Origin of the sequence: Streptomyces sp. NPDC088794 (genome assembly GCF_044750545.1) — a bacterium.
Taxonomy (GTDB): domain Bacteria; phylum Actinomycetota; class Actinomycetes; order Streptomycetales; family Streptomycetaceae; genus Streptomyces.
Window position 1 is genome coordinate 55,728 of record NZ_JBIVKB010000014.1, and the last position, 227,300, is coordinate 283,027.

The 227,300-nt window shown below is 71.8% G+C and carries 194 protein-coding genes, 5 pseudogenes and 1 riboswitch (2 of these 200 cut by a window edge); of the genes and pseudogenes, 105 read left to right on the top strand and 94 right to left on the bottom strand.

Going from position 1 to position 227,300, the window contains the following annotated elements; genetic code table 11:
- Positions 1-767, top strand: partial view of a Gfo/Idh/MocA family protein gene (locus tag ACIP6U_RS33425; RefSeq protein ID WP_401725756.1) — the 3' portion only. It extends 139 nt beyond the left edge of the window; 767 of the gene's 906 nt are visible here — the last part of the coding sequence; its start codon lies off the left edge, out of view; the stop codon is at positions 765-767.
- Here ACIP6U_RS33425 and lnt read toward each other — a convergent pair.
- A complete protein-coding gene (lnt, locus tag ACIP6U_RS33430; RefSeq protein ID WP_401725759.1) occupies positions 691-2,256 on the bottom strand; it encodes an apolipoprotein N-acyltransferase in 1,566 nt (521 codons plus the stop codon). The two genes, ACIP6U_RS33425 and lnt, sit on opposite strands and share 77 nt — an antisense overlap.
- Positions 2,257-2,327: 71 nt before the next feature.
- Positions 2,328-2,813 carry a nuclear transport factor 2 family protein gene (locus ACIP6U_RS33435; RefSeq protein ID WP_401725761.1) on the bottom strand — a complete coding sequence of 162 codons (486 nt, stop codon included), beginning with the start codon at positions 2,811-2,813 and terminating at the stop codon, positions 2,328-2,330.
- A gap of 100 nt (positions 2,814-2,913) precedes the next feature.
- Here ACIP6U_RS33435 and ACIP6U_RS33440 point away from each other — a divergent pair, with 100 nt between their 5' ends.
- Positions 2,914-3,900, top strand: coding sequence for an LLM class flavin-dependent oxidoreductase (locus ACIP6U_RS33440; protein ID WP_401725764.1), 987 nt, complete (start codon positions 2,914-2,916; stop codon positions 3,898-3,900).
- 22 nt (positions 3,901-3,922) lie between these two features.
- Here ACIP6U_RS33440 and ACIP6U_RS33445 read toward each other — a convergent pair whose 3' ends face one another.
- Positions 3,923-5,080 carry an FAD-dependent monooxygenase gene (locus ACIP6U_RS33445; protein ID WP_401725766.1) on the bottom strand — a complete coding sequence of 386 codons (1,158 nt, stop codon included), beginning with the start codon at positions 5,078-5,080 and terminating at the stop codon, positions 3,923-3,925.
- A gap of 205 nt (positions 5,081-5,285) precedes the next feature.
- Here ACIP6U_RS33445 and ACIP6U_RS33450 point away from each other — a divergent pair, with 205 nt between their 5' ends.
- Positions 5,286-6,026 (top strand): SDR family NAD(P)-dependent oxidoreductase, encoded by a 741-nt coding sequence (locus tag ACIP6U_RS33450; protein ID WP_401725768.1) that lies wholly within the window; start codon positions 5,286-5,288, stop codon positions 6,024-6,026.
- Between the two features lie 18 nt (positions 6,027-6,044).
- Here ACIP6U_RS33450 and ACIP6U_RS33455 read toward each other — a convergent pair whose 3' ends face one another.
- The 3 genes from ACIP6U_RS33455 to ACIP6U_RS33465 all read right to left on the bottom strand — a co-directional run bounded on the left by ACIP6U_RS33455 (position 6,045) and on the right by ACIP6U_RS33465 (position 7,859).
- Positions 6,045-6,614 carry a chloramphenicol phosphotransferase CPT family protein gene (locus ACIP6U_RS33455; protein ID WP_401725771.1) on the bottom strand — a complete coding sequence of 190 codons (570 nt, stop codon included), beginning with the start codon at positions 6,612-6,614 and terminating at the stop codon, positions 6,045-6,047.
- A gap of 49 nt (positions 6,615-6,663) precedes the next feature.
- Complete coding sequence (locus tag ACIP6U_RS33460; RefSeq protein WP_124000535.1) at positions 6,664-6,843, bottom strand: hypothetical protein; 180 nt, start codon at positions 6,841-6,843, stop codon at positions 6,664-6,666.
- Positions 6,844-6,983: 140 nt separating this feature from the next.
- Positions 6,984-7,859, bottom strand: coding sequence for an undecaprenyl-diphosphate phosphatase (locus ACIP6U_RS33465; RefSeq protein WP_401725774.1), 876 nt, complete (start codon positions 7,857-7,859; stop codon positions 6,984-6,986).
- Between the two features lie 326 nt (positions 7,860-8,185).
- Between ACIP6U_RS33465 and ACIP6U_RS33470 the strand changes: the two genes are divergently transcribed.
- Both ACIP6U_RS33470 and ACIP6U_RS33475 read left to right on the top strand, forming a co-directional pair.
- Positions 8,186-9,334, top strand: coding sequence for a Gfo/Idh/MocA family protein (locus ACIP6U_RS33470; protein WP_401725777.1), 1,149 nt, complete (start codon positions 8,186-8,188; stop codon positions 9,332-9,334).
- Positions 9,331-10,257 (top strand): PmoA family protein, encoded by a 927-nt coding sequence (locus ACIP6U_RS33475; protein WP_401725779.1) that lies wholly within the window; start codon positions 9,331-9,333, stop codon positions 10,255-10,257. Before ACIP6U_RS33470 ends, ACIP6U_RS33475 begins: the two co-directional genes overlap by 4 nt.
- 37 nt (positions 10,258-10,294) lie before the next feature.
- Here ACIP6U_RS33475 and ACIP6U_RS33480 read toward each other — a convergent pair whose 3' ends face one another.
- A complete protein-coding gene (locus ACIP6U_RS33480; protein WP_401725781.1) occupies positions 10,295-10,765 on the bottom strand; it encodes a winged helix-turn-helix transcriptional regulator in 471 nt (156 codons plus the stop codon).
- Positions 10,766-10,868: 103 nt separating this feature from the next.
- Between ACIP6U_RS33480 and ACIP6U_RS33485 the strand changes: the two genes are divergently transcribed.
- On the top strand, positions 10,869-12,038 hold the full coding sequence (locus tag ACIP6U_RS33485; protein ID WP_401725783.1) for a thiolase family protein: 1,170 nt from the start codon (positions 10,869-10,871) through the stop codon (positions 12,036-12,038).
- 25 nt (positions 12,039-12,063) lie between these two features.
- Here the strand turns inward: ACIP6U_RS33485 and ACIP6U_RS33490 are convergent, their stop codons facing one another.
- Positions 12,064-12,846, bottom strand: a complete 783-nt coding sequence (locus ACIP6U_RS33490; protein ID WP_401725785.1) for a TVP38/TMEM64 family protein — start codon at positions 12,844-12,846, stop codon at positions 12,064-12,066.
- A 50-nt stretch (positions 12,847-12,896) separates the two neighbouring features.
- Between ACIP6U_RS33490 and ACIP6U_RS33495 the strand changes: the two genes are divergently transcribed.
- From ACIP6U_RS33495 to ACIP6U_RS33510, 4 genes are all read left to right on the top strand, one after another.
- On the top strand, positions 12,897-13,622 hold the full coding sequence (locus ACIP6U_RS33495; RefSeq protein WP_401725786.1) for a DNA alkylation repair protein: 726 nt from the start codon (positions 12,897-12,899) through the stop codon (positions 13,620-13,622).
- A gap of 290 nt (positions 13,623-13,912) precedes the next feature.
- Positions 13,913-15,082 (top strand): elongation factor Tu, encoded by a 1,170-nt coding sequence (gene tuf, locus ACIP6U_RS33500; RefSeq protein ID WP_401725787.1) that lies wholly within the window; start codon positions 13,913-13,915, stop codon positions 15,080-15,082.
- Between the two features lie 117 nt (positions 15,083-15,199).
- Positions 15,200-16,045: a spermidine synthase gene (locus tag ACIP6U_RS33505; RefSeq protein ID WP_401725788.1), complete on the top strand. Its 846-nt coding sequence runs from the start codon at positions 15,200-15,202 to the stop codon at positions 16,043-16,045.
- Positions 16,038-16,268: a hypothetical protein gene (locus ACIP6U_RS33510; protein WP_401725790.1), complete on the top strand. Its 231-nt coding sequence runs from the start codon at positions 16,038-16,040 to the stop codon at positions 16,266-16,268. Before ACIP6U_RS33505 ends, ACIP6U_RS33510 begins: the two co-directional genes overlap by 8 nt.
- 18 nt (positions 16,269-16,286) lie before the next feature.
- On the opposite strand, the gene ACIP6U_RS33515 is transcribed toward ACIP6U_RS33510, so the two are convergent.
- A complete protein-coding gene (locus ACIP6U_RS33515) occupies positions 16,287-17,267 on the bottom strand; it encodes a threonine/serine dehydratase (protein WP_401725792.1) in 981 nt (326 codons plus the stop codon).
- 28 nt (positions 17,268-17,295) lie between these two features.
- Positions 17,296-17,745, bottom strand: coding sequence for a nuclear transport factor 2 family protein (locus tag ACIP6U_RS33520; protein WP_401725794.1), 450 nt, complete (start codon positions 17,743-17,745; stop codon positions 17,296-17,298).
- A gap of 114 nt (positions 17,746-17,859) precedes the next feature.
- Here ACIP6U_RS33520 and ACIP6U_RS33525 point away from each other — a divergent pair, with 114 nt between their 5' ends.
- Entirely contained in the window at positions 17,860-18,501 is a 642-nt protein-coding gene (locus ACIP6U_RS33525) for a TetR/AcrR family transcriptional regulator (protein ID WP_401725796.1), read from the top strand.
- On the opposite strand, the gene ACIP6U_RS33530 is transcribed toward ACIP6U_RS33525, so the two are convergent.
- Entirely contained in the window at positions 18,461-19,474 is a 1,014-nt protein-coding gene (locus ACIP6U_RS33530) for a hypothetical protein (protein ID WP_401725798.1), read from the bottom strand. The two genes, ACIP6U_RS33525 and ACIP6U_RS33530, sit on opposite strands and share 41 nt — an antisense overlap.
- Before the next feature lie 178 nt (positions 19,475-19,652).
- Between ACIP6U_RS33530 and ACIP6U_RS33535 the strand changes: the two genes are divergently transcribed.
- On the top strand, positions 19,653-20,090 hold the full coding sequence (locus tag ACIP6U_RS33535; protein WP_401726178.1) for a DUF4442 domain-containing protein: 438 nt from the start codon (positions 19,653-19,655) through the stop codon (positions 20,088-20,090).
- Positions 20,091-20,108: 18 nt separating this feature from the next.
- On the opposite strand, the gene ACIP6U_RS33540 is transcribed toward ACIP6U_RS33535, so the two are convergent.
- Positions 20,109-21,656 carry a hypothetical protein gene (locus tag ACIP6U_RS33540; protein ID WP_401725800.1) on the bottom strand — a complete coding sequence of 516 codons (1,548 nt, stop codon included), beginning with the start codon at positions 21,654-21,656 and terminating at the stop codon, positions 20,109-20,111.
- Positions 21,657-21,796: 140 nt separating this feature from the next.
- Positions 21,797-22,786 carry a UTP--glucose-1-phosphate uridylyltransferase GalU gene (galU, locus tag ACIP6U_RS33545; protein ID WP_401725802.1) on the bottom strand — a complete coding sequence of 330 codons (990 nt, stop codon included), beginning with the start codon at positions 22,784-22,786 and terminating at the stop codon, positions 21,797-21,799.
- Between the two features lie 573 nt (positions 22,787-23,359).
- Here galU and ACIP6U_RS33550 point away from each other — a divergent pair.
- The 4 genes from ACIP6U_RS33550 to ACIP6U_RS33565 all read left to right on the top strand — a co-directional run bounded on the left by ACIP6U_RS33550 (position 23,360) and on the right by ACIP6U_RS33565 (position 30,201).
- Positions 23,360-25,054: a ricin-type beta-trefoil lectin domain protein gene (locus ACIP6U_RS33550; protein WP_401725804.1), complete on the top strand. Its 1,695-nt coding sequence runs from the start codon at positions 23,360-23,362 to the stop codon at positions 25,052-25,054.
- A gap of 350 nt (positions 25,055-25,404) precedes the next feature.
- The gene (locus ACIP6U_RS33555) at positions 25,405-27,870 is read left to right on the top strand and encodes a beta-glucosidase (protein ID WP_401725806.1); all 2,466 of its coding nucleotides are present in this window, start codon (positions 25,405-25,407) and stop codon (positions 27,868-27,870) included.
- On the top strand, positions 27,867-29,444 hold the full coding sequence (locus tag ACIP6U_RS33560; RefSeq protein ID WP_401725808.1) for a carboxylesterase/lipase family protein: 1,578 nt from the start codon (positions 27,867-27,869) through the stop codon (positions 29,442-29,444). Before ACIP6U_RS33555 ends, ACIP6U_RS33560 begins: the two co-directional genes overlap by 4 nt.
- 106 nt (positions 29,445-29,550) lie before the next feature.
- Positions 29,551-30,201, top strand: a complete 651-nt coding sequence (locus tag ACIP6U_RS33565) for a DedA family protein (protein WP_124000551.1) — start codon at positions 29,551-29,553, stop codon at positions 30,199-30,201.
- Between the two features lie 40 nt (positions 30,202-30,241).
- Here ACIP6U_RS33565 and ACIP6U_RS33570 read toward each other — a convergent pair whose 3' ends face one another.
- Positions 30,242-30,775, bottom strand: coding sequence for a gamma carbonic anhydrase family protein (locus ACIP6U_RS33570; RefSeq protein ID WP_401725810.1), 534 nt, complete (start codon positions 30,773-30,775; stop codon positions 30,242-30,244).
- A gap of 75 nt (positions 30,776-30,850) precedes the next feature.
- Here ACIP6U_RS33570 and ACIP6U_RS33575 point away from each other — a divergent pair, with 75 nt between their 5' ends.
- A complete protein-coding gene (locus tag ACIP6U_RS33575) occupies positions 30,851-31,645 on the top strand; it encodes an acyltransferase (protein ID WP_401725812.1) in 795 nt (264 codons plus the stop codon).
- A 13-nt stretch (positions 31,646-31,658) separates the two neighbouring features.
- On the opposite strand, the gene ACIP6U_RS33580 is transcribed toward ACIP6U_RS33575, so the two are convergent.
- Entirely contained in the window at positions 31,659-32,516 is an 858-nt protein-coding gene (locus ACIP6U_RS33580) for an EamA family transporter (RefSeq protein ID WP_401725814.1), read from the bottom strand.
- 92 nt (positions 32,517-32,608) lie between these two features.
- On the opposite strand from ACIP6U_RS33580, the gene ACIP6U_RS33585 reads away from it, so the two are divergent.
- On the top strand, positions 32,609-33,184 hold the full coding sequence (locus tag ACIP6U_RS33585) for a helix-turn-helix domain-containing protein (protein ID WP_401725815.1): 576 nt from the start codon (positions 32,609-32,611) through the stop codon (positions 33,182-33,184).
- Positions 33,185-33,213: 29 nt separating this feature from the next.
- Positions 33,214-33,774: a YbaK/EbsC family protein gene (locus ACIP6U_RS33590; protein ID WP_401725816.1), complete on the top strand. Its 561-nt coding sequence runs from the start codon at positions 33,214-33,216 to the stop codon at positions 33,772-33,774.
- A gap of 75 nt (positions 33,775-33,849) precedes the next feature.
- Here the strand turns inward: ACIP6U_RS33590 and ACIP6U_RS33595 are convergent, their stop codons facing one another.
- The 3 genes from ACIP6U_RS33595 to ACIP6U_RS33605 all read right to left on the bottom strand — a co-directional run bounded on the left by ACIP6U_RS33595 (position 33,850) and on the right by ACIP6U_RS33605 (position 37,354).
- The gene (locus ACIP6U_RS33595; RefSeq protein ID WP_401726180.1) at positions 33,850-35,019 is read right to left on the bottom strand and encodes a 4-hydroxybenzoate 3-monooxygenase; all 1,170 of its coding nucleotides are present in this window, start codon (positions 35,017-35,019) and stop codon (positions 33,850-33,852) included.
- A gap of 155 nt (positions 35,020-35,174) precedes the next feature.
- On the bottom strand, positions 35,175-36,812 hold the full coding sequence (locus ACIP6U_RS33600) for an APC family permease (RefSeq protein ID WP_401725818.1): 1,638 nt from the start codon (positions 36,810-36,812) through the stop codon (positions 35,175-35,177).
- Between the two features lie 134 nt (positions 36,813-36,946).
- Positions 36,947-37,354 carry a CoA-binding protein gene (locus tag ACIP6U_RS33605; protein ID WP_401725820.1) on the bottom strand — a complete coding sequence of 136 codons (408 nt, stop codon included), beginning with the start codon at positions 37,352-37,354 and terminating at the stop codon, positions 36,947-36,949.
- 159 nt (positions 37,355-37,513) lie between these two features.
- On the opposite strand from ACIP6U_RS33605, the gene ACIP6U_RS33610 reads away from it, so the two are divergent.
- From ACIP6U_RS33610 to ACIP6U_RS33650, 9 genes are all read left to right on the top strand, one after another.
- On the top strand, positions 37,514-38,242 hold the full coding sequence (locus ACIP6U_RS33610; protein WP_401725821.1) for a cupin domain-containing protein: 729 nt from the start codon (positions 37,514-37,516) through the stop codon (positions 38,240-38,242).
- On the top strand, positions 38,239-39,273 hold the full coding sequence (locus tag ACIP6U_RS33615; protein ID WP_401725823.1) for a hypothetical protein: 1,035 nt from the start codon (positions 38,239-38,241) through the stop codon (positions 39,271-39,273). Before ACIP6U_RS33610 ends, ACIP6U_RS33615 begins: the two co-directional genes overlap by 4 nt.
- Before the next feature lie 107 nt (positions 39,274-39,380).
- A complete protein-coding gene (locus ACIP6U_RS33620) occupies positions 39,381-40,400 on the top strand; it encodes a hypothetical protein (protein WP_401725825.1) in 1,020 nt (339 codons plus the stop codon).
- 1 nt (position 40,401) lies between these two features.
- Positions 40,402-41,433, top strand: coding sequence for a hypothetical protein (locus ACIP6U_RS33625; protein ID WP_401725827.1), 1,032 nt, complete (start codon positions 40,402-40,404; stop codon positions 41,431-41,433).
- Positions 41,434-41,491: 58 nt separating this feature from the next.
- Positions 41,492-42,019 carry a hypothetical protein gene (locus ACIP6U_RS33630; RefSeq protein ID WP_401725829.1) on the top strand — a complete coding sequence of 176 codons (528 nt, stop codon included), beginning with the start codon at positions 41,492-41,494 and terminating at the stop codon, positions 42,017-42,019.
- A gap of 78 nt (positions 42,020-42,097) precedes the next feature.
- Positions 42,098-43,909, top strand: coding sequence for an asparagine synthetase B family protein (locus ACIP6U_RS33635; RefSeq protein ID WP_401725831.1), 1,812 nt, complete (start codon positions 42,098-42,100; stop codon positions 43,907-43,909).
- A gap of 178 nt (positions 43,910-44,087) precedes the next feature.
- Positions 44,088-45,440, top strand: coding sequence for an aldehyde dehydrogenase family protein (locus ACIP6U_RS33640; protein WP_401725833.1), 1,353 nt, complete (start codon positions 44,088-44,090; stop codon positions 45,438-45,440).
- Positions 45,441-45,558: 118 nt separating this feature from the next.
- Positions 45,559-46,362, top strand: a complete 804-nt coding sequence (locus ACIP6U_RS33645) for a hypothetical protein (protein ID WP_401725835.1) — start codon at positions 45,559-45,561, stop codon at positions 46,360-46,362.
- Positions 46,359-46,901, top strand: coding sequence for a SixA phosphatase family protein (locus ACIP6U_RS33650; RefSeq protein ID WP_401725837.1), 543 nt, complete (start codon positions 46,359-46,361; stop codon positions 46,899-46,901). The genes ACIP6U_RS33645 and ACIP6U_RS33650 overlap by 4 nt, the downstream gene beginning before the upstream one ends.
- Before the next feature lie 22 nt (positions 46,902-46,923).
- Here the strand turns inward: ACIP6U_RS33650 and ACIP6U_RS33655 are convergent, their stop codons facing one another.
- On the bottom strand, positions 46,924-48,840 hold the full coding sequence (locus tag ACIP6U_RS33655) for an amino acid transporter (RefSeq protein ID WP_401726182.1): 1,917 nt from the start codon (positions 48,838-48,840) through the stop codon (positions 46,924-46,926).
- A gap of 129 nt (positions 48,841-48,969) precedes the next feature.
- On the opposite strand from ACIP6U_RS33655, the gene ACIP6U_RS33660 reads away from it, so the two are divergent.
- Positions 48,970-49,596, top strand: coding sequence for a YigZ family protein (locus ACIP6U_RS33660; RefSeq protein ID WP_401725839.1), 627 nt, complete (start codon positions 48,970-48,972; stop codon positions 49,594-49,596).
- 22 nt (positions 49,597-49,618) lie between these two features.
- On the opposite strand, the gene ACIP6U_RS33665 is transcribed toward ACIP6U_RS33660, so the two are convergent.
- Positions 49,619-52,360, bottom strand: coding sequence for a molybdopterin-dependent oxidoreductase (locus ACIP6U_RS33665; RefSeq protein WP_401725840.1), 2,742 nt, complete (start codon positions 52,358-52,360; stop codon positions 49,619-49,621).
- Positions 52,357-53,199: an FAD binding domain-containing protein gene (locus ACIP6U_RS33670; protein WP_401725842.1), complete on the bottom strand. Its 843-nt coding sequence runs from the start codon at positions 53,197-53,199 to the stop codon at positions 52,357-52,359. Before ACIP6U_RS33670 ends, ACIP6U_RS33665 begins: the two co-directional genes overlap by 4 nt.
- A gap of 185 nt (positions 53,200-53,384) precedes the next feature.
- Here ACIP6U_RS33670 and ACIP6U_RS33675 point away from each other — a divergent pair, with 185 nt between their 5' ends.
- The 3 genes from ACIP6U_RS33675 to ACIP6U_RS33685 all read left to right on the top strand — a co-directional run bounded on the left by ACIP6U_RS33675 (position 53,385) and on the right by ACIP6U_RS33685 (position 59,206).
- Entirely contained in the window at positions 53,385-54,902 is a 1,518-nt protein-coding gene (locus ACIP6U_RS33675) for a PucR family transcriptional regulator (protein ID WP_401725844.1), read from the top strand.
- 135 nt (positions 54,903-55,037) lie between these two features.
- Positions 55,038-56,201 carry an exonuclease SbcCD subunit D gene (locus ACIP6U_RS33680; RefSeq protein ID WP_401725846.1) on the top strand — a complete coding sequence of 388 codons (1,164 nt, stop codon included), beginning with the start codon at positions 55,038-55,040 and terminating at the stop codon, positions 56,199-56,201.
- Positions 56,198-59,206 carry an AAA family ATPase gene (locus ACIP6U_RS33685; protein ID WP_401725848.1) on the top strand — a complete coding sequence of 1,003 codons (3,009 nt, stop codon included), beginning with the start codon at positions 56,198-56,200 and terminating at the stop codon, positions 59,204-59,206. The genes ACIP6U_RS33680 and ACIP6U_RS33685 overlap by 4 nt, the downstream gene beginning before the upstream one ends.
- 13 nt (positions 59,207-59,219) lie before the next feature.
- Here ACIP6U_RS33685 and ACIP6U_RS33690 read toward each other — a convergent pair whose 3' ends face one another.
- Positions 59,220-59,666, bottom strand: a complete 447-nt coding sequence (locus ACIP6U_RS33690) for an Lrp/AsnC family transcriptional regulator (RefSeq protein WP_401725850.1) — start codon at positions 59,664-59,666, stop codon at positions 59,220-59,222.
- Between the two features lie 94 nt (positions 59,667-59,760).
- On the opposite strand from ACIP6U_RS33690, the gene ACIP6U_RS33695 reads away from it, so the two are divergent.
- From ACIP6U_RS33695 to ACIP6U_RS33705, 3 genes are all read left to right on the top strand, one after another.
- Positions 59,761-60,243, top strand: coding sequence for a rhodanese-like domain-containing protein (locus tag ACIP6U_RS33695; protein ID WP_401725851.1), 483 nt, complete (start codon positions 59,761-59,763; stop codon positions 60,241-60,243).
- Between the two features lie 64 nt (positions 60,244-60,307).
- Entirely contained in the window at positions 60,308-60,823 is a 516-nt protein-coding gene (locus ACIP6U_RS33700) for an immunity 21 family protein (RefSeq protein ID WP_401725853.1), read from the top strand.
- 128 nt (positions 60,824-60,951) lie between these two features.
- Positions 60,952-61,797, top strand: coding sequence for an SDR family oxidoreductase (locus ACIP6U_RS33705; RefSeq protein WP_401725855.1), 846 nt, complete (start codon positions 60,952-60,954; stop codon positions 61,795-61,797).
- A 35-nt stretch (positions 61,798-61,832) separates the two neighbouring features.
- On the opposite strand, the gene ACIP6U_RS33710 is transcribed toward ACIP6U_RS33705, so the two are convergent.
- The 6 genes and pseudogenes from ACIP6U_RS33710 to ACIP6U_RS33735 form a co-directional block, all read right to left on the bottom strand.
- Positions 61,833-63,524, bottom strand: coding sequence for a DUF885 domain-containing protein (locus ACIP6U_RS33710; RefSeq protein WP_401725857.1), 1,692 nt, complete (start codon positions 63,522-63,524; stop codon positions 61,833-61,835).
- Positions 63,525-63,609: 85 nt separating this feature from the next.
- A complete protein-coding gene (locus ACIP6U_RS33715; RefSeq protein ID WP_401725859.1) occupies positions 63,610-64,935 on the bottom strand; it encodes a GNAT family N-acetyltransferase in 1,326 nt (441 codons plus the stop codon).
- Positions 64,936-65,100: 165 nt separating this feature from the next.
- The gene (locus ACIP6U_RS33720) at positions 65,101-67,791 is read right to left on the bottom strand and encodes a DUF6493 family protein (protein ID WP_401725860.1); all 2,691 of its coding nucleotides are present in this window, start codon (positions 67,789-67,791) and stop codon (positions 65,101-65,103) included.
- Positions 67,788-69,253, bottom strand: a pseudogene (locus ACIP6U_RS33725) (SWIM zinc finger family protein). The gene ACIP6U_RS33720 and the pseudogene ACIP6U_RS33725 overlap by 4 nt, the downstream one beginning before the upstream one ends.
- Positions 69,254-69,409: 156 nt before the next feature.
- Positions 69,410-70,993, bottom strand: a complete 1,584-nt coding sequence (locus ACIP6U_RS33730) for an alkaline phosphatase D family protein (RefSeq protein ID WP_401725862.1) — start codon at positions 70,991-70,993, stop codon at positions 69,410-69,412.
- 143 nt (positions 70,994-71,136) lie between these two features.
- Positions 71,137-72,723 (bottom strand): PLP-dependent aminotransferase family protein, encoded by a 1,587-nt coding sequence (locus tag ACIP6U_RS33735; RefSeq protein WP_401725864.1) that lies wholly within the window; start codon positions 72,721-72,723, stop codon positions 71,137-71,139.
- A 47-nt stretch (positions 72,724-72,770) separates the two neighbouring features.
- Here ACIP6U_RS33735 and ACIP6U_RS33740 point away from each other — a divergent pair.
- Positions 72,771-73,559, top strand: a pseudogene (locus tag ACIP6U_RS33740) (DMT family transporter); the annotation flags it as partial.
- A 63-nt stretch (positions 73,560-73,622) separates the two neighbouring features.
- On the opposite strand, the gene ACIP6U_RS33745 reads toward ACIP6U_RS33740, so the two are convergent.
- Positions 73,623-74,498 carry an alpha/beta fold hydrolase gene (locus ACIP6U_RS33745; protein ID WP_401725866.1) on the bottom strand — a complete coding sequence of 292 codons (876 nt, stop codon included), beginning with the start codon at positions 74,496-74,498 and terminating at the stop codon, positions 73,623-73,625.
- Between the two features lie 132 nt (positions 74,499-74,630).
- The gene (locus tag ACIP6U_RS33750; RefSeq protein WP_401725867.1) at positions 74,631-75,284 is read right to left on the bottom strand and encodes an NADPH-dependent F420 reductase; all 654 of its coding nucleotides are present in this window, start codon (positions 75,282-75,284) and stop codon (positions 74,631-74,633) included.
- 112 nt (positions 75,285-75,396) lie between these two features.
- Between ACIP6U_RS33750 and ACIP6U_RS33755 the strand changes: the two genes are divergently transcribed.
- Positions 75,397-76,281 carry an RNA polymerase sigma-70 factor gene (locus ACIP6U_RS33755; protein WP_401725869.1) on the top strand — a complete coding sequence of 295 codons (885 nt, stop codon included), beginning with the start codon at positions 75,397-75,399 and terminating at the stop codon, positions 76,279-76,281.
- 271 nt (positions 76,282-76,552) lie between these two features.
- Positions 76,553-77,314, top strand: a complete 762-nt coding sequence (locus ACIP6U_RS33760) for a GntR family transcriptional regulator (RefSeq protein WP_401725871.1) — start codon at positions 76,553-76,555, stop codon at positions 77,312-77,314.
- 81 nt (positions 77,315-77,395) lie between these two features.
- Here the strand turns inward: ACIP6U_RS33760 and ACIP6U_RS33765 are convergent, their stop codons facing one another.
- The 3 genes from ACIP6U_RS33765 to ACIP6U_RS33775 all read right to left on the bottom strand — a co-directional run bounded on the left by ACIP6U_RS33765 (position 77,396) and on the right by ACIP6U_RS33775 (position 80,527).
- On the bottom strand, positions 77,396-78,553 hold the full coding sequence (locus tag ACIP6U_RS33765) for an ROK family transcriptional regulator (RefSeq protein ID WP_401725873.1): 1,158 nt from the start codon (positions 78,551-78,553) through the stop codon (positions 77,396-77,398).
- A 124-nt stretch (positions 78,554-78,677) separates the two neighbouring features.
- The gene (locus tag ACIP6U_RS33770; RefSeq protein WP_401725875.1) at positions 78,678-79,343 is read right to left on the bottom strand and encodes a response regulator; all 666 of its coding nucleotides are present in this window, start codon (positions 79,341-79,343) and stop codon (positions 78,678-78,680) included.
- Between the two features lie 14 nt (positions 79,344-79,357).
- Entirely contained in the window at positions 79,358-80,527 is a 1,170-nt protein-coding gene (locus ACIP6U_RS33775; RefSeq protein WP_401725877.1) for a sensor histidine kinase, read from the bottom strand.
- A 108-nt stretch (positions 80,528-80,635) separates the two neighbouring features.
- On the opposite strand from ACIP6U_RS33775, the gene ACIP6U_RS33780 reads away from it, so the two are divergent.
- Both ACIP6U_RS33780 and ACIP6U_RS33785 read left to right on the top strand, forming a co-directional pair.
- On the top strand, positions 80,636-81,556 hold the full coding sequence (locus ACIP6U_RS33780) for an ABC transporter ATP-binding protein (protein ID WP_401725879.1): 921 nt from the start codon (positions 80,636-80,638) through the stop codon (positions 81,554-81,556).
- A 2-nt stretch (positions 81,557-81,558) separates the two neighbouring features.
- Positions 81,559-82,281: an ABC transporter permease gene (locus ACIP6U_RS33785; RefSeq protein ID WP_401725881.1), complete on the top strand. Its 723-nt coding sequence runs from the start codon at positions 81,559-81,561 to the stop codon at positions 82,279-82,281.
- 27 nt (positions 82,282-82,308) lie between these two features.
- Here ACIP6U_RS33785 and mug read toward each other — a convergent pair whose 3' ends face one another.
- Positions 82,309-82,857: a G/U mismatch-specific DNA glycosylase gene (mug, locus tag ACIP6U_RS33790; protein WP_401726184.1), complete on the bottom strand. Its 549-nt coding sequence runs from the start codon at positions 82,855-82,857 to the stop codon at positions 82,309-82,311.
- Positions 82,854-84,296 carry an adenylosuccinate lyase gene (gene purB / locus ACIP6U_RS33795; protein ID WP_401725883.1) on the bottom strand — a complete coding sequence of 481 codons (1,443 nt, stop codon included), beginning with the start codon at positions 84,294-84,296 and terminating at the stop codon, positions 82,854-82,856. The genes mug and purB overlap by 4 nt, the downstream gene beginning before the upstream one ends.
- A gap of 213 nt (positions 84,297-84,509) precedes the next feature.
- On the opposite strand from purB, the gene ACIP6U_RS33800 reads away from it, so the two are divergent.
- From ACIP6U_RS33800 to ACIP6U_RS33810, 3 genes are all read left to right on the top strand, one after another.
- Positions 84,510-85,034, top strand: a complete 525-nt coding sequence (locus ACIP6U_RS33800) for a hypothetical protein (RefSeq protein WP_401725885.1) — start codon at positions 84,510-84,512, stop codon at positions 85,032-85,034.
- Positions 85,035-85,248: 214 nt separating this feature from the next.
- Positions 85,249-85,818 carry a hypothetical protein gene (locus ACIP6U_RS33805; RefSeq protein ID WP_401725887.1) on the top strand — a complete coding sequence of 190 codons (570 nt, stop codon included), beginning with the start codon at positions 85,249-85,251 and terminating at the stop codon, positions 85,816-85,818.
- Positions 85,819-86,188: 370 nt separating this feature from the next.
- Positions 86,189-86,899, top strand: coding sequence for a hypothetical protein (locus ACIP6U_RS33810; protein ID WP_401725889.1), 711 nt, complete (start codon positions 86,189-86,191; stop codon positions 86,897-86,899).
- A gap of 53 nt (positions 86,900-86,952) precedes the next feature.
- Here ACIP6U_RS33810 and ACIP6U_RS33815 read toward each other — a convergent pair whose 3' ends face one another.
- From ACIP6U_RS33815 to ACIP6U_RS33850, 8 genes are all read right to left on the bottom strand, one after another.
- On the bottom strand, positions 86,953-87,309 hold the full coding sequence (locus ACIP6U_RS33815; RefSeq protein WP_401725891.1) for a DUF4326 domain-containing protein: 357 nt from the start codon (positions 87,307-87,309) through the stop codon (positions 86,953-86,955).
- A gap of 4 nt (positions 87,310-87,313) precedes the next feature.
- Positions 87,314-88,126 carry an SGNH/GDSL hydrolase family protein gene (locus ACIP6U_RS33820; protein WP_401725893.1) on the bottom strand — a complete coding sequence of 271 codons (813 nt, stop codon included), beginning with the start codon at positions 88,124-88,126 and terminating at the stop codon, positions 87,314-87,316.
- 193 nt (positions 88,127-88,319) lie between these two features.
- Complete coding sequence (locus ACIP6U_RS33825; RefSeq protein WP_401725894.1) at positions 88,320-89,333, bottom strand: hemolysin family protein; 1,014 nt, start codon at positions 89,331-89,333, stop codon at positions 88,320-88,322.
- Entirely contained in the window at positions 89,330-90,760 is a 1,431-nt protein-coding gene (locus ACIP6U_RS33830) for a hemolysin family protein (protein ID WP_401725896.1), read from the bottom strand. The genes ACIP6U_RS33825 and ACIP6U_RS33830 overlap by 4 nt, the downstream gene beginning before the upstream one ends.
- A gap of 232 nt (positions 90,761-90,992) precedes the next feature.
- Positions 90,993-91,418, bottom strand: a complete 426-nt coding sequence (locus ACIP6U_RS33835; protein ID WP_401725898.1) for a GNAT family N-acetyltransferase — start codon at positions 91,416-91,418, stop codon at positions 90,993-90,995.
- A 152-nt stretch (positions 91,419-91,570) separates the two neighbouring features.
- Positions 91,571-92,449: an LLM class F420-dependent oxidoreductase gene (locus tag ACIP6U_RS33840; RefSeq protein WP_401725900.1), complete on the bottom strand. Its 879-nt coding sequence runs from the start codon at positions 92,447-92,449 to the stop codon at positions 91,571-91,573.
- Positions 92,450-92,509: 60 nt separating this feature from the next.
- The gene (locus ACIP6U_RS33845; RefSeq protein ID WP_401725901.1) at positions 92,510-95,077 is read right to left on the bottom strand and encodes an ABC transporter permease; all 2,568 of its coding nucleotides are present in this window, start codon (positions 95,075-95,077) and stop codon (positions 92,510-92,512) included.
- Between the two features lie 4 nt (positions 95,078-95,081).
- Positions 95,082-95,951, bottom strand: coding sequence for an ABC transporter ATP-binding protein (locus ACIP6U_RS33850; protein WP_401725903.1), 870 nt, complete (start codon positions 95,949-95,951; stop codon positions 95,082-95,084).
- A 228-nt stretch (positions 95,952-96,179) separates the two neighbouring features.
- On the opposite strand from ACIP6U_RS33850, the gene ACIP6U_RS33855 reads away from it, so the two are divergent.
- Positions 96,180-96,419, top strand: coding sequence for a toxin-antitoxin system HicB family antitoxin (locus tag ACIP6U_RS33855; protein WP_280879063.1), 240 nt, complete (start codon positions 96,180-96,182; stop codon positions 96,417-96,419).
- Between the two features lie 4 nt (positions 96,420-96,423).
- A complete protein-coding gene (locus ACIP6U_RS33860) occupies positions 96,424-96,798 on the top strand; it encodes a fic family toxin-antitoxin system, toxin component (protein WP_401725905.1) in 375 nt (124 codons plus the stop codon).
- Here the strand turns inward: ACIP6U_RS33860 and ACIP6U_RS33865 are convergent, their stop codons facing one another.
- Both ACIP6U_RS33865 and ACIP6U_RS33870 read right to left on the bottom strand, forming a co-directional pair.
- On the bottom strand, positions 96,799-97,512 hold the full coding sequence (locus ACIP6U_RS33865; protein ID WP_401725907.1) for a class I SAM-dependent methyltransferase: 714 nt from the start codon (positions 97,510-97,512) through the stop codon (positions 96,799-96,801).
- 70 nt (positions 97,513-97,582) lie between these two features.
- Positions 97,583-98,269: an esterase/lipase family protein gene (locus tag ACIP6U_RS33870; protein ID WP_401725908.1), complete on the bottom strand. Its 687-nt coding sequence runs from the start codon at positions 98,267-98,269 to the stop codon at positions 97,583-97,585.
- Positions 98,270-98,469: 200 nt separating this feature from the next.
- Between ACIP6U_RS33870 and ACIP6U_RS33875 the strand changes: the two genes are divergently transcribed.
- Positions 98,470-101,067, top strand: coding sequence for a LuxR C-terminal-related transcriptional regulator (locus ACIP6U_RS33875; RefSeq protein WP_401725909.1), 2,598 nt, complete (start codon positions 98,470-98,472; stop codon positions 101,065-101,067).
- Between the two features lie 67 nt (positions 101,068-101,134).
- On the opposite strand, the gene bioD is transcribed toward ACIP6U_RS33875, so the two are convergent.
- Genes bioD through bioB form a run of 3 tightly spaced genes read right to left on the bottom strand, consistent with a single transcriptional unit; the run spans position 101,135 to position 104,385 of the window.
- The gene (bioD, locus tag ACIP6U_RS33880; RefSeq protein WP_401725911.1) at positions 101,135-101,854 is read right to left on the bottom strand and encodes a dethiobiotin synthase; all 720 of its coding nucleotides are present in this window, start codon (positions 101,852-101,854) and stop codon (positions 101,135-101,137) included.
- A gap of 1 nt (position 101,855) precedes the next feature.
- Complete coding sequence (locus tag ACIP6U_RS33885) at positions 101,856-103,163, bottom strand: adenosylmethionine--8-amino-7-oxononanoate transaminase (protein WP_401725913.1); 1,308 nt, start codon at positions 103,161-103,163, stop codon at positions 101,856-101,858.
- Complete coding sequence (gene bioB / locus ACIP6U_RS33890) at positions 103,156-104,385, bottom strand: biotin synthase BioB (RefSeq protein ID WP_401725915.1); 1,230 nt, start codon at positions 104,383-104,385, stop codon at positions 103,156-103,158. The genes ACIP6U_RS33885 and bioB overlap by 8 nt, the downstream gene beginning before the upstream one ends.
- Before the next feature lie 146 nt (positions 104,386-104,531).
- Here bioB and ACIP6U_RS33895 point away from each other — a divergent pair, with 146 nt between their 5' ends.
- The gene (locus ACIP6U_RS33895) at positions 104,532-105,668 is read left to right on the top strand and encodes an 8-amino-7-oxononanoate synthase (protein ID WP_401725917.1); all 1,137 of its coding nucleotides are present in this window, start codon (positions 104,532-104,534) and stop codon (positions 105,666-105,668) included.
- A 64-nt stretch (positions 105,669-105,732) separates the two neighbouring features.
- On the opposite strand, the gene ACIP6U_RS33900 is transcribed toward ACIP6U_RS33895, so the two are convergent.
- Complete coding sequence (locus ACIP6U_RS33900; protein ID WP_401725918.1) at positions 105,733-105,960, bottom strand: DUF397 domain-containing protein; 228 nt, start codon at positions 105,958-105,960, stop codon at positions 105,733-105,735.
- A 9-nt stretch (positions 105,961-105,969) separates the two neighbouring features.
- Entirely contained in the window at positions 105,970-106,830 is an 861-nt protein-coding gene (locus tag ACIP6U_RS33905; protein ID WP_401725920.1) for a helix-turn-helix domain-containing protein, read from the bottom strand.
- 213 nt (positions 106,831-107,043) lie between these two features.
- On the opposite strand from ACIP6U_RS33905, the gene ACIP6U_RS33910 reads away from it, so the two are divergent.
- Positions 107,044-107,502 (top strand): ATP-binding protein, encoded by a 459-nt coding sequence (locus tag ACIP6U_RS33910; RefSeq protein ID WP_401725922.1) that lies wholly within the window; start codon positions 107,044-107,046, stop codon positions 107,500-107,502.
- Positions 107,503-107,564: 62 nt separating this feature from the next.
- Here the strand turns inward: ACIP6U_RS33910 and ACIP6U_RS33915 are convergent, their stop codons facing one another.
- The 3 genes from ACIP6U_RS33915 to ACIP6U_RS33925 form a co-directional block, all read right to left on the bottom strand.
- Entirely contained in the window at positions 107,565-108,038 is a 474-nt protein-coding gene (locus tag ACIP6U_RS33915) for a C40 family peptidase (RefSeq protein ID WP_401725924.1), read from the bottom strand.
- A 3-nt stretch (positions 108,039-108,041) separates the two neighbouring features.
- Positions 108,042-108,240: riboswitch (cyclic di-AMP (ydaO/yuaA leader) on the bottom strand.
- A gap of 350 nt (positions 108,241-108,590) precedes the next feature.
- Positions 108,591-108,899 (bottom strand): hypothetical protein, encoded by a 309-nt coding sequence (locus ACIP6U_RS33920; protein WP_401725926.1) that lies wholly within the window; start codon positions 108,897-108,899, stop codon positions 108,591-108,593.
- 7 nt (positions 108,900-108,906) lie between these two features.
- Positions 108,907-109,542, bottom strand: a complete 636-nt coding sequence (locus ACIP6U_RS33925; RefSeq protein ID WP_401725928.1) for an ATP-dependent Clp protease proteolytic subunit — start codon at positions 109,540-109,542, stop codon at positions 108,907-108,909.
- 82 nt (positions 109,543-109,624) lie between these two features.
- On the opposite strand from ACIP6U_RS33925, the gene ACIP6U_RS33930 reads away from it, so the two are divergent.
- The gene (locus tag ACIP6U_RS33930; RefSeq protein ID WP_401726186.1) at positions 109,625-109,909 is read left to right on the top strand and encodes a type II toxin-antitoxin system Phd/YefM family antitoxin; all 285 of its coding nucleotides are present in this window, start codon (positions 109,625-109,627) and stop codon (positions 109,907-109,909) included.
- A 131-nt stretch (positions 109,910-110,040) separates the two neighbouring features.
- Here the strand turns inward: ACIP6U_RS33930 and ACIP6U_RS33935 are convergent, their stop codons facing one another.
- Complete coding sequence (locus ACIP6U_RS33935) at positions 110,041-111,054, bottom strand: ABC transporter permease (RefSeq protein WP_401725930.1); 1,014 nt, start codon at positions 111,052-111,054, stop codon at positions 110,041-110,043.
- Positions 111,055-111,169: 115 nt separating this feature from the next.
- On the opposite strand from ACIP6U_RS33935, the gene ACIP6U_RS33940 reads away from it, so the two are divergent.
- The 8 genes from ACIP6U_RS33940 (at position 111,170) to ACIP6U_RS33975 (ending at position 118,293) form a co-directional block, all read left to right on the top strand.
- Positions 111,170-111,799 carry a TetR/AcrR family transcriptional regulator gene (locus ACIP6U_RS33940; RefSeq protein WP_401725932.1) on the top strand — a complete coding sequence of 210 codons (630 nt, stop codon included), beginning with the start codon at positions 111,170-111,172 and terminating at the stop codon, positions 111,797-111,799.
- A 133-nt stretch (positions 111,800-111,932) separates the two neighbouring features.
- The gene (locus ACIP6U_RS33945; RefSeq protein ID WP_010988499.1) at positions 111,933-112,235 is read left to right on the top strand and encodes an urease subunit gamma; all 303 of its coding nucleotides are present in this window, start codon (positions 111,933-111,935) and stop codon (positions 112,233-112,235) included.
- A 17-nt stretch (positions 112,236-112,252) separates the two neighbouring features.
- Positions 112,253-112,564 carry an urease subunit beta gene (locus tag ACIP6U_RS33950; protein ID WP_401725934.1) on the top strand — a complete coding sequence of 104 codons (312 nt, stop codon included), beginning with the start codon at positions 112,253-112,255 and terminating at the stop codon, positions 112,562-112,564.
- Complete coding sequence (locus ACIP6U_RS33955; protein ID WP_401725936.1) at positions 112,557-114,278, top strand: urease subunit alpha; 1,722 nt, start codon at positions 112,557-112,559, stop codon at positions 114,276-114,278. The genes ACIP6U_RS33950 and ACIP6U_RS33955 overlap by 8 nt, the downstream gene beginning before the upstream one ends.
- Before the next feature lie 13 nt (positions 114,279-114,291).
- Positions 114,292-114,966, top strand: coding sequence for an urease accessory protein UreF (locus tag ACIP6U_RS33960; RefSeq protein WP_401725938.1), 675 nt, complete (start codon positions 114,292-114,294; stop codon positions 114,964-114,966).
- Positions 114,967-115,092: 126 nt separating this feature from the next.
- Positions 115,093-115,770 (top strand): urease accessory protein UreG, encoded by a 678-nt coding sequence (gene ureG, locus ACIP6U_RS33965; protein WP_401725940.1) that lies wholly within the window; start codon positions 115,093-115,095, stop codon positions 115,768-115,770.
- Positions 115,758-116,525 carry an urease accessory protein UreD gene (locus ACIP6U_RS33970; RefSeq protein WP_401725941.1) on the top strand — a complete coding sequence of 256 codons (768 nt, stop codon included), beginning with the start codon at positions 115,758-115,760 and terminating at the stop codon, positions 116,523-116,525. Before ureG ends, ACIP6U_RS33970 begins: the two co-directional genes overlap by 13 nt.
- Positions 116,526-116,688: 163 nt before the next feature.
- Positions 116,689-118,293 carry an alpha/beta hydrolase gene (locus ACIP6U_RS33975; protein WP_401725943.1) on the top strand — a complete coding sequence of 535 codons (1,605 nt, stop codon included), beginning with the start codon at positions 116,689-116,691 and terminating at the stop codon, positions 118,291-118,293.
- A gap of 97 nt (positions 118,294-118,390) precedes the next feature.
- On the opposite strand, the gene ACIP6U_RS33980 is transcribed toward ACIP6U_RS33975, so the two are convergent.
- From ACIP6U_RS33980 to ACIP6U_RS34005, 6 genes are all read right to left on the bottom strand, one after another.
- Positions 118,391-119,122: a lysophospholipid acyltransferase family protein gene (locus tag ACIP6U_RS33980; RefSeq protein ID WP_401725945.1), complete on the bottom strand. Its 732-nt coding sequence runs from the start codon at positions 119,120-119,122 to the stop codon at positions 118,391-118,393.
- Between the two features lie 184 nt (positions 119,123-119,306).
- Entirely contained in the window at positions 119,307-120,536 is a 1,230-nt protein-coding gene (locus ACIP6U_RS33985; protein WP_401725947.1) for a PP2C family protein-serine/threonine phosphatase, read from the bottom strand.
- A gap of 69 nt (positions 120,537-120,605) precedes the next feature.
- Positions 120,606-123,068 carry a SpoIIE family protein phosphatase gene (locus ACIP6U_RS33990; protein ID WP_401725949.1) on the bottom strand — a complete coding sequence of 821 codons (2,463 nt, stop codon included), beginning with the start codon at positions 123,066-123,068 and terminating at the stop codon, positions 120,606-120,608.
- 155 nt (positions 123,069-123,223) lie between these two features.
- Positions 123,224-124,462, bottom strand: a complete 1,239-nt coding sequence (gene rocD / locus ACIP6U_RS33995) for an ornithine--oxo-acid transaminase (protein WP_401725951.1) — start codon at positions 124,460-124,462, stop codon at positions 123,224-123,226.
- Positions 124,459-125,280 (bottom strand): dimethylargininase, encoded by an 822-nt coding sequence (ddaH, locus tag ACIP6U_RS34000; RefSeq protein WP_401725953.1) that lies wholly within the window; start codon positions 125,278-125,280, stop codon positions 124,459-124,461. Before ddaH ends, rocD begins: the two co-directional genes overlap by 4 nt.
- A 153-nt stretch (positions 125,281-125,433) precedes the next feature.
- Positions 125,434-125,919: an Lrp/AsnC family transcriptional regulator gene (locus ACIP6U_RS34005; protein WP_401725955.1), complete on the bottom strand. Its 486-nt coding sequence runs from the start codon at positions 125,917-125,919 to the stop codon at positions 125,434-125,436.
- Between the two features lie 77 nt (positions 125,920-125,996).
- Here ACIP6U_RS34005 and ACIP6U_RS34010 point away from each other — a divergent pair, with 77 nt between their 5' ends.
- From ACIP6U_RS34010 to ACIP6U_RS34025, 4 genes are read left to right on the top strand one after another with little or no spacing between them, the layout of a single operon-like run.
- Positions 125,997-126,746, top strand: coding sequence for a LytR/AlgR family response regulator transcription factor (locus ACIP6U_RS34010; RefSeq protein WP_401725957.1), 750 nt, complete (start codon positions 125,997-125,999; stop codon positions 126,744-126,746).
- 2 nt (positions 126,747-126,748) lie between these two features.
- Complete coding sequence (locus ACIP6U_RS34015; RefSeq protein ID WP_401726188.1) at positions 126,749-127,111, top strand: hypothetical protein; 363 nt, start codon at positions 126,749-126,751, stop codon at positions 127,109-127,111.
- A gap of 52 nt (positions 127,112-127,163) precedes the next feature.
- Positions 127,164-128,876: a cation acetate symporter gene (locus tag ACIP6U_RS34020; RefSeq protein ID WP_401725959.1), complete on the top strand. Its 1,713-nt coding sequence runs from the start codon at positions 127,164-127,166 to the stop codon at positions 128,874-128,876.
- Positions 128,873-130,090, top strand: a complete 1,218-nt coding sequence (locus ACIP6U_RS34025; RefSeq protein WP_401725961.1) for a sensor histidine kinase — start codon at positions 128,873-128,875, stop codon at positions 130,088-130,090. The genes ACIP6U_RS34020 and ACIP6U_RS34025 overlap by 4 nt, the downstream gene beginning before the upstream one ends.
- A 39-nt stretch (positions 130,091-130,129) precedes the next feature.
- Here ACIP6U_RS34025 and ACIP6U_RS34030 read toward each other — a convergent pair whose 3' ends face one another.
- The 7 genes from ACIP6U_RS34030 to ACIP6U_RS34060 form a co-directional block, all read right to left on the bottom strand.
- Complete coding sequence (locus tag ACIP6U_RS34030) at positions 130,130-130,300, bottom strand: hypothetical protein (protein ID WP_124000629.1); 171 nt, start codon at positions 130,298-130,300, stop codon at positions 130,130-130,132.
- Between the two features lie 13 nt (positions 130,301-130,313).
- Positions 130,314-132,173, bottom strand: a complete 1,860-nt coding sequence (locus ACIP6U_RS34035; RefSeq protein ID WP_401725963.1) for a septum formation family protein — start codon at positions 132,171-132,173, stop codon at positions 130,314-130,316.
- Positions 132,174-132,204: 31 nt separating this feature from the next.
- Positions 132,205-133,488 (bottom strand): DUF6777 domain-containing protein, encoded by a 1,284-nt coding sequence (locus ACIP6U_RS34040; RefSeq protein ID WP_401725965.1) that lies wholly within the window; start codon positions 133,486-133,488, stop codon positions 132,205-132,207.
- A gap of 175 nt (positions 133,489-133,663) precedes the next feature.
- Positions 133,664-134,614, bottom strand: coding sequence for a cytochrome c oxidase assembly protein (locus tag ACIP6U_RS34045; protein WP_401725967.1), 951 nt, complete (start codon positions 134,612-134,614; stop codon positions 133,664-133,666).
- Between the two features lie 105 nt (positions 134,615-134,719).
- Positions 134,720-135,745 carry a 6-phosphofructokinase gene (locus ACIP6U_RS34050; RefSeq protein WP_124000633.1) on the bottom strand — a complete coding sequence of 342 codons (1,026 nt, stop codon included), beginning with the start codon at positions 135,743-135,745 and terminating at the stop codon, positions 134,720-134,722.
- A 211-nt stretch (positions 135,746-135,956) separates the two neighbouring features.
- Positions 135,957-136,685 carry a glutamine amidotransferase gene (locus ACIP6U_RS34055; protein WP_124000634.1) on the bottom strand — a complete coding sequence of 243 codons (729 nt, stop codon included), beginning with the start codon at positions 136,683-136,685 and terminating at the stop codon, positions 135,957-135,959.
- Positions 136,686-136,701: 16 nt separating this feature from the next.
- On the bottom strand, positions 136,702-137,940 hold the full coding sequence (locus ACIP6U_RS34060) for a MurT ligase domain-containing protein (RefSeq protein ID WP_401725969.1): 1,239 nt from the start codon (positions 137,938-137,940) through the stop codon (positions 136,702-136,704).
- Positions 137,941-138,051: 111 nt separating this feature from the next.
- Here ACIP6U_RS34060 and def point away from each other — a divergent pair, with 111 nt between their 5' ends.
- Positions 138,052-138,627 (top strand): peptide deformylase, encoded by a 576-nt coding sequence (gene def, locus ACIP6U_RS34065; protein WP_401725971.1) that lies wholly within the window; start codon positions 138,052-138,054, stop codon positions 138,625-138,627.
- 19 nt (positions 138,628-138,646) lie between these two features.
- Here def and ACIP6U_RS34070 read toward each other — a convergent pair whose 3' ends face one another.
- Positions 138,647-139,291 carry a TetR family transcriptional regulator gene (locus ACIP6U_RS34070; RefSeq protein ID WP_401725973.1) on the bottom strand — a complete coding sequence of 215 codons (645 nt, stop codon included), beginning with the start codon at positions 139,289-139,291 and terminating at the stop codon, positions 138,647-138,649.
- A 172-nt stretch (positions 139,292-139,463) separates the two neighbouring features.
- Between ACIP6U_RS34070 and ACIP6U_RS34075 the strand changes: the two genes are divergently transcribed.
- Complete coding sequence (locus ACIP6U_RS34075; RefSeq protein ID WP_124000638.1) at positions 139,464-140,690, top strand: acyl-CoA dehydrogenase family protein; 1,227 nt, start codon at positions 139,464-139,466, stop codon at positions 140,688-140,690.
- Between the two features lie 3 nt (positions 140,691-140,693).
- Here ACIP6U_RS34075 and ACIP6U_RS34080 read toward each other — a convergent pair whose 3' ends face one another.
- The 3 genes and pseudogenes from ACIP6U_RS34080 to ACIP6U_RS34090 form a co-directional block, all read right to left on the bottom strand.
- Positions 140,694-141,215, bottom strand: coding sequence for a cupin domain-containing protein (locus ACIP6U_RS34080; protein WP_401725975.1), 522 nt, complete (start codon positions 141,213-141,215; stop codon positions 140,694-140,696).
- 7 nt (positions 141,216-141,222) lie between these two features.
- On the bottom strand, positions 141,223-142,440 hold the full coding sequence (locus ACIP6U_RS34085) for a cytochrome P450 (RefSeq protein WP_401725977.1): 1,218 nt from the start codon (positions 142,438-142,440) through the stop codon (positions 141,223-141,225).
- A 1-nt stretch (position 142,441) separates the two neighbouring features.
- Positions 142,442-143,512, bottom strand: a pseudogene (locus ACIP6U_RS34090) (type III polyketide synthase); the annotation flags it as partial.
- 173 nt (positions 143,513-143,685) lie between these two features.
- Between ACIP6U_RS34090 and ACIP6U_RS34095 the strand changes: the two are divergent.
- Complete coding sequence (locus ACIP6U_RS34095; RefSeq protein ID WP_401725979.1) at positions 143,686-144,258, top strand: transcriptional regulator; 573 nt, start codon at positions 143,686-143,688, stop codon at positions 144,256-144,258.
- A gap of 61 nt (positions 144,259-144,319) precedes the next feature.
- On the opposite strand, the gene ACIP6U_RS34100 is transcribed toward ACIP6U_RS34095, so the two are convergent.
- The 5 genes from ACIP6U_RS34100 to ACIP6U_RS34120 all read right to left on the bottom strand — a co-directional run bounded on the left by ACIP6U_RS34100 (position 144,320) and on the right by ACIP6U_RS34120 (position 149,028).
- Positions 144,320-144,556 (bottom strand): DUF6213 family protein, encoded by a 237-nt coding sequence (locus ACIP6U_RS34100; protein ID WP_280879016.1) that lies wholly within the window; start codon positions 144,554-144,556, stop codon positions 144,320-144,322.
- A 25-nt stretch (positions 144,557-144,581) separates the two neighbouring features.
- Positions 144,582-145,967, bottom strand: coding sequence for an NADP-dependent succinic semialdehyde dehydrogenase (locus ACIP6U_RS34105; protein WP_401725981.1), 1,386 nt, complete (start codon positions 145,965-145,967; stop codon positions 144,582-144,584).
- 74 nt (positions 145,968-146,041) lie between these two features.
- Entirely contained in the window at positions 146,042-146,512 is a 471-nt protein-coding gene (locus ACIP6U_RS34110; protein ID WP_401725982.1) for an NUDIX domain-containing protein, read from the bottom strand.
- Positions 146,509-148,047 carry an ATP-dependent DNA ligase gene (locus tag ACIP6U_RS34115; RefSeq protein ID WP_401725983.1) on the bottom strand — a complete coding sequence of 513 codons (1,539 nt, stop codon included), beginning with the start codon at positions 148,045-148,047 and terminating at the stop codon, positions 146,509-146,511. The genes ACIP6U_RS34110 and ACIP6U_RS34115 overlap by 4 nt, the downstream gene beginning before the upstream one ends.
- Positions 148,048-148,098: 51 nt before the next feature.
- Positions 148,099-149,028, bottom strand: a complete 930-nt coding sequence (locus ACIP6U_RS34120) for an NAD(P)/FAD-dependent oxidoreductase (protein WP_401725984.1) — start codon at positions 149,026-149,028, stop codon at positions 148,099-148,101.
- Positions 149,029-149,105: 77 nt separating this feature from the next.
- Here ACIP6U_RS34120 and ACIP6U_RS34125 point away from each other — a divergent pair, with 77 nt between their 5' ends.
- The 6 genes from ACIP6U_RS34125 to ACIP6U_RS34150 all read left to right on the top strand — a co-directional run bounded on the left by ACIP6U_RS34125 (position 149,106) and on the right by ACIP6U_RS34150 (position 154,446).
- Positions 149,106-149,708: a helix-turn-helix domain-containing protein gene (locus ACIP6U_RS34125; protein WP_401725985.1), complete on the top strand. Its 603-nt coding sequence runs from the start codon at positions 149,106-149,108 to the stop codon at positions 149,706-149,708.
- 122 nt (positions 149,709-149,830) lie between these two features.
- A complete protein-coding gene (locus ACIP6U_RS34130) occupies positions 149,831-150,799 on the top strand; it encodes an NADPH:quinone oxidoreductase family protein (protein WP_401725987.1) in 969 nt (322 codons plus the stop codon).
- A complete protein-coding gene (locus tag ACIP6U_RS34135; RefSeq protein ID WP_401725989.1) occupies positions 150,796-151,977 on the top strand; it encodes an acyl-CoA dehydrogenase family protein in 1,182 nt (393 codons plus the stop codon). The genes ACIP6U_RS34130 and ACIP6U_RS34135 overlap by 4 nt, the downstream gene beginning before the upstream one ends.
- The gene (locus ACIP6U_RS34140; protein WP_401725991.1) at positions 151,974-153,065 is read left to right on the top strand and encodes an acyl-CoA dehydrogenase family protein; all 1,092 of its coding nucleotides are present in this window, start codon (positions 151,974-151,976) and stop codon (positions 153,063-153,065) included. Before ACIP6U_RS34135 ends, ACIP6U_RS34140 begins: the two co-directional genes overlap by 4 nt.
- Positions 153,066-153,236: 171 nt before the next feature.
- Positions 153,237-154,094: a phosphatidylinositol-specific phospholipase C/glycerophosphodiester phosphodiesterase family protein gene (locus ACIP6U_RS34145; RefSeq protein WP_401725993.1), complete on the top strand. Its 858-nt coding sequence runs from the start codon at positions 153,237-153,239 to the stop codon at positions 154,092-154,094.
- A 157-nt stretch (positions 154,095-154,251) separates the two neighbouring features.
- Positions 154,252-154,446 carry a hypothetical protein gene (locus ACIP6U_RS34150; protein ID WP_401725995.1) on the top strand — a complete coding sequence of 65 codons (195 nt, stop codon included), beginning with the start codon at positions 154,252-154,254 and terminating at the stop codon, positions 154,444-154,446.
- An 11-nt stretch (positions 154,447-154,457) separates the two neighbouring features.
- On the opposite strand, the gene ACIP6U_RS34155 is transcribed toward ACIP6U_RS34150, so the two are convergent.
- The 4 genes from ACIP6U_RS34155 to ACIP6U_RS34170 all read right to left on the bottom strand — a co-directional run bounded on the left by ACIP6U_RS34155 (position 154,458) and on the right by ACIP6U_RS34170 (position 159,271).
- On the bottom strand, positions 154,458-155,693 hold the full coding sequence (locus ACIP6U_RS34155; RefSeq protein ID WP_401725997.1) for a phosphodiester glycosidase family protein: 1,236 nt from the start codon (positions 155,691-155,693) through the stop codon (positions 154,458-154,460).
- Positions 155,694-155,768: 75 nt separating this feature from the next.
- Positions 155,769-156,128 carry a DUF779 domain-containing protein gene (locus ACIP6U_RS34160; protein WP_401725999.1) on the bottom strand — a complete coding sequence of 120 codons (360 nt, stop codon included), beginning with the start codon at positions 156,126-156,128 and terminating at the stop codon, positions 155,769-155,771.
- A gap of 75 nt (positions 156,129-156,203) precedes the next feature.
- The gene (locus ACIP6U_RS34165; RefSeq protein ID WP_401726001.1) at positions 156,204-158,558 is read right to left on the bottom strand and encodes an FtsX-like permease family protein; all 2,355 of its coding nucleotides are present in this window, start codon (positions 158,556-158,558) and stop codon (positions 156,204-156,206) included.
- Complete coding sequence (locus tag ACIP6U_RS34170; RefSeq protein WP_401726003.1) at positions 158,555-159,271, bottom strand: ABC transporter ATP-binding protein; 717 nt, start codon at positions 159,269-159,271, stop codon at positions 158,555-158,557. Before ACIP6U_RS34170 ends, ACIP6U_RS34165 begins: the two co-directional genes overlap by 4 nt.
- 254 nt (positions 159,272-159,525) lie before the next feature.
- On the opposite strand from ACIP6U_RS34170, the gene ACIP6U_RS34175 reads away from it, so the two are divergent.
- Together ACIP6U_RS34175 and ACIP6U_RS34180 are read left to right on the top strand one after the other, a co-directional pair.
- A complete protein-coding gene (locus tag ACIP6U_RS34175) occupies positions 159,526-160,806 on the top strand; it encodes a sensor histidine kinase (RefSeq protein ID WP_401726190.1) in 1,281 nt (426 codons plus the stop codon).
- Positions 160,807-160,853: 47 nt separating this feature from the next.
- Positions 160,854-161,525 (top strand): response regulator, encoded by a 672-nt coding sequence (locus tag ACIP6U_RS34180; protein WP_401726004.1) that lies wholly within the window; start codon positions 160,854-160,856, stop codon positions 161,523-161,525.
- A gap of 110 nt (positions 161,526-161,635) precedes the next feature.
- Here the strand turns inward: ACIP6U_RS34180 and ACIP6U_RS34185 are convergent, their stop codons facing one another.
- Positions 161,636-165,715 (bottom strand): discoidin domain-containing protein, encoded by a 4,080-nt coding sequence (locus ACIP6U_RS34185; RefSeq protein WP_401726006.1) that lies wholly within the window; start codon positions 165,713-165,715, stop codon positions 161,636-161,638.
- A 392-nt stretch (positions 165,716-166,107) separates the two neighbouring features.
- Between ACIP6U_RS34185 and ACIP6U_RS34190 the strand changes: the two genes are divergently transcribed.
- The 12 genes from ACIP6U_RS34190 (at position 166,108) to ACIP6U_RS34245 (ending at position 179,505) form a co-directional block, all read left to right on the top strand.
- On the top strand, positions 166,108-168,174 hold the full coding sequence (locus ACIP6U_RS34190) for a glycoside hydrolase family 27 protein (RefSeq protein ID WP_401726192.1): 2,067 nt from the start codon (positions 166,108-166,110) through the stop codon (positions 168,172-168,174).
- A gap of 14 nt (positions 168,175-168,188) precedes the next feature.
- Positions 168,189-169,478 (top strand): ABC transporter substrate-binding protein, encoded by a 1,290-nt coding sequence (locus ACIP6U_RS34195; RefSeq protein ID WP_401726008.1) that lies wholly within the window; start codon positions 168,189-168,191, stop codon positions 169,476-169,478.
- A gap of 1 nt (position 169,479) precedes the next feature.
- Positions 169,480-170,415, top strand: coding sequence for a carbohydrate ABC transporter permease (locus ACIP6U_RS34200; protein WP_401726010.1), 936 nt, complete (start codon positions 169,480-169,482; stop codon positions 170,413-170,415).
- Positions 170,415-171,263 carry a carbohydrate ABC transporter permease gene (locus tag ACIP6U_RS34205; protein WP_401726012.1) on the top strand — a complete coding sequence of 283 codons (849 nt, stop codon included), beginning with the start codon at positions 170,415-170,417 and terminating at the stop codon, positions 171,261-171,263. Before ACIP6U_RS34200 ends, ACIP6U_RS34205 begins: the two co-directional genes overlap by 1 nt.
- Positions 171,260-173,323 carry an alpha-galactosidase gene (locus tag ACIP6U_RS34210; protein ID WP_401726013.1) on the top strand — a complete coding sequence of 688 codons (2,064 nt, stop codon included), beginning with the start codon at positions 171,260-171,262 and terminating at the stop codon, positions 173,321-173,323. The genes ACIP6U_RS34205 and ACIP6U_RS34210 overlap by 4 nt, the downstream gene beginning before the upstream one ends.
- A 76-nt stretch (positions 173,324-173,399) precedes the next feature.
- A complete protein-coding gene (locus ACIP6U_RS34215; protein WP_401726015.1) occupies positions 173,400-174,173 on the top strand; it encodes an SDR family NAD(P)-dependent oxidoreductase in 774 nt (257 codons plus the stop codon).
- 52 nt (positions 174,174-174,225) lie between these two features.
- Positions 174,226-174,966, top strand: a complete 741-nt coding sequence (locus tag ACIP6U_RS34220; RefSeq protein WP_401726016.1) for a FadR/GntR family transcriptional regulator — start codon at positions 174,226-174,228, stop codon at positions 174,964-174,966.
- Complete coding sequence (gene dgoD / locus ACIP6U_RS34225; RefSeq protein WP_401726018.1) at positions 174,963-176,108, top strand: galactonate dehydratase; 1,146 nt, start codon at positions 174,963-174,965, stop codon at positions 176,106-176,108. Before ACIP6U_RS34220 ends, dgoD begins: the two co-directional genes overlap by 4 nt.
- 2 nt (positions 176,109-176,110) lie before the next feature.
- The gene (locus tag ACIP6U_RS34230) at positions 176,111-176,896 is read left to right on the top strand and encodes a hypothetical protein (protein WP_401726020.1); all 786 of its coding nucleotides are present in this window, start codon (positions 176,111-176,113) and stop codon (positions 176,894-176,896) included.
- A gap of 25 nt (positions 176,897-176,921) precedes the next feature.
- The gene (locus ACIP6U_RS34235) at positions 176,922-177,554 is read left to right on the top strand and encodes a bifunctional 4-hydroxy-2-oxoglutarate aldolase/2-dehydro-3-deoxy-phosphogluconate aldolase (RefSeq protein ID WP_401726022.1); all 633 of its coding nucleotides are present in this window, start codon (positions 176,922-176,924) and stop codon (positions 177,552-177,554) included.
- Positions 177,551-178,522: an SMP-30/gluconolactonase/LRE family protein gene (locus ACIP6U_RS34240; protein ID WP_401726023.1), complete on the top strand. Its 972-nt coding sequence runs from the start codon at positions 177,551-177,553 to the stop codon at positions 178,520-178,522. The genes ACIP6U_RS34235 and ACIP6U_RS34240 overlap by 4 nt, the downstream gene beginning before the upstream one ends.
- Complete coding sequence (locus ACIP6U_RS34245; RefSeq protein ID WP_401726024.1) at positions 178,519-179,505, top strand: sugar kinase; 987 nt, start codon at positions 178,519-178,521, stop codon at positions 179,503-179,505. Before ACIP6U_RS34240 ends, ACIP6U_RS34245 begins: the two co-directional genes overlap by 4 nt.
- Here the strand turns inward: ACIP6U_RS34245 and ACIP6U_RS34250 are convergent.
- The gene (locus tag ACIP6U_RS34250; protein WP_401726026.1) at positions 179,486-180,751 is read right to left on the bottom strand and encodes a YhgE/Pip domain-containing protein; all 1,266 of its coding nucleotides are present in this window, start codon (positions 180,749-180,751) and stop codon (positions 179,486-179,488) included. The genes ACIP6U_RS34245 and ACIP6U_RS34250 overlap by 20 nt on opposite strands.
- 335 nt (positions 180,752-181,086) lie before the next feature.
- Between ACIP6U_RS34250 and ACIP6U_RS34255 the strand changes: the two genes are divergently transcribed.
- The 3 genes from ACIP6U_RS34255 to ACIP6U_RS34265 all read left to right on the top strand — a co-directional run bounded on the left by ACIP6U_RS34255 (position 181,087) and on the right by ACIP6U_RS34265 (position 187,181).
- The gene (locus ACIP6U_RS34255) at positions 181,087-183,195 is read left to right on the top strand and encodes a molybdopterin cofactor-binding domain-containing protein (RefSeq protein ID WP_401726194.1); all 2,109 of its coding nucleotides are present in this window, start codon (positions 181,087-181,089) and stop codon (positions 183,193-183,195) included.
- 71 nt (positions 183,196-183,266) lie between these two features.
- Complete coding sequence (locus ACIP6U_RS34260) at positions 183,267-183,728, top strand: (2Fe-2S)-binding protein (RefSeq protein ID WP_401726028.1); 462 nt, start codon at positions 183,267-183,269, stop codon at positions 183,726-183,728.
- Between the two features lie 78 nt (positions 183,729-183,806).
- Complete coding sequence (locus ACIP6U_RS34265) at positions 183,807-187,181, top strand: pyruvate carboxylase (RefSeq protein ID WP_401726196.1); 3,375 nt, start codon at positions 183,807-183,809, stop codon at positions 187,179-187,181.
- Between the two features lie 3 nt (positions 187,182-187,184).
- Here the strand turns inward: ACIP6U_RS34265 and ACIP6U_RS34270 are convergent, their stop codons facing one another.
- Positions 187,185-188,102 (bottom strand): pyridoxamine 5'-phosphate oxidase family protein, encoded by a 918-nt coding sequence (locus tag ACIP6U_RS34270; RefSeq protein ID WP_401726029.1) that lies wholly within the window; start codon positions 188,100-188,102, stop codon positions 187,185-187,187.
- A 164-nt stretch (positions 188,103-188,266) separates the two neighbouring features.
- Between ACIP6U_RS34270 and ACIP6U_RS34275 the strand changes: the two genes are divergently transcribed.
- Positions 188,267-192,526, top strand: coding sequence for a BTAD domain-containing putative transcriptional regulator (locus ACIP6U_RS34275; protein ID WP_401726030.1), 4,260 nt, complete (start codon positions 188,267-188,269; stop codon positions 192,524-192,526).
- A 33-nt stretch (positions 192,527-192,559) separates the two neighbouring features.
- On the opposite strand, the gene ACIP6U_RS34280 is transcribed toward ACIP6U_RS34275, so the two are convergent.
- Entirely contained in the window at positions 192,560-193,471 is a 912-nt protein-coding gene (locus ACIP6U_RS34280) for an AraC family transcriptional regulator N-terminal domain-containing protein (protein ID WP_401726031.1), read from the bottom strand.
- 206 nt (positions 193,472-193,677) lie between these two features.
- Between ACIP6U_RS34280 and ACIP6U_RS34285 the strand changes: the two genes are divergently transcribed.
- The 4 genes from ACIP6U_RS34285 to ACIP6U_RS34300 all read left to right on the top strand — a co-directional run bounded on the left by ACIP6U_RS34285 (position 193,678) and on the right by ACIP6U_RS34300 (position 197,935).
- Complete coding sequence (locus ACIP6U_RS34285) at positions 193,678-193,962, top strand: Atu4866 domain-containing protein (protein WP_401726033.1); 285 nt, start codon at positions 193,678-193,680, stop codon at positions 193,960-193,962.
- Positions 193,963-193,967: 5 nt separating this feature from the next.
- Positions 193,968-195,557 (top strand): Na+/H+ antiporter, encoded by a 1,590-nt coding sequence (locus ACIP6U_RS34290; protein ID WP_401726035.1) that lies wholly within the window; start codon positions 193,968-193,970, stop codon positions 195,555-195,557.
- 63 nt (positions 195,558-195,620) lie between these two features.
- Complete coding sequence (locus ACIP6U_RS34295) at positions 195,621-196,361, top strand: FG-GAP repeat domain-containing protein (RefSeq protein ID WP_401726037.1); 741 nt, start codon at positions 195,621-195,623, stop codon at positions 196,359-196,361.
- A 170-nt stretch (positions 196,362-196,531) separates the two neighbouring features.
- Positions 196,532-197,935 (top strand): amidohydrolase family protein, encoded by a 1,404-nt coding sequence (locus ACIP6U_RS34300; protein ID WP_401726038.1) that lies wholly within the window; start codon positions 196,532-196,534, stop codon positions 197,933-197,935.
- Between the two features lie 70 nt (positions 197,936-198,005).
- Here ACIP6U_RS34300 and ACIP6U_RS34305 read toward each other — a convergent pair whose 3' ends face one another.
- A complete protein-coding gene (locus ACIP6U_RS34305; RefSeq protein WP_401726040.1) occupies positions 198,006-198,779 on the bottom strand; it encodes a dienelactone hydrolase family protein in 774 nt (257 codons plus the stop codon).
- Positions 198,780-199,034: 255 nt separating this feature from the next.
- A complete protein-coding gene (locus ACIP6U_RS34310) occupies positions 199,035-200,867 on the bottom strand; it encodes a glycoside hydrolase family 76 protein (RefSeq protein WP_401726042.1) in 1,833 nt (610 codons plus the stop codon).
- Positions 200,868-201,218: 351 nt separating this feature from the next.
- Between ACIP6U_RS34310 and ACIP6U_RS34315 the strand changes: the two genes are divergently transcribed.
- A complete protein-coding gene (locus ACIP6U_RS34315; protein ID WP_401726044.1) occupies positions 201,219-204,110 on the top strand; it encodes an MGH1-like glycoside hydrolase domain-containing protein in 2,892 nt (963 codons plus the stop codon).
- 75 nt (positions 204,111-204,185) lie between these two features.
- Here ACIP6U_RS34315 and ACIP6U_RS34320 read toward each other — a convergent pair whose 3' ends face one another.
- Positions 204,186-205,616: a cellulose binding domain-containing protein gene (locus ACIP6U_RS34320; protein ID WP_401726046.1), complete on the bottom strand. Its 1,431-nt coding sequence runs from the start codon at positions 205,614-205,616 to the stop codon at positions 204,186-204,188.
- Between the two features lie 79 nt (positions 205,617-205,695).
- The gene (locus ACIP6U_RS34325; RefSeq protein ID WP_401726047.1) at positions 205,696-207,258 is read right to left on the bottom strand and encodes a beta-N-acetylhexosaminidase; all 1,563 of its coding nucleotides are present in this window, start codon (positions 207,256-207,258) and stop codon (positions 205,696-205,698) included.
- 277 nt (positions 207,259-207,535) lie between these two features.
- On the opposite strand from ACIP6U_RS34325, the gene ACIP6U_RS34330 reads away from it, so the two are divergent.
- On the top strand, positions 207,536-208,375 hold the full coding sequence (locus ACIP6U_RS34330; RefSeq protein ID WP_401726049.1) for a GntR family transcriptional regulator: 840 nt from the start codon (positions 207,536-207,538) through the stop codon (positions 208,373-208,375).
- Positions 208,376-208,468: 93 nt separating this feature from the next.
- On the opposite strand, the pseudogene ACIP6U_RS34335 reads toward ACIP6U_RS34330, so the two are convergent.
- A pseudogene (locus tag ACIP6U_RS34335) lies at positions 208,469-208,770 on the bottom strand (hypothetical protein).
- 286 nt (positions 208,771-209,056) lie between these two features.
- Between ACIP6U_RS34335 and ACIP6U_RS34340 the strand changes: the two are divergent.
- Positions 209,057-209,905, top strand: coding sequence for a helix-turn-helix transcriptional regulator (locus tag ACIP6U_RS34340; protein WP_401726051.1), 849 nt, complete (start codon positions 209,057-209,059; stop codon positions 209,903-209,905).
- 37 nt (positions 209,906-209,942) lie between these two features.
- Here the strand turns inward: ACIP6U_RS34340 and ACIP6U_RS34345 are convergent.
- The 3 genes and pseudogenes from ACIP6U_RS34345 to ACIP6U_RS34355 form a co-directional block, all read right to left on the bottom strand.
- Positions 209,943-210,182, bottom strand: a pseudogene (locus ACIP6U_RS34345) (DUF2218 domain-containing protein); the annotation flags it as partial.
- 45 nt (positions 210,183-210,227) lie between these two features.
- Positions 210,228-210,548 carry a hypothetical protein gene (locus ACIP6U_RS34350; protein ID WP_401726198.1) on the bottom strand — a complete coding sequence of 107 codons (321 nt, stop codon included), beginning with the start codon at positions 210,546-210,548 and terminating at the stop codon, positions 210,228-210,230.
- Positions 210,549-210,578: 30 nt separating this feature from the next.
- Positions 210,579-211,325 (bottom strand): DJ-1/PfpI family protein, encoded by a 747-nt coding sequence (locus ACIP6U_RS34355; protein WP_401726053.1) that lies wholly within the window; start codon positions 211,323-211,325, stop codon positions 210,579-210,581.
- 208 nt (positions 211,326-211,533) lie between these two features.
- Here ACIP6U_RS34355 and ACIP6U_RS34360 point away from each other — a divergent pair, with 208 nt between their 5' ends.
- The 7 genes from ACIP6U_RS34360 (at position 211,534) to ACIP6U_RS34390 (ending at position 220,585) form a co-directional block, all read left to right on the top strand.
- A complete protein-coding gene (locus ACIP6U_RS34360) occupies positions 211,534-212,472 on the top strand; it encodes a GlxA family transcriptional regulator (protein WP_401726055.1) in 939 nt (312 codons plus the stop codon).
- Positions 212,473-212,655: 183 nt separating this feature from the next.
- Positions 212,656-213,759, top strand: coding sequence for a LacI family DNA-binding transcriptional regulator (locus ACIP6U_RS34365; protein WP_401726057.1), 1,104 nt, complete (start codon positions 212,656-212,658; stop codon positions 213,757-213,759).
- A gap of 64 nt (positions 213,760-213,823) precedes the next feature.
- Positions 213,824-215,434 carry an FAD-dependent oxidoreductase gene (locus tag ACIP6U_RS34370; protein ID WP_401726059.1) on the top strand — a complete coding sequence of 537 codons (1,611 nt, stop codon included), beginning with the start codon at positions 213,824-213,826 and terminating at the stop codon, positions 215,432-215,434.
- Between the two features lie 57 nt (positions 215,435-215,491).
- Positions 215,492-217,621, top strand: coding sequence for a hydantoinase/oxoprolinase family protein (locus ACIP6U_RS34375; protein ID WP_401726060.1), 2,130 nt, complete (start codon positions 215,492-215,494; stop codon positions 217,619-217,621).
- On the top strand, positions 217,618-218,238 hold the full coding sequence (locus ACIP6U_RS34380) for a hypothetical protein (protein WP_401726062.1): 621 nt from the start codon (positions 217,618-217,620) through the stop codon (positions 218,236-218,238). The genes ACIP6U_RS34375 and ACIP6U_RS34380 overlap by 4 nt, the downstream gene beginning before the upstream one ends.
- A gap of 3 nt (positions 218,239-218,241) precedes the next feature.
- Positions 218,242-219,528 (top strand): TRAP transporter large permease subunit, encoded by a 1,287-nt coding sequence (locus ACIP6U_RS34385; protein ID WP_401726064.1) that lies wholly within the window; start codon positions 218,242-218,244, stop codon positions 219,526-219,528.
- A 58-nt stretch (positions 219,529-219,586) separates the two neighbouring features.
- On the top strand, positions 219,587-220,585 hold the full coding sequence (locus tag ACIP6U_RS34390) for a hypothetical protein (RefSeq protein WP_401726066.1): 999 nt from the start codon (positions 219,587-219,589) through the stop codon (positions 220,583-220,585).
- Between the two features lie 16 nt (positions 220,586-220,601).
- On the opposite strand, the gene ACIP6U_RS34395 is transcribed toward ACIP6U_RS34390, so the two are convergent.
- Together ACIP6U_RS34395 and ACIP6U_RS34400 are read right to left on the bottom strand one after the other, a co-directional pair.
- Entirely contained in the window at positions 220,602-221,519 is a 918-nt protein-coding gene (locus ACIP6U_RS34395) for a hypothetical protein (protein ID WP_401726068.1), read from the bottom strand.
- 4 nt (positions 221,520-221,523) lie between these two features.
- Positions 221,524-222,561, bottom strand: coding sequence for an NlpC/P60 family protein (locus tag ACIP6U_RS34400; RefSeq protein ID WP_401726069.1), 1,038 nt, complete (start codon positions 222,559-222,561; stop codon positions 221,524-221,526).
- 258 nt (positions 222,562-222,819) lie between these two features.
- Here ACIP6U_RS34400 and ACIP6U_RS34405 point away from each other — a divergent pair, with 258 nt between their 5' ends.
- The 3 genes from ACIP6U_RS34405 to ACIP6U_RS34415 all read left to right on the top strand — a co-directional run.
- Positions 222,820-225,948 (top strand): AfsR/SARP family transcriptional regulator, encoded by a 3,129-nt coding sequence (locus ACIP6U_RS34405; RefSeq protein WP_401726071.1) that lies wholly within the window; start codon positions 222,820-222,822, stop codon positions 225,946-225,948.
- A gap of 419 nt (positions 225,949-226,367) precedes the next feature.
- Positions 226,368-226,625 (top strand): anti-sigma factor family protein, encoded by a 258-nt coding sequence (locus ACIP6U_RS34410; RefSeq protein WP_401726072.1) that lies wholly within the window; start codon positions 226,368-226,370, stop codon positions 226,623-226,625.
- A 189-nt stretch (positions 226,626-226,814) separates the two neighbouring features.
- On the top strand, positions 226,815-227,300 hold the 5' portion of the coding sequence (locus tag ACIP6U_RS34415) for a sigma-70 family RNA polymerase sigma factor (RefSeq protein ID WP_401726074.1). It continues 84 nt past the right edge of the window; only the first 486 of its 570 coding nucleotides appear in the window; it begins with the start codon at positions 226,815-226,817; its stop codon lies beyond the right edge, outside the window.

Sequence of the window (227,300 nt, forward strand, 5' to 3'; positions counted from 1 at the left end):
TCCCGGCCGGGCAGCGGCACGCGACCCTCGACGCGCTCCTCGCCCAGGACCTCGACGCCGCCTTCGTGCACGCGCCCACCGCCGTGCACCCGGACCTCGTGACCCGGCTCCTGGAGGCGGGCGTACCGACGTACGTCGACAAGCCGCTCGCCTACGAACTCGCCGACTCCGAACGGCTGGTGGCGCTCGCCGAGCGGCACGACGTGTCCCTCGCGGTCGGCTTCAACCGGCGCTTCGCGCCCGGGTACGCGCAGTGCGCCGACCATCCGCGCGAGCTGATCCTGATGCAGAAGAACCGGATCGGGCTGCCGGAGGAACCGCGCGCGATGGTCCTCGACGACTTCATCCACGTAGTGGACACCCTGCGCTTCCTGGTGCCGGGCCCGGTCGACGACGTGACCGTGCGGGCGCGCGTCGAGGACGGGCTGCTGCACCACGTCGTGCTCCAGCTGGCCGGGGACGGGTTCACCGCGCTCGGGGTGATGAACCGGCTGAGCGGTTCGGCCGAGGAGATCCTGGAGGTGTCCGGGCAGGACACCAAGCGTCAGGTGGTCAACCTCGCCGAGATAATCGACCACAAGGGCCAGCCGACGGTACGGCGGCGCGGTGACTGGGTGCCGGTGGCCCGGCAGCGCGGGATCGAGCAGGCCGTCCTCGCCTTCCTCGACGCGGTGCGCGCGGGGAAGGTGCTCAGCGCCCGGGACGCGCTGGCGACTCATGAGCTGTGCGAGCGGGTGGTACGCGCGGTTCAGGGCTCGGCCGCCTGAGCCGAACCGCCCGCGCGCCCTCGAACGCGCACCACAGGGCGAGCACGAGGATCGCGCCGTGCACCGGCCAGTCGCCGAAGCGGACGTACGCGGTCGTGCCGGTCGCCAGCGGGATGTCGTACACCCGGGCCGTGCTGTCGTCCGTGCCGAGCCACGGACCCAGGCGCTGTCCGCTCGCGCCGTAGACGGCGGAGACACCGGTCAGGGTCGCGTGGACCATCGGGCGGCCGGTCTCGGCGGCGCGCAGGGCGGCGAGCGAGGCGTGCTGCTCGGGGGCCCAGCTGTGCTGGAAGGACGACGTGGACGACTGGGCGACCAGTACGTCGGCGCCGTCCTGGGCCAGATGCCGGCTCATGTCGGGGAACGCCGACTCGAAACAGACCATCGGGCCGACGCGCAGGCCGTGCCCGACGTTCATCACCACCTGCTCGGTGCCCCGCTTGCGGTCCTCGCCGGCCGCCTTGCCGACCGAGGTCGCCCAGCCGAGCAGGGAGCGCGCCGGGATGTACTCGCCGAAGGGCACGAGCCGCATCTTGTCGTAGCGGTCGCCGGTGAGGCCTTCGGGGCCGACCAGCACCGAACTCTTGTAGATGCCGGGCTTGTCGGAGCGCCGCGCGTCCACGTTCACCATGATGTCGGCGCCCGTCTCACGGGAGAGCGCGGCGATCCGGCCGGCCAGATCGGGCCGGCCCGCCAGGTCGTACCCGACGCTGCTCTCGCCCCACACGATCAGGTCCGGATGCTGCGCGGCGAGCGCGCGCGTGAGTTGTTCCTCGCGGTCGAAGCGTTTGTCGACGCCGACGATGACGCCCGGCTGGACTACGGCGATCCGCGTCCGCCCGTCGACGTCGGGGCGCGGTGACCACACCCAGGCCGCCGAGGTGGCGGCCGCCGTCGCGACCAGACCGGCGACGGCGGGCATCCGGGACTCACGCACCGAGACGAGCACGGCGACGCAGACGTTGACGGCCACCACCAGGAAGCTGAGCAGCCACACCCCGCCCACCGAGGCCAGCCGCAGCGCGGGTTCCACCTGCCACTGACTGGACCCGAGCATGCCCCAGGGACCGCCGAGCCCCTGCCAGGAGCGGACCAGCTCGACCATCAGCCAGCCCGACGGCAGCACGGCGAGCGCGGCCAGCACCCGCCCGGGGCCGGGCACCCCGCCGAGGAAGCGGTGCACCAGCCAGCCCCACGGGGCCCACAGGGCGCCCAGCAGCGCGGCGATGAGGAAGATGAACACATGCAGGCTGGGCAGCAGCCAGTGGTGCACGGCCACCAGGAACCCGAACCCGCCCCACCAGCCGTCGTACGCCGCCCGCTTCCCGGTCGGCGCGGAACGGACCAGCAGCAGCCACGGGACCAGGGCCACGTAGGCGAACCACCACAGCGCCGGGGCCGGGAACGCCAACAGGGGCAGCGCGCCGGCCAGCACGGCGATCGCCGAGCGCCGCCACGGGGAGGCGAGCCACTGACCGACGGTCTTCATACGCGCCTCCCTACCCCGTGGGTGGCTTCAGTGTGCGTGTTTTCGATCATCCGGGCCAGAGTGCCCCGGGTTCAGTCCGTCACACCCGCCTTCGCGGGCTCGGGCAGCCTGCGCCACTTCTCCTGCACGACCACCTCGGACAGTCGCCAGCCGTCGTACGTCCGCAGCAGCCCGAAGGAGTAGCGGCCGCCGCACACGAAGTCCGGCGCGGCCGACTCCGTCCCGTCCGCCGCGAAGCGCATCGGGTTGACGTAGTCCGCCCGCACGCGCGCGGTGTCGCCGGTGTCCTGGTCCAGGGTCCCGAACGCGACCCGGCGGTTGACGATCAGATGCTGCCTCATCGAGAACAGCCGCATGCTCTCCTCCAGCCACGCGGCCACCTGCCGCGCGTCCCCCTCGATCCCGCCGGCCGAGCGGTAGTCCGCACGCCCCTCGGGGGTGAACAGTCCTCGATACGCCTCCCAATCACCGTCGTCCACGGCCACCGCGTACTCGGTGACCACCTCGTCGACGGCCAGCCGGTCCATCACGGTCGCCAACTCCACGCGCTGCGTCATGCGATCAGTGTTGGGTGTGACGCGTGCCGGGCCAAGGGGCGCGCGACGATATTCGGTCGGCGCTCGATCAGCGCTCGGACGCGCTTTCTATACTGGCGCGATGATCAGCATCCCGATCGGCGCGCTCGAAGTGGCCATGATCCAGGCGGGTGCCCGAGCCGTCGACACGGTGCGAGACACCGCGGCCTTCGCCCAGGGTGTCGAACAACTCGGCTATCAGCGGCTCTGGTACGCCGAGCACCACCACTCCCCGGCGATCGGCGCGTTCCCGCCGGTCGTCCTGACCGCGCACGCGGCCGCGTCGACGGCGTCGATCCGCCTTGGTTCCGGGGGAGTTCTGGCGCCGAACCACGCCCCGATCATGCTGGCGGAGCAGTTCGGCACGCTGGCGGCGCTGCACGAGGGACGGATCGACCTGGGCATCGGCCGCGGCCCCGGCACCTTCGACGAGCCGACCATGCGGGCACTGCGACGCGGCGCGGGACCGACGACGGACGCCGAGTACCGCGACGACGTGGCCGAGATCCTGCGCCTCCTGGTGGACGAGGTGCCTCAAGGACCGCTCCCCGAACCGTGGTTGCTGTCCTCCAGCACGGCGGGCGCGACCCTCGCCGCCGAACTCGGCCTGCCGATCGCCTTCGCCCACCACATCCGCCCCGACAACACCCTCGCCGCACTCGCCCACTACCGCGAGCACTTCACCCCGTCCCGCTGGTGCGAGCGCCCCCGCGTGCTGCTGTGCGTGGAGACGGTGTGCGCCGACACGCAGGAGCGGGCCGCCTGGCTGGGCGGCCCGATGGACGTCGTCAAGGCCGGACTCCTCAAGGGCCAGAGCGACATCGCCTTCCCCACGCCCGAGGAAGCGGCCGCCCACGTCTTCACCGAGGGGGAGGCCCAGGCCCTGGCGGGCTTCCGCGCCGCGCAGGCCAACGGAACCCCCGAGACCGTCGCCAAGCAGCTGAGCAACCTGGCGGCCCTGACCGGCGCGGACGAACTCATGCTGGTGACGCCGGTCTACGCGCTGGCCGACCGCCTCAGGTCGTACGAACTCGTCGCGGGGTACGGCACGTTGGAAGCCGCGTCCTGACCGGCACAGCGGAAGCGGCTGCCTAGCTGTCGGTTCCCCACGCGGTCGAGTGGGGACCGAACCTGTTCTCGGTCATGTAGGCCGCCATACGGGCATTCCGCGCCCGTGCCTCCGGTCCGTCGGGCAGGTGGTAATCGCCGCCCGCCCGTGCCGAGTTGGCCTGCACGCGGGTGGCGGTCGACAGCCGTCGGTGCACGTAGCGGTCGAGGGCGTCCGGCACGTCGGCCGGTGTCGCGTCCGTGAGGGCGTCGCCGAGTACGGCCGCGTCCATGATCGCCTGTGCCGCGCCCTGGGCCTGGAACGGCACCATGGCGTGGGCGCTGTCGCCCAGGAGGGTCACCCGCCCGAGGTTCCACCGGGTGAGGGGGGTACGGGTGTGGATGCCGTAGCGGAACACCCGGCCCGCGCGTTCGAGAGCGGCGAGGACACGCGGATCCCAGCCCGCGAACTCGCGTACCTGCTCGCCCGGTTCGGCCTGCGCGGTCCACGACTCCTGAGCCTCCTTCGTGCCGAACACGCCCACGAGGTTGAGCAGTTCACCGCGGCGCACCCGGTAGTGGACGACATGCCGGCCGGGTCCGAGCCAGCCCGCGTACTCCGGCAGGTCCAGATCGGCCACCGCGTCGGCCGGCAGCAGCGCCCGATAGGCGGCGGTCTCCGAGAAGACGGCCTCGTCGGCGCCGAACAGCCACTGCCGGGCCGCCGACCGCACCCCGTCCGCGGCCACGACCAGCTCCGCGTCCAGGCGCTCGTCGCTCGCCGTCGTCACACTGGCCGACCTGTCGTCCTGGTCGATGCCCACGACAGCGGTGTTCAGGCGCACGGACTCGGGCGGCACCCCGGCGGCCAGGGCCTGGTGCAGATCGGCCCGGTGGACCTGGAGATACGGCGCCCCGAACTCCTCCTCGACCGCGCGGCCCAGGTCGTAGCGGCAGATCTCGGACCCGTCGGACCAGGTGCGGAAGCTCAGGTGGGAGGGGTGGACGGAGTGCGCGGCGACCGCGTCGAGCAGGCCGAGCCGGCGCAGTACGCGCGTGGCGTTGGGCGCGAGCTGGATCCCGGCGCCGATCTCGGCGAAGCGAGCCGTCTGCTCGACGAGGGTGACCTCGTGACCGGCCCGACGCAGACTCAGGGTCGCGGCCAGTCCACCGATGCCCGCGCCCACGACGATCGCTCGCATGGCGTGCCCCCTCGCCCGTCGGGTGGGGCAGGCTACCGAACGGAACTCCCCTGCCGTACCGGGCATTTCGGCCGCAGTCGCGCGCGGGGCGGGTTCGCGGGGCGGGCTCGGGTGGATTCCGCGTGTGACGGGCGTCGCGCAAGACGGTCACCCAAGAGTTAGGGTGATCGATGATCGATCATCTGCCCGATGTCTGGAGGCCTCCATGACCCGTCCCGTCACGATCGTCACCGGCGGCAGCCGGGGAATCGGCGCCGCGACCTGCCTGCGGCTCGCCGCGGACGGCCACGACGTGGTCGTCGGCTACGTCCGGGACGCCGACGCGGCCGAGCAGGTGGCCGAGGGCGTGCGCAAGGCCGGCGGCCGGTGTCTCACGGTGCGGGTGGACACGTCCGTCGAGGCCGAGGTCGAGCACCTCTTCGACGTGGCCGAGCGCGAACTGGGGCCGGTGACCGGACTGGTGAACAACGCGGGCGTGACCGGTCCGCTGGGGCGCCTCGCCGATACGAAGACCAGCGACCTGCGCCGAGTCGTCGACGTCAACGTCACCGGCACGCTGCTGTGTTCGCGCCGGGCGGCGCAGTTGATGGCGGCGCGGGGGAGCGGCGTCATCGTCAACGTGTCCTCGGGAGCGGCCACGTTGGGCAGCCCCGGCGAGTTCGTCCACTACGCGGCGAGCAAGGCGGCGGTCGACGCGCTGACGCTGGGGCTCTCCAAGGAACTCGGTCCGGACGGGGTCCGCGTCAACGCGGTGGCGCCCGGCGCCGTCGACACCGACATGCACGCCACGATGGGCGATGCGGAGCGCGCCTGGCGGATGGCCCCCGGCATTCCGCTGCGTCGGCCGGGGCGGGCCGAGGAGATCGCGGCCGCGGTCGCGTGGCTGATGTCGTCGGAGGCGTCGTACGTGACGGGGACGGTGCTGCGGGTGGCGGGCGGGCGTTGACGGCGCCGGTGTCGATCTCTATCGCGCGTCGCGGAGCCGTTCGAACGCCGTCGGGCGGGGCCTGTCCGGCAGGAACTCCTTGATGCGCACGGCGCATTCACGGGCCGTCAGCTCGGCGGTGTCGCACTCGATGTCGTAGATCCCGTGCGCGTGCACCTGTTCCAGCTGGGCGGCGGCGAGGCCGACCGGGCGGTCGCCGCGTTCGCGTTCGCGGCGCTCCAACTCCTCGGCGGGACAGCGCACCCCGACAAGTACGACGTCCTGCGGCACCAGGACGGACAGGCAGTCACGCAGCCGCCATTCGGCGCTGAATATGTGATCCACGACGACGTTGTTCCCGGCGGCGGCCATCCCGGCGATCGCCCGGTGGAAGCCCCGCCAGGTCCGGTGCAGGACGGTGGCGAGTTCGTCGGGCGGGATCGGGTTGCGGGAGCGCATGGCGTGGAACGCGTCGACCGGCAGATGGAAGTACGGCTCGTCGAGAAGAGGCAGCAGTTCGGCCGCGATGCTCGACTTGCCCGAACTGGACGTGCCGTTGAGGAAGATGACGAGCCCTTGCCGGGGTGGGACGCTGCTCAGATGCTCCACGGAGGGATCATCGCAGACACCCTCCGGTCAGCCGCGGCTCGGCCGGCGCTCAGGCCGCCTCGATGACGGTGCCCCGGATCGCGGCCGCCCACTCGACCACCAACAGCTCGTACTCCGCGCGCTCCTGGGCCGACAGAGAGCCGCCGGCGCGGAGCCACAGGGCGCGGATCCGCTCGTTCACCTCGGCAGCGGACCGCACGGAACCAGGGGTCAGGGAATCGGGGGACATGCCGACAAGCCTAGGGGCAAGCACTGACAGTGCGCTACCAGGTGGCTACTCAACTCGTATGTCATTGGTCACGGGCAATGGATCACGGCCTCTCGTACTGACTCCAGGGTGAGCTCAAGTCCCTTGCCCCGCCCGGTGGTTCAGCCCGCGGACTCCGCGGCGTGCGGGCTCAGCGCGCCGGTCGAGACCAGCGCGATGATGACGATGCCGAGCGCGATGCGGTAGTAGACGAACGGCATGAAGCTCTTGGTCGAGATGAACTTCATGAACCACGCGATGACGGCGTATCCGCAGAAGAACGCGATCACCGTCGCGAAGATCGTCGGGCCCCAGTCGACATGGCCCTTCTCCAGCGCGTCCTTGGTCTCGAACAGGCCGGAGGCCAGCACGGCAGGGATGGCGAGCAGGAAGGAGTAACGGGCCGCGGCCTCACGCTTGTAGCCCATGAACAGACCGCCGCTGATGGTGGCGCCGGACCGGGAGACACCGGGGACCAGCGCCATCGCCTGGCAGATGCCGAAGATCAGGCCGTCCCGGACGCCCAGGTTCTCCAGCGACTTCCGCTGCTTGGGGGCGCGGTGCTTGCCGCCCGACTCGTCGCGCGCCGCGAGCCGGTCGGCGATGCCGATGACCACGCCGATGACGATCAACATCGTCGCGGTGATCCGCAGATCGCGGAACGGCCCCTCGATCTGGTCCTTGAACAGCAGCCCGAGCACGCCGATCGGAATCGAGCCGACGATCACCAACCAGCCCATCTGGGCGTCGTGGTCGGACCGCATCTCCTTGTTGACCAGCGAACGGGCCCACGCCGAGATGATCCGCCCGATGTCCTTGCGGAAGTAGATCAGCACCGCCGCCTCCGTACCGATCTGCGTGATCGCCGTGAAGGCCGCGCCCGGGTCCTTCCAGCCGGAGAAGGCCGCGGTCAGCCGCAGATGCGCGCTGGAGGAGACGGGAAGGAACTCGGTCAGCCCCTGGACGAGTCCGAGGATGAGGGATTCAAACCAAGACATGAAGTTACGGAGTCCAAGCGCTGATCGTGACGGGGCGAGGGGCACACCGCGCCGCCGGGCGCGGTGATCACGGTGAGTCCAAGGAAGCCTAGCGTCCCGCGAGGACAGGCCCGGCACAGGGTCTTCACCAACAGCTCCCGTGGATACCGGTCCTGGTCGCCGACCGGCCGACCGCTCCCGCAACAGGGTGTTGACCTGCGATGGGGGCGCAGCTTACGTTTCAGGGGAGGGGAAAGCGCTTGCTGCGCGGTCGTCGTAACAACGGCCGTGCCGTTCGTCCTGCCCTCTCGTCGGCTCGTCGTCCCCGAGGAGTGCTGATCTCGTCCATGTCCACACCTGCGACCCCCCTGGCCGGCCGGCGCGTCCGGGCCGCCGTCATCGGTACCGGCGCCATCGGCCGCGGCTCCCATCTGCCCGCGCTCGCCCAGCTTGCCGAGGAGGGGGAGACGGAGGTCGTCGCCGCCGTTGACATCGATGCCATCGCGGTCGAGGAGTTCTGCCGGGAGGGCGGTGTCCCGAACGCGTACACCGATCTGGACCTGATGCTCCGGGAAGAGCGGCCCGACCTGGTCACCATCTGCACCCCGCCGACCCTGCACCGCGCGCAGACGATCGCCGCGCTGCGCGCCGGGGCCTGGGTGTGGTGCGAGAAGCCGCCGGTGCCGACGCTCGCGGACTACGCGGCGGTGGAGGCCGAGGAGGGTACGGACGGCGGTCCCTACGCCTCGATCGTCTTCCAGCACCGCTTCGGTTCGGCGTCCAGCCATGTGCGCGGGCTGCTGGCGAGCGGTGCGCTGGGCCGGCCGCTCGTGGCGCACTGCCAGACCACCTGGTACCGGGACACCGCCTACTACGCGGTGCCCTGGCGCGGTCGCTGGGCGACCGAGGGCGGCGGGCCCGCCATGGGCCACGGCATCCATCAGATGGACCTGCTGCTCGACCTGCTCGGCCCGTGGCGCGAGGTGCGCGCGATGGCCGGCCGTCTCGTGCACGACGTCGAGACCGAGGACGTCTCGACCGCGCTGGTCCGCTTCGAGAACGGCGCAATGGCGACGGTCGTCAACAGCGTCCTGAGCCCCGACGAGGTCAGCCGCATCCGCATCGACTGCGAACGCGCCACCGTCGAACTGACCCATCTCTACGGCCACTCCAACGCGAACTGGCGCATCACCCCGGCTCCGGGCGTGCCGGCCGACGAGCTCGCCGGATGGCGGGACTTCGGTCCGGACGTACCCAGTTCGCACCTCGCGCAACTGCGGGAACTGGTCGCGAGCATGCGCGCGGGGGAGCGGCCGCGCAGCAGCGGGGCGGACGGGCGCACCAGCCTGGAGCTGATCGCGGCGCTCTACAAGGCGGCGTTCACGGACGCGACGGTCGAGGCGGGCGAGATCGGCCCCGGCGACCCCTTCCACACGGCGATGCACGGCAACGCGCCCGGCTGGGCCCCCGCCGCCGCGAAGGCGGTGTCCGCATGACAGGACTGCGCCTGGTCCACGCCCACGGCGACCGGATCACCCTCACCGAACCGGCCACCGGCGTCGAGCTGTTGAGTTACGTGTACGCCGCCGAGGCCGCCTGGGAGGCGCCGAAGCCGTACCTCCACCCGATCCGCACCCTGGCCGGCGACGTCGTCACCGACTACCGGCCCAACGACCACCGCTGGCACAAGGGCCTCCAGCTCACGGCCTCGCATCTGTCCGGCGCCAACCTGTGGGGCGGCAACTCCTACGTCCACGGCGAGGGCTACCTCGAACTCCCCGAGCGCGTCGGCTCGATGACGCACGTCGGCTTCGACGCGGTCGCCGCGCACGAGGACCGGGCCGTGATCGCCGAACGGCTCACCTGGCATCCGTACGACGGGGAACTGTGGGCCGAGGAGGAGCGCCGGATCGAGGTCCACGACGTGGATCCGGGGGCCGGCTCCTGGGCGCTGACCTGGACGAGCGCGGTCACCAACCGGCGTGACGAGCCGCTGCGGTTCGGCAGTCCGACCACCGCGGGGCGTGCGTCGGCGGGCTACACAGGGCTGTTCTGGCGTGGCCCGCGCGCCTTCCGTGACGGTCGCATCATCGGGCCCGACGGCGAGGGACCGGACCTGATGGGCACCCAGGGGCCCTGGCTCGCCCTCTCCGGCGAGCACGACGGCACCGACGGCCACGCCACGCTCGTCTTCGCGCACGCCCCGGAGAACGACCACACGGGGGCCGAAGGCGTCCACCCCGCCCACTGGTTCGTCCGCAACGAGCCCTTCGCCGGCATCGCCCCGTCGTGGTCCTTCTACGACGAACTGGAGCTCGCCCCCGGCGACACCCTCACCCGCCGCTACCGGGTCGTCGTGGCCGACGGGGCGTGGGAGCGCGAGGAGATCGCCAAGTACCTGGCGGCGCACCCCTGGTGAGTCATCGTCGGTAGATCTGGATCAGACAGCTGCGGCGCTACGCCGCCGTCGGACCCTTCACCGTCCATCCCGGAACCTGGGGGTGGGCGGTGAGGTCTTCGTGGCGCACCTCGTCGCCGCAGGCCCGGCAGGTGACGACCGGGACCAGTTCGTTGCCGCAGACGTGCTCTATCACCATGGGGCGTTCGTCCTCCGTACGGAGATGGCGGTCGCCCCACTCCATGAGGGTCATCAGGACCGGCTCCAGCTCAAGCCCTGCCTGTGTGGGCCGGTACTCGAAGCGCTGCGGGCGCTCGCTGTAGACGCGCTTCGTCAGGATCCCCACGTCGACGAGTCGGCGCAGCCGGGTGGTCAGGATGTCGCGCGGGGCGCCGATGTTGCGCACCAGCTGGTCGAAGCGGCCGTTGCCCAGGCAGACCTCGCGCAGGACGAGCAAGGAGTACTTCTCGCCGACGAGCGCCAGGGTGTCGGCGATGGAACAGGGGCGCGGGGTTTTGGCGGCGGACATACGCCCAGTGTAGGGGAGGGTTTGATTTTCCAACTCGCGGAGCTATGGTGAGTTTGGATTTCCTACTCACTAGTAGGCGGCGTAGTCACAGGAGGCCGGCACCATGCGCGACGCAGTCATCGTCGAAGCCGTACGCACCCCCGTGGGCAAGGGCAAGCCGAACGGCTCCCTCGCCCACGTCCACCCGGTGGAACTCCTCGCCCACACCCTGCGCACCCTCGTCGAGCGCTCCGGCGTCGACCCGGCGCTGATCGACGACGTCATCGGCGGCACCGTCGACCAGGTCGGCGAGCAGGCCATGAACACCACCCGCTACGCCCTTCTGTCGGCGGGCTTCCCGGACACGGTCCCCGCGACCACCGTGGACCGGCAGTGCGGTTCCTCCCAGCAGGCGGTGCACTTCGCGGCCCAGGGCGTCATCTCGGGGGCGTACGACCTCGTCGTCGCCTGTGGCGTCGAGTCGATGAGCCGGGTGCCGATGTGGTCGAACGTGCCGCCAGGCAAGGACCCCTTCGGCCCCGGAGTCGCCGAGCGCTACCCGGAGGGCCTGGTCCCGCAGGGCATCAGCGCCGAGCTGATCTCCGCCAAGTGGTCGATCACCAGGGACCGGATGGACGCCTTCGCGGTCTCCTCGCACCGGAAGGCGGCGGCCGCCTGGCAGGCCGGCCTGTTCGACGCGGAGGTCGCGCCGCTGGACGGGGTGGCGCGTGACGAGTGCGTCCGGCCCGACAGCACCACCGAGGTCCTCGCCGGCCTCAAGCCCGCGTACTACGACCCCGCCTTCGCCGAGCGCTTCCCGCAGATCGAGTGGAACGTCACCGCGGGCAACGCCAGCCCGATCAACGACGGCGCCTCGGCCGTGCTCGTCACCTCCAGCGAGACCGCGGCCCGTCTCGGCCTGCGCCCGCTGGCCCGGCTGCACAGCTTCGCCGTCACCGGCTCCGACCCGCTGCTCATGCTCACCGGCGTCATACCGGCGACCGAGAAGGTGCTGCGCAGGGCCGGCCTGAACCTCGACGACATCGACCTGTTCGAGGTCAACGAGGCGTTCTCCAGCGTCGTGCTGGCCTGGCAGCAGGAGACGGGCGCCGACCTCGCCAAGGTCAACGTGCACGGCGGCGCGATCGCCCTCGGCCACCCGCTCGGCGCCAGCGGCACCCGGCTGACGACCACCCTGGTGCACGCGATGCGCGAACGCGGCACCCGCTACGCGCTGCAAACGATGTGCGAGGCGGGCGGGCTCGCCAACGCGATGATCCTGGAAGGGATTTGAGGGATCGGAGCAGGATGAGGGGGCGTCAGGGCTTGCGCAGGTGGTGGCGCTTGCGCCAGGCCATCACCGCGCCCGCCACCGTCGGCAGCGCGATGGAGGCCAGCGCGATCAGGAAGATCGGCGAGGTCGGGGCGGAGGCGCGGGCGCCGGCGACGACGTAGGCGGCCGTGTTCGGGATCGAGCCCAGCGCGGTCGCCACCAGGAAGGACGTCCACCCCATCCGCGAGACGGCGGCGGCGTAGTTCACACCCCAGAACGGCAGCCCGGGGAACAGTCGCGCCGCCAGCATCGAGCGCATCCCGTGCCGGCTCAACTGCCCGTCCGCCGCCGTCAGCAGCCGCCCGCGCAGCAGGGGCCGCAGGGCGTCCTGGCCCAGCACCCGGCCCAGTCCGAAGGCGAGCCCGGCGCCCAGCACGGTCCCCACCAGCGCCGTGCCCAGACCCACCGCCGAGCCGAACACCGCACCCGCGGCCAGGTTCAGCAGGGGACGCGGTACGAACGCCACCGTGACCAGCCCGTACGCCGCGGCGAACACGAGGGCCGCCATGAGCCCGCCCACGTGGGGTGGCCACCCGTCGGCCAGCAGCTTCTGCGGCTTGAAGAGCAGCACGCTCGAACCGGCCGCCGCGAGCAGTGTGAGCAGCAGCGAGAACCGGGACCAGGGCGAGCGCAGCACTCTTCCGCAGCGCGCGAGCGGGCTCGTCGGTGCTGGGACGGTGACTACGCGCACGGGAAGGAGAAGCTCCGTGGCGGTGGCCCGGGGAGAGACCGTGGCGGTGTCACCAGAGCGGGTGGTGGCATCGAGCATGCCCGCGACACTAACGGACGCATGTGTGTGATCGCCGTATGGTTCGTCTCATGAACGTCACAGACACGAGCACATCGGACGTGCCGTTCAGCACACTCGCGGACACCGTGCTGGAACGGCTGACGGCCGCATACGCCGCCGCGGCCGATCCGGAGCGCGCCGCTGCGATGCGGGCGTACATGAAGGACGTGGCCCCCTTCCTGGGCCTGACCACCCCCGTGCGCCGCGCCCTGTCCCGCACCGTCGAGGACGGCCTGCCGCGCCCCGCCGAGGCCGACTGCATTGCGATCGCCCTGCGCTGCTGGCGACTGCCCGAGCGCGAGTACCAGTACTTCGCGGTCGACTATCTGCGCCGCCACGCGCGCGTGTGCACGTCCGGCTTCCTGCCGGTGGCCCGGCACCTCGTGTCGACCGTCCCCTGGTGGGACACCGTGGACGCGCTCGCCGCCCATGTCGTCGGCGGCCTGGTCGCGGCCGACCGGACACTGGCCGCGGACATGGACGCCTGGATCGGCGACGACGACCTCTGGATCGCCCGCACCGCCCTGCTCCACCAGCTGCGCTACAAGGAACGCACCGACACCGAACGCCTCTTCGCGTACTGCCTGCGCCAGTCAGGACACCCCGACTTCTTCATCCGCAAGGCCATCGGCTGGTGCCTGCGCGAGTACGCCAAGACCGACCCGGAGGCCGTACGGGAGTTCCTGGCGCGGGAGCGGGGGCGGTTCGCGCCGCTGTCGGTGCGGGAGGCGCTGAAGAACATCGGCGGGGCCTGAACCGGGCGGGAGCCTGAAGCCCACGGGGGTTCGAATTCGCCCGTGGAGAAAACCATTCGCCCCTGGGCAGGGCGTCGGCAATAATCGGAGCCATGTTCCGGTACGCCTTCCCTCTCGCAGCATCCGCAGGTGCGGATGCCCCGAAGGCTGCCGTTCCCGTCATCGTCGCCGCAGTCGACGGCGCTCGAAGCTGACCCTCTCCGGATCGTCCGGCGGACCCCGCAGGGGGAGGGTCGGCGAGTCCTTGGGGTCCCCGCTTTTCACCACTGAAGAGGCTTCGAGGTACAGCCATGCCCAAGACGGCATACGTGCGCACCAAACCGCATCTCAACATCGGCACCATGGGCCACGTCGACCACGGCAAGACCACTCTGACCGCCGCCATCACCAAGGTGCTCGCCGAGCGCGGCACCGGCACCTTCGTGCCGTTCGACCGCATCGACCGCGCCCCGGAGGAGGCGGCCCGCGGTATCACCATCAACATCTCGCACGTCGAGTACGAGACCGACACCCGGCACTACGCGCACGTGGACATGCCGGGCCACGCCGACTACGTCAAGAACATGGTCACCGGCGCCGCGCAGCTCGACGGGGCGATCCTCGTCGTCTCCGCGGTCGACGGGATCATGCCGCAGACCGCCGAACACGTCCTGCTCGCCCGCCAGGTGGGCGTCGACCACATCGTCGTCGCCCTGAACAAGGCCGACGCGGGCGACGAGGAGCTCACCGACCTCGTCGAGCTGGAGGTCCGCGAGCTGCTCACCGCGCAGGGCTACGGCGGCGACGCCGTACCCGTCGTACGGGTCTCCGGACTGAAGGCGCTGGAGGGCGACCCGCGCTGGACGGCGTCCATCGAGGCGCTGCTCGACGCCGTGGACACGTATGTGCCCATGCCCGAGCGGTACTTGGACGCGCCGTTCCTGCTGCCGGTGGAGAACGTGCTCACCATCACCGGCCGGGGGACGGTCGTGACGGGCGCGGTCGAGCGTGGAGTCGTGCGGGTGGGCGACCGGGTCGAAGTGCTCGGCGCCGGGCTGGAGAGCGTCGTCACCGGCCTGGAGACCTTCGGCAAGCCCATGGACGAGGCGCAGGCCGGCGACAACGTGGCGTTGCTGCTCCGCGGGGTGCCGCGGGACGCCGTGCGGCGCGGGCATGTGGTCGCCGCGCCGGGGAGCGTCGTGCCCAGTCGGCGCTTCGCCGCCCAGGTGTACGTCCTGTCCACGCGTGAGGGTGGGCGGACGACGCCGGTCGCGACCGGGTACCGGCCGCAGTTCTACATCCGGACCGCGGATGTGGTGGGCGATGTCGACCTCGGTGAGGTGGGGGTCGTGCGGCCCGGGGAGACGGTCACGATGACCGTTGAGCTGGGGCGGGACGTTCCGCTGGAGCCGGGTCTGGGGTTCGCCATCCGTGAGGGTGGTCGGACCGTCGGGGCCGGGACGGTGACCGCCCTTGTGTGAGGGGGGATGAGGTGAGTGGGGGACTGCGGGCCCGCTGTGGCTGGTCGCGCAGTTCCCCGCGCCCCTTTCAGGGGTGTATCCGCGACGTCGACTTCCAGCACCGGAGACAATGAGGGCGTGAGCGAGCCCATACCCGTGATGCGCGATGTCGATCACGGCACCGCCAAGCTGATGCCCGACGTCGACCGGAAGCGGGCGTGGTTGCTGACGGTCGACGGGGCGCCGCAGTCGTACGTCGATCTGGACGAACCGGCGTACCTGGAGTTCGAGTACGTACGACGGCTGGGGCACGTACTGGACACCGTCGCCGAGCCGGGGCGTCCGCTGGACGTCCTGCACCTCGGCGGCGGGGCGCTGACACTGCCGCGGTATGTGGCCGCGACCCGGCCGGGCTCCCGGCAGCAGGTCGTCGAGAGGGACCGGGGCCTGCTGGACCTGGTCGTGGAACACCTGCCGCTCCCCGCCGGTGGCGACATCGCCCTGCACACCGCGGACGCCCGAGCCTGGCTGGAATCGGCCCCCGCGGACTCCGCCGACGTCCTCGTGGCCGACGTCTTCGGCGGCTCACGGGTCCCGGCGCAGTTCACGTCCGTGGGTTACGCGCGCGAGGCCGACCGGGTGCTGCGCGGAGCAGGCGTCTATCTGGCGAACCTCGCCGATGCCACGCCGTTCGCCTTCCTGCGCTCCCAACTCGCCACCTTCGCCACGGTGTTCGAAGAGTTGGTCCTGATCGCCGAACCGGCCGTCCTGCGCGGCCGCCGCTTCGGCAACGCGGTACTGATCGCCGCCCACCACCCCGTGAACACCACCGCACTGACCCGCCTCACAGCCGCCGACGCGTTCCCGGCCCGGGTCGAACAGGGCGCCGCCCTACGGGATTTCATGCGCGGAGCGCAGCCGGTACGGGACGAGGACGCGGTACCGTCACCCGAGCCGCCGGAGGGGGCGTTCGGTATTGGCTGAAGTCACAGGGCCGGGCGAGGTCACCTTCTCCGATGTGTGGATCCTCGGCGGGTTCCTGCTCTTCGGAGTCGTCGCGGTGGCCTACAACGCCTGGGTCATCAGGAGCTCCCCGGAGCGCAGTTGGAAGCATGGCTGCGTACTGGCCTGGGGTGCCACCATCTATCTGGGCCTGGTCCTGTACGGCTTCGTATGGGCGTTGGTCCATGCCATCGACAACAGCTGAGCAGGCGTGCTGAGTTGGTCAGGACTCGCCGATGCGACCCGTCCCGACCCACCGGTGATACGCCTCCACATCAACGTTGCTCCCGCACACCACGGTGACCACATGGCGGCCGGCGAAGCGGGTGGGGTTTTCCAGGAGGGCTGCGATGCCGAGGGCGGCCGAGGGTTCGACTACGAGGCCGGCCTGGTTGAAGAGCATGCGCATGGCGGTGATGATCGAGGACTCCTGGACCAGGACGGCGTCGTCGGCGACCAGGAGGAGGTCGTCCAGGACGGCCGGGATGGGGCGGCGGCCGTCGACGCCGTCGGCGATCGTGTCGGTGGAGTCGGTGGTGATGACTCGGCGGTTCCGCCAGGAGTGGGCCATCGCCGGTGCGCCCAGGGGCTGGACGCAGATCAACTCGACTTCGGGCGCGAAGGTCTTGAGGACATGGCCCACTCCGGTGGCCAGTGCCCCGCCGCCGAGAGCGACCAGGACGGTGTCGAACTTCGGCTCGGTGTCGACCAGTTCCAGGCCGATGGTCGCCGCGCCCTCGCAGGTCTCGATGTCCAAGCTGTCCTCGACCAGCCGGATGCCGTCGGCCCGCGCGATGTCCGCCGCCCGCTCGCGGGCCAACTCGTGGTCGCCGTCCACCAGTTCCAGCCTGGCGTCCAACGCGCGGATGCGATCGAGCTTGGCCGCGGTCGCGAAGCGGGACGACACGACGGTCACGTCGAGTCCTCGGGCGCGGCCGGACCAGGCGAGGGCCTGGCCGAGGTTGCCCGAGCTGGCGCACACCGCGGCTCGCCTGCCGCTGTCGGCGAGCAGGCTCGCGACCACTTCGGTGCCGCGGGCCTTGAAGCTGCGGACGGGGTTGGCCGTTTCGAGCTTGATGCTCACCGCGCACCCGAGAGCGGGCTCCAGCGCCTCGCAGCGGTACAGCGGAGTATTGAGGAAGGCCGGGTCGATCAACCGGCGGGCTGCTCGGATCCGGTCGGTGTCCAGCCGCGTGTTCTGCACGGGACGGAAGCGTAGTGTCGGCGGCGCTTCAGGCGGTGCTGTCGGCCCGCATGTCCGCGACCAGCGCGTCGAGTTGGCCCCGGACCCGGGCCCCGGTGAGGTGGTCGAAGTAGTCGCGGGACTCGATGATCTGGCCGTCGCGTACCCGTAGGACGAAGATGCCCGGCAGCCTGAAGGGTTCGCCGGTCTCCACCACCGTTCCCTCGTACGCGAACTCGGCGACGATGACCTCGGGGTCGGTCGTCTCGTGGATCGTGATGTCCGTTGCCCGGCGGTGCAGTTGGGGCACGTCGTCGGTCGGGGTGAAGTGTTCGCGCAGTTCCTCGCGGGAGCGGAGGGCGGCAGCTCGGAGCGGGTGGAAGGGGTGGACCACGTCCGTCCGCTCCGCGTACAGATCGGGCAGTTCGCTCCAGCGGCCCTCCGCGACGCCGTTGACGAGCGCGAGGAACACCTCGCGCGGGCTGAGGACTTGGGTCATGGCACTCTCCTGACGTCTGCGCCGACGGGCGGTGGCATCGAACTACTATCCGGAGTACGGACTCCGAGTATACGGAGTCGCGACTTCGGATAACGGCGTACGAAGGAAAGCGCGATGAGCAGCACCCCGGGCAAGCAGGAGACGGGCGGCCGGCGGCCGCAGCGCGTCGACGCGCGGTCCAACCGTCAGCGGATCCTGACCGTCGCCGAGGAGGTCTTTGGGAAGGGCGGACAGTCCGCGTCCACCGAGGAGGTCGCCCGCCTGGCGGGTGTCGGCATCGCCACCGTCTTCCGCCATTTCCCCACCAAGGTGGCGCTGTTGGAGGCCGTACTCGTGCAGCGCTTCGACCGCCTGCGCGAGCAGGCCGAGACACGGCTGCACGCCACGGACCCGGGCCCGGCGTTCTTCGACCTCTTCGGCCACCTCGTCGCGGACGCGGCCGGCAAGATCGCGATAGGCGAGGCGCTGCTCGACGCCGGTGGTGACCACGGCGGCGACGCCGCCCGTGCATCGGACGGACTGCGTGGAGCCGTCGGCGCGCTGCTCCGGCGCGCCCAACGCGCGGGCGCCGTCCGGGACGACGTCGAACTGCCCGAGGTCTACGCCCTGCTCGTCGCCACCTCACAAGCCTCCGCGCGCGCCCACCTTCACGAGGAGGGACGCGCGCGGATGCTCACCATCGTCTTCGACGGCCTCGCGCCACAGAAGGCGACGGTCACCCTCCGGTCGGCGTCCCCGCCAGACGTACCGTGCTGAGGATCTTCATGATCGTCGCGTCCGGGACCTCGCCCTTGACGCCCGTCGCCCCGTACAGGCTCCAGGCCACGAAGTCACCGGCGGAGTTCTTGAAGCCGAACGTGATGGCCTTGCCGTCGCTGTTGCACTTCGACTTGCCGATCTGCGGGCTGTTCTTGGAGCGGGCCCAGGCGTAGCTGCCCTCGATGCCGGCCTTCGTCGTGTACGCCTTGGCCTTCTTGTCGAAGGTGAGGCTCTTCTTGTCGGGCTGCGTGTAGCCGCCGAAGACCCACCAGGGCACCTGGTTCACGGCGACCTCGTTGGTGTCCTTGGCGCCGTCCGAGCCCTTGGTGCCGACGGCGGCGAGCGGGGTGTCGTCCGTCCGGCCGTCCTTGTCGTCGTCGGAGGTGCACCACTTGGACTTGAAGTACGCCGGCGCGGACATCACGATGAGCGGCTTGGCGTCGGCGTTCTTGGCGCTGTCCTCGAAGCCGATCGTCAGGCCGGGGGACTGCACCTCCCAGTCCGCCGGTACGTCGAAGGCCGTGCCCCACTTCGGGTTGGTGACGACCTTCCAGCCCGGGATGGTCGCCTTCACCGTGTCCCCGCCGCGCGGGTTGGCGTCGGAGACCGACGGGCTCGGCTCGGCGGGCGCGCTCGTCGAGGGCTTGGTGTCCTTGTCCTTGGCGTCGTCCGCCTTGTCGTCCTTGTCGCCGCCCAGGACCAGGAACCCGGTGACGCCCGCCGCCACGACGACGGCCGTGGCGGCCACGATCGCGACCAGTTTCGTACGGTTGCCGCCGCCACCGCTCGGCGGCTGGGGTGGGCCGACCGGAGCCGGAGAACCCCATTGCGGCTGCTGCGCATAGGGGTTGGGCTGCTGGAATCCCGGCTGCTGATACGGATTCGGCTGCTGGTACCCCGGCTGCTGGTACGGGTTGTTCTGCGCTTGCGGGTTCTGCTCGCCCCCGGGCGGCTGCTGTCCTGGCCACATGGGGAGCCACCCTAGTCCCGCCCAGGACACGATTCGGTCACCGCGGCTTGTCAGGGCCGTAGCAAAACGGGGGTGCTCGGGCGCGGCGTCGCGCACGGCATCGAGACAGGAGTCACCGCGCATATCTGGCCACCCGTCGCTACTCGTGGGTAACATGCCGGTCATGAGCGCAGATCAGATGTCCATCGGCGAGTTGCTCGCCGCCACGGTGCCGATGGTTCGCACGCTGAACCTGGAGTACCTGGAGACCACTCCGGAGCGTGCCGTCCTGGCGCTGCCGGACCAGAGCGAGTACCGCAACCACGTGGGCGGGCCGCACGCCGGAGCCATGTTCACGCTGGGCGAGTCGGCCAGCGGCGCGATCGTGCTGGCCGCGTTCGGCGACCAGCTCTCGCGCGCCGTGCCGCTTCCGGTCAACGCCGAGATCGCGTTCAAGAAGATCGCCCTCGGCCCGGTCAAGGCCACCGCCACCCTCGGCCGCCCCATCGCCGACGTCATCGCCGAACTCGACGAGGGCAAGCGCCCGGAGTTCCCCGTGACGGTCGCCATCCAGCGCGAGGACGGAGCGGTCACCGGCGAGATGACGGTGCTCTGGACGTTGCGTCCCAACGGCTGAGCTCGTGCCCGGGGCCCTCTACCAGCGGATTGCGTCCGAGGGCAGCGCCGGGTTCGCGGCCGCCGCGAAGGCCAGCTCCTCGTCGTCGAGGAGTTCGGCCAGCCGGGGCCATGGAAGATTCGGGTGGCGCGTCGCCGCGGCCCGCACGGCAGGGTCCGGATCCCGGGTGAGCCGCTCGACGACGGCCGGTTCCGTCTCGGGATCGCGGGCGGCCAAGGCCCGTACCTCCGGGTCCTCGTGGTCGGCGAAGGCGGCCAGTCCGTCGGTCGGGAAGCCGGGCCGGGTGGTCAGGTGGTCGCGCTCGGGACCGGTGTATTCGAGGAAGCTGCGCAGCAGCAGGGGCGCGGGGGCGTCCGGGTGGTTCTGGGCCAGCAGGACGCGTACGCCGAGGTCGTCGTCGGTGGCGAGGCGTGCGACGAGGTCCGGTGGCAGCAGGTGGTCCCTGGCCGCCTCCCGGCGCAGCAACGGGTGGTTGGAGAGCGCGTTCCGGCGGACGGTCTCGGGATCCCGGGACACCTCGTACGCGGGGTGGAAGACGAAGGGGCGGTCCATGGGGACCGCGTAGTCGATCCGGGCCCGTTCCTCCTCGCTCAGCGCGGGGTGGACGGACACGGCCAGGCGGACCCGCGGGTCCGAGTCCGTCGCGAGTGCCCGGCGCTCGGCCGGTCCCAGATCGGCGCGGCGCGCGACCGTCACGCGTACCTCCGGGTCCGGGTCGGTGGCGAGTGCGTGGCGCTCGGCGGCTCCGAGGTCCGCGCGCTGCGCGATCTCGCTCCGTACCTCCGGGTCCGGATCGGCGGCCAACAGGACCACCACGTCGGGCGGGAGGCTGGGGTTGCCGGCGATCATCGCCCTGTCCTCCTTGCCGACGGGACTCGTGAGGACACCGTTCACCACAGCTCTGCTGAGGGGGGCGTGCAGCAGCATGTCGGTACGGGCATGGCACGACCGGTCGGGGAGTTCGGCCTCCACCCACGCCGGATCGTCGAATTGAGCGCTCCACCGCGCACTCTCCCGGACCTCGTCGTCAGGGTCCGTGAGCAGTGCGGCCCGGACGTCGGCGGACAGCGACCGCCACCCCATGCCGATGCCCCAGCAGCGAGCCTTCGGGACGGGGTGCGTGGGCAGGGCTCGACGCAACCCCGGGGAGAGCTGCTGGTAGAGCAAGCCCCCCAGGGACTCGTTGTCGTACGTGCTCAGCATGTGGACGACGGTCTCGTCGGGCAGGGGTCTGGGCTCGGTGGGGGCGTCCCACCGTGGTCCGTCGGCGAGATGGGCGCGCACGAACCACTCGGGATCGTCCACCAGCCGTGCCCGTTGGGCCGGATCGACATGGGGATTACGGGCGAAGAAGCTGCGGGTGCGGGTGTCGGGGTGCGCGATCACCGCGTCGACGACGGCGTCCGGCAGGGTCCGGTCCCGGCACAGCACCATCCGTACCGCCAACGGCGCGTCGGCGAGCAGCCGCAGCAGGACGGTCTCCGGCGTCGCCGGGTTGAGAGCCAACCCGGCGAGCCGACGAGCGGGGAGATCGGCGTCCGCCCAGATCTGCTCAGGCGTAGGCATGCCTTGTGCCCCCCCATGTGTGTCGACCGGTCTCGTGAAGCTCCTGGTCGACGACCCTATCCGGGGGCGGGACGGGGGCAGCTCGGGACGGTACGAGGCTCCGGTCGGCTGCGCCACCAGCCGACCGCACCCTCGACCGACTAGGCCACCAGCCGTCGCCCCGCCGCCGTACTCCTTCCCTCCCCGCTCTCCAGTCCCGCCACGAACTCCTTGAGCCAGGCGGTGAATTCGGGGCCCAGGTCGTCGCGGTCGCAGGCGAGCCTGACCACCGTGCGCAGATAGTCCGCCTTGTCGCCGGTGTCGTAGCGCAGGCCGTCGAAGACGACCCCGTGGACGGTGCCTTCGGCGGCCAACTGCTGGAGTGCGTCGGTGAGTTGGATCTCTCCGCCGCGGCCCGGCGGGGTGCGTTCCAGGGTGGCGAAGACGGCCGGGTCGAGGACGTAGCGGCCGATGACCGCGTACCTGCTGGGGGCGTTCTCGGGGGACGGCTTCTCCACCAGGCCGGTGACGCGGACCACGCCGTCCTCGTCGGTGGGCTCCACGGCCGCGCAGCCGTAGAGGTGGACCTGCTCCGGCGGCACCTCCATCAGCGCGACCACGCTCCCCGCGTGCCGGTCGCGGATGTCCAGCATCCGGCTGAGCAGGGTCTCGCGGGGGTCGATCAGGTCGTCGCCGAGCAGGACGGCGAAGGGCTCGTCGCCGACATGGCGGCGGGCGCAGAGCACGGCGTGGCCGAGGCCGAGCGGCTCGCCCTGGCGGATGTGGTGGATGTTGGCCAGCCGGGCCGGGTCGCGCACGGCGTCCAGACGTACGGCGTCGCCCTTGGCCGCGAGTGCCTGCTCCAGTTCGAAGGCGTTGTCGAAGTGGTCCTCGATGGCCCGCTTGTGGCGACCGGTCACCATCAGCACGTCGTCGAGCCCGGCCGCGGCGGCCTCCTCGACGACGTACTGGATGGCCGGCTTGTCGACCACCGGCAGCATCTCCTTGGGTGTGGCCTTGGTCGCGGGCAGGAACCGGGTGCCGAGTCCGGCCGCCGGGACGACGGCCTTGCGGACCGAGCGGGTCGTGCCGGCCGTGCGAGCCGGAGCGGGGACTGGCGTCGGGGTGTTCGACGTGTGGGGGGTGATCATGCGGCCCATGCTCGCGCGGGCGGATGAGAGCGGGCCGAGAGAGACCTCGGAGGTGGCTGTGGAGCCGTCCGGGAACTTGGAGATTTGGTGTGCCAACCGTCTTTGCGTGCACACATGTGGAGGGCCAACCGGCAGGTAAGTCGAATATGGGTGCGGATACCGTCGGTAACTTATCTGAAGTTTCCGCGTTTTGAACTTTGGTCACTCGAACTTCTTGTTTCTTGTGAAGCGATTGTGCGAAGGTGAGCGGCCTTATAGCACACCGCGTCAGGCGTGTCGTAGGTATGCACCATTCAGGCAACCTGCTTTCCGGTGGACAGGCATTTGCCTTGTCGGTCCTGCGGCTTGGAAGGAATTGGTTCAGTGCAATCCCCTTACCCCCCACTCCCTCCGTACGCGCCCCGCCCCGGGTCGGACCCCGGCGAGTCCGACCGCGAGCTCCTGGCGCAGGCGGCGCAGGGCCCGGCTAGTGTTCCCGGCGCCCGCGCGAGCGCGTTGCTGCTGGCCCGGCACTGGAGGGCGACTTACGAGTACGCCGTCATATGCCTGGCCACCGTGGAGCACCCCGCGTCCATGGCCGCCACCGCCGCCTTCCACCGGGTGCTCGACAAGACGGCGGGCGGCGCCCTGCGCCCCCAACTCCTGGTGGCCGTGCGGGACACGGTCAAGGAGTGGGTCGCGGACGACCGGATATCCGCCGCCCTGCCGGAACTTCGCAAGCCCACCGGCGGTCGCGGGCTACGGGCCGCGCGGGCCGAGACGTCCGAAAGGCGGCGGCTCGCCGAGCGTGCTTTCCGCAAACTTCCCGGCGCTTCCCAATGCCTCCTGTGGCATGTGGAGGTCGAGGCCGAACCCATAACCGTACCGGCCGGTCTGTTGGGTGTGGACCCCGGTACCGCCTTGACCGCGCTGGACCAGGCGCGCGAGCAATTCCGCGTCGGCTGCGTCCGCGCCCACCACGATCTCGCGCCCTCCAAGGAATGTCGTTTCTACAACCGTCTCCTCGACGTCCCGCTGCGCCGGGGCGGCGCCCTGCTGCCGGACGTCCGCCAGCATCTGGTGCACTGCCGTTACTGCCGCTTCGCCGCCGAGCAACTCAGCTATTTCGAGGGCGGGTTGGGGGCACTGCTCGCGGAGACCGTGCTCGGCTGGGGCGCCCTGCGCTATCTCGAATCGCGTCCCGGCCGCAGCGCCGAGCGGGTGGCGCCCGGGCGACCGGCCCCGGCAGCGGTCATCGGCCGGCACCGTCCCGTCATGCCGCGCAGGCACACCAAGGCCGCCGTCGTGGGTGTCGGTCTGGCCTCCCTCGCGCTGCTCGCGACGGTCCTCGTCGCCAAGGGCTGGTCCGACGACAACGGTGTCCCCGACCCGCACGCCACCTGGGGTGCTCCGAGCGGCAACACCACCCTCCCGCAGCGCTCGGCGGAAGGTGCCTCGGCCGACGGATCGTCACCCTCGGCCGCCTCGGTCGGCCAGCCCGTGGAGGTCGGCCGCGGCCGGCTGCGCAACCCCGCCGAAGATCTCTGCCTCGACATCAAGGGCGGCCGGGCCCTGCCGGGCGTCGCCGCCGTGCTGGCGGACTGCTCCACCGCCGCCTCCCAGCAGTGGTCCTACCAGGACGACGGGCTGCTGCGCAGCGGCGCCGACCCGACCCTGTGCCTCGACGCCGACTCGGGTTCCGGCGGCGGCTCGGTCGTCGTGGCCGGCTGCCTCGTGCACGCCGGAGAGGTGCGCTACGACCTCACGGTCCGCGGCGAGTTGCTGCTGCGCGGCGGCAAGGGGCTCCTCGTCGCGGCTGGCCAGGGCGAGAAGGCGGGGGACGTCGTCGTCGCCGGACGGAACGGGTCCGCCCGGCAGCGGTGGGTGCTGGAGGCGGGCGTCGGCGGCGACGGAAGCGGCGCCGCCGGGAACTCGGGGGGCGCGGAGACCGAGAACGGAGGGCCGGGGGAGAACGGCCGGCCCGAGGGGGATTCCGCCGCGGGCGGTGCCGAGGGGTCGCCCGGCCTCCAGGGGCAGCCGGAGCCGTCCCAGAGCGGGCTGCCCGGTGACGGTCAGTCCGAGGGTCAGCCGTACGAGACACGGGTCGCCCAGGTCGGCGACGAGTCCGGGTCCGGGGGAGCGGTCGATCCGGCCCCCGCGCAGGCCCCCGCCGTCCTGTCCGACACCACGGACGGCCTCCGCAAGCTCCCGGCCGACCTGCTGGACACGGTCGCCGCGATCACCACCCCGCTGACGACAGGGCTCGGCTCGGCACTCCGTCTGCACTGAGCCACAGCACGGCCAGCCACCCCGGGACGCTCTCCGCAGCGCCTCCCGGGGTGGCCCCGTTTCCGGTCCCGTTTCTGGCCCAGTCTCCGGCCTCGCTTCCTGTTCACCTTTCCTGTTCACCTTTCCTGTTCACCTTCGGGTCTTGTCGGCATCGCGCCCTTTCTCGTTCAGGTCATTGACACGAGTCACCGCCGGTCATAGTTTTCCCGCCGCGCCAGTGGTGTCTAACGGGGTGTCAAGTCGGTCCTGACGCATAGTGCGTTCAGTTGCCGAACACGGACACGGACCGGGGGCGCCGGGCGCACCGCGGTCCACATCGTCGTGCCCGCACACCGAAGGAGTGACGGCCCATGTCCGACACCGTCTCCCGGCGGTCCGCCCTGCGTCTGCTGGGCGGATCGATCGCCGTCGCCGCGGCGGCCACAGGCGGTCTCACGCCTCCCGCCCGCGCGCTGGACAGACCCGACGCGGGGGCCGGCCCCCGCGTCGAAGGCCTCGTCGCCAAGCTCACCCTCGACGAGAAGATCTCCCTGCTGCACGGCGCCACCGACCCGGCCTCGCTCGGCCAGGCGGGCTACGTCCCCGGGGTGAAACGCCTCGGCATCCCCCCGCTCCGCCTCGCCGACGGCCCCGCCGGCGTCCGCGTCACCCGGCACGCCACCGCCCTGCCCGCCCCCGTCCTGCTGGCCTCCGCCTTCGATCCCCAACTGGCCCGCCGCTACGGCCAGGTCATCGGACGCGAGGGCCGCGCGCTCGGCCAGGACGTCCTCCTCTCCCCGATGGTCAACCTGATCCGCACCCCCTACGCGGGCCGCAACTTCGAGACCTTCAGCGAGGATCCGCTGCTCGCCTCCGGACTCGTCGCCGCCGAGATCAAGGGCATCCAGGGCGAGGGACTCATCGCGACCGTCAAGCACTTCGCCCTCAACACCCAGGAGAAGGACCGCGACTCCATCGACGTGCGGGTCGACGAACAGACCCTGCACGAGAGCGAGTTGCGCGCCTTCGAGGCGGCCGTCGACGCCGGCACCGGTGCGGTGATGGGCGCGTACAACAAGGTCAACGGCACCTTCTCCTGCGAGAACAAGACCCTGCTCACCGACATCCTGCGCGAGCAGTGGGGCTTCGAGGGCTGGGTGATGACCGACTGGTTCGCCGCCCACAGCACCGTCAAGGCGATCACCGCGGGCCTCGACATGGAGATGCCCGACGGGACTCATTTCGGTACGGCGCTCAGGACCGCGGTTCGCAACGGCAGCGTGCCCGAGCGCTATGTCGACCGTGCCGTCCGCCGCCTCCTCGCCGTCATGGACCGCTTCGGGCTGCTGGACGGCAGCGCCCCGCCACGCCCCGACCGGGACGCGCGGGCGGGCGCGGCCGTCGCGCTGGAGATCGCCAAGGCGGGCGCGACCCTGCTGCGCAACGAGCGCCGCACACTCCCGCTGTCCCCGGGCGGCAGCGTGGCGGTCGTCGGTCCCACCGGCGCCCTGCCCTTCGTCAGCGGCGGCGGCAGCGCGCACGTCGTCCCCGACCACGCCGGCAGCCCGCTGGACGTCATCAAGTCCCGTGCGGGGAGCGTCACTTACACCCTCGGCGAGGACCTTTTCGGCAAGGCGATCCCCGCCTCGGCCCTGAGCCCGGCCTTCGACAGCGAGGGCCAACAGGTCGGCGCGGGCGCGAGTTGGACGTACGACGGCACGCTCACCGTCTCCGACGCCGAGGAGTGGACCTTCGTCATCCACTACTCCGCCGTCCCCACCCTGCGCCCCAAGGTGCTCCTCGACGGCGCGGACCTCTTCCCGCTCGCCCCCGGCTACGGCGAGTACTTCTCCGGCGGTCTGGTCTCCGCGGCGCCGGACGGACTGGCGGTGCGCCGCAAGACCCTGAGCCTCACCAAGGGCGCACACCGGCTCCAGATCACCGCGCAGGGCGGGGACGCCGGACAGCTCTTCCGGCTGCGCCGCATCACCGCCGCCACCCGGGCGCAGGACGTGGCCGAGGCCGTCGAGGTCGCACGCGCCGCCCGTGACGTCGTCCTCTTCGCCTACGAGGACGCCACCGAGGGCCTCGACCGCACGACCGTCGCGCTCCCCGGCAATCAGGCGCGGCTCATCGAGGCGGTCACGGCGGCCAACCCGCGTACGACGGTCGTCCTCAACACCTCGTCCTCGACGTCGATGCCGTGGCTGAGCGGCACGGGTGCCGTCCTTCAGATGTACTACCCGGGCCAGGAGGGCGCCGCCGCCACCACCGCCGTCCTGTACGGCGACTGCGACCCCGGCGGCCGGCTCACCCAGTCCTTCCCGGTCGACGACAACCACCACCCCGTGGCCGGAGACCCGCGGCGCTACCCGGGAGTCGGCGGCATCGAGGAGTACTCGGAGGGCATCCACGTCGGCTACCGCTGGTACGACGCGGAGGGCGTGCGGCCCCTGTTCCCCTTCGGCCACGGACTGTCGTACACCTCCTTCTCCTACGGCGACCTGGCCGCGCACTGGACCCGGCAAGGTCTCGACGTCAGTTTCGCGGTGCACAACACCGGTCGCCGTGAAGGGATCGCCGTGCCGCAGGTGTACGTCGGGCGGTCGCCGGAGCTCCGACTCGACCAGGCGGTACGGGTGTTGGGCGGTTACCGGCGGCTCGCGCTGCGGGCGGGGGCGCGGCGGCGGGTCACCGTGCGGGTCGACGCGCGCACGCTGTCGTCCTGGGATCCGAAGCGGCACGACTGGGTGCTCGGGACCGGACGCCGGGCGGTCTGGGTCGGGGCGTCGTCGGGGGATCTGCGGGTGTGGACGAACGTGGAGGTGGCGCGATGACACGGATGATGCGGCGTTTCGGAGTCGCTCTCACGGCCCTCGCGGTCACGCTCGTCCCGCCCTTGCCCGTCGCCTCGGCCGGCGAGTCGGGCGCGGCGCACGGCGGACCGGTCGTCCACACCGACACGGGCGCGGTGCGCGGTCGAATCACCGCCGAGGGACGGCAGTTCCTCGGCATCCCGTACGCCGAACCGCCGGTCGGCAAGCTGCGCTGGCGGGACCCGGAGCCCGTCCGGCCCTGGCAAGGGGTGCGCTCCGCGCTGGACTTCGCCAACAGGTGCGTACAGACGTCGAGTTGGGACCCCGGATACGAGCAGCCCTCGTACACCGAGGACTGTCTCGACCTGAACGTGTACGTCCCGAAGGGGTCCGGGCGGCGCGCGGTGATGGTCTGGTTCCACGGCGGTGGGCTCACCGCGGGCGCCGGGCAGGACGTCGTGCCGGACGCCTTCGCGCGGCAGACCGGGACCGTCGTCGTGACCGTCAACTACCGCCTCGGAGCAATGGGGTTCCTCGCCGCGGCGGGCCTCGACGACGAGGCGCGCGACGGTGTCTCCGGCAACTTCGGCCTGCTCGACCAGCAGGCCGCCCTGCGCTGGGTGCGCGCCAACATCGGTCGCTTCGGCGGAGATTCGGGCCGTGTGACCATCGCCGGCGAGTCGGCGGGCGGCCGTTCGGTCTGCACGCAGCTCGCCTCGCCGACCGCGAAGGGCCTGTTCCGGGCCGGGATCATCGAGAGCGGTGCCTACGACGACTGCGGCGCCCGTACGCATCGGACGGCCGTGTCCGAGGGTGCCGCCTTCGCGCGGAAGCTCGGCTGCGCGACCGTCGCGTGTCTGCGCGGCAAGTCGGCCGCCGAGATCCTCGCCGCCCAGGACGACTTCGACTGGGCGCCCGTGGTCGGCGGGACCTTCCTGCCACGGCAGCCCGAGGAGGCACTGGCGAAGGGAGCCGCCGCCGGGGTGCCGGTGCTGAACGGGGCGAACCACGACGAGGGACGGCTGTTCGCGTTCTCCCGGTTCGACCTGAACGGCACCCCGCTCACCGCCGAGCAGTACCCGGACGCCGTGCGCGCCGACTTCGGCGAGGAGGCGCTGGCCCGCTACCCGGTCTCCGCCTACCCCTCGCCGACCATCGCGTACGCCACCGTCCAGGGCGACACCCTGTTCGCCTGCCCGGCGCTGCGGCTCGACGGCCTCCTCGCGAAGCGCGGACCGGTCTACGCGTACGAGTTCGCCGACCTCACCTCGCCGCCCTTCGCCTCCCTGCGCAACCTGCACACCGACTTCGACTTCGGCGCGACCCACGTGAACGAAGTGCAGTACCTGTTCCGGCATTTCGGTCTGGAGTCGCCGCTCGACGCCGAACAGCGGGCGCTGGCGCGGCAGATGGTGGCGTACTGGGGATCCTTCGTACGGGACGGTGTGCCGCGGGCCGCCGGACAGCCGCCGATGCCCCGCACACCGGGCGTGGTGCTCTCGCTGCGCACGGCGTCCAAGGGCGGGAACGTCCTCAGCACGTCCGTCCACCGGGACCACCGGTGCGACCTGTGGGACGGTGCCGCCGCGCGGTGACCCGGTAGGCTTCCCGGCGTGCGCCTCGCGCGGCGCGCGCCGGGAATGCCCGCGTACGCAGGGTACGAGCAGGGCACGAACGGTCATGAATCGGGAGGAACCGGCGTTGCACGTCCAGGAATGGCTCGACACGGTACCCGCGGCAGCCGTCTATGCCGTGGTGGCACTGGTCATCGGTCTGGAGAGCCTGGGCATCCCGCTGCCGGGCGAGATCGTCCTGGTCTCGGCGGCGCTGCTGTCCTCGCAGCACTCGGGCATCAACCCGGTCGTCCTCGGCGCCTGCGCGACCCTCGGTGCCGTGATCGGCGACTCCATCGGCTACGCGATCGGCCGCAAGGGCGGACGGCCGCTGCTGGCCTGGCTCGGCAAGAAGTTCCCACGGCACTTCGGTGAGGGACATATCGCCACCGCCGAGCGGTCCTTCGAGAAGTGGGGCATGTGGGCCGTCTTCTTCGGCCGCTTCGTCGCCCTGCTGCGGATCTTCGCCGGGCCGCTCGCGGGCGTCCTGCACATGCCGTACTGGAAGTTCCTGATCGCCAACGTCCTCGGCGGGATCTGCTGGGCGGGCGGCACGACGGCGGTCATCTACTACGTCGGTGTGGTCGCCGAGGACTGGCTGAAGCGGTTCAGCTACCTGGGCCTCGCGGCGGCCGTTCTCTTCGGGCTCGCGTCGATGTTGGTGATCAGGCGCAAGGCGAAGAAGGCGGCGGCGCAGCGGGAGGCGGCCGAGGCGGAGCCCGTCCCGGCCGTCGACTGAGGCCTGCCAGTCCGTTTTTCGTCTGTCGGCCCGGCGAGGGCTACGGCTTCTCGTGCACCTCGCGGTGCGCCTTCGCGAGCTCCGCGTAGAGCGTGCCGTTGAGGGTGAGGCCCTCGCGCTCCTCGGCGGTCAGCTCCCGCCGCACCTTCGCCGGGACGCCCGCGACCAGCGAGCCCGGCGGCACCTGCATTCCCTGCGGCACCAGCGCCTGCGCGGCGACGAGCGAACCGGCGCCGATCACCGCGCCGTTGAGGACCGTCGCGCCCATGCCGATCAGGCAGTCGTCCTCGACGATCGCGCCGTGCACGACCGCGTTGTGCCCCACCGATACCCGCTCACCGATGCTGACCGGGAAGCCCGGGTCCGCGTGGAGTGTGCAGTTGTCCTGGATGTTGGCCCGCGCGCCGACGGAGATCCGCTCGACGTCACCGCGCAGGACGGCGCCGTACCAGACGCTCGCCCCGGCCCCCAGCGTCACGTCCCCGATCACCGAGGCCGTGGGCGCCACGAACGCCGTTTCGTCGATCCTCGGCTCCCTGCCGCCGATGCCCGTGATGAGTGCCTCGTGCGTCATCGACCTCTCCTCGTCGTCGGTACTCAGCGCACCGTACGCCACCCGGTAGGGCGAAGATCACAGCCCCTCGACCTCATGGGTGCACCTCGCCGTCAGTACGGTGAGCGGGTGCCGAAGCGCAAGAACACGTTCTCATCCTGGCGTCACCGTCTCGTCCAGCGCGCCGTGCACGCGGGCTGGGCCTGGGTGCAGCGCACGGGCTCCGTGACCGCCGACTCCCCGGGACGGTTCCGCTTCGGGGCGATGGGAACCGGTACCAGACTCGCCTTCCCGCTCGGCACGGTCTTCGGCGAACCCTGGATCCATCTGGGCGCCCACTGCATCGTCGGCGAACAGGTCACCCTCACCGCGGGCCTGATGCCCGACCTCGACCTCGGCCCCGACCCGATCCTGCGCCTCGGCGACGGCGTGGTCCTCGGCCGCGGCAGCCACGTCATCGCCGACACGACGGTCACCATCGGCAGCGACTGCTACTTCGGGCCCTACGTCTACGTCACGTCCACGAACCACTCGTACGACGATCCCCACGAGCCCATCGGCAAGCAGTGGCCGCGGATGGAACCGGTGGAGATCGGCCCGGGCTGCTGGATCGGCACCGGCGCGGTGATCCTGCCGGGCGCGCGGATCGGCCGGAACGTGGTCGTGGCCGCCGGCGCGGTCGTCCGCGGCGAGGTGCCCGACCACGCGGTGGTGGCGGGGGCACCGGCCCGGGTCGTACGCCGCTGGACGGCCGCGGAAGGCTGGCAGCCGCCGCTCAGGACCCCCGCACCCGTCCCGATCCCCGACGGTGTCACGCCCGAACAGCTGCTGGCGCTCTCGGAGTTGGACGAGGAGACGGTGGAGCGATTGGCGCAGCTCGACGTGGAGTAGTGACCTGCCTCGTTCACCCTGCGGCCAGCAGCAACGTGCCGAGGAGGGCCAGGCCCGCGCCCGCCGCCTGGACCGTGCGGAGGCGTTCGTGGAGGAAGCCGCGGGCGGCCAGGGACGTCACCACCGGGTAGAGCGAGGCCAGGACCGCGGCCACGGTGATCGGGCCGTGCTGGGCGGCGATCGAGTACGTGCCGTTCGCCGCCACGTCCGCGAGGCCGACGAAGGCGAGCATCGGCAGGGAGGCCCAGGGGAATCCGGTCGGCGGGAGGGCCTCGGCGCCGCGTCGGACGGAGACGTACAGGGCGATGCCGCCCGCGGCCACGTTCGTCAGGCGCTGCACGAAGAGGGCGAGGAAGAGACCGGTGACGGTCGTCGAGGCCTCCGCGATCAGGGCGAAGACCGCGCCGAAGCCGAGGGCCGCGACGAGGGTGAGCACGATCGCCTGGCGCTGGACCGGTGCGCCGCGCAGTTGGGGGCCGCCGGCGAGGACGACTCCGGTAACGGCCACCGCGATCCCCGCGAACTGCGTCAGGCCGGGACGTTCGCCGAGGATCAGGCCGACGCCGACCGGGACGGCCACGCTCAGGGTCGCGAGCGGCGAGACGACGCCCATCGGGCCCAGTGCGAGCGCCTTGTAGAAGGAGATCATCGCGACCGGCCCCGCCAGCCCGGCCGCGACCGCGAACCAGAGGCGCGGTCCCGCCTCGCTCCAGCCGCCCGTCGCCACCACGACCGCGCCGAGCACGGCCGCCGCGATCACCTGTGAGACCACGACCACCGTCAGCGCCGAGAGACGCCGGGTGAGCAGGCCGCCGCCGAAGTCGGCCATGCCCCACAGGAGGCTGGTGGCCAGGGCGAAGAATGCTGTCACGGTCGCCTCGCAGTACAGTTCGGTGAACGATCCGGTGCACCACACCGTAGTTCACTGCATTGAACTCTGTCATTCAGAATATTGGACGTATAGTGGCGGACCTCGACCTGCTGAACCAGTCCCTGGCGCGCAACGTCAAGCGCTGGCGCAACGAACGCGGCTTCACCCTCGACGCGCTCGCCGCCCGGGCCGGAGTCAGCCGCGGCATGCTCATCCAGATCGAGCAGGCCCGCACCAACCCCAGCATCGGCACGGTCGTGAAGATCGGGGACGCGTTGGGCATCAGCATCACCACGCTGCTCGACTACGAGCAGGGCCCTCGGGTCCGGATCGTCCCCGCCGACCAGGCGGTGCGGCTCTGGCACACCGACGCCGGCAGCTTCAACCGCCTCCTCGCCGGCACGGAGGCCCCCGGCCCGCTGGAGATGTGGGACTGGCGCCTCATGCCCGGCGACCACAGCCCCTCCGACCCGCACCCCGCCGGCACGGTCGAGCTGGTGCACGTCACGGCGGGCGAGCTGACCCTCACCGTCGACGGCGAGAAGTACCCCGTCCCGGCCGGTTCGAGCGTCTCCTTCGAGGCCAACAGCCCGCACACGTACGGCAACGAGGGGCAGGCGCCGGTCGAGATGATCATGTGCGTCTCGGTTCCCGGCGTGCGTCCCTGAGGCCCCGAGGGGTTTGTTAGCGTGCCGCCATGGACGCACCCATCGGACGCTTCGACCACGCCACCCCCGCCCCCGACGCCCTCGACGACCTGATCGGCCCGGTCGCCGACGCCGTACGCCGGTGGCGCGGCAGCGTCCCCGCCGAGCAGATCCTGTACGTCGAGACGGACCCCCAATGGGCCGACACCGCGGTCTTCGTGGAGCACTACGGCCGGGAACTGCTCGAGCAGTCGGCCAACTGCGTGGTCGTCGCCGGCAAGAGGGGCGGCGAGACCACCCTCGCGGCCTGTGTCGCCCTGTCCACCACCCGGGTCGACGTGAACGGCACGGTCCGCCGCCAACTCGGCGCCCGCAAGGCCTCGTTCGCGTCGATGGACACGGCGACGGGAGAGACCGGCATGGAGTACGGCGGCATCACCCCGATCGGACTGCCGGAGAGCTGGCCCCTGTTGGTGGACTCGGCCGTCGTCGACCTGCCCTACGTCCTCGTCGGCAGCGGCCGGCGGCGCGGCAAACTCCTCGTGCCGGGCAAGGCGTTCGCCGAACTGCCCGGCGCCGTGGTCCTGGAGGGGCTGGGAGTGGCGGTCTGACCAGGGTGTCCTGGCAGTGCGTGTGACCGAGGTGTCCCGGCAGCACGTCCGACCGGGGTGTCCCTCAGTGCCCTGTCAGGTCGCCGAGTCCGCGCCGAGGTACTGCTCCGCGAACGCGCCGGCCGCCGCGGGCGAGGTGAACAGGCGGCGCAGCCGGGCGAGTGTGGTGCCGGCGCGGAACGGGTCGCCGGAGGACGTGCCGTGGTAGATGTCCGACAGCCACAGCGAGAACTCCTGGTAGTCCCATACCCGTTGCAGACACGTGTCCGAGTAGCCGTGCAGTCCGGCCGCCTCGCCCTTGGTGAGGTAGGCGACCAGTCCGTCGCCGAGCAGGAAGGCGTCGTGCAGGGCGAGGTTCATGCCCTTGGCCGCGATAGGGGCCGTGAGGTGGGCCGCGTCCCCGGCGAGGAAGAGCCGGCCGAACACCATCGGTTCGACCACGTAGTTGTGCATGTCGAGGACACGCTTCTCGATCAGCCGCCCCTCCGTCAGGGGCGGCCGGTCGCCGGCACCGAGTCGCTCCTGCAACTCGCTCCAGACCCTGTCGTGCGACCAGTTCTCCGGGTCGTCGCCGGGCGGACACTCCAGGTAGTAGCGGGTGATCTCGGGGCTGCGTGCCATGTGCCCGGCGAACCCGCGCGGATGGATGCCGAACACCACGCAGTCCGAGGAGGGCGGCGCCTCGGCGAGCAGCGCCAGCCAGCCGATGCCGTAGTCGTGCCGCGCGATGCGGGCCCGCTCCGGCAGGACGGTCCGCGTCACCCCGCGTGCCCCGTCGCAGCCGGCGACGAAGTCGCAGTGCACGACGTGCCGTTGACCGGTCTCCGGGTCGGTGTACGACACCGAGGGGCGGTCCGAGTCCATGTCGTGCAGCTGTACGTCCCGCACGTCGAACCGGATCGCCCCGCCGCGCACGTCCGCGTACTCGCGCACGAGGTCCGTCACGAGCAACGGCTGCGGGTAGACGAAATGGTGATGCCCCGTCAGCTCTTGGTACGAGAACCGGTGGCGCCGGGACTCGAACCGGAACTCGCACTCGGTGTGCAGCTGCGCCCGCGCCAACAGGTTGTCCGCGAGGCCCCGTTGCTCCAGGCCCCGCACCGCCCACTCCTCGATCACACCGGCCCGGGGCCGGCGTTCTATGAACTCGCGGGTCTCCACCTCCAGGACCAGGCAGTCGACGGAGGCGGCGCGCAGGATGTTGCCGATGGTGAGGCCGGCGGGTCCGGCGCCCACGATCACCACCGGGAAGCGCTGCGCGGACGGAGGCTCGGTGTGGGCGGAGTCGGAGCCGGTGTGGGGGAACTCGGCGTGGGGGGAGGCGAAAGTCACCCGAGCATTATGACGGTGGCCCGTCAGACGCGGCAGGGTTCACCGCGGCCGACGGGCATCGCCGTCCGTCAGTGCGCGGGCGCGTCCGTCACGACGACCTCCTCGATGCTCCGCTCGATCTCCGCGGCCGGGGACGCGGTCGCCCGTGCCCAGTAGTAGATGCCGACCGAGAAGGCGGCGATGAGCAGCATGTCCCACCACAGGGCGATGCGGCCGGCGCCGCCGAAGCCGCCCTGCCAGGAGATCACGCCCATGCCCAGCAGATAGACCGGCAGCCACTGGGCGGCCTTGAAGTCCAGCCGGGGCGCGTCCGGTTGGCCGGTCGAGGTCGCGTACCAGGCGTAGCCGCCGAGCAGGACGTAACCGAGGACGATCGCGATGCCCAGCCGCCACAGGGTGTCCCAACCGGCCCAGTAGATGATGAGGTTGGCCACCACGAACGACAGCGGCGAGAGCACCTTGCCGGCCGGCAGCCGGTAGGGACGGTCGTGCTGCGGCAGCCGGTCGGCGAAGACGCCGTACGCCAGGGGCGCGCCCGCGTACATCAGCACGCTCGCCGAGGTGATGAAGCCGACCAGCTCCTGCCAGCTCGGGAACGGCAGGAAGCAGACCACGCCGGTCACGAACGAGACGATCAGGCCGAACCACGGCACGCCCCGGGCGTCGGTGCGCGCGAAGAGCTTGGGCGCGTAGCCGTTCTTGGCCAGGCCGAAGGAGACCCGGGAGGTGGCGGTGGTGTAGATCAGGCCGGTGCCGCCGGGGGAGATCACCGCGTCGAGGTAGAGCACCACGCTCAGCCAGCCGAGGCCCACCAGGGTCGCGAGACCGGCCCAAGGGCCGCTGATCCCTTCGTACTTGAGGTGCGCCCAACCGTGCGCGAACGTGCTGTGCGGCAGCGCGGCGATGAACACGACCTGGAGCAACAGGTAGATGACCGCGCCGATGGCGACCGAGCCGAGCGTCGCCCGCGGCAGATCCCGCTTCGGATTGCGGCTCTCGCCCGCCAGTTGGATCGCCTGCTCGAAGCCGAGCAGCGCGAAGATGATGCCGCTGCCGCTGATGGCGCTGAGCACGCCCTTGGCGCCGAACGGGGCGAAGCTCTCCGAAGTGAAGTTGCCCGGATGGAAGTTGCCGACCGCGATGATGAAGATGGCGCCCAGCGGGACGGCGATCTTCCACCAGGTGGCGGCGCTGTTGGTGTGCGCGAGGGCGCGGACGCCGAAGAAGTTGACGGCGACGAACACGGCCATCAGGACGACGGCCGTGGCCAGGCCGCTCGGGGTCAGCGTGCCGTCGGTGTGCTGGAGACCCTGGGCCCAGTGCCAGTGACCGGCGTAGCCGATCATCGCCTCGACCTCGATCGGGGCGACGGTCGCGGCCTGCAGCCAGGAGAACCAGCCGAAGGACATGCCGGCCAGACCGCCGAAGGCGTAGTGCGGATAGCGTGCAGTGCCGCCCGCGACCGGGAACATGCCGCCGAGTTCGGCGTGCACCAGGGCCAGCAGCACGATCGCGATCGCGCCGATCACCCACGAGATGATCGCCGCGGGTCCGGCTGCCACGACCGCCTTCTCGGCGCCGTACAGCCATCCCGAACCGATGATGGAACCGACGGAGGCCCACATCAGGCCGATGAGTCCGACGTCCCTCCGCAGGCCGCTCGGGCCTCTTGTCTCCGCCGCGGGGGCGTGTTCGACGCTTACCATTTTCTCAGCGCCCTCTCATGAAATGTATATAAACTTTCAGTGCCTGAGAGGTTGCATGTTAGGAATCAGAAAAGGGCGCGCAGAAGGCCCCTGGCGCAAACTTGACCAGGGTGAGGGGGGATCGTGGACCGCGCCTAACGCAGGCGCGGGATTTCGATCGCGGGGCACCGGTCCATGACCATCTCCAGGCCGGCCGCGCGGGTGCGGTCGAAGGCGCCCTCGTCGATCACGCCGAGCTGGAACCAGACGCCCTTCGCGCCGATGGCGACGGCCTCCTCGGCGACGGCCCCGGCGAGATCGCTGTTGACGAACACGTCCACGACGTCGACCTCGAAGGGGATCTCCGCCAGCGAGGCGTACCCCTTCTCCCCGTGCACCGTCTCCGCCTTCGGGTGCACCGGCACGATCCGCTTCCCGAAGCGCTGCAGGACGGCCGCGACACCGTAGGCCGCACGCTGCTGGTTCGACGACAGGCCCACGACCGCCCAGGTGTCGCCGAGTTCGGTGAGGATCTTGCGGACTGTCGCTGAGTCGCCGTACACGCTCGGTCTCCTCGGATTCGGGGCCTGCACAGGACACAGGACCTGTTACTCAGGCACAACAGGAGCCGGGGCGTGATGATTCCTCGATTACATGTGCTGTTCTTGACCTTCGGCTTACCATGCGAACGCGTATATGAACGGCTCTTGGGGGAGGCGCGTTTGTTCGGCAGTGCAGGTGAAGAGGGGTCCGGGCTGCCGCGGGGGGTCCGGCTGTACCGGCTGAGCGCCGACGGCTCCGTCGTCCTCGCCGATCGGGACGGCGCCCGGGAACTGGGGCCCGAGCGGGACCTGCTGCGGTTCATCGACGACGGACAGTTCGCCCACTATCTGGTCGGGGATGCCGCCACCTCGCCCGAGCGGCCCTCCAACGCCACCGTCAAACTCGGCATCGTCGGCCCGCGCAGCGCCTTCACCCCGCACGCGCACGGCGGCGAACACTTCGTCCTCAGCCTCGGCTACGCGGCCTGCGGGCTGTACGACAACGAGCGCGGTCGCGTCACCGAAGTCCCGCTCGTGCCGGGCGAGTTGATCCGCATCCCGGAGATGATGCCGCACTCCTTCGCCAACCGGGGCCCGGCCCCGCTGACCATCCTGGCCGCGAACACCGGCTACGGCATCGACCACGAGGACTACGCGATCACCGCGCCCGAGGCGGAACGCAGGGCCGGCGGATCGGCGTACGACGACCTCGGTACGGCGTACGAGGATCTCGGCTCGGCGGGCGCGCGCACCAGCACCCTCGCCGCCACCGACTACCTCCGACTCGCCGCCGCCCTGCGGGACATCGAGCGGGCCCAGCACGTGCGCGGGCCGGGTGTCACCACCGCGCGCGAACGGCTGGCGGCCCGGCTGCGCCGGCTCGCGCAGGGACTGGAGGGACGCCGGTGATCTGTCCGCACTGCGAGCAGTCCCTGCTGCGCAAGGAACGTCCCGGCAACGTCTGCGGCAAGTGCGGGCGCAGGTACGCCCTGGACCCCAAGACCAACCCGCTGAAACTCAACGACCTCCGGGTCCGCCGGATCGTCCTCAAGCTCGGCCAGGAAGGCCAAGTGCCCTGCACGCCGGGACAGTTGTGGTACGCCCTGTCCCGCAAGACGCTGCGCAGCACCCGGGTCGAGACGGGCTGCATCGTCGCGTTGGCCGTCGTCGGGTTCTTCCTCGGGATCATCGGGCTCAGCTCGGACACCGGGGGCTTCGCCGTCGTCGGCGGTCTCTCGCTGCTCGCGGCGCTCGGTCTCGTGGTCGCCGCGGTGGCGGGCGTGGGCCGGGGACGACCGCGGCTCGCCCGGGAGGCCTTCCGCACCGGTCCGATGGCGGAGTGGCAGAGCGTCTACGGGGCGCTGCCGGACGGAATGGTCGACGACCGCACCCATCCGGCGACCACACCGCAGGTCGGTGCCGCTGTCGGCCCGTCCGACGGGATCGTCCTGGTCTGCCCCGACCGTTCCGTCGCCGCCTTCCTCGACGCGGCGGGCCTGACCGCGCGGTACGGCGTCACGCTCGTGGCCGAGCCGTACTCGCTGCCCGCCGCACCCGATCGGACGCTGCTGGTACTCCATGACGCCGACGCCCAGGGCCTGTTGCTCACCCACCAGATCCGTTCCGCGCTGCCGGCCGGCCGGGTCGTCGACATCGGTCTGCCCCTGGGAGCCGTCCAAGGGCTCACTCGCGCGGTGCCCGTGCGGGGCGAGGCGCCGGAGGCGTGGGTCATGGAACAGCTCGCCGCGAAGCGGGAGTTCAGCCCCGCGCAGCTGAAGTGGCTGCGCAAGGGGTGGGGTTTCCCGCTCGTCGGGGTGCCGCCGGCCAAGCTGCTGGCCGTCGTCTCGCGGGCCGTGGAGCGGGCGCACGCGACGGACGATCCGGTGCGGCGACGCGCCGCCGCCGTCGGCTTCCTGACCTGGCCGGAGGCGGGGAGATGATCTGCCCCAACTGTCAGGCTTCATTGCTGGCCAAAGAACGTACGGGCAACGTGTGTTCGCGCTGCGGGCGCCGGTACGCCGTCGACCCCAAGGTGTACGGCCAGAGAATGAACGACACGCGCATCCGGCGTATCGCCGACAAGGTCACCGACGGGGGCCGCCGACAGGTCACCGTCACCCAACTCTGGTACTCCGCCAGGACCGTGAACAACTCCTGGACCACGGTCCCGAGGAGCGGACGACCGCGGTGGGTCGGGCGCACGGTGGGCTGGATCCTCGGCGTCGGGCTCGTGGTGCTCGGCATCCTCATACAGGACGTGCCCTACGCCTGGCTCCTGTGGTGGGGGTGCGTGGGTGTGGCCGCCCTCGTACATGCGGTGGCGAAGGGGGAGCCGTACCGGCCTGAACGCCGGGCCGGTTGGTATCTGGCTCCCTCGCTGTCGGACTTCAGGACGATGGTCTGCGCGCGGTGGGTGCACACATACGGAGAGCTGCCGTCAGGGATCGTGGACGACCAGAAGTATCAGGAGGCACGCGATCAGGAGCCACGCGAGCGGGCCGGCCTGCGCAAGGGCGGCGACCGGCAGTCGGAGCCCGTCGAGGTGCTCTGCCCGGACCAGGCCGTCCGCGTCTTCCTGGCGGCCAACGGATTTCCGCGACGCCTGAACCTGACACTCGCCGCCGGACTCTCCCAACTCTCCGGCACCGGGCCCCTGGTGGTGCTCCACGACGCGAGCGCGCGCGGCCTTCAACTGGTCGCCGACGCCCGCGCGAGCGAGGCCTGGCGGGTGGTGGTGGACGCGGGACTGCCGGTCCGGTCGGTTGTCGACAACCGCAAGTCCGTGCGGCTCTACGAGGATCCACCGGCCGGTGTGCTCGGGGAACCGGAGCAACAGCCGGACTGGCTGCGGCAATTGAGGCGGCGCGCTCCCAAGGAGGCCGAGTGGCTGACCCAGGGCTGGCTCAGCCCGGTCGCCGCGGTGCCGCCCGCGCTGCTGGAGTCGGCGGTCGAGCGAGCCGTGAGCGAGGTCCGGAGCACACCGGACACGGAGCGGCGCCGGGCCGCCGAGGTCGGCTTCATGAGCTGGCCGCCGCCTTCGAAACCACCGGTGAGGGACGGGAACTGACATGCCGACGACCATGAACCCGGTCGGCCGGCTGCTGCTGGAGCGGGCGATCACCATCGCCGCGCAGCGCGCCGCCGTCCCCGGGAACCTCCGCTTCACCGAACGCCAGCTGTACTACGAGACCTGCCGCGCCCTGCGCCCGACACCCGCGCCGGTGCGCCGCATCCCGCACAACCCGGCCCCGCCGCTGCGGCTGTCCCGGTTCACCGAGGTGCTGCGCGGCGCGGAGTGGGCCGCGGGGTTGCCGGGCCTGCTGCCGGCTCCCGCCGACGCGCAGGCCACAGCCGTCCCGACGATCGGCGGCCCGGCCCGAGAACTCGACCTCTACGACTACGCGCTGCCCCGGCTGCTCGTCTGCCAGGACCGTGCCATCGCTCACATGCTGCTGGCCAACCACGTGCACCTGGAGGCGGCCTGTCCCGTCCTGAGCGCCGAGGACGATCTGCCGCTCGACCCCCGGCTGGTCACCGCCCTGGAACGGGCCGAGGGCGCGACCGTGCACGTCCTGCACGACGCGAGCCCTGCCGGAATCGCGCTGCCGGGGCGGGTGCGCGAGGGGTTGGGGCCGGTGACCGTCCGGCTGCGCGAGAGGAGCGGGCCGGGACTTGCTCCGGTGGGCGACGGGCCGAGTGCGGAGATCGCCCCGGTGCGGGAGGAACCCGGTGCGGAGCCTACCGGCGTGCCCGAGAGGCTCGATGGGGTACCTGCCCGGGTGTCCGAGGGACTTGCGGGGCTGCCCGTCCGGGTTGTCTCGCTGGGACTCGTCCCCCGGCACGCCCAGACGCTCCGCCTGGTGGCCGGGCGCAGGCCCCGCCCGGTGCCGCCGCTCGGACCGCTGCCGCCCGGGCTGCGGCCCGCGGAGGTCGACTGGCTGGCCGCGGGTCGGTTCGCCGAGGTCGCCGCGGTGCCGCCGGCCAAGCTCCTGCGTGCCGTGCTGCGCCTCACCCGGGGGCCCCGGCCGGCCCGTCACTCCGTCTGGGGCGAGCTGCGCGGTCTGCGCACCGCCGGGTTCATGACCTGGCCCGACGCATGATCCGCCGCCGCCCCGAGGACCGTATGCCCTTCCGCCGCAGACCCGAGGACCTACGACGATGATCCGCCCACGCGAAATCGGCTACACGGACGAACTGCTCGCCGACGGCAGCGTCCACCGCACCTACGAGGACGGCCGGCAGGAATGGCGTCGGCGCGGCCCGGCCGGCCAGGTGCTCTGGCAGGACGACCGCGAGAACACCGGCACGGACGAACTGCTGGGCGACAAGATCGTCAAGCGGACCCTCGCCGACGGCACGGTCACCTATGGGCGCGACATCGGGTACGGCCGCACGCTCTGGGGGCGCGGCGAGACCCTCATGATCAACCGGACGTCGTTCGGCGGCCGGATGGGCGCGATCCTCGTCGGCCTCGGTGTGGCCGGACTCGCCATCACCGCCTCGCAGTTGCCGCCGCTCACCCTCTCGCCGGAGGAGGAAGAGGAACTGCGCCAGCAGGCACAGAGCGCGTCCTCCGGAGGCGACGGCGGCGGGGGAGGGGACGGCGGCAGTGGCGGTGACGGTGACTGGGACGGCGGGGACTGGGGTGACGACGGGGGTGGCTGGAGCGACGACGACTTCGGGTGACCGAACCTTTCGACCGGTGGACAAGAAGGCGTGCGTACGCGGCTGTTCGCGTACGCGGCAACAGGAAAGGACTCTCCGATGACGCGCTTCTGCGTCAGCCTCGCGTCGGACACCGCACCCGTCGACACTCGTCCCGGTCCCGGTCCCGGTGCCGGTGCCGCTGACGGTCGGCCCGGTGCAGCCGACACGCACCTCGCCGCCATGGGCGCCGTCGCGGTCGCGCCCGGTCTCGCCCTCGTACGGGACGAACCCGGCCATGCCCAGGGGCCGTTCGAGGCGTACGGGATGCGGGCCGTCGGAGAGGTCACCCTGCACAACCGCGCCGACCTGCTGGCCGCCCTGGCTGCCGACGGCGCGCCCGTCCCCCAGGACACCGGTGACGGCGAGCTGTTGCTGCGCTGCTGGGCGCGGCTCGGCGCGGAAGGCGTCTCGCTCGCCGAAGGCATGTTCGCCCTGGCCGTCCTCGACGGCCGTGACCTCGTGCTGATCCGAGACCACGTCGGCGCCCGCACCCTCTTCTACGCCCGTGCCGCCGACGCCTGGGTGGCATCGACCTCCCTGCGCGCACTGCGCCGTTGGCCCGCGCTGGGCACCCGTATGAACCTGTCCGCCGTGCGTTCCTTCCTCACCTTCGCCTATCTGCCGGGCGACGAGACGCTGTTGGAGGGCGTGCGCGAGGTGCTGCCCGGCCGGGTTCTGCGGCTGGCGGCCGACGGGACGGTGACGGAGACGGTCCACTGGGAGCCGCAAGAGCGGTTCGGGGAGGGGGAGTTCGACGGAACCGGCGACTATGTCCTCACCCTGCGCGCGCTCCTAGAAGAGGCCACCGCGCGGCGGCTGCCCGAGGCCGAGGCGGTGGGTGTCCTGCTGTCCGGCGGTATCGACAGCTCGCTCGTCACCGCGCTCGCCGCGAAACTGCACGGCCACCCCGTGCACACGTACTCCATCAGCTTCGGCGACGAACTCCCCAACGAACTCGGCTACTCGGGCCTCGTCGCCGCGCACTGCCACACCCGGCACCGGGTGTTGACGGTCTCCGGTACGGAGGTCGCCGCGCGCCTCGCCGACGCGGCCGCCCTGCTCGACAGTCCGGTCGGCGACCCGCTCACCGTGCCGAACCTGCTGCTCGCCGAGGCGGTCGCGGGCGACGGGCTGCGGACCGTGCTCAACGGGGAGGGCGGCGACCCGGTGTTCGGCGGACCGAAGAACCTCCCGATGCTGGTCCAGGAGATGCATGCGGGGGCGCCGGGCGCGCTCGGTTCGCCCTGGTACGAGGACCGGGCCACCGCCTATCTGCGGTCCTACCGCAAGTGCTGGACCGATCTCCCGGACCTGTTGACCGCCGACGCGCTGTCCGCCCTGGAGTCCGCGCCGGCCCCGCAACGCTTCGTCGAGCCCTACCTCACCGGCCCGGACCGGATGAGCCACCTGCTCAACCAACTCCTGCACTGCAACCTGCGGACCAAGGGCGCCCACCACATCCTCACCAAGGTCGAACGGCTCACCGCCTCCCAAGGGCTCCAGGGCCGCGCCCCGCTTTTCGACCGCCGGGTGATCGACCACGCCTTCGCGACCCCGCCCACGCTCAAACTCCGGGGCACGAGCGAGAAATGGGTCCTGAAGGAAGCCGTGCGTGATCTGCTGCCCGCGACTGTCGTGGACCGGCCCAAGAGCGGGATGCGGGTTCCGGTGCAGCAGTGGTTGACCGGGCCGCTGCGGGAGTTGGGCGGTGATCTGCTGCTCGGCCGGGCCGCGCGGCAACGGGGGCTGTTCCGGCCCGAGACCGTACGGACCTGGTTGCGCGGCGAGGGCACGCTGCTGCCCCGACAGGGCGGGAAGCTGTGGCTGGTGCTCACGCTGGAACTGTGGCTGCGGGCGTACGACCTGTGAACCGGGTCAACACGGGCGCGCTGTGACCCGGTCAACACGGGCACTGTGAGCCTGTGAACAGGGTCAATACGGACGCTGTGAACCGAGTCAATACGAACAGGCCTTGTGAAGGCCGATGCGATCCAACCGGTCGAATCCGCCGGTGTCTTGTGAACCGCACGATGGAGGCAACCGCACTGTGAACACCACCCTCATCGACCCCCGCACCGGCCGGGACCGCGGCACCGCCCCCGTCGCCCGCGAGAGCGAGGTGCGTTCCGCCGTCGAGACCGCCCGCGCCGCGCTGCCCGCCTGGCGCGGCCTCACCCCCAGGGAACGGTCCCGCCGACTGGAGCGGCTGGCCGCACTGGTGGAGGAGCACGCCGACCAGTACGTGGCCCGTGAGGCCGCCGGCACCGGCAAGCCCGCGAGCGAGACGACGGGCGAGGTGGCACAGGTCGCCGACCTCTTCCGGTTCTACGCCTCCGCCGTCCGCGCCCAGTCCGTACCGGCCGCCGGACGCCTGGTCGACGGCCACGAGAGCTGGGTGCGCTGGGAACCGCTCGGGGTCGTGGCCGTCGTCGTGCCCTGGAACTACCCGCTGATGATGGCCACTTGGCGGTGCGCGCCGGCCCTGGCCGCCGGCAACACCGTGGTCGCCAAGCCCGCCGAGACGACCCCCGACACCCTCGCCCTGCTCGCCGAGCACGCCGCCGAAGCGCTCGGCCCCGGCGTCCTCACCACCCTTCCCGGCGACCGGCAGACCGGCCGGCTGCTGGTGGAGGCCCACGTCGACATGGTCGCGTTCACCGGCAGCGCGGCGGCCGGCGCCGATGTGGCCGCCCGGGCCGCCGGGCGCCGGGTCAGTCTCGAACTCGGCGGCAACGCCCCCGCGCTCGTCCTGCCCGACGCCCCCGACGACACCTGGGACCAGCTCGCCCGCGCCTGCACCTACAACGCCGGGCAGAGCTGCGCCGCCCCCGCCCGGGTCATCACCCTGCGCGAGAACTACGAGGAGACGGTGGAGCGGCTCGGCGCCGCGGCCCGGAACTGCCTCGCGGGCCGGGACTTCGGTCCGCTCAACAACCCGGACCAGCTGGCCCGTTACGACGGCATCGTCAAGTCCTCCGCCGCCGGGCGGAACCTGGCGGCCGACCTCGCCACCGGGCCCGGCGAGGAGAACGGCTTCTGGCGCCCCACCCGGATCCTGGCCGACCTCCCCGACGACGACCCGGCGGTGGTCGAAGAGGTCTTCGGCCCGCTGCTCACCGTGCAGTCGGCGGAGAACGTGGACGCGGCGATCACCCTCGCCAACGGCGTGCTCCAGGCGCTGGCGGCGAGCGTGTGGACCCGCGACCTCACCACAGGACTCGATCTCGCCGGCCGGCTGAACGCGGGGGAGGCCTGGCTCAACTGCCACCTCGTCCAGACCGCCGAACTCCCGCACGGCGGCCGGGGCGCCTCGGGCCACGGCACGGACCTGAGCACCCTCGCCCTGCCCGAGTACCAGCGCCCGAAGACCATCACCGCCCGGCTGGTACGCGGGAACTGACGGCCTCGGCCCGTGCACCCCGGGGGAATCCGGGACCCCGATCAGGGACCTCACTCCGGGTCCCCGGTCCCCCGGTCCGTGATCCGTGTCCGTGACCCCTGTCCGGAAAACGCGCAGGATGCCTGCGCTCGGCCCGCCGCCCGCCTACGCTCGCTGCGTGCTGCGCATCACCGACGCCCGAACCGGCCATCCCGTCGACGCCGCCCCTGTCCGCCGACGGCTGACCAGGGTCGAGGCCCATGTGCGGGGCCACGACACCGGCGCGCTGCGCGTGCTGCTGGTCGCCGATCTCCTCGTCCGCACCCTCGAACTCGGCGGTACCCCGGTCTGGCCCCTGCTGACCGGCGACCGGGACCAGGCGGAACTGCGCGCCGACGGCGCCGCGCTGGGCATCCGGCCCTTCGAGGACACCCGGGACGTCGGCTCCGGACTGGGGGAGTCGCAGGTCGTGCACGTGCTGGAGGCGGACGGCACGGCCCCCGGGGACGGGGTCCTGGTCGCCGTAGCACCTGTGGACGTGGCGGCGGATGATCTCGGCCATCCGGAGGCGCTGCGGCCCGGGCGCCCGAGTGCGCACCGCACCGACCCCGCCGTCCTGCGCCTCGCCCTCCTCTCCCCGCCCCGCGTTACCCCCGCACTGCTCGACAAGGCCGCCCTGACCGAGGCCGGTGACACGCTCCGGCGGTGGCGTCGGGCGGTCGCGGCGTGGGCGCGGCAGCCCTCGCGGCCGGTGCCCGACCAGGTGCGCGCGCGGTTGCGCGCGGCCTGGGAGGACGACCTCGACGTGCCCGAGGTGCTGCGCGTGCTGGCCGACGTGGAGGCGTCGACCGAACTGCCCGAGGGGGCCCGCTTCGAGACGTACGTCTACGCCGACCGGCTGCTCGCTCTCGAACTCTCCCGTGACCTGGGATCGTCGGCGTGATCGCCCGCGCGGGCGTCGGTCCGCTGCGTCGGCTGGTCGTGCTGCGGCACGCCAAGTCCGCCTGGCCGGCGGGCGTTCCCGACCACGAGCGACCGCTCGCCCCGCGCGGCATCAGGGACGCACCCGCCGCGGGCCGCGCGCTCGCCGAGCACGACCTCCTGCCGGACCTCGCCCTGTGCTCCACCGCCGTACGGGCCCGCCGGACCTGGGAGTCGGCCGCGGCCCAGTGGGGCACCCCGCCGCCGGTCCACCACGACCCGCGCCTGTACGGCACCGACGTCCCCGAACTGCTCGACGTCGTGCACGAGGTGTCCGCCGAGGTGGAGACGCTGCTCCTGGTCGGGCACAACCCCGGCCTGGAGGACCTCGTCCTGGAACTCGCCGAGGACGGTCTCGACGACGCGCTGGACGAGGTGCGGCTGAAGTTCCCGACCTCCGCGATCGCCGTGCTGGTCTGGCACGGCACCACCTGGGCGGCCCTCGCCCCCGGCACGGCCCTGCTGACGGACATGCTCGTGCCGCGCGGCAGGAAGCACTGAGGCGCCGGGCGCTCCCGCCGGCCTACCCCACGTGCACCCACGGCCGCCGCGCCGGATCCGGCTCGGCCCGGCGCAGCACCTCGCGGGTGACCGGCGCGACCTCGCCGTGGCCGAAGACCAGGAACTGGAAGAGGTGGCTGACCGGGTTGCCCTCGGTCCAGCTGAAGTAGGCGTGCGGGACCTGGCCCGTGCGGTCGCGGATCGACAGCAGGACCGCGGCGATGGTGTTGGGCACGGTCGGGCCCGACACCCGCAGCCGCCGCACCCCGTGTTTCTCGTCGCCGTGCACGGTGACGTCCGACAGGAAGTCGGAGGAGTCCCGCACGAACACCTCCAGGAACAGTGGCGGTTCACCCTCGGGGATGTGCGTGTGGGCCCGCTGCTCGTACTCCTTGGCGCGGTACTGCCCGGTGGTGTGCTCCGCCGGCTCGTTGGCGATCACCTGGACCGGTCCGCGGCCCGCCGCCTCGTCCACAAGGCGGGCCGCCGTCTCGTCGAACGTGACCTCCGTGGCCCGCAGTTCGAAGGCCCGGTGCACCCGTGAGACGAACGAGGTCACCAGGATGGCGAGGATGAAGATCAGCGCGATCTTGAGGCCGTCGGGCCGCTCCACGACATTGGTGACGAGGGTGTACGCGAAGACCGCGGTGATCACCCCGAAGCCGAGCGCGGCCCGCCGGTGCCCCCGCTTGTGCACGGCCACCGTCGACGCGAACGCCGCGGACAGCATCAGCACCAGCACACCGGTCGCGTACGCCCCGCTCTGCTTGTCGACGTTCGCGTCGAACCACAGCGTGATGAGGACGGCGGCCAGCATGAACACCAGCACCAACGGCCGCACCGCCCGCGTCCATTCGGGAGCCATGCCGTAGCGCGGCAGATAGCGCGGTACGAGGTTCAGCAGACCGGCCAGCGCCGAGGCGCCCGCGAACCACAGGATGGCGATCGTCGAGACGTCGTACACCGTGCCGAAGACCTGGCCCAGGTGTTCGTGCGCGAGATAGGCGAGCGCGCGTCCGTTGGCCGGGCCGCCGGTCTTGAAGTCGTCCTGCGGGATCAGGATCGTCGTCGCGAGGCTCGACAGGAGCAGGAAGCAGCTCATGATGACGGCGGCCGTGGTGAGCAGCCTGCGGGTCTCCCGGATGCGGCCGGTGGGCTTGGCGTACGTGTCCGCCGGGTCGCCCTTGACCTGGGGCATCACCGCGACTCCGGTCTCGAAGCCGGACATGCCGAGCGCCAGCTTCGGGAACACCAGCAGCGCCACCCCGACCATGGCGAGGGGCGAGGAGTGCTCGGCGGTCATGGCGTCCGTCCAGTCCCCGATCCGCACCGGATGGCTCAGCACCTCCCAGGCGGAGACGGCGAGCACGACCACGTTGAGGGTCAGATACGTCCCGACCAGTACCACCGCGATCCCGATGGCCTCCCGGAAGCCCTTCAGGAACACCCCGCCGAGCAGACCGACGAGCACCAGCGTGATCCAGAGGTTCTCGCCCTCCAGCCAGTGCGGGGCGAAGGGGTTCTCGACGACGTGCGCGGCGGCGTCGGCGGCCGACAGGGTGATCGTGATCATGAAGTCGGTGGCCGCGAACCCCAGCAGCACCAGCACGAAGATCTTCCCCGACCACCACGACAGCAGCCGCTCCAGCATGGCGATCGAGCCCTCGCCGTGCGGGCTCTCGTGCGCCACCCGACGGTAGACGGGCAGCGCGCCGAGCAGGGTCAGCCCGATCAGCACCAGCGTCGCCAGCGGGGAGAGCAGTCCGGCGGCGAGCGCGGCGATGCCCGGCTGGTAGCCGAGGGTGGAGAAGTAGTCGACGCCGGTCAGGCACATCACCCGCCACCAGGTGTGGCCCTTCTCCTCGGGCTGCGGGGCGGCATGCGGTCCCTGGTGCCGGGCCGTCTGCTGACTGAGTCCGTCCAGGAGCCACGAGCGCAGCCGGGCCTTGACGCCGGGGGACGGGGAGGCCGGTGCGGTCGGGGAGGCAGGGGAAGCCGGGGAGTTCACGCTGCCACTCTTGTCCACCTGGCCGAGGAGGGCGACAACACCAGGTCATAGGGTGGACGGATGCAGGACGAGTACCGCACAGTCGCCCGCGCGGGGGTGCACGAGACCGAGGTCAACCGCTCCCGCTTCCTGTGCGCGCTCGCCCCGGCGGCCACCGAGCAGGAGGCCCAGGCCTTCGTCGCCGCGATCCGCAAGGAGCACGCCGACGCCTCCCACAACTGCTGGGCCTACGTCATCGGCGCCGACGCCTCCGTCCAGAAGGCCAGCGACGACGGCGAACCGGGCGGCACCGCCGGCGTCCCCATGCTCCAGATGCTGCTGCGCCGCGAGATGCGGTACGTCGTCGCGGTCGTCACCCGCTACTACGGCGGGGTCAAGCTCGGCGCGGGCGGACTGATCAGGGCGTACGGCGGCGCGGTCGGCGAGGCCCTGGACGAACTCGGCACCCGCACCCGCCGCCGCTACCGCCTCGCCACGGTCACCGTCGACCACCAGCGCGCCGGCAAGGTCCAGAACGACCTGCGCGCGACCGGCCGCGAGGTCCGGGACGTGCGGTACGCGGAAGCCGTCACGATCGACATCGCCCTGCCGGACGCCGACGTGGCCGCCCTCCGCTCCTGGCTCGCCGACGCGACCGCGGGGACGGCGGTGTTGGAGCTGGGCGGGGAGGCGTACGGCGACGCGTGACCGGTCGCTGCCCCCCATTGGGTCAGGGGGCGTCGCCGTGGACGCCGGCGTCCCGCAGCCCCAGCCACACCCGGTCCCGGGTCAGCGGCAGTTCCGTGAACCGGACGCCGGTCGCGTCGCGCAGGGCGTTGGCGAAGGCGGGGGCGACCGGGTTGAAGGGACTCTCGCTCATCGACTTGGCGCCGAGCGGGCCGATCGTGTCGGCCGTCTCCATGAAGTGGACCTCGGTACGCGGCACGTCGGCGTACTGCGGCAGCCGGTAACGGCGGAACGCGGCCGTCTCCACCGCGCCCGTGCCGTCGATCCGGACGTGCTCGAAGAGTGTGGCGCCGAGCGCTTGGGCGACCCCGCCCTCGACCTGGCCCCGGCACTGCATCGGGTTCATCACCTTGCCCGCGTCGGCCGCGTGCACGCTGCGCAGGATGCGGATCTCACCGGTGCCGGGATCGACGGCCACCTTGAACCACTGCGCGTTGAAGGCGACCGAGCGCGGGGTGTCGCCGAAGTGCCCGTCGGCGGTGCACTCGACGCCCACCGCCCGTGCGGTGGCGTGCAGTTCCTTCAGCGCGAGCCGGCCGCCCGGGTGCAGCACGGCCTCCTCACCGAGCCGGCACTCCGCGCGCGGGACCCGTAGATGCGCGGCCGCGAAGTCGAGCAACAGGTCGGCCAGGGCGCGGGAGGCGCGCAGGGTGGCCTTGCCCGCGACGACGGTTCCGGTGGAGGCGAAGGCGCCCGTGTCATGGCGTACGACGTCGGTGTCGGACTGGCGGATCGTGATCCTGTCGACGGTGGTGGCGAGTTCGCCCGCCGCGATCTGGCGGTGCACGGTGGTGGTGCCGTTGCCGAACTCGGCGGTGCCGACGGCGAGATCGAAGGTTCCGTCGGCGAGGAGGGTGGCCTTCGCGTCGGCGAGGTGACCGCCTGGCGGCCCTGTGGCGATCATCGCGAGGGCCGCGCCCTCACCGGTCAGCCAGCCCTCGGGGACGTCCTCCGCCCCGGTCGCGGTCTCCTCGGCCTGGGCACGGCGGACGACGGCGAGACACTGGTCGAGGCCGTAGCTGGCGATGTGCAGGTCCTCCTCCTCGCCGCCCGGGGTCACCATCGCCTCGCCGGGACCGATGATGTTGCGCGCCTTGAACTCCAGCGGATCCAGGCCGAGTTGCCGGGCCAGTTCGTCGAGAGCCGACTCGACGGCGAACATCACCTGGCCGAGCCCGTAGCCCCGGAAGGCGCCCGCCGGGACGGTGTGCGTGTAGACCGAGTAGGCGTCGACCTTCTTGTGCGGGGCGCGATAGACGGCCATGGACTCGCCGACGCTGTGGAACATCACGGCCGGCCCGTGATTGCCGTACGCCCCCGTATTCGACACAACTCGCAGCCGCAGCGCGGTCAGTGTGCCGTCGCGGCGGGCGCCGATCTTCACGGCGATCGTGAACGGGTGCCGGGTGGTGGCCCCGTAGAACTGCTCGGCACGGGTGTACTCCAGCTTCACCGGGCGGCGCAGGCGCAGCACGGCGAGGGCCACGATGTCCTCGACGAGCATCTCCTGCTTGCCGCCGAAGCCGCCGCCGACCCGCCCGGCGACGACCCGCACCTGCTGCTCGGGGAGGTCGTACAGCGCGCACAGGGCACGGCGGGTCAGGAACGGGGTCTGCGAACTGGTGCGCACGGTAAGCCTGTCGTCCTCGTCGAACCATGCCACCGCCCCGTGCGTCTCCAGGCTGGCGTGCTGCACGCGCTGGGTGCGGTACGTCTCCTCGTACACGGTGTCCGCCTCGGCGAACCCGGCCTCGACGTCACCGATCTCGCCGTGCGCCTCGCCGACGACATTGTCCCGGGGACGCGAGATCCGGGCGGTGGTCGCGTCCTTGTCGTGCACGACCGGCGCGCCGGGCCGCATCGCCTCCTCGGGGTCGAGGACGGCAGGCAGTACCTCGTACGTCACCTCGACGCGCCGGCGGCCCTCCTCGGCGGCGGCCTCGCTGTCGGCGACGATGGCTGCCACCCGCTGGCCCACGTACCGCACGGTGTCGTCCAGGACGCGGGTGTCGTCCGGGTCCTCCGTGGGGTGCTCGTGGCGGGCGGTGGAGAAGTGCAGTTCGGGGGCGTCGTGGTGGGTGAACACGGCGTGGACGCCCGGGACGTGGAGCGCCGCCGTGATGTCGATCGAGGTGATGCGGGCGTGCGCGTGCGGGGAGCGCAGCAGCTTCATGTGCAGCAGCCCGGGCACGTCGACGTCGAAGGTGTAGCGGGCGGTGCCGGTGACGACCTGGGGGCCGGCCGGGGCGGGGAGGCTGCGGCCGACGGACTCGCCGGCGTCGGGTGTCTCGACGTGGCACACCCCCCGTACCGCGTCCTCGATCGCGCGATAGCCGGTGCAGCGGCACAGGTTGCCTTTGAACGCCCTTGGTAGGTCGGCGAGTTGGTCCTCGTCCAGGGCGGCCGTGGTCATCAGGAACCCGGCGGTGCAGAAGCCGCACTGGAAGCCCTGCGCGTCGAGGAACTTCCGCTGGACGGGGTGGAGTTCGCCGTCGGGCGCGGCCAACCCCTCGACGGTGGTGACGGATCGGCCGTCGGCGCGGAAGGCGGGGTAGAGGCAGCTGTGCACCGGCTCGCCGTCCACGTGGACCGTGCACGCCCCGCAGTCGCCCGCGTCGCAGCCCTTCTTCACCCCGAACCAGCCGCGCTCGCGCAGATAGGTGCGCAGACACTGCCCGGGGCGCGGTTCGTCGGCGAAGGACCGTCCGTTGACCTCGACGTTCATCGTGTGACCTCTGCCTTCGTCGTGCCCGCGCCTTCGAGCTCCCGGCGGATCTCCTCCGCGAACCGCACGGTCATGTGTCGGCGCCACGCGGGCAGCCCGTGGATGTCGTCGAACCACTCGTCGTCGGCGACCGCCGAGTCGAGCGCGGTACGCAGCTCACGGGCCGTCGGCGGCAGCGGGAACCACAGCCGCACCGGCCGCACGGTGGCGGCGGTCACCGTGACGGAGAGGGAGTGGTCGAGCAGGTCCAGCGCGCCGATGACCAGGGCACCTGAGCGGCCCAGACCGTACAGCGAGGCCTGCCGGAACGCCGTACGGCAGTCCAGCGCCCGGGCGGGCAGCGTGACCGAGCGCAGTAACTCGCCCTCGGCCAGGACCTTGTGGCCCGCGCCGGTCACGAAGTCGGCCACGCGCACCCGGCGTTGCACCCCGTCCTGGGCGAGCAGCAGGCACTCGCCGTCCAGCGCGGCCGTGAGGGAGATCATCGGGCCGGCCGGGAGGGCGTTGCACAGGTTGCCGCCCACGGTGGCCATGTTCCAGATCTTGAACGAGGCGAGGAAGGCCCGGCAGCACCGCTCGATGAGTGGGGCCGCTTCGGTCGTCAACGTCCGCGCGAACCTGGACAGTTGGGCGATCGTGCAGGTGGCGGCGATCTCCACCGAGCCGTCCGGGTGGAGTTGGACGGGCGGCCAGCCGGTGCGGCTCAGGTCGACCAGGCGGCGCAGGTGCGGCTGGGGCTCGGAGAACAGATAGGTGCCGCCGCCCAGCCAGGCGTCGCCCGGCCGCCAGGGCGCCGGATGCCGGGCGTCCCGGATCTCGACCACGGTGTTCAGGTCCATGACCGCCAGTGAAACAACGCGGACCCGCCCCGGACGACTGGTGCGGAGCACGGAATATCCGAGTCCCGCGGGGCCGGTCCTGGAGGATTCACCAAGAGGCGTTCCCTGCCGTAAGGCTTGCATTTACGATGCTGGGACTCGGATTCACCTCGTGAATGCGAGGAGGGAACGAGGAGTCCGAGCACATGCACGTCGAACACCTTCTGGGGGACGAGTCCCTCGGCCTGCGCCTGCTGTGGGCCGAGGACGCGTCGCTGCGACGGGAGATCAGCGGGGTCACCGTCACGGATCTGGAGGACCCGGCGCGCTTCGTGCGGCCCGGCGAGGTCGTGCTGAGCGGATTGGTGTGGTGGAGCCCGGACGGCGGGCGGGCCAAGGCGGAACGGTTCGTCGCCGGACTGAAGGGCGCGGGCGCGGCCGTGCTCCTGGCCGGCGAGGAGACCCACGGCTCGGTCCCCGACGACCTGGTCGAGGCCTGCGTACGACAGGGCGTCCCGGTGGCCGGGGTGCCCGCGCACATCATGTTCCGGGCGATCACCGACACCGTCTATCTGCGCCAGTGGGGCGAGCTGAGCCGGCACCAGGCGCTGCCCGAGAGCGCCCGGGGCCGGCTGAACCGGCTGGTCGCGCAGGAGGCCGGACCCGAGCAGGTGCTCGCCGCCGCCTTCGCGCACCTCGACCGCACCACCGCCTACCTCGTCACCGCCACCGGCCGCACCGTCGCCGCCACCCCCGGCGCCGACCCGCTCCCGCCGCACGAGGCCGCCGCGCTGCCCACCGCCGACGCCGGAGTGCCGGTCGCGGTGGAGGCCGACGCGGCCACCCCGTACGAACGCTGGTGGCTGCACCTGCCCGACGCCGCCGCGGTCCCGCCCCGCCTGCTGCACGAGATCACCGCGGTCCTCGGCCGCTGCCAGGAGTCATGGGCCCGGCGCCGGGCCGCCGAGCATCAGACCGCGGACGAGTTGGGGGCGGTGCTGGCCACCCCCGGCTCCGCGCCGGACAGCGCGCTGGCCGCCTGCGGGCTCCCGTCCGAGGGCCCGTACCGCGTGCTGGTCGCCGACACGGGCGCGGGCACGCGGCACGAGGGGCTCACCGAGGGCGCGCTGACGGAGGCCGTCGCGCACGCGGCCCCGGACCGTGCCGCCGTCGGGCGGCTGCCCGACGGCACCGCCTTCGCGGTCGTGTCCGCGGACGCCGCCGAGGGCCTTGCCGCGTGCTGGCGGCTCGTCGCCGGCTGCCGACCGGACGTGCCCCTGCACGGCGGGATCGCCGCACCGGCCCCCGACGCCTCCACACTGCCCGGCGCCCTGGCGGAGGCCCGCTACGCCCTCAACTCGGCCCGGACGACGGCGCCGGACGCCTCCGCCCTGACCGACGCCACCACGCTGACGGCGCTCGACACCCTGCTCACCGGCATACCGGCCGAGGTCCGCACCGCCTACAGCCGCACCGTCCTGGGCCCGCTGCACAACCCCGAGAGCGCCTCCGCCGTCGCCCTCCTGCACACCTTGGAGACCTTCCTCGCCCACGACGGCTCCTGGGCCCGCGCGGCCGAGGCCCTGCACCTGCACGTCAACACCGTCCACTACCGCGTCCAGCGCATCGAGCACTTCACCGGCCGCGACCTCTCCCGCCTCCAGGACCGCCTCGACCTGTGGGCCGCCCTGCTGTGCCGGGTGGCCGACGGGCGCGGCCGGTAAGCGCCGCTTGCCGCGGAAGTCGGGGTCTGTGGGGGATCAGGTGCCGAAAGGCGTTAGCGTGGTGGCTGCTGACCACGGGTCGGCACAGGTGTCCGGGCATCAGGCAGGGGGAATCGTGCGGGTCGGAGCGGGTTCTTGAGGTTGTTGCACACTTCCGACTGGCACCTCGGGCGGGCCTTCCACCGGGTCAACATGCTCGATGCCCAGGCCGAGTTCATCCGCCACCTCCTCACCACCGTCCGCGAGCACGACGTGGACGCGGTGGTCGTCTCGGGAGACGTGTACGACCGGGCGGTCCCGCCACTGGCCGCGGTCGAGCTGTACGACGACGCCCTGCACCGTCTCGCCGACCTCGGCGTGCCCACGGTGATGATCTCCGGCAACCACGACTCGGCCCGCCGCCTCGGCGTCGGCGCCGGACTCATCGACCGCGCCGGCATCCACCTGCGCACCGAGCCTGCGGCCTGCGGGACGCCCGTGGTGCTGTCCGACACCCATGGGGACGTGGCCTTCTATGGCCTCCCGTACCTCGAACCGGCCCTGGTGAAGGGCGAGTTCGGGGTCGAGAAGGCCGGCCACGAGACGGTCCTCGCGGCGGCCATGGACCGCGTCCGCGCCGACCTCGCGGTACGTGCCCCCGGTACCCGGTCCGTCGTCCTCGCGCACGCCTTCGTCACCGGCGGCGAGGCCAGCGACAGCGAACGGGACATCACCGTCGGCGGGGTCGCCGCCGTCCCCGCGGGTGTCTTCGACGGCGTCGACTACACCGCGCTCGGTCACCTGCACGGCTGTCAGACCATCACCGAGCGCGTCCGCTACTCCGGCTCCCCGCTCCCGTACTCCTTCTCCGAGGCCGACCACCGCAAGACGATGTGGCTCGTCGACCTCGACGCGACCGGCGCGGTCACCGCCGAACGTCTCGACTGCCCGGTGCCGCGCTCCTTGGCCCGCCTGCGCGGCACCCTGGAGCACCTGCTCGCCGACCCGGCACTCGCCCGGCACGAGGGCGCGTGGGTCGAGGCCACACTCACCGACCCGGTCCGCCCCGCCGATCCCATGGCCCGGCTCGCCGAGCGCTTCCCGCACACCCTCAGCCTCGTCTTCGACCCCGAACGGTCGCCGGACGACCCCGACGCGACCTACGCCGGACGGCTCGCGGGCCGCAGCGACCAGCAGATCGCCGAGGACTTCGTCGCCCATGTGCGCGGCGCCGGACCCGACGAACGCGAACAGGGCGTGCTGCGCGACGCGTTCGACGCCGTGCGCGCCGACGAGACCGTCCGGGAGGTGGCACGGTGAGGCTGCACCGGCTCGACATCACGGCCTTCGGCCCCTTCGGCGCCGCCCAGTCCGTCGACTTCGACGAACTCTCCGCCGCCGGACTGTTCCTGCTGCACGGACCGACCGGCGCGGGCAAGACGTCCGTCCTCGACGCCGTCTGCTACGCCCTGTACGGCACCGTGCCCGGTGCCCGGCAGAGCGGCCAGGGCCTGGCCCTGCGCAGCGACCACGCCGCACCCGGCGCCCGCACCGAGGTCACCCTCGAACTGACCGTCGCCGGACGCCGGTTGGAGGTCACCCGCCAGCCACCGTGGGAGCGCCCCAAGAAGCGCGGATCCGGTACGACGCTGGAGAAGGCGCAGAGCTGGCTGCGCGAGTACGACGCCACCGCCGGCGCCCCGAAGGACCCCGCCGCCTGGAAGGACCTCAGCCGCTCGCACCAGGAGATCGGCGAGGAGATCACCCAGCTGCTCGGCATGAGCCGCGAGCAGTTCTGCCAGGTCGTGCTCCTGCCCCAGGGTGACTTCGCGCGGTTCCTGCGCGCCGACGCCGAGGCGCGCGGCAAGCTGCTCGGGCGGCTCTTCGACACCCACCGGTTCGCCGAGGTCGAGCAGCGTCTCGCCGTGCTCCGACGGACCGCCGAGGCCCAAGTCCGCGAAGGCGACGCCGAATTGCTCGCCGACGCGCACCGCATGCAGCAGGCCGCCGGCGGCGCGATGGAGCTGCCGGAGCTCCAGCCGGGCGAGCCCGGTCTGGCCGAGGCCGTCCTCACCGCCGCCGCGATCGCCCGCAGCACCGCCCGCGAACAGCTCACGGTCGCCCGGTGCCGGCTCACGACCGCGGAGTCCGCGCAGGCGGGCGCCGAGCGCGCGTTGGGCGACGTACGCGAACTGGCCCGGTTGCAGGAGCGGTTCGCGCAGGCGCGGGAGCGGGCGGCGCGGATGGAGGCGCGGGCCGACGGGTACCGGGACGCGCAGGTCCGGATGGAACGGGCGCGCAAGGCGGAGGCGGTGGCGCCCGCGCTGGAGCTGCGGGAGTCGGCCGAGAGCGAGCACCGGAGGGCGGCGGCCCGTGAGAGCGATGCGCGGGCGTTGCTCCCGGATTCCTTCGCCGGTGCCGGCGCGGGCGGGCTCGCGGCTGCCGCACGCCGGGCCGCCGAGGAGCTGGGCGGGCTTGAGTCGGCGCGTCGCGGTGAGCGGCGGCTGGGTGAACTCGTGGACGAGCGCGACCAGTTGGACCGCCAGGAACGCGCCGACGAAGGTGTGCTTCAGGAGGCCGAGGCCTGGCTGGCCGGCTGGGAGGAACTGCGGGCCGGGCTCCAGGACCGGGTCGAGTCGGCGCAGCAGGCGGCCACCCGGGCCGAACAGCTGGGCGTGCAGCGGGAGCCCGCCCGCCGGAAACTGGACGCCGCCCGTCAGCGCGACCAGTTCGCGCGGGACACGGAGGATGCCGGACGCCAGGTGCTCGCCTCGACGGACCGCGCCCAGAAGGCACGGGCCGAGTGGCTCGACGTCAAGGAACAGCGGCTGAACGGCATCGCCGCCGAACTGGCCGCCGAGCTCACCGACGGCGACCCCTGCGCGGTGTGCGGGGCGACCGAACACCCGGCGCCCGCCCGCAAGGACGCCGGACACGTGGACCGGGAGACCGAGGAGCGCGCGCAGGCGGCTTTCCAGGACGCCGACGAACAGCGCGCCGAGGCCGAACGGCGACTCGGTGTCGTACAACGGGCGTTGGCCGCCGCGCAGGGCGAGGCCGGTGACGCGTCGACCGATCAACTCATCGAGCAGAGCGAGGAGTTGGAGCGGCTCTACGCGGAGGCCCGGCAGGGCGCGAGCGCGCTGCACCCCGCGCAGGAACGGCTGCGGCAGGCCGAGCAGGAGCGGGAGCTGCGCAGCTCCGCCCAGCAGGAGGCCGCGGTGCGTGTCGCCTCCCGGGTGGCCCGCCGGGATGCCCTCGACCGCGAACGGACCACGCTGGAAGCCGAGTTGGCCCAAGCGCGCGGTACCGCTGCCAGCGTGGCCGCGCGAGCCGGACAGTTGGAGCGGCAGGCCGCGCTGCTCACCGAGGCCGCCGACGCCGCGCGCGCCGCCGAGGACACCGCCCAGCGGCTCAAGGACGCCGACGCGAGGCTTGCCGACGCGGCCTTCCGGGCCGGCTTCGACACCCCGCAGGCCGCGGCCGCCGCACTCCTCGACGACGACGCCCACCGCGAGCTGCAACGCCGCCTGGACGCCTGGCAGTCGGAGGAGGCCGCCGTGCGTGCCGTCCTCGCCGAGACCGACACGGCGAACGCCGCCCAACAGCCGCCCGTCGAGCTGGAGTCGGCCGAACGGGCGGCCACCGACGCCTCAGCACGCCTCCGCGACGCCGCGTCCGCGCGCGACGCGGCAGCCGGCCGCTGCGCCGACCTCGACCGGCTCTCCACCCGGTCCGCCGGCGCCGTACGCCGCCTCGCCCCGCTGCGCGACGAGTACGACCGCGTGGCCCGCCTGGCGACCCTGACCGCGGGCACCTCGGCGGAGAACGAGCGCAAGATGCGCCTGGAGTCGTATGTGCTCGCGGCGCGACTGGAACAGGTGGCCGCCGCCGCGACCGTACGCCTGCAACGCATGTCCTCCGGCCGCTACACCCTCGTCCACTCCGCCGACCGGTCGGGCCGGGGGCGCAGCGGTCTGGGGCTGCACGTCGTCGACGCGTGGACCGGACGCGAGCGCGACACCGCGACGCTGTCCGGCGGCGAGACCTTCTTCGCCTCGCTCGCGCTCGCCCTCGGCCTCGCGGACGTCGTCACGGACGAGGCGGGCGGGGTCCGACTGGACACGCTCTTCATCGACGAGGGCTTCGGGAGCCTCGACGACCAGACGCTCGACGAGGTCCTCGACGTACTCGACTCGCTGCGTGAGCGTGACCGCAGCGTCGGGATCGTCAGCCATGTGCCCGATCTGCGGCGCAGGATCCACGCGCAGTTGGAGGTCGTGAAGGAGCGGACGGGGTCGACGGTGCGGCAGCGCGGTCAGTGATCCCGCAGCACGATCATTGGCCGAGCGGGCGCCGGGGGAGCGGTGAGGAGTAGACGACGCTGGTCGTGACCGAACCGAGGGCGCCGATCTTGCCCGAGACCTCCTCCAGGTGGCGCATCGAGCGGGCGGTCACCTTGATCACGAAGCAGTCGTCGCCGGTCACATGGTGTGCCTCCAGGATCTCCGGGGTCACCGCGACCAGGTCGTGGAAGGGCTTGTAGTTCCCGTTCGGGTAGCGCAGCCGCACGAAGGCCAGGATCGACAGCCCCAGTCGCTCGGGGTCCACGACCGCCGCGTACCCCTGGATCACCCCCGCCTCCTCCAGCCGCCGCACCCGCTCGGTGACCGCACTCGGCGACATGGAGACGGCCCGCGCCAGCTCGGCGAAACTGGCACGTCCTTCGCGCTGGAGGACGTCGAGGATGCGCCAGTCGGTGGCGTCCGGGGAAAACGTGGTCATGGAGGAGAGTTAGCAGGGGAATCCCCGGCAGATCAAGGGATGAGCCGGGGATCACTCCTTCTGGCGGCCGATCGGCGGCCGTAGATTTTCTGCCATGACCAGAACCGACCTCACTGAAAACCCTGTCCTGCGCGTCGCCCCCGCGTCCCCCGCCGAGGCCGCCGCCCACTTCCGGGCGAGCCTCGCCTTCCACGCCGATGTCTCCGACGTCGCGAGTGCGCTCGGGGGCGACGGCGACCCCGGGTTCCTCGTCCTGGACTCCCGCTCCACCGAGTCCTGGGACCAGGGGCACGTGCCCGGCGCGATCCATCTGCCGACCGCGCTCATCCCCGAGCAGGCCGCCCAACTCCTCGACAGATCCGTGCCGGTGGTCACCTACTGCTGGGGTCCCGGCTGCAACGGCGCCACCCGCGCGGCGCTCGCCCTCGCCGAACTCGGCTACCAGGTCAAGGAGATGCTCGGCGGCTTCGAGTACTGGGTGCGGGAGGGCTTCGCGTACGAGACCCGGGAGGGGCGCGAGCAGCGCGCCGCGGATCCACTGACCGCGCCCAAGTCCGCCGAGGACTGCGGCTGTTGAGGAGGGCTTCGGTCGGTGGGGGACCGGGGAGATGTGCGACGGCTGTGCGTGTACGGTCGGCGCCATGGTGCGATACGCGGATCCCGGTGCGGTGGAGTGGGTCGAGTCGGGAGGCGGGCCCCTGATAGCGGTGCCCGAGACGGTCCTGGCGTTCTGGGCGGGGGCCGACGGGGAGGAGACCGCCTCCGACTACGACCGGGCCTGCGAGGTCGACGGCTACTGCGGGCTGCTGCCCGTCGGGGACTCCGCCGCGCTGGTCCTGGGTGACGAACCCGCCTCGACCGCCTTCCTGCCGGAGCACGGCATGTTCGTACGGTGGACGGCCGCGAACTCCGAGGAGGAACTGCTCGCCGAGGTCCCCGCCGCCCTCGCCACGGCGGACTGGGCCGACGCGGTCGACTGGGAGGTGCCAGGACCGGTCGTGCTCTTCGACTCCGCCTGGCCCGGTACCGAGACCGGCCGGACGGAGAGTCTGCGGGTGGCGCTGCAACCGGGGCGGTACGCGGTGCGGGCGGCCAACGTCCAGCCGGGGCCGGAGACTTGGGTGGGCCTGGTGCAGTTGCGGCGGGTCGCGGGCTGATCGGCGTCGGGTGATCTGCGCGGGGGCGGTCGGCGCCGGATGGTCGGTGCGGAGCGGCGGTCGCGGGCGGGGCCGGTAGCGGGAAAACCACGTGCGCGGGCCGTCGCCCGTCACCATGATGATCGTCCATGCCACGACTTCCCGAGCCCACCCCCGAAGACCTCCGCCGCGACCCCCTGCCGCTGCGCGGCCGTACCGCCCTGGTCACCGGTGCCAGCAGGCGCGTCGGCATCGGGCACGCCGTGGCCCGGCGGCTGGCCGCGTACGGGGCGAGCGTCTACATGCATCACCATGTGCCGCACGACGTCGCGATGCCGTGGGGCGCGGACCGGATCGAGGACGTGACCGCCTCCGTACGCGCCGTCCTGGGCGACCCCGAGGCGCGGGTCGTCGACGGTCCCGGTGACCTCTCCGACCCCGCAGTCCCCGCCGAACTGATCGCAACTGCCGCCGCCGCACTGGGCGGTCGGCTCGACATCCTCGTCGCCAACCACGCCCTCAGCGGCAGCGACGGTGACCTCGACACGATCGACGCCGGGATGCTCGACGCGCACTGGGCCGTCGACACCCGCTCGGTGCTGCTGCTCGTGCAGGCCTACGTCCGGCACCGCGCCGCGCTGCCGGTGGGCACCCCGGGTGGGCGCGTGGTCACAATGACGTCCGGGCAGGACCAAGGGAGCGGTATGCCGGGGGAGTTGGCGTATGCCCTCCAGAAGGGCGCCCTGGCCTCGGTGACGCGTTCGCTGGCGACGACACTCGCCGAGCACGCGATCACTGTGAACACGGTCAACCCGGGCCCGGTGGACACCGGTTACGCGACCGGGGAGACGTACGACGCGGTCGCCGCCCTCTTCCCCGGCGGGCGTTGGGGCGTGCCGGACGATCCGGCCCGCCTCATCGCGTGGCTCGCCACGGACGAGGCGGGCTGGATCACCGGCCAGGTGATCGACTCGGAAGGCGGCTTCCGGCACTGACCCCGTGATGGCCGGCATGAGCCGCTGAACAGGCCCTACAGCTGGGACAGTTCGTCCACCAGGTCGTCCAGGCCCAACGAACCCTGCGAGAGCGCGGCCATGTGCCAGGTCTTGAGGTCGAACGCCGCGCCCTGCCGCTCGCGCGCCTTCTCCCGGCCGAGCAACCAGGCCCGCTCACCCAGCTTGTAGCCGATGGCCTGGCCCGGCATGGACAGGTAGCGGGTGAGCTCGCTCTCCACGAAGTCCGCCGGACGGCTGCTGTGCGAACCGAAGAACTCCTGCGCCAGCGCGGGCGTCCAGCGCTCCCCGGGGTGGAAGGGCGAGTCGTCCGGGATCGTCAGCTCCAGGTGCATGCCGATGTCGACGATCACCCGGGCGGCGCGCATCATCTGCGCGTCCAGATAGCCGAGCCGGCGCTCCGGGTCCGTGAGGAAGCCCAGCTCGTCCATCAGCCGCTCCGCGTACAGCGCCCAGCCCTCGGCGTTGGCGCTGACCATGCCCACGCCCGCCTGGTAGCGGGAGAGGTTCTCCGCCACGTGCTTCCACTGCGCGAGCTGGAGGTGGTGGCCCGGCACGCCCTCGTGGTACCAGGTCGACACCAGGTCGTAGACGGGGAACCGGGTCTGGCCCATGGTCGGCAGCCAGGTGCAGCCCGGGCGCGAGAAGTCGTCCGACGGGGGCGTGTAGTACGGCGCCGCCGCGCTGCCGGGAGGGGCGATCCGGGACTCGACGCGCCGCACCCGTTCGGCCAGGTCGAAGTGGGTGCCGTCGAGCTTCTCGATGGCCTCGTCCATCAGGGACTGCAGCCAGCGCTGCACCTCGTCGACGCCTTCGATGTGCGTGCCCTGCTCGTCCAGGTGCGCCAGCGCCACCCACGGCGTGGCCGCGCCGGGCAGGACCTTCTCGGCCTCGGCCTTCATCTCGCCGAGCAGCCGGTGGTACTCCGACCAGCCGTACGCGTACGCCTCGTCCAGGTCGAGGTCGGTGCCGTTGAAGTAGCGGACCCAGCGGGCGTACCGCTCGCGACCCACCACGTCCGGCGCGCCGTCGATCGCCGGCTCGTACACGTCCCGCAGCCAGTCGCGCAGCGCGACCACGGCCTCGGTGGCCGCGCGGGCCGCCGTGTCCAGCTCGGACCTGAGCGCCTCGGGACCGGCCGACGCGTACTGCTCGAACCAGCCGTGTCCCTCGCCGTCCGCGTCGGCCCACTCGCCGAGCTGTCCGACGAACGTGGCGGTGGCGCGCGGCCCGCCGTACAACTTGCGCTCCAGGCCGAGCGCCAGGGACTCCCGGTAGCCCTCCAGCGCCGCCGGCACCGCGCGCAGCCGCTCGGCGATCGCCGTCCAGTCCTCCTCCGACTGCGCCGGGGTCACGGTGAACACCTGGCGCACCGCGTGGACCGGCGAACTCAGGTTGCTGACCGCGCGCAGCCCCTCCTCGGCCTCCTGCACGGCGAGCGAGGCGTTGAGCCGCTCGCGCAGCAGGCGCGCGCACCGGCGCTCGATGTCACTGTCCGCCCCCGGCTGCCGCTCGGCCTCGTCGAGCCGCGCCAGCGTCCGGCGCGTCAGTTCCGCGAGCGCCTCGTCGCCCGCGGGTGAGGTGTCGGGCAACCTGCTCGAACTCTCCTTGACGCCGAGGAACGTGCCGGTGATCGGATCGAGGGCGACGAGTTCGTCGACGTAGGCGTCGGCGACCTGACGGGGCAGCTGGCTCTTGGTCTCTGACATGCGGTCCATCCTCGTACGAGGGGCCGCCGCGCGTCACCCCGATTGAGCCGGGGGTGCCGCGGGCGGCGGCAGCGTCCCGCACGTCCTACGGTGTTTCGGCGTTCGTGGTGCTCACGGCCCCTTCGCCCACCGGAGCCTCCCCGACCAGTCGTGCCGTGACGACCAGGGTCCCTTCCTCGATCTGATAGTCGAGCGGCAGCTCAAGGCCCCGCATCGCCGCGACCATGCCCGTGTTGGACGCCTGCGTGACCGCGTACACGCTCTCGCACCCCGCCTCGACCGCCATGGCCACCAGCCGCCCCAGCAGCTCGCCCCCGATACCGCGCCGCTGCCACTTGTCCTCGACGAGCAGCGCGACCTCCGTCTCGTCCCCGTCCCACAGCAGATGCCCGAGCCCGACGATCCGCCCGGACGCGGTCTGCACCGCGAGGGTGCGGCCGTAGCGCGGGCTGAGAAGGTGGTTGAGGTAGCGGTCCGCGTCGACGACCGGACCGTGGTACCGCATGGCGAGGGTCCGCGCCGAGCACCGCTCGTGCATCTCCTTCGCGGCCTCCACATCCCCCGCGTCGGCCCTTCGTACGGTGATCTCGTTGCCCTCGGGCAGCGTCAGTACGTCCTGGCTGCGCGGCACCCGCGGTCCGAGCCGGGCGTCCAGCTCCACCAGCGCCCGCGCCCGGGCGAACTCGGTCGGCGTGAACGGCAGATACGGCCGCTCCACGGTGATCACGCCACCCTCGGGCGCCCGCAGCCGCAGCACGGTGTCCTCCAGCGCTCCCTCGACCGGCGCGCCCTCCGGGGCTCGGGCACCGGCGCCGACCGGCACGGCGGGCGACTGGCGGATGGTGCACCGGCCCAGCAACTGCCGCAGCGCAAGCGGCAGTTCCGCCGCGTCCAGGGCGGTACGGGTGGCCAGACCGAGGACCCGGGTCGGTGCGTCGACCAGGTCGTGGGCGTCGGCCCGCTCGATCCAGGTGTCGGTGCCGCCGGCCGACGCGATCACCCGGGTCAGCTCCGCGGAGTCCAGCCCGGCCGGGGCCCGCAGCAGGAACTCGTCCACCGTGCCCGCGCCCAGCGGATGCGTCTGCAGGCTCAGAATGTCGACCCGGTGCCCGGCCAAGGCTGTGCACAGCACCGCCAGTGACCCCGGTTCGTCCTTCACCGTCGTGCGCAGCCGCCACAGCGTGCTCTCCGCGGGCACGGTCTCCTGCGGCGCCGACGACGGGTCGGACGGCCCGGCCTGCTGGACCTCGGTCAGCGGCCGGGCACCGGTATCGCCCGTCGGTGGCGCATGACCGTGGCGGCGTGTCCAGCGCATGTGGAACACCGCCGTGAACAGGGTGGCGAGTTCGGCGACGACCCGCCGCCAGGGGCGCACAGGACGTCCGTCCTCCGTGCGCGTCACATCAGACATGTCTCGATTCATGCAACCACTGTGAAGGAAGGGTGTTGCGTGATCACGAACGCTCTGTGACTGATCGGTAAAGCGTGGTTATGCCCTTTTTGTAGATCTTTCAACGGTTGCGGGGGTGGACAGCATGCGGGCTGGTGGGGCGCCGGGTGCGCGGATTCGTCTACGTCACGCGGCTACCTCCACGGCCAGCGCACTGCGCAGCCGGCGCGCCTGCGTCACCAGACGCGAGGAGCCCCGCCGGTCCGCCGTCTGCGTCAGGTGCGGCAGCTCTCCCTGCGCCCCGGTGCGCTCGGCGCACTCCGCGGCTATTCCCAGCAGCTCCCCGACCCCGCGCGCGGACGACCCCGCCGCGTCGGTCGCGAGCGCGGCGAGCAACACCGGCAACGTGTGCCGCAGCACCTCCCAGATCGTCGCGTTCGCTCCCGTGGCAGCCGCCGTACGCACCGACTCCGCCAACCGCAGCGGCTTGACCGCCCCGCTCCTTGTCAACTCGCCGAGGTCGGCGCCCAGTCGGGCCGCGTCCAACTGACCGAGCGCCGCCACCGTCAACAGCGCGTCCACCGCCGCCAGCCGGTCCTCGGGATGCCGCGCGCCGAGCCCGTACGCCAGGCACAGATGCACGGCCTCGCCCGCCTCGCCACCGGACTCGGCGAGGTGCGGCAGGACGGCGGCGGCGCCTCGGGTGTCGTCCACGGCCACGGTGGAGACGTCCGCCAGCAGCCGCGCCGCCACCAGTTCGCGCCGCTCGGGGAGCAGCGCGAGCCAGTGCGGGCGCAGGTCGTCGCTCCAGTGGTGGCAGTACCACCGGTGCCCGGCAGAGGCGGATGTCGGCCGGCCGAGCGGGCGGCAGTCGGCGAGGAAGTCCGCCCGCAGCTCCGGGAGTTCACCCAGTTCGACCAGGACACGGGTGCCGGAGGTCCGGCGCTGTGACGTCGGCAGGTCCGGACCCTCGGCGGTGAGCCACGCGGCGAGCCTCCTGCCCTCCCGTGTGCCCAGCGCCGCCGCCCGTGCCGCGGTCGTCGCAGCGGCGGCACGGTCCGCACGCCGCACCCGCAGCAGTGCGTGCGCGAAGTCGTTGGCCCCCACGCGTGCGCCCAGCCGCCCGTACTCGGCGAGACGGTCCACGAGTTCGGCCGGCTCCAGCAGGCCCGTGCTCCATGTCGGGGTCGACACGAGGAAGGGCGGCGGATCCGTTCGGAGCCGGTAGGCGATCTCCCACAGACGGCTCTGGAACGCGTCCGCCAGGTTGCTGTGCCGGCACTGCCGGCCGGTGGTCGGCTGAGTGACGAGCGAGTGGAGCAGCCGCGTGATCTTCCGGTCCGGCGTCGGTGTGTCCGTCCTGCCGCGCAGGGCCGCGAGGAACAGATCCAGGCCGGTGGACGCGGCCCCCACGTAGAAGTTGTCCCTGCTGAAGCGGGCCCATGCCGTCGCCTCGTCCTCGGGGCCGGCACCGTGCCACCAGCGGCGCGCGAGTACCGGCTCCAGCGCCTCCAGCAAGGCGTCCCGATCCTGGTGGGCATGGCGCACCAGCCCGTCCAGCGCCCGCTCGAACGCGGCCACCCCGGGCTCACCCGCCAGGGCCGCGCCCACCTCCTCGGCGACCTCGACCGGGGAGGCCGGCGCGGGCGCGAGGCGCGTCGGCTCCGGTGCGGGCGGGAGGACCTCCTCGTACGGGACCGGCCGCACCGGCCCGAGGGCGGTGCCCAGGACCTTGGCCGCGCGCACCCGCAGACCCGGGATCAACTGCTCGGCGGCGACTACCAGTTCGGCGTGCGCCCCGGTGTTCTCGACCTTCCCGGCATGGCGCTCCACCAGCTTCAGCGCCCGCTCCTGCACCTCGGAGTCCTCATGGCCGAAAGCCTGCGCCACGGCGGGCAGCAGTACCTCGGCCGTCGTCGCGTCGCGGCTCAGCGCCTTGCCGAGGAGCACCAACTGCGCGCGTACGAGCTTCTTCTCGGTGCGGAACAGCACCGCGTCCGACATCTCCGCCAGTCTGCGCGGCGGCAGCTCACCGTCCAGCGCCAGCGAGCCCAGCACCGACTGCGCGTGCGACGCCACCGGGGAGACCGCGTCGGCGGCCAGCGCCGACCAGTCGGCGGTCCGCTCCAGTTGCTCCTCGCGGGTGAGCGCCAGGGACGTCAACAGACGCAGGAACACCCGGTGGTCGGCGGCCGAGCCGCCCCGCAGCAGCCGGGCCACACAGGCGTCGACCGTCGCCCGTCGGTCCAGGGCCCCGTCGACGGTGAGCCGGGCGAGGGCGCCGGTCCAGCTGTTCGGCCCCTCGCGCGGGGTCCACTCCAGACTGCTCCCGATATCGGCCGTCTCGAAGAGCGCGGCCACCAGGTCGGTGAGATGCGCGTCCTTGCGCAGCCGGTCCAGCACGCTGTCCCCGTGCTGCCAGAGGCTGTTGATGTGCTGCACCCAGCCGGTGACGTAGGACTCGGTGGTCGGCACCGGGCAGCCGGACAGCCGCACCAGGCCCGCCATCAGTTCGTACGGCACATCGGACGCGACCGGGCGTTCGGCGAGCCGCCCCGTCAGGTCGGCGAGCCACTCCGGCGTGCGGTCGCCCAGGAGGCGCAGCAGCAGGGCGGGGGACGTCCGCGACCAGCGCATGTCGGCAGCGGCGATCCAGGTCGCGACGGCCGCGGCGCCCGTCTGGCACGCCACCCCGGCCGCGTACAGCGGCGGGTAGGCGCGGCGGGACCCCGCCGCCCAGGGGTCCGCTCTGAGTTCCTTGCGCAGTGCCTTCAACTCCGGGAACAACGCCCGTCGTTCGGCATCGGTCAGCTCGTCCAGCAGACCCACCACCTCGGCCGTCCGCCCGGCCCGTACCGCTTCCATCAGCTCACTCATCGCGCACCCCCGTCGCCCCGAACCCCGACCCGCTCCACCGAGACCTGCTCCACCGAGACCCGCTCCACCGGAACCCGTTCCAGCCCGGCCCGCTCCGCCGCGGTGGCACCCCGCCGCACCATCCGCACCGCCAACGCGTGCTTGCACGGCCCCCGTCCACCCCGGTACTTCGCCCACCACAGACAACTGCAGCTGAGCACCCCCGCCTCGTCCCGCACCCGATGCGTGTGGCCGTCCTCCGCCGTCACCGTCGCCAGGGCGTCGTCGAGCCGGACCGCGCCCGCGGCCACCAGCCCCCGGGCCGCGCGCAGTCTCGGGTTGTGCTTCTCCACCCGCTCGGCGTCGTAGGGCAGTTCACGGTGGAAGTAGGCCGCCTCGGCGGTGTCGTAGCCGACCCGGCCCGAGGTGCCGAGCCGGACCAGCGCCGCCCGGACCCGCTCGGCCGTGAGGCCCGAGGCGCTGGCGAGGTCGGCGATGTCCACGCGGGGCTCCCAGGCGAGGAGCACCGAGATCAACTCGGCGTCCTCGGCGGCCTCGTCGGTGGCCAGGGCGTCCAGCACACCGCCCTCGCCGGAGAAACCGCGCGAGGCGTCCGGCGACAGGGTCAGCGTGAGCCGCATGCCCGGCAGTACGACCTCCCAGGCGCCGGCCGTGGCATCGGCGCCGGTCACCGTGGGGCCGTGACCCGCAGTGCCGTCGCGTGCCGCAGGATCCGCTGGAGTGCGATCAGCCGCTCCGGCCCCGGCAGGCACACCGCGCCGGGCACCGCGCGCGTGGTCGGCCGCAGCGCACGGCCGGCGGGCACCACCCAGCGCGGCCCGGCCGCCGAGCCGCGTCCACCGCCGCGCGGCAGTGCGCGCAGGAACCGTACGGCCTCGGCGGCGGGCAGCTCGGCCCGTAGATCGAAGCCGGCCGCGATCACCTGGGCCTCCGCGAACCCGCGCAGCCACCGGTCCGGCAGCGGCACCTTCTTCTCCACCACCGGGCCGTCCATTGTGGTCACGGCCAACTCCTCGGGGCCGACCCGCAGATGCAGCGGGTCGTCCGAGCCGATCCGGGAAAGGGCCTCGCGCAGCGGGTTGTTGACGTCGACGTTCGTCGTGCCGTGCCCCACCTCGCCGCCGTCCAGGCCCGGGGCCAGGACGTCCAGGCGGGCGTACACCCCGCCGCAGCCCGAGAAGGACTCGAAGCGCAGCCGGTCCCCGTTGCCCGTCACCACCGGGTCGAGCGAGGCGCGTAGCAGCCGCTGGTAGTACCGTGCGGCGGCCACGTCCGCCACCGCGAGGAGACCGGCCGCGGCCACCTGAGGGGACGTCAAGAAGCCGGTGAAGAAACGGGGGTGGTCCTCGACACCGGTGGGTGTCGCACCCCGCGAGGTCTCGAGTCCCAGGCGCTGCTCACCCGCCGCGGACTCCAGCGCGGAGGGTCGGCGGTAGGCCACGGCCTGCACAGATCGCGTCATGGAAAAACCGTAGAGGCGACCACTGACAATCGGCCCTGACCTGCGGAAACGGTCTGACGGAGGGGGAGTTCGCACACGCGGGCGCAGACCGCGCACCGGGGGATGACGCCGGTGCGCGGCACACGGACAAGAGTACGGGAGCCGAAGGCGCGGAAGTCACTGCCCGACCCGGCCCGGCTGAAGCGTCTGCGTGAACAACACCGTGCCGTCGTACTCCCGCAGACGCACCGTCAGCTCTCCACTGTCCCCGTCGATGTCGACCTCGCCGAAGAACTGGTAGCCCTCGGCCGGCGAGACGTTCGCGGTCGTCGGCGCCTTCACGAAGACCCGGTCGGGACCGAACGTGCCGTCCAGCGCGCTGGCCGGGAAGGCACCGGCGTTGAGCGGACCCGAGACGAACTCCCAGAACGGCTCGAAGTCCTTGAACGCGGCCCGCGACGGGTCGTAGTGCTGGGCCGAGGTGTGGTGCACGTCGGCCGTCAGCCACACTGTGCCGGTGATCCGGCGGTGCTTGATGAACCGCAGCAGCTCGGCGAACTGCAGCTCGCGGCCCAGCGGCACGCCCGGGTCGCCCTGCGCGACGGCCTCGATGTTCGCCCTGCCCTCGGTCGCGTCGGGCACGACCAGGCCCAGCGGCATGTCGTTGGCGATCACCTTCCACACCGCACGCGACTTCGACAGCTCGCGCTTGAGCCACTCCAGCTGCTCACGGCCGAGGATGCCCACCGGGTCCGTGGTCTGGTCGTCGGCGGAGTTGGCGTTGCGGTAGGTGCGCATGTCGAGCACGAACACGTCAAGCAGCGGACCGTGGTTGACGACCCGGTAGATCCGGCCGTCCGGACGGCCGCTGATCGAGGAGATCGGGAAGTACTCGGAGAAGGCCCGCCGCGCGCGTACCGCGAGATCGTCCAGCTTCGTGCCGGCCGGGTAGGGCGTGCCGCTGCCGATGACCTCGCCCGGGTACCAGTTGTTGCGGACCTCGTGGTCGTCCCACTGGATGATGCTGGGCACCTGGGCGTTGAACCGGCGCAGCGCCTTGTCCAGCAGGTTGTAGCGGAAGTTGCCCCGGTAGTCGGCCAGCGTGGTGGCGACGTGCGCCTTCTCCTCGGTGGTGACGTTCCGGTAGACGCTGCCGTCGGGCAGCGTGGCACTGGCGGCGATCGGCCCGTCGGCGTAGATGTTGTCGCCGCTGCACAGGAAGAAGTCCGGGTCCGTCCTCGCCATGGCGTCGAAGATCCGGTAGCCGCCGATGGACTCGTTGATGCCCCAGCCCTGTCCCGCCAGGTCGCCGGACCACACGAACTTGACGCCCTTGCTGCGTTTCTCGGAGGCCGTGCGGAAGGTGCCGGTCACCGGCTCGCCGGTGCGGCGCGGGTCGTGCGGGTCGGCGAGCAGTACGCGGTAGTGGATCTGCTCGCCCGAGGGCAGTCCGCGCAGCCGGGTCGTGCCGGTGAAGTCCGAGCCCGGGCCCAGCAGCGGGCCGTGCCACCGGCGCGCGTTGCGGAACGACTCCGTCGCGGACGTCTCGACGACCATCCGGGCCGGGCGGTCGGAGCGCACCCACACCAGACCGGAGTCATGGGTCACGTCTCCCGTCTGCACACCCCAGTCCGCCCGGGGACGCCCGGACAGGGCGAAGGCCGGCGCGGCGGCGAGGGCGGTGGGCAGGGTGAGGGCCGCGGACGCGGCCAGCGAGCCGCGCAGCACGCTGCGGCGGCCGGGGAACGGACGGTGTGACATGCGGACGCCTCCAGGGACGGGTTCCGGCCAGTGGTTCGATGCCGTGGTTCGATGCCGTGTTGCGATGCCACAACTACTGGGACCCCGCAGCGCACACGGAAACCGCAAGTGAACAACTGCCCGCGCGGACAGGGTGGGCGGTGTCACACGGCGACGGCCCGGGACATCAGCCGCACGCCGTCACGGATCCGGGCGGGTGACAGATGGGCGTACCCCAGGACCAGCCGTACGTCACCGCCACCGCCACCGCCACCGCCACCGCCACCCCCATCGGCCCCGCCCTCGTCGTCGTGTTCGGCACACGCGTGCGTGTAGTCGGTCAGCAGGCGCACTTCCGCACCGGCAGCCGTCACGCGCGCGTGGAAGTCCTCCCGGGGTCCGTACCGCTTCGGCAGCTCGACGATGACGTGCAGGCCGGCCGCGATACCGGCCACCCTCGCGCCCGGGAAGTGCTCCTCCAGGGCGGCGACGAGCGCGTCGCGCCGCTCGCGGTACGCGCGCTGACAGCGGCGCAGCTGACGGTCGTAGTCGCCGCGTTCCACGAACCGGGCGAACAGCGCCTGGTCGAGGGTGGGATGCCCGAGGTCCATGGTCCGCTTGCGCTCCACGACCTCGTCGGCCAGCGCCTCCGGGACGAGCAGCCAGCCCAGTCGCAGCCCTGGAGCGAGCGATTTGCTGACCGAACCCGCATAGGCGACGCGTTCAGGGTCGAGTCCTTGAAGGGCGCCGACGGGGGCACGGTCGTAGCGGAAGTCGCCGTCGTAGTCGTCCTCCATCACGAAACCGTCCACCGACCGCGCCCAGTCGAGCAGTTCGGCACGGCGCCGCGCCGAGTACGCGATCCCGGTGGGGAACTGGTGCGACGGTGTCGTGACCACGGCCCGTACGCCCGTCCCGCGCAGCACGTCCATGCGGAGACCTTCGTCGTCCAGGGGTACGGACACGGTGGCGACGCCGGCCGAGGCGTAGAGGGAGTCGTGCTGAGGGCTGCCGGGATCCTCGACGCCGACCGTGCGCAACCCGCGCGCGTGGAGGGCGAAACCGAGCAGCGTCGTCGCCTGGGCCACCCCGGAGACGACCAGGATCCGTTCCGGGTCCGCGACCACGCCCCGGCGCCGCGCGAGCAGTTCCGCAAGTGCCGTCCGCAGCCGGGGCAGCCCGCGCGGGTCCGGATAGCCGAGATCCTGGTGGGGCAGCTCGGCCAGCACACCGCGCTGCGCTGCGGCCCAGGCGGTGCGCGGGAACAGCGACAGGTCCGGCGTCCCGGGCACGAAGTCCGCCCGCGCGCCCGGAGAGCGCGGGGCCAGGTCACGCGCGCGTGGGGGAGCGGACCGCACGGCACCGCCCACCCACGTCCCGGCACCCCGTCCGCTGCGCAGATAACCCTCCGCCGTCAACTGCTCGTACGCCTCGGTGATCAGTCCTCGCGAGACCCCGAGGTCGGCGGCGAGATCACGGCTCGACGGCAGGCGGGTGCCCGTCGCGAGCCGCCCCGAGCGCACCGCCTCGCGCAGCGCCGCCTGCAACGAACGTCCACGCGCGCGTGCCGGCGCCGAGGCGGCGGGAAGCAGCAACTCCCAGGCGGGAGAGGCAGGCGACGGGGGCGACGAGGCGAGCCGGTCCGTGGACGGTGCCGGGGCTGAACCCTCACCCGAACTTCCACCCGGACCCCCATGCGCGTCTCCACCCGGACCCTCGCCCACCCCCGAATTGGTCTCCGATGACGTCATGGAAGTGGACCTTAAACCGGACCGCCCCACTCCCTAGCGTCGCTGCCATGAACGCCACCACCGCGCGGGGATCCCTGCTCGCCGCACTCGCCTGTGTCCTCGTCGGAGGGTCCTTCACCGCCAACAGCGTCCTGGGTGAGTACCCGTACGCGGGCGGCCAGTTCCTGCGCTACGGCCTGGCCTGCGTGCTGCTCGTCCCGCTGGCCGGCGCGGGGGCCACGGCCCGGCTGCGGGCGCTCACGCTCCGCCAGTGGGCCCGCCTCGCGCTGCTGGCCGCCGTGGGCATGGTCGGCTTCAACCTCGCGGTCATCGCCGCCGAACGCACCGCGGAACCGGCGGTACCGGGCGTTTTCGTCGGCTGCGCGCCCGTGGTCGTGGCGGTCGTCGTCCCGCTCCTGGAGGGTCGTCGGCCCCGACGCGTCGTGCTGTACGGGGCGCTGCTCGTCGCGGTCGGTGCCTGCGTCGTCCAGGGGTGGGGGCGCACCGACGGGACGGGACTGGCCTTCTCCGCCTGCGCGTTGGCCGGCGAGGTGGGCTTCGCCGTCCTCGCCGTGCCCGTCCTGCGGCCGCTGGGGCCCCGGCTGCTGTCGGCCACGGTGTGCGGCGTCGCCGCGGTCGAGTCCGCGGCGGCCGGCCTGCTGTTCGACGGGACGGGATGGCTGCGGCGCCCCGACGCCACCGAGGCCGCCGCGCTGCTGTGGCAGGCGGCGATCGTCACGGTGGTCGGCTTCGTGTGCTGGTACATGGGCATGCAACGGCTCGGCGCCGAGCGCGCCACGCTCTTCTCCGGCCTCATCCCGGTCGCCGCGGCCTGCACCGCCCCGCTCGTCGGAACGGGCTCCTACGGGCCCGCCCAGGCCGTTGGAAGCGCCCTGGTAGGTGCCGGAGTCGCCCTCGGATCAGGCGCGTTGGGGCTCGGCGTGCCCGTCGCGGGCCGGCGTCGGTCCGCGGCTGCCGTCGAGGATGACGCGGGAGACCAGCGCCGGGTCGTCGTTCATCGGGCAGTGCCCGCAGCCGGGCAGCCGCACCAGGCGGGCCTTCGGGATGATCCGCTTGGCCCGCACGCCCTGGCGGCGCACGAGCAGCATGTCCCTGGTGCCCCAGGCCACGGTGACCGGAATCCCGGGGATGTCGTCGGCGAACCGGACGGAGCCGCCCGCCCGGAGGGTCGCGTCGAACCCGGTGGCCTGCGCCAGGGCGAGCGTCTCGGCGACCACGGCCTCGGGTGAACGGCGGCCGGGCCGGGCGTAGATGGTGCTGGTCAGCATGGTGCGGCCGGCCGCCGACCGGGACAGCCGCTCGACCAGGGGCAGCGGCAGCTGCCGGGAGATCCGGCGCATCGCGATCAGGACGCCGAAGGCGTAACGCCGTTCGGCCTCCGACCAGAAGCCGGCCGGGGACAGGGCGGTCACCGAGCGCGCGAGCTTCTCCCGGCCGAGTTCCAGGGCGAGCAGCCCGCCGAGCGAGTTGCCCGCCACATGCGGCCGGTCGAGCCCCAACGCCTCGCAGAACGCGCCGAAGACGGCCGTCGTCGTGGGCAGGTCGTAGGCGAGGCCGTCCGGCAGCGCCGGGGACGCGCCGAACCCGGGCAGGTCCACCGCGATCACGTCGCGCTCGGTCGCCAGGATGTCCACGACCGGGTCCCAGACCTGGAGGTGATGGCCGATGCCGTGCAGCAGGAGCAGCGGCTCGCCGCGGCCCACGCGCGCGTAGGACACGGTCACGGACCGAGGGCCGTTCGGAGAGGGGACCTCGAAGGAGACGGTGGTGGACATGGGGGTGCTCCTCGACCGGGACGCGAAGACGGACGCTGGGTAGACAGCTTGTCAGCAATTGCTACCGACGGGTAGCCCCCGACGCCGGCCTCCTCCCGCCCGTAAGGACCGATGCCCCTGCGCCCCCTCCGCTCAGTGCCCCCTGCGCACCTCCAGGTTGAACTCCGCGTGCCCCAGGTTCCGGAAGAGGTCGAGCCAGAGCGGCAGCAGCATCTCCACGCTGCGTGCCGAGCGGATGCCGCCCAGGTCGAGCACCCGGTGCGGGGGCCAGCCGAACTCCCCGAGCATGCGCGTCACCTGCGCCTTGGCGTCCGCGTCGTCCCCGCTCACGAAGACCTGGTGCTCACCGGGGACCAGTGCGGGTTCCACCATCACCTGGGAGTTGACGGTGTTGAGCGTCTTCACCACGCGCGCGTGGGGGAACGCCCGCTGGATCTGCTCGCCCAGGCTGTCCGACTCGACCGGCGACAGTCGCAGCTCGCCGTCCTCGAACGCCATGGGGTTCGCGACGTCGACCAGGACCTTCCCGTCGAGATGCGCCGCCCCGGCCGCCTCGAGGGCGGCGAGCGCCACCCGGCCGCCGACGGCGTTCACGACCACCTCGGCGGACGAGGCGGCCTCCGCGAACGTACCCGCGCGAGCGCCCGCACCGGCGCTTCGAGCCCACTCCAGGGCGGTGGGGTTGTCCTTCGTACGGGAGCCCAGCGTCACCTCGTGGCCCAGCTCCGCCAGCTTGCCGCCGAGCGTGCGGCCCACATCGCCCGTGCCCAGGATCGCGTACCGCATGGCCACCTCCGCGCGTCGCTGCCGCCGACCACCGGCGGCCCGCCCGCCATTCTGCTCCTGGAACCGCGGGTTCCTCCTGGACAGGGACGTACGGGTCGCGTGGGATGGAGGCGTGACGACCGACACCGAGACCGACGTCTTCGAAGAGCACCGCCCCGTCCTGCTGGGGGTCGCCTACCGCATGCTCGGGCGGGTGGCCGACGCCGAGGACATCGTCCAGGAGGCCTGGCTGCGCTGGTCCGGCGCGGACCACGCCCAGGTGCGCGAACCGCGCGCCTATCTCGTGCGCGTCACCACCCGCCTCGCCATCGACCGACTGCGCCAGGTCAAGGCCCGCAACGAGGCGTACGTCGGCCCCTGGCTGCCCGAGCCGTACGTCACCGAATTCGGCGACACCGTCCCGGACACCGCAGAGCGGGCCGTGCTCGCCGACTCCGTCTCACTGGCCGTCCTCGTCGTCCTGGAGTCGCTCTCGCCCCTGGAGCGCGCGGTGTTCGTCCTGCGGGAGGCCTTCGGATACCCGTACGCGGACATCGCCGCGATGCTCGACCGGGGCGAGCCGGCGGTACGTCAGCTCGCCGGACGGGCCCGCAAGCACGTGGACGAGCGGCGGCCGCGCTACGAGGTCGATCCGGACCGGCGCCGCGACCTCACCGAGCGCTTCCTCGCCGCCGCGGCCGAGGGCGACCTGGAGGGGCTCCTGGAGCTGCTTGCGCCGGACGTGCGCCTGGTGGCCGACAGCGGCGGCAAGTCCCGGGCGCCGCTGCGGGTCCTGGACAGCGCCGACAAGGTCGGCCGCTTCCTCCTCGGGGCGGCGCGCAAGGGCGTACCGGACCCGTCCTTCCGCTTCATGGAGCTCAACGGCGGCCCCGCGATCGTGGCCCTGTCGGCCGGCAAGCCCGACAGCGTCTTCCAGCTGGACATCTACGAGGGTCGTATCCAGTCCGTCTACATCATGCGCAACCCCGACAAGCTGGCGTCCCTGGCCGTCGAGTAGCCCGTGGCGTCCGATCGCCGCCCCGCTGCTCCCTTCGGGTGAGGCGAAGCCCCCGTTCCGCTACGGGGGCTTTGCCGTGGTGTCACGAATGCGTTCCGGCGCGAACGCCCCATGAACGCTGCGCTGCACAGGCGCTGTGGGTTGCGTACGGGATCGAGGATTGGTCTTGACCAAGGGTTTGGGCCGCCCTATGGTCGCAGATAAGTGCAACAACCTTTAATAAACAAGGGCGCTAAAACGCCGCCGGACCACGGCGATCGCGGAGGACAGGGTGGGGACCACGCAGCTGGAATCGGTACCGGAACCGAAGTACTGGCATCTCAGGACGGTGTTGAGCGAGGCACTGGACTCCGAATTCACCGTGGGTGAGATCCTGCCCAACGAGCGCGACCTCGCCGCTCGCTTCGGCGTCGCCCGTGCGACGCTCCGTCAGGCGCTGGAGCAGCTCGAACTGGAAGGCAGGCTGCACCGCCGTCGCGGTGTCGGCACGACCGTCGCGCCCCCGCGTGTGGGCGTGGCCGTCGGCTCCGAGCAGCACACCTGGCCGGGCGCCGCGGGGGACGTCTGGCAGCCCGTCGACTGCACGGTCACGGCGCCGCCCGCGGCCGTCGTCGCCGCCCTGGAGGCCGGTCAGGACGAGCCGGTGCACATCGTGCGCCGCTCCCGCGTCTCGAAGGGCCAGCCCGTCGCCGCGGAGCTGCTCTACATCCCGGAGTCGTCGGTCCCCGACCTCTCCGCCATAGACGCCCCGTCAGGACCCGCACGCGCGCGTGCCGTCCTGCGCGAGCTGCAGCGGCTGGAGCTGGAGGGCCAGGACAGCTCCGTGGAGCTCGGCTCCGCGCGCGCGGACGACGCCAAGGAACTGGACCGGCTCCCGGGGGCGCCCGTCCTCGTCGTCACCACCCGTTTCCTCGCCGCCGGCCGCACGGCCGCGCTGTCCGTCGCCACCTACCGGGCGGACACCTGCCGCCTGACTTTCGGTGACTCCGGGGGCGTGGAGATCCACGAGGGCCCGGAGCGCCAGGCGTCCTGATCCCCGCACAGCGTCAAACGCCCCGCGCCCCGGAACTCCTCCGGGGCGCGGGGCGTTTCACATGCAGGCCATCGCCCTGGGTCAGCGCCGCCCCGTCACCGTGCCCTCCACCGCGAACAGTTCCTCTTCCACATGGTCAAGGGCCAGCCGCAGCGCCCCTGTTGCCACCGCGGCCTCACCGAGGAGGGACAGGGCCACTCTCGGCGGGCGCAGGCAGAAGCGGGCCAACTCCTGGCGCAGGGGCGCCAGTACGCCGTCCAGACCGGCCGCCCACCCGCCGATCACGACGAGTTCGGGGTCGAGGGCGAGGACGAGCGCGGCCACGTCGTGGACGAGGCGCTGGATGAAGCGGTCGACGGCGGCGATCGCGCGCTCGTCGCCCTCGCGGGCCTTCGCGAAGACCTTGGCGACGGCCTGTTCGTCGAGAGGGTGCAGCGGCTCGTCCGTCGTGGACAGGAGCGTCTCCGGGGTCACCTCGCTGCCCAGCAGATGGAGCGCGCCGATCTCCCCGGCCGCCCCGCCGTACCCGCGGTGCAGCTTGCCGCCGATCAGCGAACCGGCGCCCGGGCTCAGCCCCGCCAGGACGAACACGATGTCGTCGGACTCGGTGGCGGTGCCCTTCCAATGCTCGGCGACGGCCGCCGCGTTGGCGTCGTTCTCGACCAGGACCGGACACTTGAAGGAGCGGCTCAGCCGCTCACCCAGGCGCAGCCCCGTCCACTCGGGCAGCGCGGTCCCCAGCCGTACGGTGCCGTCCGCCTCGACGATCCCGGGCGTGGCCACACCCACCGCGCGCAGGGAGTTGCGTGGGACACCGGCCCGGCGCAGCAGCTCGGCGACCACGGTACGCAGCCGGTCCAGACGCTCGTCGGCCGCCGCCGTCTCGTCGACGTCCTTGGCCTGCGCCCCGAGCACCCGCCCGTCCAGGTCGGACAGGAGCGCCGCGACGCGGTGGGGGCCGATCTCCAGGCCCAGCAGGTGCCCCGCCTCGGCCCGGAACCTGAACCGCCGCGCGGGCCGCCCCTGCCGCCGTGTGGCGCTCTCGTCGGCCGCCTTCTCGACCACGAGACCGGCCTCGATGAGCCCTTCGACCACACCCTCGACCGTCGGCCTGGACAGCCCGGTCACCCGCGTGATCTCGGTCAGCGTCGCGCAGTCCGTGGCACGCAGCGCGTGCAGCACCACCGCGGAATTGATCCTTCGCAGCAGCGAGGGATCCCCGCCGGTCAGCTGCCCCAACGTCCGTCCTTCCAGCTCGTGCGCGTGTTGGGGCGGATCGTACTCGGCGCGGCGCACCCCGGCGAGTGCCGGGCCCGACCGACCCGTCGAACAATCCGTTCCCGTCCTGTTCGTCCCCTGTGGATCAGCCCGGCGCCACGAACCCCGATTCGTACGCCGTGATCACCGCCTGCGTACGGTCCCGCGCCCCCAGCTTCGCCAGTACGGCGCTCACATGCGACTTCACCGTCTCCGTGCCGACGACCAGCCGCGCGGCGATCTCCGCGTTCGTCAGTCCCCGCGCCATCAGCCGCAGCACCTCCGCCTCACGCTCCGTCAGCCGGGCCCGCTCCAGCACGTCCCGGGCCGCCCGGTTGCCGCCGCCGTCGTCCCCGTACTCGGCGGCCAACCGCCGTACCGACGCCGGGAACAGCAGCGACTCGCCCTCGGCGACCAGCCGCACGGCATGCACGATCTCGGCCGGCCGCGCCCGCTTGAGCAGAAACCCGTCGGCCCCGGCCCGCAGCGCCTCGTACACGTACTCGTCGTTCTCGAACGTCGTCACCACGAGGATCTTCGGGGGATCGGTGACCGTCCGCAGCACCGCGCGCGTGGCCTCGATCCCGTCGAGCAGCGGCATCCGTACGTCCATCGCGACCACGTCGGGCCGCAGCTGCCGCACCAGCGGGATCACCGCCGCCCCGTCGGCCGCCTCCCCGACCACCTCGATGTCGGGCTGAGCCTCCAGCACGGCCCGCAGCCCCGCACGTACGAGCGGTTCGTCGTCTACGAGGAGAACGGTGACCGGCATCCGGCAAGCCTAGATCACCGCAACGGAAGCCTGACCTGCACCTGCCAGTCCCCCTGGTCGGGCCCGGTGCGCGCGTCGCCGCCCAGCAGGGCCGCGCGCTCGCGTATCCCGCGCAGCCCGCTGCCCCGGCCGGGCCCGGGTATGTCGGCCGTCAGCGGATTGCGCACCTCCAGGTCGAGAGCGTCGTACGCCACCTCGATCCGGATCAGGACGGGGACCGCGCCCGCGTGCCGCAGCACGTTGGTCAGTGATTCCTGGAGGATCCGGTAGCCCTCGCGGGAGACCGGGCCCGGCACGGTGTCCAGCGGCCCCGTCAGCTCCGCGTCGACCTTCGCGCCGGAGGCACGGGCGGACTCCAGCAGCCGGTCCGCGTCCGTCAGCGTCGGACGGCTGGAGACCGGCCGCTCGGACTCGCGCAGGATGCCGAGGACACGTTCCAGATCCTCCAGGGCCGCCCGGCCGGTCTCCTCGATAACGCCCAGGGCGCGGTCGGTGAAGACCGGGTCGCCGGCCGCGCGTGCGGCGCCTGCCTGCACCACGGCCACGGTCAGGGCGTGGCCGATGGAGTCGTGCAGTTCGCGGGCGATGCGGGTGCGCTCCAGGAGCTGCTCCGTGCGCTCCTCCATGGCGGCGAGCCGCTCCGCGGGGGAGGGGCCGAGCAGACGGCGGGCGAGAAAGGCGACGAGGCCGCCCGAACCGACCACCGTGCCGGCGAGCGCGGCCAGGGCCACGGGCGCGAGCAGGACGTGCCACCAGGGATGACCGTCGAGGACCAGCAGCACGCCGTCCTCGACGTCCCGCCCGAACGCCGACGACGCCAGATCCACGGCGGCGACCAGCAGTTGAACGGTGAGCAGCGCGGTCACGATGCCGAGCCACAACCGCGCCTGTAGCCATACGACCAGCCGCCCGCGGTCGCTCCAGGTGGCCGACGGCGCCACCACGATGTCGGTGCCCGCGCCGTCGTGCCCGTGACCGGTCAGCAACAGCCTTGCCTGGAGCCCCTCCACGGTGCGCATCGCGGGCACCAGACCGACGGGGACGAGCACCGCGGCCGCCACCGCCCAGGTCCACCAGGCCTCCTCGATGAACAGCCACATGGACGGCCACACGATGGCGATGAGCAGATGCAGCCACCGTGTGTATGTCACCGCCCGGCCGAACGGGCGCAGCAATCGGACCATTTGGTCATCGTGCCAGCCGCCACTGACAACGAGCTTCCCCCGCACGGGGGAGACGCTCTCCACGCGCGGGGGAGGTCCCGCCACCGCACCACCGGCCAGGCTGGTGCCATGACCAGCATAGACGTCCACGAACTCACCAAGGAGTACGGCACCCGACGCGCCGTCGACCACCTCACCTTCCGCGTCCACCCCGGCCGCGTCACCGGCTTCCTCGGCCCCAACGGCGCCGGGAAGTCCACCACCCTGCGGCTGCTGCTCGGCCTCGCGCGTCCCACCACCGGCTCGGCCACCGTCGGCGGCCGCCCCTACGCCACCCTCCGCGAACCCCTGCGCCACATCGGCGCCCTGCTCGACGCGGAGGGCGCGCACGGCTCACGGACCGGCCGGGACCATCTGCGGGTGCTGGCGGCGAGCAACCGCATCCCGTCGCGCCGGGTGGACGAGGTGCTCGCGGAGACAGGGATCGACTCGGTGGCGCGGCACCGCGTGAAGACGTACTCCCTGGGCATGCGCCAGCGGTTGGGCATCGCGGCCGCCCTGCTCGGCGACCCCGAGGTGGTCGTGCTGGACGAGCCCTCCAACGGCCTCGACCCCGAAGGCATCGTCTGGATCCGCGGACTGCTGCGGCGACTCGCGGCGGAGGGCCGAACGGTCCTGGTCTCCAGCCACCTCATGAACGAGACCGCGTCCTACGCCGACCATCTCGTGGTCCTGGGGCGCGGACGGCTGCTCGTCGACACCCCGATGCGGGAGTTCATCGACGCGCGCGTGCAGCCCCGCATCCGGATCCGCACGACGGAGGGCCCGGCGCTCAGAAGGCTTCTCGCCGAGCACGGTCACGACGGGGTGGAGCACGAGGACGGGCACTGGACCGTGACGCACGCACGCGTGGACGACATCGGACGCCTGGTGTCCACCGCGAGGCTGCCGATCCTCGAACTGACCACACTGGAAGGCACGTTGGAGCAGGCCTACCTCGATCTCACCGGCACCGAAGCAGAGTTCACCGCACAGCCCCAGGAGGCCTGACCATGCCGTTCGCCGCCGTACTCCACTCGGAGTGGATCAAGATCCGTACGCTGCGCTCGCTCCTGTGCGCCTTGGGCGCGGTCCTTCTCGCCACCGTCGCGTTCACCGCCCTCGGCGGCAGCGACAGCGACAGTTCCGACTTCGACCCGCTGTACTCGGTCTTCCTCGGCGTCGTCTTCGGGCAGATCGCCGCCATCGCGTTCGGGGCGACCGCCATGTCGACGGAGTTCCGGGGCGCGGCCCTGCGCGGCACACTCGCCGCGGTGCCGCTGCGCGGGACGTGGTTCGCGGCCAAGGCGGTGGCGATCGCCACGCCGGTACTCGTCGTCGGGCTGGCCGCCGGAGCCGCCAGCCTGCTCGTCGGCAAGTCGGCCCTCGGTGCGCAGGCGGACGTACTCACGGCGGCCGAGCAGGGGCGCGGGGTCGTCGGCTGCGCCGTCTACCTGACGCTGATGGCGCTGCTCGCGGCCGGACTCTCGGCAGTACTGCGCAGCGGCACCGCCACGCTCGGCATCCTCATCCCGTTCCTGCTCATCGTGTCGTTCGTCGTCGGAGACGTGTCCGGTTCGGCTGCGGACGTCCTGCCGGACAAGGCGGGGCAGGTGGTGTTCCACGAGAACTGGGACGGCGCTCTCGGCCCCTGGACGGGACTCGCGGTGACGGCACTGTGGACGGCCGCCGCCTTGTGCGCGGGGGCGTGGAGCGTGCGACGCCGGGACGCCTGACACCCTGCGTCGGCCTGCCGGGAACCGCTAGGAGCCCTCGGCCGCCGCCCGCAACCGCCCGAACTCCTCCGCCATGGTCGCCGCAGTCCAATGCGCGTTCAGCCCGCTCGGATTCGGCAGCACCCACACCCGCGTCTCCCCGAACGTCCGCTCCTGCGGCCCCACTTGGGCCTTGCGGTCGTCGAAGGCGGCGCGGTACGCGGTGACGCCCAGGACGGCCAGCCAGCGGGGGCGCAGCAGGGCGATCCGCTCCGCCAACAGGCGTCCGCCCTCGCGGTACTCCTCCGCGCTCAGCTCGTCCGCCCGGGCCGACGCGCGCGCCACGACATTCGTGATGCCGAGCCCGTACGACAGCAACTCCCCCTGCTCGGCGGGCTTCATGAGCCTCGGGGTGAAGCCGGACAGGTGGAGGACCGGCCAGAAGCGGTTGCCGGGACGGGCGAAGTGGTGGCCCGTCGCGGCCGTCATGAGGCCGGGGTTGATGCCGCAGAACAGGACGCGGAGGCCGTCCGCCGCCACGTCGGGGACGAGGCGGTCGCGGGCGGCCTCCAGCTCCTGCTGGGTGAAGCGGGTCAGAGGATCGCCCCCGGCGTGTAGCCCGCGGCCTCCGGGTGCTGCTTCACGAGCTCCTCGACCCGGCTCACGACGGTCGCGACCTGGGCGGCGGCGGCACCGGTGAAGGACAGCTTGTCGGCCATCAGGGCGTCCAACTGGGCGCGGTCGAGCGGGATCCGCTCGTCGGCGGCCAGCTTGTCGAGCAACTCGTTGCGCTCGGCGCCCTGCTCGCGCATGGCCAGCGCCGAGGCGACAGCGTTCTCCTTGATGGCCTCGTGCGCGACCTCGCGGCCGACACCGGCCCGCACGGACGCCATCAGCACCTTGGTGGTGGCGAGGAACGGCAGGTAGCGGTCCAGCTCGCGGGCCACGACGGCCGGGAAGGCGCCGAACTCGTCGAGAACGGTCAGGAACGTCTCCAGGAGGCCGTCCAGCGCGAAGAACGCGTCGGGCAGGGCCACCCGGCGCACCACCGAGCAGGACACGTCGCCCTCGTTCCACTGGTCGCCCGCCAGCTCGCCGGTCATCGAGGCGTAGCCGCGCAGGATCACCATGAGGCCGTTGACGCGCTCGCAGGACCGCGTGTTCATCTTGTGCGGCATCGCGGAGGAGCCGACCTGGCCGGGCTTGAAGCCCTCGGTCACCAGCTCGTGCCCGGCCATCAGCCGGATCGTCTTCGCGAGCGACGAGGGCGCCGCCGCGAGCTGCACCAGCGAGGTCACCACCTCGTAGTCCAGCGAGCGCGGGTACACCTGGCCGACCGAGGTGAACGCCTGCGAGAAGCCCAGGTGCCCGGCGATCCGGTCCTCCAGCTCGGCCAGCTTCGCCGCGTCCCCGCCCAGCAGGTCCAGCATGTCCTGGGCGGTGCCGACCGGGCCCTTGATACCGCGCAGCGGGTAGCGCCCGAGCAGCTCCTCCACGCGCGCGTACGCCACGAGCAGCTCGTCGGCCGCCGTGGCGAACCGCTTGCCCAGGGTCGTCGCCTGCGCGGCCACGTTGTGCGAGCGGCCGGCCATGACCAGCTCGCCGTACTCGCCCGCCAGCTTGCCCAGCCGCGCCAGCACCGCCACCGTGCGGTTGCGCACCAGCTCCAGCGAGAGCCGGATCTGGAGCTGCTCCACGTTCTCGGTGAGGTCGCGCGAGGTCATGCCCTTGTGCACCTGCTCGTGCCCGGCGAGGTCGTTGAACTCCTCGATCCGCGCCTTCACGTCGTGCCGCGTGACCTTTTCGCGCTCCGCGATGGAGGCCAGGTCGACGGTGTCCAGGACCCGCTCGTAGTCGGCGATCGCGTCGTCCGGCACCTCGATCCCGAGGTCCTTCTGCGCCCGCAGCACGGCGAGCCAGAGCTGCCGCTCCAGCTTCACCTTCTGCTCGGGCGACCAGAGCGTGGCGAGCTCGGCGGAGGCGTAGCGTCCGGCGAGGACGTTCGGGATACGGGGCTTGACGGCAGCGGAAGTCACGTGGACGGAGTTTACCTGGCGTCCCGAGGGGAGCCGGACCGTCCATGGAGCCCAGGGAGCGCAGGTCAAGCACGTTCCGACCCGCGATCTCCCGCAGACCTCTGAGAGGTGTGCGCGTGCACCCCGGCCCTCCCCGAAAACTGCAGCAGTTCCCCCGCCGCGGCTCCACGCGTTCCGAGTGCGGGAACCAGTCGGCCGACGCACGCTGAAGTCATGAACAGCCGGACCCCGCCAGGCCCTCCGGAAGGCCCACTGCAATCCTCGGGCCGCAACGACACGGCCCAGCCGGCGCCGTACCCCGCGCGCTCCCGCCGGAGCATCCTTACCCATGCGGGCGCGGCACTCGTCGGCCTCTTCGTCGGTGTGCTGATCGGCGTCACCAGCAACTCCAGCAACGACAATGCCGCTCCTTCGGCGACGGTCACCGCGACAGAGACCGCCACGCGGATGGCCGTCGCCAGCAGCGCGCCCTCAGGTCACAAGGTTCCTGCCGATGGCATCCCGGGCGACGGTACGTATGTCGTGGGCAGCGACATCAAGCCCGGCACCTACCGCAGCAAAGGTCCGCAGGGCGGCCTGATCACCAGCTGCTACTGGGCTCGACTCTCCAGTACCTCCGGCGAGGTGAAAGACATCATCGCCAACAACGCCACCAGCGGTCAGACGACTGTCACGATCGCTGCCACCGACAAGGCGTTCACGACCACGGGCTACAAGGCGTGGAAGAAGATCGGGTAGCGGAGCGTGCGTCGGTGTTTCCAGGCGCAGGACCTGCCACCGGGCCAGTCGCGCCATGTCGGCGAGATCCCTGTGCCACGGTCGGCGGATTGAGGTCAGAACGACGTCGGCGTCCTCTGTCACTCGACCGGGTCATAACCCGGCTACTCACCCTTCACCGGGCCGCCACGCAACGCATGATGCACCTCCAGCACACGTGCCCCGGGGGAACACCATGAGCAATGACGTCACGCCACCACCCATGCCCGACCACCTTCCACCCGCGCCCGAGCCGCCCGGCCCGAAGGGTTCGCGTACCAACCTCGTCATCATCGGATCGGCGGTCGCCGTCATCGCGGCGATCATCGGCACCGGAATCGTCGTGGTGCAGTCCGGAGACGGCGACAGCAAGTCGACCACCACCGCAGAGTCGCCTGTCCCTGACGAGGACGCCGTGGCCTCTGACGCAGAGGAGCAGGACCCGGAGCCGACGTACGACGAGGTCGACGCCGACAGCTTTACGATCAAGCTGCGGACCACCAGCCGGCAGTGCTTCGGGTCGGCGGGCTGCAACCTGACGGTCGAGCCGGACCTGACCTATCTGGCTGACACCGACGGCATCGATCCGGACGCGGTATACGAGATCACCTATGAGATCCATGGTGATGAGTCCGGCCCGGTCATCGCGACGGGTGAGCTGACGGACCGGACGAGCCTGAACTACACACCGTCTGTGATCAGCACAGCTTCGGCGGGCACGAAGGTATCCGTGGAGATCACCGACGTCGTGAGCCAGGGGGAATGAGGCCGCGTGAACGGCAGTTCCGGCGGGATGTGACTCGAGGCACCGGTGCTCTGACAGGCTCCGCCCGGAATCCGATCCAGGCACGGCCTTCGTCAAACGATGGCCGTGACCCCTCCCTTGGGCGCACCTGCCCGTCAGCCGGAGACCGCGCGCAATCCCTGGGCGTCCGCGTTCAATCCCGCGACTGTCGCCTTCTTCGAGCAGCTGCACAGCCGTATCCCGCTCTGGTGGAGCTGTCCGGAGGCGCCTCGCCCATTCGACAGCCGGGCCGCATCAACATCCTGGATCTGTCACAGAACCGCCACGCACCGTACGGACCGATGGACACATCTGACACTCTGTCCCCCAACTACGCATCAGGGGGCGCATCGTGTCCAACTCCGCATTTCCTCCTCCAGGGCAGCCGTCGTGGGCCGCCGGTCCACCACCGAGGAAGAGCCGCAACTGGAAGCTCATCGGCGGAATCACCGCGGGCATCCTCGTCGTCGGCGGCATTGGATCTGCCTGCGACAAGAAGTCCAACGGCAGTAGTGGCACAACCACCACGGAGACGAGCGCAAGCAACAACGCCAAGACCGGCAGTACTGAGGGCGGCGGCGAGACCAAGACCGTCCCCAACTTCATCGGCATGGGACTCCAATCCGCCCAGGACACCGCCCAAGCGGCAGGGTTCTACGACCTCAAGAGCCACGACTCCCTCGGGCGAGACCGGCATCAGATCCTCGACCGGGACTGGAAGGTCTGCTCCCAGAACGTGAAGGCCGGCAGCGGCGTCGCCACGGACACCAAGTTGGACTTCGGCGCGGTCAAGCTCGATGAAACCTGCCCCACCAAGGAACAGGGATCACCTTCGGCGGCCGACGGGACGATGCCGGACTTCACAGGGAAGTCGGTCCAGGCCGCCCGCGACGCGCTCGACTCCAGCACCTCGATCACGGTCGACGACGCGTCCGGCGATGGAAGGATCGTGCTCATCGGCTCGAACTGGCAGGTGTGCACCCAGAAGCCGGCCGCAGGAGCGAGCCTGTCCGGGCAGCCGGTCGTGTTCGGCGCAGTGAAGTTCGGCGAGTCCTGTCCGTAGAGGCGTTGTCAGCGCCGGAACGTAGCCAGGGTCGCAAGCCCCCTCGCCGGAAGCTACGAGCTCCCCGTCACCCCATCCGTGTCGGCCAGCTCCGCCAACACATCCCCATGGCACAGCTCCGGCGCGCACCAGCACGCCAGCGTCCTGCCGCGCAGTTCCGCCACCAGGTCCAGCAGCTCGGGGCGCTCCAGGAGATACGCCCGGTACATCGCCATGACCTCCGCCCGTGTCCCGTCCCGTTTCTTGGTCGGGGTGTCGTAGGCGAAGGGGTTGGAGAGGGGGTGGCGGGGGAGGTCCCAGCCGCCCATGGTCCAGCGGCGGCCGACGTAGACGACGTCCTCGGGGGCGAACTCCAGGCGGGGGCCGAAGTCGTGGATCCGGCCCCTGACGTTGATCACGCGGGTGACCACGGCGTCAGTCCGTCAGGTCCTTGTAGGGCAGCAGGTCGGGGCGCTTCGCCACGAGGCCGTCGCCGGAGGAGCGGCCGGTCAGGCGGCGGCCGATCCACGGCAGCAGGTGCTGCCGGGCGAACCGCGCGTCCGCGACGCGCCGCGCGAGCCACGCGGGCGGCACGGTGGCCGCCATCGGCGTACGCCACTCGGTGTCCTCGGGGTCGTAGCCGAGCGTCTGCCACACCGCCTCGGCGACCCGGCGGTGGCCCTCGGCCGTCAGGTGCAGCCGGTCCACGTCCCACAGGCGCGGGTCGGCGAGCGAGGGGGCGCCGTACAGGTCGACGATCAGGGCGCCGTGCCGTTCGGCGAGCCCCTCGACGATGGTGAACAGCTCCTCCATGCGCGGCCGGAACCGCTCCAGGACGGGGCCCTGGCGGCCCGGGCTGCGCATCAGCACCAGTTGCTCGCAGGACGGGGCCAGCCGCTCCACGGCCTCCGTCAGCAGGTCCCGCACCCGGCTCATGTCGACCTTGGGGCGCAGGGTGTCGTTGAGCCCGCCGACCAGCGTGATCACGTCGGGCCGCATGGTCACCGCCACGTCGACCTGTTCGTGGACGATCTGCCCGATCAGCTTGCCGCGCACCGCGAGGTTGGCGTAGCGGAAGTCGGGCGTGCGGGCGGCCATCCGGCCGGCGAGGAGATCGGCCCACCCGCGGTACGAGCCGTCCGGCAGGAGGTCCGACATGCCCTCGGTGAACGAGTCGCCCAGCGCCACCAGGCTGGTGTACGCGGGGCTGGGCTGTGCGGGGGTGCTGGGAGTGGAGTTCGTCTGCATGGCGAAGCAGATCGTAACCCGACGGCATACCCGTCGGTCTGTCGGCCCAGGGCGGGCGGGGACCGAAGCGGGCCTCCCGGCCACCTGCTCCCCGCACCGTCCGCCCGCGGCCTCCCCGCGCCTCCGCCTCCGGCCTCCCCGCGCCTCCGCCTCCGGCCTCCCCGCGCCTCCGCCTCCGGCTACCCCTCGACCCTCACGCCCGCTGTCCGAACAGCTCCTGCAGTACGTCCTCCATGGTCACCAGACCTTCCAGTCGGCCGTCGTCGCCGCGGACCGCCGCCAGGTGCGTACGGCTGCCCCGCATCGCGGTCAGGACGTCGTCCAGGGGCGTGCTCGCCCGTACGCGCGCGATGGGCCGCATGTCCTGGACGCGGAACGGCACCTCGCGCGGCGAGGCGTCCAGCGCGTCCTTGACGTGGAGGTAGCCGACGATCCGGCGGGACTCGTCGACGACCGGGAAGCGGGAGAACCCGGACTGCGCCGAGAGCTGCTCCAACTCCTCGGGTGTGACGCCCACGCGCGCGTAGACGACGCCTTCCAGCGGCAGGACGACGTCACGGACCGGGCGGCGGCCCAGTTCGAGCGCGTCGCGCAGCCGCTCCTGCGCGCGGTCGTCGATCAGGCCCGCGGCGCCCGAGTCCCGCACGATCCGGGCCAGTTCGGCGTCCGAGAAGGTGGCCGAGACCTCGTCCTTGGTCTCCACGTGCATCAGTCGCAGCAGCGTGTTCGCGAAGGCGTTGATCGTGAAGATCACCGGGCGCAGCCCCCGGGCCACGGCGACCAGCGGCGGGCCGAGCAGCAGCGCGCTGCGCACCGGCTCCGCGAGCGCGATGTTCTTCGGCACCATCTCGCCGAGCAGCATGTGCAGATACGTCGCCAGGGCCAGCGCGATCACGAAGGACACCGCGTGCCCCGCGCTCGTGGGCACGCCCAGCGCGTGGAACACCGGCTCCAGCAGATGCGCGATCGCGGGTTCCGCGACCACGCCCAGGACCAGCGTGCACAGCGTGATGCCGAGCTGGGCGGCGGCCAGCAGCGCCGACACGTGCTCAAGGCCCCACAGCACGCTCTTGGCCCGCCGGTCGCCCTCCTCGGCATGCGGCTCGATCTGCGAACGGCGCACGGAGATCAGCGCGAACTCGGCGCCGACGAAGAAGGCGTTGACGACGAGGGTCGCGAAGCCGATCAACAGCTGTACGGCGATCATCGGGCGTCCCCCTGCTCGTCGTGCTTGACCGTGTCCGTGTCTATGTCCGGGTCTATGTCCGTGTCCGTGTCCGTCTGCTTGATCCTGGCGGCGCCGGCCGTCTGGGGCGCCCCTGCCGCGCCGTCGAACGGCGCGTGCATCAGCACCCGCGCCGCCCTGCGACCCGACGCGTCCACGATGTCCAGCCGCCAGCCGGTGACCTCGACGGAGTCGCCCGTCTCCGGGATGCGGCCGAGTTCCGTCGCGACGAGGCCGGCGAGGGTCTCGTACGGCCCCTCGGGCGCCCTGAGGCCCACACGCGCGAGCTGGTCGACGCGGGCCGAGCCGTCGGCGGAGTAGAGGGCGCGGCCGTCGTCGTCGGTGCCGGCGTGGGCCAGGTCGGGCGTCTCGTGCGGGTCGTGCTCGTCGCGCACCTCGCCGACGACCTCCTCGACGATGTCCTCCAGCGTGGCCACGCCCGCGGTGCCGCCGTACTCGTCGATCACGACGGCCATGGTCCGCCTGCCGGACAGCCTGTCCAGCAGGCGGTCGACGGTGAGGGACTCCGGTACGAGCAGCGGCTCGCGCATGATCTCGGCGACCGGCACGTACCGGCGGCGGTCCGCCGGGGTCGCCAGCACGTCCTTGATGTGCGCGGTGCCGACCACCGAGTCGAGGTTGCCGCGGTAGACGGGGAACCGGGACAGACCCGTCGCCCGGGTCGCGTTCGCCACGTCCTCACAGGTCGCCTGGACGTCGAGGGCGATCACCTGCACGCGCGGGGTCATCACGTTCTCCGCGGTGAGGTCGGCGAGGTTCAGGGTGCGCACGAACAGCTCGGCGGTGTCCGGCTCCAGGGCGCCCTCCTTGGCGGAGTGCCGGGCCAGCGCGGCCAGTTCCTGCGGCCCGCGGGCCGCCGCCAGCTCCTCGGTGGGCTCGACGCCGAAGAGGCGCACCACGCGGTTCGCCATGGTGTTGAGATGGGAGATGAAGGGGCGGAAGGCCGCGCTGAACCAGCGCTGCGCGTTGCCCACCCCCTTGGCCACGGTCAGCGGCGAGGAGATCGCCCAGTTCTTGGGCACCAGCTCGCCGACGACCATCAGGAAGACCGTGGACAGCGCGGTACCGAGCACGAGCGCCACGGTGCTCGACGCGGAGTCCGGGATGCCGATCGACTCCAGCGGGCCCGCGATCAGCTTGGCGATCGACGGCTCGGAGAGCATGCCGACCACCAGGTTGGTGACCGTGATGCCGAGCTGCGCGCCGGAGAGCTGGAAGGTGAGATTCCGTACGGCCTTGAGGGCGCCGGCCGCGCCGCGCTCGCCGCGTTCCACCGCCCGTTCCAGGTCGCCCCGCTCGACCGTGGTCAGCGAGAACTCGGCGGCGACGAAGGCGCCACAGGCGAGCGACAGCAGGATCGCCACCAGCAGGAGGAGCACTTCGGTCATCGGGTCACCTCCGTCCCATGATCGGACAGGGTGGGGCGGACCGCGCGCCATCGTGCACGGTGGGTACTACTGGGAGGCTCGCCCATGGGCGGACGCTCACACCTTTCATGACAGTACGGATCGTCCTCGCATGCTCGCACGAGGACGGAACAGTGCCCCAATAGTAAAGGACCGGCAAAGTAGATCGAAAAGAGGATCAGGGAGAAGATCAGAAAGAAGAACCAGAAGCAGCTCAGCCGGCCAGTGGCTTCACCCAGCGCCGCCAGTGCTCCTCGGGGGCGTACCCCGCCGCACGCCACGCATGCTGGCCGGTCTCGTTGCGGGTCAGCACCATGGCGTCCCCGCGCCGCCCGCCGAGCCGGACGAACCGCTCCTCGGCCGCCGTCAGCAGCGCCGAGCCGATACCCCGACGGCGCCGCTCCGGGTGCACCGCCAGCCGGTACAGATGGCAGCGCCACCCGTCGAAGCCGGCGATCACCGTGCCCACCAGCTCGCCGTCCAGCTCGGCCAGGATCAGCGCCTCGGGATCGCGGGCCACCAGCCGCTCCACGCCGTCCCGGTCGTCACTGATGCTCGTCCCCTCGGCGGCGCCCTTCCAGAAGGCGAGAACGGCGTCGAGGTCGTCGGGCCCGGCGGCCCGTATCCGCAGATCGGTCATACGGCGATCCCATCATCCGGGACGCCTCCGAGCGCGGAATTCCAGCATGCGGACGGGCGTCCGCTCACGGTCGGGCCCTACGCTCGCCGCCCTGCCCGCCCCACGCCCACCGCCCTGCCCGCCGCGCGCCCACCGCCCTGCCCACCGCGCGCTCACCGTCCCGCCAACGCCGCGACCACCGGCGCGAACGCCTCCATGTACGGCTCCAGAACCGTCAGATACGAGAACCCGTACCGCTCCCGCTGTGCCAGCACCTGCGCGGTGATCTCGTCGAGGGTGCCCACCAGGAGGATCGGCAGCTCCAGTGCCTGTTCCGTCGTCAGCCCCGGCACCCGTTCGAGGAGCGGTCGGACGGCCTCCTCGCGGTCCTCGGTGACGATCACCATCTGGACGAGGAGGTTCAACTCGGCCTTCTCCGCGCGCCCCTTGGCCGACTCCAGATAGCGCGCCACCCGTTCGGCGAGTTCGGTCGCCGCGACCGGCGCCAGCTTCCCCGTCGTGCTGCCCGGCACCAGCCGCGCCCCCGCGAAGGCCGCGATGTCGGCGTGTTCGGCGGCGAGTTGGAGCATCCGCTCGCCGTTGCCGCCGATCATCAGTGGGACGTGGGTGTCCTCTTCGGCGTCGAGAGCGCGCTTCAACTCCTCGACCGTGCGCCGCAGATGGGTCACCCGCTCGCCCGGCGAGCCGTACGGCAGCCCGGCCGTCTCGTGCTCCGACTGTACGTAGCCGGTGCCGAGCCCGAGTTCGAGGCGCCCACCCGTCAGTGCGGCCGTCGTCGTCACCTCCCGGGCGAGCAACACCGGGTTCCAGAAACTCGCGTTGACCACGAAGGTGCCCAGCCGTGGCCGCTCGGTCGCGCCTGCCGCGGCGACGAGCGCCGGGAAGGGGGCGACCATGCCGAGGTGGTCGGGGACCAGGATGACGTCGTACCCGAGCTCCCCGGCGCGCCGGCATCTGGCCCGCCACTCGGAGGCCGGCCCGGGCAGCAGCAGACTGGCTCCGAACCGGAACGGACGCGCCGGACGCGGCATGAACTCTCCTCACGGGGAGGGGACTTGAGCACCTGCCGCGATTCCATCACTTCCGTTCCGTCATTCGTGCGCGATCGCCGCCAGTACGTTCATGCGCGACGCGCGCAGCGCGGGCAGGAGTGCCGCCACCACGCCCACCACCGCGGAGCCCACGACCACTTCGACGATCGTGGCCCATGGGACGGCCAGCGCGTTCATGCCCTGGAGTGCCAGCACCTGCTGGGTGCACACGCCCCACACCAGGCCAAGAGCGAGGCCGAGGACCGCGCCGAAGACCGCGATCACCACCGACTCCAGCCGGATCATCCGGCGCAGTTGGCGCCGGGCGAGCCCGATGGCGCGCAGCAGGCCGATCTCCCGGGTGCGCTCCACGACCGACAGGGCAAGGGTGTTGACGACGCCGAGCACCGCGATGACGATCGCGAGCCCGAGCAGCGCGTACACGAGGTAGAGCAGGACCGCGATCTGGTCGTGCACCAGCTTCTTGTAGTCGGCCAGGTCGCGGACCTGGACCTGCGGATACGGTTCGAGCGTCGTGTCCAGCCGCTTGCGCAGCTGGTCGGCGCCGGTGCCGGAGGTCGCGTTGACGTAGAGCGCGGAGTCCTGCCCGCCGGGCACGTACTTCTCCACGGCCGCGATCCCGAGGAACAGGCCGCCCTGCATGCCGAATCCGTCGCTGCCGGCCTGGTCGGTGAGGGCGCCGACCTTCAGCTCGGTCCGCTGCCCGCCGGGGAACTCCACCGGGATCGTGTCGCCGAGCCTGACCTTGTGGTCCTTCGCGAAGTCGACGTCCATGGCGATGGCGCCGGGCGCCAGTGCCGCCGCCGTGTCGCCCTGCGCGTACGTCACATGGGCGACGTCGTCGACACCGTCGTCGTAGCCGGCGGCGGTCGTCTCGATCCGCTTGCCGTCCGGCAGCCGTACCGCGACCGGCGCGAACCGCAGCCGGACGACGAGCCCGACACCGTCCGTGGCCCGCACCTTGTCGGTGACCTCCTTGGAGAACGGCACGAAGTTTGCGTTCTGGATCACGAAGTCGGCACCCAGGACCTTGTCGATCTGCTGGTCGAAGGACTTCGACATGGAGGCGCTCGCCACCGACATGCCACCCACCAGGGCGAGTCCGACCATCAGGGCGGCCGCGGTGGCGCCGGTACGGCGGGGATTGCGCAGGGCGTTGCGCTGGCTCATGCGGCCGATCGAGCCGAAGATCGCGGGGAAGGCCGCGCCGAGAACCCGGATCACCGGGCGCACCAGCAGCGGGCCCGCGACCACGGTCGCGAGGAGCGTCAGGACGACGCCCAGACCCAGGAAGGAAGCGGACGAGGCGGTCTTCGTGGCGGTCGCGCAGCCCACCAGGGCGGCGGCGCCCAGGACGCCCAGGACGGACCCGACGATCGCCCGGGTGCGCAGCGGCCGTCCGATCTCGGCGATCTCCGCGTCCGCGAGCGCGGCCATCGGCGAGACGCCGGCGGCGCGCCGCGCGGGGAGGTAGGCCGCGACGAAGGTGACGCCGACCCCGACGACGTAGGCCGCGACGGGGGTGCCCCAACCCACCACCATCTCGGTGGTCTTGAGGTTCATGCCGAAGGCGCTCATGAGTTTGATCAGTCCGGCCGCGAGCCCGATGCCCGCCGCGAGGCCCAGCGTCGAGCCGACCAGGCCGAGCAGGATCGCCTCGGTCAGAACGGACCGGCGCACCTGCCGGCGGTCGGCGCCCAAAGCGCGCAACAGGCCGAGTTCGCGGGTGCGTTGGGCGATCAGCATGGAGAAGGTGTTGACGATCAGGAACACGCCCACGAGGACGGCGATTCCGGCGAAGCCGAGCATCACGTACTTGATGATGTCGAGGAAGCCGCCGAGGTCGGAGGCGGCCGACTTGGCCTGTTCGTCGGCCGTCCTGACCTCGTAGTCGGTGGTGCCCACCACGGCGGCGACCCGCTGCTTGAGCACGGTGTCGCTGACGCCCTGCGCCGCGTCGACGGAGATGCCGGTGGCCTTGTCGGCGGAGCCGAGCAGTTGGGTCGCCGCGGTCCGGGGGTCGAGGAAGACGAGGGCCGCGCCCGGGTTGGTGGTGGTGAACGTGGCGATGCCGACGATGCGAACCTTGAAGGTGCCCGGCTGGGCGAGCACGGTCAGGGTGTCGCCGATCTTCACGTGCTTCTTGTCGGCGGTGTCGGCGTCCAGGAGCGCCTCGCCGCCACCCTGCGGGGCATGGCCCGAGGTCAGCTTCACGGGGCTGCGGTCGGTGAGGAACCAGTCGGAGGCGATGGTCGGGGCGCCGGTGGTCGGGCCGACCGACTTGTTCTTGCTGTCGACGACCGTGATGTTCTCGACGCCGACGTCCGCGTGGGCCGACGCGACGCCGGCCACCTTCGCCACCTGGTCCGCGAGTGCGGCGGGCACGGTCTGTGCTTCCCCCGTCGGCACCTGTGACTTGAGGTCGTCCTTGGCCTCCACCGTCACATCGGCGGAGGTGGAGGCGAACAGCCGGTCGAAGGTGCGGGTGACCGTGTCCGAGAAGATCAGGCTGCCCGCGACGAACGCCACGGACAGCACGATCGCCAGCGCGGAGAGCAGCAGCCGGCCCTTGTGCGCGAGGAAGCTGCGAAGTGTCGCCTTGAGCACCGGTTCAGTCCTTGTCGAGGTTCACGTCGGCGGAGGTGGCGGGGCCGTCCCCGGACCCGGACCCGGTCCCGAACACGTCTCCGTCCCCGTCCGACGGGCCGCGCAGCGAGTCGAACCGCTTCATGCGCTCCAGCACCGCCTCCGCCGTCGGCCGCTCCATCTCGTCCACGATCCGCCCGTCCGCGAGAAAGAGCACCAGGTCGGAGTGGGCGGCGGCGCCCGGGTCGTGGGTGACCATGACCACGGTCTGGGACAGCTGGTCGACGGCCTCGCGCAGGAAGCCGAGGACCTCGAGACCGGCGCGCGAGTCGAGGTTGCCGGTCGGTTCGTCGGCGAAGATCAGCTCGGGGCGGGAGGCCAGCGCCCGCGCGCAGGCCACGCGCTGCTGCTGGCCGCCGGAGAGCTGGGAGGGCCGGTGCTTGAGCCGGTCCCGCAGCCCCAGGGTGTCGATGACCTGGTCCAGCCACTTCTCGTCGGGCTTCTTGCCCGCGATGTCCATGGGCAGGGTGATGTTCTCGAGCGCGTTGAGGGTCGGGATCAGGTTGAACGACTGGAACATGAACCCGATCCGGTCGCGGCGCAGCCGGGTCAGCTCCCGCTCCCGCAGCCCCGTGATCTCCGTGTCGCCGAGCCACACCTGACCGGCCGACACGTTGTCGAGCCCCGCCAGACAGTGCATCAACGTGGACTTCCCGGAGCCCGAGGGCCCCATGACGGCGGTGAAACGGCCGCGCGCGATGTCCACGTCCACCGAGTCGAGGGCGAGCACCGTCGTCTCGCCCGAGCCGTACGCCTTGGTCAGACCGCGGGCGCGGGCCGCGATCCCGTCCGCCGACGCATGGCCGGGAACGTACTGCGCAGCAGGTGTGGACAAAGCCGTCTCCTCGCTCCTGGGCATGGCGACTCGCTGGTCCCGGCCGAGCGTAGTGTGATGCGCAGCACACGTGGAATCCCTCGCAAGTCCTGGGTGGTCTCCACCGCAGGTCGGGCCCCCGATACGGATGTAAGGGGCACGCTCCACCCGGAGGTGGACCCTTTCGTCCGGGATTTGGTACCTGAGTACCCCTTGCCGGTGCTAGCTGTTCGGCGCTAGCGTCTAGGTATGGCGAAGACCCAGCTGAACGTGAGAGTGGACGAGGGCACCGCCCGCGCCGCCCGTGAGCGCGCCCTGGCCCGCGGCATGAGCGTCAACCGCTACATCGAAGAGCTGGTCAGACAGGACACCGGAGAGGTCGGCCACACCTTCGTGGACGCCGCCGCGGACTTCATGAAGCAGTACGAGTCCGTCTTCGCCGAGGAGTTCGGCACGGAGAAGGAACCGCCGCGCGAAGGTCGCCGCTGATCCGTTGAGCAGTCTCAGAATCGATCTTGCCTGGCTCCTCATGCTCGCCGAACAGAAGACACCGGGGGACCCCCAGGTCACCGACTGGGGTGCCCTGGTCGCCGCCGTGGCCCGCCACGAGGCCGAGATCTTCGACGTACCCGTCTACGACACCCCGCCCGCGCGTGCCGCCGCGCTGCTCCAACTCCTGATCCACGTACCGGCGTTGGAGCGCTCCAACGCCCTCTTCGCCTCCGCCGTGGCGTACGCCTACCTCGTCGCGAGCGGTCTCAAGGTCGCCACCTCGCCCGAACAGGTCCGTGATCTGGCCCGGCTGGTCAAGAACGGCGAGGCCACGGTGTACGAGATCGCGGAGGAACTGCGCCAGCGGACGCTGTGATCACGGCCCGGTGGCCGGCTCCTTGACCTCCGACGTCTCGGCCGGCCGCCAGGCCGTGCCCAGCACGCAGTACGAGGTGGGCAGGCGCGGTCCCTTTTCCGGCATCAACAGCCGCCGGTAGGGGCCGAGTTCGAAGCCTGCCTCCCGGAAGGCGGCGATCGGCTCACGGGCCAGATGACAGCCGCCGTTCAGGGGCGGCCACAAGGTGCGGTCGAGGGCGTGCTGGGTGAAGGTCATCGCGCTGCCACCGCCCTGCCCGTGCTCGAAGAACCGCACGACACCGCCCGGCCGCAGCACCCGCCGCACCTCGCCGAGCGCGCGCCGCACGTCCCGGACGCTGCACAGCACCAGACACAGCACGGCCGCGTCGAAGGCCTCGGACTTGACCGGCAGCGCCTCCGCGGCGCCCGGCGCGACATCGACCGGCACCTCCGCGCGCAGGGCGGCCTCGACCGCCAACTGCCGCAGCAGGGACTCCGGTTCGATGGCGACGACCTCCGCGACCGTACGCGGATAGTGCGCGAAGTTGAGCCCGTTGCCCGCGCCGATCTCGATGACCCGGCCGGACAGCCCGGCCAGCAGCCGGTCGCGTACCCGGCCCATGCCCATCCGGGTCTCGGCGCCGACGCTGACCTTGGCGTAATAGCGGGCGAACAGCGGATGGTGCACGGGGCCCCGCGTGACCTTCGCGGAACCGGCGGATCCCTGCGGCATGAGGACCTCCCTCACCGGACGCCTTACCGCGATTGTCCCCCGGAACGGCCCCGCGCACCCTTTCACCGGGTCAGGCGATGAAGTCCCGGACCTTGGTGTACACCCCGTTGTCGTTGTTCGTGTCGGTGTGCGAGATGCACCCGACGTCCACGTTGGTCGCGCCGCTCAGCAGGGCCGAGCTGTTCGGGACGACCGCGGAGTCGCAGTCGGACCAGTAGCTCGCGTACGAGACGCTGCCCGGTGTCTCGTCACCGGAGTTCAGCGCGGTCACGTACGCGCTGCCGGTCTGCATCTCCTTGCAGGACGTGTACAGCCAGGCGCACAGCGAGGCGACGGACGTCCCGTGGTTCGTGCCGGCGACCGACACGAAGTCGTCGACGTACGCCGTCCCGCCCAGGTTCTTGAGGTAGTAGCGGGTGCTCAGCACACCCATCGAGTGGGCGACGAGGTCCACCTTGGACGCGCCGGTGCGCGCCAGCACGTTCCTGATCTCGGTGGCCAGTTGCTGTGCGCTGGTGGCGTTGGACTGCCCCCAGTCGTACGACCAGGCGTCCAACTCGGCGGCGGAGTAGCCGTCGGCCTTGAAGTCGGCTACCCAGTCGTCCCAGCCGCTCGCCGAGCCGCTGAGGCCGTGCACGAACACGACCGGGTTGTGGGTGGCCGCCTGAGCGGGTGCGGCGGCGAGGGAGAGGGACAGCAGGAGCGTGGCGACAACTCCCGAAAGGGCGGTGGCGATACGACGCTTGTGGCGCTGCATGATGCCTCCTGAAACGGATGGGGTTCGTCAGGAGTGTCAGCGCGGGTCTACGCGCGCCGCATCGGTGAAATCGCCGGTCTTTACGGGTCAATTAACTCGCCAGTAACGTCAGTTGTGTGGTGTATCCGGTGAACCCCCCGCCGCTCGACCGCACTTCGCCACCGTCTCCCCCCACGGACGCGTGGCGGCAACTGGCTCCGATGCTTCCCGAAGGCGTCCGGGTACGGATGCTGCACGCCGTATACGGCGATCCGCGCGCCGCGGCGGAAGCCGTACCGCGGCTCACCGAGCGGCAGACCTCGGGCCACGACCCGCTCCCCACGGACCCCGCGGAACTGGCCCCGGCCCTGCTGCACGCCCACCGCGCCGAGATCCGCGCCCTCCCGGACGACACCCGCCTCCTCCTGCTGCTGGCAGCGGCCGATCAATACCCCCTGGCCACCCACGCCTTCCTCCGCGCGACCGCCGCCGCCCGCCTGGACACGCGCCCCCTGGAACGGGCCGAGACCGCGGGCCTCGCGCACGCCGGAGCGGGCGGTGTCGTCTTCCGCGACGCCTGGACGCGGATCGCCGCCTACGAGACCGGGTCCCCGGCGGACCGGCGCGACGCACACCGCCTGCTGGCCCGCGTCCTGCGCGCCGACGGCGAGACACCCCGCCGCTCCTGGCACCGCGGCGCGGGCGCGCTGGGCCCGAGCGGCCGCCTCACCTCCGAGCTTCGCGCCGCCGCGGACCAGGCCCGCACCGCAGGCCAACTCACCCTGGCCCGCGCCCTGGTCGAACGCGCCGCCGCCCTCAGCCCCGACCGGACCGAGACCGCCCGCCTCCTCGCCCGCGCCGCCACGGACGCCTGGCACGCGGGCGACGGCGACCGGGCGCGCCGCCTCGCGGCCTCGGCAGCACAGGACGACGCCCTGGCCGGCCTGTTCGCGCTACGCGCGGGGAACGCGACGGAGGCGTTCGACGCGCTGGTGGCGGCGGCGGTCCAGCGGGGCGGCGGGGGAGAGGCGGCGTCAGCCGAAGGAGTCACCACCGCGCCGGGTTCCGGCCGGGGCGGCATCGGCGACAGACCGTCGGCTTCGACGGAGGGAGATCTCGCCAGGGCGTCAGCTCCTCCTCCCGCTGAACGGCAACCGGGGGCCCGTGCGCCGAGTCCGGCCGCGGGAGTCTCGCCGGGTCGCCGCACAGTCCCTGCGGCGTCGGGCGGACTGGGCGATGGCGATCGGGGAGCGGGTGTGCCGGGCGGAGTCGAGTCCGCGGTGGAGCGATTCGGCCGGGCGGCCGATGCTGCCGATTCCTCACGTGCGCCGAGTCCGGCCGCCGGAGTCTCGCCGGGCCGCCGCAGAGCCCCTGCGGCGCCGGGCGGACCCAGCGGTGCCGAGCGGAGAGCCGCGACCCCCCACCACGCCGACTCCGCCGTCCACCTCCTTGCCCGGGCCACCGAAGCCGCCGTCTACACCGGTGATCTGCGGCGCAGTCGGGAGGCGCTCCGGGTCGCGGGGCGGCTGGGTGTCGGGCCGCCGGGGGCGCTGGGCGGGCTCGCGGCCGCCGTGGACGGGCGGTACGAGGACGCGCGGGAGTTGTTGCGGGCGGCGGCGGGCCACAGCGAATCGGGCGGTGACCCCGCGCTGTTCGTGCACGGCGGCCCCGGCATCGACCCCACGCTCCCCGCGCACGGCCCCGGCGCCGACCCCACGCTCCTCGTGCACGCGGGGATCGCCGCGCTGATGCTCGGGGACCACACCCTCGCCGCCACCGCGACCGTACGGGCCGTCTCCTCGGCGCGGGCCCGGGGCGCGACCGCCACCGTCGCCCAGGCGCTGGAGTTCCGTGCCTACGCCGACTTCTGGACCGGACGCCCGCACGCCGGCGCGGCCACCGCCCTGGACGCCCTGCGGCAGGCCCACGCCACCGGGCAGGACAACGGCGCCTGTCATCTGCAGGCCGCCCTCGCCATGTTCGCCGCCCTCACCGGCGACGAGGACACCTGCCGCGAACGGGCCACCGCCGCACGTTCGTACGCCCTCACCCACGGGCTCGGTCTGGCCGCCGCGCTGGCCCAGTGGGCGCTCGCCTACCTCGATCTCGCGGCCGGCCGTTTCGCCGGCGCCGCGGCCCGGCTGCGCGCGCTCGCCGGGTTCGGTCCTGGACACGGGCACCGGGCCATCCGGCACCTGGCCACCCCGCACTACGTCGAGGCCGCCGCCCGCACCGGCGACACCCGGGTCGCGCGAGCCGCCCACGCCGACTACGACCGCTGGGCCAGCGCCGTCCGCAGCCCGGACGACCTTGCCCTGAGCGCCCGTTGCCGCGCCCTGCTCGCCCCCGGCGCCGAGGCCGTCGAGCACTACCGCGCCGCCCTCGACCTCCACGCCCACGGCACCCGCGACTTCGAACGCGCCCGCACGGAGCTGCTGTTCGGCGGCGCGTTGCGTCGACTGCGCCGCCGTACCGAGGCCCGCGACCGCCTGCACAGCGCCCTGGAGGCCTTCGACTCCTTCGGCGCCCCGCACTGCGCGGCCCAGGCCCGCGCCGAACTCCGCGCCCTCGGCGCCCCCGCAACCCCCGCACACACGGCCGCCGTCGACCCCACCGCCCGCCTCACGGCCCAGCAGCTCCTCATCGCCCGCATGGCCGCCGACGGCGCCACCAACCGCGAGATCGCCGCCCGCCTCGCCCTCAGCCCGCGCACGATCGACCACCATCTGCGGGGTGTCTTCTCGCGGTTGGGGATCCGGTCGCGGATCGACCTGGTGCGGTTGCTGGGTGGAGGTGGTGACAGCAGAGGCACCGCATAGGGCCGCGCGAAGGCTTCGGCGGGCAAGAGCCAGGTGAGGACACCAGGAGGCGTCCCGAAGCGCACCTCTACGGCGCCTCCCGCACCCCGAACGCCTCCGCGTCCCACGTCCCCGACAGTCGCGCCGCCAGCCAACTCGGCGCGGCGGTACGGAAGTCGGTCGGAGGCAGTGCGGCCACCCCGGCGGGCACCGCGCCCAGCAGGGGAGCCCCGGAGACCTCCGGCAGATCCGCCACGTTGCAACGGGACGCCAGATCAGGCGAGTTCGGCCAGCTCCCGATCACCACTCCCGCCAACTCCAGCTCGCGCGAACGGAGTTCACGGGCCGTCAGCTCCGTCGTGTTCAGCGTGCCCAGACCCGCCGACGCCACGACCAGGACCGGCGCCCCGAGCAGTGTCGCCGCGTCCGCCAGCGTGCCGCCCTCCGCGTCGAAGCGGACGAGCAGCCCGCCCGCCCCCTCCACCAGCACCAGATCGTGGTCGGTGGCGAGCTTGGCTGCGGCCTCGGCGACGTCCAGCGGACGCACCGGCGCCATCCCGGCCCGCCGCGCGGCCGTCGCCGGTGCCAACGGGTCGGGATAGCGGGCGAGTTCGGCGGTCGTCACGGCACCCGCGAGCCGCGCGACCTCCGCCGCGTCCCCGGGCTCGTCCGGCCGTACACCCGTCTGTGCCGCCTTCAGCACGGCCACCGAGCGACCGGCGGCGAGCGCCGCGGCGGCGACCGCGGCGGTCGTGACCGTCTTGCCGACCTCCGTGCCGGTCCCCGTGATCACCAGTACCGACGACATCTCATCCCTCCCGCGCGGCCGCGCACACCGCGTCCGCGATCCGCGTCAGATCCGCGTCCCCGGTGACGTACGGCGGCATCGTGTAGATCAGGTCCCGGAACGGCCGCAGCCACACGCCCTCGCGCACCGCCGCCTCCGTGGCCGCCTTCATGTCCACGTCGTGGTCGAGCTGCACGACCCCGATGGCACCCAAGACCCGGACGTCCCGCACACCCGGCAGCTCACGCGCCGGTGCCAGTCCGTCCCGCAGGCCCGTCTCGATCCGTTTGATCTCCGCCTGCCAGTCCTGGCCGAGCAGCAGCTCGATCGAGGCGCAGGCGACGGACGCGGCGAGCGGGTTGCCCATGAAGGTCGGGCCGTGGGCGAGCACCGGGACCTCGCCGCGCGAGATGCCGTCGGCCACGCGCGCGGTGCAAAGGGTCGCCGCCATCGTCAGATAGCCGCCGGTCAGCGCCTTGCCGACGCACATCACGTCCGGCGTCACGGCCGCGTGGTCCGCCGCGAAGAGCGCGCCGGTGCGCCCGAAGCCGGTCGCGATCTCGTCGAACACCAGCAGCACGTCGTGCGCGTCGCACGCCTCGCGCAGCACTCGCAGATACGCGGAGGAGTGGAACCGCATCCCGCCCGCGCCCTGCACCACCGGTTCGACGATCACCGCGGCCAGTTCATCGGCGTGGCGCTCGATCGCCGACCGCAACTGGTCGGCGTACGACTCCTCGTACTCGGTCGGCGGCGGGTCCACGAAGACCTGGCGGGGCAGGACCCCGGACCAGAGTTCGTGCATCCCGCCCTCGGGGTCGCACACGGACATCGGCTGCCAGGTGTCGCCGTGGTAGCCGCCGCGCCAGGTCAGCAGGCGCTGTTTCGCGGGGCGGCCCAGTGAACGCCAGTACTGGAGGCACATCTTGACCGCCACCTCGACCGACACCGAGCCGGAGTCGGCGAGGAAGACATGCTCCAGGCCCTCGGGCGACATGTCGACAAGGTGCTTCACGAGCCGGACCGCGGGCTCGTGCGTCAGGCCGCCGAACATCACGTGGCTCATCCGGCCGAGCTGCTCGCTCGCGGCCTCGTTGAGCACCGGGTGGTTGTAGCCGTGGATCGCCGACCACCAGGACGACATGCCGTCCACGACCTCGTCCGTGCTCCCGTCCGCCCCGCGCAGCCTCAGCCGGACCCCGCTCGCCGACTCCACGACGAGCGGTTCCTGCCGGCCCGGCATGGGCCCGTAGGGGTGCCAGACGTGCCGCCGGTCCAGTTCCAGCAGCTCGGCGACGGGCAGGCCGGGCGGGGCGGGCAGGTCAGGCATTGGGCGCGAGATCCGTTCCGGCACCTCGGCGACGGACCGAGACCAGGTCGGTACGGGGTTCGTTCAGCGCGGCCGCGGACGCAGCAGCAGGCACGGGCTCCGCAGTCGCCGTACCGCAGACATCGCCACCCGCGTGCGACCCGCACCCGACACTCTCGCCGCTCTCGTGGGACCCGCAGCCGCCGCCCGCGTGCGACCCGCAGCCCGCGCCCGCCGTCGCCCGGTGCTCCGGGAGGGTCACCTGGTCGGTGCCCTCCACCTCGAAGCCGGCGTCCGCGATCATCTCCAGGTCGGCGTGGCCGGCCTGACCCTCGCTGGTGAGGTAGTCGCCCAGGAAGATCGAGTTGGCCAGGTTCAGGGCCAACGGCTGCATCGTGCGCAGGTGGACCTCGCGGCCGCCCGCGATGCGCACCTCGGCGTCCGGGCAGACGAAACGGACCATCGCCAGGATGCGCAGGCAGCGCTGCGGGGTGAGGTTCCACTCCTTGGAGAGCGGGGTGCCCTCCATCGGGATCAGGAAGTTGACCGGAACCGAGTCAGGGTCGAGGGCGCGCAGCGAGAACACCACGTCGACCAGGTCCTCGTCGGTCTCGCCCATGCCCGCGATCAGACCGGAGCAGGCGGACAGACCGGCCGCGTGTGCCTTCTGCACGGTGTCGACACGGTCGGCGTACGTGTGCGTGGTCGTGATGTCCCCGTACGTCGCCTCGGACGTGTTGAGGTTGTGGTTGTACGCGTCCGCGCCCGCCGCCCGCAGCCGCTCGGCCTGGCCGTCGGAGAGCAGGCCGAGACAGGCGCACACCTCGACGTCCTCGTTCTGGTCCTTGATCGCCTTGATCGTGTCCGAGACCCGGTCCACGTCACGGTCGGTCGGTCCGCGCCCGGACGCCACCAGGCAGACCCGCTTGGCGCCCCCCGCCAGACCGGCCGCCGCCGCCTTCGACGCCTCGTCCGGCTTGATCCAGGTGTACTTCAGGATCTCGGCCTTGGAGCCGAGCCGCTGGGAGCAGTAGGAGCAGTCCTCGGGACACAGTCCGGACTTCAAGTTGACGAGGTAGTTGAGCTTCACCCGGCGGCCGAACCAGTGCCTGCGCACCTTGCCGGCCGCGGCCACCACATCGAGCACATCGTCGTCGGAAGTGGCGAGGACGGCGAGAGCCTCCTCGCGGGTCGGCAGCTCGCGCCGAAGCCCCTTGTCCACCAGCGTGTTCAGCAGGTCCATGAGAGCCGATCCTGTCCTACGGAGCAGCTTCCGGCCAAGGAGAGTTCGCACAACGAAGGGACTTCGTCGTGTGTGTATTGCCACATCATGGGCTGCGGGACCTGCGGTTAGTGTCTGTCCACTGCCTACAAAAGCCCGGAGGAGCCATGGCGTTCGGCTGGATCGACGAGCAGGCGCTGCTGCGCCGCCGGGCCGGGCTCGTACGGACCCTGCGCCCGCGCCCGGCCGACTCCCCGCTCCTCGACCTCGCGAGCAACGACTACCTGGGTCTCGCGCACCACCCCGAGGTCGCCGAAGGCGCCGCGCGGGCGGCGCACACCTGGGGCGGCGGCTCGACCGGCTCGCGGCTCGTCACCGGGACGACGGAGCTGCACACGGAGCTGGAGCGCGAGCTGGCCGACTTCTGCGGCTTCGAGGCGGCGCTGGTCTTCTCCTCGGGGTACGCGGCCAACCTCGCCGCGGTCACGACCCTGGCCCCGCACGGCTCGCTGATCGTCTCCGACGCGGGCAACCACGCCTCCCTCATCGACGGCTGCCGGCTGGCCCGTGGCACCACGCAGGTGGTCCCGCACACCGACCCGGAGGCCGTGCGCAAGGCGCTGCGCACCCATGAGGGGCAGGAGGGCTCGGCGGTCGTCGTGTCCGACACGGTGTTCTCGGTCGACGGCGACGCGGCCCCGCTCGCGGCGCTCGCCGGGGTGTGCCGGGAGCACGGCGCGGGGCTGCTGGTCGACGACGCGCACGGGCTGGGCGTCCTCGGGGACGGCGGACGCGGCGCCCCGCACGCGGCGGGGCTCGCGGGCGCCGACGACGTGGTCGTGACGGTCACGCTGTCCAAGTCGCTGGGCAGCCAGGGCGGAGCCGTCCTCGGTCCCGCGCGGGTGATCGACCATCTGGTCAACGCGGCCCGTACGTTCATCTTCGACACGGGTCTGGCCCCCGCGGCGGCGGGCGCCGCCCTGGCGGCCCTGGGGCTGCTGCGCCGGGAACCGGAGCGGGCGGCACGCGCGCGTACGGTCGCGGCCGAACTGCACGCACGCCTGACCGCCGCGGGGCACGAGGCGGTACGCCCCGACGCCGCGGTGGTCTCCGTGCGCGCGCCGTCCCCGGAGGGGGCCTTGCGGTGGGCGGCCGACTGCCGTGCCGCGGGGCTCGTCGTGGGGTGTTTCCGGCCCCCCTCCGTGCCCGACGGCATCTCACGGCTCAGGCTGACGGCCCGTGCGGACCTCTCCGAGGCGCAGATCGAACGCGCTGTGGGTGTGATCGGCGAAACGCGACCATGAGTCGGCGTGACACGGCCGTGCGCCGCCGGATACGGAACTGATCAGGTCCGGGACACGGAACCGATCAGAGGTCGAACGCGGCCGTGAAGCCCGCCCAGCTCTCGGGGGAGAAGAGCAGGACGGGTCCTGACGCGTCCTTGGAGTCGCGCACGGCGAGCAGCCCCGCCCAGGGGCCGGAGCGCGACAGCGCCGTCTCGACGCAGTTGTTGGCTCCCGTGCTGTAGCTGCTGCGCAGCCACCGCACACCGTGCGGATCGGTACTGGAAGGAACGTTCCGAGGCAGTGCTGACATGGTGCCTCCTTACGCGCCGTCACCTATCGCGGCGATGTAATCCAACGAGTCCTCGGGTGAAAGGGCATAGATCTGAAGGGTGTTGAAGGCCTCGATGTAGGCCTGGAGGTCTTCTTTCCGTTCGAGGTAGAGGCTACTCGTCAAGTGGTCGAGAACAACCACGTCCAGATCAGAAGTGCTCGAAAATGAGAAGACAACGAAAGGTCCGGTGACGCCGACATGCGCCCCGGCGGTGAACGGCAGTACCTGAAGCCGCACTTGGGGCAGGCGAGCCGCCTCGATGAGGCGGGCCAGCTGGCGTGACATGACGTCAGGGCCGCCGATCTCCCGGCGCAGCACCGCCTCGTCCAGGATCGCGCTGAGTTTCAGCGGCGGATTCGAACGCAGGACGTCCTGTCGAGCGAGCCTCACCTCGACCAGCGCGTCGAGGCGTTCATCGTCCAGACCTCCGACCGCCGCCCTGGTCACCGCCCGCGCGTACTCGGGCGTCTGCAACAGTCCGGGCACCACCGAGGTCTCCAGCGTCCGCATCGCGCTCGCCTGGGACTCCAGGCTGATGAAGTCGCGGTACGTCGTCGGCAGCACCCCGCGGTAGGCGTGCCACCAGTGGTGCCGGCCGCCGCCCTCGTCGGAGCCCGCCAGCATCTGGAGCATCTCCCGCAACTGCGGATCCGAGACGCCGTAGGCATCCAGCAGTAACCGCACATCGGCCGGTTTCACACCGCTGGCGCCGGTCTCGATCCGGCTCACCTTCGACTGATGCCAGCCCACCATCCGGGCCGCCTCACCACTGGTGAGCCCCGACCCGGTGCGCAACGAACGCAGTTCGGCGCCCAGCTTCCGGCGGCGCACCGCGGGTCCGTGCTGCATGGGTCACTCCTTACTCCTTCCGGGCCGCCCAAATACGGTCTCCCGTCGTAGAGTTCACCGCTTTGAGCGACAGATATATGCATATCTTGGTGGATCGCCACCCGTGACCGGCGCGGTAATGGCAGTCTGGCGACGAAGCACCAGTCCGGGACCGTACTCGAACCATCCGCTCTGTGTCGGACCCCGGTCCCGCGGGAAAGGGACGACGTCGCCATGGCAGACCACCTGGAAGCATCCGTCACTCTGCCGAGCGAACCCGCCTCGGTCGCCACGGCCCGCGGTTATGTGGTCTCGACGTTGGCGGAGTGGGGTCTGCCGTCCGACACCGAGGTGGCCGACACCGTCCGGCTCATCGTCTCCGAACTGGCCACCAACGCCGTACAGCACACCTTCGGCCAGTCACCCACCTTCACGGTGGACATCGTGCTGGACCGTGACGAACACCTGCGCATCGGGGTGACCGACAGCCACCCCCGGTTTCCCAAACGCCTGCCGGCCGCTGTCCAACAGGACAACGGCCGGGGCATGGTGATCATTCGGTGGCTGGCCGCGGAGCGCGGCGGCCGGCTGCGGGTGCGGGCCACTCCGGAAGGCGGCAAGACGGTCTCCATCGAACTTCCGTGGACCGTACCGGCGCGGCCGGTCACGACCGCGGGACAGCAGGAGCCGTAGAGCCTGTGTCGTGCCCCGCGAGGGCGACGGCGTGTCAGGGCGCCGTCGCCCCCGCGGGAGAGTCAGCTGACCCGGCCGTACCAGACGCTCTTCGTCCAGATCTTCTGCAGCCGTACCACGTCCCCGGTCTTCGGGGCGTGCCAGATCTTTCCCTTCCCGGCGTAGATGCCGACGTGGTAGACGCTGGAGCCCGAGTGGAAGAACACGAGGTCCCCGGCCTTGCGGCCCTTGGCCGAGATGTGGTGGGTCTTGTTGTACTGCTGGGCCGCCGTGCGGGGAAGCTTCTTGCCCGCCTTCTTGAACGAGTACAGCGTGAGCCCTGAGCAGTCGAAGCGGCGTGGTCCGGTGGCGCCGTACTTGTACGGGGAGCCCTTCTTGGAAGCCGCGATGTGAAGTGCCTTGGTCGCAGGTGTCGCGGCCGCGGCGTCGGATGCGACACCGGGGATCACGACGGAGCCGCCCACTGCGGCGATGGTGAGAGCGGAGGCCGTACTGGCCCGGGCCATCAGCGACGGGACACGATTGAGCGCAGACATGCGCAACCCTTCGTCAGCCGCCTGTGAAGGATGACCTGTCGGATTCGGGCTGACAAAGTTGCCCGGCCGCTGACGCGGCTTCACCCCAAGGGCTGCTCGACCCGGTCATGGCGTGACCGTCCCGGCGACCCGTCGTGCTTGGGTCCTCCACTCCTACCGATGCAATCCTGTCGACCTGTCATCCGGGCGGCGGTAGGACTCGGCGTCCGCCCGGATCGCCCCGCCGCTGCGGCGGGGTCTTGTCGTCAGACAGGGATCTTGACCTATGAATGTCCGAAAAGCCCAACGGAATCGGGGATTTGTGGGGTTACTCACCACTCACCCGTTCGGGTGGACACCCCCGTGTTCGAGCCGGTGTCCAGGGGTGCGCAGCCCCTCGGACCAGCACAGGAACGCCTCATGCGGCCCTCGCATCACGCGCGTTGCGCAACCTTGACGGTCGCCAAGAAGTAGCCGCAACTCCGCCGAACGGGGGTACCTCATTTGGTCCGTTTCGCCCCCGGTCCGGACGTCCCGACCGCACGGCGGACATCCGAACCGGCCACGCCTGCGTCAACTGGCGGAGCTCGGCGGCAGAGTGAGCCGCGCCGTGCGGCGCTCGCCGCCCAGCACCCGCAGCGCCCGCGCCAAGGTGGGGGCGTGCACCTCGGCCTCGCCCCGCTGGTGCATCAGCGCCAGCGCGTCCCGTAGTTCCGCCGCCTTGGAGACCAGCGCCTGCGCGGCCCGCAGTCCGCGGTAGGTGTCCCCGTCCCGCGCCGGGTTGATCCGGCCGAGCAGGTCGACCACGTCGAGATAACGGTCGATCAACTCGCCCTCGGCGCGCGTCAACGCGGGCAGCGGCGGCAGCTCGGGTGGGAGCACCGGCGGCTCACCTCCCCGCGGGCGGGGTGAGCGTGGTCTTGCGGGTGGAGACGATCCGGTCCACCAGGCCGTACTCCAACGCCCCCTGCGCGTCCAGGATGTTGTCCCGCTCGATGTCCTCGTGCACCTGCTCCGCCGAGCGGCCGGTGTGCCGCACCAGCAACTCCTCCAGCAGGTCGCGGGTCCGCATCAACTCCTCGGCCTGGATGGCCAGATCGCTCGCCTGTCCCTCGACCGGCCCGGAGAACGAGGGCTGATGGAGGACCACCCGCGCTCCCGGCAGCGCGAGCCGCTTGCCCGGCGTGCCCGCGGCCAGCAACACCGCGGCGGAGGAGCCGGCCTGGCCCAGGCAGATGGTCTCCACGTCACAGGTGACGAACCGCATCGTGTCGTAGATCGCCGACATCGCGGTGAACGAGCCGCCGGGGGAGTTGATGTACAGCGAGATGTCCCGGTCCGGGTCCTGGTACTCGAGGTGCATGAACTGCGCCATCACGTCGTTCGCCGAGACGTCGTCGACCGGCGTCCCGAGAAAGACGATCCGCTCCTCCAGCAGCTTCGAGTACGGATCCATCGTCCGGCCCCCGGAACTGGTGCGCTCGGTGAACTCGGGCAGGACATGGCGGGCGGTGGGTCGAGTCATGGGTGCCCCCTCCTTCTGCGTCTGCTGTGGCCGACTGCGTCTGTAAAAAATGTACAGGACGTACATGACGTTAGAATGGGGTATGGCCTACGAGATTCCGGTGACGCAAGCCAGGGCTGAACTCGCCGATCTGATCAACCGGGTGGTGTACGGCGGTGAGCGCGTCGTCGTGACACGGCACGGCAAGCCGCTGGTCGCCCTCGTCTCCGCCGCCGACCTGGCACGACTCGCCGAGCTGGACGCGGCGGCCGTCGAGGAGGAGCAGGTGATCACCGCGGTCTCCACGGTCCGCGAGGTCCCGTCCGCTCCCCGCGAACAGCAGCGGTTCGGCATCACGGCGCACCACCGGGGGACCGGCGCCTCCTAGCGCGAGGAACCGGCGCCTCCTGGCCTGGGCACCAGTGCCTCCTGGCGTGGGCATCCGCAGACAGCAAGACCGCGCATCCCCTCCGCTACAGCGGGGATGCGCGGTCGGTCCTGTGGTGGCCCGGCGGGCCGTCAGCCGACGGCGGTCAACTCCCGTTCCGTCACCGGCTCCTGGGTCTTCGTGCGCGCCTTGAGCGTGTTGCCCAGCAGGACGGCGCCCAGGCCCAGCGCGGCCCACCAGGTCAGCGTCAGCACGGGACCGGTCGCCGCCGCGCCGTCGAAGAACGACACCGAGCGCAGCAGGGTCGTACCCGCCCCCGGCGGCAGCCACTGGCCGATGGTGCCGACCGGCTCCGGCAGCATCCGGGGTGCCGAGGCCGCGCCGGAGAACGGGTTGCCGAGGAACATCATCAAGAACGCCACGACTCCGATGCCGGCGGGCCCGACCAGCGCGGCCAGTCCTGCCACGGCCGCGCCGACCGCCAGCGTCGACAGGCCGAGCGTGCCGGCCTCCGTCCACCAGTCGCCGGTGAGCACACCGAGCCAGCTGTGCGCGAGCGCGGCGGCGACGACGCCGACCACGGCCGCGGCGCCGACGAGCGTGAGCGCGGCCCGGATCCCGCGCAGTCCGAGCATGGTCACCGTGGCGCCCGCGATGATGCCGGCCAGCGCCAGCGGCAGCACGCTCGCGCCGAGGGCGGCGCCCCTGGGGTCACCGGCGGGGGCGGCGACGACGTCGACCGTCCTCACCTCGGTGCCGGTGGCGGCGGCCTGCTGGGTCACCGCCTGCGTGAGCAGCTGGGCGACGACGGGGCTCGCCGCCGACGCGGTCAGCAGTTCGGGACCCTGAGGGGTGACGACGACCGCGCCGTATACGGTCCGGTCCTCGACGGCGTCCCGGGCGGCGGCCTCGTCGGCGTAGTGGTGGATCTCGAACGCGCCCTTGTGCTCGGCGAGTTGCTTCTCCATCTGGGCCGTCGCGGCGGTGGGCCCCGCCACGCCGAGCGGCAGGTCGCGGGGCGCGGTGCGGGCGGCGGGCCAGGCGAAGGCCCACAGCGCCAGAGCGGCGAGCACGGGGATGAGCACGACGACCGCGAGCATGCGGCGGTTGTGTCCCCTCGTGGGGGTGGCGGGGGCGGTGGACATGGGGATGGTTCCTCTCCGGTCGCTAAAAAGAAGGATCGTTCGTTTTTGGAGCGTCACCACCGTCCCGCCGATGCTATGGCTTGTCAAGAAGGAATGTTCGTTTTACGTTGGACGCATGGCCCGTGTATCCCAGGAACACCTCGACGCCCGCCGCCGGCAGATTCTCGACGGCGCCGCCCGCTGCTTCGCCCGCAACGGGTTCCATGCCACGTCCATGCAGGACGTGCTCAAGGAGGTGGACCTGTCGGCCGGCGCGGTCTACCGCTACTTCAGCGGCAAGGAGGAGCTCATCACCGCGATCGCCGCCGAGGTGCTGGCGGAGGTCCGCGAGGCCTTCGCGGAGGTCTCCCGGCAGAGTCCGCCCCCGCCGCTGGACGAACTGGTCGGCCTGGTCCTGGGTCGGATGATGGGCGCCTGGGCGTCGCTGATCATCGACGGCGAGCCCGGCTTCCCGCGACTGATCATGCAGGTCTGGGCGGAGGCGGCCCGTGACAAGGAGCTGGCGGCCGTCACGCGACAGGGCTACCAGGGGCTGCGGGAGAGCTGGGACGAGGTCATCCGGACGTACCAGGACTCCGGATCGATGCGGTCGGACATCCCGGCCGAGCACGTCACCCGCACGGTGATCGCCATGGTCCAGGGGTTCATCGCCCAGCAGTGCCTCTTCGGGCCGGCCCCGGTCCTGGTGCTCCAGGACGGTCTACGGGCGTTGATGAGCATGTCCGACACGCGAACCACCGCCTGAGAGATCACAGCTCGGTTAACTTGCTTGAAACTCGGTCCAACTAGCCTGCCGATCCACGCCACCAGGGACTTTGCCCGGGTGGCCGAGGCAGCCGGACCCCGCACGGTCCGGAGCGAGGACTGTGAGGTGGGACGTGCAACTGACCCCGCACGAGCAAGAGAGGCTGCTGATCCACGTGGCGGCCGACGTGGCCGAGAAGCGCCGGGCCCGTGGTCTGAAGCTGAACCACCCGGAGGCGGTCGCCCTCATCACGTCGCACATCCTCGAAGGCGCGCGTGACGGCCGTACGGTCGCCGAACTCATGTCCTCCGGGCGTAAGTTGCTGACCCGCGACGACGTCATGGAGGGCATCCCCGAGATGATCCACGACGTCCAGGTGGAGGCGACCTTCCCGGACGGCACCAAGCTCGTCACCGTCCACGACCCGATCGTCTGACGAGGGGAGAGACCGCCATGATTCCCGGAGAGATCCTGTTCGCGGACGACCCGATCGTCTACAACCCGGGCCGCGAGGTCACCTCGCTGACCGTCCTCAACGCCGCCGACCGGCCCGTCCAGGTCGGCTCCCACTACCACTTCGCCGAGGCCAACCCCGGCCTGGAATTCGACCGCGCCGCCGCCCGCGGCAAGCGGCTGAACATCGCCGCCGGTACGGCCGTGCGCTTCGAACCGGGGATCCCCGTCGACGTCGAACTCGTCCCGCTCGCCGGCGCCCGTGTGGTGCCCGGGCTGCGCGGGGAGACCGGAGGTGCCCTCGATGCCTGAGATCTCCCGCGCCGTGTACGCGGACCTGTTCGGCCCGACCACCGGCGACCGGATCCGGCTCGCCGACACCGACCTGCTGATCGAGATCGAGGAGGACCGCAGCGGCGGCCCCGGACTCGCCGGTGACGAGGCGGTGTTCGGCGGCGGCAAGGTGATCCGCGAGTCCATGGGGCAGTCGCGTGCTACGCGCGCAGACGGCACCCCGGACACGATCGTCACCGGCGCCGTCATCGTCGACCACTGGGGCGTCGTCAAGGCCGACGTCGGCATCCGCGACGGACGCATCACCGGCATCGGCAAGGCCGGCAACCCGGACACCATGGACGGCGTCCACCCCGACCTGGTGATCGGCCCCGAGACCGAGGTTATCGCCGGCAACGGGCGGATCCTGACGGCCGGCGCGGTCGACGCGCACGTCCACTTCATCTGCCCGCAGATCGCCGACGAGGCGCTGTCCGCCGGCGTCACCACCCTGGTCGGTGGCGGCACCGGACCCGCCGAGGGCTCCAAGGCGACGACCGTGACGCCGGGTCCCTGGCACCTCGCCCGGATGATGGCGGCGATGGAGCAGTACCCGCTCAACATCGGCTTCCTCGGCAAGGGCAACACCGTCTCGCACGACGCGATGATGTCCCAGATCCGGGGCGGCGCGCTCGGCCTCAAGCTGCACGAGGACTGGGGCTCGACCCCGGCCGTCATCGACGCGTCCCTGACCGTCGCCGACCGCACGGGCATCCAGGTCGCCATCCACACCGACACGTTGAACGAGGCCGGGTTCGTCGGTGACACCCTCGCCGCGATCGCCGGACGCGGCATCCACGCGTACCACACCGAGGGCGCGGGCGGCGGGCACGCGCCGGACATCATGACCGTCGTCTCGGAGCCGCACGTCCTGCCCAGCTCGACCAACCCGACGCGGCCCTACACCGTCAACACCGCCGAGGAACACCTCGACATGCTGATGGTCTGCCACCACCTCAACCCGGCCGTCCCCGAGGACCTGGCCTTCGCCGAGTCCCGCATCCGCCCGTCCACCATCGGCGCGGAGGACATCCTCCACGACCTCGGCGCGATCTCGATCATCTCCTCCGACGCGCAGGCCATGGGACGGGTCGGCGAGGTCATCCTGCGGACCTGGCAGACCGCGCACGTCATGAAGCGGCGCCGGGGCGCGCTGCCCGGTGACGGACGGGCCGACAACCACCGCGTACGTCGCTATGTCGCCAAATACACGATCAACCCCGCGCTCGCGCAGGGCCTCGCCCGCGAGATCGGGTCGGTCGAGACCGGCAAGCTCGCCGACCTGGTGCTGTGGGAACCGGCGTTCTTCGGCGTCAAGCCGCACCTCGTCATCAAGGGCGGCCAGATCGCCTACGCGCAGATGGGCGACGCCAACGCGTCCATCCCGACCCCGCAGCCGATCCTGCCGCGGCCCATGTTCGGGGCGATCGGGCGGGCGCCCGCCGCGAACTCGTTCAACTTCGTCGCGCCGCTGGCGATCGAGGACGGACTGCCCGAACGGCTCGACCTCGGCAAGCGCTTCGTGGCGATCGAGTCGACGCGCGGTGTCACCAAGGCCGATATGCGCGAGAACGACGCGAGGCCGCAGGTGCGGGTCGATCCCGACAGCTTCGCCGTGCACATCGACGGGGAGCTCGTCGAGGCGACGCCCGCCGCCGAACTGCCCATGGCCCAGCGGTACTTCCTCTTCTGATGAGGGGGCTTCGATGAGCAGGGCGACACTTCTCGTGCTGGCCGACGGCCGCTTTCCCGCCGGGGGGCACGCGCACTCCGGCGGGGCCGAGGCGGCGGTGAAGGCCGGGCGGATCACCGGGGCGGCGAGTCTGGCCGACTTCTGCCGGGGCCGGTTGCACACGGCGGGGCTGGTGTCCGGGGCGGTGGCCGCCGCCGCGGTACTCGGCGTCGCTGCCGGGGAGTTGGACGCGGCGGTCGACGCCCGTACGCCGTCGCCGGCTCTGCGGGGTGCCTCGCGGCGGCTGGGGCGGCAGTTGACGCGGGCGGCGCGGGCGACCTGGCCGTCGGCCGAACTCGACGTCCTGGCGCGGGAGTTCCCCAAGGGAGCCCATCAGCCGGTGGTGTTGGGGCTGACGGCGCGGGCGGCCGGGCTCGGGCCCGAGGACGCGGCGTACTGCGCGGCCTACGAGAGCGTGAGCGGGGCGGCCTCGGCGACCGTGCGGTTGCTGAGCCTGGATCCGTTCGACGCCACGGGTGTGCTTGCGCGGCTGGCGCCGGAGCTGGACCGGGTCGCCGACCGGGCGGTGGAAGCGGCTCGGCGGGTGGTCGACGAGGGCGTCGACGCGTTGCCCGCGGCGTCGGCGCCGTTGCTGGAGATCGGGGCGGAGGCGCATGCCGCTTGGGCTGTGCGGTTGTTCGCGTCCTAGGGGGTTTCGCCCCCGCCGCCCCTTCCCGTCCCGACCCTGGGGGCCCTGCCCCCAGACCCCCGTTCGGCCCTGAAGGGGCCTCGTCCTCAAACGCCGGACAGGCTGATAAGAGATGGAGCCGTATCCATGCATCTTGACCACTCTCACGACGGGCCCGCCGCCGTCAGCGCCGACTCCCGGCGTCCCGACGGCAGCCGTCGGGCCCTGCGTATCGGCCTCGGCGGCCCCGTCGGTTCGGGCAAGACCGCCACCGTCGCCGCCCTGTGCCGGGCCCTGCGCGACGAACTGTCCCTCGCCGTCGTCACCAACGACATCTACACCCGCGAGGACGCCGAATTCCTGCTCCGTGAGGCCGTGTTGCCGCCCGAGCGGATCACCGCCGTGGAGACGGGGGCCTGTCCGCACACCGCGATCCGGGACGACATCTCCGCCAACCTCGAAGCGGTGGAGGACCTGGAGGACGAGGTCGGGCCGCTCGATCTCATCCTCGTCGAGTCCGGCGGCGACAACCTCACCGCGACCTTCTCCAAAGGGCTCGTCGACGCGCAGATCTTCGTGATCGACGTCGCAGGCGGTGACGACATTCCGCGCAAGGGCGGACCCGGCGTCACCACGGCGGACCTGCTCGTCGTCAACAAGACCGACCTCGCGCCCTACGTGGGCTCCGATCTGGGCCGTATGGCCGCTGACGCCAAGGCGCAGCGGGCCGAACTGCCCGTCGTCTTCCAGTCGTTGCGGACCGAGACCGGGGTCGCCGACGTCGCCGCGTGGGCGCGGGAGCGGCTCGCCGCATGGACGGCATGACCGTGACCGGGGTGCGGGCCACCGCGCGGATCGCGGCCCGGGACGACGGGCGGGGCGGCACCGCGCTGCCCGTGCTGGAGGGAGACGGGCCGCTCGCGCTGCGGCGGACGCGGGGGAGTGGCGCCGAGGCGCGGGTCATGCTCGTCGGGGCGATGAGCGGACCGCTCGGCGGTGATCGCTTCGCCGTCGAGGCGGAGGTGGGAGCGGGGGCGCGGTTGAGCGTCGGGTCCGCTGCCGCCACCATCGCGCTGCCCGGGCAGGCGAAGGGCGAGGCCCGCTACGACGTCCGGCTCACCGTCGCCGACGGAGGCGAACTGCTCTGGCTGCCCGAGCAGTTGATCTCCGTGCACGGCAGTGATCTGTACGTCACCACCCGCGTCGAGGTCGGCGCGGACGCCCGCCTCGTGCTGCGCGAGGAGCAGGTGCTCGGGCGGGCCGGGGAGGAACCCGGGCGGCTCACCAGCCGTCTCGCAGTGCGGGTCGCGGGGCGGACGGTGCTGGACCAGGAGTTGGCCTGCGGGCCCGGGGCGCCGGGAGGCTGGGACGGTCCGGCCGTGCTGGGCGGGTGCCGGGCCGTGGGGCAACTGGTCGTCGTACGGCCGGAGTTCGTGGCGCGGCCGGTGGAGGCGCGGGTGCTGGGGGACGGGGTGGCCGTCATGCCGTTGGCCGGGCCCGCCGCGCTCGTCACCGCCGTGGCCTCGGACGCGCTGCTGCTGCGGCGGGCGCTCGACGAGGCGCTCGCGGGCCTCGGGTGAGCCCGCGCAGGTGAGGTGCCTTCTCCGCCGCCTTCTCCGCTGAGCGGGACGAGTCAATCCGTTTATCGGATTGGCAAAGAAGGTCAACAAACCCTGTTCTCAGACGGTACACAGCCGAAAGGATCCCCTTACCGAATCGTCACCATGTAGGGGGAGGTCCCTTTTGAGGGAGATCAGACCGACCAAGCGAGCAACGGCGCTCGGCTCGGCCGGAGTGCTCGTCACCGCGACACTGATAGCCGGCGCGTTCGCCGCACCCTCGGCGAGCGCCACCGTCGGCTCCCGGCACGGCCAGGACCGCGAGGCCCGCGGAGCCGCGATCGCGGCCGAGCGCGCCGGCAAGGCCGGTATCGACTGGGCCGACTGCCCCGCGGACTGGGGGTTCGCCAAGCCCATCCAGTGCGGCTGGGTCAGCGTGCCGCTCGACTACGCCAAGCCGTACGGCAAGCAGATCAAGCTCGCCGTCGACCGCGCGGTCAGCACCGGGACGGCCGCGGAGCGCCAGGGCGCCCTCGTCTACAACCCGGGCGGTCCCGGCGGCTCCGGCATGCGCTTCCCGACCCGGGTCACCACCAAGAACCCGCTCTGGGTCAACACGTCCAAGGCGTACGACTTCGTGGGCTTCGACCCGCGCGGCGTCGGCCACTCCGCGCCGATCTCCTGCATCGACCCGACCGAGTTCGTGAAGGCGCCCAAGGCGGACCCGGTGCCGGACTCCGAGTCCGACAAGCGGGCGCAGCGCAAGCTGGCCCGTGAGTACGCCGAGGGCTGCGCCGCGCGCACCGGCAAGGCGATGCTGGCGCAGATGACCACGCCGAACACCGTCCGCGACCTGGACGTGATCCGGGCCGCGCTCGGCGAGAAGAAGCTCAACTACCTGGGCGTCTCCTACGGCACGTACATCGGCGCCGTCTACGGCACCATGTTCCCGGGTCACGTGCGCCGCATGATCGTGGACAGCGTGGTCAACCCGTCGAAGGAGAAGATCTGGTACGAGGCCAACCTCGACCAGGACGTCGCCTTCGAGGGCCGCTGGAAGGACTGGGAGGACTGGGTCGCCGCCAACGACGCCGTCTTCCACCTCGGCACCACGCGCGCCGCGGTCCAGGCGAAGTGGCTCGAACTGCGCGCCACCGCCAAGAAGAACCCCATCGGCGGGGTCGTCGGACCGGCCGAGCTGATCGGCTTCTTCCAGAGCGCGCCGTACTACGACTCGTCGTGGATCCCGGTCGCCACCGTCTTCAGCAAGTACTTCGCCGGAGACCCCCAGGCACTGGTCGACGCCGCCGCGCCGGACCTGTCGGACACCGCGGGCAACGCCAGCGCGGAGAACGGCAACGCCGTCTACACGGCCGTCGAGTGCACCGACGCCAAGTGGCCCACCAGCTGGAAGAAGTGGGACAAGGACAACACGGCGCTCAACAAGAACTACCCGTTCATGACCTGGGCCAACGCCTGGCTGAACCTGCCGTGCGCCACCTGGCCGGTCAAGCAGCAGACCCCGGTGAACGTCAAGACGCACAAGGGTCTCCCGCAGGTCCTGATCGTGCAGTCCACGCGTGACGCCGCCACTCCGTACGACGGCGCCGTCGAACTGCACAAGCGCTTCAAGGGCTCCCGTCTGATCACCGAGAAGGACGCGGGCTCCCACGGCGTGACCGGACTGGTCAACCCGTGCATCAACCAGCGAGTCGACAGCTACCTGCTGACCGGCAAGCTGGACGCCAAGGACGTGACCTGCACCCCGCACGCCACGCCGAAGCCGTAACACCCGTATTCCCTACGGGAGTTCGAAGGGGCGGCCGGATCACTCCGGCCGCCCCTTCGTCAACTCGCCCCGGCCCGGCGGGGCCGAGCGACCCGCCCTAGCCCAACGGCATCCGGCGGAACCGGCGTTCCTTCTCCGCGATGCCCGCCGCCTCCGCCTGCTCCGCCTTCGCGACCGCCGCGTACTGGTCGACGTACTCCTGCTCGGACAGCGTCAGGATGGCGTACATGATCTCGTCGGTGATCGCGCGCAGGATCGCCTTCTCGTTCTCCATGCCGGCGTAGCGGGAGAAGTCGAGGGGCTTGCCGAAGCGGATGGTCACGGGGTGGATGTTCGGGATGACCTTGCCGGGCGGCTGGGCCTCGAAGGTGCCGATCATCGCGCAGGGGATGACCGGGACCTGGGCCTTCAGCGCCATGACCGCGACGCCCACCTTGCCCTTGTAGAGGCGGCCGTCGTGCGAGCGGGTGCCCTCCGGGTAAATGCCGAGGAGTTCGTCCTTGCTCAATACGCCCAGGCCCTCGCGGATCGCCGCCTGGCCCGCCTCCTTGCCGGTGCGGTCGACCGGGATCTGGCCCGCGCTGCGGAAGAAGGTCGCGGTGAGACGGCCCTTGATGCCGGGGCCGGTGAAGTACTCCTTCTTTGCGAGGAAGGTGATGCGCCGCTTGAGGATCGCCGGCATCAGGAAGTGGTCCGCGAAGGACAGGTGGTTGCCGGCGATGATCGCGGCACCCGTCGCCGGAACGTTCTCCAGGCCCTCGGTCCGAGGCCGGAAGAACACTCTCAACAGAGGTCCCAACAACACGTATTTGAGTACGTAGTAGAACAAAGGGGTTGCTCCTCACTCCGGCGGCTCGGCGGGTCCCCGCGTTCCAGCAGGTCAACCGGCGTGTCGTGGGCTTGTCAGTGTAGGTGCAGGCGGGGGTTGCCGGAACACGGCCGACAGTTGTGTCCCGATCGCACCCAACTGCGGCCGGGCGCAGGGTACTTGATCACCGTCGTACGCCACCTGTTCACAGCCGCACGATGACGAGGGCCGTGTCGTCGGTGGCGCCCCCGGGCGGGAGGAGTTCGAGGAGGACCGCGTCGGCGAGGGTCTCGGGGTCGGCCGTGCGGTGGCGGGTCAGGGAGTCGGCGAGGCGGGTCAGGCCGGTGTCGATGTCCTCGTGTCTGCGCTCGATCAGACCGTCGGTGTACAGGACCAGGGTCGCTCCCTCGGCGTACGTCGTGCGGAACTCGGGTCTGGGGACCGGGACGGGGCGGGCGTCCAACGGCGGGTCGGTGGCCCGGTCGAGGAACTCCACGCGGCCGTCGGCGTGGACCAGGACCGGCGGGGGATGGCCGGCGCTGCTGTAGGTGATGGTGCGGGCGTCGAAGTCGATGAACGTCGTGACGGCGGTGGCCGATTCCGCGCCGTCGACGACATGGGCGTAGCGGCCCAGGACGCTCAGCGCCTCGGCCGGCCCCGCGGCCACCCGGGAGGCCGCGCTCAGGGCGCTGCGCAGCTGGCCCATGACCCCGGCCGCCGCGAGCCCGTGTCCGACCACGTCGCCGACCGCCACGCCGATGCGGTGGCCGCCCACCAGGTCGACGAGGTCGTACCAGTCCCCGCACACGTTCAGCGCGCCGACCGCGGGGCGGTAGCGCACGGCGGCGCGGTGGTGGCCGACCTGGCGGCGGGCCGGGAGCATCGCCTCCTGGAGGGCGAGGGCCACCTCGCGCTCGCGGGCGTGCGCCTGCCGGAGGCGTTCGTTGAGCTCCTGGAGTTCCCGGGCGCGCGTGTACAGCTCGGCCTCCAGCACCCGGGTCCGGCCGCCGGTCGGGCCGCCGCGCGCCTTGATCAACTCGGTGACCTCCTCGACCCGGTGCACCAGCAGCGCCACCTTGCCGTCCGGGCCGAGCACGGGCACGTTGACCGGACTCCAGTAGCGCTCCTCCCACTCACCGGGCCGCTCGGGGTCCTCGACGTCGTAGCGCTGTAGTGCCATGGCGTCCCGCTCGCCGGTCTCCTTCACCCGCTCCAGCGAGGCCGCGAGGTTGCGCATGCCGGAGGCCGCCGGGTTGTTGGGGTTGTCCGGGAAGACCTCGAAGAGATGGCGGCCCACGACCTGCTCGCGGGTGCGCCCGCTCATCCGCAGGAACTCCTCGTTGGCGTCCGCGTAGTCCAGGTCGGGCGTCAGCAGCGCCACCATCCCGGGCAGCGCCTGGAACACTCCCGCGTAGTCGATCGCCGTAATCGTCATGACCGCCGCCTCACCGCCGGGATCACACCATTTTCCCATGGCATGCGGCATATGTTCCGAGTTCGTGTGTCAGCCGGGAGGTTCCGTCAGGGACTGCTCGGCCCAGATGACCTTGCCCTCCGGTACGAAGCGGGTGCCCCAGCGCTGGGTGAACTGGGAGACCAGGAGCAGTCCGCGGCCTCCCTCGTCCGTGGTGCGCGGGTGGCGCAGATGGGGTGCGGTGGCGCCGCCGTCGGAGACCTCGCAGATCAGGGCGCGGTCCTTGATCAGGCGCAGCCGGATGGGTCCGGTGGCGTACCGGATCGCGTTGGTGACCAGTTCGCTGACCACCAGTTCCGTGGTGAAGGCCAGCTCCTCAAGGCCCCACGCGGTCAGCTGCCGGGCGGCCGCCTTGCGGGCGTCGGCGACGACGGCCGGGTCGCCGGGCAGGTCCCAGTCGGCGACCTGGTCCTCGCCGAGCAGCCGGGTGCGGGCCAGCAGCAGGGCCACGTCGTCGTGCGGCCGGTCCGGGACCAGCGCGTCGACCACCGCCCGACAGCGCAGGTCGAGCGAGGACGCGACCCGCTCCAGGGCCCCGCGCAGCCGGTCGCGGTCCGCGTCGACGGCCCAGTCCTCCCCGCGGGCCAGCAGTCCGTCGGTGTGCAGCGCGAGCACGCTGCCCTCGGCGAGGGCCAGCTCGACCGACTCGAAGGGCGGCCCGCCGGCGCCGAGCGGCGCCCCCTGCGGGAGGTCCACGAAACTGACGGTCCCGTCGGGCATCACGACCGCCGGCGCCGGATGGCCCGCGGCGGCCATCGAGCACTGGCCGTCGACGGGGTCGTAGACGACGTAGACGCATCCCGACCCCACGATCCGCACCATGCCGTCGGCCCCGCGCGTGCCCGGTTCGCCGCCCTCCTCGCGGGCCGACCGTCCGACCAGGTCGTCGAGGTGGGCCAGCACCTCCTCGGGCGGCAGTTCGAGGGCGGCCAGGGTGCGTACGGCGGTGCGCAGCCGGCCCATGCCGGCGGCGGCGTCGATCCCGTGCCCGGGTACTTCGCCGACGACGAGCGCTACGCGCGCGCCGGACAGCGGGATCAGGTCGTACCAGTCGCCGCCGAGGCCGGTCAGCTCGTTGGCGGGCCGGTAGCAGGCGGCCACCTCGACCGCGTCCTGCTCGGGCAGCCGGCGCGGGAGCAGGCTGCGCTGGAGCACCAGGGCGGCGTCGCGCTCGCGCGTGTAGCGGCGGGCGTTGTCGACGCAGACGGCGGCCCGGGAGACCAGGTCCTCGGCGAGGCTCAGGTCGTCCGCGTCGAAGGGCTCCTGGCGGCCGCGCCGGAAGAAGGTGGTGACGCCCAGGGTGACGCCACGGGCGCGGATCGGCACGATCAGCACACTGTGCAGGCCCAGCTCCAGGAAGGTGGCCTCCCGGCCGCCCGGGATGTGGGTGGCCCACTCCTTGGCGAGCGGGTCGAGCCGCTCCTCGCGCCAGGCCCGGCCCGAGGCCAGCGCGCGCACCAGCGGCGAGGTGGGGAGGTAGGCGGCCACGTCGCCGATCCCGACGACTGCCTCCGGCACACCGGCGTTCACCGACTGGTGGCCGGCCCGGCGCAGCGGCACCTGCTCCGTGACGGCGACCGGGCCCGGGGCGGGTTCCGCGCCCCGCAGCACCGACTCCAGCAGGTCGACGGTCACGTAGTCGGCGAAGTCCGGCACGGCGACGTCGGCCAGTTCCTGGGCGGTGCGCTCGATGTCCAGGGTGCGGCCGATGTGCTCGCCGGCCCGGTCGAGCAGCGCGAGGCGCTGGCGGGCGCGGTGCCGCTCGGTGATGTCGACGACGGTGTAGTAGACGCCCATCGGGTGCCCGCGGTCGTCCTCCAGCCGGGTGAACGACATCATGTGCGCGGTCTCGCGGTGCGGGGCCGCCCGCACCTGGCCCACGTGCTCGTAGCCGACCACCGGCTCACCGGACACCAGTACGCGGCGCATCTGCGTCTCGATGCCCTCGGCGTTCAGCCCCGGCTGGATCTCCGCGAGGCGCCGGCCAAGCCGGTGTCCGGCCGGTCCGCCGCCGAACTGCTCCAGGGCCTCGTTCGACCACACGAAGCGCAGGTTGGCGTCCACGATCGCTATGCCGACCGGCGAGCGGGTGACCATCTGTTCGAGCACACTGCGGCTCATGTCCCAGCCGGGCGCCCCGGACAGGTCCGACACCAGCACCAGCCAGTGGTCCGTGCCGCCCGGTTCCACCGCAGGAGTGATGCGCACCATGACCCGGACCGGCCGGCCGTCCTTGCGCAGCGCCGTAAGCAGCCCGACCCAGCCGCCGTCCCGGCGGCACCGCTCAGCGAGTTCGGGCACCCGCGCCGCGTCCCCGGCGGCCAGCAGCCCGGTGACCGCGGTGCCGACCACCTCGCCCGCCGTGTAGGCCAGCAGTCGCTGGGCCCCTCGCGTCCAGCTGGTCACCACGCCCCGGGCATCGAGCAGCAAGGGAGCGGCATCGGCCACGTCGAACCGGCGCCGGTCCACGTCATGCTCCTCATGAGTGCCCAAGGCCGACCTCTCTGTCGCTGAGAGTGGTCTACCACCACCTGTCCCCATCTTCACCCTTCACGGCATCGGACGGGTCTCGGGAAGGAACATGAGGGTGGGGACACGGGGCGGGGAGGTACGGGTGGGGCGACGGAGGAAGCCGTCGCCCCGTGGGGTCACGCCCCCTGGGCCAAGACCTTCGCCAGCGTCCCCAGCGCCGACTCCAGCTCCTCGCCGGTGATGGTCAGCGGCGGGGCGAGCCGGATCGTCGAGCCGTGGGTGTCCTTGACCAGGATCCCCTCCCGCATCAGCCGGGCGCTGACCTCGCGCCCGGTGCCGATCGCCGGGTCGATGTCGACGCCCGCCCACAGCCCGCGCGCGCGGAAGCCCACGACGCCCTTGCCGACGAGCCCGGCCAGACCGTCCCGCAGCAGCACGCCGAGATCCGCGGCCCGCCGCTGGAACTCACCCGTCTCCAGCAGCTCGACCACCGCCGTGCCGACCGCGGCCGCCAGCGGGTTGCCGCCGAACGTCGAACCGTGCTCGCCCGGCCGCAGCACCCCGAGCACGTCCCGCCCGGCCACCACCGCGGACACCGGCACGATGCCACCGCCCAGCGCCTTGCCGAGGAGCAGTACGTCGGGGACGACCGACTCGTGCTCGACGGCCAGGGTCCGCCCGGTGCGCCCGAGACCCGACTGGATCTCGTCGGCGATGAACAGGCAGCCCTTGCGACGGGTCAGTTCGCGGACGCCGGTCAGGTAGCCCGCGTCCGGGATGATCACGCCGGCCTCGCCCTGGATCGGCTCCAGGAGCACGGCCGCCGTCGTCTCGTCGACCGCCGCCTCCAGGGCCGCCAGGTCGTTGTACGGCACGATCTTGAACCCGGGCGTGAACGGGCCGAAGCCCGCCCGTGCCGTCTCGTCCGTGGAGAAGCTGACGATCGTCGTCGTACGGCCGTGGAAGTTCTCCGCGGCGACCACGATCGTGGCCCGGTCGGCGGGGACGCCCTTGACCTCGTACGCCCACTTGCGGGCCACCTTGATGCCGGACTCGACCGCCTCGGCGCCCGTGTTCATCGGCAGCACCATGTCGAGGCCGGTCAACTCGGCCAGCCGCTCGGCGAATTCGGCCAGCTTGTCGTTGTGGAAGGCGCGCGAGGTGAGGGTCAGCCGGTCCAGCTGGCGGTGGGCCGCCTCGATCAACGCGGGGTGGCGGTGGCCGAAGTTGAGGGCCGAGTAGCCCGCCAGCATGTCGAGGTAGCGCTTGCCCTCGACGTCCTCGACCCAGGTGCCCTCGGCGCGGGCGACGACCACGGGCAGCGGGTGGTAGTTGTGCGCGAGGACCGGCTCCTCGGCGCGGATCAGGTCGGCGGAGGTACGGGCGGGGGCGGGCACGTCTGCGGTGGTGGTCATGAACGGATCTCCTGAGTGCAGCACTTGATGCCGCCGCCGGCCTTGCGGAACTCGGACAGGTCGACGGGTACGGGGACATATCCGCGGTCGGTGAGCGCGGCGGCGAGGGCCTCGGCCTGCGGGGCGATGAAGACATGGCGGCCGTCGGAGACGGAGTTCAGGCCGAACGCCATCGCGTCCTCGGCCGTGGCGAGCACGGCGTCCGGGTACAGCCGCGCCAGCACCTCGCGGCTGCCGGGCGAGAACGCCTCCGGGTAGTACGCGATGTTGTTCGCGGCCCCGTCGTCCAGCACGAACAGCGCCGTGTCCAGGTGGTAGAAGCGCGGGTCCACCAGGGTCAGGCTGATCACCGGGTGGCCGAAGAACTCCTGCACCTCGCGGTGGGCCTCGCGGGTGGTGCGGAAGCCGGTGCCGGCCAGCAGGTACCGGCCCGTCCAGACGAGGTCGCCCTCGCCCTCGCAGACGGACTCGGGGCGGTGCACGTCGAAGCCCGCCGACTTGAACCAGGTGTCGTAGTGCGTGGACTCCCCGCGCCGCTCGGGCGCGTGGAAGAGGGAACCGAAGACCCGGCCGTCCACCACGACCGCCGAGTTCGCGGCGAAGACCATGTCGGGCAGGCCGAGCACCGGCTCCACGACGTCGACGTCATGGCCGTGGGCCCGGTAGGCGCTCATCAGCGCCTGCCACTGTTCCCGGGCCAGGTCGACATCGACCTGGGCGTCGGGACGCATCCAGGGATTGATCGCGTACTGCACGGCGAAATGTCTGGGTTCACAGACGAGGAAGCGCCGCCGGCGCGGCACACGGGAGTCGGACACAGAGGGGTTCCTCCGCTTCCTTGATGACGACTGAGGGTTGACACCAAGGTAAGAACTGACGGAGCCGCGCGACAAGGAATGAAAGTTGCGTGTCTGCGCAGGAACAATGCGTCTTTGAGACCCTCGACGCAGCAACGCTGCGCACTCGGATGTTTATTCGGGAGCGGGGTGGGTCGCGCCCGCTTCGGGGCTTTCCGGGATGAGATGGGACAGCACCATCACGCTGATCGTCTTCCGCACGAACGGCTCCGCGCGGATCCGCTCCAGCACCCCCTCGAAGTGCTCGACGTCCCGCGCCCGCACGTGCAGCAGCGCGTCCGCGCCGCCCGTCACCGTCATCGCCGCGGTGATCTCCGGATGGTTGCGGACCACCTCCGCGAGCCGCCGGGGCGGGGCCGCGCCCTCGCAGTACACCTCGACGTACGCCTCCGTCAGCCAGCCCAGCGCCGACGGCTCCACCGTCGCCGTGAACGCGGTGATCACCCCGGTCTCGCGCAGCCGGTCCACCCGCCGCTTCACCGCCGTCGAGGACAACCCGACCGCGGAGCCGATCTCCGCGAAACTGGTCCTGGAGTTCGCCATCAGGGCGTTGATGATCTTCCGGTCGAGCTCGTCGAACGGCGCGGGCCTGCTGTTCATGCCCGCACTGTATCCAGCGGGAACGCGCACGCCCGGCACATGTCCAGGCGTACCGATTCCACCTACACTCCGGGTTCATGCTGCGCGCCCTCGCCGTCGACGACGAACGCCCCTCCCTGGAGGAGCTGCTCTATCTGCTGCACGCGGATCCGCGCATCGGCAGCGCGGAGGGCGCGGGCGACGCGACCGAGGCGCTGCGCCGGCTCAACCGCGCCCTAGAGTCAGGGCCCGGCGGGGCCGCGGCGATCGACGTCGTCTTCCTCGACATCCACATGCCCGGTCTGGACGGCCTCGACCTGGCCCGGCTGCTCACCGGCTTCGCGAAGCCGCCGCTGGTCGTGTTCGTCACCGCCCACGAGGACTTCGCCGTCCAGGCCTTCGACCTCAAGGCCGTCGACTACGTGCTCAAGCCGGTCCGCAAGGAACGGCTCGCGGAGGCGATCCGCAGGGCCGCCGAACTCACCGGCAGCTCCCCACGCATCCCCGTGCACGAGCCCGACCCCGACCACATACCCGTCGAACTCGGCGGGGTGACCCGCTTCGTGGCCGTCGACGACATCACCCACGTCGAGGCCCAGGGCGACTACGCCCGGCTGCACACCGACCGGGGCAGCCACCTCGTACGGATCCCGCTGTCCACCCTGGAGGAGCGCTGGCGGCTGCGCGGCTTCGTCCGCATCCACCGCCGCCACCTCGTCGCCCTGCGCCACGTCGGCGAACTCCGCCTGGACGCGGGCACGGTGAGCGTCCTGGTCGGCGCCGAGGAGCTCCAGGTCAGCCGCCGCCACGCGCGCGAACTGCGCGACCTGCTGATGAGGAGGCCGTGACAGTGCCGAACCAGGACCCCGCCGAACGCCGCGTCGCCGTCACCGGCCCGCCCCGCCGCGTCCGGCGCACCACCGGCTACTACCGCCCCCGCACCGAGATCGACGAGCAGACCACCCTCGGCCACACCTACGTCCGCTCCCTCATGCGCACCCAACTGCGCGCCGCACTCGCCGTGTTCGCCGTCCTCGGACTCCTGATCGGCCCGCTGCCCCTGGTCTTCGCGGCCATGCCCGACGCCCACCGCCTCGAATGGGCGGTCCTCGGCTTCTGCCTCTACGCCCCCCTCGTCCTGCTCGCCCTGTGGTACGTCCGCCGCGCCGAGCGCAACGAACGGGACTTCGTGCGCCTGGTCGAGGACCGATGAGCACCCGACCGACCCGGACCGGGGACCGTACCGCCCGAGGACCGATCCACCGGTGAACTCCAGCTACGCCGTCACCGCCGTCGCCCTCGTCGTCGTCGCGACCGTCCTGGTCGGCGCCTTCGGCCTGCGCATCTCCCGCACCACCTCCGACTTCTACGTCGCCTCCCGCACCGTCGGCCCCCGCCTCAACGCGGCCGCCATCAGCGGCGAATACCTCTCCGCCGCCTCCTTCCTGGGCATCGCCGGCCTCGTCCTGGTCCAGGGCCCCGACATGCTCTGGTACCCCGTCGGCTACACCGCCGGATACCTGGTCCTGCTCCTCTTCGTCGCCGCCCCGCTGCGCCGCTCCGGCGCCTACACCCTGCCCGACTTCGCCGAGGCCCGGCTCGCCTCGCAGAACGTGCGCCGCCTTGCGGGCGCCTTCGTCGTCGGCGTCGGCTGGCTCTATCTGCTGCCCCAACTCCAGGGCGCCGGGCTGACGTTGGCGGTGCTGACGGGCGCCCCCGACCTGCTGGGCGGGGGGATCGTCGCGGTCGTCGTGGTCGCGACCGTCGCCGCCGGCGGCATGCGCAGCATCACCTTCGTGCAGGCCTTCCAGTACTGGCTCAAGCTCACCGCCCTGCTGGTGCCGGCCCTCTTCCTGGCCCTCGCCTGGCAGGGCGACGGCTCGCCCCGGCACGCCTTCGAGGAACCGGCCACCTTCCGCGAACAGCGCGTGGTCACCGTCGACGACAGCCTCGACCTCACCCTCGACCGACCGCTCACCGTCACGGTCGACGGCAGGGTGGACGGCCGCACCCACGACGACCAGAGGGTCCAACTGGCCGCCGGCACGCACCACATCGAGCACGGCACCCGGCTGACCTTCGCCAAGGGCTCCGCCGTCCCCGCCGCCGACCGGGGCAGCAGCAACGGCATGTCCACCTCGCTGGAGGCGAGCCGCGAGGAACGCCCGCTGTACGCCACGTACGGACTGATCCTCGCCACCTTCCTCGGCACCATGGGCCTGCCGCACGTGGTCGTCCGCTTCTACACCAGCCCGCACGGAGCCGCCGCCCGCCGCACCACGGTGGCCGTCCTCGGCCTGATCGGCGCGTTCTACCTGCTGCCGCCGGTCTACGGCGCCCTGGGCCGCATCTACACTCCCGAACTCGGCCTCACCGGCGACGCGGACGCCGCCGTCCTGCTGCTGCCCGACCGGATGATCGGTGGCGCCGGCGGCGATCTGCTCGGCGCGCTGGTGGCGGGCGGGGCGTTCGCCGCGTTCCTGTCCACGGCCTCCGGGCTGACCATGGCCGTCGCGGGCGTGCTCACCCAGGACGTCCTGCCGGCCCGCGGCGTACGGCACTTCAGGCTCGGCACCGTGCTCGCCATGGCCGTGCCGCTGGCCGCGAGCGTCCTGGTCGGCGGGCTGCCGGTGGCCGACGCCGTCGGCCTTGCCTTCGCCGTCTCCGCGTCGTCCTTCTGCCCGCTGCTTGTCCTCGGCATCTGGTGGCGCCGGCTGACCCCGCCGGGCGCCGCCGCCGGCATGGTGATCGGCGGGGGCGGCGCGTTCGTCGCCGTGGCCGCCACCATGGCGGGCTTCCCCGGCACCGGCCCGCTGCACGCGCTGCTCGCCTGGCCCGCCCTCTGGTCCGTGCCGCTGGGCTTCCTCACCATGGTGCTGGTGTCGCTCGCCACCCCGGGGCGGGTGCCGACCGGGACGGCGGCGATCCTGGCCCGCTTCCATCTGCCGGAGGAACTGCGCGCGGAGGTGAAGGCATGAGCGGCTTCCTGGCCGGCCTGTGCGTGGCCGTACTGCCCCTGCTGGCCGCCGGGTTCTGGTTCGGGCGGCGCACGGCACGCCCGCAGAACCTCGGCGGACTCGGCACCCCGGTCGAGCACGCCACCTTCCAGACCCTGCACACCGCCTCCCTCGCCGCACCCCCGCTGCGCGCGGGGCTGACCGAGGAGACGGCCCGCAAGTCGGCCCGCAGACTGCGCTCGCTGCTGGGCACGGACGCGCTGTGCCTGACCGACCAGAAGGAGGTCCTGGTCTGGGACGGGGTAGGCGCCCACCACCGCACCGAGATCATGGACCGGCTCGCCGACGCCCTGGAGACCGGCCGCGGCGAGGCCTTCCCCCTCGCCTGCGAGACCCCGGACTGCCCGGTCCGCTGGGCGGTCGTCGCCCCGCTGACCGTCGACGACCGGGTGCACGGCGCGCTCGTCGCCTGCGCCCCGCGCGAGTCGGCGGTCCTGGTCCGGGCGGCCGGCGAGGTCGCCCGCTGGGTGAGCGTCCAGCTGGAGTTGGCCGATCTGGACCAGTCCCGCACCCGGCTGATCGAGGCCGAGATCAAGGCACTTCGTGCCCAGATCTCCCCGCACTTCATCTTCAACTCGCTCGCGGTGATCGCCTCGTTCGTCCGCACCGACCCCGAGCGGGCCCGCGAACTCCTCCTCGAATTCGCCGACTTCACCCGCTACTCGTTCCGCAGGCACGGCGACTTCACCACTCTCGCCGAGGAACTGCACGCCATCGACCACTACTTGGCGCTGGTGCGGGCACGCTTCGGCGACCGCCTCTCCGTCACCCTCCAGATCGCCCCCGAGGTGCTGCCGGTCGCCCTGCCCTTCCTCTGCCTCCAGCCGCTGGTGGAGAACGCGGTCAAGCACGGACTTGAGGGCAAGACGGTGACCGCGGGCGGCAAGAGCCACATCACCATCACCGCGCAGGACACCGGCGCCGAGGCGCTCGTCGTCATCGAGGACGACGGCGTCGGCATGGACCCCGTCCTGCTGCGCCGCATCCTCGCCGGCGAGGTCAGCCCCTCCGGTGGCATCGGTCTCTCCAACGTCGACGACCGGCTCCGCCAGGTCTACGGCGACGAGTACGGGCTCGTCATCGAGACGGCGGTCGGCGCCGGCATGAAGGTCACGGCCCGGCTGCCCAAGTACCAGCCCGGAGTCCACTCGGCGGGGCGCCTGACCACCGAGTGAGGATCGGGCGCCGAGGACAGCCGCCGTCCCGAGTACCCCTCAGGCGCTGCGCGTGGCCACCATCCCCAGTGTGAGCAAACCCAGCACGACCCAGCCGAACCACAGCCAGCCGTTGCTGCCGAGCGCCACCGTGTAGGCCGTCACCGCGACGAGACCTCCGACGGTGAGCACCCCCATCGTCTTGGTAGAGCCGTCCGTAGAACCGGGCATCGCGACACCCTCCTCATGGTTCGTCCCCCTCCATGGTGCCCCCGTTCTGCCTCCGGACGGTGCACACGACGAAATGTGTGCCCGATTTCCAGGGCCCCTCGCTGGTCCAGGACCCCGCCGTGTAGACGGACGGATCGAAGCCGTAGTCCCCGGGCGGCACGTCCTTCGCGCAGGCCGCGTCCGATTCCGTACGGGCCTCCGTCAGGGTGACGTCGGAGCCGAGCCGGGTGAAACCGAGCACCTGCTCGTCGTGCGCGCCGGTGCAGGAGACGAGCTGGGCGTCCCGATTGGTCCGGGTCCGCAGACAGTCCCGGCGCTGCATGTTGGCCGTGTCGGTGAAGGACGAGCCGAGCTTGCGGTGCGCGCCGAGCGGGCCGTAGACCGGCCCGTGCGCGCCGAGCACCAGACAGGCCGTACGGCGCCCGGCGGCCCGGAAACCGGCCGCGCTCGGCACCACCGCGACCGCACGGACGTCGGCGAGCTTCTCCCGGAACTCCCGCGTCCGCTCCTCGCAGCGGGCCGCGCCGGTCTGCCGGGCCTCGTCCGCGGACCTCGCCGGCGCGAAGGCCGTCACCTGCCCGTCGGGCGCGCCCCCGACACAGCCCGCGTCCAGCCGCAGCCGGGGCGTGCCCTGGAAGCGGGCCCCGGGCCAGTCGGCGAGCACGCAGTCGCCGTCCTTCAGCGGCTTCGCGAGCCCCACGCCCGAGCCGTACGGGGGCGCCGACACCGTCGTGTCCTCGGTGGACGACCGGTGCGCCATGGCGTACCAGACCCCGCCCAGGGCCAGCACCAGGCCGAGCGAGACGGCGATGCCGGCACGCAGGACGCGCGAGACCTCGCGGCGGTGCCGGGCGGGCGGTGATCCGGCCGCGGGTACCAAGGGGGACGCGAGGGCCGGCCCGAAGCCCTGCGCGCCGGGTGCGGGCGGGGGAGGGGGCGGGGCGACGCCCGCCCAGGGCGGCTGCGAGCCGAGATCCGTCTGGGTACGGGCGTACGGCTCGGCCTGCGGCGTGACGATCCCCGACAGCGCCGTCTCCGCCTCCGCCGCGGACAACCGCTCCGCCGGATCCTTCGCGAGCAGAGCGGCCAGTACGGGACCCAGCGCGCCGGCGCGCACGGCGGGCCGCGGCTCCTCCATGACCACCGCGGTCACCTGGGCCAGATGCGACTCCCTCTCGAAGGGCCCCTGGCCCTCGACGGCGTGATAGAGCGTGCAGCCCAGCGAGAACAGGTCCGCGGCCGCGGTCGGCGGCCCGCCCGTGGCCCGCTCGGGGGCCAGATAGCCCGAGGTCCCCACCAGCACGGACGCCATCGTGTACCGAGTCTCGCCGCCCTCGGGCCGTACCGAGATGCCGTAGTCGGTGAGCAGCACCCGGCCGTACGGCGCCCCGCCGCGGTCCGGCGCGAGCAGGATGTTCGCCGGTTTCACGTCCCGGTGCATGACGCCCCGCTCGTGCCCGGCGGTCAGCGCGTCCAGCACGGCGAGCCCGACGCGGGCGGCCTCCGCCGGCGCGAGCGGGCCCCGCCGGTCGACCAGGTCACGCAGGTCCACGGCGCCCGCCACGTACTCCATGACGATCCACGGCAGTCCCTCGTGCTCCAGCACGTCGTGCACCGTCAGCACGTTCGGATGGCCCCGCAGCCCGGCCGCGTGCCGGGCCTCCGCGCGGGCGCGGGCCACCCGGGACTCCCGTTCCTCGCCGGCCGGGTCCTGATCCCGGAACACGATCTCCTTCAGCGCCACCTCGCAGGCGAGTCTCTGGTCGTGCGCGAGCCACACATGGCCCATGCCCCCGCCGCCCACCTGGTTGAGCAGCAGATAGCGGCCGGCGATGACCCGGCCCACTCCCGACGTCGACGATCCTGAAGGCATCCGGTGACTCCCCCCGGGGGTCTGCGGTGCGCTAGGCGCTCGTGCTCGAACCGGGCTCCGCCGACGCGGGCTCGCTCGTGCCGGGCGCACTGGTGGTGACCGGGTCGCTGGGCGGCGGTGGCGCACTGGTCGTGACCGGCTCGCTCGGCGGCGGATCGCTCGGCGGTGGCGGCGGCGGTGCGCTGCTGGTCACCGGGTCGCTGGGTGGCGGCGGACTCGGCGGGTCCGGTGGCGGTGCCACGGTCGTCGTCGGCGGAGAGCTGTCCGGTGCCTTCGAACTCGGCGGCGGGCTCGACGTGGGCGGTCCGCTCGACGGCGAGCCGGACGACGAACCGGTGCCGCTGCCCGACGGCGACGACGGCGACGGTGGCGTCTTGGACGACGGATCGGAGACCGACGGCGGCGGGGGAGACGTCGAGCCTCCGCCTGACGTGCCGCTGCCGGACGTACCGCCACCCGACGTGCCGCTGTCCGACGCGCTCCCGCCGACGGCCGTGAGCGTCACGTACTGCCCGAACCGCAACTCCGTCCCAGCGGGCGGATCCGACGCCGTCACGCGCGCGTCGGCGGCCGGCGCCTGCTTGCCGCCGTACCCCGTCGCGAGCCCCTGGTCGGCCAGCCGTCGGCTCGCCTCACCGAAGGTCGTCCCGGCGAGGACGGGTACCGCGCGCAGCTCGCGGGTGTCGAACGTCGAGTCGGCTGTGCCCGTCGTGCCGACCGGCCGGCTGAGGCCCGTGTCGGGGTCGTCGATGTCGACGAGGGCGAGCTTCGCCATCCTCCGGGGCGCGGGCCGTACCGCCACCACGGACGAACGCTCGTATCCCTGCCACTTCTTGTTGCCGTCGTCGAACGTGACCGAGATCCGGTCGGTGTCACCCTCGAAGGGCCGCAGCGGATTTCCGCACGAGCACTTCACGGCCGGCAGCCCCTGCTCGTCCACGAGAATGGCGATTCCCGCCTGGAGCAGCGAATTGAAGGGAACAGCCTTTCCCTTTTTGTAGTCGTGGTTCTTCACGAGCGTGTCGTGACGCAGGAGAACCGGTGTGAGCCGGTCCAGATAATCCGGAATCCCGGCCGTGGTGAGGTCGAGCGCGGTTGCCCACGCCTGAGCCTTCTGTTTGTTCCCGGGATCCGTGAGAAACGCCTTCAGCTTCGCGACGTCACAGAGCGTCGGCTCCCGCGTCCCGCCGTACAGCCCAGGCGTGTCCCCTTGTTGCAGGCTGCCGTGCACGGCCTGCGAGCGGACCGTGGCGTCCTTGCCGAGACCGCTGGCCTCGTCGAAGAAGGGCGCGAGAGAAGGCACTCCCGCGGCCACTGCTTTCACCGTGGTCAGAGGCGTACCGGTGTCACAACTGCCGATTACCAGTACGCAGACCAATAGGACGGCGATCCTCCGAATTAACATGAGTGTGCGCTTTGTCATTACCGCTCCCCCTGGCGGTTCCCCCAATGCGCTTCATGCTACTGAATGCCTCAGGAAGACGAAGGCTTCAACGCCCGCGTGCGTTCAATGAGGCCAAATAGGCGTTGTATGCCTCGAGTTCCTTGTCGCCGTCCCGGTCGGCGGCGCGGTCCGAGCGCCGGGCCTGGCGCTGTTCGGAGCGGTACCACTGGAACAGCAGGGCGAGCAGCACCAGGACGGACGGCACCTCGCTGAACGCCCAGGCGATACCACCGGCCGCGGTCTGGTCGGAGAGCGCGTCGATGCCGAGCGAGGCGGACGGGTTCTTGAACGTCGACACCATCGGCTCCGACGCCATCATCAGCGCGATGCCGAAGAACGCGTGGAACGGCATGCCCGCGAACAGCTCCAGCATCCGCATCAGATAGCCCGGCCGCTGCGGGCCCGGGTCCACGCCGATGATCGGCCAGAAGAAGACGATGCCCACGGCCAGGAAGTGCACCATCATCGCGATGTGCCCCGTCTTCGACCCCATCAGGAAGTCGAACAGCGGCGTGAAGTACAGCGCGTACAGGCTCGCGATGAACAGCGGGATGGTGAACGCCGGGTGCGTGATGATCCGCATGTACCGGCTGTGCAGCAGCATCAACAGCAGCTCGCGCGGCCCCTTGCGGCCCTTGCCCGTGGTCGGCAGTGCGCGCAGGGCGAGCGTGACGGGGGCGCCGAGCAGGATCAGGATCGGCGACAGCATGCTGATGATCATGTGCTGCACCATGTGGACGCTGAACATCACCATGCCGTAGTCGTTCAGCCCGGTGCACATCACCAGCATGATGGTGAGCACCCCGATGACGTACGAGATGGTCCGCCCCACGGGCCACGCGTCCCCGCGCCTGTGCAGCCGCACGACACCCCACGCGTACAGCCCGAGCCCTGCCAGACAGGCGACCAGGAAGAACGGGTCGGCGGACCACGCGAGCCCCCGCCCCAGCGTGAACGGCGGCAGATCCATGGTCATGCCGTGCCCGCTGTGTCCCATCCAACGGCTCCTGATTCGAGGGGGTTGTGCAAGTCTGTCCGGACCAGGGTATGACTCACCCCGGCCACCTCTGTGACCGGGGTGAGGGTGGTCCGAACGGCAGGGTCAGAGCACGCACTCCGCCTCGTCGTACCGTTCCGCGGGAACCGTCTTCAGCGTCTCGACCGCCTCGGCCAGCGACACCATCACGATGTCCGTCCCCCGAAGCGCCGTCATCTTCCCGAACTCGCCCCGGTGCACGGCCTCCACCGCATGCCAGCCGAACCGGGTCGCCAGCACCCGGTCGTACGCGGTGGGCGTACCGCCGCGCTGCACATGCCCGAGGATGACCGGACGGGCCTCCTTGCCGAGCCGTTCCTCCAGCTCGATGGAGAGCTGCCGGGCGATCCCCGCGAAGCGCTCGTGCCCGTAGACGTCCTTCTTGCCCTCGTCGAAGTCCATGGACCCGGCCTTGGGCTTGGCCCCCTCGGCGGCGACCACTATCGCGAAGCGCTTGCCCGCCTCGAACCGCTCGCCGACCCGCGCGGCCAACTCCTCGATGTCGAAGGGTCGTTCCGGTACGACGATGGCGTGCGCGCCGGCCGCCATGCCGGAGTGCAGCGCGATCCAGCCGGTGTGGCGGCCCATGACCTCCACGACCAGCACGCGCTGATGGGACTCGGCGGTGGTCTTCAGCCGGTCCAGCGCCTCCGTGGCGACACCGACGGCCGTGTCGAAGCCGAAGGTCACGTCGGTGACAGCGATGTCGTTGTCGATGGTCTTCGGGACGCCGACGATCGGCAGGCCGGCGTCGTACATCAGCTTGGCCGCCTTGAGCGTGCCCTCGCCGCCGATCGGGATGATCGCGTCGAGACCGAGCTCCTCGACATGCTCCCTGGCCCGCGCCACGCCGTCCCGCAGATGGGAGGGCTGGACCCGGGAGGAACCGAGGATCGTGCCGCCGCGAGCGAGGATGCCGCTCACCGCGTCGAGGTCGAGCTTGAGGTAGTCGCACTCCAGGAGGCCCTTCCAGCCGTCCCGGAAGCCGATGACCTCGTCACCGTGGTCGGCCACGGCGCGGTGCACGACGGACCGGATGACGGCGTTCAGGCCGGGGCAGTCGCCACCGGACGTGAGCACACCAATGCGCATAGCCCGAAAGAACCTTCTCAACGTGGAACGAGGCGGGACCGGACCACGTCGTCCGGCTCGAACCCCGCCACCCTAACGGCAGGAGGGGGCGGGGCAGCACCGTGCGTCCGCCTGCTGGACGACCCCGCTCACCTGTGCGGACGTGCTGTCAGACGGGCTGGTTAAGAGCAGCGGGCGCCCAGGTGTCAGGCAGGCTGCCGCGCGGCTGTGATCACGCAGGTTGCTGCGCGGACGCGATGCGCTCGTTGCGGAGCGCCTCGTACCAGCGGTCGTCCGTCGGCGGCAGCGCGTTCACGTCGAGCGCGAGCTTCAGCAGGTGGTCGGCGATGAGCGGGTTGCGCGCCAGCACCGGGCCGTGCATGTACGTACCGAAGACCGTGTCGTTGTACGCGCCCTCCGTGCCGTCGCCCGTGCCGTTGCCGTTGCCGAGGCGGACCTGGGCGAACGGGCGGGCCGTGGGGCCGAGGTGGGTGACGCCCTGGTGGTTCTCGAAGCCGGTCAGCGGGGGCAGGCCCAGGCGCGGATCGATGTCACCGAGGACGTCCCCGACGCACCGGGCGCCCTCACCGCGCACCGAGACCACGTCGAGCAGCCCGAGGCCGGGCTCGCGCTGGCCGAGGTCGTTGATGAACTCGTGGCCGAGGATCTGGTAGCCGGCGCAGACGGAGAACACGATCGCGCCGTTCTCCACGGCCCGGTGCAGACCGCCGTCCCGGCGCAGCCGCTCGGCCGCCAGCCGTTGCGGCCGGTCCTCGCCGCCGCCGATCAGGTAGATGTCGCCCGAGGTCGGGATGGGCTGGTCGCTGCGCACGTCGAGGCGGGCCACGTCGAGGCGGCGCTGCCGGGCCCGGCGCTCGACGACCAGGACGTTGCCCTGGTCGCCGTAGGTGCTCAGCAGGTCGGGGTAGATCCACACGACCCGCAGGCTGTTGTCGCTCACAAAAGTCCCCTGAGTGTCAGTTGCCGACGCGGCGGCGCAGATCCTGGAACGCGGTGTAGTTGGCGATGACCTCGATGCGGCCGGGCGGGCACTGCTGCACCGCCTGGTCGAGGTTGTCGCAGACCTGGAAGTGCTGGTTGGCGACCTCCAGGCGGACGGCGAGGTCGAGCTTGCGGTCGCCGACGACGCAGATCGGGTGACCGCTGAGGCGGGTGTAGTCGACGTCCCACAGCCAGGAGGTGTCGGTGCCGTCGGCGCCCCGCGCGTTCACGGAGAGGATCACCGGGGTGGGTGGCGGATCGATCAGGCTGAACGTTTCGAGCCAGCCCGCCGGGTTCTTCGCGAGCAGCAGCCGCAGGTCGCGCTGCTGGAACTGCACGACGTCGTAGCGGCCGGCCACGGCCTGCACCTGGTACATGCGCTCCAGGGCGACCTGCGGCGGTACGCCGAACACGGCGGCGACGGCCGCGGAGGAGGCCGCGTTGGCCTTGTTGGCGCGGCCCGGCAGTTGGAGGTGGATCGGCCAGGCGGAGCCGTGCGGGTCGAGCACGTGGTCGCCGGAGAGCGCCCAACTCGGCGTCGGGCGGCGGAAACCGCACTCGCCGCAGAACCAGTCGTCGCCGGGCCGCTGCATCACGCCACCGCAGGACGGGCAGGACCAGGCGTCGTCCTTCCACATCTGACCGGCGGCGACCCAGATGACGTTCGGGGACGAGGAGGCGGCCCACACGACCAGCGGGTCGTCCGCGTTGGCCACGACGACCGCCTTGGAACCCGCAAGACCCTCACGCCAGTTCTCGGCGAGCATGCGGGTCTCGGCGGCACGGTCGAGCTGGTCGCGGGAGAGGTTGAGCAGCGCGATGCACTTGGGGTCGGTGTCCCGGGCCACACCGGCCAGGTACTTCTCGTCGACCTCGATGACGCCGTAGCGCGCGTCCGAGCCGCCCGCCAGGGCCGAGGTGATGCCGGCCGGCATGTTCGCGCCGAGCGCGTTGGACACGACCGGGCCCGCGGCGCCGAGGGCCTCGGCGATCAGCCGGGTGGTCGTGGTCTTGCCGTTGGTCGCCGAGACGAGGACGACGTCCAGGCTCTGGGCGAGCCTGGCCAGGAGGTCGGGGTCCAGTTTGAGCGCGACCCGGCCACCGATCACCGATCCGCTGCCGCGGCCTGCGGCACGCGACGCCGCAGCGACCGCCTTGCCGGCGGTCACGGCGATCTTGGCCCGCGGCGAAAGCGGGTCCGAGTTGCCTGACATCAGTTCCCGATCCTCCTTGCGTACGCGCCGCGCCTCTGCCTGACGGCAACGTGGTGGTGGCCAGCCTATCGAGATCCATTCGCACTCCCGAATCGCCGTACCCTTGCGGCCATGCGAAACGGCTCCATTCCGGGCACCCGCGGGCGCGTCCGGCCCCTCACGCTGTTCGGCGACGCCCCGTTGCACACGCCCTGCCGCGAGGTCACCGACTTCGGCCCCGAACTCGCGAGCCTCGTCGAGGACTTGTTCGCGACGATGTACGCGGCACAGGGCGTGGGTCTCGCCGCGAACCAGGTGGGGGAGTCCCTGCGGGTCTTCGTCTACGACTGCCCGGACGACGACGAGGTGCGTCATCTGGGCCATCTCGTCAACCCGCGCCTGGTGGCGGCCGACGGAGTGTCGCTCCGCGGCCCCGAGGGCTGCCTGTCCCTGCCGGGCCTGGAGGCGGGGACGGAGCGCTACGACCACGCGGTGGTCGAGGGCTTCACGGTCACGGGCGAGCCGGTGACCGTGCACGGGACGGGTTTCTTCGCACGCTGTCTCCAACACGAATGCGACCACTTGGAGGGACGGGTCTACGTCGACCACCTCACGGGACGGCGCAGACGCAAGGTGCTCAGGCAGGAGGCGAAGGCCTCCTGGAGCCGCGGCAACCGGCCGGCGCAGACCGGGACCGACCCGGTCTAGAAACCGGGACCGACCCGGACTAGAAGCCGGGGCCGCCCACCTTGTCCCCCGCCGCGGCCAGCCGGCCCCACAGCAGGTCCGCGAGACTGTTGACCAACTCCGCCCGCGTGCACGGGCGTTCGCCCAGCCACCAGTCGCCGGCCGCGTGCATCATGCCGACGATGCCGTGGCCCCACACCCGTGCCAGTTGCTGGCTGTTCGGCCCGAGGTCCACCCGCTCCTCGATGACCTGCGCCAACTCCTCGCCCATGCGCCGGAGTACGGGGATCGAGTGGCTGCCCGCCTCGAAGCCCTGGTCGGCGGTCTGCCCGCCCTCCGCCGGATGCATGAGGAAGCGGTACACCTGGGGGCGTGCCTCGATCGCCGCGAGATAGGTGTCCAGTGTGGCCTCGACCCGCTCCCGCCGTTCCGCGGGCGCGTCCAGGGCCGCCCGCAGGGAGGCGAGCAGGGCGTCGGTGTGCCGGGTGGCGAGGGCCGCGTAGAGTCCGCCCTTGTCGCCGAAGTGGCGGTACAGAATCGGCTTGGTGATGCCCGCTTCCGCGGCGATCGCGTTCATCGAGGCCTGTGGCCCGTCGCGCAGCACCACTCGGTCGGCGGCCTCCAACAGCTCGCGCCGGCGGCGGTCCGCCGAGCGCTGCTGATCGGTCCGCTGCGTGGTGTCCATGAGCTCTCCCCACCCGTGCTGATTCGGTGACGCCTGCGCAAACTAACACCTGACCTCAGCCTGACATCGAACGGGCTGCCGAGGAGTCATCACGAGTTGACTTTTCCTACCGATGAGTAACAAGATAATGTTACCGCTAGTAACATGCAGGTGTACCGCCGCTGGAGGAGACATGGCCGAGTTCACCATGGAGCTCAACGACGAACAGAAGGAGGTCCGGGACTGGCTGCACGGCTTCGCCGCCGACGTCATCCGCCCCGCGGCCGCCGAATGGGACGAGCGTGAGGAGACTCCCTGGCCGGTCATCCAAGAGGCCGCCAAGGTGGGCATCTACTCCCTCGACTTCTACGCCCAGCAGTACTTCGACCCCACCGGCCTCGGCATACCGATGGCCATGGAGGAGCTGTTCTGGGGCGACGCGGGCATAGCCCTCTCCATAGTCGGCACCGGCCTCGCCGCCGTGGGCGTCCTCGCCAACGGCACCGAGGAGCAGATCGGCACCTGGATCCCCCAGATGTACGGCGACGCCAACGACGTCAAGGTCGCCGCCTTCTGCTCCTCCGAGCCCGACGCCGGCTCCGACGTGGCCTCCATGCGCACGCGTGCCGTGTACGACGAGGCCAACGACGAGTGGATCCTCAACGGCACGAAGACCTGGGCGACCAACGGCGGCATCGCCAACGTCCACGTCGTCGTCGCGGTCGTCGACCCCGAGCTGGGCTCCAAGGGCCACGCGTCCTTCATCGTCCCGCCCGGCACGCCCGGTCTCTCCCAGGGCCAGAAGTTCAAGAAGCACGGCATCCGTGCCTCGCACACGGCCGAGGTCGTCCTGGAGGACGCCCGCGTCCCCGGTTCCTGCCTGCTCGGAGGCAAGGAGAAGCTCGACGAGCGTCTTGCCCGTGCCCGGGAGCGGGCCAAGAAGAGTGGCGAGCGCGTGAAGAACGCGGCGATGGCCACGTTCGAGGCGAGCCGCCCCGCGGTGGCGGCAATGGCGGTCGGTACCGCTCGGGCTGCTTACGAGGTGGCCCTCGAGTACGCGACGACGCGTGAGCAGTTCGGGCGGCCCATCATCGACAACCAGGGTGTGGCCTTCCAGTTGGCCGACATGCGGACGTCCATCGACGCGGCCCGGCTGTTGACGTGGCGGGCGTCCTGGATGGCGATCAGCGGGAAGAAGTTCACCGCGGCCGAGGGGTCGATGTCGAAGCTGTTCGCCAGCGAGACGGCGAAGAAAGTCACCGCCCAGGCGATCCAGATACTGGGCGGCAACGGTTACACCAGGGAGTACCCGGTGGAGCGGATGCATCGGGACGCGGCGATCTACACGATCTTCGAGGGAACCAGTGAGATCCAACGACTGGTGATAGCCCGTACGTTGTCGGGCATGCCCATCCGCTAGCGGCTAACGATGTCGAAGCGGCGTGAGCTGCTCGATGTCGTACCTCGCCCGGAGTTCCTCGATCGCCGCATGGTCCGGAGGACCCCCGCTGCCCAGGATCTCCAGCAGTTCCTCGAAGTAGCGCTCGTGGTCCGGGGGCGGGGACGCCTGGAAGAACATCCTCGCCGGGGTGTCCGTCGGGTTGGCGAAGGCGTGCGGACACCCGGGGGGTACGGCGATGAGTGTGCCCGGGGTGGCGCGTACCACCCGGGTGCCCGAACTGGACTCCCAGCGCTGCCAGTTGTCCGGTGTTCGGATGCGCGGCTCGAAGGCGAGGACGTCCAGTTCGCCTTCGAGGACGTAGAACAACTCCTCGCTGCGCGTGTGGACATGGGCGCCGACGTCGAAGCCCGGGGGGACCTCCACCTCGAAGGTGGAGGCCGTCCGGGAGTGCGTGCCGGTGACCTTGAACGTCACGCGCTGGGCCGGGGTCTGGACGATCCGGCCGTGACCCGGGGGGACCAGCAGACCCTCTGGCGCGGTCATCGGCGGCTCACCACGTCACCGGCAGGGACTCGGGGCCACGGATCAACGCGCCCTTCCTGAAGGGCACTTGGTCCGGGGGCACTGCCAGCCGCAGGCCCGGCAACCGGTCCAGCAGCGCGTCGATCAGCAGCTCCGACTCCAGCCGGGCGAGCATGCCGCCGGGGCAGTAGTGCGGGCCGAAGCCGAAGGAGACGTGCGGGTTGGGGTTGCGGCCGAAGTCGATCTTCTCCGGGTCGGGGAAGACCTCCGGGTCGCGGTTGGCGGCCAGGTAGGAGACGTAGATCGGGTCGTCCTTGCGGATCCGTACGCCTCTGATCTCCACGTCCTCCATGGCGATGCGGGACAGTCCGACCGCGTTGCGGTGCGGGATGTAGCGCAGGAGTTCGTCGATGGCCTTGGGGCGGATCTCCGGCTCGGCGCGCAGGCGTTCGGCCAGGTCGGGGCGCGTGAGCAGCAGGTAGAACATCTGCCCGCTGTTGTTGGTGACCGCCTCGCCGCCGATCTGCAGCAGCACCGCGAGCCCGACGGCCTCCTCCAGCGTCACCTCACCACGGCCCACGGCGGCGCCGAGCAGCGAGGTGACGTCCTCGCCGGAGCTGCCCTCCCGCAGGCCGATGAGATCGCCGAAGTAGGCGCCCATCTCCTGCTTGGCCTGCTCGCTGACCTCCTTGCCGTGCGAGGAGGACAGGATCAGCTGGGTCCAGGTGTGCATGCCGTGCCGGTCGGCGGCCGGCACGCCCATCAGCTCGCAGATCACCGCGATGGGGAAGGGGCTGAGGACGGCGGCCGTGAGATCGCCGGGCGGCCCCGCCTCCACGAGCTCGTCGATGAGCTCGTCGAGCAGCACGCGCGACTTCTCGCGCACCCGCTCCACACCCCTCGCCGTGAACGCGGCGGCGACCGAGCGGCGCAGCCGGGTGTGGTCGGGCGGATCGAGGAAGCCGACCGCGCCGCGCTGCGGGATGAAGTGCGGCGCGAGCCGGGTGACCGGCTGGTCCATGACCGCCTCGCGGCTGAACCGCGGGTCGTTGGTCACCATGCGCACGTCGTCGTGGCGGGTGACCAGCCAGGCCCAGCCCTCGCCGTTGGGCAGCTGGATCCGGGTGACGGGGCCCTCGCGCATCAGCTCGGCGAGCACCGGGTCGAAGTCGACCCCGGTGAGGTCGCGCGCGGGCCAGTGCCGGATCGGCGGCAGGAAGGTCTCGGTGATCGTGTCGTCGCTCATGTCACGTCGTTTCTTCGTCCCGGTGCCAGCGGCCCAGGGCCATCTCGGCGGTGATGCCGGGTCCGAACCCGGCGAGCAGCCCGCGCGCCCGGTCCTGGGCACCGCCCTCGTCGAAGAGCCGGCGCAGCGCGTCCAGGACGACGGCGCTGGCGATGTTGCCGTACTCGGTGAGCGTGGCCCGGCTGAACCGGAAGGCGTGCGGGTCGACCTGGAGGAACTTGCTGAGGTCGTCGAGTATTCGGGGCCCGCCCGCGTGGACTATGTAGAAGTCCAGGTCGGCCGCGTCCCAGCCGTGCAGTCCCGCGAGGTCCTGGAGCGCCGGTGCCAGGGGCTCCATGGTGGCCGGCACCCGCTTGTCCAGCAGGAAGTGGAAGCCGGTGGCCCGGACGTCGTACATGATCCACTCTTCGGTCTTGGGGATCAGGTACGAGCCGTTGCGCTCCAGCTCGATGCCCTCGCCGCCCCGGCCGCGCACCACGGCGGCGGCGATCCCGTCGCCGAACAGCCCGTTGGAGAGCAGGGAGCCGATGCCGATGTCGGTGGGCTGGTAGCACAGCGAGCAGAACTCGCAGGCCACGATGAGCGCGTTGGCCTGGGGGTAGGCCGTGCAGAAGTCGTGCGCGCGGTTGATCGCGGCGCCGCCGGCCGCGCAGCCCAGCTGGGCGATGGGAATCTGGCGGGTGGTGGCGTCGAAGGCCATCTCGTTGATCAGCCAGGCCGTGAGCGAGGGCATCATGAAGCCCGTGCACGAGACGTAGATGATCACGTCGATGTCGCTGGTGAGGAGCTCCGCGTCGTCGAGCGCCCGCTGCACCACCGACGGGACCCGGGCCTTGGCCTCGGCCACGTAGATCCGGTTGCGGTCCTCGAACCCGGGGTGCTTGAGGGTCTCCTCGATCGGCTGCACGATGTGCCGGGTACGTACGCCGGTGTTCTCGATCAGCCGGAGGGCCAGCGGCAGTTGGGGGTGGTCGGCGTGGCGGGAGCGTGCCAGCTCCAGCGTCTCCTCCATCGTGATGACGTGCTCCGGGACGGACACCGAGGGTCTGCACAAAGTCGCCATGAACCGTGCCTGCTTTCGCCGTCCGGAAGGCTTTCGGCCCCCCGGTCAGAAGGTGGTTCACCTCTGGGGGTGGTGCACCCACGATCACCCGTGGGGGCGACGTTCTCTCGGTGGACTACTCCAATTCAGGGACCCTGTGTAAAGGTCGGATCAGTAGCCGGACCCACACGGACGGATCCCCGATGACCGAGAACCCCCTGGTAGCGCTGATCGCGACCGGCACGGCCCCCGTGGAGACCCTCGCAACTCTCGCCCTCGAACAACAGCGGGTGATCCCGGCCGACCGCCGCGCCTTCCTCCACCTGGCGCAACGCGCGACGGCGCAGCCGGAGACCGCGGATTTCTTCAGGACGCTCGCGGAAGGAGAGGCGGAGGCGGCCCGACGACTGACGGCCTTCGCGACGGCCTGCGGCGTGGACGAGCCCCGCTCCCGCACATACGAGCCCCTACCGGGCTGCCAGTCCTACCCCGCCTATGTCGCCTGGCTGGCCCTCAACGCGGACCCCACGGACGCCCTCCTCGCCCTGACGTCCAACTTCGCGGAATGGGGCGCCTATTGCGCAACGATCGCCAAGGCCCTACGCCACCACTACGCCTTCACGAACGAGGCCTGCGCCTTCTTCGACTTCTTCGCGGAACCGGCACCGGCCGCTCCGCGAGTGGAGCCGACGGACAAGGAACTCGTCCGCCAGTACAGCCGCGCCCTCCAGCACTACGAGGGATCATTCTGGGCAACGTTGCTGCCACGTCCCTAGGGGCGCGGGGAACTGCGCGACCAGCCACACTCAACCCGCACCCGGCACCGCACAAGCACCCCTACGACGCGCCCCCACTGCTATGCGCAATGCAGGCCACATCAATCCGATCGGCCAGCTTCGCGAGCTCGATCGTGAGAGCAGCAACCGTGTCCTCGTCGAGGGCCTCCTCCCCGGCCTCGACAAGGTGCAGCCACCTCCCACCCACGGTCCGCAACAACTTGCTGACATCGGCGGCAGCCACCTGCAAGGTCCCGCGGTCGTCGACGATCAGAGGCAGAGTCACTTCGCGGTTCACAGACGGGATGGTAGCCGCGCAGCGTTCACGCTCCGTGCCAAACCGTCGTGATGTTGCAGAACTCCCGGATTCCGTGCCCGGACAGCTCACGCCCGTACCCGGACCGCTTCACCCCGCCGAACGGGAACGCCGGATGCGACGCGGTCATGCCGTTGAAGAAGATCCCGCCCGCCTCCAGATCCCGTACGAAGAGATCCACCTCGGCGTCGTCCCGGGTCCAGACGTTGGAACTCAGCCCGAACGGCGTGTCGTTGGCGATCAGTACGGCCTCCTCCAGGCTGCCCGCGCGGTACAGCGTGGCGACCGGTCCGAACGCCTCCTCGCGGTGGACGCGCATCTCGCGGTCGATGCCGGCCAGCACCGTCGGCGGGTACCACCAGCCCGCCCGGTCCGGCCGCTCGCCCCCGCACAGCACGGCCGCACCGCTGCGCCTGGCGTCGTCGATCAGTTCCTCCAGATCGGCCCGCCCCTGCTCGGTGGCGAGCGGTCCGATGTCCGTGCCCTCGTCCATGGGGTCACCGACGGTGAGCGCCTTCATCCCGGCGACGAAGCGCTCGGCGAACGCGTTGTACACGTCCGTGTGCACGATGAACCGCTTGGCGGCGATGCACGACTGCCCGTTGTTCTGCACGCGCGCGGTGACCGCGATCTTCGCGGCCCGGTCGATGTCCGCGGACGGCATGACGATGTACGGGTCGCTGCCGCCGAGTTCGAGCACCGTCTTCTTGATCATCTCGCCGGCGGTGGAGGCGACGGCCCGCCCGGCCGGCTCGCTGCCGGTGAGCGTGGCCGCCCGCACCCGCTCGTCGCGCAGGATCTCGTCGACCGCGCCGGAGCCGATGAGCAGGGTCTGGAAGCAGCCTTCCGGGAAGCCCGCCCGGTGGAAGAGGTCCTCCAGGTACAGCGCGGTCTGCGGCACGTTGGAGGCGTGCTTGAGGAGGCCGACGTTGCCCGCCATCAGCGCGGGTGCGGCGAACCGGATCACCTGCCAGAGCGGGAAGTTCCACGGCATGACGGCGAGGACCGGGCCCAGCGGCCGGTAGCGGACCAGGGCGCGGGAGCCTCCGGAGTCCTTCACGTCGTGCTCCGCGGGCTCCTCGTCGGCCAGCAGTGCCTCCGCGTGCTCGGCGTACCAGCGCATCGACTTGGCGCACTTCGCCGCCTCCGCGCGGGCCTGCTTGATCGGCTTGCCCATCTCGGTGGTCATGACCGCGCCGATGTCCGCCTGGTCCTCGTCGAGGAGCTCGGCGGCCCGGGTGAGCAGGCGGGCGCGCTCGGCGAACGTCGTCGTGCGATACGTGCGGAACGTCGCCTCGGCGAGCCGGATCCGGCGCTCCACCTCCTCCTCGCCCATGGCTTCGTACGTCTTGAGCGTCTCGCCGTTCGCCGGATTCACCGTCGCGATGGGCATGGCTGACCTCCTGGGGGCGGGCTTGCTCCGACCTTCCCGCGCGGCGCCGGGCACCGCAACGTGTGGGCCGCTGTTCAGTCCGAGTGCTCCACCAGCCGGTCGAGAAACGCGGCCTGCGCCTTGACGATCACATCCCGGGCCCGGTCCGGCGCGAACCACTCGACCCGGTCCAGCTCGGGGAACTCCCGCAGCTGTCCCGACCTCGGCGGCCACTCCATCCGGAACGTGCCCGGCTCGATCGTCGCCGGGTCCAGATCGGCCTCGATCGCCCACACCGTGACGATCTTGCCGTTCGTCTGTCGCACCTCACCGAGCGGCACCGCCTCCCCGTCGGGCGGCGCCAGCCCCAGCTCCTCCTGGAACTCGCGCCGGGCCGCGTCCCAGGCGGTCTCCTCCTCGGGCTCGTACTCACCCTTGGGGACGGACCAGGCGCCCGCGTCCCGCTTGGCGAAGAAGGGCCCGCCCATGTGACCGAGGAGCACCTCCAGGCCTTGGCCGGTGCGCCGGTACAGCAGCAGACCCGCGCTGCGCTTCGGCCCGGTCACGGCTTCACCTCCGGGTGCGCGGCCAGCAGGGCCTCCACGGTGTCCGCCTCGTCCGGCCCCTTGTCCTCGCGGTAGCGGACCACGCGGGCGAAGCGGAGGGTGACGCCAGCCGGGTAGCGGGTGGACTTCTGCAGACCGTCGTAGGCGATCTCCACGACGAGTTCCGGGCGTACGGTCACCACCCAGCCGTTGTCCTCGACGGCCAGCTCCTGGAGACGCTCGGTCTGCCAGGTGAGCATCGCGTCGGTCATGCCCTTGAACGTCTTGCCGAGCATGGCGAAGGTGCCGTCCGGGTTGCGGGCGGCGAGGTGGAGGTTGGACAGCTTGCCGGTGCGGCGGCCGTGGCCCCATTCGGCGGCCAGGACGACCAGGTCGAGGGTGTGTACGGGCTTCACCTTCAGCCAGGAGGCGCCGCGCCGGCCGGCGCTGTAGGGCGCGTCGAGGGCCTTGGCCACGACCCCCTCGTGCCCGCGCGCCAGGGTCTCGGCGAGGAAGGCCTCGGCCGCCGCCGTGTCCTCGGGACCGGACGCCAACGCGCGCCGCACCCGCATCGGCTCCGGCACCAGCCGGGCCAGCTCCGCGTGCCGCTCGACGAACGGCAGGTCGAGCAGGTCCCGGTCGTCGACCGACAGGGCGTCGAAGAAGACGGGCGCGACCGGGACCTCGCGAGCGGCCGTCGCCACGTCCACGCGGGAGCCGACCCGCCCCGCGGTCTCCTGGAAGGACCGCGGCCGGCCGGCCGCGTCGAACGCGATGACCTCGCCGTCCAGGATGAACCGCTCGCCCCTCAACTCCACTGCGGCGGCCGTCACTTCGGGCAGGCGGTCGGTGATGTCGTCGAGAGTGCGGGTGTAGATCCGTACGGTGTCGCCGTCGCGGTGCACCTGTACGCGGATGCCGTCCAGCTTCTCCTCCACCGCGCACGTGCCCAGCTTCTCGACCGCCTCGGCGACCGAGGCGGCGGTGTGCGCGAGCATCGGCTGGACCGGGCGGCCGACGGTGAGGCGGAAGCGGTCCAGGGAGGCAGGGCCCTCCGCGAGCAGAGCTTGTGCCACTGGTTGCACCGAGCCCGCGAGCATCACTGCCCGCCGTACGTCCGCCGGCGGTGCCTCGGTCGCCTGCGCGAGGCCCTCGACCGCCACCGCGTCGAGCGCGCCTTGTCGCACCTCACCGGTGAGCAGCCCGAACAGGAAGCGCTGCTCCTCTTCCGTCGCCGCGCCCATCAACTCGCCGACCAGCCGGGCTCGTTCGGCCTGCGAACCGGCGCCCGCGACCTTGCCGAGGTCGGTGAGACGGGCGTCCACCTCGCGGACGGTGAGGGTCGGTTCGGCGGCCGGGTCGACCCGGTTGCTCAGCACCTTCCAGCCGACGCCGAGCCGGCCCTGTGGCAGCCGTCCCGCCAGATACGGGATCACGATCGGTACGTCGTCCGCCTCGGCGTCCCGGAACAGCTCCGCGAGCAGGGCGATCTTCCGGGATCGCGCCGAGGTGGCGGCGACCTCCTGGGACACGTGGGCCAGCCGGGCAAGCAGCATGGCTTTATCGTGCAACGGAGGCGGGCGCTCCACACCTGCACGGCGGCGGCTCTATGCCCCCGTCTTCGCGTCGAGGTCGGCCATCAGCAGTTCCCCGTTGATCGTGGCGCCCGCGCGGTAACCCCGGCTCGCCGCGTTGATCACCTGCTCCGCGAATCCGCTCGCGTTGCCCGCCGCCCACAGTCCGGGCACGGTCGTCGCGCCCCGCTCGTCGATCACCGGGTACGCGCCGAACGGCGTCTCGGACAGCTCCGCGCCCAGCTTCACCAGCAGGTCGTTCTGCGGCACGGCACGCGGGGCGACGAACAGGACCGACCGGTCATGGGTGCCGCCCCCGGCGAGCCGCACCCCGGTCAGCCGGTCGTCCTCGATCACCAGCCCCGCCACCTCGCCCGGCACGACCTTGACCCCGGCCACCGCCAGTCGGCGCAGGTCGTCGTCCGACAGCCGGTCCTCGGCGACCGTGTGCAGGAAGAACGTCACGTCCTTCGACCACTGGGACACCATCAGAGCCTGGTGCACGCTCATCGGCGTGGTGGCGAGCACGCCGAAGGGCTGGTCGCGCACCTCCCAGCCGTGGCAGTAGGGGCAGTGCAGCACGTCACGGCCGTAGCGCTCGGCGAGGCCCGGGATGTTCGGCAGCTCGTCCTTGAGGCCGGTGGCGATGACGAGGGCGCGGGCCCGTACGGTCCGGCCGCCGGCCAGGGAGACGGTGAAGTCCCCGTCGCGTGTGGCGTCCACCGCGCGGTCGCGGACCAGCTCGACGCCGTAGCGTGCGATCTCCTCGCGGCCGATCGCCAGGAACTCCGCCGGGGACATGCCGTCCCGGGTCAGATAGCCCTGCATGTGGGCGGCGGGCGCGTTGCGCGGTTCGCCCGCGTCGACGACGAGGGTGCGGCGCCGGGCGCGGCCCAGCACCAGCCCGGCCGAGAGCCCGGCCGCTCCGCCGCCGACGACTACCACTTCGTACCTGTCGGTCATGGTTGACCACCTCCACGACGACAGTCGCGCGAGATTACGGGATTGACAAACTCGTTTGCCGAAACTGCAATACCTGTATGAGTGACGACAACGGCGACGGCACGCACGACGGCACGAGCGAGGTTCTCGCCGAGGTCGGCCCCCGGCTGCGGCGGGTCCGCAAGGAGCGGGGTGCCACCCTCGCCGGGCTCTCCGAGGCGACCGGCATCTCGGTGAGCACGCTCTCGCGGCTGGAGTCGGGGCTGCGCAAGCCCAGCCTGGAGCTGCTGCTGCCGATCGCGCGGGCCCACCAAGTGCCCCTGGACGAGCTGGTCGGGGCGCCACCGCCCGGCGATCCGCGGGTGCGGGCCAAGCCGATCGTGATGGGTGGACGCACCCACTGGCCGCTGACCCGCCAGCCCGGCGGCCTCCAGGCGTACAAGGTGCTCGAACCGCGGCGGCAGCTGGAGCCGGACCCGCGCACGCACGAGGGCTACGAGTGGCTGTACGTGCTGTCCGGGCGGCTGCGGCTGGTGCTCGGTGAGCACGACGTGGTGCTGGGCGCGGGTGAGGCGGCCGAGTTCGACACCCGGGTGCCGCACTGGTTCGGGTCGACGGGGGAGGGGCCGGTCGAGTTCCTGAGCCTGTTCGGGCCGCAGGGCGAGCGGATGCATGTGCGGGCGCGGCCCAAGCGGGCGTGACGTGGATGACGGGCGGGCGTGACGTGGGCGACGGTTCCGTGCGGGCGGTTCCCTGAGGGCAAGCGACCGCTTAGTATGCGTTGCGAACCCCGTCGGGCGAGGCAGTCGTGTGGAGGCACCGCATGCAGGCATGGCAAGTGCACGAGAACGGTGAGCCGAGCGAGGTGATGCGGCTCCAGGACGTGGAGACGCCCACGCCCGGTGACGGCCAGGTGCTGCTGAAGGTGCGTGCCGCGAACATCAACTTCCCCGATGTGCTGATGGCCCGGGGGCAGTACCAGGTGCGCCCGCCGCTGCCGTTCACGCCGGGCGTGGAGATCTGCGGCGAGACCGAGGACGGTCGCCGTGTGATCGCCAACCCCGCGCTGCCGTACGGCGGTTTCGCCGAGTACGCCGTCGCCGATGCCGTCGGTCTGCTGCCCGCGCCGGACTCGCTGGACGACGCCGAGGCCGCCGCGTTGCACATCGGCTACCAGACCGGCTGGTTCGGCCTGCACCGCAGGGCTCACCTGGAGGCCGGTGAGACGCTGCTCGTGCATGCCGCCGCCGGTGGTGTCGGCAGCGCGGCCGTGCAGCTCGGCAAGGCCGCCGGTGCCACCGTCATCGGGGTCGTCGGCGGGGCCGAAAAGGTGGGCGTGGCGCGGGAGTTGGGCTGTGACGTCGTCATCGACCGACGCAGCGAGGACGTCGTCGCCCGGGTCAAGGAGGCCACCGGCGGGCGGGGCGCCGACGTGGTCTACGACCCGGTCGGCGGCGAGGCCTACGCCCAGTCGGCCAAGGTCGTCGCCTTCGAGGGGCGGATCGTGGTCGTCGGTTTCGCCAGCGGGAACATCCCCAGCCCGGGGCTCAACCACGCCCTCGTGAAGAACTACTCGATCCTCGGCCTGCACTGGGGCCTGTACGCCACCAAGAACCCGAAGCTGATCCTGCGCTGCCACGAGCAGCTCACCGAACTGGCCGCGCGCGGAGCCATCAAGCCGCTGGTGAGCGAGCGGGTGCCGCTGTCGGGCGCCGCGGACGCCGTGCAGCGGGTGGGTGACGGTGTCACCACGGGCCGGGTCGTGATCCTGCCGAACGGAGCCGGCGCATGACCGACGCAGCCGAACTGACGCGCCGCACCGCGGAGTTGCTGGCCGCGCATCCGCCGGCCGGCACCGACCGGCTCGACTTCCTCAAGGCCCGCTTCGACGCGGGGCTCGCCTGGGTGCACTACCCCGAAGGGCTCGGGGGACTCGGCGTGCCGCGCTCCCTCCAGGCCGTCGTGGACGCCGAGTTGGGAGCCGCCGGCGCTCCCGACAACGACCCCCGCCGCATCGGCATCGGCCTCGGCATGGCCGCGCCGACGATCCTCCAGTACGGCACCGAGGAGCAGAAGCAGCGCTATCTGCGGCCCCTTTGGGTGGGGGAGGAGGTCTGGTGCCAGCTCTTCAGCGAGCCGGGTGCCGGGTCCGACCTGGCGGCGCTGGGCACACGAGCCGTCCGTGAGGGCGAGGACTGGGTCGTCAACGGGCAGAAGGTGTGGACGTCCAGCGCGCATCTCGCCCGCTGGGCCATCCTCATCGCCCGCACCGACCCGGACGTGCCCAAGCACGCCGGCATCACGTACTTCCTCTGCGACATGACCGATCCCGGCGTCGAGGTCCGCCCGCTGCGCCAGATCACCGGCGAGGCGGAGTTCAACGAGGTCTTCCTCACCAACGTCCGCATCCCCGACTCCCGCCGCCTCGGCGAGGTCGGCAACGGCTGGCGGGTCGCACAGACCACGCTGAACAACGAACGCGTGGCCATCGGCGGCATGCGGCTGCCCCGCGAGGGCGGCATGATCGCCCCGGTCGCCAGGACCTGGCGCGAGCGCCCCGAACTGCGCACCCCCGACCTGCACCAGCGGCTGCTGGGACTCTGGGTCGAGTCCGAGGTCGCCCGCCTCACCGCCGAACGCCTGCGCCAGCAGCTCGTCGCCGGCCAGCCCGGCTACGAGGGCTCCGGCATGAAGCTCTCCTTCGCCCGCCTCAACCAGGAGATCAGCGGCCTGGAGGTCGAACTCCGCGGCGAGGAGGGCCTGTTGTACGACGACTGGACCATGCGCCGCCCCGAACTGGTGGACTTCACCGGCCGTGACGCCGGCTACCGCTACCTGCGCTCCAAGGGCAACAGCATCGAGGGCGGGACCAGTGAGGTCTTGCTGAACATCGTCGCCGAACGCGTCCTGGGCCTGCCCGCCGAGCCGCGCACCGACAAGGACGTCGCGTGGAAGGACCTGTCCCGATGAAGCCGCAGCCCGCGCAGCCCGACCTGCTGTACTCGGAGGAGGAAGAGGCCCTCCGCGCCGCCGTCCGCGACCTGCTCACCGACCACTGCGACGCGGCGAGCGTGATCAAGCGCACCGAGTCCGACGCGCCGCACGACCTGTCGCTGTGGAAGTCCCTCGCCGACGGCATGGGCCTCGCCGGTCTCCTGGTGCCCGAGGACAAGGGCGGCCAGGGCGCCACGCACCGCGAAGTCGCCGTCGTCCTGGAGGAGTTGGGGCGCGCGGTGGCCCCCGTGCCCTATCTGACGAGCGCCGTCGTCGCCACCGAGGCACTGCTCGCCTGTGACGCCGACGACCTCCTCGCCGACCTCGCCTCCGGCCGCCGCGTCGGCGCTCTCGCCGTCGCCCTGAACGTCGCTCCGGGCGGCGCCTTCAGGACCGTACGACTCGAAGACGGGCTGCTGTACGGGGAGTTGACCGGGATCGCGGACGCGGCCGTCGCCGATGTGCTGTTGGTGCCCGCGGAGGACGGTGGGCTGTACGCGGTGGAGGCGGCCGAGGTCGGTGTCGCCCCGCAGGTCTCGCTCGACCTGACCCGGCCGGTCGCGACCGTGTCCTTCGACGGGGCGCGTGGCCGGCTCGTCGGTGACGGCGGACCCGCCGTGCGGCGCGCGTTGCGGGCCGGTGCCGGGCTGCTCGCCTCCGAGCAACTCGGGCTCGCCGACTGGGCGTTGACCGAGACCGTGCGCTACTTGAAGGAGCGCAAGCAGTTCAACCGGCCCGTCGGTGGTTTCCAGGCGCTCAAGCACCGGCTCGCCCAGTTGTGGCTGGAGGTCGTCAACCTCCGGGCCGCCGCGCGCAATGCCGCCGACGCGCTCGCCACCGGTGCGGACACCGACCTCGCGGTCGCCGTCGCGCAGGCCTACGCGGCACGCGTCGCGGTCCACGCGGCCGAGGAGGCGGTGCAGTTGCACGGCGGTCTCGGCATGACGTGGGAGCACCCGGTCCACCTCTACCTCAAGCGGGCCAAGGCCGACTCGATCGCCTACGGCACGGCCGGTGCCCACCGCGCCGAGTTGGCCGAACTCGTAGATCTGCGCGCCCCCTGAGATTCACCCGGTGAAGCCCGCCCCACCTGGGGCGGGCTTTTTCGTGCGGCTGGGCGGAAGGAGTGAACGAGCGACGGCAGTCCGGCCAACTCCTGGCATGTACAGGTTCATTGAGCCTGGTCCCGCCGCATACTCCCTGTGGTTCCGACCCGCCCCACAGGGAGGCAGAACATGGCCCACCTCACCCGTCGCAGAGTTCTCACCACCCTCGGCGCCGCCACCGCGGCCGTGCTCGCCCCGCCCGCGGGCAGCGCGTTCGCGACCGACACCAAGCACCGGCCGCGCCCGCTGTGGAAGGCCCACGCCCACAACGACTACGACCATCCGCGCCCCCTCTTCGACGCCCTCGACCACCGCTTCGGCAGCGTCGAGGCCGACATCTTCCTCGTCGGCGACCAGCTCCTGATCGCGCACGACGCGACCCAACTGGACCCGACGCGCACCCTGGAATCCCTCTACCTCGACCCGCTGGCCGCCCTGGTGAAGCGCAACCACGGTTCCGTGTACCGGGGTTACCACAAGCCGCTCCAGCTGCTGATCGACATCAAGACCGAGGGCTCCTCCACGTACCTCGAACTCGACCGTCATCTCCAGCGCTACAAGCACCTGTTCACCACGTACGCCCACGGTCGGGTGCACCCTGGCGCGGTCACCAACGTCATCTCCGGCGACCGGGCGGCCCGCATCCCCATGGAGGCGCAGACCGTGCGCCGCGCCTTCTACGACGGTCGCCTCACCGACCTCGGCACCTCGGCGCCCGCCTCCTTCGTCCCGCTGATCAGCGACAACTGGCAGCTCAACTTCACCTGGCTGGGCGCGGGCGCCTTCCCCGCGGCGGAGAAGCAGAAGCTGCGCGACATCGTCCGTCAGGCACACCGCCGCGGGCAGAAGGTGCGCTTCTGGAACACCCCCGAGGCGGCCGGGCCCGCCCGGGACGCGCTGTGGACCGAACTGCTGGACGCCGGCATCGACTACTTCAACACCGACGACCTGGCGGGCCTCGAGGCCTTCCTGGACGCCCACCAGTAGACGGTCGGCGGTCACCTCCACGCCCCTGCACCGGACGTCAATCCAGTACCGCGGACATCACACGTCCGGGGGGCGGGTCAGCCGCCCGGACGAACCCTCCGCTACGCCACACTTGCGGCCGAACGCCGCGAAACGGGCGTGGCGGAGGAGGTTGACGATGGCCATTTCCATCTCTGTGCTGGTGCTGCTCCTGATCCTGGCGGTGATCTTCCTGCGCAGCGGCGGGCTGAAGGTCTCGCACGCCCTGGTGTGCGCCCTGCTCGGCTTCTTCCTGGCCGGCACGAGCATGGCGCCCACCATCCACAGCGGCCTCACGGCGACCGCCGACATCGTCAGCAGCCTGCGGCCGTGAGGCCCGCCGGCTCACTTGGTGAAGACCCCGATGCCGGTCGGGACCGGACGCTCCGAACCGTCGGACGGGTGGTTGCGCACGGACACCGCGGTCGCGCCCGGCGCGCGGGCGACCAGCTCCGACGAGCCGCCGCCGTCCAGGCTGAAGGCGTCCACCGAGCCCAACGACCGCATGGTGGTGGCCACTTCGGCGATCGTCAGACCGGTGCGGTAGGCGGGGGCGCCGTCCAGCGCGAACAGCAGCAGCTTCCGTCCGTCGTCCGCGATGCCGACGGCGGTGCGCACGGCCGCGACCGCGTTGTCCAGGCCGGCCAGCGGCTGACCGCCCATCAGCACCGGGTAGCCGCCGAGCGCGAAGCGGTACGGGATCTGGGAGGCCGACGCCACCAGCCGCTGCTTCACCTTCACCGGCTCGCCCTTGAAGAACTTCCGCAGCTGCTGCGCGCCCGCCTCGCGGCCCACCAGCACGGTGGTCCCGGCCGCGATGGTGCCCTTGCCCGGGGTGTCGGCGGTCGACACGACCCGGTTGTTGCGGATCGTCACCTCGTAGGTGTCCGTGCTGCACGCGGCGGCGCGGTTGGTGTCCGTGCCGCAGGTGGCGCGCACCCGGGAGGCGCTGCCCCAGTCGGAGGTGAACGCGCCGACGGAGCCCACCGGCAGCGCGTACTGGTTGAGCCCGCCCAGCGGCAGTTGCCCCACCGGAGTGCGGACCGAGCCGCTGAGGCTCAGGCTGTCCAGCCGGGCTGTGCGGTCGACGCCCACGCCGATGACGTCCTGGGTGGTGCGGCCCGGCGGCATCGAGGGGCCGAAGCGCTGTCCGTTCGGCACCGCCGCCTTCAGCGTGCGGCCGCTCGCGATCGCCGGGCCGACGGTGGCGAACGTGGCGTCGACGCCCGGGTGCTGGGCCTCGGTGATGTTGAAGAAGTCGCCGTTGACGGCCGCGACGGCGCCCCTGGCGTCGGCCAGCGAGGACAGGGCGGCCCGGGAGGCGACCGCTCCCGGATAGAGCAGGTCGAGCTTCACGCGTGCGTCGCGGAGGTTCACGGTGACCAGGTGGGCGTGCGTCGGCCCCTTGATCCCCTGGATGTCGAACTCCTGATAGGTGACCCCCGAACCGACGGGAACGGCCCTCGGCGCGCCGCTGGCCGGTGCCGCCCCCGCCAGGGCCGCACCGGCCAGCGCGCCGAACGCCGTGAGAAACGCCAGTACCGATCTGTGTGCCGAGCCACGTCTTTGACGACGCGTCACAGTGCCCCCTGAAGTCTCGTCAACTGTCCCAGGACTCAGGAGAAGTGCATCAGACGGTGGTGTCCGGCGGGGTCCCTAAGCGCCGACTACGCGAGAACGAGTGAGAAAACGCAGCCCCTCGGGCGCCTCCAACGAGAAACCGCTGCCGCGACCCGCTACGACGTCGATGATCAGCCGCGTGTGGCTCCACACCTCGTACTGGCTGCGCGACATCCAGAAGGTCACCGGCTCCGGCACCCCCTCGACCGCCAGCTCCGCGAGCAGCACGTCCGAGCCCCCGGTGCGGAACTCGCCCTCCGGGTAGCACATGGGCGCGCTGCCGTCGCAGCAGCCGCCCGACTGGTGGAACATCAGGGGGCCGTGCGTCCCGTGCAGCTTGCGCAGCAGGTCGGCGGCGGCGGGGGTGAGCTCGACGCGCGGAGTGTCCTCGTCCATGCCACCAGGGCAGCACGGGCAAGGTTGCGAGGGGGTTGCACGGCCACATCGCACGGCTCGATCGCATGGCCGTCTCTACTCCGCGCGCAGTGCGGTCGCCGCGCGGATCCGGGCCGCCCAGCCGGCCGGCAGCAGCGAGCCGAGGACGGCGACGGCCGTGCCGGCGAGGGCCAGCAGGACCAGTTCGGGGCCGCCGTAGACGGAGGTGACCGAGTCGGGCAGGCGCAGTCCGGCGCTGTGACCCATCGCCGGCAGCACCGCGTCGTGCACCGCCACCCCGAGCGGTACGCCGAGGACGCCTCCGACGACTCCCGGCAGGACGACCGAGGTGACGACCATGGTGACGGTCTGGCGGGGTGTCATACCGAGGGCCTTGTGGACGCCGAGGTCCCGGACCCGTTCGTGGGTGTCCAGGACGACCCCGCCCAGGACACCCAGCGCGGCGACGCTGATCAGCAGCGCGGTCAGGAACGCGGTGAGGGTGTTGAGGACGGTGACGGTGTCGCTGCCGTTCAGGGACTTGGCGCTCGTCGCGCTGACGCCCAGGGGCTTGAGGTCGGCGTTGAGCGCGTCGACGTAGGCGTCCGTGTCGGTGCCCGGCTTCAGACCGATGGAGTAGGTGGTGGGCGTCAGGTCCGGTGCGGCCGACTTGAGAGTGCTCAGCTCGGTGAAGACGCGCATGCCGTCGTCGCCGGTGTCGAAGACCTCGCCGACGATCCGCACCGGCACCGGCCTGCCGTCCAGGTTCAGCGTGATCGTGTCCCCGACCTCGGCACCGGCCGCGGTCAGCACCGTACTCGCGACCACGGCCTCGCCCTTTGCGGCGAGCCAGCGTCCCGAGATCATCCGGAAGCCGCCCCAGGAGGCGTCACCGTCGAAGGCGAACAGGGTGACGTTCCCGGACACGCCCGACAGGGTCGATTCCGTGCTCGCGGAGCTGTAGTAACGACGGGTGCCCGACTGGTCGCGGATCGCCGAGACGACCTTCGCGGGATCGGCGGCCGTCCGCCGCTGCCGTACCTGTCCCTGGGGTTGGGGGCCGCCGCCCGGTGCCTGCGCGCCGATGGTGACCTCGGCCGCGTTGTGGTTCTTCGCCGCGATCACCTCGCCGAGCGAGGACGACAGGCCGGTGGCGAAGGTGACCGCCGCCGCGCCGAACGCGACCGCCGCCACCATCGAGAGGGTGCGCGCGGGACGGGCGAACGGCTGGGCCAGGCCCAGACCGACCGGCCGCGGCAGCGGGAGCCGCGCGGTGAGCCGGGCCGCCCGCCGGCCCCGGCCCGGAGCGGGCGTACGGCCCACGGACAGCGCGTCGACCGTACGCAGCCGGCCGGCCCGCCAGGCGCTCGCGCAGGCCGTGGCCGCGACCACCGCCAGCACCCCGCCGACCACCAGCACGTCCACCCACACCTCCACGCCGAGCCCGGTCGTGCCGTAGGCGTCCTCCGTCTCGGACAGCAGCGGTACGGCGAGCAGGTGGCCCGCGACCGTGCCGAGGACCGCGCCGACCGCGGCCGGCAGCACGGCCTGGCCCGCGCAGGCCCGGACGACCTGACCGGGCGTGCAGCCGACGGCCTTGAGGACGCCGATGCGCCGGATGCCGGTGGCCACCGCGCCCGCGACCACGTTGCCGACGATCAGCACCGACATGACCAGGCCGAGGACGCCGAACGCGACCAGGAAGGGCACGAACAGCGAGGTCTCGCGGGTGGCCACCTTCTTGACGTACAGCCAGGACTGCGTGCCCGTGAGGGACTTCGCCGGTACCGTCGCGGCGACCGCGGCCCGGTCGCGGGTGATCTGCGCCGAAGTGGCCGCGTGGGTGAAGCGGTAGAGCATCTGGTAGCCGTCCGGTTCGCCGGACGCCGTGAGGTCGGCGATCTCGGCGGGCAGCACCCAGCCGTCGGCGGTGCGGCTGACCGAGCGGGCCAACCCGACCACCGTCAGCGTCGGGCTGCCGGGCTGGTCGGGGAAGGTCACCCGCTGGCCCAGCCGCATGGAGGGGCCCGCGTCCGCCGACAGGACGATCTCGCCGGGCTTCGCCACCCAGCGACCCTCGGTCACGTCCACCTTGTCGACGGCGCCGCCGGCGGTCGAGCGGCCGACGAGGGTCAGGGGCACGGTGGCCTGCGCGTTGACGCCCAGGCCCACCGAGGCGGTGGGGAAGGGCCCGGCGGAGGCCTCGACTCCGTCGGCCTGTGCCGACGCCTCCGCCTGCGCCTCGGTGACCTTGTCCGCGTCGAACCCCACGGCCAGGTGCGCCCCGTGCTGACGGTCGAAGGCCTTCTGGAACGGTGCCTCCGACGCCACCAGCAGCGACCCGGCCAGCACGGACGCCGCCACCGCCAGCAGGGTCGCCAGACCGATCACCAGGGTCTGCACCCGGCGCCGGGCCATACCCACGCGGACGACCCGGACCAGCGCGCTCATCGGACCGACTCCGCGGTCGCGCCGGTGTCCGTCCCGGTCGCGGCGTCGGAGGTGATCCGGCCGTCGACGAGATGGACGGTGCGGCGCGTGCACGACCGGGCCAGCGCCAGGTCGTGGGTGACCACGACCACCGTCTGCCCCTCGTCGTTGAGCTCCCGCAGCAGCCGGCACACGTCCTCCCCGGACGCGGAGTCCAGCGCGCCGGTCGGCTCGTCGGCCAGCAGCAGCGGCGGACGGTTCATCAGGGCCCGCGCCACCGCGACCCGTTGCCGCTCACCGCCGGAGAGCCTGCCCGGGTAGGTCTGCGCGTGCCGGGCGATGCCGAGCGACTCCAGCAGATCGTCGGCCCGGCGCTGCGCCTCGCGCCGGCCGAGGCCCGCAAGACGCGCGGGCAGCAGTACGTTGTCGGCGACCGTCAGATCGTCGAGCAGGTTGAAGAACTGGAACACCATGCCGACCTTCGTACGTCGATAGCGCGCCGCGGCCGCCTCGCCGAGCCGGTCCACGCGGACGCCGTCCACGGTGACCGTCCCCTCGTCCGGCCGGTCCAGGCCCGCGACCAGGTTGAGCAGCGTCGACTTGCCGCTGCCCGACGGCCCCAGGATCGCGACCGCCTCCCCGGCCCGTACGGTCAGCGACGCCTCCCGCAGCGCCGGTGGTCCTGCGTCGTAGCGGCGGCCGACCTCGTGCAGGTCGATCACGGGTGTGCTCATGGCCCACTCCCTCGGCCCTCGCCGCGACGGCGAGGGCGTTCTCGTATCGGATGCGACGACGCTAGGAACGGAGGCGGTGCGGGCACGACGGCCGCCGGGGGTAATCGCCGTACCGCGTGCGGACCATGGCGGGCGGTGTCATCCCTGAGATGTACGCGCCGGATGTACTCGGCCAGGTCTGCGGAGGGATTCCCGCCGTGCCGCACGCTCGGGAGAATGGGCCGGTGACGGTGTGGGAGCGGGTGGGACACGGCATGCCGGGCCGACTGCGCGTCGGCGCCGGGGCGTTGCTGCGGCCGACCGGTCCGCTGCCCGTGCCGAGCCGGCGCGACCGGCTCGCCGACGGGGCGCTGGCGCTGGTCCTGGCCGTGCTGTCGGTGCAGTTCACGATGGGCGACGGGTACGAACAGTCGCACGGGCACAGCATGGTGGGCCTGCTCGACCTGGTCCTCGTGGCCTCGGGAGCGCTCGCGCTGCGCCGCCGCTACCCGCTGACCGTGCTGTGGATCGTCATGACGGCGACCGCGCTCACCCCGGACAGCGTCGCCCGGATCACCTTCTACCAGTGCGTCGTCGCCGCTTACTCCGCGGCGGCCTACAGCCCTTACCGGGCGGGCACGTTGGTGAGTCTGGTGGGTGCGGTCGCGCTGATCGGCCTGCCCTCGGGCGGCGGCGACCGGCCCTATCCCTACGCGTATCCGCTCCCGTACCCCGTCCCGCCCGACCTCGCGACCACACAGCCCACCGTGCCGACCCAGTACGTGCCGTTGCTGCTGTCCGTGCCGCTCGTCATCGCCGCCGTCGGGCTGCGGACCTGGCGGCGCCGGGCCGCCGAGACCCGGAGCCGGCTGACGGCCGTGGAGCACGAGCAGGCAGAGGCGCTGCGCCGGGCCGTCGAGCTCGAACGCGCCCGGATCGCGCGGGAGTTGCACGATGTCGTCACGCACAACGTCAGCGTGATGGTCATCCAGGCCGGCGCCGCCCGCACGATCATGGAGAGTTCGCCCGAGGAGGCGCGCGAGGCGCTGCTCGCGGTCGAGACGGGCGGCCGGGCGGCGATGGGGGAGCTGCGGCAGGTCATGGGCCTGCTCACGCCGGACGTCGACGACACGGACGACCCCGGTCAGCTGTGCCTGGGGCCGCAGCCCGGCCTCGGTCAACTGGACGCCCTCGTCGGGCGGATGCGCGCCGCCGGACTGCCGGTCGAGCTGACCGTGACCGGAACGGCACCCGCCGAACTGTCACCGGGCGTCGAACTCGCCGCCTACCGCGTGGTTCAGGAGGCTCTGACCAACACGGTCAAGCACGCGACCGGCGCGAAGGCGAGCGTGCGGGTCGCGTACGGCGCCGAGGACCTGGACGTGGAGATCAGCGACACCGGTGGCCCGCCCGCCCCCGCCGCGGCCACCGGCAACGGACGCGGACTGATCGGCCTGCGCGAACGCCTCGCCGTCCACGGCGGCACCCTGCGCACCGGCCCGCGCCCCCTGGGCGGTTACCGCGTGCACGCCCTCATCCCCCTGCGGCACCAGTGAAGTCGGAGCTACCGGGAGATGGCGGCACCCATGAGACTGGAGCATCCATGAACCCGCCCCTGCGGGTCGTCGTCGCCGACGATCAGGCCCTGGTGCGCACCGGCTTCCGGCTGATCCTCGGCGCCCACGGCATCGAGGTGGTCGCCGAGGCGGCCGACGGGGGAGAGGCCGTGGCGGCGGTCCGGCGCACCCTGCCTGACGTGGTCCTGATGGACATCCGGATGCCCGACATGGACGGACTGGAGGCCACCCGACGCATCCTGGAGGGGGCCACGGACGCGCCCCGCGTGGTCATGCTCACCACCTTCGACCTCGACCACTACGTGTACGCGGCGCTGTCCGCCGGAGCCAGCGGCTTCCTTCTCAAGGACGTCACACCCGAGCAACTCGTCGCCGCCGTCCGCACGGTACGGGCCGGGGACGCGCTGCTCGCCCCCGCCATCACCCGCCGCCTCGTCGAACGCTTCGCCCGCCCCAGCGCCGCGTCGGCCTCCCTGCACCGCGACCTGGCGGCCCTGACCCCGCGCGAACTCGACGTGCTCCGGCTGCTCGCCGAGGGCCTCAGCAACGCCGAACTCGCCACCCGCCTCCACCTGTCCGAGGCCACCGTCAAGACCCACGTCTCCCGCATCCTCACCAAACTCACCCTGCGCGACCGCGCCCAGGCGGTGGTCGTGGCCTACGAGACGGGACTGGTCAGTCCGCGGTCGAGTCTCTGACGGCGCCCTTCGCCCGGCGCCGTGCGGCAGCACGAAGTCGAGGGCCGGGCGGGACTGCCGGGCCCTCGACTCCTACGTTCCGACCGCCCTGACCACGGCCGGATCCTGTCCTACGGCCTCGCCGTGGCCGTAGGCACGTTGTATCCCTCCACCCGCAGCTTCGGCCGGGACCCGCCCGGAGCTTCCGCCGGCCAGGACGCGGTGACGGTGCGGGACTCACCCGGCAGCAGCCACAGGTAGTTGTCGCTGTAGAGGGTGGGCAGCACCCGGTCGCCCGACTTCGCGTCGAGGAGCGAGACGCGCACCATCGACGCGACCGACGAACCGCGGTTGGTCAGCCGTGCGGTGAGGCCGTGGCGGGAGCCCGAGTGGTCCGTGTCGGTGATGTCGACCGAAACACGGGTGCGCGCCGCGGAGTTGAGCGCCCGCATGTCCTGCGGGTTCTTGTAGCGCCAGTACGTGTTCTCGGACAGCAACGCGCCGCGCGCGTCCGTGAGGCGCACCCGGAGCAGGTGGAAGTCCGGGAGGCCGTCCCTGCCCACCGTGAACGCGCTCGCCGTCGCGGAGGACTCGATGTCGACCTTCTTGCGCTGCTCGGCGGCGAGTTGACGACCCGTCAGGTCGTAGTAGCGGGCGGAGACCGTGGCACCCTTGATCGCCTTGGGCGTGTGGTTGACCGCGATCACCTTGCCGCTCGCCGAGTCCGCCTGGACGTGGACGGGCTCGCTCGCCTTGCGGGAGCCGTAGTAGGCGCCGTTGACGTCGAAGTCGTAGTCGTAGGTCTGCCACACCGTGCTGTACCAGGCGGGGTGGGACATCCAGAGCATCAAGCCGCTGGCGTCCTCCCACAGGTTGGCGTTCCAGGCCTCGAACATGGCGCGGTGGTTCTCGTAGTTGACGAACTGCGCCTTGCGGGCCAAGTCCTCCAGACCGGTTGTGGTGTCCAGGCGGGATTCGATCGCGGCACGGTAGTTCTGCGGTGCCTGATTCCCTCGGGTGCTCCAGTCGTGGTAGTACCAGGCGCCGCCGATCGGCCACTCGGGCTCGTCGCCGACGAGGTTGCGCAGCGTCTCGGCCGTCGACACCACCGGCATGCCGATCTCGGTGTGGAAGCCGAAGACGCCACCGCCGTACGTGGCGGCGGAGGCGTAGCGCTCCGGCTCGACCCAGCCGTAGGGGCCGCCGCCGGAGACGATCCCGCCCGCGGAGTTGTTCTGGTAGAGCAGGTCGGGCGCCTCGGCGCGCACCGCCGCCCGCATGCCGTCGTCGACCGCCGCGGGCGGGTTGCCCTCGTTGGCGCCGCACCACACCACGACGCTCGGGTGGATCCGGTACCGGCGCACGGTGTCCTGCGCGGTGTCCAGGAACGCCTTGTGGTCCGGCGGGTCCATCCCCCACGCGTTGGGGAAGTCGTTCCACACCAGAATGCCGTGCTCGTCGCAACTGGCGTAGAACTCCTCGCGGTTGCTGCAGGCGACCCAGTTGCGGATCATCGTGAAGTTCATGTCCCGGTGCATCCGCACGGCCGCGTCCATGCGGGCCTTCGGCATCCGGCGCAGCAGTTCGTCCCAGCCCCAGTTGCCGCCCCGGCAGAAGACCCGGGTGCCGTTCACGCTGATCTTCAACGGCTTGGTGGAGTTGTCGACGGACTTCACGTCGGTCCAGTCGTCGCCGTTGTCGGAGACCTGGATCGTGTACTTCTTGGCGTAGGCCGCCTCCCAGGTGATGACCACCCGGTCGAAGGACACGGTCGAGCCGAGGTCGACGCGGATCCACTGGTTGTCCTCGTAGGAGGAGGACCAGCGGGTGCCCGGGTCGCCGTCGGTGGCGTTGCCGGGCCCGTTGCCCGAGTTCTCGTCGGCGGACGAGGTCGCCGTCCGGTGCAGCGCCAGGTCGGTGTCCGGTGACGCGCTGTTCACGACCGACAGGGCCCACATCGAGGAGCCGTAACCCGTCGCTCGCTCACGGCAGAAGACCCTCAGATACCGGGCGCTCTGCGCGTCGATGTCCACGCTCTGGATGCTTGCCTCGCCACCGGCGCGGAACGGGAGCGGCACCGCGGTGTTGTCCACCGAGGCCGCGTCCGTCCAGGTGTCGCCGTCGTCGGAGACCTGGACGGCGTACGTCTTCGCGTACGCCTGCTCCCAGGTGATGACGACCCGGTCGAAGGAGACCGAGGAGCCGAGGTCGACGCGGATCCACTGGTCGTCCTCGAAGGACGAGGACCAGCGGGTGCCCGCGTCCCCGTCGGTCGCGTTGCCCGGCTTGTTGCCGGGGTCGTCCACGGAGGAGGAGGTCGCCGTCTTCCCGAGCGCGAGGTCGTTGTCCTGGGCCAGGCTGTCCACGACGGACAGCGCCCACATCGACGAACCCCAGTTCGTGGCCCGGGTACGGCACAGGATCCGCACGTAACGCGCCGTGCGGCGGGTGAAGTTCACCGTCTGGGCGTAGGAGTCGCCGCCCTTCTGGAAGGTGAGCGGCACCTCGTACTCGTAGCCGAACTGACGTATCCCGAAGCGGGTCGTGCGCCGGTCGCTCTCCGCGCCGCCGACGGAGGCGGTGAGGGTGAGGTCGTGCAGGGTGGCCTCGCCGTAGCCGTTGGGCCACCACAACGCCGGGTTGCGCAGACGGAGTTCGGGGTTGTCGGCGGGGGCGAAGACCACGTCGGTGGTCGCGCCGCCGGCGATCGTGACCGTCTTGGTGAGGCGTACGCCCTTGAAGGCCGCGGAGACGGTCACCTTCCGGTCGGCGGTGTCCGCGTTCTTCACCGGCACGGTGATGGTCAGTTCGGCGGTGCCCGTGTCCGGGAGGTCGGGCAGCCGGGTGTCCACGCGCGGGTCGCCGATGACCGCGGCGCCGGTGGAGCGCAGCCGGACGTGGTTCCAGATGCCGGCCGCCCGGTCGCGGACCGCGGGCATCCAGTCCCAGCCCGAAGAGGCCAGATACGTCGGGGAGTTGCGGTTCATCATGTTTGCGCCGGCGTCGACGAACGCGAGACCGGCGGGGCCCTTGTCGCCCGGGCTGCCCGGGAACGGCATCGGCGTGATCCGCACGGCGAGGGCCTGCGCGTCGCCGCCGGCCGCCAGGAGCTTGGTGACGTCGAAGGCGGCGCGGGCGAAGGTGAAGGCGACCTCGCCGACGGAGCTGCCGTTGAGCCAGACGTCCGCCTTGTGGTTGACCCCGTCGAACTCCAGCCAGATGTGGCGTCCGGCGCCGGTGCGCAGACCCTTGGGGAGGTGGAACTCGCGCCGGTACCACCAGGAGTGGCGCGAAAGGGCCTCCGGGACATGGAGGTTGTTGAATCCGGCCACCGGGTCGGGCAGATGACCCTGGTCGACGAGCGAGGTCGTGACCGTGCCGGGGACCGTCGCCGGCAGCCAACGGCTCGTGTCCGCCGAGGACTTGGACAGGGCGGCGCCGTCACCGGCGGCCCAGTCGTCCATCGTCAGGTCCCAGCCGGACTCCAGCGGGACGGTGCCGTCCTCGGCGACCTTGAGTGCCGGGGGAGTGCGGTGGTTGGTGCCCCAGTCGGTCCAGCCCGTGGCCTCGTGGCGGGCGGTGCGGCAGGTGCCGTACACCTGGAAGCCGTTGAGGCCGAGCGGGTTGGTGTTGGAGCGCTTGCGCACCGTCATGCGGACCCAGCGGGCGCTGACCGGCTTGGCCAGGGCGATCTCCACGACCCCGCCCTTGCCGGAGGTGGTGCTGTACACCGTCGTCCAGGCCTTGTTGTCCCGCGAGGTCTCGACGACGTAGTCGACCGCGCAGCTGGAGAGGATCTCCTGGCCGGTCGTGTCGTTGCGCGGGCTGCCGCTGGTCGACTCGGTGAACGCCGGGTCGTCCGCGGTCGCTTCGAAGGTGAGGTGGACCGAGTCGACCTCGCACAGGGCCTGGAGGTCGACCGAGATCCACTGGGGGTCTCCGGCCGCCGCGCGCCAGCCCGTGCCGCGCACGCCGGTGGACGTCACCCTGTCGACCACGAACTCCGCCGGGGTGGGCGCGTAGTCGGTCGAGGAGACGGTGACGGGCCGATATCCGGCCAGCTCGCCCGGTGTCACCGGCCGGCTCGCCTGTCCGGATCCGGTCGCGAAGGCGTCGGTGGTCGAGGTCATGCCGAGGCCGAAGCCGGCCAGCAGGGCGGAGCCGGTGGAGAGGAGGGTGCGGCGCGAGGGTCTGGACAACTGATCCGACATGAAATGCGGCTCCGATCAGGGAAGTTCAGGGCGCGGGCGAGCACGGGGGCAGCCTGCTGACAACGTTGCCAGTGCGGCTCTGACAACGTTGCCAAACACTGCACCCGCGGGGGTGGGCTGTCAAGGTTTCCGGCGGTCGCACCAGGCCTCTCAGAATAAATTAGTAATTAATATTGACAAGGTTTCGGCCGCACGCCACAGTCGTCGCCGTGACGTCGAGGCCGCCGTCATGGGGGCGGCCACGTATCACGCCGTCCGCTTCCCAACCACCGGAGAGGCACGTGACCTCACACCCGCAAGGCCGCAAGGCCGCAGGCCACAGACTCGGGCGCCGAGCCGGCACGGCCGCCGCGATCGCGACGGTGCTCGCCGTGACCGCGGCTCCCACGGCGATGGCGCAGGCACCCGCGGCTTCGGCGCAGACCCCCGAGGCCTCGGCGCGGGGCGCCGTGGACCAGGGCGCCCCCGCGTACTACGACAGCGGTCTCGCCCCGACGCCCTACATGGGCTGGAACACCTACTACGGGCTCGGCGCGCCCACCGAGAAGGATGTGCGCTCGGTCGCCGACAGGCTGGTCGGCAGCGGTCTGCGCGACAGCGGCTACGACATCGTGTGGCTGGACGGCGGCTGGCAGGCCGACAACCCCCGTGACGCACAGGGCCGGTTGGTGGCCAACCCGGACCGCTTCCCCTCCGGGATCCCGGCACTCGTCTCCTATCTGCACAAGCGCGGACTGCGCGCGGGCATCTACACCGACGCCGGCACCTACGACGGCGGCAAGAGCTGCGGGCTCGGCAGCCGCGGCCACTACGACCAGGACGCGCGGCAGTTCGCGGGCTGGAAGGTCGACGCGATCAAGGTCGACTTCCTGTGCGGGATCGGCGCCGCGCTCGATCCGGGCCCGGCCTTCAAGGAGTTCAGCGACGCGGTCGCCAAGTCCGGCCGCAAGATGCTGCTGAACCTGTGCAACCCGCTCACCGACGACTGGGGCCTGCCGCACACCCCCGAGCAGGACGCGCACAACACGTACGTGTACGCCCCGACCGCCGCCGACTCCTGGCGCACCGGCACCGACATCGCCTGGGGCACCGCGAGCCCCGGTCAGTGGCCCAACGTGCTGCGCAACATGGACGCCAACGCCTGGCACCCCGAGGCGCAGGGACCCGGTCACTACAACGACCCGGACTACCTGATCCCCATGCGCAGGATGGCCGACGGGACATACGAGCTGACGCAGGAGGAGTCCACCAGCCAGTTCGTCATGTGGGCCGAGATGGGCTCACCGCTCGTCCTCGGCTCCGACCCGCGCACCCTGTCCGACTCGATGCTGAAGACCCTCCGCAACCCGGAGATCATCGCCGTCGACCAGGACCCCCTCGCGATCCAGGGCGTGCGGGTGGCCTCGGACTCGGTCGGGGACGTGTACAGCAAGGTGCTGGACGGACACGGCCGGCGCGCGGTCGTGCTGCTCAACCGGTCCGACCGACCCGCCCAGCGGACCGTGCGGTTCGCGGACGCCGGGCTCGGCGGTCATGTCCAGGTACGCGACCTGCGGGCACGGGCGGACAAGGGCACGCACACGGGCTCCTACACCGTCGAAGTCCCCGCCCACGGCACCGCGTTCCTCAAGCTGACCGGCACCGACGACCTGCCCGGCACCGACCTCGGCGAGAAGACCACGGCCAGCCCGGCCGCCGTGCGTGACGGCTCCGGACTGACCACCTTCTCCCGCGGGCCGCACGGCTCCCTCGTGCAGCGCACCGACAACGGCCGCACCCGTGACCTCGGTGGCCCCGCGCAGGGCAGGATCCTGGGCCAGCCCGCCGCGTACGCCTCCGCGGGCGGCCGCATCGACGTCTTCGTGCGGGGTGCCGACTCCCGGGCCTACCGGCGCGTCTACGAGCACGGGCACTGGAGCGCCTGGCAGAGCCTCGGCGGCCGGCTGACCGACGCGCCGACCGTCGCCTTCACCGACCCCGCGCACTGGACGCTCGTCGCACGCGGCGCCGACGGCCTGATCACCCAGCGCGGACCGGTGTCCGGGTGGTCGTCGCTCGGCGCGCCCGACGACCGCCCCACGTACGGGCGTCCGTCCGCCGTCGTCGACGCGCAGGGGCGCGTCCACGTCGCCGTACGCACCGCCGTGGACGACATCTGGACGCGGTCGCGCGACACCTCGGGCCAGTGGTCGGCGTGGACCTCGCTCGGCGGGACGGTCAGCGGCAGTCCGACGCTGGTCGCCGTCGGGGACGCGGTCGTGCTGTACGCGCGGGCCGCGGACTACACGCTCTGGCAGCAGCGGTACGCCGACGGTGCCTGGCAGGGCTGGAGCAAGCGACAGGAGTTCCCGAGCGCCGCCTTCGACGGGGCGCTGGGTGTGGTCGCGGGGCCCGACGGCTCCGTCGACGCGGTGTTCCGCGGAGTGGACGGCTATCTGCACCGGACCGAATTCAAATAAATTAGGAATCAATCATGGTCAACCAACTGCCCAGCCGACGCCTCTTCCTCGGCGGACTCGGTGCCGCCGGCACCGCGGCACTGCTCAGCGGCTGCGTCACCTCCACCTCCACCGGCAAGAGCTCCTCGAAGGGCGCGGTCACCCTCCAGTCCAACGTGTCCGCCCCGCAGGCCAAGGCCGCGATGGAGGACGTCGTCGCCGCCTACGCCAAGCAGGGCTCCGGCAAGGCGAGCCTCAACACGGTCGCCGCGGAGACCTTCCGCACCCAGCTGCCGACCTACCTCACCTCGGCCAACCCGCCGGACGTGTACACCTGGTACCCCGGCTCGGTGGCGGACGCCTACGCCAAGAAGAACCTGCTCCTCGACCTCGACGAGGTGTGGAGCTCCTCGCCCGACCTCAAGAAGTACAGCAAGGCGCTCAACACGCTCTGCACCGCGAGCTCCGGCAAGAAGGTCTTCGTGCCCAACACCTACTACTGGTGGGGCATGTTCTACCGCAAGTCCAACTTCGCCAAGTGGGGCGTGAGCGAGCCCAAGAGCTGGGACGACTTCCTCGACCTGTGCGACAAGCTCAAGAGCAAGGGCGTCACCCCGATCGGACTCGGCGCGGGCGGCAACACCCCCTGGGTCGCGTCCGCCTGGTTCGACTACCTGGACATCCGGATCAACGGCGCCCAGTACCACCGTGAACTCCTCGCCGGAAAGCACCGGTTCGACGACCCCGAGGTACGCAAGGTCTTCGACCGCTGGCAGGAGGTGCTGCCGTACTTCGACCCCAACGGCACCGCCGTCGCCTTCCAGGACGCGACGACCTCGCTGCTCAACGGCCGCAGCGGCATGATGCTCATCGGCACCTTCTTCGCCGACGCGGCCCCCAAGGACGCCCTGGACGACATCGACTTCTTCCGGTTCCCGGTCATCGACTCCAAGATCCCGCTCGCCGAAGAGGCGCCCGTCGACGGCTACTTCGCCAGCGCCCGCACCGGTCGCGAGGACCAGGTCGCCGACCTGATGAAGTACCTCGCCACCGCCGAGGCCCAGGAGATCTACATCAAGGGCTCCTCCGGCACCGTGCTGCCCTGCAACCCCGACGCGAAGGACGCCGGCACCCCGCTGGTCATCAAGGGCCGCAAGCACATCGACGAGGCGGCCGAGATCACCCAGTTCTTCAACCGGGACTCCAGCGACGCCCTCCAGCCCACCGCCGACAACGCGTTGACCAAGTTCCTGGCCAAGCCCAAGTCGATCGGGAGCATCCTCACCGACTGGCAGCGCGACGCCGAGAAGATCTGGAACGCCTGACATGGCAGTCCTGACCGCACCCGAACGGAAGTCCCCGGCCCGCACGCCCGTCAAGGGCAAGCGGGTCCGGGGGCCCCGGCGCACACCCCCGATGGTGCTCGCCTTCGTCCTGGTCCCGCTCCTGGCCGAAGCGGTGTGGGTGTTCTGGCCCGCGCTCCAGGGCTTCTACCTCGCCCTCACGAGCTGGGACGGCGTCTCCGCACCGCGCTTCGTCGGCCTGGACAACTTCCGGGAGATGGCCCACGACGAGGTCTTCCGCAGCGCCACCGGCCACACCGTCCTGTGGCTCGTCCTCTTCGGCGGCCTGTCCGCCCTGCTCGGCCTCGCCGCCGCGCTGCTGCTCCAGCAGGAGCGGCGCGGCGTCGGGTTCTACCGCGCGGCCCTCTTCCTGCCGGTCGTCTTCTCCCTGGTCGCCACCGCCCTGGTCTGGCAGGCGATCTACCAGCCCGACGGCGTCCTGAACCAACTCCTGGAATCCGTCGGCCTCGGCAGCCTGCGCCACGCCTGGCTCGCCGACCAGGACACCGCCCTGTACGCGGTGATCGTGCCCGCGCTGTGGCGCCAGATCGGCTACGTCATGGTCCTCTACCTGGCCGGCCTCAAGGGCATCGACCCCGCCCTGTACGAGGCCGCGAAGGTCGACGGCGCGACCGCCTGGCAGCGCTTCCGGCACGTCACCCTGCCCCAACTGCGCAGCGTCAACGCGGTCGTTCTGTCGGTCATCGTCATCGACTCGCTGCGCTCCTTCGACGTCGTGTGGTCCCTGACCCGCGGCGGCCCCTACCACTCGTCCGAGCTGCTGAGCACCTACATGTACTCGACCGCCTTCCAGTCCCTGCGCCTCGGCTACGGCTCCGCGCTCGCCGTCGTCATCTTCGTGCTGGCCTTCGGCGTCATCTGCTCCTACCTCGTCCGCGCGTTCAGGGAGGCCGACTGATGTCCGCCAACTCCACCGCCCTGCGCCGCAGGCGGGCCGCCACCGCCGGATTCCACCTCGGCGCCGGTGCGCTGGCGATCCTGTGGCTGCTGCCCATCGCCCTGGTCGTGGTGACCAGCCTGCGCTCCTTCGACGACATCGCCGCCCACGGCCTGGGCAGTTGGCCGCACTCCTTCACCTTCGGCAACTTCAGCCAGGCCTGGGTCGACGGCGGCCAGCAGCGCGCCCTCATCAACAGCCTGGTCGTCACGATCCCCTGCGTCCTGGTTACGCTGGCCCTCGCCGCGATGGCCGCGTTCGCCCTCAGCCGCTACGAAGTCCCCTTCCGGCGCTCGCTGTTGCTCCTCATGCTCGGCGGCAACCTGCTGCCCCCGCAGATCCTGCTCATCCCGGTGTCCAAGCTCAGTGAAGTGATGGGCATCTACGACACCCTGCCCGCGCTCATCGGCGTGCAGATCGGCTTCGGCGTCGGCTTCTACGTCTTCGTGCTGCACGGGTTCATGCGGTCGATCCCGGTGGAGATCCAGCAGGCGGCGGTCGTCGACGGCGCGGGCCCCTGGCAGATCTTCTGGCGGATCATCCTCCCGCTGACCAGGCCCGCCCTGGCCGCGCTCAGCGCCCTGTCCTTCACCTGGATCTTCAACGACCTGCTCTGGGCGATCACCGTCCTGCGCAGCGACACCAAGATGCCGATCACCGCGGCGCTCATCGGACTGCAAGGACAGTACGTGTCGATGTGGAATGTCATCGCGGCCGGTTCCGTCATCGCCGCCGCGCCCACGGTCGCCGTGTTCCTGCGCTTCCAGCGGCATTTCGTGGCCGGACTCAACCTCGGAGCGGTCAAGTGACCTACCAGCGCTGGACCCTGCGCACGGAGAACAGCAGCTACACCGTGCGCCTGTCCCCGGACGGCCCCTGGGCCGAACTCGACGCCTGGGGGCCGCTCGGCGTCGAGGACGGCCCGTCCGCCCTGGACTGGTCCAGGCGCACGCACTTCATCACCCCCGCCGACGCGGCACCGGCCGAGTATCTGCCGTACGGGCTGCGGCCGTTCACCGGATCGGAGCTGGTGGCGTCCACTCCGGACGGGGACGACCGGGGCGTGTGGTGGGAGTTCGCGGGGGCGGAGGCGAGCGAGGGTTCGCTGCGACTCGCCTTCCAGGACGAGCAGGTGGGCCTGCGGACCGTCCTGCGCTACGAGACCGTGCCGGACACGGACGTGATCCTGCGCTGGACCGAGTTCACCGCCACGCGGGAACTGCGCCTGGAGCGCCTCGACTCGGCCGCCGTGACCGTCCCCGTCTCCGATGTCGCCCGGCTGACGTACCTCACGGGTCAGTGGTCGCAGGAGTTCCAGCGCACCCAACTCGACCTGCCCAGAGGCACGTTCAGCATCGGTAGCCTCCAGAGCGTGCCCGGTCACGCGTACGCGCCCTGGCTCGCGGTGCAGGACGGCGACTCGCCGGCCGCGTACGGGATCGCCCTCGCCTGGCCCGGCAACTGGCACATCACAGCGGAGGCCGCGCCCGGCGGCTTCGTACGAGTGCGGGCAGGCCGGGTGCCGCACGAGGGGGTGGCCCTGCTCGCACCTGGGGAGACCCTCACCACGCCCCAACTCGCCTGCGCCTTCAGTCCGGAGGGCCTCGACGGGCTCTCGCGCGTCTGGCACCGCTACGAACGCCGGCTCACCGGCGAGCGGCTGCACCGCCCGCGCAAGGTCCTCTACAACTCCTGGGAGGCCACCGGCTTCGACGTCGAGGCGGCCGGCCAACTGGAGCTGGCGAAGACCGCCGCCGACATCGGCGCCGAGCTGTTCGTCGTGGACGACGGCTGGTTCACCGGACGGCACGACGACACCGGGGGACTGGGCGACTGGTGGCCGGACCCGGCCGCGTTCCCGCAGGGCTTCGACCAATTCGTGGCGGACGTAAGGGCGTTGGGCCTGGACTTCGGCCTCTGGGTCGAGCCCGAGGCCGTGAGTCCCAAGAGCCGGCTGTACGCCGAACACCCGGAGTGGGTCTACCGGATCGAGGGCCGCCCCCGTCGGCTCGTCCGCAACCAGCTCCTTCTCGACCTCGGCCGGACCGACGTCCAGGACTTCGTGATCGGGACGCTCGACCGGCTGCTCGGCACGTACGACATCAGCTACCTCAAGTGGGACATGAACCGCCCGCCCACCGAGCGCGGGCGGCCCGGCGCCGGCCCGGTCGACCTCGACGCCGAGCACGTCGCCGGATACCTGCGCGTCCTGGACCACCTCCGGTCCGCCCACCCCGACGTCACCGTCGAGGGCTGTGCGGGCGGCGGCGGGCGGATCGAGCACGCGACCATCGCGCGCACCGACGTGGTGTGGCCCAGCGACAACACCGCTCCGCTGGACCGGCTCGCCATCCAGTACGGCTTCCTGCACGCGCACGCCCCGCACGTCATGAGTTCCTGGGTCACCGACGCGCCCGGCGTCTTCGATCCGCGCCCGCGCAGCCTCGCCTTCCGCTTCGTCAACGCCATGTGCGGAGTGCTGGGCATCGGCGCCGACCTGCGCGAGTGGACGCCGGAGCAGCGGGCCGAGGCGGCCCGGTGGATCGCCCGGTACAAGGACGTGCGGGACGTGATCCACCACGGCGAGGCACGGCTCCTCGGCACGCCGGAGGAGCCGAGCTGCGGGGTGCAGTACGACCTCGGCGAGCGTACGGTCGTCGCCGCGCTGAGCACCGGGCGTCTCGACGGCGCCCCGCTCGTGCCGGGGCGGGCGAGCCGGCTCCGGCTGCGGGGGCTGGACGCCGCGGCACGCTACCGGGACACGGCGACGGGGACGACGTACAGCGGAGCGCATCTGCTGCACCACGGGCTGCCGTTCGCCTGGAGCGGCGATCACGACGCCGACCTGGTCGTGCTGATGCGCGAGTGAGCCCCTTATGTTTCCAGCAAGCCCTTACTCGTGAAAACCGAGAAGGACCAGAAGGTCGCGAAGGAGTCGAACCTCGATGGACCAGTCCGCACACCGGCCCGGCGCCCGCTTCACCGGGCGCACGGCCGTGGTCACCGGCGCGGCCTCCGGCATCGGAGCCGCCACGGCCGTACGCCTCGCCGAGGAGGGAGCGGCCGTGGTGCTCACCGATGTCGCCGAGGAGCGCGGCGAGGCGGTGGCGGAGCGGATCGGCAAGGACGGCGGGCGGGCCCGGTTCGTGACCGCCGATGTCGCGGTCGAGGAGGACTGGGCGCGGGTCGTCACCGCGGCGCACGCCTTCGGGCCGGTCGACGTCCTCGTCAGCAACGCCTTCACCGTCGACGTCACACCCGCCCACGAGATGACCCTGCCGTCCTGGCAACGGCAGCTCGACGTCAACCTGACCGGCAGCTTCCTCGGCTTCCGGGCCGTCCTGCCCGACCTGCGCGAACGCGCCGGAGCCGTGGTGCTCACCTCGTCCGTCCACGCCCACCGCGGAATCCCCGGACACCCCGCGTACGCCGCCGCCAAGGGCGCCCTGCTCTCCCTGTGCGGGCAGTTGGCCGTCGAGTACGGGCCCGAGGTGCGCGTCAACGCCGTCGTGCCGGGCCCGATCCTCACCGGCGCCTGGGACCGGGTACCCGAGGACGAACGCGAACAGAGCGTCGCCGAGACGGCCGCCCGGCGGTTCGGCACCCCGGAGGAGGTGGCCGCGGCCATCGCGTTTCTCGCCGCCGACGAGGCCTCGTACATCACCGGGACGAGCCTGGTCGTGGACGGCGGCTGGAGCGTAGTGAAGGCATCCGCATGACCGCGCACCCGTCGAACCGGTCGCACCGGACGAACCAGAAAGGCAGTACGACATGAGCTCCTACGCCCGCCGCGGCGTGCACGGTCAGACCGTGGAGGCCCTCGCGCGCCGCATCCTGGGCGGTGAGATCCCCGAGGGGGCCACACTCGACCTGGTGGCACTCCAGAGCGAGCTGGACGTGAGCCTCACCGCCCTGCGCGAGTCGCTCAAGGTGCTCGCCGCCAAGGGGATGGTCGACGCCCGCCAGAAGCGCGGCACCTTCGTGCGCGCCCGCGCCGACTGGAACCTCCTCGACGCCGACGTGCTGCGCTGGCAGTTCGAGGGCGACCACACCACGGACGCCGACCGGGCGCTGCTGCGCAACCTCGCCGAGGTGCGCGCCATCATCGAACCGGCCGCCGTCCGCCTCGCCGCCGCCCGGCGCACCGACGAGGACCTCGCCGCGCTGGAGGGCGCCCTGGACGCGATGGCGGAGCAGGACGCGGGCGCCTCGCACGCCGTCGACGCCGACCTCGCCTTCCACCGTGCCCTGCTCAACGCCACCCACAACGAACTCCTCGAACGCATGGAGATGGTCATCGAGTCCGGCCTCGCCCACCGCGACCACATCGTGCACAGCGCCCCGCACAGCGAGGACCCCGTGCCCGCCCACCGCGCGGTCCTGGACGCCGTGCGCGACCGGGACCCGCTCCGCGCCGAGGCCGCCATGCGGGCCCTGCTCGACCAGGCCGGCCGCGACCTCGACCGGGTCGGCACCGCAGACGACGACACGGAAGGCTCCCGAGCCAAGTGAAGATCACCCGTATCGAAACCTTCCTCGTCCCCCCGCGCTGGCTGTTCTGCCGCGTGGAGACCGACGACGGCGTGGTCGGCTGGGGCGAACCCGTCGTCGAGGGCCGTGCCGAGGTCGTCCGGGCCGCCGTCGAGGTCCTGTCCGAGTACCTCGTCGGCCAGGACCCGCTGCGCATCCAGGACCACTGGCAGGTGCTCACCAAGGGCGGCTTCTACCGCGGCGGCCCGGTCCTCTCCAGCGCCGTCGCCGGTATCGACCAGGCCCTGTGGGACATCGCCGGGAAGACGTACGGCGCCCCCGTGCACGCCCTGCTCGGCGGTCCCGTGCGCGACCGGGTCCGGGTCTACGCCTGGGTCGGCGGCGACGAACCCGCCGAACTCACCGACCAGATCGCCGAACAGGTCGAGGCCGGCTTCACCGCCGTCAAGATGAACGGCGCCGGCGCCACCTCGCCGCTCGCCACCGCCGCCGAGACCGCGGCCGTCGTCGCCCGCGTCGCCGCCGCCCGCGAGGCCCTCGGCCCCGACCGGGACGTCGCCGTCGACTTCCACGGCCGCTTCAGCGCGGCGAGTTCCCGTCGGGTGCTCGCCGAACTCGCCCCGCTGCACCCGCTGTTCGTCGAGGAGCCGGTCGTCCCGGAGCAGAGCCATCTGCTGGCGGGCCTCGTCGCCTCCTCGCCGGTGCCGCTCGCCACCGGCGAACGCCTCTACGGACGCGCCGAGTTCCTCCCCGTCCTCGCCGCCGGGGTCGCCGTCGCCCAGCCCGACCTCTCGCACGCCGGCGGCATCTCCGAGGTGCATCGCATCGCCTCGCTCGCCGAGACCTACGGCGCCCAGCTCGCCCCGCACTGCCCGCTCGGCCCGATCGCCCTCGCCGCCAGCCTCCAGATCGCCTTCGCCACGCCCAACTTCCTGATCCAGGAACAGAGTCGGGGCATCCACTACAACAAGGACGCCGACCTCCTCTCCTACCTGGTCGACCCCGAGCCGTTCCGCTTCATCGACGGTCACGCGCCCCGCAACGACGCGCCCGGCCTCGGCATAAGCGTCGACGAGGACGCGGTGCGGGCGGCCGACCGTACGGGACACGCGTGGCGCAATCCGGTGTGGCGGCACGCCGACGGGTCGTTCGCGGAGTGGTGACCATGGACTCCTCGATCCTGCGGATCGTCACCGACCCCGCCCACGGCGGGCGTTGGACCTCGCTGCGCGCGGGGGAGCGGGAGTGGCTGTGGCGGCGGGACGGCGTCGGGCGCGAGGACGTGTCCCCGGGGGACGCCTTCGTGGACGCGGGCGGCCTCGAGGAGTGCGTGCCGACGGTGCGGGGCGTGCCGGATCACGGGGACGCGTGGGCCCGGGTCTGGACCCGGGACGGGACCGGCACCGAGCGCGTCGAGTGCGAGCGGTTCTCGCTGACCCGGACGATCGGCGCGGGACCGGTGGTCGACTACGTCCTGTCGGCCGACCCGGGCTTCCGCTTCGTATGGGCCGCGCACGCGCTGCTCGACCTGTCCCCGCGGGCCACCCTGCACATGCCGGAGGGAGTGAGCACGCGGCTCTACCCCTCGGCCGACGGCCCCTGGGTGGAAGGCGGTTGGCCCGCGTACGGGAACGTCCGCCTCGACCGGTTCGGGCCGGACGACGGCACCGCGGTCGGCGCCGTCGTCGACGCCTCCCGCGCCTGCGTCCACGACGACCAGGACCGGCTGGCGTTCGCCCTGGAGGCCGAAGGCCAGCCGGTGTCGATCGCCCTGTGGCGCAACCTCGGCGGCTTCCCGCTCGACGGTCCCTATCGCAGCACGGGCGTCGAGCCGATGCTCGGCCGCGTCTTCGACCTCGCCGAAGCCAGTCCCGACGACGCGGCGCGCGTCCCGGCGTCCGGCGAGGCGCACTGGCGCCTGACCCTCGCCGCCGACTGCAACCGCACCTGAGACAACCGGAATTGGAGCCCAGCAGATGGATCTGCGAGCGTCCCTCGCCGCCCACCGCCTCGTCGCGATCGTGCGCGGAGACGACCCCGAGGCCGCGTTGAGCACCGTACTGACCCTGGCCGCCGAGGGCGTCGAGCTGATCGAGGTCTCCCTCACCGGCAAGGACGCGCTCACCGTCATCGAGCGGGCCCGGCAGGCCCTCGGCCCCGACCACCCCCTCGGCGCCGGTACGGTCCTGACCGCCGACGACGCCGTGGCCGCCCAGCGGGCCGGCGCCGACTTCGCCGTGACTCCCGCACTCGGCGAAGGGGTGAGCGCCGCAAGGGAGTTGGGCATGCCGGTGATAGCCGGAGTGATGACCCCGACCGAGATCGTGGCCGCCCGCGTGTTCGGCGCCGCCGCGCTGAAGATCTTCCCGGCGGCGGAGGCCGGCGGGCCCGCCTACCTCAAGGCGTTGCGGGGACCGTTCCCCCAGGTGCCGTTCGTGCCCGTGGGCGGCGTCGACGAGGCGGCGGCCCGCGCCTATCTGGCCGCCGGGGCGATCGCGGTCGGCGTCGGTTCACCACTCGTCGGCGACGCCGCCGACGGCGGGAGTCTCGACGAGTTGCGTACGCGGGCCCGTGTCTTCCGGGGTGTCGCGGGGGAGTTCGCGCCGTGACCGAGACCTTCCGCCCCGAAGCCCGCCACCCCGACCGGCTGGAACTCGGCGAAGGCATCCGCTGGACCGACGTCGGTATCTTCCTCGTCGACATCCTCGCGGGCCGGCTGCTGCACGCCCCCGAGGAGCCCGGCGCGCCTCTGCGTGAACTGGCCCGACTGCCCTTCCCGTTGGGCGCGGTCGCACCCGTCGCCGGCCGGCCCGGCACCTGGATCGCCGCCGCCGGCACCGGGATCTGCCTGTTGGCGCCCGACGGTTCCACCGAGTGGCTGGCCCGGCCGGAGGACGACGCCCCGCTGCCCATGCGCATGAACGACGCGACCGCCGACCCGGCCGGCCGGTTCTGGGCGGGCAGCATGGCGTACGGCGCCGACGAGGGCGCCGGTTCGCTGTACCGGGTCGACCACGACGGCACGGTGAGTCGTGTCCTCGACGGCATCAGCGTGCCCAACGGGCCGGTGTTCACGGCCGACGGGACCGGCATGTACCTGGCCGACAGCGCGCGCGGGATCGTGCGGCGGTATCCGGTGGACCCGGCGACGGGCGGACTCGGCGACCCCGAGACGTTCGTGACCGTCGCCGAGGGCAGCCCCGACGGCATGACCGTCGACCGCGAGGGCGCCGTGTGGATGGCGGTCTGGGGCACCGGAACCGTGCGCCGGTATCTGCCGGACGGGAGCCTGGACCGGACGGTGCGGTTGCCCGCGCGGCAGCCTGCGGGGGTGTGCCTGCGGGAGGACGTCCTCTATGTCACCACCGCTCGTGTGGGGTTGACCGACCCCGGCCCCGACGACGGCGCCCTCTTCGCCGTCCGGGCGGACGTGCCGGGGCGCCCGGCGGACGTCTACCGTCCCGCGGTGGACGCCTACCGTCCGGCGACGGATGCCTACCGATCCGAGACGGACGTCCACCGATCCGAGACGGACGCCTCCCGTCCCGAGGCGGCGTCGAAGCCGGAGGTGGCATGAGCACCGGCTGGCGTCCCGCCGACGGACCGGCCGTGTGCGTCGGCGAGACCATGGCCGCGCTGGCCCCCACCCCGCCCGAACCGCTGGACGGCGCCGACGAGTTGCGTCTGTCCGTGGCCGGCGCCGAGTCCAACGTCGCCATGTACCTCGCCGACCTCGGACGTCCCGTCTCCTGGCTCTCCGCCCTCGGCGACGACGCGTTCGGCAGACGGGTCCGGGCGGCCGTCGCCGCGGCGGGCGTGGACGTGACCGGCGTACGGACCGACCCCGGCCGGCCCACCGGCCTGCTGGTGAAGGACCCGGGCCGTGAGCGCACCCGCGTCCACTACTACCGCGCGGGTTCGGCGGCCTCCGCCTTGGGCCCCGACGTCCTGGACGACCCGAAACTGAGGGCGGCGGCCCTCCTGCACCTCAGCGGCATCACCCCGGCGCTCTCCGCGTCCTGTCGGGACCTGGTGCGAGGGGCGCTCGACGCCCCGGGCGACTCACGCCCGTACGCCATCAGTTTCGACGTAAACCACCGTCCCGCGCTGTGGCCGGACGACGGCACGGCCGCCGGCGTGCTGCGCGAGCTGGCGGACCGGGCGGACATCGTGTTCGTAGGACTCGACGAGGCGCAGGAGTTGTGGGGTGCGGACCTCGAACCGGACGGTGTGCGGCGGCTGTTGGCGGGCCCGCGCATCCTCGTCGTGAAGGACGGCGGGCGGGCCGCGCACGCGTTCACCGCGGAGGGCGAGTTCACGGTTCCGGCGCTGCCCACGGACGTCGTCGAACCCGTCGGCGCGGGCGACGCCTTCGCCGCCGGGTTCCTGGCCGGTCTGCTGAACGGCGACGACCTGCGGCGCGCCCTGCGCCTCGGGCACATCACGGCCGCGTCCGCGCTCAAGGTGACCGGGGACCATGGGTCGTTGCCGGACGACGCCGCCCTCAAGGGGTTGCTCGGCGCCACCGACGCGGAGTGGGTCAAGCGGGCTGCGGCGTGAGCCGCTTGTGGCCCTTGCGGTCGTAGTACCGCGTCATTCCGAAGCCGAAGAGGAGGGCGAGGGCCGCGCCGACGGCGATCATGATCCAGGAACGGGTGAGACCGGCGTCGCCGCGGGCGTCGAAGTAGAGGACCGCCCGGACACCGTCGCTGAGTTGGCGCATGGGCTCGAAGTGGGAGAGGAAGCGGTAGAAGGCGGGGACCGCCTGGAGAGGGACGGTCGCGCCCGAGGACGGCAGGCCCAGGACGATGAACACGAACATGGACACCAGCTGGCCGATCCCGCCGAACGCCGCGTTGATGGCCTGCACGCCCAGGCCGACGGCGAGGGAGGCGCAGTAGGAGTAGATCCACAGCAGCGGGATGTGACTGGCGTCCATGCCGAGGATCGAGATGGTGGCGAGCATGACCAGCGTGACGGTCACGACCGTGATGCCCGCGGTCATCCCCATCTTCAGGAGCAGGGTCTGGGTGCGGTTGACAGGGACGGTCGGCCGGCGGGTGTGCCAGGGGCCGATCTCGTTGTCCGCGTAGCCGAGGGACGTGTCGACGGCGTTGCTGATGACGTTGCCGCCGAGGAAGCCGGCCAGCACGAGCAGCAGCGTGTAGTAGAAGGCGCTGAGGCCGAGGCCGCTGTGGTCGCCGAGGGGATGGCCCACCTGGGTCACGACGTTCACCGGGTCCGCGAGCAGCAGCTTGGTCGTGGAGTCGGCCTGAGTACCGGCCGCCGACGTGAGCTGCTTGCCGATGGTCTGTGAGGCCTGGTGCGCGGCCTGCGTGGTGATCTGACTCGCGAGCGAGGAACCCAGGCTGCCCTTGCCCGGGTTGGTGAGCACCGTGATCGTCGGCCGCGCGGTGGCACCGGTCGTGGTCAGTGCCGTGACCGAGTCGGTGAAGTCGGCGGGGATGACCAGGGCGCCGTAGATCCGCCCGGAGTCGAGCTGGTCCTGTGCCTGCGCCCGGGTCAGGGTGCGCCAACCGGCCTTGCCGTCCACGGAGTTGGCGGTGACGGCGCCGGCGACCTGCGTGCCCAGGTTCTGTTGCTGTCCGGCCGGCGGCTCGCCGGTGTCCGAGTTGACGACGCCGATGGGGAGGTCGTGCAGGTCGCCCTGCGGGTTGACGACACCGCCCATGTACAGCAGGGACAGCAGCAGGGCGAGCACCGCGGTCAGGACGGACGGCATGAGCCACAGCTTGGGGCGGACCAGCAGCGTGGTGGCTCGGGCCTGGGGGTCGGCATCGGTCATGGCGGTCCTCGGGGTGGGGAGGGGCGGCTGTTGCGTAACCGGAGCTTATGAAGGCCGGCGGGCGTACACGCGGAGGCCGCGCGCGACCGGCTGACACCGAATCGGCCACAGCCGTCACACAGGCAACCTCCGGGTCCGCCGACCCCTCATACCCGGTGAACGGACCCGCGTACCGAGGTCGTCCACGGGTGGCCACGCACCGAGAGGAGTGCTCGTTGGAGGGCTTCGAAACCCCGGCAGCCGGCAGCAGACCGTCCCATGAAGCGGAGGCCGACGCGACGGAGGCCGACACGGGGGCGGCCGTACGGGGGAGGGCGCTGTCCCGCCGCCGGTTCATGGTCTACTCGCTGGCCGCCTCCACCCTCACCGTCGCCGCTCCCCTCGGCTGCGACACCTCCACGGCCCAGGGCGCCACCCCCTCGGCCGCCCGCCCCGCCTCCGACGTCCTGGTGACCGGCACCGACGAGGAGATGCTCGTCCTGGAGGTCACCGCCGCCAACAAGGTGGTCGTCCGACTGCCGCGCCTGGAGGTCGGTCAGGGCATCACCACCGCCGTCGCCATGATGATCGCCGAGGAACTGGACGCCCGGCTCGCCGACGTCGACATCCCGCTCGCCGACGCCCGCACCCGCGGCAACCAGTACACCGGCGGCTCCAACTCGGTGAGTTCGCTCTACGGCCCCGCCCGCGCCCTCGCCGCGACCGCCCGCGCCCGGCTGGTGACCGCCGCCGCCCGGAAGTGGCACGTCCCCGCCTGGAGCCTGCGCACCCGGGACACGATGGTCGTCGCGCCGGACGGCCGCACCGCCACCTTCGGCTCCCTCACCGCGAGCGCCGCCACGATCCGCCGCACCTCCGTCTCCAGCAAGCCGAAGCCGGCCGCCAAGCACCGCGTGATCGGCCGGCCGACGAACCGGATCGACGCCCGGGCCATCGTCACCGGCGCGGCGACGTACGCCGGTGACGTGACCGTCGCCGGGGTGAAGCCGACCGTGGTGGCCCGGCCGCCGACGATCAGGGGGAAGATCGTCACGGTCGACGACCGGGCGGCCCGCGCCCTGCCGGGCGTGCGCGCGGTGGTGCGAATACCGGGCGGTGTCGCGGTCGTCGCCGACACCTTCCACCACGCCTTCAAAGGCCGCGACGCCCTGAAGATCAAGTGGGCACCTGGCCCGCTCGCCGGACTGTCCGACGCGGGCGTGCGTTCCCGACTCAAGGCCGCCGTCCCCCGGTTGAGCGCCCCGCCCAGCGGATCCACCCAGATCCAGGGCGAGTTCGAGTTCGCGTTCGTCAGCCACGCCCCGATGGAGGTGCTGACCGCGGTCGCCGATGTGCGCGCCCACAAGGCCGAGTTCTGGTTCGCCAGCCAGACGCCGATGGAGGCGAGGGACGCCGTCGCCGCGGCGGTCGGGCTGCCCGCGAGCGCGGTCAAGGTCCATGTCCTGCGCGGCGGCGGCTCGTTCGGGCGGCGGCTCAACTACGACGCCGCCATCGAGGCCGCCCTGATCTCCAAGGCCGCAGGCCGGCCGGTCAAGTTGATGTGGAGCCGCAACGACGACATCCGGCACGGCCGGATGCGCCCCGCCAGCCACCACCGCATACGCGCCAGCCACAAGGACGGCCGGGTGGTGGCCTTCACGCACTCGATGGCCTCGGTGAGCGAGTCGTACGAGGGCAAGGGCGCTGTCGACCAGGCCGCGTTCACCGGACGGACACGGGCCGCATTCACCGGACGGGCGGCGGCGGGGCCCGCGCCCAGCGACTCCGGGCTCTACAACTTCGGCCGCATCTCCGGGGACTGGGGCGGCATCGACCTCGCGATACCGCTCGGCGCCTGGCGCTCGGTGGACTCCGGGACGATGCGCACCGCGGAGGAGATCCTCGTGGACGAGGTCGCCGCGAGCCTGGGACAGGACGCGGTCGCCTTCCGTCGTACGACGCTGCGGAACAAGGCGGTGAAGGCCGTACTGGACAAGGTGGCCGCCGCCGGACAGTGGGGACGGTCGCTGCCCGCCGGGCACGCGCAGGGCGTCGCCGTGCACGAGGAGTACGGGTCCTGCGTGGCCTGTCTCGCCGAGATCGACGCCACCGATCCGAAGAACCCGCGGGTGACCAAGGTGGTCATGGCGGCCGACGTCGGCCGGGTCGTCAATCCGCGCGGCCTCCAGGCCCAGCTCATGGGCACCGCGATCGACGGGATCTCGACCGTGCTGCGGGCCGGCCTCCACCTCGACCGGGGCGCGATCCGCGAGGGCAGCTTCGCCGACTTCCAGTGGGCCCGCCAGCGGCACGCCCCGCTGCACTTCGAGGCGCACATCATGCCCGCCCACGGGGACCCGGGCGGGGCCGGCGAACTCGGCGTACCGGCCGCCTCCGGGGCCGTCGCCAACGCGTACGCCCGAGCCACCGACACCAAGCCGCGCCGCTTTCCCCTCAACTTCTGACCAGCCTCAGCCCCTGATCGGCTCGGCTTCCGACCCGCCTGAGCTGCTGACCAGCCTCCGAGAAGGTACTCATGCCCTCCCACTCCTTCACCCTCAACGGCAAACCGGTCACCGTCGAGGCCCCCGCCGACATGCCCCTGCTGTGGGTGCTGCGCGACCTGCTGCACGTCACCGGGCCCAAGTACGGCTGCGGGGTCGGCGTCTGCCGCGCCTGCACGAGCCACCTCGACGGGGAGGAGATCCAGCCCTGTGTCGTCGAGGTCAAGGAGTGCGCGGGCCGCGAGGTCACCACCATCGAGGGGCTGGCCGACGGCGACGCCCTGCACCCCGTGCAACGGGCCTGGATGGACTGTGACGTCTCCCAGTGCGGCTTCTGCCAGCCCGGGCAGATCATGGCCGCCGCGGCCCTGCTGAAGCGGACGGCCCAGCCGACCGACGCCGACATCGACCGCATCGAGAACGTCTGCCGCTGCGGCACGTACGCCCGGATCCGCGAGGCGATCAACAAGGCGGCCTCGGAAATCACCCCTTGAGTGGCCCGGCTCACATGGCCAGACGGCTACGGCACCGACACCATGGTGCACGTCACCGGCAGGCTGAAGGGAGCGGCGATGTTCCGCAAGGTACTGGTCGCCAACCGTGGTGAGATCGCGATCCGGGCATTTCGGGCCGGCTACGAGCTGGGTGCCCGGACGGTCGCGGTCTTCCCGCACGAGGACCGCAACTCGCTGCACCGACTGAAGGCCGACGAGGCCTACGAGATCGGCCGGCCCGGACACCCGGTGCGGGCCTATCTCTCCGTCGAGGAGATCGTCCGCGCGGCCCGCGAGGCCGGCGCGGACGCCGTCTACCCGGGGTACGGGTTCCTGTCCGAGAACCCCGAGCTGGCGAAGGCCTGCGAGGAGGCGGGCATCACCTTCGTCGGGCCGGACGCGCAGACCCTGGAGCTGACCGGTAACAAGGCCCGCGCGGTGGCCGCGGCCCGCGCGGCCGGTGTCCCGGTGCTCGGCTCCTCCGCGCCCTCCAACGACGTGGACGAGCTGGTCCGCGCCGCCGACGAGGTCGGCTTCCCGGTGTTCGTGAAGGCGGTCGCCGGTGGCGGCGGACGCGGTATGCGGCGGGTCGAGGACCCGGCCACGCTGCGCGAGTCCATCGAGGCGGCGTCCCGCGAGGCGGCGAGCGCCTTCGGCGATCCGACCGTCTTCCTGGAGAAGGCCGTCGTCGACCCCCGCCACATCGAGGTGCAGATCCTCGCCGACGGCGAGGGCAACGTCATCCACCTCTTCGAGCGCGACTGCTCGGTCCAGCGCCGCCACCAGAAGGTCATCGAGCTGGCCCCCGCGCCCAACCTCGACCCGGCCCTGCGCGACCGCATGTGCGCCGACGCGGTCCGCTTCGCCCGCGAGATCGGCTACCGCAACGCCGGCACCGTCGAGTTCCTGGTCGACCCCGCGGGCAACCACGTCTTCATCGAGATGAACCCGCGCATCCAGGTCGAGCACACGGTCACCGAGGAGGTCACCGACGTCGACCTCGTCCAGGCCCAGCTGCGCATCGCCGCCGGCGAGACCCTCGCCGACCTCGGCCTGTCCCAGGAGACGGTGCAGCTGCACGGCGCGGCCCTCCAGTGCCGTATCACCACCGAGGACCCCGCCAACGGCTTCCGCCCGGACACCGGCCGCATCAGCGCCTACCGCTCGCCCGGCGGCTCCGGCATCCGCCTCGACGGCGGAACCACCCACGCGGGTACGGAGATCAGCGCGCACTTCGACTCGATGCTGGTCAAACTCACCTGCCGGGGCCGGGACTTCAAGACCGCGATCGGCCGGGCCCGGCGTGCCGTGGCCGAGTTCCGCATCCGCGGTGTCGCCACCAACATCCCGTTCCTGCAAGCCGTGTTGGACGACGCGGACTTCCAGGCCGGACGGGTCACGACCTCGTTCATCGAGCAGCGCCCGCAGCTGCTGACCGCCCGCTCCTCCGCCGACCGCGGCACCAAACTGCTCACCTACCTGGCCGACGTGACGGTGAACAAGCCGCACGGCGAGCGGCCCGACCTGATCGACCCGACCACCAAGCTGCCCCCACTGCCGGCCGGTGAGCCGGCCGCCGGTTCCCGGCAGCGGCTGGTCGAGCTGGGCCCCGAGGGCTTCGCCCGGTGGCTGCGCGAGTCGCCGACCATCGGCGTCACCGACACCACCTTCCGCGACGCCCACCAGTCCCTGCTCGCCACCCGGGTGCGCACCAAGGACCTCCTCGCGGTCGCCCCCGCGGTCGCCCGCACCCTGCCCGAGCTGCTCTCCCTGGAGTGCTGGGGCGGGGCCACCTACGACGTGGCACTGCGCTTCCTCGCCGAGGACCCGTGGGAGCGGCTCGCCGCGCTGCGCGAGGCCGTCCCCAACATCTGTCTCCAGATGCTGCTGCGCGGACGCAACACCGTCGGCTACACCCCGTACCCGACCGAGGTGACCGACGCCTTCGTCCAGGAGGCCGCCGCCACCGGCATCGACATCTTCCGCATCTTCGACGCCCTCAACGACGTCGGCCAGATGCGTCCCGCCATCGACGCCGTACGCGAGACGGGCACCGCGATCGCCGAGGTCGCCCTCTGCTACACCTCCGACCTGTCCGACCCCGACGAGCGCCTGTACACGCTGGACTACTACCTCCGGCTCGCCGAGCAGATCGTCGAGGCCGGCGCGCACGTCCTGGCGGTCAAGGACATGGCGGGACTGCTGCGCGCCCCGGCCGCCGCGAAGCTCGTGTCCGCGCTGCGGCGGGAGTTCGGGCTGCCGGTGCACCTGCACACCCACGACACGGCGGGCGGCCAGCTCGCCACCTACCTGGCCGCGATCCAGGCGGGCGCGGACGCGGTGGACGGCGCGGTCGCGTCCATGGCGGGCACCACCTCGCAGCCCTCCCTCTCGGCGCTGGTCGCCGCGACCGACCACTCCGAGCGTCCGACCGGCCTCGACCTCCAGGCCGTCGGCGACCTGGAGCCGTACTGGGAGAGCGTCCGGAAGATCTACGCCCCCTTCGAGGCGGGCCTCGCCTCCCCGACCGGCCGCGTCTACCACCACGAGATCCCCGGCGGCCAGCTCTCCAACCTCCGTACCCAGGCGGTCGCGTTGGGCCTCGGCGACCGGTTCGAGGACATCGAGGCGATGTACGCCGCCGCCGACCGCATCCTCGGCCACCTGGTGAAGGTGACCCCGTCCTCCAAGGTGGTCGGCGACCTCGCCCTGCACCTGGTCGGCGCCGGCGTCAGCCCCGACGACTTCGAGGCGAGCCCGAACCGCTACGACATCCCCGACTCCGTCATCGGCTTCCTGCGCGGCGAGTTGGGCACCCCGCCCGGCGGCTGGCCGGAACCCTTCCGCAGCAAGGCACTTGAGGGCCGCGCCGCCGCCAAGCCCGTGCAGGAACTGTCCACCGAAGACCGCGACGGCCTGGAGAAGACCCCGCGCTCGACCCTCAACCGCCTGCTCTTCCCCGGCCCGACCCGCGACTACGAGACCCACCGCCAGGCCTACGGCGACACCAGCGTCCTCGACAGCAAGGACTTCTTCTACGGCCTGCGCCCGGGCACGGAGTACGCCGTCGACCTCGAACCCGGCGTCCGGCTCCTCATCGAACTGGAGGCCGTCGGCGAGGCCGACGAACGCGGCTTGCGCACGGTGATGTCGGCGCTGAACGGGCAGTTGCGGCCGATCCAGGTCCGCGACACCTCCGCCGCCTCCGACATCCCGGCCACCGAGAAGGCCGACCGGGCCAACACCGGCCATGTCGCCGCGCCCTTCGCCGGCGTCGTCACCCTCGCGGTCGCCGAGGGCGACGAGGTGGCGGAAGGCGCGACCGTCGCCACGATCGAGGCGATGAAGATGGAGGCATCGATCACGACGACGAAAGCCGGCCGGGTGTCCCGGCTCGCCATCAACCGCATCCAACAGGTGGAGGGCGGCGACCTGTTGGTCGAGATCGGCTGACGGTCAGTTCTTCCGAGCCGCTGCTGCCAGGGCCTTGAACTCCTCCCACCGCACCCGGGGGCGTTCGAGGCCGCGGCGCTCCAGATAGCGGTTGGTGGCCCGCTTGGTGTGGCGCAGCAGTCGTACCGTGTCGCTCGGGCGCCCCGAGCCCATCGGCTCGACCACCTTCTCGGGCACCAGTACCCAGCCGTCGTCGGTCTCCCGCAACTCGCCCCGGACGAGGGCGTTCTGCATGTTGTTGATCTTCTCGTCGTGCCGGTGGACCAGCAGGGAGGCGGGACCCGGCTTCGCGGCGCAGTCGGCGGGGACCGCCACCGCGAAGCCGTCCGCGGTCGGCACCGGCCGGGTCCTGGCGAGCACGGGCGCGCCGGAACCGTCGAGGGCGGCCAGTACCGCCGTCGGGAAACGGGCCAGTTGGGCGGCGCCCACCAAGGGGCTGTCCACGGCCGGCCCGAGGCCGTGGACCGGCGCCAACGGGGCGCGTACGGCGACCTGTTCGGGCGTGACGGTGATCAGCAGCCGCAGGTAGTACCACTCCGTGAGCCGCCGCATCGGGGCCGAGAGATACGAGCGGCTGTGCGGCTGCCGCTCGAACAGCATCCGCCAGTAGTCCTCGGCGCCCTCGGGACCCGCCATGACGGCGTCGGGGCAGTCGGCCCGGCCGCCGACGAATATCTGCGGGGCGTGGTCCAGACCGCTGCCGGTGGGGTCGGAGAAGAGGAGGTCGACGCGCGGGTCGCGGCGCACGTTCAGCGCCTTCTGCGCGAACGCCAGGGACGTCGTCACCAACAGCGTCCCGTCCTCCTGACGCCACACCGCCGTCGGCCACACCAGCGGCGTGCCGTCCCGGCCGAGGGTGACGAACTCGCAGGTCCGGTAGGCGCGCAGCACACCGGGAGGTGCGGAGTCGAGTACGTTCACGTCTGCTTGCTCCAACGATCGTTCACGGCAAGGGCGATCGCAGCCTCCCGGCTTCCGCTTGGCACCGGCTTGGCATTCGCTTGGCGCCCCTCCGACCGACGCTGAGCAGCCCGTTTATCGTCCGTTGAACGGTCTGAACGGCGGCTCGGGTAGATTCCCGCGGCGTGCTGCGTATTCGAGTCCTGGGGTCACCGGGCGCCGACCTCGCGGGGAACCCGGTCCCGTTGGGTGCTCCGCAGCAGCGCGCTGTCCTCGCCCTCCTGATCGTGGCCCGGGGCAGCACCGTGCCGGTCGAACGGATGGCGGACGCGCTGTGGCGGGGCACACCACCGGCCAAGGCCGTCGTGTCCCTGCACACCTATGTGTCGAACCTGCGCCGGTCCCTCGAACCGCGGCGCCTCCCGCGCACCCCGGCGACCGTCCTGGTCACCGCCCCGCCCGGCTACGCCCTGCGGCTCCCCGCCGACGCGGTGGACGCCTGGCGGTTCGAGGCCCAGGTCGCCCGGGCCCGCCACGCATCAGCCGAGGAGGCCCGCGCACTCCTCGCCGAGGCGCTCGACTGGTGGCAGGGGCCGGCCTTCGCGGAACACGCCGACGAGGACTGGGCCGCGGCCGAGGTGGCCCGCCTGACCGAACTGCGCGCGGAGGCCCGCGAGTTGGCCGTCGCCGCCGCCCTGCGTACCGGCCACGCCGCCGAGGCGGCACCGGCGGCCGAAGTCCTCGTACGCGAAAGCCCGTTGCGCGAGGAGGGCTGGCGCCTGCTGGCCCTCGCCCAGTGGACCTGCGGCCGCCAGGCGGACGCCCTCGCGGCGGTGCGCCGTGCGGCGGGCGTGCTGCGGGAGGAACTGGGCTGCGATCCGGGGCCCGCGTTGGCGGAGGTCGAGCGGGCGGTGCTGCTGGGGCGGGCGGATGTGCTTCGGGGGTTGGTGGAGGCGGGAGCCGGGGCGGGGGCTGGGCGTCTGTCGCCGGTGAGCGTGCGTGGGGGGTGGCCGGGTGGGTCGGGCTCGTCGGTGGACGGGGGTGGGGGTGGAGGCGGCGCGGGTGCGTTCGGGCCTGGACATGGGGCCGGGGCGGGGGTCGGGGGCGGGGGTGGCGGCGGGCTCGGTGCGTCTGCGTATGGACGTGGACATGGGTCCGGGGGTGGGTTCGGCTCGTCCGTGCTCACGACTGGACGCGGGTCCGGCGGCGGCTTTGGCGGGCCCGGGTCTGTGCGTGGGGACGGGACTGGGGGTGGGGTCGGCTCGTCCGCGTCCGTGCGTGGGGACGGGACTGGGAGCGAGGTCGGCTCGTCCGCGTCCGTGCGTGGGGACGGGATGGGGAGCGGGGTCGACTCGTCCGCGTCCGTGCTCGGGCACGGGACTGGGGGCGGGGTCGGCTCGTCCGCGTCCCTGAGTGGGGACGGGGCTCGAAGTGGGGCTCCCACGCCCGTGTTCACACCTGGACCTCTGCCTGGGAGTGGGCTCGGCACGCCCGTGTTCACACCTGGACCTCTGCCTGGGAGTGGGCTCGGCACGTCCGTGTTCACACCTGGACCTCTGCCTGGCGGTGGGCTCGGCACATCCGCGTTCACACCTGGACAGGCGTCCAGGAGCGAGCTCGGTCCACTCTCGCTCACGTCCGCACACGGTTCCGCGAGTGGGCTCGCCACGCCCACGCCCACGCCCCCGCCTGCGCACGCGTCCGGGAGTGTGATCGGCTCGCCCGAGAGCGCCTCCGCCTCCGCCTCCGCGTCCGCGTTCGCCGAGGCCGCGTACGTGCCCGGAGGCACGCTCGTTCCGTCCGAGGGACTTGCCGGGGGCTCGCTCGTTCCGTCCTGGCCGACTCCCGCGCTTGCCGTCGACGCGGCCCGCGATGGTCATGACCTCTTCGTCGGTCGGGAGCGGGAGTTGAGGGCGCTGGACGCCGCCGCGCAAGCGGCCCGGCCGCGTGGCGGGGTCGTGCTGGTGAGCGGGGAGGCCGGCGCGGGGAAGTCCGCGCTGCTCGGCCAGTTCGCCGGCCGGTTGCGGGCCGGTGGATGGCGGGTGGTGGTCGGGCGCTGTCCGGAGGACGAGGGCGCGCCGCCCGCCTGGGCCTGGGTGGAGGCGCTCGGGGCGCTCGCCCGGGACCTGCCGCCCGCCCGGCCCGAGGAGTTGGCGGTATTGCTGCGCGAACCGGAGGACACTGCCGCGGCCAGTCGCGACGAGGCCACCGCGGGACGCTTCCGCACGCACCGCGCGTTCGCCGCGTGGCTGCGGGCCGCGGCCGGTGCCGGGCCGCTCGCCGTCGTACTGGAGGACCTGCACCGCGCGGACGGCGAGACGCTCGCCCTCCTCGAAGCGGCGGCCGACGTCACCGGCGTACCCCTGCTCACCGTCACCAGCCACCGCCCGGCCGAGGTCGGCGAACACCTCCTCAAGACGCTCGCCGACCTCGCCCCCCGCGCCCCGCACCGGATCACGCTCGCCGGACTGTCACCGACGGACGTCGCCACCGTGGTCGACTCCGTCTGCGGCGAGACCGTGGACACGTCCACGGTGACCGCGCTCGCCGAACGCACCGGCGGCAACCCCTTCTACGTCCTGGAGAGCGCCCGCTTGCTGGCCAGCGAGGGCGCCCTGGTCGCCGTCTCGGAGGTCCCGCAGGGCGTGCGCGACGTACTGCGCCGACGCCTTGCCCTGCTGCCCGCCGGCGCCCTGTCCACCCTCCAACTCGCCGCCGCCGTGGGCCTGGAGGCCGATGTCGCCCTGCTGATCGACGCACGCGACACGGGTGCGGGCGGCGGCACGGGCGGTACCCGTGGCCTGGACGAGGAGGCGGTCCTCGATGGCCTCGACGCCGCCCTCGCCGCGGACCTGCTCGCCGAGCCCGGACCGGGGCGGGTGCGGTTCGTGCACGCGCTGGTCCGCGACACCGTGTACACCGACCTGTCCGGCGTACGGCGGGCCCGCCTGCACGCCCGGATCGCGCAGGCGCTGTCCCGCCACCGCCCCGACGATCTCGCCGCGCTGGCCCACCACTTCGCCCGCTCGGGCACCGCGGCGCACGCACCGCTGGCCGTCGACTACGCGCTGCGGGCCGCCGAGTCGGCGGAGCGGCGCTACGCCCACGACGTCGCCGTCGACCTGATCCAGCAGGCGATCGACGTGCACACCGCCACCGGCGCCCCGGGCGCCGGCGCCATGCAACTCGACCGCACCGTAGGGCTGTTGGTGCGGCTTCTCGGCGCGCAGGTCCGGGCCGGCGCCACCGACGCGGCCCTGCACACCCGGCGGCGCGCGGTCGATCTCGCCGAGCGCGCAGACCGGGGCGACCTGGTCGCGGCGGTCTACGGCGCCTGGACCGAACCCTCCCCGTGGCGCAGCAGGTTGGAGGGCTTCTACGACCGCACGGCACTGGCCCGCCTGGAACGGCTGACCACCGACCCCGCCCTGGACGACCCCACCCGCGCCCGGGTGCTCCAGGTCCTCGTCGAGGTGGCCGCCGCCGTGGACGTGCCGCGCGCCCTGGACGCCGCGCACACCCAGCTGTCGCTCGCCCGCGCCCACGGCGAACCGCGCCTGCTGGCCGCCGCGTTGATGACCTCGGCCAAGCTGCTGCCGCACGAGGCCCACGGCACCACCCGCACCCCGCTGGTCGCCGAACTGCGCCGGCTCGCCGAGGACCACGACCTCCCCGCCTACCGCTGGACCTGCGAACACCTCGACGCCATGACCGCGGGTACCCGCAACGACCCGGCCGCCGTACGCCGCCACACCGAGCAGGGCGTGGCCCTCGCCCACCGCTACGGGATGCTGTGGGCGCAGGGCCTCAACGCCGCGACCACCGCCATGCTCGCGACGGTCGCGGGCCACTTCGACGCGGCGGAGGCCGCGTACGCCGACGCGGACGACCTGGGGCGCCGCGTCGGCGCGCGGCACGCCACGCGTCTGCGCACCCTGGGCCTGATCACCATCCGGCTCGCCCAGGGCCGTACGGCCGAGATCGAGCCCCTGATGCGGGAGGTCTACGACGCCGTGGGCGCCCCCGTCGGAGTGGCCCTCGCCCTCGGCCTGGCCCACCTCGGCAGACTCGACGAGGCGCGGGAAGTGCGGTGCCCGGACGTGATCGTGACCGACCACCTCTACGGCATCGACCTCGACTTCCGCGCCCAACTCGCCGTCATGCACGGTGACATGGAGGCCGCAGCTGTGCTGATCGAGCACCTGCTGCCGCTCCGGAACCAGCTCGCCGGCGCGGCCGGTGCCGCCTATGCCACCCGACCGCTCGCGCACGCCCTCGCCGACCTGTACCGGCTCCTCGGCGAGGACCGTGCCGCCGCCGACCACTACGCCCTCGCCGAACGCACGGCCCGCGCCTGGTCGTCGACGCACCTCACCGCCAACGCCCGCCGTGCGGCGGGGGAGTTGGCCGCGGCGCAGGGCCGCCGGCGGACCTTCGCGACGTAGGCCCGAAAAGGGAAGGCGCGAGGGGAGAGCAGGTCACGGGAGGGCGCCCGCGGGGGAGCGCACCGCGTGGCGCAGGCGGGCCGCGTCCTGGCTCGGGGGTGCGCCGAACTGGCGGCGGTACTCGCGGCTGAACTGCGACGGGTTGTCGTAGCCGACACGGTGGCCGACACCGGTGACATCGCCCGGGTGGGTGGCGAGCAGCAGCCGGGCCTCCTGAAGCCTGATCTGCTTCTGGAACTGGATGGGGCTCATCGCGGTCACCGCCTGGAAGTTGCGGTAGAAGGCGGAGACGCTCATGCCGGACAGGCGGGCCACGTCCTCGACCCGGAAGGGCTGCGCGTAGTGCTCGCGGATCCAGCGCACGGCCCGGGAGACATGGCTGAGACTGCTGTCGGCGAGGCCGAGCTGGCGTACCGTCGCGCCCTGCTCGCCGGTGATCAGCCGCCACAGGATCTCGCGCTTGACCAGCGGGGCCAGCACGGCCCGGTCGCGGGGCTCGTCCAGCAGGCGCAGCAACCGGATCACCGCGTCCAGGAGCGCGTCCGGTGCGTCACTGACGTAGATCCCCGAGGAGGCGGCGACGGTGGTGCGGGGCGCGTCGCCCGCCCCGGCCAGGAGCAGCAGCTCGGCGACGGCGGACGGCTCCAGCGTGAGGCCGAACCCCAGCGCGGGATGCTCGGGGTCGGCCTGCGTGAACTGCCCGGTGACGGGCAGGTCGACCGACGCGACCAGGTACTGCCCGGCGTGGTACTCGAACACCCGGTCGCCCAGCGCGAGGCGTTTGGCGCCCTGAGCGATGACCGCCAGCACCGTCCCGGACGTCGAGGGCGCCGGCGGATCGGACCGGTCGACCTTCGAGATGAGCACCCCGTCGATGGCGGTGGTCCAGTCGGCCCGTGCATGCCGGTCCAGCAGGGTGCGGAGCTCTTCGAGGTGCGGGTGCATGGGGACAGTGCACCACGATTCCCGGCCCTGAGTCCCGTGAGCGGGAGGATCGTGCAAGGACGAGCGAGCATCGTCGAGGGGCGGGGCGCGCACTTCGGAGGGCAAGCGGCCCGCTGTTCCGAGGGTGGGTGTCGTACTCCCAGGAACGCGGCTCCTGCGAGAACCGTGGCCTGGTTGCCCAGGCGCCGGACCGCGACCGTGGAGCCATGACCACGAACACGAACACGAACACGAACGCGGCACCTCACCCCTTCGTCGGCATGTGGGTGACGGCCGACGGGCACATCCGGCAGGAACTCCTCCCGAACGGGCGTTACGACGAGGCCCGGGGCAATCGGCCCAGCGCCTACACCGGCAGTTACACCGTCACCGGCAGCCACATCGACTACGTCGACGACACCGGCTTCACCGCGACCGGCGACGTCCGGGACGGCGTGCTCTTCCACGAGCACCTCGTCCTGTACCGGGAGGGCACCGGCCCGCAGGGGTGACCGGCATGGAGAGCCTGGAACTGATCGTCGTCGTGTCCGTCGGTGTACTGGCGATGGGCTGGCTGTCGCGCCGCACGGGAGTGAGCGAACCCCTGCTGCTGCTCGGCGCGGGCTGCCTGGTGGGGCTGACGCCGGCCTTCGACTCGTTCGCGCTGTCGCCCGACGTCGTCCTGTTCCTCTTTCTGCCCGCCCTGCTGTACTGGGAGGCGCTGACCTCCTCGGTGCGGGAGATCCGCAACAACCTCCGCAGCATCGCCCTCCAGTCCACCGGACTGGTCCTCGCCACCGCGGTCGCCGTCGCCGCCGTGGCCCACGCGCTGGGCTACGGCTGGCCGATCGCCTTCGTCCTCGGCGCCGTCCTGGCCCCCACGGACGCCGCGGCGGTGGCGGCCGTGGCCAAGGCCATGCCCCGCCGCATCCTGACCGTCCTGCGCACCGAGAGTCTCCTGAACGACGGGACCGCCCTGGTCCTGCTGGCCGTGACCGTCGAGGTCGTCACCGACGAGCACCCCTTCACCTGGTCCGGCACGGCCGTCGCCTTCGTCGAGTCGTACGCCGGCGGGATCCTGATCGGCGTCGCGGTCGCGCTGCTCCTGGTCCCGGTCCGGCGCCGGCTGCCCGAGCCTCTTCTGCACAGCGTCCTGAGCGTCGCCACGCCCTTCCTCGCCTATCTCCCCGCCGAACTCCTGCATGTGTCCGGCGTTCTCGCGGTCGTCGTCTGCGGTCTGGTGACCGCTTGGTTCGGCCCGCGCGTCATCGGTTCCGAGGCCCGCGTCCAGGCCATCGCCTTCTGGGAGGTGGCCAGTCACCTGCTCAACAGCGCGCTGTTCATCCTCGTGGGCATCCAACTGCCCGCCGCCGTCCGGGCGTTGACCTCCGTCTCGCTGCTGCGAGCGACGGTCGCCGCCCTCGCCGTGACCGTCGCCGTCTTCGGGACCCGGCTGCTGTGGTTCTACTCGGTGCCCTATCTGGTACGGCTCCTGGACCGGCGCCCTCAGCAACGGGACCGCCGTATCACCGCTCCCCAACGCCTGCCGCTGGCGTGGGCCGGGATGCGCGGAGCCATCTCGCTGGCCGCGGCGCTGACCGTGCCCACCGTGACCGCCGAAGGGCAGGCCGTCGGACAGCGCGATGCCGTCGTCTTCATCACGACGGTCGTCATCGTCCTCACCCTCGCCCTCCTCGGTCCCACCCTGCCGACCGTGGTCCGCCGGGCGCGCTTCCCCGAGGACGAGGACAAGACGGCCGAACTCGCCCTGGCCCGCGATCGGTTGAGCCGCGCCGCCCTGCACGCCCTGCCGGAGTTGGCGCGACGGTTCAGGGTCCCCGAGGCGGACACCGTCCGCATGACCCGGGACATCGAGGACAGCACGGCCCCCGCTCCCGGCACCGCACGACACCAGGAGAACCTGCGGCGCCTCCGACTCGCTCTCCTCCAGGTCAAACGGGACACCCTCACCGACCTGCGCGACACCGGACGCATCGACGACATCGTCCTGCGCGCCGTCCAGGAAGTGCTCGACGTGGAGGAGGTGCGCCTGGGGAGAGGGGTCCGTCCCTCGGCGTCGGCGGCCTCTTCCGAGGACACCCCTTAGGCTCGGACCTTCGTCCGTCGATCTCCCGTAGTCCGAGAGGTACTTGTCACCGGTATGCGAACAATGAGCCGCCCCACGAGGCGTGTACTGCTGCTCAGGCGGACGGCCGCCCTCGCGACGACGGCCGTTCTGCTGGGCGCTTGTGGCGAGTCCGAGGCGGGGGCGCCGCCCAGTCCCTCGGGCAAGCCCTCGGTGCCCTCGTGCGTGACGTCGGCGGGGAATCTGCTGGCCGACATCGACGGTGACGGCCGTACCGACCGCGTCTCCGACCCCTCCCGCACCGGTGCGCGACTGACCGTCGAGTTCGGGGCGAAGGCGGGCTACGGCAAGCCGGTCGGGGTGCGGAAGCTGGTCGGTGGCTCCGGCGGCGGGGAGAAGGACGTGGTGGGGGCGGTCGCCGACTTCGACGGTGACGGGTGGAGCGACCTCGCCGTCGTGGCCACCGGGCAGAAGCAGGGGGACGACGCGATCAAGCCGAAGGTGGCCAAGCTGGTGTCGGGCCCCTTCTCCGCCTCCGGTCAGGGGCAGCGCACCCGGAAGCTCGACCTCACTGAGACCCGTGGCGTCTCCGTGGCCGACTACAACCACGACTCCCACCCCGACCTCGCGGTCTTCTCCTACAGCGGCGACGGCGTCTACCAGACGGAGGCCCGCCTCGGCAGTGCGGACACCGGCCTCGGCGACGCGTCCGAGGGCTCGGCGGGATACACCAAATACGTGTACGCGAGCAGACCGATCACCCTGCCTCCCTCCGGCCTGAGCACGTTCTACCCGAAGTGCGGGAAGACGCACGGCCAGGGATGACGTGGTGATGGGCGGTACCGAGGTGCAGGGAGCCCGCGGAGGACTCGCACCCCCGTCCTGGGTGCGCCGCACCTAGGGAAACGGCGGCCTGGTTGGCGTGCGGGCGCGGATCGAGGCTGGGACCACAAGCCACTCGGCCCAGCCTCAGCGCCTCCCGGAAGGGGCCCGTCATGAACGCCAACGACACCACCAGCGCCGGCCTTCTCGAACAACTCCGACGCCAGTCCACCGACCCCGGTCGGCGCATCCTGTTCACCGGCGCGACCATCGTCACGATGGACCCGGAGCTGGGCATCCTCCACGACAGCGACCTGCTCGTGGAGGGCGACGCCATCGCCGCGATCGGGCCGGACCTGGCCACGGAGGCCGCGGCGGGAGCGGTGGTCGTCGACGCCTCCGGCACGATCCTTGCCCCCGGCTTCGTCGACACCCACCGGCACGCGTGGGAAGCCCAGTTGCGCCGGATCATGCCCGACGTCGACGACCTCGGCGGCTATGTGATGACCACGCTCGCCGGCCACGCCACCGTCTACCGCCCGGAAGACATGTACATCGGTACGAAGCTGGCGGCCCTGACCGCGCTCGACAGCGGCATCACCACCATGCTCGACTTCTCCCACAACTCCCGTACCCGCGAGCACTCCGACGCGGCGATCGAGGCCCTCCGTGACACCGGCATCCGAGGCGTCCACGCCTCCATGGGCCCGCACTTCGGGAACTGGGACCGCCAGTGGCCGGCCGACCTGACCCGCCTCAAGGACCAGTACTTCAGCGGCGACGACCAGCTGCTCACCCTGCGCCTCGCGACGCTGGCCACCGACGAGATCGCCGGACCGGCCCTCGCCTACGGCCCCGAACTCGCCCGTACCGCAGCCGATCTGGGCATCGGCGTCAGCGTCGACGCGGTCTTCGGCAAGGCCTCCTCGGAAGCCGTACTGTCCTGGGCCGAGCACGGCATCCTCGGTCCCGACGTCACCCTCATCCACGCCACCGGCCTGACCCCCGAGGCATGGAAGGCGATGGGGGAGTCCGGCACCACGGTCGCCCTCGCGCCCACGTCCGACGCGCAGATCGGCCTGGAGACGGCGATCCCCGCGGTGGACGAGGCGCTCGCCGTCGGCATCCGCCCCGGCCTGAGCATCGATGTCGAAGTCGCCCTCGCCAGCGACCTGTTCACGCAGATGCGGGCGCTGCTCGCGATCCAGCGCATGCGCGCGGTCAACGCCGCGTACGACACGGGCGGCGACCTCTCCCGCATCACCACGCACGACGTCCTGGACTTCGCCACCCTCCAGGGCGCGCGGACCAACGGCCTCGGCGAGGTCACCGGCTCCCTCACTCCCGGCAAGAAGGCCGATCTACTGGTCGTCCAGGCCGAGGACTTGAACAACATGCCCCTCAACGACCCCATCGGCACCCTGGTGTTGGGCTCCGACGCCCGCAACATCAGCGCCGTCCTGGTCGACGGCCGGCCGCGCAAGTGGAACGGCGAGGTGCTCGACGTGAACCTCCCCGCCCTGCGCGCCGAGGTCAACGCCTCCCGCACGTACGTGCTCGACACGCCGGCCGGCTGACGGGGCTTCGGGCATGCGCGATCGGCGCCCGGCCGCCGGCCGGGCGCCGACACCCGTCAAGTCCCGTCGACTACCAGGTCAGGTCGGGCTGTTGTGGCTCCGGCTGTTCCAGATGCCGTACGAAGAAGCGGACCGCGCTGTCGGACTCGCTCCTGGGCAGCTCCTTGTGGGAGCCCGAGTTGGCGTGCAGCGTCTTCTCCTTCGAGGCGAAGGCGTCGAACAGCGCCAGACCCGACTCGCGCGGGATGTGCTCGTCGTCCCACTGGAGCGTGTACTCGATCGGCACGGTGATCCGCCGCGCGTACTCGGCCAGCGCGTCGGGCCAGTGCAGACCGAAGACCGCGGCCTTGATCCTGGGCTCGACCGCCGTCAGCGGCACCCCGATCGCGGTGCCCATGTTCAGGCCGAAGTAGCCCACCGGTTCGTCGGCGCCGACCCACGGCGTTCCCAGGAGGAAGTCCAGGGCCGCCCGCCACTCCGGTACGGCACGCTCCGCCAGATGGGCGTTGTACCGGACGACGATCGGGCCGACCGGCTCGCCCGCCTCCATCGCCTGCCGCATCGCGGCGATCTCCCGCTCGTCGTGCGCCGTGCGCGGCCGGCCGCCGTGACCGGGCGCGTCCAGGCAGGCGACGTGGAAGCCGCCGTGGAGCGCGAGGAGCCGGGCCCGGCCCAGCATCGCGGGCGACTTCTTGTGGTTGCCGCCGCCATGGCCCATCAGCACCAGTGGCGCGCGATCGGCACGTTGGGGCGACCAGAACGCGCCGGTGACCCCACCCACGGTGAAGTCGTGCTCGATGACACCGTTCGTCGTCGTCTCGGCGGTGAAACACGCAGATTGCATAGGTTGATGCCCTTCGGATTCGCCTTGTGGAGGCGCTCCCGGCGACACCTGCGTCAACGGACCGACCGCGGAAGGGAGGGGAGCACCCATACAGCTGTTGCGTTCATGGGACTCACCTCCTCGCGCGGCATCGCGGTCAATTCGCACGCTACCAACCGGCGTTCACCCCGCCCAACCGGTTTTCCCAGAGGCCGAGGTCGTCCAGGTAGTCGATCTGGTCACCGCAAACCCAGGTGCCCGGCACCCACCTCGTGCTCAGCCCGAGGCGGCGGTGAGCGCCCCGAGCGCACTGGCCTGCGTACGCCAGTCGGTCTGGTTGGGACTGGTGCCGGCCCACCGCTGACCGAGGACGTTGAGGGAGCTGCGGTCCCGCGCCCACAACGTGTCCGCCTGCTTCTGGACGTAACTCTCGTAGGTACTCGCGCCGGTGGCCTTCGCGAGGTCGGCGAAGTTCCGCATGAAGATGCCCTTGAACTGCTTCTGGTTGTCGTCGCAGGACGCCGAGCCGACGTCACAGGACTCGGTGAGCACCCCGCCGACGGTCAGCCGCGAGCTGCTGATCGCGGCATCGGCCAGGGTCCGCGCGGTGGTGAGATAGGAACCGTCCCCGGTCGTCCGCCACAGTTCGGTGAAGCCACCGATGGCCAGCCCCTGGTTGTAACTCCACACCGTGGAGCCGTTGTTGGCGCAGGACGAGGTCAGCCCGTCGTTCACCAGACCCGCCGAGTTGATCATCCCGCTGGACCGGTACCAGGCGGCGGACGTCTTCGCCCGCTGGAGCCATACGGTGTCGCCCGGGATGCGCTGATGCAGGGCCGTGGTCAGCCACAGGTACTGCCCGTTCGTCACCGCGTTCTTGTACGTGCGCTCACGGTCCCACCACACGCCACCACCACAACTGCCGGTGTCCCAGTACTGCTGGACGTAATGGGCAATGGTGACCGCCTCGTCGAGATACCGCGAGTCGCCGGTGTAGTCGTACGCGTCGAGCCAGGCGATGGCCCACCAGGCCGAGTCGTCGATGGCACGGCTGATGAAGTGCCCCTCGATCGCGTCCGAACTGCGCGTGCCGGCCGCGAAGACGCCCTTGTTCCGGTCGAAGGTGCGGGCGATGACCCAGTCGTAGTCGTGGGTGCCGGTGGTCTTCGCGAAGTCGATGAGGGAGGTGAGCGTGGCGGCGGAGTTCCACCAACTGCTCGGCCACCAGCCGTTGTAGGGGTCGTACGAGGCCATCAGCGCGTCCGCCGCGGCACGCGCCCGGGTCGGCACGGGCCTGACCCACGCGGTGCAACTGCCCTCGTTGTGGCTCGCCTCCCGGCCGCACGCCCGGACCGCGCCGCCGTAGAGCAGCCCGCGCGGATCGCGGGTCGCGTACATGGCCGTACGGGTGCCGGTGGCGCCGGACGGGGTGCTGGTACGGCCGCGGGAGGAGCCGTCCGGCCAGGTCGAGCCCCCGTCCCAGGAGCGGTCCAGCCAGATCTCGTCACCGGCGCCACCGGACTCGATGCTCGCCCAGGCCATGGAGTTCCGCTGGTCGACGTGCAGGCGAATCGTGCGGCCGTACAAGGTGGTTGACGGCACGGGCTGGTCGTCGCCGGCCGCCTGGCCCGCGCCCGTGCCGTCGCAGAGGGTGTCGCAGACGGTGGGGTAGGCCCAGTTCGTGCAGCCGACACCGGCCGCGTCGCCGCAGGCCCGGACCAGTCCGCGCCGGTGGGTGCGCGGGTCGGTGATGTTGTTCATGAGCGTCCTGGTGCCGGTCCAGGAACTCGGCACGCTCGCCTTGCCGAGCAGTCCCTCCCAGGTGGCGCCGCCGTCCCAGGAGCGGTCGAGCCACACAGAGTCGCCGGTCACGGCGTTGTCGATGCTCGCCCAGGCCATGTCGTCCGCGTCGGACACGTGCAGTTCCAGGCGCCGGCCGTTGAGGTCCTTGTTCGGCACTGGAAACGTTTCCTTTCCGGCCTGCGAAGGGTCCAGCGTGTCGCAGGACAGCACGCACACCTGGGTCGCGGCGGACGCGGGTGACGCGGCCGGGACGAGGGCCGCGAACGCGAGGGCGGCCGGCAGCAGGAAGGTGAGGAGGAGCCGCATTCTGACAACGATGTCGCATCTGTGCGAGGGCACCGGAACTCGCCTCGATTTCAGAGTGGGGGGACGCCGGTCGGGTCTCACTGAGCCACGCGGAGCGGGTACTGGTCCATACCTGTAGGGACGCAGTGAACCGGCTCGGTGGGGTGCTGTCAACGTCTCCAACGGCAGTGATTCCAGGGGCGGTTCACACCGACTGTGACGGGTTGACACCCCGTTGTGGGGCGCACATCATCGGTGGAACTTCGGCGAGGCGCCTCGCACATCCACTGCTCCATGAACCCTCGACCTCTGTCGGCACAAATTTGAATCGATTCAAGCGTCTCGTTCCCCACCCGAACCAGGGAGGTACCCATGCGCCGCCGCCGCCCCCTGCTGCCCCGAACATCCCGTCCGCACCGCGTGCTCGGCCTCGCCGCAGTGGTGGCCGCCGCACTGCTCACGGCTCCCGCCCCTGCCACCTCCGCGGCGACGTCCACGCCCGCAACGGGCGTGCGGACGGCGGCCGTTGCCGCCCCGAACTACTCGCCGACCTCGCGCACCCTCAAGCCGACCGCGATCTACCGCACGTCCGGCAGCGTCGCCAACCCGCAGAACGTCCTCAACGGGCAGTCGACGCGGATCTCCGGCTCGCAGTCGGCGATCACCCTCGACTTCGGTAAAGAAGTCGGTGGCGTGACAACGTTGTCCTTCGGCAGTGCGAGCGACGGCGGACAGCGGGTCGGCCTGGCTTTCAGCGAGTCGTCCCTGTACGTGGGCAACAACAGCGACCGCAGCAGTGGCCGCGACGGTGAGGACGGCGCGCTCTACGCGACGGCCGCCACGAACGGCACCTATACGGTCCCGACCGCTCAACAGCGCGGCGGGTTCCGCTACTTGACCGTCTTCCTGGACACCTCGGGCTGGGTGGACCTCAAGGGCGTCAGCCTCAACTTCACCGCGGCTCCGGGCAAGGCCGACCCGGCGGACTACGCCAACTACTTCTCCTCCAGCGACGAGCTGCTCAACCGCATCTGGTACGCCGGTGCCTACACCGTGCAGCTCAACACCATCGCCTCCAACCAGGGCCGCGCCTGGCCGCCGCCGTCCTCGGCCTGGGACAACGGCGCGACCGTAGGCGTGGGCGACTCGGTGCTGGTCGACGGCGCCAAGCGCGACCGTACGGTGTGGCCGGGCGACATGGGCATCGCCGTACCCACGCAGTACGCGTACTCCAACGACCTCGTCTCGACCCGCAACGCGCTCACCACGATGTTCAACGCCCAGTCGGCGGCGGGCGAAATCCCCTGGTCGGGACCGCCGTTCAACCTCACCGGCTCGGACACCTACCACACCTGGACCCTGCTGGGGACGTCCACGTACTACACCTACACCGCCGACCGGGCGTGGCTGGACTCCGAATGGGCCAACTACAAGCGCGGGATGGCCTTCATCACCAACAAGATCGACGGCAACAACCTGCTCAACGTCACCCGCACCCAGGACTGGGCCCGGGTCGGCCAGGGCGGCGAGAACATCTCCGCCAACGCGCTGCTGTACGCGGCACTCAAGGGCGGTGCCACCCTCGCCACCGCGGAGGGCGACAGCGCGCTCGCCGCGAACTGGAACAGCAAGGCCGCCGCCATCAAGTCCGCGGCCAACTCCCTGCTGTGGGACGCCTCGAAGGGCATGTACAAGGACAACCCCGCCAGCGGTCTGTACCCGCAGGACGGCAACTCCCTGGCCGTCTGGTACGGGTTGACCGACTCCACCGCCAAGTCGAAGAGCGTCATCGCGGGGCTCGGCAAGAACTGGGGCATCTACGGCCCCGCCACTCCCGAGTGGGGTGGCAACGTTTCCCCCTTCGCCGGCGGCATGGAGCTCAACGCCCGCTTCACGGCCAACGACGACTACACCGCCCTGGACCAGATCCGCCGCACCTGGGGTCACATGCTGACCACCGACATCGGCACCAAGAGCACCTTCTGGGAGGGCGTCAAGGCCGACGGCGGCCTGGCGTACGGCGGTTCGTTCATGAGCCTGGCGCACGGCTGGTCGACCGCGCCCACCTCGACGCTCACCTTCGACGTGCTGGGCACCGTACCCGAGTCGTCGACCGGCGCCTACCGCTTCGTCCCGCACCCCGGCGACCTCACCAGCGCAGAGGGCCGCATCACCATGCCGCAGGGCGCGGTCAACGCCTCCTGGTCCCGCGACCCCGCCGCCGGCACCTACTCGGCCCGTCTGGCCAGCCCGTCCGGCTCCACCGGCCGCATCGGTGTACCGAAGTTCGGCGGCGGCAACCTCACGGTGACCGTGAACGGCGCCACCGTATGGCGCGACGGAACCTTCACGCCCACCTCCGGCATCACCGGCGCGAGCCAGGACGACACCTACGTCTACTTCACCGGTGTCGCCCCCGGCAGCTACACCGTGGCCGCCACCGGACTCGGCAACCCGGCCCCGCCCGCCGATCCCGGCACCGGCGCGCTGCGGCCCGGCTTCACCCGGTGCGCGGGCGAGGGCGGCACCTGTTCCTTCAGCGGCACCCGCTCGGTGGCCTACGGGGCGGGCACGTACGTCTACAAGACGGTGACCGGCAGCACCACCTGCGGCAACGACTCCTTCGGCGGCGACCCGGCGGAGAATCTCGTCAAGTCCTGCTACGTCGCCGACGCGGGCGGCCCGCCCGGATACACCTCGTGCGCGGCCGAGGGCGGCACCTGCGCCGTACCGGGCTACAACCGTGACGTCGCCTACGGCGCCAACGGCAGCTTCGTCCACCAGGTCACCAAGGGCTCCGTGGACTGCACCAACGCGCACTTCGGTGATCCCATCGACGGTGTCGCCAAGTCCTGTTACCTGCCGCCCGACGGCGCGCCGGCCGGGGGCTGGACCAAGTGCGCGTCCCAGAACGGTACTTGTGCGGCAGCGGCGGGACAGCCGGTGATGTACGGCGCTTTCGGGGCGTTCGCCAGGGTCACGGCCGCCGGCGACACCCCGTGCACCGACGCCACGTTCGGCGACCCGATTCCCGGTGAGTCGAAGGCCTGTTACACCGCGACCGGCGGACCGGTCGGCTACGGCACGGCCTGCGCCGACGAGGCCGGGACCTGCTCCTTCAGTGGACAGCAGACCGTCGCCTACGGTGCGCGAGGCACCTTCGTGTACAAGTCCTTCACCGGCAGCGCGAGTTGCGGAACGGCGGCATTCGGTGGCACGGATCCGCTGCCCGGCGTACGGAAGAGCTGCTATCTGACCTCCTGACCTCCCCGAGGGGGACGAGGAAGGGGCCGGCCATCGACAACGGCGTCGATGGCCGGCCCTCTCCTCGGTCAGGGGTCAGCTGCCCGGCACGGTGTCCTCGAACGTGGTGCCCGCGCCGCGGTACGCCGTCACCTTGGCGGCGACCTGGGCCGGTGTGAGGACCTGGTCCTTGACGTGCAGGACGTAGTCGACCTGTTGGTCGTACGCCCGCGCGGTCGAGCTGCTCAGGCCGCCGAAGTCGATCAGCCACTGGTTGAAGTTGATCGACATCGGCCGCTCCGGCAGATACGCGGCGTCGTGCGTGCCGAACAGCTGCCCGTCGATGTAGTACTTGATGGAGCTGTTGTCGATGGTCAGCACCAGATCGTGCCAGCCGTTGTAGCTCTGCCGGCCCTCGGTGTGCTGGTTGACCGCCACCCACGGGTCGGCCTGGTAGGTCTCCCAGGACGTCGTGTAGAGGATGTTGGACGGCTCGCCCCAGCCGCCGTTGGGCAGGTACTCGAAGTCGTACTCGGCGTAGTCGTCGGCCATCGGTGCCGTGAGGTCGTTGATGGTGAAGAAGGTCTGGACGAGGTGGTCGCCGTCGGGACCGTACTTGGGCACGTCGTTGAACTTGACCCGGGCCGCGTAGGTGCCGTTCTTGAACTTCCGCGCGTTGGTGAGGACTTCGGTCTGCTTGGTGCTCTCGCCGGTGCCGGAGGTCGAGGTCTCCAGGTTCATGATGGAGTTGCCGCTCGTGGTGGCGAAGGTGACCTTGTCGGGCGCCCAGGTGGCGCCGGAGACGCCGGGGCCGCCGGAGTTGGAGCGCACGCTCCAGCCGTGCGACGAGATCCTCGGGTCGTTGTAGCTGGTGTAGTTGAAGTCGTCGAACAGCGTGGCGCCGCCCGTCGGCGGGTCGGTCGGCGGGTCCGTGGGCGGGTTCGTCGGGTCGTTGCCCGCGGGCGCCTGGCCCCACAGGGTGGCGCCGGCCAGCTGCGCCGTGACCTTGGACCAGTCGCCGTACGAGGTCTGCGAGGCGCCGAAGGAGTAGTCGTCGCTCTGCTTCAGCGAGGCCCAGTTCGACTGGTAGAAGCGCAGCTGCATGTCGCCGGTGTCGGCGCCCGGGGCGAGCGAACCGGCGCCGGAGGTGAAGCCGATCTCCAGGTAACGGTCGGCCGTGGCGGTCGGGTTGGCGAGGGTGCCGAAGGTGCCCGTGACATTGGCGCAGCCCTTGACGGCCCAGGAACAGGCGAAGCGGTAGGTCGCGTTCGCCGAGTCCGCCTTGAAGTAGTACCGGAGCTTGACGTTCGCCAACTGCACTGTGGTGGCACCGGTGTTCCTCACCTTGAACCAGGGTTCCGCCTGGTCGGCGGTGGCTCCGGTGGCGCTCGTGCGGTACTGGACGTTGAGTCCCTCGCCGGCCGCGCTGGCGGTGGCCGGGAGTGCGGTGAGCGCGGCGGCGCCCAGGGCCACCGTGACGGCGGCGGACGCGGTGGCGCGCAGCCGGTTCTTGGTGAGTCTCATCATTGTTCCTTCCAGAAAGGTGGGGTGATTCCCGGAACGGACAGGTCAGGAGCGGTGTCGGGAGCGGTGCCAGGGGTGCGGCTCAGAGGTGGGGGCTCAAGGGCTGGGGCCTCAGGGGGTGGCGCTGGACGCCGAGCGCGTCGAGCCGGGCGGTGTGCGCGTCGAGGCGGGAGCTGAAGTCGGGCCACTCGGTCGGGCCGCTCCAGGCGCGGTCGGCGAGGGCGCACAGGCGCGGGTAGGTGAGGTACTCGATGTGGGCGGGCGTGGTGACGAACTCCGTCCACAACTGGGCCTGGGTGCCGAGCACCCGCCCGGCCACATCGGGGTCCGCGTCCTGGGGCACGGGGTCGTGGGCGTGGACCGCCCGCAGATCGACGACGGTGCCTGGCTGGGCCGGCGGCTCGTGGGGGTCGGCGGACTGGGCGTGGTCGAGGTAGGTGGCCCGGTGGTACGCGTTGATCACCGGGTGGCCGCGACGGGCCGCGGAGCGGGTGTGGGACGCGTCGCGCCAGGTCATCACCGTGAAGTCCAGGGGCAGTTCGGCGCCGATCTCGGCCCAGGCGACCGGACGGCGACCGCGCCGGACCAGGAACTCGCCGATCCGCGCGAGGAACCAGCCGTGCAGGGACTCGGGGTTCGGCAGGCCTTCCGCGGCCGCTCGGCGGCGTGCGGCGGCACTGCGCGTCCACTCCGTGGTGGGGCACTCCTCGCCGCCGATGTGGATGTACGGCGAGGGGAAGACGTCCATGACCTCGTCGAGGACGGTGCGGCAGAAGTCGAGGACCTCGTCGTGGACCCCGAGGACCGTGTCGCACACGCCCCAGCGCGTCCAGACGTCGAGCATGCGGTCCGGGTCGTTGCCCAGCTCGGGATAGGCGGCGAGGGCGGCCCGTACATGTCCGGGCATCTCTATCTCCGGCATGACGGTGACACCGCGCGCCGCCGCGTACCGCACCAGGCCGGTGAGTTCGGCCCGGGTGTACGACCCGGCGTGCGGGAGTCCGTCGTGCCGGCCGGTGCCGGCCGGGCCCTGCTGGGTCTCGGCGCGCCGGCCGCCGATCTCGGTGAGCTTGGGCCGGGCCGCGACCGGCATGCGCCAGCCCTGGTCGTCGGTGAGGTGCAGATGGAACACGCTGATCTTGTGCAGGGCCAACAGGTCGACGTACCGGCGCAGATAGGAGACCGGCTGGAAGTGGCGGGCCACGTCCAGCATCGCGCCGCGCCAGGGGTGGCGCGGGTGGTCGGTGATCTCGGAGCACGGCAGCAGCCATGGCGTATCGCCCTGTGGAGTCTCCGACAGGGCCTGCGGGGGCAGGAGTTGACGGAGCGTCTGGATGCCGCGCAGCAGACCGGTGAGGTGCGCGGCGCGCAGCAGCACGGCGTACGGAGCGACCGTGAGGACGTATCCCTCCTCGCCCAGCCCGCCGAGGCCGGCGTCGATCGCCAGCTTCAACTGCCCGCTCGGGGACGGCCGCAGGGCCAGCCCGGTGGCGGGGGCGAGCAGGGTGCGCAGCAGCACCGCGGCCGGTTCGGTACCGGCGCCGATGTTGAGTTCGGTGTCGGCGTCGAGCGTGAAGTAGCCCGGCCGCAGCACGGTCCTGGTGGGGCGGGGGACGAGGGTGAGGACGGACCGGTGTGCGGGCATGGATCGTCTCCGGAAGCGGGGGCGCGGGGCCTGACCACCTGACCAGTGAAGTCCACTGGACAGCTCACCTCTTGATGTGGGGACGAAGGTGGCATAGACCAATACCCGCGTCAACCCCCTCTGCTGCGGTGCGAATTGGCGTGCAGGTCGGTCGAGATCCGGATGGTCGCCGGTCGGTGGTGGTTACACTTCCCCGGTCAGCAGGGCGAATGCGGGTGACCAGTGGTCAACTGGTCAAGTGGTTAACTGGGGATTCCGCGCACGAGGGAGTAGCGACATGAAGGCCGACGAACCAGGTGCGGTGCTCAAGCGCGAGCGCGTGCGCGACTTCGTCCTCGACCTCGTCGAGTCGCACCGACCGGGGGACGCGATCCCCTCCGAGCGTTCCCTCTGTGCCCAACTCGGCGTCTCCCGCCCGACCCTGCGCGCGGCGGTCGACGAACTCGTCGCGGCGGGACTGCTGATACGGGAGCACGGGCGCGGCATGTTCGTGGCACCCGAGAAGATCACCCAGGAACTGGTCTCCGGACAGCAGGCCATGACGGTCCCTCAGGCCTCCGGGGCCTGGTCGAGCCGCCTGCTGGAGTTCACCACCATCCCGGCAGGCGCCCGCGTCGGCCGCAAGCTGCGCATCTCACCGGCCGCCGACATCGTGTACGTGGCCCGGCTGCGGCTGGTCGACGGCGCCCCGATGGCCATCGAGCACCTGCACATCAAGGCCGACCTGGTCCCCACCCTGTCCGCGCGGGAGCTGGAGAGCGGCGACCTGTACGAGCACCTGCGGGAACAGCACGGCGTGCACGCCCACGAGGCCGTCCAGGCGATCGAGCCGACGGTCGTCACCCGGGCCGAGGCCGAACTGCTCGACGTGCCCGAGCTGTCCCCGGCCCTGCTCTTCGAGCGGCTCACCACGGACACCACGGGCCGACCCGTCGAGTACGTCCACTCGATCTACCGCGGCGACCGCTATCGCATCGTCTCCCGGCTCACCCTCGGCCCCTCGGTCGCGGTGCCGTCGGACCGGCTCGGACACCACCCCGGCATCCCCCCGGGCGACTTCGCGCACCGCGACACGATCGCGTCGTCCACGCGGGGAGACATCCAGTCGGCGCAGTGAACTGTCGCTGGGCGAACGGAGCTCCAGGTCGCCCACCACGGAATGGTGCATCCGCTTGACCTCGTAGGGCAGGACCCGCGTGTATTCACGCGGCTACGGCGAGCGGAACTCGCCGCTGTGCACGGACAGTTCACTGACCAGCTCCAGGATGCGCGGATCCTCCGGAGTGCTCGCGGCGGTCTGCTGAAGATCGGCGACCGCGCGATGCTCGGCCGCTCCGGGCTCCGGTAGAAGGTCTTCGCCGCGGGGTCCAGGAACAGCATGCGCAGTACGTTGTCGTGCTGGGTGAAGTCCCGGTAGAGCGCGTCGGCAAGGGTGTTGGTGGCCGGCAGGTCCTGGGCGTGGCCGATGACAGAGGCCGGCGTCCTCGTCCAGCTGTCGATCAGTTGCCGCAGATGCGGGCGGACTCATTCGACCCGGGAGGGTGACCTCGTACGACGGCCCGCAGGCCGCGCCAGCCGGAACAGCTCCCGGTGCTCCTCGTCTGCCAGCCGCAGCACCCGGGCCATGGCGTCCGAGCGGGGGCGGAGAACCAGGCGTCCGCGTCGAAGGCAAGCCGCGATGTTCCGGCGCGGCCAGGACGCCGGGCGGCTGAGTCGCTCTGTGTGAACGGTGTGGAACCTGGTGCAATCGGGCGCGACCGGCACTTCTCAGACGTGGAAAAGCTTCTAGTCTTGCCGCATGAGCAATGGGACCCCTTTGGGTGATTTCCTCCGGGCCCGTCGCGAGGCCCTCAAGCCTCAGGACGTCGGTCTGCCGGAATACGGTCGCCGGCGGGTGCCCGGACTGCGCAGGGAGGAAGTCGCGCTGCTCGCGGGAGTCAGTTCCGACTACTACATCAGGCTGGAGCAGGGACGCGAGAGCAGCCCGTCCCCGCAGGTCCTGGAAGCCGTGGCGCAGGCGCTGAAGCTGGACGCGGAGTCCGCCGACCACCTCAACCGCCTCTGCCTGACGCCCTCGCAGCGTCCGCACGACCGAGGCGGAGCCGACGTCAGCCCGCAGTTGTTGCAGCTGATGGACGGCTGGGAACACACCCCGGCGTTCGTCCTGAGCCCGGCCCTCGACATCCTGGCGGGCAATTCCCTCGCCACGGCGCTGCACAGCGGATTCGACGCCTTCGACAATCTCGCCCGCAATGTGTTCGTCGATCCGGCGGGTCGCGAGTTCTACCAGGAATGGGACCGGGCCGCGCATTCCTGTGTCGCCGAACTCAGGGCCGCCTACGGCCACGATCCCGAATCCGTCCGTATCGCCGAAGTGGTCGCCGAACTGTCCGAGGAGAGCGAGGAGTTCGCCGGTATCTGGCAACTCCACGACGTCAAGAGCAAGTCCCAGGAAAGCAAGCACCTCAAGCACCCCGAAGTCGGCGACCTGCACATCGCGTTCGCCGCTTTCACGGTCAACGGCGCCCCGCATCAACAACTGGTCGTCTACCAGGCCGAACCGACGAGCCCGACAGCGACCGCGTTCGAGATGTTGAAGTCGACGGCCACCGAGCCGAAGCGGGCCCAGGCGAACGCGAACACGTGACCCGGGGCGAGGTGAACACGTATCCGCTGAGCCTGTGGACGTGCGTGGTGGCGAGGTCCTGCAGTCGGCGCGGACCCACCTCGTCCGGCGACTGGACGCGCAGGGTCAGTTCGCCAGGGACGGCGTCCAAGGTGCATGTACCCCGAGGCAGTTGGAGTGTCCCGGCGGTGTCGGTCCACTCGACGTGGATCTGTTCGCGGGTCTCGGCGGCCGCAGCCCGCTGGACGGCCGTGACCTGCTCGATGTCGCGGAGCGCAACGCGGTCACCCCCTTCCAGGTGGCCCTCACCCGGCGATGCCCCTTCGCCCCGCGGGTGCGCGGTCTACGCCTGAACCGTGCGACGGCGTCCGGTGACCTTGGAGGTCGGCAGTCGTCCGGCCTTGGAAGTGCCGGTGAGTGTGTCGCCGTCGACGGTCAGGGCGAAGACGAGGTTCAGGCGCATGGGCTTGGTGATGGCCTGTTTCCAGGTCAACCGGTCGCCGTCGAGGGCGACTTCGTCGAGCGGGACGCGCTCTCCCGCCCCGTGGGCGGCCCCGGTCAGGACATCGTCCCGTCGGCTGAGTTCGACCACGGACTTGATCCTGCCGATGGGGGTGGAGATGGACAGGTCCCAAGTGCCTTCGACGGGCGTGGTGTTGTTCATGCTCACGGCCTCTTCCTCACAGCTTCTTCCTCACAACTTCTCCCTCATGACGTCCTCTTTCTGGCGTCTTCCTCGGGGTGCTTCCGATTGGAGCGCGGCCGGCACCAGGCCCTCGTGACGCCAGACCGTGCCGCGGCGCTCGTGGGCGAACAACTCCTCGACCGCGTGGGCGATTTGAGGCCCCGCCTCGCGCTCCAGCAGATACAGCCCCAGGTCGAGTCCGGACGTGACACCGGCGCCGGTGACGAGGTCGCCGTCGTCGACGACACGGGCGTGGACCGCGTGGACGCCGGTGGCGTCGAGCATGTCCAGGCCCAGGTGATGGGTCGTGGCGTGACGGCCCTCCAGCAGACCGGCCATGGCCAGGACGAGCGAACCACCGCACACCGCCGCGACCGTCACCTCCGGGTTGTCCAGCGCCGCCTTCATGAGCGCGGGCAGGTCGGTGGTCAGGGTGCGGCCCAGCAGTACGGGGATGAACTCGTCCTGTCGCCACTCGCCTGCCCCCACCTCCTGATCGGGCACCTCGCCGGGCTCCCCGACCCGCCCCGAGGCGCCGGGGACGAGGATGAGCCCCGCGCGTCCGGGGTCGAGTGCGGCGGTGGCACGCAGGGCCAGCCCGCCCGTGCCGCTGACCACCTCACGTACCCCTTCGGCGGAGACCAGTTCCACGGTCACCGCGCCCCCGGAGGCGGTGCCGCCGGCGTACAGCACCTCGTAGGGGGCGATGACATCCAACGGGTCGAAGCCGTCGAACAAGACGATCTGGGCGTGCATGGCAGGTCCTTCGGACGGGGCGGAGCCGGTCTCAGTGCCGGACGCTCCCGACGCTAACCGGCCGCCGAGCCGCCTCCCAGTGACATTAGTGACACCTTCCGGCGGAATATTGCCAAGCATGTGCGAGTGGCCTCTGAGCTGGCATGACTGTATGCAAGGACCTCATCTCGACCGAAATCGATGGTCGGCGGAGAGGTATCTTGCTGCCATGCACACAGTCGCCGTCCTCGCGCTCGACCGGGTGATCCCGTTCGACCTGTCCACCCCGATCGAGGTCTTCACCCGCACCCGCCTCCCGGACGGGCGCCCCGGCTACCAGATCCGGGTGTGCGCGGAGAAGCCGGAGATCGACGCGGGTGCCTTCACCCTGCGCGCACCCTGGGGGCTGGAGGGGCTCAAGGGCGCGGACACGATCATCGTGCCCGGCACCGCCGACATCGCGGCTCCCCTCGACCCCGCCGTCCGTGACGCGCTGCGGTCGGCCGCCGCCGACGGCACGCGCATCGCCTCCATCTGCTCGGGCACCTTCCCACTGGCCGCCACCGGTCTGCTCGACGGCCTGCGCGCGACCACGCACTGGATCGCGGCCGCCGAACTCGCCGCCGCCTACCCGGAGATCGACGTCGACCCGGACGTCCTGTACGTCGACAACGGCCAGTTCCTCACCTCCGCCGGTGCCGCCGCTGGCCTGGACCTGTGCCTGCACATGATCCGGCGCGACTACGGTTCGGCCGTCGCCGCCGATGCCGCCCGGCTGTCCGTCATGCCGCTGGAACGCGAGGGCGGACAGGCGCAGTTCATCGTCCACGACCGCACACCCACCCCGCAGGGCTCCGTCCTCGAACCCCTCCTCACCTGGTTGCAGGACAACCTCGCCCGCGACCTCACGCTCGCCGACATCGCCGCCTACGACGGCACCAGCACCCGCACCCTGATCCGCCGCTTCCGTGAACAGACCGGCACCACCCCGCTCCAGTGGCTGCACCGCGCCCGCATCCGCCAGGCCCAGCACCTCCTGGAGACGACGAGCCACCCCGTCGAACGCATCGGCACCCAGGTCGGCTTCGGCTCACCCACCGCCTTCCGCGACCGCTTCAAGCGCACCACCGGCGTCAGCCCGCACGCCTACCGCCGCGCCTTCAGCTGAGCCGCACATCCCCACCTGACCCCCACGGTCCGGCTCCACCCGCACTCCGGAACGAAGTCCTGTCAGAAGTCTTGACCGACGGCGGAGGAGCGCCCACAGTACTCATTCATACGCATAACTAATACGCATTAATGATACGCATGAACGGCCGGTACGCCGGTCGTGTCCGGTCAGGTGAGGAGCATGGTGGAGCAGCCCAAGAAGCGGTCCCGGCGCGGTCGTACCCCCGCGGCGGCGGGCCGCACGCCCCGGCCGCGGCAGGCCGAGGTGGCCCGGCTGGCCGGGGTTTCCCAGGCCACGGTGTCGCTCGTGCTGTCGGACAAGACCACGGGCGCGACGATCTCGGACGAGACCCGGCAACGGGTGCTCGACGCGGCCCGCAGCCTCGGCTACGTACCGGACCCCGCCGCGCAGCGGCTGGCCGCGGCCCGCAACAACCTGCTCGGCGTCTTCAGCTTCACGGCCACCTTCCCCACCGACGTGCAGCACTCGTACTACCCCTTCCTCATCGGCGTGGAGCAGGAAGCCGCCGCGCGCGGCTACGACCTGGTGCTCTTCACGGGGTCGAGTTCCGGCGGCGCCGGGGCGTCCCGGCCCGACGCGCTGAGCAGGGTGCGGCTCGCCGACGGCTGTCTCTTCCTCGGTCGGCACGCTCCGCTCGCGGAGTTGAAGCGGATGGTCGCCGACGGCTTCCCGGTCGTGCACCTCGGGCGGCGCGACGAACTCGAAGGGCTGCCGTGGGTGGGCGCCGACTACGTCAGCGCGAGCGCCGAGGTCGTCGGCCATCTGGCGGCCCTGGGGCACCGGCGGATCGTACTGGTCCGCGAGGACGACGACGCCCCGGCCTCGACCGACCGGCAACAGGGCTTCCTGGAAGGGCTGTTGGCGGCCGGGCTCGACGGCGGGCCCGAGGCCGTCTTCCGCTCGGCCGACCCCGTGCGTGACCTCACCCCCGAGCGGCTGCGCCAGTGGCTGGCCGCAGGCGTCACCGCGTTCGTCGCCGAGGAGACCGACACCGGGGCCGCCTGGCGTGCCCTGTGCGGGGCCGTCGAGGAGGCCGGCCTCAGCTGCCCCGACGACCTGTCGCTCGCCCTGCTCGGCAGTCCGCCCGGCGATCTCCTCGCCGGTCCAAGGGCCACCGGATTCGACATCCCCCGGCCCGAGTTGGGCGCCGCGGCGGTCCGGCTGCTCGCCGCCCGGGTCGCCGGGGAGGAGGCCGAAGAGCCCCTGGTCGCCTGTGTGTTCCGGCCCGGTGACACCTCGGGCAGGCCGCCGGAGCAGCACTGATCACGGCGACCGAGCACCGTACGACCGCACCCTCCGGGAACGTCAACTACCAGCAAGGAGAAGCGTGATACCGGAAGCCGACATCCTCATCGTGGGCGGTGGCCTCGGCGGTGTGGCCGCCGCACTCGCCGCCTGCCGGGCCGGACGCACGGTCGTGCTCACCGAGGAGACCGACTGGGTCGGCGGACAGCTCACCTCGCAGGCCGTGCCGCCCGACGAGCACCCGTGGGTCGAGCAGTTCGGGACGACAGCCTCGTACCGTCAACTGCGCGAGGGCATCAGGCAGTTCTACCGGCAGTGGTACCCGCTGCGGGCGGAGGCGCTCGCGCTCACCGACCTCAACCCGGGCGCCGGACGGGTCAGCAAGCTCTGCCACGAGCCGCGTGTGGCGCTGGCCGTCCTCGAGGCCATGCTCGCTCCCCACCGGGCGGCCGGACGCCTGACCGTCCTCACCGAGCACCGGCCCGTCGCGGCCGAGGCCGACAACGATGTCGTACGGTCCGTCACCCTGGAACACCGCCCCGACGGCCGCCGCGTCACCGTCCCGGCCCGCTATGTCATCGACGCCACCGAGACGGGCGAACTCCTGGAGCTGGCGGGTGTCGAGCATGTCTGCGGCGTCGAGGCGCGGTCCGAGTTCGACGAGCCGCACGCCCCGGACCGGGCGGAGCCGCTCAACCAGCAGGGCATCACCGTGTGCTTCGCGCTCTCCCACCACGAGGGCGAGGACCACACCGTCGACCGCCCGGACGACTACGAGTTCTGGCGGGCCTACCGCCCCGACTTCTGGCCCGGCCCGCTGCTCGGCTTCCAGGCACCCGACCCGCGCTCGCTGGAACCCGTCCCGCGCACCTTCGTCCCCAACCCCGACCTCGACCCGCTCGCCGTGAGCGCCGACCAGAGCGCCGACGCCGGCGACAAGGAACTGTGGGGCTTCCGCCGCATCCTGGCCCGCAAGCTGCACAGTCCCGGCGCCTTCGACTCCGACATCACGCTCGTCAACTGGCCCCTCAACGACTACTGGTTGAAGCCGCTGATCGGAGCGGGCGCGGAGACGGGAGCCCAAGCCGTAGCCGAGGCACGGCAGTTGTCGCTGTCGGTCCTGTACTGGCTCCAGACCGAGGCACCCCGTCCCGACGGCGGCACCGGCTTCCCCGGTCTCCGGCTTCGCCCCGACGTGACCGGTACCGCGGACGGCCTGGCGAAGGCGCCGTACGTGCGCGAGTCCCGCCGTATCAAGGCCGTCACCACCGTCACCGAACGCGATGTGGCGATCGACCTGGTGGGTCCGTACGGGGGCACCAAGTACCGCGACTCCGTGGGCATCGGCAGTTATCGCATCGACCTGCACCCCTCGACCGGGGGCGACTCCTACATCGACATCGGGTCGGTGCCCTTCGAGATCCCGCTCGGGGCGCTGGTGCCCCGGCGGGTCCGCAATCTGCTGCCCGCCGGCAAGAACATCGGCACGACCCACATCACCAACGGCTGTTACCGGCTCCACCCGGTGGAGTGGAACATCGGCGAGGTCGCCGGCGCGCTCGCCGCCCACTGCCTGGCCGAGGACCTCGAACCGCACCAAGTGCAGGCCGAGGACAAGCGGTTCGAGGAGTTCGCGCGGCTCCTCGACCGCGCCGGAGTGCAGCGCCACTGGCCCGACGTACGCGGCTACTGACCGCGTCGGGGCGACCGCCCGCGCACGAGCGACACAGCACAAGGAGGTGCTCCAGACATGACCACCGACCGGATCCGCGTCGGCATCGACGTGGGCGGAACCTTTACCGACGCCGTGGCAGTGGACGCCACGACCCTGCGGCTGCTGGGACAGGTCAAGGTCCCCACCAGCCACCACCACGAGGACGGAGTCGCGCACGGCATCGTCGAAGCCCTGGACCGGCTGCTGCGCGAGGTCGAACGGTCCCCCGGCGACATCGCGTTCCTCGCGCACGGCACGACCCAGGCCACCAACGCCCTGCTGGAGGGCGATGTCGCCACCGTCGGCCTGATCGGCATCGGCACCGGACCCGGCGCTGTTCTCACCCGTCGGCTCGCCGCGCTCGGCAGGCTCGAACTCGCCCCCGGCAAGCGGCTTCCGCTCGCGTACGCCCATGTCGCCGACCCGGACGACCCGGCGGCCGTACGCGCCGCGGTCGGGGAGTTGACGGCGGCGGGCGCCCAAGTCCTCGTCGCCACTGAGCCGTTCGCCGTCGACCGGCCCGAGGGCGAGCAGGCCGTGCTCGAAGCCGCGCGGTCCGCAGGACTTCCGATGACGGCCGCGCACGAGATCACCTCGCTGTACGGACTGCACAAGAGGACCCGCACCGCGGTCGTCAACGCGGCCATCCTGCCGCGCATGCTCGCCACCGCCGACCTCGTCGACGCGTCCATCACCAAGGCAGGGGTCACCGCACCGCTCATGGTCATGCGCTGCGACGGCGGGGTCATGGCCCTCGACGAGATGCGCCGGCGCCCGCTGCTGACCGTCCTGTCAGGCCCGGCCGCCGGAGTCGCCGGCGCCCTCATGCAGGAACGGATCAGCGAGGGCGTCTTCCTCGAGACCGGCGGCACCTCCACCGACATCAGCGTCGTCCGGCGCGGCAAGGTCGCCGTCCGCCACGCCACGATGCTCGGCAGGACGTCGTACCTCAACGCGCTCGACGTGCGCACGGTCGGCGTCGGCGGCGGCTCGATGGTCCGTGTCACCCAGGGCCGCGTCACCGCCGTCGGTCCGCGCAGCGCCCACATCGCGGGACTGCCCTACGCCTGCTTCGCCGACCTCGACGACCTGCGGGGCGCGACCCTCGCCACGGTGCGGCCGATGCCGGACGACCCCGACGACTACGTGGTGTTGGACGCGGCGGGCGGACGGTTCGCGCTCACCATGACGTGCGCCGCCAACGCGCTCGGCCGGGTCCCCGACGGGGACTTCGCGCGCTGCGACCCGGAAGTGGCGAGGGCCGCGATCGCGCCGCTCGCCGCCGAGTTGGGCGTGGACGTGCCGACCGCGGCCGCCCGTGTCCTCGACGCAGGGGTCGCCCGCGTGCGGGAGACCGTGGACTCGCTCGTCCGCGACTACCGCCTCGACCCCGACACGGCGGTCCTCGTCGGCGGTGGCGGCGGGGCGGCCTCGGTCACCCCGCACCTGGCCGCGCTCACCGGCATGAGCGGCACGATCGCCCGGCACAGCGAGGTCATCAGCCCCATCGGCGTGGCCCTCGCACTGGTGCGGGAACAGATCGAGCGGATCATCCCGGGCGCAGGCCAGGAGCAGATCCTCGCCGTCCGGGCCGAGGCCGAGCGGGCGGTCGTCGCCCAGGGCGCCGCGCCCGACGGCGTCGAGGTCGAGGTGACCGTCGACCCGCAGACCAGCACCGTGCGCGCCACGGCCACCGGCGCCACGGAACTGCGTACCCAGGACCGCTCGCACAGCGCCGACGACACCGAACGCCTCACCGCGGCCGCCACCAGCCTCAGGACCGACCCGGCCGCGGTCCGCGTCCTCGCCGAGACACCCGCCCACACGGTCTACGGCACCGAGGTACGCCGTCGGCTGCGCTCCGTCCGGCGTCCCGTACGGGTCGTCGACGCCGACGGTGTCGTACGCCTGCACGCCTCGGACGCGAGCGTCACCGCCACCACCGTCGGTGCCGCGCCCGAACTCCTCGCCCACCTCGTGCGCGAGGGCACGTCCTACGGCGACGGCGGCGTCCGCGCCCCCGCGCTGCGGCTCCTGCTCGGCTCCCGCATCGCCGACCTCTCCGGTGTCCTGGACCCGCAGCCCCTGCTCGCGCTGGCCCGCAGCGAGATGCGGGACCGCGCCCTGGACGAACCGGTGGTCGCCGTGGTGGAGGTGCGGTCATGAGCGGCCCTGCCGGTTCGGCCGCCGTGGCTGCCGTCGTGGCCGCCGCCGCTTCCGCCGTCGATCCGGCGACGGACGATCTGGCCCTCGCCGTACGGCTGTTGGCGACCACGCCCACCCACGAGAACCGCACCCCCGCCGAACTGCGCCGATGGGCCCTGGCCGCCGACGCGTTCGGCGCCGCGCTCGCCCCCGGTCCGCCGTGCCGCGCCCGGATCGTGGAACGTGCCGACGGGCTCGGCCAGTTGCTGCTCGCGCGCTACACCTCGCGTCCCGCCACCGTCGAGCTCTACACCGACACCATCGACCGGGCCGAGACGCTGATCGACGAACTCGGCTGGCGCTCCTGGTATCCCGCCGGATCCGTGCGCGCCGCGGCCCTCGCCCACGAGAGCGCACACGCTCTGCTGCACCGCAGGGAGACGCGGGCCGCGCTCAAGGAGGCGCTCGGACACACCGTCCTGCGGCTGGGCCGCCACCGGGTCCTCGGCCATGTGGCCGGTGCCGACGAACTCGCCGCGCACGCCTACGCCCGTACCGTCTGCGGCCTGGGTCGCAGCCCCCTCCTGCTCACCGCCGCGCTCGCCGCCGCGGTGGACACACCCGGAAGACAGAGGTGACCCATGGGTGTCGTCATCCTGCTCGTCATGGCGGCCGGAGTCGCCGCCATGCTCACCCGCAAACTGCCCACGGCCTTCGCGCTCGTCATCCTCGCCGTCGTCATCGCCTTCCTCGCCGGCGCACCCCTGACCGGCAAGAACAGCGCGCTGGACACCGTCCTCCAGGAGGGCGCGCCCACCCTGGCGGCCACGATGATCGCGATCGTGCTCGGCTCCTGGCTCGGCAAACTCCTTGAGGAGACCGGCATCGCGGGCACCATCGTCCGCAAGATCGTCGAGTTCGGCGGTGACCGCCCGGTCGTCGTGGCCCTCGGTGTGCTGGCCGTGTCCGCGCTGGTCGGTACCGTCACCGGATCGGCGCCGGCCGCGATGCTCGCCGGGCTCATCGGCATCCCCGCCATGATCGCGGTCGGCATCCCCAAGGTGACCGCTGCCGGGACCGTCCTCATGGGCATCGCCGTGGGCATTCCCTTCGAACTGCCTCTGTGGCAGTTCTTCTCCACGGCCCTGGACCTGCCCGTACCGACCGTGCGCGGCTTCATGGTGAAGCTGTTCCCCTTCGCCCTGGTCGCCGCCGTCCTCTACGTGCTCATAGAGTCCCGTCGACGCGGCGTGGAACACACCTGGTCCCTCAAGTCCGTGCAGGACAGGCCGAGTTCGGTGAGCCGCCGCAAGCGGCTCGGGGACGCTCCCTGGTACGCGCTGCTCACCCCCGCCGTCCCCCTGATCCTCGCCCTGGGCTTCGAACTCGCCATCATCCCCTCCCTGTTGGCGGGTGTGCTGTACGCCCTGGTCACCACCACAGGACCGCGCGAGATGAACAAGCGGCTGCTGCGCACCCTGTACGGCGGGTTCGAGGTGGCCGCCCCGCCGATCGCCCTGTTCATCGCCATCGGCATCCTGCTGGCGGCGGTCAAACTGCCCGGCGCCGTCGACGCGTTGGAGCCGCTGATGAAGGCGGTCAGCCCGCACAACGCCGTGCTGTTCGTCCTCGTATTCACCCTGCTCGTCCCGCTCTGCCTCTACCGCGGACCGCTGAACGTCTTCGGGCTCGGCGCCGGGATCGCCGGCGTCCTCATCGCCACGGGCATCTACCCGGCCGCCGTCGTCCTCGGCATGGCCACCTCGTACAACCAGGTCTTCGGCGTCGCCGACCCCACCAGCACGCAGACGGTCTGGGCCGCCCAGTACGCCGGTGTCTCCCCGCAGCAGGTCATGGTGCGCACCCTCCCGTACGTGTGGGCCGTCGCCCTGGGCGGGCTGTGCGTCACCGCGGCCACCTATCTCTGACCTCCACCGTCTTTCTGTCACCCCTCTTGGACCGACCTCCACCCCCTTGGAGCCGACCATGCCTCAACCGCGTTTCGACCGACGCCTGTTCCTGCGCGCCACGGCCGCCACCGGCGCCGCCGTCACCGTCGGCGGCCTCTCCGCCCCGGCCGCGTCCGCCGCCCCCGGCGGATTCCCCGACTACACCTATGTCCGCACCCTGCTCACGCCGTCGCAACTGAAGTACAACCCGACCGGCGAGATCATCTTCCCGTGCGTCAGGGGCGTCTACGACAAGCTGAGCGCCCCCCTCGGCCGCTACTACCTGTACTACGGGCCGCATGACGCGCCCGGCGGCATCTGCCTGGCCTACGGCAACTCACTGGAAGGGCCGTTCACCGAATACCCGAACAACCCGATCGTCGCCAACAGTTGGCAGCCCCACTACTCCGTCAGCCACGTCGCCTCCCCGCACGTCATGTGGCACGCGAGCACGAAGGAGCTGTGGCTGTACTTCCACGGCGAGAACACCACCACGCGCCTGGCCCGCTCCAAGGACGGCATCAACTTCACCTACGACAAGGTCGTCCTGTCCACGTCGATGCTGCCGAGCGGCACCACCGAGACGTCGTACGCCCGTGTCTTCCCGCACGAGCTGCCCTCGCGCGGCGCCCACTACGTCATGGTCTTCATGCTGAACAACACCACCAACCACCGTGACATCCACTGGGGTTGGTCGGCCGACGGACGCACCTGGACCTACGACCAGCAGCCCCTGATCCGCCACACCGACGTCGGCGCCGTCAACGTCGGCGGGCCGCACCTGCTGTACCGCAACAACAGCACGTACGTCGTCTACAACAAGGACAAGGAGAGCGGCGGCGACCTGATGATCACGGAGGTGGGCAACGACTTCAGCAAGCGCGGCCACCTCGGGGTCTTCTACAACTCCCGCAGCGGCGCCCCCGAGAACGGCCGGTCCGCCGCCCCGTCGTTCGGCACCGACGGGGGAGTGCCCTACATGATCTACGAGGCGGGGGAGCGGCTCGCGGGCTCCATCGCGATGGCTCGCGGCTGACCGGGCCGTTCACCCGTCATGACCCGGCGGGCCGCCCGGGGCGTCGGGTGAACCGGCGCAGGCCTCGTCGCGCGGGCTTGAGGGGCTTGTCCTCGGGGGCGACGGGACCGTGGCCCGCCGTCAGGGCCGGTGCCGAGGTCGACACCGAGGTCGGTACGGACCGGCCGCCCCGTGCGAGCCGGCTCCGGACGGCCTGGGCCAGGGCCTGGTGGGACGGTTCCACCAGCAGGTCCGCCGCGGACAGCCGTTCCCACATGTGCAGCAACTCCGTTCCCCGGGTGGCCACTTGGCCCTCGTCCAGCAGTCGCTGCCAGGCGGCGGTGGCGCGGGCCACCTCGGGTGCCGCCCGGGGCAGGTCGGTACGGCAGCGGATGCGGGCGACGGTCAGCGCGAGGACGGTGGAGAGCATGTAGTCGCCGCGCAGATAGGCGAGGTACGCCTCGATCGCCCGTGCCTCCAGGGAGAGCTCGTCCTCCGCTCCCCGGCGCAGGGTGAGGTGCTCCCGCAGGGCGCTGGCGAGGACGAACGCGGCGTGCAGCTCCTCGCGCTGGGCGTGCTGGAGGATGCGCTCGACGCGGGCGAGCGGCGGGAACGCCTCCTCCTCCGCGGCGGTCCGCTCGCGCCCGGGCGGCAGGTCCTCCTCGTCGGCGATGGTCCGGCTCGAACCGTCGGGGTACACCCGCAGGCGCGCCACCTGCTGCACGGTGCGGTCGATGACGGTGGCCGCCACCGGGGCCCGCAGGGTGCGGGCGAACATGGCGATCGCGTCGAGGATCGCCTCGTTGGGCTGCCGCATGCCGGCCATCTCCAGCAGATGGCCGTTGACCACCGTCGACCCGTCCTCGGCCACGTAGGCGTCGAGACGGATCAGCGGGTGTGCGGCGAGCGCGGGCAGGTTGTGCCCCTCGTCGCGAGGTGTCAGCGCGTGGTTCATCGGCTCAGGCTCCGGGTCGGACGACACCGACGATGGGCATGGAGGCGGCCGGTGCGATCGTCACCGTGCGCCCGGGCCGCGGGGCGTGGACGATCTGCCCGTTCCCGATGTACATGCCCACGTGCGTGGCGTCGTAGTAGATGATCAGGTCCCCGGGCCGGGCGGAGGCCAGGGGGACCCGGGTCAGTCCCTGCCACTGGGCCTGCGAGGTACGGGGGATGGGGTGCCCGGCCGCCGCCCATGCCGTGGAGGTGAGCCCCGAGCAGTCGTACGACGAGGGGCCCACCGCGCCCCACACGTACGGCTTGCCCAACTGCGCCTTCGCGAAGGCGACGGCCCGCCCGGCCGCTCCGCTCACCTGCGTGTTGCCGCCCGAGCCGGTCCCGGTCGAGGTGCCGCCGCCCGAACCGGAGCCGGTCCAGCGGGACGTGGCCTCCTGCGCCTGCTCCTTCTCCAACTGGGCCAGCTTGCGGGTCTGTTCCTTCCGAAGCCCCGCCTCGATCTGCTCGGCCTGCGCGATCTTCCCCTCGATCTTCTGCTTCGACTCGGCCTTGTCCGCGCGGGTGTTGTTCAGCGCCCGCAGCTCCTTGGCGGCGGCGTCGGTCCGCCGGCTCAGTTCCGTGCGGGCGGTCTTCTGCGACTCGGAGACGGTGATCAGGTTCCGCATGGCCTGGCGGGCCTGGGACGCCTCGTCCAGTGCCTCGTCGGGATGGTCGCCGAGCAGCAACTGGATGCCCGTGGCGGCGAGATCACCCCCGTGATACTGCGTCCGGGCCGCCGCTCCCGCGAGGTCGTGCAGGTCGTCCACCCGGTCCTCGGTGCGGGCCAGGGCCTTGCGCAGCGACTTCAGCCGCTTCTCCTGCTCGGTCGCCTTCACGTCCGCGGTGTTGTACGCCTCGGTGGCCACCTCCGCCGCGCGGTAGAGGCCGTTCAGCTCGTCGTGGATGCCCTCGATCGTCTTGTCGTCCTGCGGTCCTGGTTCGCCGGGGACCGCGTAACTCGGCCCGGACACAAGGGCGATCGCGCACGCGAGGGTTGCCAAGGAGGCCCGACTCTGCAAGCGTCTGGCGCCGGTCGACAGGTTCATCAGCTCCACGACAGGTTCATCAGCTCCGCTTTCAGAGGTCGGTTCCACACAACCGCGGCACGGCATCCCGACCAAGGGCCCCAGGGGCACACGTGGGGGAACCCAAGTGACCCTCGGGTATGCCCTTTTGTGCGGGTGCCGGTCCCGGTCGTGAGCCACGACGCGCCGACAAGCCCCTCGGGGCGTTCGGGTGCCCACGGCATGATGACGGGCATGCGTTGTGGACTGCTCGGCCGCCTGGAGTTGGTGAACGGCAACGGCTCGGTCACCCTCCCCGGCACCATGTCCCGGGCGATCGTGGGACGGCTGCTGCTCGCCCACGGGACGGTCGTACGACGCGACACCCTCATCGGCGAACTGTGGGAGGAGCGCGAGGCGAAGGACCCGGTCAACGCGCTTCAGGTCCAACTGGCCAAGTTGCGCGTCGCGTTCGCGGCGCAGGGCGAGGAGGCCCGCCTGCTGTTCGGCCACGGCGGGTACCGGATCGTGCTGGGACCGCAGGACGAGGTCGACGTGCCCGCCTTCGAGACCGCGCTCCGGGAGGGCCGGGAGCACCTCGCGGCGGCGGAGTACGAAAAGGCCGAGAGCCGGCTGCGGTCGGGGCTGTCGCTGTGGCGCGGCCGCGCCCTGGACGGCCTGGAGCGGCGGGTCTTCGAGACCGAGCGGGCGCGTCTTGAGGATCTGCGGCTGGGCGCCCTGGAGGACGCCGCCACCGCGGGCCTCGAACTAGGGCGTGCGGGGGAGTTGGTCCCCGAACTGCAGGCCCTGGTGTCCCTCGCGCCCTTGCGCGAGCGGTCCCGGGCCCGTCTGATGCTCGCGCTGTACCAGTGCGGGCGGTTCGCGGAAGCCTTGGAGGTCTATGAGACGGGCCGACGGCTGCTGAAGTCCGAACTCGGAGTCGTCCCCTCACCGGAGCTGCGCTCCCTGCACGCCGCGATGATCCGCCACGATCCGTCCCTGCGGGGGCCGGCCCCCGCCTCGTACCGCCTGTCCTCGACGCGCACCGATGTCCGGTCGGCATTCGGCGAGGGCGATCCGATCCGACCGCTCGGCCCGTTCGTCGGCAGGCGCAAGGAGCTCGACGCGCTGCGCGAAGTCGTCGACCGCGAGCGGCTGGTGACCGTACTGGGACCGGGCGGCGTCGGCAAGACGCGTCTGGCGCTGGAGGTCTGCGCGCTGGTCCCGCCCTCCCGCGGTCACATCCGGTGGGTCGACCTGGCCCCGGCCGACGACGCGAACGTCCTCGCGCTGGTCGCCTCCGCGCTCGGCCTGTCCGACACCTCCGTCCGCCCCGACCAGCCCCCGCACGACTACGTGCACCGCCTCACCTCGTTCCTGGCCGGACGGCCGGCCGTGCTCGCGCTCGACAACTGCGAGCACCTGCTCGACGCCGTCGCCCCGCTCGTGGCGACCCTGCTGGGCCGGTGCCCCGCACTGACCGTCCTGACCACCAGCAGATCACCGCTGGAGGTGCCGGCCGAGGTGCTCTACCCCTTGGCGCCGATGCCGGACGACGAGGCCGCGGACCTGTTCGGCGCCCGTGCCGCGATGATCGACCCGTCCTTCGCCCCGGACGAGGCGGCGCTGCGCGACATCCGCTCCCTCTGCCGCAGGCTCGACGGGCTGCCGCTGGCGGTCGAACTCGCCGCCGCGCACGTCCGGTTGCTGTCCGTCCGGCAGATCGAGGCCCGCCTCGACGACCGCTTCACCCTGCTGACCAAGGGAGAGCGCACCGCACCGGCCAGACACCGCACCCTGCGCGCCGTCCTCGACCGGAGCTATGCCCTCCTCGACACCACCGAGCAGCGACTGCTGACGGAACTGGCCCTCTACGTGGGCGGCGTCTCCCTCGACCTCGTCGAGGCGGTGGCTCCGCTGCCCGGGACGGACAGTGCCGAACTGCTGCACGTACTGGGGCAGTTGGTCGACAAGTCCCTCCTCGTCCCCGTCTCCACGCCCAACGGGACCCGGCTGCGGATGCTGGAGACGGTCCGCGAGTACGCGCTCACCCGGCTCCGCGAGGAGGGCTGGGCGCCGGCGGCCGAAGAGCGCCTCATGACGTGGGCCGCGCGCTTCGTCCAGGACGGCAGCGCGGGCATCTCGTCCCGCGACCAGAAGAAGTGGGCCAGGCGGCTCACCGAGGAGTCCGCCAACATCAGGGCGGCGGCGGACCTGATGCCGACCAGGTCCAGGGAGCCCGAGGCCCTGCTGATCGAGGCTCGGCTGGGCTACTTCTGGTTCATCAGCGGCCGCGAGGAAGAGGGCATCGACCGCCTGCGCCGCAGCTTGCGGGCGTACGACGCGACGGCAGGACAGCGGGCCGCGGAGCCCACCGAGGAGGACGAGTGGGCGCTGTTCCACACGATCGCCTGGCTCACCTGGCTCCATCACGTCGCCGGACATCACGCCGAAGCCGGTTCCTTCGCGGCGCGGCACAAGGCGGCCTGGCAGCACGCGAAGAACCCCGACCTCGCGGTCCTGGGCCTCTGCTACGACGCGCTGCACGCGATGCTCAACGGGCGCGACGACGTGGCGGACCTCTTCGCAGCGGCGGAGGCGGCCGTGGTCGGCACCGAACTCCACTGGGACCGGGCGGTCCTGCAGACGAACTGGTCCACCTACTGCCTGCAACACGGCGACACCGAAGGGGCCCGCCGCCACGGCCTGATCGCCGTGGCGGCCTCGCGCGCGTCCGACGACGACTTCGCCCGGGTCTTCTCCCTCACCCTCTGCGGCGACGCGGACGAGAGCGACGGTCTCCGCGCCCGGGCCCGCGCGCAGTGGACCGAGGCGGCCGAGATCCTCCTTGCCGTCGGAGCGCGCACCCGTTGGGCGTACGCCGTGCTCAGGCTGGCCTGCCTGGACATCGCCGAGGGGGAGTCGGCCCTGGCCGAGCGGCGGTTAGCGGATGTGAGCCGGCTCGCGGACGAAGTGAGCGCGGACGACCTCCAGTCGGCCGTGGCCAACCTGCGCGGAATGCTGGCGGTCCACGACGGCCGCTTCGCGGACGCGGAGCGGATCTTCAGCGGGGTCTGGAGCTGTCCGGGCGCGCCGTCCGACCGCAGAGCGGTCTCCGCCGTCGGTCTGGCGGCCCTGGCGAGGTTCGGTCCGCCGACCACCGCCGCCCCGGACGACGCGCGGGCCTGGACCGACCGGGCCCGCCGGACGCACGCAGGACTCCTTGAGCCGCTCGCCCGGCACGCGGTGGGTGTGCTGCTGGACAGGCTGGGCGCCCACCACCGGTCAGGGGCGGACGGGGCAGGGGCGTACGGGCGGGGCGGGACGGACCAGGTGCGTGACTGGCTCGCGGGCAGCCCTTCGGTACTGGCCGCCTTCTGCTGAACCGCCCCGGCCGGCGGATCGTGAACCTCTTCGGGGTGTGCGCCGTAGCAGCCATCGGACGGCACCCGGTCGTGCCGAGGAGTCGTTTCCTTCGCTTCTCACGTGGCCGTCCGCTTCTCACGTGGCCCTCGCCGACGAAAGGCACAGCACCATGACCCAGTACCAGGGGTGGACCGATCGCGGAGAGGACGCCGTCACCGAACTGGCCGACCGGATCGACGGATCCGTGTTCACCCCGGACGACACGGGCTACGCGGGAGCGATCGCGGGGTTCAACCTCCGTTCGCGGCAACGGCCTTGCCTGGTCCTCGCGGGCTACGACCCGCGGAACCTCTTTCGGGTCGACAACCACACCATCGCTCCGGAACAGCGCCACGCCGAGCCGTCGGGACACCGACCTGATTCCAGGAGGCCGCACGGTGACATGCGAGCAGGAGACCACCGTACTGGCCGCATACGCCATGGCGGCCCTCGATCCCGCGGAGACCGTACGCGTCGACAGACACGTACGGGAGTGCCCGGTCTGCGCGGGTGACGTGAACGGGATCCGCACCACGCTCGCCGCGGTCCGCGGACTGCCGGACGAGGACCTGCTGGGCGACTGGTACGGCAGGCTCGCCGACCTGCGGGAGTCAGCGGTCCGAGCCGCCCGCGCGCAGGTCCCCGACCAAGGGTGAACACGGCTGTCCGACCACGGTCGAACAGCGCTCTTTCCGCTGCCTTTCCTGCGCCTGTCCTCGCGGACGCGGGAAGGGCAAGCGGACATCAAGCGGTCCGCAAGAGGTCCCTCCGAAGGTTTCCCCGTTCAGCTTTCAACGAATGAGTGCGCCGTGCCTCGACCCACGGCGCACCGGGGGAACGTGGCGATGAGGCACAGCACAGGAGTCCGGGACACCGAGGCGGACCGGGCCGGCGGGACGTGTGACAGGGGGCGCGACGACGCGTTCATCCGTGCCGTCTACGACAAGCACGGGGTGTTCCTGCTGAGAGTGACCACCGGACTGCTCCTGGGCGACAGCCATCAGGCCCAGGACCTGGTCCAGGAGGCCGTCCTGCGCGCCTGGCAGAACGCCGACATCCTCGATCCCGACGCCGAGGGCATCCGGCCGTGGCTCATCACGGTCGTCCGCAACCTCGTCATCGACGGCTACCGCGCCCGCAAGGCCCGTCCGCCGGAGACGGTCGACACCGCGCTGCACGACATGCCCGGTCCGGAGTCCATGGACCCGGCCCTCACCAGGAAGCTCGTGCGCGAGGCCCTGGGGGACCTGACGTTGCAGCACCGCGAGATCCTCGTCCACGTCGAGTTCCTGGACCAGTCCGTGGCCCGGACGGCGAAAGCACTGGGCATA

Bases quoted from the DNA above. Each gene is read 5' to 3' on its own strand.
- ACIP6U_RS33715 (WP_401725859.1), bottom strand. From the start codon at position 64,935: ATGTCTGATGTGACGCGCACGGAGGACGGACGTCCTGTGCGCCCCTGG.
- ACIP6U_RS33475 (WP_401725779.1), top strand. From the start codon at position 9,331: ATGACAGGACTGCGCCTGGTCCACGCCCACGGCGACCGGATCACCCTC.
- ACIP6U_RS34395 (WP_401726068.1), bottom strand. From the start codon at position 221,519: ATGAACCACGCGCTGACACCTCGCGACGAGGGGCACAACCTGCCCGCG.
- ACIP6U_RS34120 (WP_401725984.1), bottom strand. From the start codon at position 149,028: ATGACCGACAGGTACGAAGTGGTAGTCGTCGGCGGCGGAGCGGCCGGG.
- ACIP6U_RS33950 (WP_401725934.1), top strand. From the start codon at position 112,253: ATGATTCCCGGAGAGATCCTGTTCGCGGACGACCCGATCGTCTACAAC.
- ACIP6U_RS33855 (WP_280879063.1), top strand. From the start codon at position 96,180: ATGGCGAAGACCCAGCTGAACGTGAGAGTGGACGAGGGCACCGCCCGC.
- ACIP6U_RS34305 (WP_401726040.1), bottom strand. From the start codon at position 198,779: ATGCAATCTGCGTGTTTCACCGCCGAGACGACGACGAACGGTGTCATC.
- ACIP6U_RS34255 (WP_401726194.1), top strand. From the start codon at position 181,087: ATGGTCTACTCGCTGGCCGCCTCCACCCTCACCGTCGCCGCTCCCCTC.
- ACIP6U_RS34145 (WP_401725993.1), top strand. From the start codon at position 153,237: ATGGCCCACCTCACCCGTCGCAGAGTTCTCACCACCCTCGGCGCCGCC.
- ACIP6U_RS34230 (WP_401726020.1), top strand. From the start codon at position 176,111: ATGGACTCCTCGATCCTGCGGATCGTCACCGACCCCGCCCACGGCGGG.
- ACIP6U_RS34170 (WP_401726003.1), bottom strand. From the start codon at position 159,271: ATGAGCACACCCGTGATCGACCTGCACGAGGTCGGCCGCCGCTACGAC.
- ACIP6U_RS34285 (WP_401726033.1), top strand. From the start codon at position 193,678: ATGACCACGAACACGAACACGAACACGAACGCGGCACCTCACCCCTTC.
- ACIP6U_RS33440 (WP_401725764.1), top strand. From the start codon at position 2,914: ATGATCAGCATCCCGATCGGCGCGCTCGAAGTGGCCATGATCCAGGCG.
- ACIP6U_RS34130 (WP_401725987.1), top strand. From the start codon at position 149,831: ATGCAGGCATGGCAAGTGCACGAGAACGGTGAGCCGAGCGAGGTGATG.
- ACIP6U_RS34320 (WP_401726046.1), bottom strand. From the start codon at position 205,616: ATGATGAGACTCACCAAGAACCGGCTGCGCGCCACCGCGTCCGCCGCC.
- ACIP6U_RS33780 (WP_401725879.1), top strand. From the start codon at position 80,636: ATGACCAGCATAGACGTCCACGAACTCACCAAGGAGTACGGCACCCGA.
- tuf (WP_401725787.1), top strand. From the start codon at position 13,913: ATGCCCAAGACGGCATACGTGCGCACCAAACCGCATCTCAACATCGGC.
- ACIP6U_RS33470 (WP_401725777.1), top strand. From the start codon at position 8,186: ATGTCCACACCTGCGACCCCCCTGGCCGGCCGGCGCGTCCGGGCCGCC.
- ACIP6U_RS34190 (WP_401726192.1), top strand. From the start codon at position 166,108: ATGGCGCAGGCACCCGCGGCTTCGGCGCAGACCCCCGAGGCCTCGGCG.
- ACIP6U_RS34215 (WP_401726015.1), top strand. From the start codon at position 173,400: ATGGACCAGTCCGCACACCGGCCCGGCGCCCGCTTCACCGGGCGCACG.
- ACIP6U_RS33660 (WP_401725839.1), top strand. From the start codon at position 48,970: ATGCAGGACGAGTACCGCACAGTCGCCCGCGCGGGGGTGCACGAGACC.
- ACIP6U_RS33930 (WP_401726186.1), top strand. From the start codon at position 109,625: ATGGCCTACGAGATTCCGGTGACGCAAGCCAGGGCTGAACTCGCCGAT.
- ACIP6U_RS34030 (WP_124000629.1), bottom strand. From the start codon at position 130,300: ATGCCCGGTTCTACGGACGGCTCTACCAAGACGATGGGGGTGCTCACC.
- ACIP6U_RS33785 (WP_401725881.1), top strand. From the start codon at position 81,559: ATGCCGTTCGCCGCCGTACTCCACTCGGAGTGGATCAAGATCCGTACG.
- ACIP6U_RS34310 (WP_401726042.1), bottom strand. From the start codon at position 200,867: ATGCGGCTCCTCCTCACCTTCCTGCTGCCGGCCGCCCTCGCGTTCGCG.
- ACIP6U_RS34390 (WP_401726066.1), top strand. From the start codon at position 219,587: ATGCCTCAACCGCGTTTCGACCGACGCCTGTTCCTGCGCGCCACGGCC.
- ACIP6U_RS34135 (WP_401725989.1), top strand. From the start codon at position 150,796: ATGACCGACGCAGCCGAACTGACGCGCCGCACCGCGGAGTTGCTGGCC.
- ACIP6U_RS33620 (WP_401725825.1), top strand. From the start codon at position 39,381: ATGAACGACACGCGCATCCGGCGTATCGCCGACAAGGTCACCGACGGG.
- ACIP6U_RS34350 (WP_401726198.1), bottom strand. From the start codon at position 210,548: ATGAACAACACCACGCCCGTCGAAGGCACTTGGGACCTGTCCATCTCC.
- ACIP6U_RS34060 (WP_401725969.1), bottom strand. From the start codon at position 137,940: ATGTCAGGCAACTCGGACCCGCTTTCGCCGCGGGCCAAGATCGCCGTG.
- ACIP6U_RS34095 (WP_401725979.1), top strand. From the start codon at position 143,686: ATGACCGAGAACCCCCTGGTAGCGCTGATCGCGACCGGCACGGCCCCC.
- ACIP6U_RS34080 (WP_401725975.1), bottom strand. From the start codon at position 141,215: ATGACCGCGCCAGAGGGTCTGCTGGTCCCCCCGGGTCACGGCCGGATC.
- ACIP6U_RS33625 (WP_401725827.1), top strand. From the start codon at position 40,402: ATGCCGACGACCATGAACCCGGTCGGCCGGCTGCTGCTGGAGCGGGCG.
- ACIP6U_RS33865 (WP_401725907.1), bottom strand. From the start codon at position 97,512: ATGCCGCAGGGATCCGCCGGTTCCGCGAAGGTCACGCGGGGCCCCGTG.
- ACIP6U_RS33720 (WP_401725860.1), bottom strand. From the start codon at position 67,791: ATGAGTGAGCTGATGGAAGCGGTACGGGCCGGGCGGACGGCCGAGGTG.
- ACIP6U_RS33935 (WP_401725930.1), bottom strand. From the start codon at position 111,054: ATGTCCACCGCCCCCGCCACCCCCACGAGGGGACACAACCGCCGCATG.
- ACIP6U_RS34045 (WP_401725967.1), bottom strand. From the start codon at position 134,614: ATGGGACACAGCGGGCACGGCATGACCATGGATCTGCCGCCGTTCACG.
- ACIP6U_RS34265 (WP_401726196.1), top strand. From the start codon at position 183,807: ATGTTCCGCAAGGTACTGGTCGCCAACCGTGGTGAGATCGCGATCCGG.
- ACIP6U_RS34365 (WP_401726057.1), top strand. From the start codon at position 212,656: ATGGTGGAGCAGCCCAAGAAGCGGTCCCGGCGCGGTCGTACCCCCGCG.
- ACIP6U_RS33600 (WP_401725818.1), bottom strand. From the start codon at position 36,812: ATGGTAAGCGTCGAACACGCCCCCGCGGCGGAGACAAGAGGCCCGAGC.
- ACIP6U_RS33905 (WP_401725920.1), bottom strand. From the start codon at position 106,830: ATGCAGCACGGACCCGCGGTGCGCCGCCGGAAGCTGGGCGCCGAACTG.
- ACIP6U_RS33495 (WP_401725786.1), top strand. From the start codon at position 12,897: ATGAACGTCACAGACACGAGCACATCGGACGTGCCGTTCAGCACACTC.
- ACIP6U_RS33530 (WP_401725798.1), bottom strand. From the start codon at position 19,474: ATGTGGCCAGGACAGCAGCCGCCCGGGGGCGAGCAGAACCCGCAAGCG.
- ACIP6U_RS33480 (WP_401725781.1), bottom strand. From the start codon at position 10,765: ATGTCCGCCGCCAAAACCCCGCGCCCCTGTTCCATCGCCGACACCCTG.
- ACIP6U_RS34220 (WP_401726016.1), top strand. From the start codon at position 174,226: ATGAGCTCCTACGCCCGCCGCGGCGTGCACGGTCAGACCGTGGAGGCC.
- ACIP6U_RS34260 (WP_401726028.1), top strand. From the start codon at position 183,267: ATGCCCTCCCACTCCTTCACCCTCAACGGCAAACCGGTCACCGTCGAG.
- ACIP6U_RS33690 (WP_401725850.1), bottom strand. From the start codon at position 59,666: ATGACCACGTTTTCCCCGGACGCCACCGACTGGCGCATCCTCGACGTC.
- ACIP6U_RS34160 (WP_401725999.1), bottom strand. From the start codon at position 156,128: ATGGACGAGGACACTCCGCGCGTCGAGCTCACCCCCGCCGCCGCCGAC.
- ACIP6U_RS33730 (WP_401725862.1), bottom strand. From the start codon at position 70,993: ATGTCACACCGTCCGTTCCCCGGCCGCCGCAGCGTGCTGCGCGGCTCG.
- ACIP6U_RS34085 (WP_401725977.1), bottom strand. From the start codon at position 142,440: ATGAGCGACGACACGATCACCGAGACCTTCCTGCCGCCGATCCGGCAC.
- ACIP6U_RS34025 (WP_401725961.1), top strand. From the start codon at position 128,873: ATGAGCGGCTTCCTGGCCGGCCTGTGCGTGGCCGTACTGCCCCTGCTG.
- ACIP6U_RS34360 (WP_401726055.1), top strand. From the start codon at position 211,534: ATGCACACAGTCGCCGTCCTCGCGCTCGACCGGGTGATCCCGTTCGAC.
- ACIP6U_RS33870 (WP_401725908.1), bottom strand. From the start codon at position 98,269: ATGCAGCGCCACAAGCGTCGTATCGCCACCGCCCTTTCGGGAGTTGTC.
- ACIP6U_RS33985 (WP_401725947.1), bottom strand. From the start codon at position 120,536: ATGACGATTACGGCGATCGACTACGCGGGAGTGTTCCAGGCGCTGCCC.
- ACIP6U_RS34180 (WP_401726004.1), top strand. From the start codon at position 160,854: ATGAACCCGCCCCTGCGGGTCGTCGTCGCCGACGATCAGGCCCTGGTG.
- ACIP6U_RS34150 (WP_401725995.1), top strand. From the start codon at position 154,252: ATGGCCATTTCCATCTCTGTGCTGGTGCTGCTCCTGATCCTGGCGGTG.
- ACIP6U_RS33750 (WP_401725867.1), bottom strand. From the start codon at position 75,284: ATGCGGTACGCGATCCTGGGCACGGGCGATGTGGGCCGCACGCTCGGC.
- ACIP6U_RS33525 (WP_401725796.1), top strand. From the start codon at position 17,860: ATGAGCAGCACCCCGGGCAAGCAGGAGACGGGCGGCCGGCGGCCGCAG.
- ACIP6U_RS34380 (WP_401726062.1), top strand. From the start codon at position 217,618: ATGAGCGGCCCTGCCGGTTCGGCCGCCGTGGCTGCCGTCGTGGCCGCC.
- bioD (WP_401725911.1), bottom strand. From the start codon at position 101,854: ATGTCGTCGGTACTGGTGATCACGGGGACCGGCACGGAGGTCGGCAAG.
- ACIP6U_RS34250 (WP_401726026.1), bottom strand. From the start codon at position 180,751: ATGACCGATGCCGACCCCCAGGCCCGAGCCACCACGCTGCTGGTCCGC.
- ACIP6U_RS33745 (WP_401725866.1), bottom strand. From the start codon at position 74,498: ATGTCCACCACCGTCTCCTTCGAGGTCCCCTCTCCGAACGGCCCTCGG.
- ACIP6U_RS33555 (WP_401725806.1), top strand. From the start codon at position 25,405: ATGTCCGACACCGTCTCCCGGCGGTCCGCCCTGCGTCTGCTGGGCGGA.
- ACIP6U_RS33460 (WP_124000535.1), bottom strand. From the start codon at position 6,843: ATGTCCCCCGATTCCCTGACCCCTGGTTCCGTGCGGTCCGCTGCCGAG.
- ACIP6U_RS33960 (WP_401725938.1), top strand. From the start codon at position 114,292: ATGAGCAGGGCGACACTTCTCGTGCTGGCCGACGGCCGCTTTCCCGCC.
- ACIP6U_RS34115 (WP_401725983.1), bottom strand. From the start codon at position 148,047: ATGCTGCTTGCCCGGCTGGCCCACGTGTCCCAGGAGGTCGCCGCCACC.
- ACIP6U_RS33830 (WP_401725896.1), bottom strand. From the start codon at position 90,760: ATGACCGAAGTGCTCCTCCTGCTGGTGGCGATCCTGCTGTCGCTCGCC.
- ACIP6U_RS33535 (WP_401726178.1), top strand. From the start codon at position 19,653: ATGTCCATCGGCGAGTTGCTCGCCGCCACGGTGCCGATGGTTCGCACG.
- ACIP6U_RS33900 (WP_401725918.1), bottom strand. From the start codon at position 105,960: ATGTCAGCACTGCCTCGGAACGTTCCTTCCAGTACCGATCCGCACGGT.
- ACIP6U_RS34340 (WP_401726051.1), top strand. From the start codon at position 209,057: ATGAGCAATGGGACCCCTTTGGGTGATTTCCTCCGGGCCCGTCGCGAG.
- ACIP6U_RS33805 (WP_401725887.1), top strand. From the start codon at position 85,249: ATGAGCAATGACGTCACGCCACCACCCATGCCCGACCACCTTCCACCC.
- ACIP6U_RS33630 (WP_401725829.1), top strand. From the start codon at position 41,492: ATGATCCGCCCACGCGAAATCGGCTACACGGACGAACTGCTCGCCGAC.
- ACIP6U_RS34070 (WP_401725973.1), bottom strand. From the start codon at position 139,291: ATGGACACCACGCAGCGGACCGATCAGCAGCGCTCGGCGGACCGCCGC.
- ACIP6U_RS34195 (WP_401726008.1), top strand. From the start codon at position 168,189: ATGGTCAACCAACTGCCCAGCCGACGCCTCTTCCTCGGCGGACTCGGT.
- ACIP6U_RS34035 (WP_401725963.1), bottom strand. From the start codon at position 132,173: ATGCCTTCAGGATCGTCGACGTCGGGAGTGGGCCGGGTCATCGCCGGC.
- ACIP6U_RS34050 (WP_124000633.1), bottom strand. From the start codon at position 135,745: ATGCGCATTGGTGTGCTCACGTCCGGTGGCGACTGCCCCGGCCTGAAC.
- ACIP6U_RS34300 (WP_401726038.1), top strand. From the start codon at position 196,532: ATGAACGCCAACGACACCACCAGCGCCGGCCTTCTCGAACAACTCCGA.
- ACIP6U_RS33820 (WP_401725893.1), bottom strand. From the start codon at position 88,126: ATGCAGACGAACTCCACTCCCAGCACCCCCGCACAGCCCAGCCCCGCG.
- ACIP6U_RS33465 (WP_401725774.1), bottom strand. From the start codon at position 7,859: ATGTCTTGGTTTGAATCCCTCATCCTCGGACTCGTCCAGGGGCTGACC.
- ACIP6U_RS33955 (WP_401725936.1), top strand. From the start codon at position 112,557: ATGCCTGAGATCTCCCGCGCCGTGTACGCGGACCTGTTCGGCCCGACC.
- ACIP6U_RS34200 (WP_401726010.1), top strand. From the start codon at position 169,480: ATGGCAGTCCTGACCGCACCCGAACGGAAGTCCCCGGCCCGCACGCCC.
- ACIP6U_RS33775 (WP_401725877.1), bottom strand. From the start codon at position 80,527: ATGGTCCGATTGCTGCGCCCGTTCGGCCGGGCGGTGACATACACACGG.
- ACIP6U_RS33840 (WP_401725900.1), bottom strand. From the start codon at position 92,449: ATGCCGCGTCCGGCGCGTCCGTTCCGGTTCGGAGCCAGTCTGCTGCTG.
- lnt (WP_401725759.1), bottom strand. From the start codon at position 2,256: ATGAAGACCGTCGGTCAGTGGCTCGCCTCCCCGTGGCGGCGCTCGGCG.
- ACIP6U_RS34005 (WP_401725955.1), bottom strand. From the start codon at position 125,919: ATGAACAGCAGGCCCGCGCCGTTCGACGAGCTCGACCGGAAGATCATC.
- ACIP6U_RS33895 (WP_401725917.1), top strand. From the start codon at position 104,532: ATGGCGTTCGGCTGGATCGACGAGCAGGCGCTGCTGCGCCGCCGGGCC.
- ACIP6U_RS33675 (WP_401725844.1), top strand. From the start codon at position 53,385: ATGCACGTCGAACACCTTCTGGGGGACGAGTCCCTCGGCCTGCGCCTG.
- ACIP6U_RS34235 (WP_401726022.1), top strand. From the start codon at position 176,922: ATGGATCTGCGAGCGTCCCTCGCCGCCCACCGCCTCGTCGCGATCGTG.
- ACIP6U_RS33710 (WP_401725857.1), bottom strand. From the start codon at position 63,524: ATGTCAGAGACCAAGAGCCAGCTGCCCCGTCAGGTCGCCGACGCCTAC.
- ACIP6U_RS33485 (WP_401725783.1), top strand. From the start codon at position 10,869: ATGCGCGACGCAGTCATCGTCGAAGCCGTACGCACCCCCGTGGGCAAG.
- ACIP6U_RS34375 (WP_401726060.1), top strand. From the start codon at position 215,492: ATGACCACCGACCGGATCCGCGTCGGCATCGACGTGGGCGGAACCTTT.
- ACIP6U_RS34165 (WP_401726001.1), bottom strand. From the start codon at position 158,558: ATGAGCGCGCTGGTCCGGGTCGTCCGCGTGGGTATGGCCCGGCGCCGG.
- bioB (WP_401725915.1), bottom strand. From the start codon at position 104,385: ATGGACCTGCTGAACACGCTGGTGGACAAGGGGCTTCGGCGCGAGCTG.
- ACIP6U_RS33550 (WP_401725804.1), top strand. From the start codon at position 23,360: ATGGCCGCCACCGCCGCCTTCCACCGGGTGCTCGACAAGACGGCGGGC.
- ACIP6U_RS33695 (WP_401725851.1), top strand. From the start codon at position 59,761: ATGACCAGAACCGACCTCACTGAAAACCCTGTCCTGCGCGTCGCCCCC.
- ACIP6U_RS33635 (WP_401725831.1), top strand. From the start codon at position 42,098: ATGACGCGCTTCTGCGTCAGCCTCGCGTCGGACACCGCACCCGTCGAC.
- ACIP6U_RS33520 (WP_401725794.1), bottom strand. From the start codon at position 17,745: ATGACCCAAGTCCTCAGCCCGCGCGAGGTGTTCCTCGCGCTCGTCAAC.
- ACIP6U_RS34105 (WP_401725981.1), bottom strand. From the start codon at position 145,967: ATGCCCATCGCGACGGTGAATCCGGCGAACGGCGAGACGCTCAAGACG.
- rocD (WP_401725951.1), bottom strand. From the start codon at position 124,462: ATGACCACCACCGCAGACGTGCCCGCCCCCGCCCGTACCTCCGCCGAC.
- ACIP6U_RS33825 (WP_401725894.1), bottom strand. From the start codon at position 89,333: ATGATCGCCGTACAGCTGTTGATCGGCTTCGCGACCCTCGTCGTCAAC.
- ACIP6U_RS34405 (WP_401726071.1), top strand. From the start codon at position 222,820: ATGCGTTGTGGACTGCTCGGCCGCCTGGAGTTGGTGAACGGCAACGGC.
- ACIP6U_RS33670 (WP_401725842.1), bottom strand. From the start codon at position 53,199: ATGGACCTGAACACCGTGGTCGAGATCCGGGACGCCCGGCATCCGGCG.
- ACIP6U_RS33645 (WP_401725835.1), top strand. From the start codon at position 45,559: ATGCCTGCGCTCGGCCCGCCGCCCGCCTACGCTCGCTGCGTGCTGCGC.
- ACIP6U_RS34075 (WP_124000638.1), top strand. From the start codon at position 139,464: ATGGCCGAGTTCACCATGGAGCTCAACGACGAACAGAAGGAGGTCCGG.
- ACIP6U_RS34205 (WP_401726012.1), top strand. From the start codon at position 170,415: ATGTCCGCCAACTCCACCGCCCTGCGCCGCAGGCGGGCCGCCACCGCC.
- ACIP6U_RS33445 (WP_401725766.1), bottom strand. From the start codon at position 5,080: ATGCGAGCGATCGTCGTGGGCGCGGGCATCGGTGGACTGGCCGCGACC.
- ureG (WP_401725940.1), top strand. From the start codon at position 115,093: ATGCATCTTGACCACTCTCACGACGGGCCCGCCGCCGTCAGCGCCGAC.
- ACIP6U_RS33970 (WP_401725941.1), top strand. From the start codon at position 115,758: ATGGACGGCATGACCGTGACCGGGGTGCGGGCCACCGCGCGGATCGCG.
- ACIP6U_RS33770 (WP_401725875.1), bottom strand. From the start codon at position 79,343: ATGCCGGTCACCGTTCTCCTCGTAGACGACGAACCGCTCGTACGTGCG.
- ACIP6U_RS34245 (WP_401726024.1), top strand. From the start codon at position 178,519: ATGAGCACCGGCTGGCGTCCCGCCGACGGACCGGCCGTGTGCGTCGGC.
- ACIP6U_RS34280 (WP_401726031.1), bottom strand. From the start codon at position 193,471: ATGCACCCGCACCTCGAAGAGCTCCGCACCCTGCTGGACCGGCATGCA.
- ACIP6U_RS33705 (WP_401725855.1), top strand. From the start codon at position 60,952: ATGCCACGACTTCCCGAGCCCACCCCCGAAGACCTCCGCCGCGACCCC.
- ACIP6U_RS33835 (WP_401725898.1), bottom strand. From the start codon at position 91,418: ATGACCGATCTGCGGATACGGGCCGCCGGGCCCGACGACCTCGACGCC.
- ACIP6U_RS33940 (WP_401725932.1), top strand. From the start codon at position 111,170: ATGGCCCGTGTATCCCAGGAACACCTCGACGCCCGCCGCCGGCAGATT.
- ACIP6U_RS34290 (WP_401726035.1), top strand. From the start codon at position 193,968: ATGGAGAGCCTGGAACTGATCGTCGTCGTGTCCGTCGGTGTACTGGCG.
- ACIP6U_RS33885 (WP_401725913.1), bottom strand. From the start codon at position 103,163: ATGCCTGACCTGCCCGCCCCGCCCGGCCTGCCCGTCGCCGAGCTGCTG.
- ACIP6U_RS33910 (WP_401725922.1), top strand. From the start codon at position 107,044: ATGGCAGACCACCTGGAAGCATCCGTCACTCTGCCGAGCGAACCCGCC.
- ACIP6U_RS33590 (WP_401725816.1), top strand. From the start codon at position 33,214: ATGGACGCACCCATCGGACGCTTCGACCACGCCACCCCCGCCCCCGAC.
- ACIP6U_RS34140 (WP_401725991.1), top strand. From the start codon at position 151,974: ATGAAGCCGCAGCCCGCGCAGCCCGACCTGCTGTACTCGGAGGAGGAA.
- ACIP6U_RS33560 (WP_401725808.1), top strand. From the start codon at position 27,867: ATGACACGGATGATGCGGCGTTTCGGAGTCGCTCTCACGGCCCTCGCG.
- ACIP6U_RS34185 (WP_401726006.1), bottom strand. From the start codon at position 165,715: ATGTCGGATCAGTTGTCCAGACCCTCGCGCCGCACCCTCCTCTCCACC.
- ACIP6U_RS33800 (WP_401725885.1), top strand. From the start codon at position 84,510: ATGAACAGCCGGACCCCGCCAGGCCCTCCGGAAGGCCCACTGCAATCC.
- def (WP_401725971.1), top strand. From the start codon at position 138,052: ATGCGAAACGGCTCCATTCCGGGCACCCGCGGGCGCGTCCGGCCCCTC.
- ACIP6U_RS33450 (WP_401725768.1), top strand. From the start codon at position 5,286: ATGACCCGTCCCGTCACGATCGTCACCGGCGGCAGCCGGGGAATCGGC.
- ACIP6U_RS33665 (WP_401725840.1), bottom strand. From the start codon at position 52,360: ATGAACGTCGAGGTCAACGGACGGTCCTTCGCCGACGAACCGCGCCCC.
- galU (WP_401725802.1), bottom strand. From the start codon at position 22,786: ATGATCACCCCCCACACGTCGAACACCCCGACGCCAGTCCCCGCTCCG.
- ACIP6U_RS34125 (WP_401725985.1), top strand. From the start codon at position 149,106: ATGAGTGACGACAACGGCGACGGCACGCACGACGGCACGAGCGAGGTT.
- ACIP6U_RS34175 (WP_401726190.1), top strand. From the start codon at position 159,526: ATGCCGGGCCGACTGCGCGTCGGCGCCGGGGCGTTGCTGCGGCCGACC.
- ACIP6U_RS33735 (WP_401725864.1), bottom strand. From the start codon at position 72,723: ATGACGTCATCGGAGACCAATTCGGGGGTGGGCGAGGGTCCGGGTGGA.
- ACIP6U_RS33700 (WP_401725853.1), top strand. From the start codon at position 60,308: ATGGTGCGATACGCGGATCCCGGTGCGGTGGAGTGGGTCGAGTCGGGA.
- ACIP6U_RS34295 (WP_401726037.1), top strand. From the start codon at position 195,621: ATGAGCCGCCCCACGAGGCGTGTACTGCTGCTCAGGCGGACGGCCGCC.
- ACIP6U_RS34315 (WP_401726044.1), top strand. From the start codon at position 201,219: ATGCGCCGCCGCCGCCCCCTGCTGCCCCGAACATCCCGTCCGCACCGC.
- ACIP6U_RS33875 (WP_401725909.1), top strand. From the start codon at position 98,470: ATGCTTCCCGAAGGCGTCCGGGTACGGATGCTGCACGCCGTATACGGC.
- ACIP6U_RS33915 (WP_401725924.1), bottom strand. From the start codon at position 108,038: ATGTCTGCGCTCAATCGTGTCCCGTCGCTGATGGCCCGGGCCAGTACG.
- ACIP6U_RS33570 (WP_401725810.1), bottom strand. From the start codon at position 30,775: ATGACGCACGAGGCACTCATCACGGGCATCGGCGGCAGGGAGCCGAGG.
- ACIP6U_RS33925 (WP_401725928.1), bottom strand. From the start codon at position 109,542: ATGACTCGACCCACCGCCCGCCATGTCCTGCCCGAGTTCACCGAGCGC.
- ACIP6U_RS33540 (WP_401725800.1), bottom strand. From the start codon at position 21,656: ATGCCTACGCCTGAGCAGATCTGGGCGGACGCCGATCTCCCCGCTCGT.
- ACIP6U_RS34010 (WP_401725957.1), top strand. From the start codon at position 125,997: ATGCTGCGCGCCCTCGCCGTCGACGACGAACGCCCCTCCCTGGAGGAG.
- ACIP6U_RS33490 (WP_401725785.1), bottom strand. From the start codon at position 12,846: ATGCTCGATGCCACCACCCGCTCTGGTGACACCGCCACGGTCTCTCCC.
- ACIP6U_RS34325 (WP_401726047.1), bottom strand. From the start codon at position 207,258: ATGCCCGCACACCGGTCCGTCCTCACCCTCGTCCCCCGCCCCACCAGG.
- ACIP6U_RS33575 (WP_401725812.1), top strand. From the start codon at position 30,851: ATGGGTGCACCTCGCCGTCAGTACGGTGAGCGGGTGCCGAAGCGCAAG.
- ACIP6U_RS34385 (WP_401726064.1), top strand. From the start codon at position 218,242: ATGGGTGTCGTCATCCTGCTCGTCATGGCGGCCGGAGTCGCCGCCATG.
- ACIP6U_RS33435 (WP_401725761.1), bottom strand. From the start codon at position 2,813: ATGACGCAGCGCGTGGAGTTGGCGACCGTGATGGACCGGCTGGCCGTC.
- ACIP6U_RS34355 (WP_401726053.1), bottom strand. From the start codon at position 211,325: ATGCACGCCCAGATCGTCTTGTTCGACGGCTTCGACCCGTTGGATGTC.
- ACIP6U_RS34330 (WP_401726049.1), top strand. From the start codon at position 207,536: ATGAAGGCCGACGAACCAGGTGCGGTGCTCAAGCGCGAGCGCGTGCGC.